This is a genomic window from Rhodococcus sp. ACPA1, from assembly GCF_002300195.1.
Taxonomy (GTDB): Bacteria; Actinomycetota; Actinomycetes; order Mycobacteriales; family Mycobacteriaceae; genus Rhodococcus_F; species Rhodococcus_F opacus.
Window position 1 is genome coordinate 690,376 of the sequence record NZ_NSDX01000003.1, and the last position, 227,304, is coordinate 917,679.

A 227,304-nucleotide genomic window follows, 5' to 3' on the forward strand; every position below is an offset into this window, starting at 1 on the left:
CCAGGTAGGCGGACGGGCCGGACCCGCGGAGCGCGACCGCTTCGGTTGCCGCGCGCACGTGGGGGCTGTCCGCGTCGTCCTCCGCGTAGACGGCGACGGTGTCGACCGACATCTCCTCGGCAGTGCGGATGACGCGGAGCGCGATCTCGCCACGATTGGCGACCAGCAGGGTCACTTGTACTCCTCGGCCAGAGCGAACAGGTCGGCCTTGCGGACCTTCCCGGTCGCCGTCATGGGTAGGGCGTCGAGCACCTCGACGGTAGGGACTTTGTAGGTGGCCATGTTCCGGGCGGCCCACTCCCGCAGTTCCTCACCCGAGACCTGACGGTCCGGCAGGAGCTGGACGAACGCGAACGGCACCTGGCCTTTGCCCGGATCGGGCTTCGGGACCACCGCGGCCGACTGGATGTCGGGGTGCAGCATGAGCAGTGCCTCCACCTCGGACGGGAACACGCTCATCCCGTTGGTCTTGATCATTTCCTTGTTGCGCGCCAGATAATGCAGTGCGCCTTTGCCGTTCAGCTTGCCCACATCGCCGGTCTGGAGCCATCCGCCGCGGAGCGCGGCAGCGGTGGCATCGGGTTTGCCGTAGTAACCGGTGAGCAGCGACGGACTGCGCACGATGATCTGTCCGGGTCGCCCCACCGGCACGGGCGCCCCGGCCTCGTCGACGATCAACACGTCGGTGCCCGGAACCGGAAGTCCGCAGAACACGGGTTCGCTGAGCAGGTCTTCGTCGTCGGTCTGGAAACCGAGCGTGACGGTGTCGGCCGTGTGCGTCTCCGTCATCCCGTAGCTGGCCTCCCGCAGCACGTGTCCGGTGGCGTCGCGCCAGCGGCCGCGAATCGCGGGGTCGAGCTTGAGCACGAACGACACGGCCATCGCGTTGTCCAGGGTGGAGAAGTCTCGGTCGGTGAAGTCGGGCAGATCCATCAGTTCGACATAGTTGTCGACCGTCCCGACCATCGATGTCACACCACGACTTTCGACGAGCGTCGCCGCGGCCTCCGGGTCCCAGCGGTTGAGGAGCACGACGGTGCCGCCGTTGATCAGCGGATACAGGATGCCGAAGTCCTCGCCGGCGATCCAGAAGATGGGCAGGAACCCGAGGACCACGGGGGGAGCCTCGCCCACCTGCCTGCCGCCGGCCAGTGTCGCGGTGGCTGCGGTGTAGACCATGTGCGCCTGCGTGTGTTTGCAGCCCTTCGGCATCCCGGTGGTCCCACCGGTGTAGTTCAGTGCCGCCAACGCGTCGGGGTCCATCGGAATAGGCTCGGCACGGGGGGACTCCATGATCTCCGCCCAGTCGGTGGTTACGGAGGCGGCGGGGAACGGCGGTGTGACGCCGGGTTCGGCCGGCAGCAGGTCCGACAGGGCGGTGATCGCGACGTGCCGCAGCGCCGTCTGGCTGCGCACGGATTCGACCATGGCCGCGAACGAATCCTGCGTCAGCAGGATCTCCACGCCGGCGTCGTCGAGTTCGTACGCGAGTTCGTGCTCCCGGAACAACGGGTTGATCGGGACGTGGACGGCGCCGATCTTCAGGATCCCGAGCATGGCGACATGGAACTGGGGACAGTTGGTGAGATGGACGCCGACGCGGTCGCCGGCGGACGCGCCCCGCTGCAGGAGCCAGCCGGCGAAGCGGTCGGACAGTTCGTCGAGTTCGGCGTAGGTGATCGCACGACCGTAGAAGTCGATCGCGACAGTCTGCGGGCGTTCCGTTGCCCAGTGCCGCAGGTAGTCGATCACGGTGCGGCCCTCGATCGGGTACTCGACTGTCCGCGGTACCTGCGGTGGCCACGCGGCGTCCTGGAGTTCGCGTATCTCGGCGAGCGCCGATTCCAGGGCCGTGGGGTCACTCGAAGGCGAAGTGGGCATACCGAACTCCCGATTCTGTGCGGATTGTCGTTGTCAGGCGAAGCCGATGAGTCTTTCGGAGATGGCGGTCAGGTCGGCGGTGTACCGGCGCTGTTCGCGGGCCGTCGCGTCGACCAGCCGGGCGGCGCCCGCGAGCTGGGCGTCGGCGAGGGTCTGCGCGATGCGGGCGGGCGGCGCGCACGGCGTGACGTCGCACGTGGCGATGATGCGCTCGATGAACCGGGTGTAGCGGCGGATGAGCCGGGTCTGCACGGTGGTCCAGCTTCGGCCGACCTCGGGGTCGAGCCGGGCGCGGTGCCTGATCAGTTCGAGGACGCGTCCGTTGGCGTACACGGCTTCCACGAACGCTTTCGTCGTGGTGCGCAGCACCTCTCGCAGGTCCTCGCTCGCCGGTCCTTCCACGTGCTGCGACTCGAGGAATTCCTCGCACACGTCGGCGGCGACGGCGTGGAACACCTCGTCCTTCGACGAGAAGTAGGCGTAGAACGTTGCCCGCGACACTTCGGCCCGGGTGGTGATCACCTCGACGGTCGTCCGGTCGTAGCCGAGTTCGGCGAAGCAGGCGCTCGCGGCGCGGAGGAGTTCGCGGCGGCGGGGACCGTCGTTGTCTTTCCGCGCCGACCGCGCCCGCTCCTGAGCCTCGCTTGTGGTCACGGTCACAGTATGTGTTGATGTTGACGTCAATGTCAATCAGCGCATGTCAGCTGTCCGATTCGGAGCGGGAGCGCGCTGTGGCGTCGCACGAACAGGCTGGAAACCCAACGCGGCTCGGCGTCGGCGGCGAGCGAGAAGCGGTCGGTCCGCTCGAGCAGTGCGGTGGTCGCGGCGAGCGCCTCCATGCGGGCGAGCGCCGATCCGACGCAGAAGTGGACGCCCTTGCCGAACGCGAGATGCGAACGGATGTGCGGCCGGTCGAGCACTATCTCGTCCGGACGCTCGAACATGGCCGGATCCCGGTTGGCCGCACCCCACAGCAGGAGCAGGTGGCTACCGGCGGGCAGATCGACGCCGCCGAGCGTGGTGTCGGCAACCACGTACCGGTGATGCCCCCGGAACGGGGACTCGAGACGGAGCGCCTCGTCGAGGAACGCGTCGACGAGGGCGGGTTGCTGCCGGAGCCGGGTCTGCAGTCCGGGGCGGGTGGCGAGGAGGCGTGCAGCGCCCCCGATCAGCCCCGCGGTCGATTCGCCGCCCGCGCCGACCAGCTGGACCAGGACGAGCGTCGCCACGTCCTCGGAGAGTTCGCCTGCATTGCACGCGTGGGCGAGAACGCCCAGAAGGTCGGCGCGTGGGTCCGGCCTCGCCCGCACGAGTTCGGCCCGCAGATAGCCGGCCAGTTCCGCCGCGGAGGTGACGAGGGGACCGAGGCGGTCCGCGGCGACGACCCCGCCGAGCATCTCCGTGCTGTCGTAGGCCCACGTCAGTAGCTGGGGTACGTCCGACTCGGGCAGGCCGATGAGATGCGCGACCATCGCGAGTGGCAGCCGGTCGGCCATCGCGGACGCCCAGTCGATCTGCCCGCCTCGCAGTCCCTCGTCCCACAGACTGTCGACGAGCGAGTGCACGGTCGGAGTGAGCGCGCGGATGCGGCGGCCGAGCGTCGTGAGCACGAGTGTGCGATGGTGCAGGTGCGCCGGGTCGTCGGCGGTGGCCAGCACGTGCAGGGCCTGACCGCCGTCATCCAAGTCGAACGTCGCGGGCGGTCCCGACGGTTGCTGCACCAGCACACCGGTGAGGTTCGACGAGAAGACGTCGGTGCGGTTCGCCGCCTCGGTCACGAGATCCCACGGGGACACCAGAAAGAAGTCGGTGCCGGCGACGCGGTGGACGGGGGAGTGCTCGCGGAGTGTTCGGTAGAGCTCGTTCGGTTCGTCGAGATGGACAGGATCGAAGATGTCGATTCCGCGGGTCGGCGAGTGGGTCATCGAGGACTCCTTGTTGGCGGGAACCTGTTATAGATCACCACAGTTCGCGTCGAAGGAGGGTGATGTCAAGAGTGTTCCGCGGACTGCGACACCGCGGGTCAACAGCAATTTTGCCGGTGTCTCAGCGCGAGTGGATCCGGAAACATCGTCGCTGATCACGAAGTCGAATTGGAGAACATGTTCTAGAATTGTGTGGAGATCCGTCTCATGGTGAGGCAAAGTGAGAATGACGTGTCGAACGGTGGAGCGGGTGGAACACGCGGATTGGTTGACCGGTGGCAGCCGGCGGGCGCTCGCCGTCGAGCGGATTCATGCCGCCGCGGCCGACCTGATCCGCGAGCGGGGCATCGACGGCGTTGGTGTGGACGAGGTCGCCGGACGGGCAGGGTGCTCGCGCGCGACGCTCTATCGCTACGTCGGGGGCAAGCGGGCACTCGTCGACGCCGTGATGTCCCGCGCCGCCGGAGCCGTGGCGGACCACGTCGAGCAGTCGCTGGAGACTTTCGAGAACTCGGAGCGGATCGTCGAGGCGATACTCGCATCGGTGACCGCGATTCGCGCGGAGCCGACACTGGCGCGGTGGTTCACCGGGTCAAGGTCGAGAAGCACGGACGAGTACCTGGCCCGCGCACCCGAACTCGGCCGGGTGGCGATCTCGCTCACCCGCATCGCGCCCGACGAGGAGGCGGCGGGGTGGATCGTGCGCGTCATCCTGTCGCTGTTGACCTGGCCGTTGGACGACACGGCCGCCGAGCGTCATGCCGTCGAACGCTTCGTGGAGCCGGTCTTCAGGATTCGCGAATCTCCGTAGACGGTTGCGCGGGCTCGAGCACGAACAGCCGGAACTCGCGTCCACCGGACCGTCGATGCTCCATGAGGTAGCCGGGCCAGTAGTCGATCACCAGCTTCCAGAGATTCTCGCGTTCGTCCCCGGTGACCATCCGGACGCTCATGCGGGATTCGTGCGATCCGGCCTTCACGCGGGCTTCGTTCGCGGCACGTAGGTTCACCGACCACGTCGGGTGCTCGGGACGCCCCCAGTTCGAGCCGGTGACGATATACCCGTCCCCATACGGAATGCACAGCAGCGCCGTCGTGCGCGGGGTGCCGCTCTTGCGACCCGGGACCGTGACCTGCAGGGACTGCAGTCCGGCGATGCCGACGAGGCTCACCCGGTTGCCGGTCCACGCGCGCAGGTGCGACTCCAGCCAGATGATGATCGGCGCCATCTGCATCACCCATTCGCGGGTGCCGAGCCAGCGCGCGAGTAGGCGGAGGGGGTTGCGGAGCCCCCGCGGTCGGGGAGGTGTCGTGGGGGCAGGGTTCATGGTGACCATCTTTCCCCAGATGGCCGGCCGGAGCCGACTGCGATGAGTTTTGCGTTCTCCCCGGGTCTACCCGTTCAGGTCTCACCGACAAGACCTCGATTTCAGGCCTTGACCCAAACAATGGTTGAGGTTGCAGGATCGGTCAGTAGCAACTCGAGCCACTCGACAGGGAGAAATGAACATGTCCAGCACTGGAACCACGATTTCTGCAACCTCGACCTCACGGATCAACCCGATGACGCTCGAACTGAGCCGCCCGTGGGCGATCGCCGCGACCGCAATCGGCGCGCTCGTCCCCAACCTGGTGATCTGGTTGCTGGGACTGGCTGCCGGCGGTTCGTTCGAGATGACGGATGCCGGCACGACCAGCAGCGTGGCGCCAGGCGGTGTCGTCATCCTGACGGTCGTTCCGATACTGATCGGAATGACACTGGCCGCGCTGATCTCGCTGAAATGGGTGGCCGTCATCCGTCCGGCCGAAGTGATCGGCGCCCTGCTGCCGCTCGCGACGATCGCCCTGACCATTCAGGCCGACTTCGACACCGCCAGCACCATCGCGCTCTCGGTCATGCACGTGGTGATCGCAGTGGCGGTCGTCGCGGGCCTGGAAGCGATGCGGCGACCGCTGGTTCGCGCCGCGCACGTCTAGGGGGTGCTGTTCACCGGCGCATGAGCCTCGATGGTGAGTGCGATGTGCTCGACGATCCGCTTCTGCGAGATCTTCGGGCTGCCGGTGAGCCAGCGCTGGTACAGAAAGGCGATCGCCCCGAACAGGGCAATCGCGTTCAGCTGGGTGTTGACGGCGTCGCGGGGTGCGCCGTCGACACCCAGCATTGTCAGTGCCGCCGTCATGGGAGTGGTGAACTCGGTGACGAGTTGTTCGCCGCGCTGGGCCAATTCCGGCACGGATTGCGACTCGACGAACATGACGCGTCCCCGCCGCCGGTCCTGGGCGATGTAGCCGGTGAACGCCTTCACGACGTGGCGGACGAGTTCGCCGGGATCGTCGGGGCCCGTCTCGAGAGCCCCGAGCAGGGTGTCCCTCGCCCCCAGGACGACGTGGTCGAGGAGTGCGACGAGCAGCGCCTCGCGATTGTCGAAACTCTCGTAGAAGTAGCGCTCGGTGAGGCCCGCCTGGCGGCAGGTCGCGCGCATCGTCGTCGCTGCCGTTCCCTCGGTTCCCATGATCTGCAGGCCGGCCTCGATCAGTGCCGCACGCCTCGCCGCGCGGCGGTCGGCCGGCTCCCGGCCACGCCATTTGCGTGGCGCTCCACGTGGGTTCTCGCTGTCGGTCATGCCGTCATCGTCTCATCGATCCCGGTAACGATCGGGGATCCCCTCTCGCCCCACTGTTGACACCAGATGGCAACAGTCGTCCCGAATGCACCACGTGCCGCATCGAGCGGCATCAGGAGATCGTCATGACCACCACAGCGCTTCCGTCCCAACGACGTTCGGCGCGGCGGTGCGGAGCGGATTCCGGTTCGTCCCCGAGCGATGGCGGCTGACGCCGGTCGCCACGGTGGTCACGTGCGGCGCAACCCGTCGAACGTCAGCTCGACGACGGCGTCCGCCAGGTCCGCGACCGTCCCGCCCGTGCGCGGGCGATACCACTCGATCAGCGAGTTGACCGTGCCGAACACGAGCCGGCTCGTGAGCGCGGGATCGATGCCGGGCCGCAGGTCTCCCTCTTCCGCCGCCGCGACGACGAGGTCGCTGACGAACGCGTCGAACTCGCGGCGGCGGGCGAGCGCGCGACGCTCCACCGCGGTGTTGCCGCGCACGCGCAGCAGGAGCGTCACGTAGGGAAGCTCGGCGGCGAGGACCTCGACGCTGCGGCGGACGAGGTACTCGAGACGGTCGATGTACCGGCCGCTCGTCGCCTTCTCCTCGGTGGTGACCGCGAAGAGGGCGTTGAGCGCGCGCGACAGTGCCAGCTCGAGCAGCTCCGACTTCCCGGACACGTGGTGATAGATCGACGACTTCGTGATTCCCAGGCGCTGGGCCAGCACCTCCATGCTGGTGCCGTCGTAACCCTTGTCGTTGAAGACCTTGACTGCGACAGCGAGCAGCGAGTCGAGGTCGTAGCCGGGACGTCCGGGCGATCCGGTCTTCCGTGCGGGGCGTGCCGTAGTCATGCGCGCAATCCTTCCAGGTGCAGAACTCCACCGCATCGGTGCGCCGTCATCCACGGGAGCCGACCGAAGGTTCGGTTGAGGTGAGAATACCGCGACGACCGCGTCGGCGGTGAACCACGTGCCGGGCCCTTGACCGGGTAGGGCGCGCACGCACGAGGGCAGGGATCCACCTTCCCCGGGCACGTCGACCCGGGCATCTCGAAACGGATGATGGGTCGTGTTCCGGTCGAGTTCGGCCGGCAAGAACGACTAGAATTGACCTCTCGGGTCAAAATATTTGACTGTTCGGGACAGGGTGACGATGCAGTATCTGGTGCGCAATGCCGTGCTCAACGGCTATGTCGATCTCATGCTGACGCTGGGGCGGGACCCTCTCCCAGTGATGCGCTCGGCCGGGGTCGATCCGGCCGCGCTCGGTTCCGGTGACGGGTGGCTGCCCGTCGACTCGGTGTCGCGGCTGTTCGAGTTGTCCGCCGCCGAAACCCGGTGCGAGGATTTCGGGCTTCGGCTCGCGGCGGCCCGAGGGATGTCCAACCTCGGTCCGGTGGGGTTGATCGCGCGGGAGGAACCGGACGTGCGCAGCGCCTTGGGCATGGTTCTGCGGCATGTCAATCTGCACAACGAGGCGCTGCGTGCCCGGCTGGTCGAAGCGCACGGGCTGGCCACCGTGCAGGTCGACACTGCCCCGGGGGTCACGTTCGGTCGGCAGGGCATCGAGATCGCCGTCGCCTCGGTCTGCCGGATCCTGCGCGAGTTGCTCCACGACGACTGGGAGCCGCTGACGGTGTGTTTCGTGCACGACGCTCCGGCGGTCCTCGGCACACACCACCGTATCCTCGGCTCCCGAATCCAGTTCGGGCACACCCTCAACGGGATCGTCGTCTACGCGCGCGACCTCGATGCCGACAACGCGATGTCGGACCCTTTGCTGCGGCCCTACACCCGGCAGTACCTGGAGGCGCTCGTCCCGCCCGAGGACACGACCACCGTTGATCGCGTCCGCACCCTGGTCGAGTCGCTCCTGGCGACCGAGCGGTGCTCGGCCGCATATGTCGCCCGCAGCCTCGGCATGGATCGGCGAACACTGCACCGCCACCTCGCCCGGTCGGACGCGACGTTCTCTTCGCTGGTGGATTCGGTGCGGATCGATCTGGCGCAACGCTACGTCGCCCGCCACGACCGATCCCTGACCGACATCGCCGGCGAACTCGGATTCTCCGCGCTCAGTTCGTTCTCGCGGTGGTTCAAAGACCGCTTCGGATGCAGCCCGAAAGCCTGGAAGGCGGCGCAGGATTCGACGTCTCCCGCGGTCGGCACCCCCACCCGCCGGCGTCCCGAGGGCTCGCTCCGACCAGTCGCCCCCTCTGCCCCGGAATAGATCCGGGCTTGCAGCACCGCACCGCAACGCTCACCTCTGTCACGACGATGCGAGCACCGTCATGAAGGTCCACGGTGCCCTGACCCGGCGCCGCCGACCCGTCGTCGGTGCCCCGTCACAGACGTAGACCAGGTAACCGAGTACGGCAATCAACCACCTCCATCGCCCGGTCTTCTTCTGCGCCTGCGGGATCAGGTGGACCGTCCGTCAGATGACTACGCCCCCGTTGGGGCTGATGACCTGGCCCACCAGGTAGTGAGAGTCCCCGGCGAGGTAGACGGCGAGAGAGGCGTACTCTTCCGGCCGCCCGAGACGGCCGAGCGGGATGATCTGGTACAAGCTATTTCGCTGCTGATCGGTCGCTCGGGCGAGATACTCCTCGAATGGTGGTGTCATCACTGCCCCGCAGGCAATCGAGTTGACACAGATGTTGGCGCCGGCGACATCCAGTGCCACGGCCTTGGTGAAGCCGGCGACCGCCGCCTTGCTTGCGGAGTATCCCGGACTGTGCGCGCTGGCCGCGGAGATGCCCGCGATCGACGCGATGTTGATGATCCGGCCGTACTGCTGGGCCTGCATGAACTTCAACGCTTCGCGCGTGCAGTAGAAGGTTCCGTGGACGTTGACATCCCACCACTTGAGCCAGTCCTCGTCGGTGAGGTCGCTGGTGATACCGAGGGACCGCCGCGGCGTCGGCGTGGTCAGGTGAGCGTATTGCCGGTTGCGCCGCTCCTCCTCGGCGGGGGAGTTCGGTACCCGAGCAGCGTTGTTGACCAGGATGTGCACGGTGCCGAACCGCGCTGCTGTTCGGGCGAACATCTCTCGAACCGCGGCGCTGTCCGAGACGTCGCAGCTCACAGGCAGGCACTGTCGGCCGCGTGCTTCGATTTCTCCCGCAACGTCCGCCAATTTGTCCGCCTGGATGTCGCAGGCGACGATGTCCGCACCTTCCTCGGCCATCGCCACCGCGATGGTTCTCCCCAGTCCTTGGGCCGCCCCCGTGACCACCCCCACCTTGCCCTGCAGCTTCATCTCGGTTTCCTCTCGTCTCCTGGTCGGCTCTCGTAAGTTCTCAACACCGGAAGACCTAGCCGCGCTGCGGTACTCGTTCGCTTCTCGACAGCCAACTCGGTCCGCTCCAGCTTCAGCTTGACGGCTGACCGCAGGGTCAGTTGGCCGCCTGACGGCGCTCGTGCGCGGCCATCTCCTCGACGAGTATCGGGACGCCGAGGTTGCAGGAGTGGATTCCCACGACGGTGGACAGTTTGAGCACCTCGAGGATCTCCTGGGGTGTCACCCCGATGTCCAGGGCGGCCTGGATGTGGCGTCTGGTCCCCGGCGCGTACATGTGGGTGGCGGCGGCGTCGACGGCGATGCACAGCAGCTGGATGACCTTCGGCGAGAGAACTCCACTTTGGTACGGCTGCATCGCCATCTTCATGTATAGCTCGGTCCAGTCCGGGTCCATCTCGTTGAGCCCATCCCAGAGTGGATTCCAGCTGCCGCCGGTCTTCATCGCCTCCACCACGGGATGGCTGTTTTCGTTCTGCGTCATCATTCCTCCGAAACGGTTGGGTGGTGCGGGATCAGTGGGCAGCCTCAAAGCGGACGAGTTCGCGCCTGAGGATCTTTCCGGTCACTGTCATCGGTAACGCCGCGACGCATTCGATTCGGCGCGGGTATTTATAGCTGGCCATCTGCGCCTTCGACCAGACACAAATTGAGCATCAGGCCCACTTTCAAGACTCGAATGGGGGTCACACGACAGCGGCGGCGGTGGCGGCACGGACGTGGGTCTCTGTCACGCCGGGAGCACATTCGCGCAGAACGAGGCCTTTGTCCGTGACGTCGACGACAGCGAGGTTGGTGATGATGCGGTGTACCACGCCTGCCCCGGTCAGCGGCAAAGTGCAGGCCGACAAGATCTTCGGCGCGCCGGATTTGTCGGTGTGCTCCATGAGTACGATCACTCTGGCGGCGCCGTGGACCAGGTCCATGGCACCGCCCATGCCCTTGACCATCTTTCCCGGGACCATCCAGTTCGCCAGGTCGCCGGTGGCGGAGACCTGCATGCCGCCGAGTACCGCGACGTCGATATGGCCGCCGCGGATCATCCCGAAGCTGGTCGCGGAATCGAAGAATGAGGCGCCGGAGTTGACGGTCACCGCCTCCTTGCCTGCGTTGATCAGGTCCGCGTCGACCTGGTCCTCCGTGGGATAGGCGCCGGTTCCGAGGATGCCGTTCTCGCTGTGCAGGGTGACCGTCACACCGGCCGGCAGGTAATTCGGGATCATCGTAGGCAACCCGATGCCCAGGTTCACGTACTGTCCCTCGGACAGTTCCAGGGCCGCCCGAGCGGCCATCTCATCGCGCGTCCAGCCGACGACCTCGGGGGTCGCCGGATCAACAATCGTGGTCATCTCAGGTGGTCCTCTTGCCGTTGGCGGTGGTCACGGTGCGTTTTTCTATGTGTTTTTCCTGCGGCCCGGTCTGCACAATCCGGTCGACGAATATCCCCGGCAGGTGCACGTGGTGCGGATCGAGCTGACCGGGCTCGACGAGTCTCTCGACCTGAGCAATGCACACCTCGCCCGCCATCGCCGCGATTGGATTGAAGTTCATCGCGGCCTTGCTGAAGATGAGGTTGCCCGCGGTGTCGCCGACGAGCGCGTGCACCAGCGCGTACTCCGCCTTGATGGACTCCTCGAGCAGATACCTCCTGCCCGCGAACTCGCGGACCTCTTTCGGCGGCGACGCGAGCGCAACGGATCCGTCTGCGCGATAGCGCCAGGGCAGCCCTCCGCCCGCAATCGGGGTGCCCACACCCGCGGGGGTGAAGAAGGCCGGGATCCCGGCGCCGCCGGCGCGCAGCTTCTCTGCGAGGGTGCCCTGTGGGGTCAGCTCCACCTCGAGCTCTCCGGAGAGATACTGCCGGGCGAACTCCTTGTTGTCCCCGACATAGGATGCCGTTACACGGCGGATCCTTCTTCCCTCCAGTAGGATTCCCAGCCCGACGCCTTCCACTCCGCAATTGTTGGTGAATACCTCGAGGTTCGTTGCTCCGGCCGCGTCGATGGCCTTGATCAGCGCGTCGGGAATGCCGCATGCGCCGAATCCGCCGACCGCCAGGGACATTCCGTCCTGGATGTCTGCCACCGCGGCGGATGCTGTGCCGAATACCTTGCTCATGAGGTGGCTACCGTCCGAACCCCGAGCAGCTCCTGGATGAGCTCCTCTGCATGTGGCCAATTTCCGAACCCGGAGGCCGGATTCAGGTGCCCCACGTCACCGAGGTCGACCAGCCGACCGCCCCACGACTCCGCCATGCCGGCCACTCTGCGGCGGCTGGCCAGCGGATCGTTCGTGCTGGCCGCGACGATGCTCGGGAAGGGCAGCTTACGGCGGGGGATGGGTAGCCAGCCGTTGCTGTCGAGGTCCTCCAGTGTCGGATACCCCTCGGGGGGCTGCTGTTCCAGGTCGGGGGGCGTCGCCAGCAGGGCGCCGAGAATCGGCCGGGTCGTCTGCTGAGCCCAGTGCACTGCAATCATGACGCCGGCGCTGTGGGCGACGAGCACGATCGGACCGTCGATGTCCTGGATGACGGCGTCGAGGGCCGCTGTGCGCGCGCTCACAATGAGCTTGTCGTTCTCGAGAGGAGGCACGATACGGACCCGGTCGAGTTTGTTCGCCAGCAAGGTCTGCCAGTGCTCGTCGACGTGGTCCCGGAGTCCGGGCACGATCACGACTGTGGGGGATGAAGGGTCGGTGGGGACAGGGTTGGCCATTGCGGTCTCCGGAGTTAGTTGGTGATGTTCGAGGCGCCGCCCGGCCGCAGCTGCTGGAGCTTGCGTAGGCCGGCGGGGAATAGCCGTCGTCCCAGCAGCAGTGCCAAGGCCGCGAGGATGTATGCCAGCGGCGAGAGCCTGAGTGCGTCGAGCAGGCCCAGGTGGTCCGCCAGGATCCCGATGACGAAGGGGCCCAGGGCCAGGCCGAGAAGACTGTTCGCGATAGTGGCCACACCCATCGCGGAGGCGCGGAGGGTGGTGTGCGTGAGGTTGGCGACCATCGCGGCGGCCGGGCCGGAGGAGCCGGCCGAGAAGAAGGCGCCGATGCCGATCAGGACCAGCTGGACGGGGCCGTTGCCCATGCTGAACCCAAGCCCCAGACAGCCCAGCGCGATGACGCAGTAGATGATCGCCGAGGTCCATTTGGTGGCCGGGGTCTCGCGGCTGACCCGGTCGGTGATGACACCGCAGACCACCATGCCGCTGCCGATGAGCAACACGAAGGCGGACGCGACCACTCCGGCCCTATCTGGGGCCAGGCCGTAGTACCGGTTGAAGAAACTTGGCATCCAGGCCAGCAGGACCGCTGACGTGAACATCTGCAGTCCGCTGCCCACATAGGTCCACACGACTGCGAGGTTGGTGAACAGGCTGGACAGGGGGGCGCGATAACCGTCCGGCGTGGTTGGGTCGCCGATCGCGGTAGGCGGGCCCTCGATGGCATATCTGGCCAGCTTGCCCTCCGACACCAGGGCGCGGAACAGCGCCACCAGGATCAGGCCGAAGATCGCCATGGCGGCGAAGGACCAGCGCCAGCTGAACTGGACCGCGATGAACCCGCCGAGCGCGACGCCGATCACCGAACCGAACGATCCGCCGGACATGAATGCTCCGGCGAGGGCCGCGTGGACGCGGGGGGCGAAGACGGTGAGCGCTACGGCGATACCGACACTGCCATAGGCCGCCTCGCCCACGCCGACGAGGAAGCGGGCGCCGAGCATCTGCTCGTAGCTGGTGGCGATCGCGCACAGCAGCGTCGCGATGCTCCACAGCACGGCCATCAGGACCAGACTCCGGACCCGGCCCCAGCGATCCGCCAAGATCGACAGAGGCAAGGTCAGCAAGCCCACCATCAGCGCAACGATGCTGTTCAGGGAGGCGAGGTGCGAGTCGGACAAGTCCCACTCGGCCTTCAGAATTGGGAAGACGGCGCTGAGCACCTGGCGAGACATGTAGTCCGACAGCAGTAGGCCGAAGGTCAATGCCAAGACCACCCAGGGGAAGAACCGTCGCTTCCGGCTGGGTGTGCGAGTTGGGGTGTCGACCTCGACAGGTTGATCTTGCAGCACCATGGCCTACTTCCTTGGGGTTGTTTCGAGAAGTTCGAGATTGTGTCGAAAGCGCGGGGCCGGTCGGCTGGTCCTTCGGACGGGGAGTGCGTTGGGAGCACGGGCAATGTCACCGCGCCCCCAACCACTCGTGGTCTCCTGCTACACGTTCTGGTGCTGGGCGTAGTGGGTGAATCCGACCTGCCCCGGCCGACGATTCGGCGCGTAACCGGCCTGCGCCAGCGTCTCGTCCGCATCCGCGTAGCTCTCACCGATCCGGTAGATCTCGCGGGCCTCCTTGGCGGTGGCCACTTCCCGGCCGAGCTCGCCGGCAACCCGCACCAACTGGCGCACCTGTTCCGCCGAAGTGATCTTGCCGCCCCGCGGCGCCCACAGATTGTCCTCGTTGCCGCACCGGGTGTGCAGGCCCATCGCGATCGCCATCGTGTTCACCGGCAGCACGCTGCGCATCAACGTCTCGAGCGTGAGCGAGGCGCCGTCCGGGACTCGGCGGATGAACTCCATCATGTTGTACGGATTCGGTCCGTCCAGCCCGCCGCCGATCGCCACCCACGTGATGTTGAGCGGGCCCGTGTAGAAGCCCCGCCGAATCACACGCTCCACGGTCTCGAGCTGCGGAATGCTCCCAAGCTGGAAGTGCGGCTGAATACCCGCGGCCTGCAGACGGCGCAGATGCTCCTCCACCCAGGTCGGGCCGGCAGGCACAGTCATCTCCCGGTAGGTCTCGACCAGTTCCGGACGCTCCAACGACGTTCCGCGCGTGTCGTTCTCGGTCATCAACTCCATGATGTTCATCTGTCCGGTATTGATCGCGATCGTTACCTGGTCCGGCGCCGGATCGAGCTCGGCCAGCATGTGCCGGGTGTCATCGCTGAGCCACTTCGCCTCCGCGCCCTCGCCCTCGGGGGCGAAGGAGATCGAGCCGCCGATCTGCAGGATCATCTCCGGCACGGCCTCGCGCAGCCGGCCCAGCAGCTCGTTGAACTTCGACAGCCGCTTGGAGCCCTTCCCGTCGAGCTCGCGGACGTGGATGTGCAGCACGGTCGCGCCGGCCTCGAAGCAGTCCACAGCCTGCTGGACATGCTCGTCCATCGACAACGGCAGGTCCTCGGGGAAGTCGTCGACCTCCCACTCCGGGCCGTACGGCGCGACAGTGATAACGAGCTTGTCCTGGTTCTCCGGGAACAGGGCATCATCGTGAAAATGCATGAAGAACTCCAATCAGAGGGATAAGGGTTGGCACGAGCCGGCCGGATGCCACCGGTGACGTCTTCCAGCGGAGATCGGAGCGGCCCACTCATGCTCGATCTCCGGCGACCTGCCCGGCCCACACCACTTGAGGTGATGGATGTCACGATAGCTGGCGCAGGACGGTGATTTTTGACTAAAGGGGACAGAAAACTTGACCATTTGGGGCGGCTGGTAGGCGTGTCAACCGATATCGCCGAGGTCGTGTCGTTCCTCGCACGCCCGGCGTGCTGGGGCAGCGGCCAGGTCGTCTACGCCAACGGCGGGATCTGAATCAGGCGCCCGTGGCCTGGGTCCGGCCCTCCTTGCGGGCCTTCGCCAGCCCACGCCGGGCCAGAAATCCGTTGGCCAGGAGCAGGAGGGTCTTGTTCGGCGGCGCCGCGAACCCGGCCTGGGTATGGGGTGCATACAGCGCCTCGGTGCCCGTGACCTCGATCCAGCCGGTGTTCTGACGCGACTCGAGGCCGACGAGCTCGGCGCGATAGGCGTGGGCGAGCAGCCCTGCGCGGCGGCCGCCCTGCGGCACGCCGGCGGGCACCGTCAGACGCACGCCCTCGCTGCTCGCAGAAACCACGTCGACCGGAACGACGGCCGGATAGCCGTCCGCCTGACGGTAGGCGAGCAACCGGTGTGACAGCTTCGCAGCGCGCCCACCGGTCTTGGCCGCATCCACCCGTGGGCCGGTGCCCCGCTTCGGCGGAGTCTGAGGTTCCGCGTCGACGGCGGGCAGCGGTGCGCCGAACACCTCGGGCCGACCGGTCAGGTGCAGGTCGGGCCAGGCGACGACCCGTGTCACCGTCACCGTCACCGGTACCCGGTCGGCGTAGTACGCGCTGAGCCACCGGTCCCAGAACACGCCGCGGCGTGGCTCGCCCGTGTAGGGGGTCGAGCGCCGGCCGATGTCTTCGAGCAGCTCCGGGTCGGGGGTGGGGTCGAACGTCGCGTCACCCTGCACGAGCACGTAGCGCTGATTGGTGGCGTCGCCGATCCCGTGCTCGCGGGCGTGGTAGGTGAGCGCCACCCGGGGCTCACCTTTGATGCGTTCGAGCTTGCGTCCGAACCCCAGCGAGGTGGTGAAGCCGACCGTTCCCCGCTCGCGGTCGCTCAGCCCGAGGGGTGCCACCGCCGTCACCACGGCCCCGCCTGCGGGCGTGATGTACGCGAACCCGCAGGTCAGATCGCCACGGATGACGTCATCGACCCCATCCGACCAGGTGACCGGCATGAGTCGAGCCTACTCAGCCGACGCGGCACCGGGCCAGCGCTCGAGGGTTGACGACGCCCCGGAGTGAATATAGCTTCACTTCAAGTGAGTAGTCACTCACAAAAATTGATCGTGTATTCAACACGGCATCGAGGAGCATTCATGGACCTGGCACTGACCGAGGAGCAGAAGGAGTTCCGGCAGCTGGCCCGCGACTTCTTGAACAAGGAGGTTGTGCCGCACCGCGCCGCGTGGGACCGCGCCGAATCGGTGGACACCGCGATCGTCGAGAAGCTCGCCGACATCGGCTTCTTCGGCATGACCATTCCGGAGGAGTACGGCGGGCTCGGCGGCGACTACATCACGTACTGCCTCGGCATGGAGGAACTCGGCCGGGCGGACTCCGCGGTCCGGGGCATCGTCTCGGTGTCGATGGGGCTCGTGGGCAAGGTGATCCTGTCGCACGGCACCGAGGATCAGAAGCACGAGTGGCTGCCCCGCATCGCGTCCGGTGAGGCGCTCGCCTGTTTCGGGCTCACCGAGCCGGACAACGGTTCCGACCCTGGCAATCTGAAGACCAAGGCGGTACGCAGCGGCGACGACTACGTCATCAACGGGTCCAAGATCTTCATCACCAACGGCACGTGGGCGAAACTGTGCCTGGTGTTCGCGCGCACCGGAGGCCCTGGGCCCAAAGGGGTTTCGGCCTTTCTGGTTCCGACGGATACCCCGGGATTCGAATCGCGCGAGATCCGCGGAAAGCTCGGACTGCGCGGGCAGGCGACTGCCGAGTTGTCCTTCAGGGACGTTCGCGTGCCGGCGAGCTGCCTGCTCGGATCCGAGGGGCAGGGCTTCTCCATCGCGATGCACTCCCTGGACAAGGGTCGCGTCTCGGTGGGCGCGGGTTGCGTCGGAATCATCCAGGGCTGTCTCGAGGCCGCCGTCGACTACTCCCGCGAGCGCACGCAGTTCGACCGTCCGCTCGCCTCGTTCCAACTCGTGCAGGATCTGATCGCCGACATGTCCGTCGACGCCGACGCGGGGCGGTTGCTCACCTGGCGGGCCGCCGACCTGATCGAGCGCGGTGAGCCGTTCGGGACAGCCGCGTCGAAGGCGAAGTACTTCTGCAGTGAAGCTGCGGTTCGCGCCGCCAACAACGCAATACAGATCTTCGGTGGGTACGGGTATGTCGACGAATATCCCGTCGCCAAATACATGCGCGACGCGCGGGTGATGACGCTCTACGAGGGCACCAGTCAGATTCAGAAGCTGCTGATCGGCCGGGCGGAGACCGGGGTCGGCGCCTTCCTCTAGTGCCACCGAGCGTCGAGTGACCCTTGACACATTCCCCGGTGTGAATATACGTTCATTCAAATCGAATACTGATTCATAAAACATGAACAACAACTCATTGCAGACTCCAGAGAGGAATCACCGTGACCGACTACGAAGACATCACCTACGAGGTCGACGGCCCGGCTGCGGTCGTGACGATCAACCGCCCCGCGCGCTACAACGCCTTCCGCGGCAAGACCGTCGAGGAGCTGATCAAGGCCTTCCGCTCGGCGTGGGCCGACGACGCGGTGCAGGCGATCATCCTCACCGGTGCGGGGGAGAAGGCATTCTGCACCGGCGGCGACGTCAAGCAGCGCGCGGAGACCGGCGACTACGGCCCGACCGAGAGCGGAATGTTCGAGATCGGCAACCTGCACAAGCTGATCCGCGACGTCCCCAAGCCCGTCATCGCCGCGGTGAACGGCATAGCGGTCGGCGGCGGCCACGTCCTCCACGTTCTCTGCGACCTCACCATCGCGTCCGAGACCGCGAAGTTCGGCCAGGCAGGTCCCCGCGTCGGCTCCTTCGACGCGGGCTTCGGGTCCGCCTTCCTGGCGCGAGTCGTCGGCGAGAAACGCGCCCGGGAAATCTGGTACCTCTGCCGCCAGTACGACGCGGTCACCGCCGAACGCTGGGGCCTGGTCAACTGGGTGGTCCCCGCCGACCGACTGCTCGACGAGGCCAAGGCCGTCGCCGCGGAGATCGCCGAGAAGAGCCCCACCACCCTGCGTTTCCTGAAGCAGTCGTTCAACGCCGACACCGATCACCAGGCCGGACTGAGCAATCTCGCGATGTCCGCGCTGGACCTGTTCACGCACTCACCCGAGGGCCTCGAGGGGGCGGCGGCGTTCGCGGAGAAGCGCAAGCCCGATTTCAACAAATTCGTGAACGCCTGAGTCCGACAGCACGGGAAGTGGGAAAAAGCATGAGCAACAACATCGCAGTGGTCACAGGCGCAGGATCCGGCATCGGCCGGGCCATCGCCCTCGCGCTCGCCGAGCAGGGCGACACGGTGGTCGTCGCCGACCTCGACCTGCAGGCCGCGGAGAAGACGGCAGCCGAACGGCCCGACCGGCTCTTTCCGATGACCGTCGACGTCGCCGACCGGGCGCAGGTCGACGCCCTGCGCGACCGGGTGACGGCCGAGGTCGGCGTCGCGAACGTCCTCGTCAACGCGGCGGGATGGGACCGCACCGATCAGTTCCTCAACGCCACTACCGAATTCGCCGAAAAGGTCGTCGCCATCAACTACCTCGGGCCCGTCCACATGTGTAGTGCGTTCCTTCCTGGCATGGTGGAGGCGGGTAACGGCGGGCGCGTCATCAATCTCGCGAGCGATGCAGGCCGTGTCGGCAGTGCGGGGGAGAGCATCTACGCCGGTGCGAAAGGCGGCGTGATCGCGCTGTCGAAGTCGCTCGCCCGTGAGATGGCCCGGTACGGGATCAACGTCAACTGCGTGTGCCCCGGCCCGACCGACACCCCGCTGTTCCAGGCGCAGGCGGAGAAGCTCAAAGAGGCTCTGGTGAAGGCCATTCCGTTCCGGCGGCTCGCCCGCCCGGAGGAAGTGGCGGCGCCGGTCCTGTTCTTCGCGTCCGAATCCGCGTCGTTCATCACGGGCCAGGTGATCAGCGTCAGCGGTGGCCTCACCATGGCCGGCTGAGCGGCACCGGGACGGAGGACTCATCATGACGTACACCTACGATGCCCACGCCTATCGTCAGTACTTCGAGCACGATTTCACCTATCTGAACGGCTTCCGGCGCAACACTCACCGGTACGCCGATCGACTCGCGATGCAGTCCCCGTCGACCGGCGAGAGCTGGACGTACGCAGAACTCGGCGATCGCGTCGACCGGCTCGCCACCGGGCTTGCCCGCGCCGGCGTCGCTCCGGGCGATGTCGTGGCCTACCAGTTGTTCAACGGTTCCGAATTCGCCCAGCTGTACCTGGCCGGGCAGGCCTGCGGCGCGGTCGGAGGGCCGATGAACTTCCGGCTCGCGTCCGGGGAGACGGCGGTCATCCTCGACGCGAACCGCCCCACGGTGTTCGTCTACGACACCGAGATCGGCGAGATGGTGCGGGATGCCTTGTCGCGCTCCACACACAAGCCCGCACTCGTCGTTGCCGTCGGACCCGGAGAACCACTGCCGGGAAACGGTTTCGAGGTGATTCGCTTCGACGAACTCGTGGCCGAGTCGGCCTCACCGCCGGACGTGAGTCGCACGGTGTGGGACGAAACCACACGGCTGTTCACGTCCGGAACCACCGGCATGCCCAAGGGGGTTCCGCTGAACAGCATGATCGAGATCTTCAGCGCCCACGACGTGATCATGCACTTCCCGCTGACAGCGGAAGACAAGACGCTGAACATGACTCCGTGGTTCCACCGCGGCGGATTGTACTGCGCCGGGCCGAATCCCACGTTCTATCTCGGTGCCTCGCTGGTGGCGCAGCGCAGCTTCGACGCCGAGGTCACCCTCGACTACGTCGAGGAATACGGGCTGACGTTCCTGATCGGTGCCCCGACCAACCTGGCGATGCTCGCTCGCGCACAGGAGGAGAAGCCCCGGGACCTGTCGACCCTCAACGGCATCGTGACGATGGGCGCGCCACTCGAACGGGAAGCGGCACTGCACTATCAGAAGGTGCTGAATCCCCGCATCTTCAACGGGTACGGCAGCACCGAAGGATTCTGGAATACTTTCCTCCGACCCACCGATCTGCCGGAGATGGCCGGGACCGCCGGGCGGGCCTGCATCGACGACGACGTCGCCGTGGTCAGGCTGTTCGACGACCGCCTCGCCGACGCTCACGAGACGGTCGCCAAGGACGGAACCGAGATCGGTGAGGTCATCGTCCGCTCACCGAAAGGCGCCAACGCCTACTTCGATGCCCCGGAGCAGGAGAAACGGAAGTTCCGGAACGGCTGGCTCCACATCGGTGATCTGGCCACCTGGGACGACGAAGAGTTCGTGACGATCGTCGGCCGCAAGGACGACATGCTCCTGTCCGGCGGCGAGAACGTGCACCCCGTGCAGATCGAGGAAGCACTCGGCGGGCACCCGTCGGTCACGGATTCGCTGGTGGTCGGGGTTCCCGACGACAAGTGGGGGCAGATCGTCGTCGCCTACGTCGTCACCACCGCACCGGTCCCGTCCGCGGACGATCTGGACGACTTCTGCCGCAGACACCCGATGCTCTCGCAGTTCAAGCGCCCCCGGGCCTACCGTTTCGTGGAGTCACTCCCCGTGTCGGCGACGGGAAAGAAGTTGCACTACAAGGCCACCGATACCGCGCGCCGGGAGTTCGAGAGCGGGGCGTTCGTCGTCCCGAGTGCCCGCGGATCCCACACCGTCAGCTCGTAAAGGACACCGTCATGACCATCGAATTCGAGTCCGAGCACCACCAGTTCCGGGACAGTGTCCGCAGCTTCGTGCGCGAGCGGATCGTCCCGAGGCACGAGCAGTGGGAGAGCGAAAGCTGCCTCGACCCGGCACTGTTCACCGACGCGGGTAAGCAGGGGCTGCTCGGCTTCCCGGTTCCCGAAGCCTACGGCGGCCCCGGCGTCGAGGACTTCCGCTACAACGCGATCGTCGTCGACGAGGTCAACCGGGCGGGTGCCGCCGCCGCGGGCATCGCATTCTCTCTGCAGAACGACGTCGTGCTGCCGTACCTGACGGACATGACGACCGAGGAGCAGAAGGCGCGCTGGCTTCCCGGAATCGTCACCGGTGAGACGATTCTCGGCATCGCGATGACGGAGCCGGGCACCGGCAGTGACCTCACCGGGATCCGCACCACGGCAGTGCTCGACGGCGACCACTACGTGGTGAACGGCAGCAAGACGTTCATCTCCAACGGCCAGAACGGCACGCTCTTCGTCGTCGCAGTGCGCACGTCGGCAGACAAGCACAAGGGGCTGTCGCTGCTCGTCGTCGAATCCACCACACCGGGATTCTCCCGGGGCCGCAACCTGGAGAAGATCGGGCTGCACGCTCAGGACACGAGCGAGCTGACGTTCACCGACATGCGCGTGCCGGTGGCCAACCTCCTCGGCGAGGAGGGGCAGGGTTTCTATCAACTCGTTCACAATCTGCCGCAGGAGCGCCTCTCGCTGTCCGTCGGCGCGGTCTCGGCCGCCGAGGGAGTGCTCGAGCAGACCCTGGAATACGTGAAGGAACGCAGCGCCTTCGGAAAGCCGATCGCCAGCTTCCAGAACACCCAGTTCGTTCTCGCGGAACTGGCCACGGAACTCGATCTGGCCCGGACCTATCTCGACGACTGCATCCGGCAGCACGTCCGCGGAGAACTGACCCCGGCCCGTGCGGCGCGGCTCAAGTGGTGGACCACCGAACTGCAGGTTCGTGTGGCCGACCGGTGCCTGCAACTGCACGGCGGGTACGGATACATGCGCGAGTACGCGGTGGCGCGTGCGTTCGTGGACGCCCGGATCCAGACGATCTACGGCGGTACCACCGAGATCATGAAGACGATCGTCGCGAAGGATCTCGGGATCTGACGCGGGCCGGACTGCGGTTCCGGCCCCGCGCGGGATACTGTGAATACTCGTTCACCGCAGGTTCTGCCAGCAAGGAGAGGTCATCTGTCATGGCGAAGGACACGTCCGCCGTTCCACTCGACGAAGCCGTCCGCGCCGTCCGCGTCAGCTCGCGGCGACGTCAGGTGCTCGACGCCGCCGTCACGGTGATGCAGCGGACCGGCTTCCACCAGATGTCCATGCAGGCGCTGGCCGACGAGGCACAGGTGAGCGTCGGGCTGATCTACAAGTACTTCGGCGGCAAGGAGGACATCCTCCTCGCCACGATCGTCGACATCCTCGACGCCTTCCGCGATCAGCTCGAGCCCGCGATGGACGCAGCGGGAACCGACCCCGTCGAGCGGCTGGTGGCCGGGTTCCGGCGCTATGTCGAGATCGTCGACGAGAATCTGGATGCCGTCGTGCTGACGTATCGGGAAAGTCGGACGCTCGACCAGGACGGGCGTGAGCGGATCAAGGAACTCGAGGTGGCGACGTCCAAGCCGCTCCACGACGCCCTCGACGCCGCGATCGCCGCGGGCATCGCGAGCGATCTCGACGTCGATCTGACGACGTTCGACATGATGATGCTCGCGCACGGGTGGGCGCTCAAGCACTGGCATTTCGCGTCCCGCTACACGGTGGACCAATACATCACGGCGCAAACACGATTCATTCTCCGCACCGTGCTGTCGGACCGGAGTGGCGCGAAGTACCGACACCTGACGGAGTGACCGCGCAAACGCTGACCGGATGACCAGATGGCGGTTCGACGGGGAGATCACGGGCCTGGGCACCGGCTCGGGTGTGCGCATCGTCGTCGGACACTGGTCGCGATCGCCGCTCGGTGAGTTCACGGATGTCATGGTCGAACTCGCGGACGGTCACCGCGTGCTGCTCGCCCCGTCGGAGGTGGTCCGCGACTTCGTCACCGCGACGTACGTCTTCGACGAGACCGTGATCGCGTCCGTCCGGTGCTCGCGGTCCGGCGGCAGCCGGACCGTCGAGGGCGGGGACCTGCGCGTGAGTTTCGAGCTCGGCGCCCGCACCACGCTCGGACGATTGCTGAACCTGATCCCGCGGGCGCTCGCGAGTGCACCGTGGTTCTGTGTGGTCAGCGACCCGATCGCCCGTGTCGTTCTCCGCGGTGTGCGTACCCGCGGCACCGCAGGCAACGGGCGCCGGGAGTACTACGGCGCCGTCGATCAGCGGCGGGTGGTGGGAATGTCCGCATCCTGGCGCGGCCGGGACCTCGGCGCGCTGCAGCCGGTGGAACCGCCCGTCCGATTCGGGTTCGGTTCGACCCCGCGGACCCCGGCTGCCACGTCGATCGTCACCACGATCGTCGACTAGTCGAAGAGGGTGGGGGCCTCTCCCGGCTGTTCGCGGTCGGCCGGTTCGACCTCGCCGGCCGGGCTCGTCGCCTTGTGCACCACGGACAGGGCCGTCGTCCGGACCGAGAGCCGATGGCCGTCGGGATGCTGCAGCGAGGCCATGCCCTTGCTGAGCTCGACCACCAGCCAGGGACCGGCGTGACCGGACGCCTGCACCAGATCACCCACCTGTATCTGTACGGCTACCACCGCTTCCTCCCAAGGTTTACTGCATCGGCCTGTGCCCAGCGTAGCGACATCGGCGGGTGTCAGCCGAGTGACGGGAACTCGGTCGGATGAGAGCGGACCGGCAGCTCGATATGATGCTCATCGAGGTCTGTCCGAGTACTCCACGACTGATCCGAGCATGCACGATGACGCGAAAGTGGTCACGGCGGTCACATGGAGCCCTGTCGCGGCGCGGCGCGGCGGCCCCCTGGGCGGCTTTCGACGCGGACGCGCACCAGATGCCTGCGCGTCTGATATCGCTGCTGGTGCGTCCGACGACCCCGCCGTTGTGGTTGGGGATCGTGGTCGCCGCCACCGTGATCACCGTGGAAACCGTTGTGGTGCATCAGCTGGACAAGGTAGCGCCGCAAAATGCATTCGGTGCGGTGTTCCTGCTCGGAGTTCTGGTGGTCTCGGCTCGGTGGGGATTCGCGCTGTCGGTAATGACGACTCTGGTGAGCGCGTTCGTCTACGTCTACTTTCACCTTCAGGTGGCGGGGACCCTGCTTCCGGCCAAAGCCGGCGACTGGGTGGCCATCGTGGTCTTCCTGCCGGTCGCTCTCGTGGCCAACCTCATGGCGGGCCAGGCCAGATTGCGTACCGCGGAAGCGGTTCTGCGCCGCCGGGAGGCGGAGGCGAGCCGGGACGAGCTCGCGATCCTCGCCGAACACCAAGCCGCACTACGTCGGGTGGCGACCTTGGCGGCGCGTGGGGTGAGCCCCTCGGAGGTGTTCACAGCGGTGGCCGAAGAACTCGCGCTCTGGCTGCATGTGGTCGACGCCGTGTTGCTTCGCTACGAGGGAGACGGCACAGGGACGTTGGTCGCCGTTCGATACGAGCCGGGGGAAACTCGGATGCCCGTCACCGGAGACAGGATCTCGACGGAGGGCGACGACGTCGGGGCGATCGTCTTGCGCACCGGCCACGGCGCCAGGATCGACAACCACGAACATGTCGGTGGGGCCGTTGCTACCCGCATTCGTGCCGAGGGCTTCGGATCGATCGTGGGAGTCCCGATCGTCGTGGACAAACGGGTGTGGGGCGCGGCGATCGTCGGATCGCGGCGCACCGAGCCGCTGCCCGCGGACACCGAGGTCCGACTCGGTGACTTCGCCGATCTCGTCGCGACCGCGATCGCCAATGCGGCGACCCGTGCCGAACTGATCGCCTCGCGGGCCAGGATCATCACGGCAACCGACGAGGCCCGGCGTCGCCTGGAACGTGACCTGCACGACGGGGCCCAGCAGCGGCTGGTGTCGCTGGGACTGGAGGTGCGGATGGCGGAGGCGTCGGTGCCGGCCGAGTGGGGGGACGTGCGGGAGCAGTTGTCGGCCGTCGCCTCGGGGCTCACGGGCGTGTCGGAGGATCTGCGGGAACTCTCGCACGGGATCCATCCGGCGATCCTGTCGAAGGGCGGGCTGGGATCGGCGGTGCGGACGCTGGCTCGTCGTTCCGCAGTCCCCGTTGCTCTCGACGTCGCGATCGAGGGCCGGTTCTCCGAATCGGTCGAGGTAGCCGCCTACTATGTGGTCGCCGAGGCGCTCACCAACGCCGCCAAACACGCCCACGCCTCCGAGGTGGATGTGTCCCTGCGGGCGGAGGACGGCACTCTGCACCTGGTGATCGGGGACGACGGCGTCGGCGGCGCCTCGTCCGGTGCGGGCTCCGGCCTCATCGGGCTACAGGACCGTGTGGAGGCCCTTGGCGGCCACATGCTGATCACGAGTCCCCCCGGTCACGGGACCACGCTGGACATCACCATCCCGGTCGCCGACGAGTGACCGAACGGGATTTACCTGCTAGCGGGAATGCGTACCCGGGAGTATCAGGTCAACCATGGAAGTCATGGTGTTGCAATTCGGTCGTCTACGGTGCCTGATCGTCGATGACAGCCCACGTTTTTCGGATACTGCTCGGCGACTGCTCGAGCGGCAGGGCATCACGGTGGTCGGCACGGCGTCGAACACCGCCGACGCGGTCCGGTCGGCCGCGGAGTTGCAGCCCGATGTCATCCTGGTCGACGTCGAACTCGGCGCGGAGAGTGGATTCGAACTCGCGGAGCGGCTCGACGAGGACGCGTTCCCGGCTGCGGTGATCTTGATTTCCACCCACGCCGAGCAGGACCTGGCGGACTTGATCGCCGGGAGCCCCGCGGTGGGTTTCGTGTCGAAGTCCGAGCTGTCGTCCGAGGCGATCCGGGATCTGCTCGGCGCCGGTGACGGAACCGAAGGGGAGCCGGTGGCTCCGGTCAGCGGGCCTCGAGGAAGGTGACGACCGCGAGAACTCGACGGTGATCGTCGCCGGTCTCGGGGAGGTTCAGTTTGGTGAGGATGCTGCGTACGTGTTTCTCGACGGTGCCCTCGGTGACCCAGAGTCGGCGGGCGATGCCGGCGTTGGAACGTCCCTCCGCCATGAGGGCCAGTACCTCCCGCTCCCGCGCGCTGAGTGCGGCGAGCGGGTCGTTGCGCCTGCGGGCGGAGACCAACTCCTGAACCAGCGCCGGGTCGACGACAGAGGCCCCCGCGGCGATGCGCTGGAGGGTGTCGATGAAATCGTCCACGTCGGTGATGCGGCTCTTGAGTAGGTAGCCGATTCCGCGGCCGCTGGCGAGTAGCTCCATCGCGTGTTCGACGTCGGCGTGCGCGGACAGGACCAGGATGCCGACTTCGGGGAATTCGTCGCGGATCGCCCGGGCCGCGTCGAGCCCTTCGGTGGTGTGGGTCGGGGGCATTCGGATATCGACCATCACCAGGTCGGGGGCTCGCTCACGGACCAGCTCGAGGAGTGTGGTTGCGTCGCCGGCCTGTTCCAGCACGTCGAAGCCGGAGCGCGTGAGCAGACTCGCCAACCCCTCGCGGAGCAGGACGTCGTCTTCGGCCAGGATTACCCGAAGACGTGTCGTCACCGGCCTGCTCTCCGAAGTTGCCCGTGCCCGAGCCGATTGCGGATGGTCGCGGTCGTGGGGGTCGCCGAGGTCGGTGGGCACCGCCATGTCGTCGACGGTCAGGCCGTGGCGGCGCTGAATCCGCCGCAATTCCTCCCCGAACTCGGCGGCGCTCGCAGGACGATCCTCGATGTTGCCCGCCATCACATGGTTGATGGCGGAGCGCACGTCGGCGGGAATGTCGGTCTGCGTCGCATCGGACATCGTTCCGTCGGGGGTCTGCGGCACCTGGGTGGCCGTCTGCTCGGTTCGGGGGCGTTCGATGCCCGCGTGACCGTTGAGCGCACACAGGAGCGTGGCGCCGAGGCTGTAGAGATCCGACGCCGGTGTGGGGGTCTGTCCCTGGAGTACCTCGGGGGCGGTGAACGCGGGGGAACCGGAGATGAGGCCGGTGGCGGTCTCGAAGCCACCCGCTATTCGTGCGATGCCGAAGTCGGTCAGTTGAGGCTCCCCGTACTCGGTGAGCAGGATGTTCGCGGGCTTGATGTCGCGGTGGAGGGTGCCTCGCCGGTGTGCCGTCTCGAGCGCCCCGGCGATTTTGACCCCGATATGCAGTGAATCCTGCCAGCTCACAGGGCCTGCCTCGCGGATCAGTGCGTCGAGGGAGTTGCGTGGGTGGTACTGCATCACGATGTAGGGCATGCCCGATTCCGTGGTGCCGCTCTGGAAGATACTGACGATATTGGGATGCCCGGACAGTTTGCCCATGGCGTGCTGCTCGCGGAGGAACCGGTCGAGATTGTCCGAGTCGAGCGCGGCAGCGGCAGTCAGCACCTTGATGGCAACAGTGCGTTCGAGAGAGCGCTGCCAGCAGCAGTAGACCGCTCCGAAACCGCCACGTCCGACTTCGTGGGCATCGTCGAAGCCGGCCGCGGCCAGCTCTACCGCAATCGCCCCGAGCGGATCGGACCGCGTCGCCGGAGGATGGAATTCGGCCATCGTCGACCCCGAGTTTCCCCGTCCATGAGAAAAGCGCCCGATCACCGTGAAAGTGACCGACTTCGAGAATACTTCATCGGCGCCCGGCCCGACACGCCATGACGCCGTCTCGCACACAACGAACAATCATGGCATTGCAGCTACCTGGAAAACCGAGATTGCGGCTGGTTGCATCCGCAAGCTCCTGCTGGCAGTGACGACGCGGGGTTCCGTTTCCGCGACGATTTATATCAATGGTCGTTCGATCATCAACCCATCGCAAGCACCGCACAAGTCGGCGCAGCACAGAAAGAAAATGAAGGTGAGGACAATGAACAAGTTCGCAATCCGCACGGCGGTCGCCGCGGCAGCAATCGCACCCCTGCTCGCTCTCGGTGCCGGAACTGCTTCCGCCGCAACAGTACCCGATGTGGGTACACCCGCTGCTCGTGTCGTGCCGGATGCGGGTCCCGTGACGGACCTCCCGGATTCCGGTTTCCCCTGGGGCTGGCCGGGAGCGACGGGGCCGTTCGGACCCGGACGACAGGATGTCGGGCCCTTCCACGGGGGGTTCGGTGGCTTCGGAGGTTTCGGGCACTTCGGCCACTTCGGTGGCTTCGGTGGACACGGTGGGTTCTAGCCGCGGACGTCGGTTTCGGGTGCGCCACCTCTGATCGGCTGTGCCCGAGAGCGGGCACAGCCGAAAGGGCAGTAGCGTCCCGCGATCAAGCGAATCACCCTTGCCCCGAGCGTAATCCGTGAACCCAGATGTATCACGTCGACCGCAAACGCTTCACTGCGATGAGCGATGCGGTGCTCGGCAATGTATTCGACTTGGCTGCATCGTCGTTCGATCGATGCGCACCTCCCGTCCGTGGCGCGGACCGGTCCGGTCGACGCCGCCGTCCGACCCGAATGCTTCGACCCATCACCGCACACCCACACGAGGTGCATCAGTCATGCCGTACGTCACCACCGCCGATGGCACCGAGATCTATTACACGGAGCAGAGAACCGACGTCATACCACTCACCAAGCGAAGGGGTCACGGTCCGCCCCGGGTACCCACGTATTGCCGGGGTCGGTCCACTGACGCCGTTTGATCATCTTGCGCGCGGCGCGGTGATTGCGTCCGACGAGCCGGTCGAGGTAGAGATGCCCGGCGAGATGATCGGTTTCGTGCTGCAGGCAGCGGGCCAGATAGCCGGTGCCCTCGACGGAGACCGGGTTGTTGTCGATGTCCACGCCGACCACTCTCGCCCAGTCGGCTCGGCCCGTAGGGTAGCGCTCGCCCGGAACGGAGAGGCATCCTTCGAGTTCGTCCGGGTCGGGCATGGTCTCGGGCAGCGGCGAAGTCTCGAGCATCGGATTGATGACGTGCCCTCGATGTCGCCGAGTGTCGTCGATCAGGTCGTACACGAAGATCGCCCTCGGGTCTCCGACTTGGTTGGCGGCCAGGCCGGCTCCGTGAGCTGCGGTGTTGGTCTCGTAGAGGTCATCGACGAAGGCGGCGAGTTCGCTGTCGAACGCGGTGACCGTCACCGCTGGTGTGGTCAGTCTGGTGTCTCCGGCAATGAGGATCGGTCGAATAGCCATACGACGGAGAGTACTCAAATATGAGTACTCCGGTAGAACTGATGGCATGAATCCCACGCGGCTGTTCGTCCTCGGCGCTCTCTCCAAGCGGGGACCCATGCACGGTCACCAACTGCGTCGCGACGCGCGTCTGGATCGAGCCGAATTGTGGTCACAGGTGAAACCCGGGTCGCTCTACGGTGCGTTGCATCGGCTCGAAGACGAGGGTCTGATCCGCCCGTTGCGGACAGAGCGGGACGGAGCATTGCCCGCCAGAACCGTGTACGAGATCACGGCCGAAGGAACCAGGGAACTCCGAGCGCTCCGCGACGAGGCGTTCACCGAGTTCGAACTCAAACCGGACCCCGTCGACCTCGCCCTGGCTGTGAGCGCAGATCTCGACCGGGAGGTGCTCCGCGGCTACGTCGAGGACCGCATCGCGGTCCTCGCGGCACGCGAGCTGCAGTTCGATCACCAGCTCGATCGCCGATGGCCCGACCAGAGTACGGCCGACGATCTCATCGTCGCCCACGCCAAGATGCGCATCCAGACGGAGATCGCCTGGCACAAGAAAGTCCTCGCCGACATCGACAAGCTGGAGGCACGGTGATCCGCGGGTAGGAGGAACCTGTCAACGGCGGCTGCCGGAACGGAGTCGGCGGGCGTGCCGTCGGCGGTCGGCTTCGGTCATCCCGCCCCAGATCCCGTACGGTTCGTCCTCGGCCAGGGCGTGGTCGCGGCAGTGGGCGAGCACGGGACAGTCCTGGCAGATCTGCTGGGCGTTCGCTTCGCGACGGGCTCGCGCATGACCGCGTTCGCCGTCGGGGGAGAAGAACACCGACGATGCGACTCCGCGGCATGAGGCCAGCTCGCGCCAGTCCTCGGGGTGGGGCGCGGCCGCGGGGGCCGGTGTTCGTGACGTTTCTGCCAACAGCACTGCGGTCCTTCCGTTCCCGGAACGTGGAACAGAACCACGTGTCGGGAAACAGATATCGATGTTCTTCGTGTGAGCGTCGGTATCGGTTACGAGCTATCCCGTTAACAAACCGGACGGCCTGTTTAAGGGTATACCGGACGACCACACGACTGCGCCACTGGGTCGGATGTCCAGTAGTGCGGCGGTGCATCGACGTGCTTGCGGACGGATTGACGAGTGTGTCGGGAGAAACTTCCGAGGTCCTTAACGTTGCACGGCGGAGTCGAGGAGCGGAACCACCTGGTCCAGGGCCCAATCGAGGCTGGGCGGTGAGGGGAAGGCGATGGACTGTGCCTGCGTCGGTGCCAGCGGCACGTATGCGCCGCGCTCGACAGCGCCGAGCGACTGGAATGCCGGCTGCTGTTCCACACTCTCCAACGCGCCGTTGGAACTCGTTGCCAGGATGAGATCGGCATCGGTGTCGGCGAGTAGTTCATTGCTGATCTGGGCACGCCCGGGGATATTGCTGGCAGGTTGTGCCGTGGCGAACGGGGTCAGCGTCAACCCCACTTGGTCGAGGAACTTCGCTCCGGCGTCGTCGGTCGAATTGACGACGTAGGTCGAGTCGGGCTGCGGTCCGACGAAGAAGGCGTAGGTCTTGCCGTCGAGGGCGGGATGGGCAGCGGCGGCATCATCGATCGCCGATTCGGTCTGCGCCACCACGTCGTCTCCCTGCGAGGAGATACCGAGCGCCGCGGCGATCGTCTGCGTCGCGTCCTGCCAGGTCTCGGCCGACGGGGTGTCGGCATAGTGCACGACGGGTGCCAGTTCCGAGAGTTGGCTGTACTGATTGTCGAGCCCGAAAGACTTGGTGGCGACGATCAGATCCGGAGCCTGCGCGGCGACTTCTTCTACCGAGACATTGGTATTGACGCCCTGGAGGATGGCGGGATGGGAGTCCCCGAGACTTTCCGCCGTCCACGGCTGCACGCCCGACTCGTTCGGCGCTTTCCCGATTGCGACCGGAGTCACGCCGAGCGACAGCAGAATGTCGGCGTCGGTCCAGCTCAAGGCAACGACGCGTTCCGGGCGCTCGTCGATCGTCGCCGACCCCAGCGCTCCCGTCGTGGTCACGGGGTGGGCATCACTGTTCGCGGACGCAGACGGTGAGTCCGTCTCCGGTGACGCGCACCCAGCGACCACCGTGCCGACCAAGAGAACCGCGGCCATGATCCCTGCGACCCGCATCCATCACTCCTCACCTCGACGCGACGTTGTAAGGGCAGGCTAACCGCTCTGGGGTGGGAATGGCACAACTCGGCACCGACGAAGCCGGTCATGGACGGGTCGCGACGACGAGCGACGCCATCGCCCTCAGCCCTTCGTGCGTGGGGTGCAGGGGCATCGTGAACGATTGGGGGACGAGGCCTTCGAACCACCGTAGATCGGATCCGGCGCACGCGTCGTGCCCTACCGCGGCGGCGGCCACGTCGACGAAGTACGCGTCGTTGCGCCGTGCCGCGTCGGCGAGAACGTTGTTCATTCTCACGAAGAACCGCACGACGAAGGCGGCGTCGGCATCGCTCGTGGGGATGTAGGGCCAGCAACCGCGGTCGCCGAAGATGCCGCCGTGCCCCACCAGGAGCACGGTTGCAGCGGGGGCCTTCTCGGTGATCGCAGCCATGGTGGCGGACACCTTCGGGCCGAGCACGGTGAGAGCGTCGTTCATGCGCCGGGCCGTGGTGGCGTCGGAGCGACAGTTCGCGTCGAGCCCCGGGGCGAGCGTGTAGCAGGGCTCCACCAACGACGACCACGCGATGTCGTTTCCCCCGATGCTGACGGTGACGAACGTCGTGTCCGGCTGGAGTGCCCCGATCTGCGGTGGTTGCGGTCCGGTGATGGTGAATTGTGGTTTTTCCGTGACGTTTTCGGTCTTCGCTCCCGCACACGCCCTGCTGACGTACGATTCCGCGCGCAGGGTGTCGGCGACGATCTGCGGGTACGCGTCGGCGGTGCGGAAGCACCCGTCTCGGATCGACAACGGATCGTGCAGAGACCCGGTGGCTCGCGAATCACCCAACGCGACGTAGCGGATGGCGGAGTCCGGCGCGGCGTCGGCCACGGCGAGATGCGCCCACGGGAGCGCGAGCGCCACCACGCACCCGGCGAGGATCGACGACAGAGTCGACTTCACGGGAGGGCTTCGAGGATGACCGGATGGTGTGGGGCCGGCGCGTTTTTCGTCATCACTCATCTTATTTCCGCGCACCGGATATCGCCTGGCTTCGACGGACTCGGCTCCATTCGAGTCTGCGACAGTCGCGGACTTCGCGTCACGCTGAGTCCAATCGGTGACATCCACTGCCGCGTTGTTGAAGGCTGAACTAAGACTTCTGACCGATCAAGGACTCACACCATGTCTCGTGAACTACACCTCGCCGGCTTCCTCATCGCCTCGCACGTCACGCACTCCCACGCCGCGTGGCGGCACCCGGCGTCGGAGACCGACTACCTCGGACCCGATTACTACCGGCGCGTGGCGCAGACCCTCGAACGCGGCAAGTTCGACTTCCTGTTCTTCGCCGATCTCCTCGCCACACCAGTTCGGTACGGCAACGACATCCGTGTCCCGCTGAGCAGTGGGACGCAGGCGTCGGCGACCATCGACCCCTCGCTGGTAGCGGCGGGCCTGGCCAACGTGACCGAGAAGATCGGTCTGGCGATCACCAAGTCCACCACCTACTTCCACCCGTACGAGGTGGCGCGGATCTTCGCCACGCTCGACCACTTGTCGCGGGGCCGGGCGGGCTGGAACGTCGTCACCTCGCTCAATCAGGCCGAGGCCCAGAATTTCGGCATCGAGAATCACCTCGGCCACGACGAGCGGTACGACCGCGCCCAGGAATTCCTCGAGGTCGCGTTCAAGCTCTGGGGGAGCTGGGACCGTGATGCTCTGGTGCAGGACAAGGCGTCGGGCGTGTTCGCTGATCCCGACAAGGTGCGCACCGTCGACCACGAGGGCGAGTGGTTCAAGACGCGCGGACCGTTGACGGTGCCGCACTCACCGCAGAGCCGTCCCGTGATCATCCAGGCCGGGTCCTCCTCGGTCGGTAAGGACTTCGCTGCCCGCTGGGCCGAGGCGATCTTCGAGATCGACCCGACCAGTGAGGGCCGTAAGGCCTACTACGACGACGTGAAGTCGCGTGCATCGAACTTCGGGCGCAACCCGGACGACATCAAGATCTTCCCGTCCTTCGTGCCGTTCGTCGGGGAGACCGAGTCGATCGCGCGGGAGAAGCAGGCGTTCCACAACGAACTCGCCGACCCCATCTCCGGCCTGATCACGCTGTCGGTGCACACCGATCACGACTTCTCGCAGTACGACCTCGACGCCCCGATCGAGGATGTCGTCGTGCCGGGTACGCAGGGGCTGTTCGACGTCGCGCGCCGGCTCAGCGTCGAGGACAACCTCACGTTGCGCGACATCGGCAAGCTCTACGCCCAGGGTGTGCTGCTGCCGCAGTTCGTCGGGACGGCGTCGCAGATCGCCGATCAGATCGAGGAAGGATTCCTCGGCGGGGAGGCGGACGGGTACATCCTGTCCGCAGCCCAGGCGCCGGGAACGTTCGACGACTTCGTCGACCTCGTCGTCCCCGAGTTGCAGCGGCGTGGACTCTTCCGCACCGACTACACCGGTAGCACCCTGCGCGACCACCTCGGTCTGGGCGGCGCCAGTCTCACTCCCACACCGCGCGGAGTGACCGTCGGCGCCTGACGTCGGCAGCTGCCTCGCCGGGTGGGATCTGAGCGCTAGGCCATCAGCGGGGCCAGCCGCTCCGCGTGCTCCCGCAGCGACGGGACGTGGCGCAGCATGAGGTGTTCGTGATCGACGTGTCCCGACAGTGCCAGACTGCCGACGAGGGCCCCCGTTCCGGCCCGGACGGGGACGGCCACGCAGGCCGACGCGTCCCGGAGCTCCGCGAGTTGGGTGGCGAAGCCCTGGCTCCGGATCAGGTCCAGATTCGCGAGCAACTCGCTCCTTACGACGATCGTGCGGGCCGTCAGCGCCCGCGGCTCCCAGCGGGGAATCACGGATTCGAGTTCCGACTTCTCCGCGAGAAGGAGCTTGCCGACCGCACACGCGTAGAGGTGCTGGTTGAGAAACGACTCGTCCTCCGGCGGCGGGTATTCGGGGTCCGCGTCGGCCGTGCGGACGGCGACGTTGGTGTAGAAGAACAGGTGGACCCCGAAGCGCACCGACAGTCGCAGTTCGCCGAGAACCTCACGCGCCGCCGCACACACGGTGGGCACGACGGCCGCGTCGACGAGGATCCCGATCTTCTGGCCCAGCGCGAACCCGGACAGGTCGGGGAGCCGCACCACATAGCCTTCGCCGACGAGGATGTTGAGCAGGCGGTACGTCGTCGCCGACGGCATCGACAGGCGGGCCGCGATGTCTTTCGCTGTGACACCCGAGCCGGCCCGGGCCACCTCCTCGAGCACCCGCAGGGCGCTGGTGACGGCCTTCGGCTGACGCCCCGACAGGGCTCTGTCGTCGGCGCTCACCGGCGGACCTCCCACGGTCGGTACCGGCCGAGCAGGTCTTCGGCCACGGCCTCGTCGTACACACCCATCCGTTCTCCGATTCCGGGGGATCGCCTCGCGCGGATCGCGAAGACCGCGGCGCCGACAAGCATCAGAAGAACGTAGACGGCGGTCGCCGCGCCCGCGACATATGCCCGCGAGAACGCCGCCCACCCGACCAGTGCGACCATCGCGGTCGCCGTCAGCACGCCGACGATCACGGGAAGTCGAGTCAGTTCGCCGATCCGCCGGAGGAACGCCGGCGTCGCGACGCACAGCAGGACATACGCCAGGACGTAGCCGTGGGCGGACACGGCGAGGAGTCCGATCAGGACGTCGCGGCTCGAACCGCTGACGAACAGATAGAGGACGGGCACCGCGACGACGACCGGCATCGCGGCCGTCAACGCCACGTGCGGAGTGTGGAACCGGTGGTGCGTCCGGCCGAACACGCTCGGAACCACCCCTTCGCGGCCCATCGCGAACAGGGTGCGCGACAGCGCCGTCGTCGAACCGAGGACGCACGCGAACCAGGAGGCGGTGATGCCGAGTTCCATGACGATCGAGAGCGCCGACGAACCTGCGCCGGACGTGTCGGGCAACGTGAGGACGATCGGCAGCGAGTCGACTCCCTGCCGCACCGGCTCCGGCAACTGCAGGGCGGCGGCGAACACGTACAGAACGCCCAGCGCGATGGGGGTCCACCGGATGGCGCGCGGGACGGCGACGAACGGGTTGCGGGCCTCCCGCGCCACCGTGCCCGCGCTCTCGAATCCGACGAACGACGTGATCGCGAGCAGTACGGCGAACCCGACCGCGGACCCTGACTTCGCGCCGCCCGCGGACGGGGTCGCGCCCTCGCGGATCGATTGCACGAACGCGACCACCAGCGCAGCGGAGGCGGCCACGATCGCGAAGACCTCGATGGCGAGCATGATCCGCGCCGACAATTGCACGCCCCGGACCATGAGGAGAAGGGCGAGCAGTCCGACGATCGCCGCGAGGACCGCGATGAGGGGCGACCCCGCCGGAAGTCCGACTCGGCCGAGCAGCGCGGCGAGGTAACTCGCGGCACCGAGTGTGCTCGCCATGGCGGCGGCCGCGTAGCCGACGAGCAGCGACCAGCCCCCGCCGAAGCCGGGCACCGCCCCGAGTCCCTTCACGATGTAGCTGTAGAGACCGCTGACGGCCACCATCCGGGTGGCGAACTGTCCGATGCAGTAGCCGACCGCCGTCATCAGAATCGCCGCCGCGACGAACACCGCGATGGTCGCCCGGCCCGCGTCGGGTATGACGAGAGCAGGCAGCGTGACCATCACGGCCGACGGTGCGACCGCGGAAACGGACTGCCCGAGCACCTGGACGAAACTCAGACGCGCCCGCTCGAGACCGGCGACCGGTGATCTACTTCTGATTCTCGGTGTACCGGACACCACGCACCTGCTCTCCACACTTTCCGGCCGGCCCCGAGCGAGTGATCAACCCGGGGCTGCATGAGTTGCACGCTAGCGCAGGAGACGAGCGCGATGCGCCGATCGGAATTAATTTTCGATCACCTCGAATGAGAATGGCCGGAGAATTCGTTCCCGATTCCGGAGCCGGCGCCGGCGCACACGGCGGATCAGCTGCACCGACCCGAAAAGCCGGAATGAGAATCGGCGCCGTCGTGGCCGGAAAAGTCGAATGAGAATGCCGCAGTCGCTGATTCCCATCCGGATTTAGTAGTGACCGGCGACACATTCGGGGTTTATCGTGGGTTCAGGCCGCAGCACGACGAGGCGAAAACCACCGCCAAAAGTGTTCTGCAGAAGCCGGATTCATTCACAGATTCATTCACTCCATCGAAGAGGACATGATGACTGCAGTCGTTCACACCCCCGCCGGACTCGACCCCCGGGTCGTCGACTTCGTTTCGTCGCCGAAGCGCATGTTCGTCGACGGCCGATGGGTGGACTCCGCGTCGGGCAGGACGTTCGAGACGGTCGATCCCGCCACCGGACAGGTGATCACGACAGTGCCGCACGCCGGAATCGAAGACGTGGACCGGGCGGTAGCGGCGGCCCGGCGGGCTTTCGAGTCCGGGCCGTGGCGCTCGCTCACCCCCGCGGCACGCCAGCGGATCCTCTGGAAGATCGGCGAGGGGATTCTGGCCCGGGCCGATCAGTTCGCGCAGCTCGAGTCGATCGACAACGGCAAGTCCGTGGCGGTGGCGAAGGCCGTCGACGTGACGTGGGCGGCGGAGATCTTCTTCTACTACGCCGGCTGGGCCACCAAGATCGAAGGCCGCACCATCCCTGTGTCGGTGCCGTGGGCGCCCGGAGCCCGATTCCACGCCTTCACCACCCGTGAGCCGGTCGGTGTGTGCGCACAGATCATCCCGTGGAACTTCCCGCTGGTGATGGCCGCGTTCAAGGTGGCACCCGCGCTGACCTGCTCGAACACCATGATCCTCAAGCCTGCCGAGCAGACACCGCTCACCGCGCTGCTCCTCGCCGAGGTGATCGCCGAGGCCGGCGTCCCCGACGGCGTGTTCAACGTGCTCACCGGTTTCGGCGACATCGGCGCGGCGCTGTCGAGTCACGACGACGTCGACAAGGTCGCGTTCACCGGTTCGACCGAGGTCGGAAAGAAGATCGTCAATGCCGCGTCGGGGAACCTGAAGAAGGTGTCCCTCGAACTCGGTGGCAAGAGCCCGCAGGTGATCTTCTCCGACGCCGACCTCGAGGCTGCGATCCCGGGCGTGGCCAGCGGGTTCCTGTTCAACCACGGCCAGGCCTGCACGGCCGGAACACGTCTTCTCGTCGAGGACCGGATCTTCGACGAATTCACTTCCGGTGTAGCCGATTTCGCGAAGTCCCAGAAGATCGGACCCGGACTCGACCCCACCAACGACATCGGCCCGCTGATCTCCGAGGAGCAGTTGGGCAAGGTCACCGGATACATCGACGCCGGACTCGCCGACGGTGCCCGCGCGCTCTCCGGCGGGCAGCGGCACGGCGACACCGGCTTCTACGTGGAGCCCACCCTGCTGGTCGATGTGAACCGTGACTTCAGCGTGTACCAGGAGGAGATCTTCGGCCCGGTCGCGGTGGCGGTGCCGTTCAACCGGGAAGACGGCGTCCGCGCGGCCGCCAACGACACCCCCTACGGCCTCGCCGCCAGCGTGTGGACCCGGGACGTGTCCCGCGCCCACGAGGTGGCCGCCGAGATCAAGGCGGGCACGGTGTGGGTGAACTGCCACAATGCCTTCGACACGGCGCTTCCGTTCGGCGGCTACAAGCAGTCCGGGTGGGGACGCGAACTCGGTGAAGGTGCCATCGCCGAATACACCCAGAGCAAGTCCGTCAACATCGCCCTCTAGATTCTCGACCGGACCCGAATGAGAATCGTCCTGCGTGCGTTCTCATTTGCTGTCGACGGACTGTGACGCTTCGGCAACTGCGCCGACAACCCGCAGTCGCATGCTCGTCCCAGAGCTCACCGCGGAGCATCCACGCAGACCCTCTCCTCGTGAAAGTCGAAGGAAACCATGACAACCAACGCCCCCACGCACTCGAGTGCGGTCAGCGACGGCACCCCTCGCAGACTGGCAGGCACCCTCGGTCCGGGTGCCATCGTGTTCATGGTCGTCGCAGCGGCGGCCCCGTTGACCGTGATCGCCGGAACCGTCCCTCTGGGCATCGCAGCGGGCAACGGCGCCGCCTATCCCGCGTCCTACATCGTCTGCACGGTGGTACTGCTGTTCTTCGCCGTCGGATTCACGGCGATGGCCAAGCACCTCCCCGGCGCCGGCGCGTTCTACACCTACATCACGCAGGGGCTGGGCCGGCATGCCGGTCTCGGCTCCGCATTCCTCGCGCTGCTGTCCTACACCGCCGTCCAGGGCGCGGTGTACGGATACATCGGAGCCGCCGTCAACGATTTCGTCACCGCTCACGGCGGCCCCGAACTTCCCTGGTACGTGTGGGCCCTGGCCGTGACGGCCGTGGTCGCGATCCTCGGATACCGGCACATCGACCTTTCCGGCAAGGTGCTCGGCGTACTGCTCGTCTGCGAGGTCGGGATCGTCCTCGTCATCGACGCCGCCGTCATCGTCCGGGGCGGCGGCGACGAGGGATTCTCGACGGCGGCGTTCCACCCCGCCGAGTTCTTCTCCGGAGCACCCGGCATCGCCCTGATCTTCGCCATCGCCGGGTACATCGGATTCGAGGCCACCGCCGTCTTCCGGGACGAGGCCCGCGACCCGGGCCGCACCATTCCCCGGGCCACCTACCTGGCGTTGCTGGTGATCGGCGGTTTCTACGCACTGTCGAGCTGGGCGATGGTCAGCGCGTGGGGCGACGAGGGTGCCGTGGCCATCGCGACCGAGAATCCGGAGGGGATGATCACCGAGACCGCCACCCGCTATGTGGGCGCGATCGCCGGCGACCTGGTCCAGATCTTCCTGATCACGAGCCTGTTCGCCGCCCTTCTGTCCTTCCACAACGTGCTCTCCCGGTACATCTTCTCCCTCGGGAACAGTGCGGCCCTACCGGCGGGATGCGGCCGCTCGCACGTCAAGCACGCGTCGCCGTACGTCGCGTCGGTCGTGCAGACGGCGTCCGCTCTCGTCCTGATCGTCGCGTCCGCCGTTGCCGGACTCGATCCGGTGACCGAGGTGTTCGCCTGGTTCGCCGGTGTGTCCTCCGTCGGCATCGTCGCACTGATGACCCTGACCTCCGTGGCCGTCCTCGTCTACTTCGGCCGGACCCGGGTGGACCGGCGGGTGTGGAACACCGTGATCGCACCACTGCTCGGCCTCGTCGGCCTGGCCGGGCTTCTGATCATGACCGTCGCGAACCTTCCCCTTCTCGTCGGCGGGTCCAGCACTCTCGCCGCCGTGATCGGGGTCCTGCTCACAGGAACCTTCGCCGGCGGAGCGGCCGTCGCAGTACTCCGACCCCACGCCGCACGCCACGACACCGCTCTACCGCAGCACGACACGAACGACACCATCATCGACAAGGAGATCGCACGATGAGTACCGCCACCACCGAGACCCCGGCCACCGTCGGTTCCGCCGCCCCGGACCATCCGCTCACTCCGTTGTCTGCGGACGAGATCCGGTCGGCGAAAGCACTCCTCACCGACGAGGGGCTGATCGGCGAGAACGTGCGCTTCGTCTTCGTCGCACTCGCCGAGCCGCACAAGTCCACGGTCCTCGCGTTCACACCGGGCGACCCGATCGAGCGACGCGCCCGGATCCTGCTGCTCGATCGATCCACCGGCATCGGCACCGACCTCGTCGTGTCGGTGACGGAGAACCGCGTGATCAGCAGGGCCACCGTCGATTCCGCCACCGACGGCCACGTGCCGATCCTCGACGAGGAGTTCGAGGACATCGAGGCGTTCCTGCTCGGCAGCTCCGACTGGCTCGCGGCGATGGCCAAGCGCGGCATCGAACCGTCGAAGGTCCGGGCGGTTCCCCTGTCGGCCGGCGTGTTCGGTCACGAGGACGAGGTCGGGCACCGCATCGTCCGCGTCCTCGCCTTCCACCAGGAGGACAAGGCGGACCTGCCGTGGGCGCACCCCATCGACGGGGTCGTGGCGTACGTCGACCTCACCGAGCGTCGCGTCGTGAAGGTTGTCGACGAGATCGAGCTTCCCGTCCCAGCCGAGCGCGGCGAATGGAACGCCGAACCGCACGCCACACCCACCCGCACCGACCTCAAACCCATCGAGATCACTCAACCCGAAGGTGCCAGCTTCTCCGTCGACGGCAACGAGATCACCTGGGCCGACTGGAAGTTCCGCTTCGGTTTCGATGTGCGCGAGGGCTTGACGCTGCACCAGCTCTCGTTCGACGACGGGGGAGTGGAACGTCCCGTGATCTATCGTGCCTCGATCGCCGAGATGGTGGTTCCCTACGCCGATCCGTCCCCGGTTCGATACTGGCAGAACTACTTCGACCAGGGTGAGTACCTGTTCGGCCGGTACACCAACTCGCTCGAACTCGGCTGCGACTGCCTCGGTGAGATCCAGTACTTCGACGTCACGATCGCCGACGAGTCCGGTGACCCGCGCGTCATGAAGAACGCGATCTGCCTCCACGAGGAGGATTACGGCGTCCTGTGGAAGCACACGGACATGTTCAACGGCATGACCGAGACCCGCCGCTCGCGCCGCCTCGTCATCTCGTTCTTCCTCACCATCGGTAACTACGACTACGGGTTCTACTGGTACCTCTACCTCGACGGCACCATCGAACTCGAGGCGAAGGCAACCGGAATCGTCTTCACCTCCGCCTACCGCGGTGCCGACGGATTCTCCACCCAGATGGCGCCCGGGCTCGGCGCCCCGTTCCACCAGCACCTCTTCTCCGCCCGGCTCGACATGGCCGTCGACGGCAATGTGAACACCGTCGAGGAAGTGGATGCCGTGCCCGTCCCGATGGGCCCGGAGAACCCGTGGGGTAACGCCTTCCGCTGCCAGAAGACAAAGCTGACCACCGAATCCGAGGGGCAACGCACCGCCGACAACCTCAAGGCCCGGGTCTGGCACATCACCAATCCCACCAAGCAGAACCGGCTCGGTCAGGACGTCGGGTACGCGCTGCACCCCGAAGGTCAGCCGGTGCTCCTGGCGGATCCGTCCAGTTCGATCGCCTCCCGTGCCGCGTTCGCGACCAAACACCTGTGGGTCACGCAATACGACGAGTCCGAGCGTTATCCCGCAGGCGACTTCGTCAACCAGCACCCGGGCCAGGCCGGTCTGCCGACGTTCGTGGCGGGCAACCGGGACATCGAGGGCGAAGACCTGGTGCTGTGGCACACGTTCGGGCTGACGCACTTCCCCCGGCCCGAGGACTGGCCGGTCATGCCGGTCGACTATGCCGGGTTCACGCTCAAGCCGGTCGGATTCTTCGACCGCAACCCCGCGCTCGACGTGCCGGCGAGCACCGCGAAGCACTGCTGCGAAGGCTAGAAGTCGTGGCCGCCGTCTTTTCTCCGATCGCCCGCCGCACCAGCCACTGGTTGCGGCGGGCGGCCGCGGCCCTCGCGGTCGCCGCGGCCGGGCTCCACGCCGCGTCGCTCGATGAGCATGCGACGTCGTCGCCGATGGTCGCACTGGTGACCGCCGCGATGATCTTCGGATGCCTGTACTGCGCACGGCACCTGTGGATGCGTGGTTCGCACCGGGATTGGGGTCTCGTCGCGCTGATGAACGTCGGCATGATCGCGTTGCACGTCACCGTGATGAGTCCCGGTTCCGGTGGCGGCGGCCACCACGGGCACGCGATGCATGCGGCGGCGTCGGCTCCGATGGGTCATTCGATGTCGACTCCGATGGTGGCGGCGCTCGCGACGGCCGCACTCGAAGCGGTCGTCGCCGTGACGGTGCTGTTCTACCGGACTCGGCTCGACGCCCGAGAAGTCCTGGCCTGACGAGGAGCGTCAGTGTTCCGCTGGCGCAAGATCGTTCGCTACCAGCGCGAGAATGTCATTCGCGTGACTGACCGCAATGAAATGACCACCACCGCTGATCGGGTGCCAGACGGCGCCCGGGGTCTTGTCCGCTACCGTCTTGTTGATGATCTCAGGCACCAGGGTGTCGGCGCTTCCCTGCCAGAAGTGCACGGGGCGCGTTACTTTCGTCATGTCGAACGGCCAGGCCTTGTACAGCATCGTGGCGTCGGCGACGAGTCCGTCCGCGCCATGTCGAAAGCATTCGCGCCCTGCCCTCAGAAACGCGTCGAGGACCTTCTCGTCAGCCAGCACCTCCCGATCCGCGGTGCACGCCGACTGTGTGATCGCCTTCGCGTAGCGATCCGCGAAGTGTGTGGCACTGATACCGAGCACGTCGTACATGAGTGTGAAACCAGGGTGGAAGTGAAGTGCCAGGCGGCCGCCCAGCGCGTCGACGCTACTGAGATACTTCGCGGCCCAGTTCGATCCGAACGTTCCGTAATTGCCACCGGCGATGCACACGACATCGACCAGGCGTGCGGGGTCCAGATACGCGGCGGCCGCGAGGGCCCACGGTCCACCCTCGGACCAGCCGGTCACCGCGAATCGCTGTGCGCCGAAGGAGTCGGCCAGCAGCAGGAGGTCATCGGTCCAGCCTTCGAAGGTGCGACCCGGCTGAAGATCGGACCCGCCCATGCCCGGCCGGTCCGCGCACACGAATCTCAGTCCATTGGCCTCCGCATACGAATCGAACAGTTCGGCCTCCAGTCGGCTCGAGGGTCCCCCGTGGTTGTGCAGCACGAGTGGCCCGCCCGGGTCACCGGCTTCGAGATACGTGATCGTCCGGTCGCCGACCCGGATACTTCCCTCTCGCGTCACGTGGACTCCTCACAGTGTTGGCCGGAACCCGAAACTGGATTGGCGGCGTCGAAACTGCAGGTACTCCGATCTCCCTCATATTAGGCGTCACCGGCGGGCAGGCGGTACACCCGCCGTGCGGTTTCGCCGAAGAAGAGCGCTCGTTCTGTCGACGACAAGTCGCCGAGGGCTGCCTGGACGGTGGACACCATGGTTTCGGTATCCCACAGCAGATGGTCGATCGGGTAATGAGAGGCGAACATGCATCGCCCGGCGCCGAAGATGCTGAGCGCCGTCCGGATCCACTTACCGATCGCTTCCCGGGATGTTCCGAAAATGAGGGCGATTCCCTGCAACTTGAGGACGACGTTCGGAAACCGACTCACCGCCGTGAGGCGTTCTTCCCAACGGGAGAAGCCCTCGGCAGTGAGATCGACTGGCCAACCGACCGCCTCCAGCACGAAGGTGGTCTCGGGAAACGCAGCGATGAGCTCGTGAGTGGCGGGTAGCTGCTCGTCGTACACGAGCAGATCCCACACCAGCCCCGCATCGGCGACCTGCTCGAATCCACGCAACCAGGCCGGGTCCGACAGGTAGTCGCCGCGCGCACCCAGGCGCTTGATCGGATCGGCCGCCCAGTACAGCGGCTGGCGAACCGCCCGGACCACCGGGAGATCCCGATATCGCGCGAGAACGCTTGCGAGATCGTCTGAATCGAGTTGCACGGCCGCGATGAAGGCGTTCGGAACACCGACGCGGTCGGCGCAGTGCTGAATCCAGACGGCCTCCGCGACACCGTCTGCTGCACCGAACTCGCACGCGACCGAGGCCGTGACGGGCATCCCCTCGACCTGTGCCCGATAGTCGTGCGGCAGGTACCGGTGCGCGGCGTCGTAGTAGTTCGGGAGCAAGGCGGTGAGCGCGGGTTGGCGACTGTCGATCCACGGGTACACGAGGTCGGGCAGGTTGATGAAATGATGATGAGCATCGACGATGTCCACCTCACACAGCATATTTCAGTTGTCGACGGGGGACCGGGCAATTGGTCGAGCGAAGCTCGTGTGGTCGGCGTGGATCGTTAAGGTGTCGACATGAAGCGCCGGATCGACGAAGTCCTGGTCCATTACGTCGAGCACGGCGGCGGCGCGCCGCTCGTGGCTCTGCACGGCGTCGGTGTGGATCATCGTGAGATCGAGGCGGCGATCGAGGCCATCGTTCCCGGCACGGGATACCGGCGGATCTATCCGGACCTGCCGGGGATGGGCCTGTCGACAACCGACGGCCTGACCAGCAACGACGATGTGGTGAGGCTGATCGGTGACTTCATCCACAGCCTGGGCGCGGGCCCGGTGATGCTGGTCGGACATTCCTACGGCGCCTACCTGGCACGCGGGGTGGCCGCACAGCGACCGGACACGGTGCTCGGCCTGACGTTGTTGTGCCCGGTCACCGAGCGGTCACGACACGTGCCCGACCACGCCGTGGTTCGCCAGGACGCCGATGCCTACGACGAACTCGAGCGTGCGCAGTGGGCGGGTTTCGACGAGTACTTCGTCGTGCGCACGGCGGCCACTGCTCGCCGCTACCGCGACCAGGTGGTGCCGGGTACGACGCTCGTCGACGAGGAGGCGCTCGGACGTATCTTCGCCGGGTGGACGATCGACGTCGGGTCGAGCGCGTTCTCGGGGCCGACGTTGATCGTGGCCGGCCGTCGCGATTCGGTCGTCGGTTACGCCGACGCGGCCGAATTGCTCGAGCGCTACCCGCACGCCACCCTGGCCGTCGTCGACGACGTCGGTCATGCGCTCATGCACGAGCGGCCCGAACTGCTCGCCGCCCTGTTCGGCGACTGGTTGGATCGGCTGACGCGCTCGGCCGACGGTTCTACCGGGACGTTTCCGTCCAGGTGACCGGCAGTTCGTGGACGCCGTAGATGTTCATGTCGGTCCGGAGTTTCACGTCGCCGGCGGGGATGGCGAGCTCCAGGGTCGGGAAGCGGCGCAGCAATCCCTCGAAACCGGCGCGCATCTCGACGCGGGCCAGCTGCTGACCCAGGCACAGATGGACGCCGTGGCCGAGGGACAGGTGACCGCGGGCCTTGCGGCGGATGTCGAGGGTGTCGGGGTTGTCGAAGCGCTGCGGGTCGCGGTTGGCGGCCAGCAACGAGACGACGACCGTCGATCCCTTCCGGATCGTTTCACCGCCGAGTTCGATGTCCTCGGTGGCGTAGCGATAGAAGATGTCGGCAACGGACAGGTAGCGCAGGAGTTCCTCCACGGCATCGGGGAGCAGGTCCGGGTCGGCGCGCAGTTCCGCCAGCTGCTCGGGGTTCTCCAGGAGCGCGAAGGCGCCCAGCGCCAGCATGTTGGCGGTGGTCTCGTGGCCGGCGAGCAGCAACAGGAAGGCGGCACCGGTCAGCTCCTCGATGGTGAGGTCGTCGTCGCGGGCCAGATCGGACAGGATGTCGTCGCCGGGGGCGGCGCGCTTGCGCGTGACCAGTTCGGAAAGGTACGTGGTCAGTGCGATGTACGCGGCCATCTTCTCGTCGAGCGGCTGCTCCTTGACCAGGAACTTGGCGGAGTTGACCTGGAACGTCTCCCGGTCCGCGTAGGGGACACCGAGCAGTTCGCAGATCACCAGCGAGGGCACCGGCAGCGCGAACTCCTCGACCAGGTCGACCGGCGGGGTCAGGCGCGCCATCTCGTCCAGCTGCCGCTCGGCGACGTCGATGATGTGGTCTTCGAGCTGCTTCATGCGTTTGACGGTGAAGGCGCCGGTGAGTGTGCGCCGCAGCCGGGTGTGGTCCGGCGGGTCCATGGCGATGAACAGGCCCGGCACCTGCGGCGACGGCTCGATGGCGACGGGCATGCCGGGAGTCTCGTACGGCACGTGGAGAATGCCGATGTCCTGGCGGGAGCTGAACCGGGTGTCGGCCATGAGCCGGCGGACCGCGTCGTAGCCGGTGACGAGCCAGCCCTCGTGACCGTCGGGGAAGATCATGGGACTGACCGGGCGAGACTCGCGCAGCCGGGTGATCTGCTGGGGCGGGTCGAAGGGGCCCGCATCGCGCTCCATCGGGAGGCCGTACGGGACGGCGACCGTTTTGCTCATCGGATTTCCTTTCGTGACGGTTGGTCGTGTCGACGGTGGGTGCTGCTGACCGGTTGGCCCGGGGCCGTGCGGCTAACGCGAGTACTCGCGGTTGAAGAGCTTTTTCGACCAGAGGTATCCGCCGAGGGTGATGAGGGCGCACCAGCCGAGCGCGATCCATGCGTTGTTCCCGATCGGGGTACCCATGAGCAGGCCGCGCAGGGTTTCGATGATCGGGGTGAACGGCTGGTACTCGGCGAACCAGCGCAGCCCGGCAGGCATGGAGTCGGTGGGGACGAATCCGCTGCCGAGGAAGGGCAGCAGGACCAGCGGCATACCCACATTGCTCGCGGCCTCGACGGTCTTGCTCACCTGGCCGAGCGCGACGGAGAGCCACACGAGCGCGAACGTCACCACCACCAGGAACCCGGCAGTGGCCAGCCACGCGCCCACGCCGGCGGTGGGCCGGAAGCCGACCAGCAGCGCCACGCCGATCACGATCGCGACGCTGAGCATCGCCTGGATCACGCTGCCCAGCACGTGTCCGGTCAGCACCGAGACGCGGGCGATGTGCATGGTGCGGAACCGGGCGATGATCCCCTCGGTCATGTCCATCGCGACCGAGATCGCTGTCCCTTGCACCGCGGCCGTCACGGTCATCAGGATGATCGCGGGCACGACGTAGTTGACGTACTCGGCGCGCCCACCGGACACCCCGCCGAGCCCTGCGCCCAACGTGCCGCCGAACACGTAGACGAACAGCAGCAGGAAGACGACCGGCATCCCGACGAGCGTCACGGTCATCGACGGGTACCGCAGCATGTGATCGAGGTTGCGGCGCAGCATCGTTACCGAGTCGCGCAGCGGGTGGAACCGGAGGTCCGCCGGGGACGGCCCGGCGAGGGTGTGGGCAGGGGTGCTGATCATGAGGTCACCTTCTCGTTGTGGGGGTTGCCGGTGAGGGCGAGGAAGACGTCGTCGAGATCGGGGGTGGGCACGGACAGCTCATCGACCTCGATGGCCTCGTCGTCGAGCCGGTCGATCAGGGTTTTCAGCGAGCGGAGGCTGCCGTCGCTGGGCACACGGAGGGCGAGCGCGTCGGGGTCGCGCGAGACCCGGTCGAGGACGCGCTCGGCTGCTTCGAGGCCGCGCGGGTCGGCGAACTGCAGGCGGACGTGGCTCCCGGGGATGCGGCGCTTGAGCTCGTCCGCGGTTCCCTCGGCGACCAGTCGGCCGTGGTCGAGGACCGCGATCCGGTCGGACAGTTCGTCGGCCTCCTCCAGGTACTGGGTGGTCAGGAAGATGGTGACGCCGGTGGCCACCAGGTCCCGGACGATCTGCCACATGGCCCGGCGGCTGCGTGGGTCCAGGCCGGTGGTCGGCTCGTCGAGGAAGATCACGCGCGGGCTGCCGACCAGGGTCATCGCGAGGTCGAGCCGCCGCCGCATGCCTCCGGAGTATGTCGAGACCGGCTTCGAGGCCGCATCGACCAGGTCGAACTGTTCGAGCAGCTGGGCGACGCGCCGCCGGCCGTCGCTGCGGGCGAGGTGGTGCAGATCCGCCATCAGCAGCAGGTTCTCCCTGCCGGTGAGCAGGTTGTCCACCGCCGAGAACTGGCCGGTGACACCGATTGCGGCGCGCACCGCGTCGGATTCGCGGGTGAGGTCGTGGCCGGCGACCCGGGCATCACCGGCGTCGGCGCTGATCAAGGTGGACAGGATGTTGACGGTGGTGGTCTTCCCGGCGCCGTTCGCGCCGAGCAGGGAGAAGACCGTTCCCTGCGGGACGGTCAGATCGATGCCGTCGAGCACGACGTGGTCGCCGAACGACTTGCGTAACCCGGTCACCGCAATGGCCGGCTGAGATTGCCTGGTGGTCATGGTTTCCCTTTCTCGAGGGCCAGAAGTGGATCAGGAACGGCGGATCGTGATGCCGCCGAACGAGGTGTGCGCGCGGACCTCGACGGTCTCGTCGGACGCCTCGGGCCGGGTGGTGTTGTCCAGCAGGTTGCGTACCTGGCCGAACTTGGTGTTCACCTCGAGCCAGGCGGCGGTGCCCTCGGCGATGCCGATCTCCAGGTCGCCCATCGCGGTCCCGAGCTCGACCGAACCGCGCGCCACCTCGCCGAGGCGAATGCTGCCGTTGGACGTCTTCGACTCGACACTCGCGCCGGCGCGGTCGACGGAGATGTCGCCGTTCGCCGAGCGCACGTGGACGTCGCCGGTGACCGCGGCGATCGTGGTGTCACCGTTGGAGTTCTTGACGATTGCGGAGCCTTCGATCTCGCCGATGCGGACCTTCCCGGAGCCGGTGCGAATTTCGGCGTTGCCCGCGACGCCGTCCGCGGTGACGTGACCGGCCGCGGTGTCCACACGCAACGGACCGGTCTGCTCGAGCCGGACGTTTCCGGCGGAGGTTTTGAACCTGCACTGCCCGAGCCGGCCCGTGCCGCTGACGTCTCCGACCTGCACCTCGCCGGAAACCTGCGAACCGCTGGGCAGGTCGATGGACAACTCCACCGACCTGGATTTGCGGGAGAAGTCGAGAGCGCGCGCTTTCGGCCCCACGACCTGGAGCACGCCGTTCGCGTAGTCGACGCGGACCCGCTGGGCGGCTTGCACATCCGACTCATCGGATGCGTCGCTCGGGAGTACGTCGACGGTGGTGTCGGTGCGGTCGCTCGCGGTGATCCGCACATTGCCGACACCGAGTTCGAGCGTGACGGAAATCGGTTCGGGTGTATCGAAATTGGGCACAGCTGTCCCCTCAGGTTGAGTAGGTGACACATCCCCGCAGGTCGGGGACGTGGTGTGGTGGAAGGCGGTGTGGCTAGCGCACCCAGCCGGTGAGGCTCTGCTTGGTCTGTTTGCCGCGCTGCTGGGCGTGCTGGACGCGGTCCGGTTGCTGCAGCGCGGACGAAGCCGCGCGGACCAGCCAGGCGTTGACCGAGCGCCCCTCCTTGGCTGCGGCCTCCTCGACCGCGGCCTTGAGCTGTTCGGGGAGGCGCACGTTGATCCGCGCGGTCGGGCCGTCCTCGGTGATCGGTGTGCCGCTGTCGGCCGGTGCCGCATCGTCCTCGGCCGCTTCCTCGATCGGCTCGGCGGGCCGTGCGGTCACGACGAAGTTCGGATCGCGTCCGCGCAGGCGCAACTCCACCGAGCCCGGGGCCAGATCTTGGGTGATCTCGTCTGTGGCGGCGGACAGCGCGTCCAGCAGCGTCATCCGGATCGCCGACTCGAGCGACCCGGTCAGGCGCTCGACCAACGCACGGGATTCGTCACCGCCGGCTTCGGCGAGGGTGGCGAATTCACGTCCGAGGTTGCTCACATACGGTGTCAAATCCATGGTGCCATCGTGGCACAGGTATGGCACCAACGCAAGGGTTTGATGGCTCAAAAGTGGTGCTATGTGGCACCATTTGGCGCCGCTCGGATGAAAGTGCTGGTTATTGCCCCTCGACCAGTCGATCAGATAATGGCCGGAACGTCCCTGGGCGGCGACAGTCTGCACTTAGGATCCAAGTGAGCAGCGACTCCCACTCGACCTCTGCGTACGAAGGGATCGACCCCATGAGCTTGTCGACTCGTAGCCGGCTGCGTCGAACGGCCGCCGCGCTCAGCATCGTTCTTGCCTTTGCCACCGTTTCTTGTGGATCGGACGATCGCAGCGGCGAACAGCAATCAGCGGAGCACGGTCCTGACGTCGTGCACACGGACGATCCCGAGGCCGACAAGGTCGTCGATATCGTTCGCGACAAGCTGACGGAGCTCGATCTCAGCGGCGCCGTATTCGGCGTATGGCGCGGCGACGAGGAGATCGCCGCCGGGGCGGTGGGGGAGTCTCCGCTCGGCGTTCCCGCGACGCGTGACATGCAATTGCGAGTCGGCCAGCCGATGGAACCGATGCTGTCGACAGTTCTGTTGCAGCTGGCCGAGGCCGGAACGCTGAGCCTGGACGAGCCGATCGCCAAGTGGGTGCCCGACTTTCCGCGCGCCGACAAGATCACTCCGCGGATGCTCGCCAACAGCACCACCGGCATTTCGGACTACGTGACGAACCCCGATTTCCTGAAGATCTTCTACGCCAATCCGATCAAAGGCTTCACGTCTCAGGAGATCTTCGATTTGGCCAACGCCCGCCCGCCGCTGTTCGAACCGGGAACCAGCTTTGCCTACGCGCACAGCGACCTGTGCCTGCTCGGTGTGGTACTCGAAAAGGCGGCGGGAAAGCCCTTGGGCGACCTCCTGAAGGAGCGGATCTTCACGCCGCTGGGGATGGACGCGAGCAGCGTGGTGCTGACACCCCAGATGAGTGAACCGATCCTCCACGGTTACACCAACGAACGGGGCGTCTTCGAGGACTCCACGTTCTGGAATCCCACCGCGTTCCTCAACAGCGGCAACATGAATTCGACAGTGGCCGATGTCGCTCGGTGGGTTCGTGCGCTCGGCACCGGCGAACTCCTGTCCGACACGGCGTTCACGGAGATGATGGCGGACAAGACCGCCGGGCTGGGCCCGCTGACTGCCGACAAGTACTTCGCCTTCGGAACCGTTCACCTGGGCAGTTGGCTGCTCATGAACCCGGCATTCGGGGGCTACAACGGCATCGCTCTCTACGAAACGGAGTCGAAGACCACGATCGTCGTATACGCCACGCTCGGACCGACGGCCAACGCAAACACCAATAACGCTGTGCCGATCGGCAAGGATATCGGTGCCCTCCTCTTCCCCGACAACCCGCCGAAGGTGCCCTGATCGAACCGGCACCGGCTTGGTCGCCGGACCGTCCGCGGTCTACTGCGACCTTCGCCAGAACAAATGGTGGGTCACACCACTGGGGCTTGGAATGACTTCGAGGTGGAACCGGTCACGCAGCTCGTCGGGCGATTCCCAGAGTCGCACCCCGGATCCGAGTTCGACCTGCGAGACCACCACATGCATGGTGTCGACGAGGTCGGCGTCCAGGAACTACCGGATCGTGGTGGCCCCGCCGCCGAGCCGGACGTCCTTGCCCTGGGCCGCATCCCGCGCCTGATCGAGGACCGTTGCGGGGTCGGCGTCGACGAAGTGGAACGTGGTGTCGCCGAGGGTGAACGACGGACGGGTGTGGTCGGTCAGCACGAGACGGTGAAGTTCTGGACTCTCAGCAGCTGATTCACTCGGTGTGTCCTCCCGCGCTCTCGATCATCGGTGAAATCCGTTGTCGCTTCCGCTAACCGGCATCCTGTTGAGCGGCGAGTTGAACCCTGATCCGCGACGTCGCGTTGATCAACGACTCATTGTTGACGGCGGCCGCGGCGTCGGCGTCGCCCTTGCGGGCGGCCTCGACGAGACGTTCCTGGTACCTCCACAACGAGTCGTCTCCCGCCGTGTCCAGGGTGCCCTGCGCGCCGACGATCTTGTAGGCGCGGCAGTGCTGCCACAGGGTACGGATGGAATCGACGAGCACGGGGTTTGCTGCCGCCTCGTAGAGAATGGTCAACAGTGCCTCGTCGTGATCGAGAAGCGCTACTACCCGCCGTTCGGTGATGGCGGCCCGCATGAGTTCGTACTCGGTCTGCATCCGGTCGACGTCGGCGGGGCTGATCTGCTGCGCGCCCAATCGTGCGGCCTCCACCTCGAGCAACCGGCGCACGTCGTAGACATGCACCAGTTCGGCCAGGGTCAGCCCTTTGACGACCGCGCCCTTGTGGGGGACGCGCTCGGCCAGACCGGCTTCTTCGAGCCGTCGGATCGCCTCGCGCACCGGCATCACGCTGGTGCCGACCTGCGCGGCAATGTCGCGAATGCGCAGGCGGGAGCCGGCAGGCAGATCACCGTTCATGATCGCCTCGTGCATCGTCTCGTAGACCTGGTCGGTCAACAGGGACGTTTCGGCTCGCTTCGTCATGACCACAGCTCAAATATAAACCGCACGAGGGGCGCAGCCGGGTGCCAGACGACCTGCGCGAGTCTGCGAGCCGCGGTCCAGACCGGTGCCGCGACACACCGGCAGCCTGAGTTGGTCGTGCGTCCAGAGCGCTTACGCTCGTCGGAGGTGCTCGGGGCGGAGTGACGGACGGCGGGTGGGCTGTGAAACACAGGGCGCGTAGATCAACTCTGGCGGTGGTGACGGCGGCGGCCGCGGTACTGACACCGATCGCGGCGTCGGCTCCGGCGACAGCCGATCCGCTCGGTTTCACGAAGACCACGCTCCATTTCCAGGTTCTCGTCGGACCGAACCGCGACGAGCCGTGCGACGTGATCGGCGACGTGTACAAGCCCGACTCGGCCTCGGCGTCGAATCGGGTGCCCGCCGTCCTCACCACCAACGGCTTCGGTGGCTCCAAGAACGATCAGGCCGGTATCGCCTCGTTCCTCGCGTCCCGCGGTTACGCGGTGCTCGCGTACTCCGGGCTGGGCTTCGGCGGTTCCGGCTGCAAGATCCACATGGACAATCCCGAGTACGACGGGCGGGCGGCGAGTGAACTGGTGAGCTTCCTCGGTGGACGCGACGGGACGGCGTTCGTCGATCCCGCGCACACCGTTCCCGTCCCCGGTCTCGACTACGTGGTGCAGGACGCGACCGCGCACCACGGCCTCGCCGAGGCCGACGACCCGCGGGTCGGGATGGTCGGCGGTTCCTACGGCGGCTCCGTGCAGTTCGCCGCGGCGTCGGTGGACCCCCGGATCGACACGATCATCCCGATGATCACGTGGAACGACCTCAGCTACTCGCTCGCACCCAATGGCACCGCGCAGACGACCGGGGTCAGTACGTCGGTTCCCGGTGCGTCGAAGGTGCTGTGGACACTCACGTTCGGTGCCGTCGGTGTCACCAACCCGCGGGCCGAAGGCTACGTCTCGGACCCGGCGCGGGCGCTGGGCTGCCCCAACTTCGCGAACACCGCGTGCCCCGCGCTGGCGCAGTCCGCGGTGCAGGGCTACCCGGACCCGGGGTCCGTCGACTTCCTGCGCCGCTCCTCCGTGGTGTCGTATGCGGACCGCGTGCGGATTCCGGTGTTGTTGATGCAGGGGCAGCAGGACACTCTGTTCGACCTCAACGAATCGAAGGCGACGTTCGAGACGCTGAAGGCGCAGGGCAACGACGTGAAGATGATCTGGCACAGCTGGGGGCATTCCGATCTCACTCCAGCCGAGGGCGAGATCAACATGAAGGATCCGAACCCCGACACCCAGTACGAGACGGGCCGGATGGTCGACTGGTTCGATCACTATCTGAAGGACAGCGGGGTCGACACCGGGCCGGTGTTCAGCTACTTCCGCAGCTGGGTCGACTACACCGGCAACGCCGCACCCGCGTACGCCGAGTCCTCGGATGTCACGGTGGGGCGGGACTATTCGCTCTACCTCTCCGGTGACGGCGCGCTCACCGACCGTCTCGACGGCATCGTTCCCGGCGTTCGGACATTGAACACCCTGCCGGGCGGGCTCCCCACCGACCGGGAAGCGCCGGACACCCGGCCGGACAACCCGGCCCCGCAGGGTGTCATCCCCGGAACCGTGGTCGAGTGGTCGTCCGGTTCCCTCGATGCGCCGTTGGACGTGGTGGGTGCGCCGACGCTCGACGTCCGCGTCACCGCCGCACCCGCGGTCGCCGGTGTCGAAGACGCGGTCGTGGTCTTCGCCAAGCTGTACGACGTGGCACCCGACGGCACCGACACACTGATCAACGGACAGGTCGCACCGGTGCGCATCGTGGCGCCCGGTGAGCCCGTGCAGGTCACGATGCCGGCCATCGTCCATCGCTTCGACGAGGGGCACCGCGTTCGTCTCGAGGTGTCCGGCGGTGATCCGAGCTTCCGGGGCGGGCTGGTGCCGCACCAGGTCACGATCGCCGCGGGCGACCCGGGTCAGGTGCTGGTGCTGCCGGTGACCGGCAGCTGAGACCCGGGTTCGCCGTGCGTGCAGCGCGTCGGAATCACTCGCGCATGAGCATCAGGGCGGCTTCCCGTTCGAGATCGAGATACGGTTCGCCGCTCACGTCGATCGCGACTCGGTCGATCGTGCCACCGGTGAAGCGGTGGGGTGATTCGCCGGGGTAGTCGTCGGTGATCGGCTCGCCCGGGTGGCGGCCGACATACGCCCCGGCACCGGCGATCGCGAACGCACCGAGCTGCGTCTTGATGCGACCCTCTCCGACCTTTCGGTCGGCGTGGAACAGCGACAGGATCCCGGTGGTGAACGTGGGCTCCTGCCCGTCCTTGTCGAAGGAGGCGGACAGGATCAGGTCCGTTCCGGTGGGAATGTCCTCGGAGCCGACGATCATCTGTTCGTCGCTGCCCACGAAGTTGTTGACGTAATGCAGCCGGTTGTTCTTCACATACAGTGCGTGGCCTCCGAAACGGGAACCGATCGCGAAGAGGACGCCCTCGGCTCCCGGCGCCGGGACGGCGACGAGCGCGCCGATCACGAACGATCGGCCGCGGGTGTTGACTGCCTGCCACTCGGACACGGCGGCGACGTCCGGGTAATAGACGTATCGGTTTCGGGCCGCTGTCAGTTGGGGCCGGGGCGTGCCCATGATCTCGACGGCTGATCGATCGTCCAGTGGGAACGCCCCGTTCGCACCGGCTTCTGCGAACCAGATGTTCACCATCTCCCGCAGCTTGTCGGGATGCTCCGCTGCCAGGTTGTGCACTTCGGCGCGGTCGACGTCGGTGTGGTAGAGCTCCCATTCGTCGTCGTTGAAGTGTCCCCATCCTGCGATGGTCGGGTGTGTCGTGACGGCCTTCCAGCCTTCGTGCCAGATCGACCGCGAGCCGAGCATCGAGTAGAACTGCGACTTCCGCTCCGACGGCGAGGACTTGTCGTCGATACTGTTCCGCATACTGACGCCGTCGAACGGGCTCTGGACGTGGCCCTTGATGGTTTCGGGGGCATCGACCCCGAGGAAGTCCAGGATCGTCGGCACCAGGTCGATCGCGTGATGGTACTGGTCCCGGACCTCGTCCCGAGCCTTGGTTCCGGCCGGCCACGAGATGATGCATGGGTCGGCGGTTCCGCCGTTGAACTCGTAGCGCTTCCACATCTTGAACGGGGTGTTGAACGCCATCGCCCAGCCGTTGGGGTAGTGGTTGTAGGTCTTGGGTCCGCCGAGATCGTCGAGTTTCGAGAGGTTCTCGGCGAGGTCGTCCGGGATGCCGTTGGCGAACTTCATCTCGTTGACGGAGCCGTTCGGGCCACCTTCCCCGCTCGCACCGTTGTCGGAGACCACCACGATCACGGTGTTGTCCAACTGATCGTTGTGCTCCAGATAGTCGAGGAGGCGTCCGATGTGATGGTCGGCGTGGGCCAGGAAGCCGGCGTACACCTCGGCCATCCGCGCAAAGAGGCGCTTCTCGTCGTCGTTCAGCGTGTTCCAGGGGCGGGTGTAGTCGAGTTCCGGGAACGGTTCGCCCGTCGGTCCCGACCGGGTCTCGGGAGTGCCGATCGGGTTGATCGGCGGAAGTTCGGTGTCGGCCGCGACGATGCCCATTTCCTTCTGACGGGCGAGGGTCTGTTCGCGGATCGCGTCGTAGCCCATGTCGAACTTGCCCGCGAACTTCTCGATCCATTCCTTCGGGGCGTGGTGCGGCGCGTGGCACGCGCCGGGCGCGTAGTAGAGGAAGAACGGCTTGTCCGGCGCGATCGCCTTGGCGTCCTTGATGAACTCGAGTGCCTTGTCGGTGACGTCCTCGGTGAGGTGGTAGCCCTCCTCCGGCGACCGGGGCTGGTCGACCGGATGGTTGTCGTAGACCAGATCCGGATACCACTGGTTGGTCTCCGCGCCGAGGAAGCCGTACCAGCGTTCGAAGCCGCGCCCGCTCGGCCAGTTCCTGCGGGTGGCGGCCAGGTTCATCTCGTCGGTCGGGCACAGGTGCCATTTGCCCACCATGTAGGTGTTCCAGCCGCGCTCGGCGAGTATCTCCGAGAGCATGCCGTTCTCCGGCGGGATCGTCCCGCTCGCGTTGGGGAATCCGATCGCGGCCTCGGTGATGCAGGCCATGCTGTTGCGCGTGTGGTTGCGTCCCGTCAGCAGGCACGAGCGCGTGGGCGAGCACAGCGCGGTGGTGTGCCACTGCGTGTAGCGAACACCCTTGGCGGCGATCCGGTCGATGTTCGGTGTCTCGATCGGCCCGCCGTAGCAGCGCATCGCGGAGAAACCGACGTCGTCGAGGACGACATAGACGACGTTGGGTGCGTCGGTGGGCGCCTGGGGTGGTTCGAACGGGGACCAATCCGGAACCGAGTCGCGGATATCGACGTTGACGATACCCCGAAATGGCTTGCCCATGGCAACGTCTCCTCACCTGTAGTCCTGGGTCTCAGCGTCGACCGCCGGACCGCCCGGAACCTCACCCGACACGGGTGAACCCGGTGAGCACCCGACCGGCGGGACCTCGCGAGGATGAACATCGAAGTGATTGACATCACATGTGGCCCTGGCCCACACTGGAACCCTCAATTGAACCCGATGTCAAGATCAATTTGCGTCGGCTGGTGGAGAGGAACCGCAGGTGACCAAGCTCGGAGGAGTGTGCGACAAGCGCTTCACGGCGTTGCAGGAGGCCCTGAAGGACAATCTCGACTCCGGTGAGGAACTCGGCGCGTCGATCGTCGTGACCCTCGACGGAGATCCGGTGGTCGACATGTGGGGCGGATGGTCCGACACCGATCACGCCACCGAATGGGAGCGCGACACCATCACCAACGTATGGTCGTGCACCAAGACGGTCACCGCGCTCGCCGCACTGATGCTCGTCGATCGCGGACTGCTGGACGTCTACGCGCCCGTCGCGAAGTACTGGCCGGAATTCGCCGCGGCAGGCAAGGAACACGTCGAGGTCCGCCATCTCCTCTCGCACACGTCGGGTGTCTCGGGATGGGATCAGCCGATCACGGTCGAGGACACGTTCGACCTCGCCGGGTCGACGAAGCGACTTGCCGCCCAGGCGCCGTGGTGGGAGCCGGGCACGGCGTCCGGATATCACGCGCTGAACTACGGCCATCTGATCGGCGAGGTCGTCCGCCGAATCGACGGGCGCACGCTCGGCCGTTTCGTCGCGGAGGAGATCGCCGGACCGCTGGGGGCCGACTTCCACATCGGACTGGACCCGTCGCAGTTCGGCCGGGTGTCGAACGTGGTCCCGCCGCCGCCGCTGCCGATCGACCTGGCCTCCCTCGACCCCGCCAGCGTCATCGTCAGGACGTTCACCGGCCCCGGACCGGACGCGTCCGCGTCCTGGTCCGACGAGTGGCGCAAGGCGGAGAACGGCGCGGCCGGTGGTCAGGGCAACGCCCGGTCGCTCGCCCGGATCCAGTCCGTCGTGGCCTGCGGGGGAGAACTCGACGGCGTCCGCCTGCTGTCGCCGGACACCATCTCCCTGATCTTCGAGGAGCAGTCGAACGGTGTGGATCTGGCTCTGGGGCAACCGATTCGATTCGGCATCGGTTACGGACTGCCGACGCCCGTGTCCGTGCCGTTCGTCCCCGAGGGACGCATCTGCTTCTGGGGTGGCTGGGGCGGCTCGCAGGTCGTCGTCGACACCGAACGCCGGATGACCATGACGTACGTGATGAACAAGATGGGCCCGGGACTTCTCGGCTCCGACCGGACCGCCCAATACGCGACGGCGACGTTCGATGCGCTGAGGTGACGCGCCCGCCCGGGGCGTGATCAGGACGCCAGCCCCTTGTCCTCCAGCCATTCCCGGGCGATGTCGCCCATGTCCTCGAGGTCGGCCACCCGCTGGTTCATCTCGATGAGATCCTCGGTCGTCAATGCGGCCGACACGTCGGCCAGGACGCCGCGGACGTCGTCGCCTGCCTTGTTCTCGTTGATGATCGGGGTGATGTTCTCCGCGAGGAACAGGTGCTTGGTGTCCTCGAGCGCCACGAGGTTCTCCGAACGCATCGCCGGGTCGGTGCTGAACACGTCCGCCACCTCGATCTGACCGCTCAGCAGGGCGTTGAGCGTCAGGGGACCGCCGGCGTCCAGTGCCAGGAACTCCTTGAACGTCAGGCCGTACTTGTCCTGCAGGCCTGCGACGCCGTTCTCCCGGGTCTTCCACTCGGGCGGGCCGCCGAGGGTCAGCTCGTCGGCGTGGGGCACGAGGTCCTCGATCGTCTCGAGCGAGTACTCGTCCGCGGTCTCCTGCCGGACCGCGAGAACGTCCTTGTCCTCGGCGGGGGACGGTTCCAGTGCGACGAGCCCGGCGGGCAGCTTGGCCTTGATCTCCGCGGTCACCTCGTCCGACGCGGTCGCGGTGGTGGCGCTGTCGAGGTATTGGAGCAACGCACCCGAGTATTCGGGCAGCAGGTCGATGGAGCCGTCCCGGATGGCCGGGACGTACACCTCCCGGCTCCCGATGTTGAGCTTCTCGGTGACGTCGATGCCGTTCGCGCGCAGCGCCTCCGCGTAGATCGTCGCGATCAGCTGGCTTTCGGGGAAGTCCGCGGAGCCGACGACGATGGCGCCGTCACTGCTTCCGCCGTCGTCGGACGCCAACGGGTCCTTGCCGATCCCGCATGCCGTCAACGACATCAGGGTGGCGCCGGTCAGCGCGACGATCAATGCCTTCTTCATGATGATGTCCTTCAGATCAGCGAGGGCTCGGGAGCGGATGTGGGTCGGGCCGCGACTGCGGTGTCGTCGGAACCGGATTGCTTCGTCGCGACGCTCCGGACGCGTCGCGTCAGACCGGGTGAGACGACCCGAACCGTGAGGAATCCGATCGCCAGGTCGAATGCGAGCGCGAGGAGGGACACGAGGACCGCTCCGGCGGCCATCTGCGCGTAGTCGCTCTGCGCCTTGCCGTCGATGAGGAGACGTCCCAGTCCGCCCAGCGAGATGTAGGCGGCGACGGTCGCCGTCGAGACGATCTGCAGCACGGCGCTACGCACACCCGACAGCATCAGCGGCAGCGCGCACGGCATCTCCACCTCGGTGAGGATGCGCATCGACCGAAACCCCATACCCCGCGCAGCGTCCACGGCGGCCGGGTCGACCGAGCGAATGCCCGCGTACGTGTTGGTGAGAATCGGTGGGATGGCCAACAAGACCAGCACGATCAGGCTCGGAATCAGATAGGCCAGCTTGGTCGAGAACGACGGCGCGATGACGAGCACCAGCAGGATCAGCAAGCCGATGGTGGGAAGGGCGCGCAGCGAGTTGGCCAGACCCGCGACGACGACCGCGCCGCGACCGGTGTGCCCGATGTACAGACCGAGCGGAACCGCGATCAGCGCCGCCGCGAACAGGGCGAGGAACGTGTACATCAGGTGCTGGAGGAGGAGGGCGGGAATACCTTCGGGCCCGGTCCAATGAGCACCGTCGAGTAGAAAGTCGATCATGATGCGACCACCTTCGGGGTCCACGGTGTGAGTAACCGATTGGCGAGCACGATGAGCAAGTCGAGAACCAGCGCCAGCAGCAGGCACAGCGCGATACCGGTGATGATGGGTGTGTAGAAACGCAACTGGAAGCCCTGGGTGAACAGTGACCCGATCTGCGGGATCCCGAGCAGCGCGGCGAGAGAAACGAGGCTGACGTTCGACACCACCGCGACGCGCAGTCCGGCGCAGATGACGGGAACGCCCACCGGCAGCTGGACTTTCAGCAGAGTCTGGTAGGGCCGGTAGCCCATCGCCGTGGCGGCGAGCACCGTCTCCTGCGGCACCGAATCCAGGGCGTCGGCGATGACGCGGACGAGCAGGGCGACGGTGTAGATCGTCAGCGCGACGACGATGTTCATCGGATCGAGGATCTTCGTTCCGAGGATCGGCGGGAGCAGGACGAACAGCGCCAGCGACGGGATCGTGTAGAGCAGGCCGGCCGTGCCCACCACGTAGGGGTTGATCCGGCGACTGCGATGCGCCAGCCAGCCGATCGGCAACGCGACGATCACGCCGACGACGAGCGGCACGAGCGAGAGCAGGATGTGCCAGCCGACCAGTTCGGCGATGCGATCGGACTGGCGGCCGAGCCATTCGATGTTCATCGGGCCATCGCCTCCGTGGCCACGAGATCCGCCGACTCGATCGCCGCCACCGCCGCGTGTGCCGTCACGGTTCCCACGAGCACACCGTCGCCGTCGACGACGACACCGCGTTTGCTGGGTGCGGACAGGGCGGCGTCGAGTAGGGCCCGCATCGTCCCGTGCGCATCGGCGACCGTGCCACTGAGATTCACGTCGTCCGGGCGAATGCGGTCGACGACCTTCGCCGGTTGCACCCAGCCGATCGGCTTGTTCGCCGGGTCGACGACGAGCAACCAGTCGTCCGTGGTCCGCGTGCGGGCGTCGGATGCCGAATCGCCTAGACGGGCAACGGGTTCGGTGACCGTCTCCACGCGGCCGTCGAGGTTCGAGAAACCCAGCGAACGGTAGCCGCGGTCGCGTCCGACGAAGTCGGCGACGAACTCGTCGGCGGGTTCGGTCAGCAACTCCAGCGGCGTCGCCGACTGCGCCAGGATCCCGCCGGTCCGCAACACGACGACCTGGTCGCCGAGCTTGAGGGCCTCGTCGATGTCGTGCGTGACGATGATGATCGTCTTGCCGATGTCCTTCTGCAGTCTCAGGAATTCGTCCTGGAGCTGGCTCCGGACCACCGGGTCGACAGCGCTGAACGGTTCGTCCATCAGCATGAAGGCGGGGTCCGCGGCGAGGGCGCGCGCGACCCCCACTCGCTGCTGCTGGCCACCCGAGAGCTGCCACGGATACCGGTCCGCGAAGTGCGCCGCGAGACCGACCGTCTCGAGCAGCTCCATCGCCCGGGTTCGGGCCTCCTTCTTCGTCTTTCCCAGCAATCTCGGCATCGTCGCGACGTTGTCCACGATAGTGCGGTGCGGGAACAGTCCGGCGTGCTGGATGACGTACCCGATCCGCCTGCGCAACAGCGCCGGATCCATGTCCGCCGTGGATTCGCCGTCGAGGGAGATGGTTCCGGAGGTCGGTTCGATCAGTCTGTTGATCATGCGAAGCGACGTGGTCTTGCCGCATCCCGACGGCCCGACGAGTGCTGTGATCTTCCCGCTCGGGCACTCGAGGTCCAGTTCGTTCACCGCTGTCGTGCCGTCCGGGTACGCCTTGGTGACTTTGTCGAATGTGATCATTCGCGTGCTACTTTCGTGTAATCCGAGTGGTGACACACTCGGAAGTTCGGTGTCGTGGGACTGCTTTACCGAGTTGCGTCTTTCTCCGGATTCGGCATCTGTTCCAGAAACTTCACCGCTGCTTTCAGGTCGTCGCTCAGAGGACGGTCGGTCGTCCGCGGGTCCAGGCACCTGCGCGCCCGGTCGAGGTACGCGCCGAGTTCGGTTGTGGTGTCGAGTTCGTGGTTCTGCTGGCCGAGGGCGCGTACCGCCGAGATCAATTCGCACGCGAGCACGATGCGGGACTGGGCGAGGATGTCGGTGAGCTGGGTGGCGGCCTGCGACGCGAAGCTCGCGTGGTCCTCGGTTCCGCGGGAGATCACGGTGTGTCCGAGAGACCCCGGCGCCGCGGCCATCCGGATCTCGGCGATGGCCGCGGACGTCGTGTACTCCAGCAGCATGGTGCCGCTGCTGCCGGCCGGACCGTCGGCCAGGAACGGCCGGAGTCCGGTGACCGCCGGATCCGAGAGATTGGCAAGCCTGCACTGCGACAACAGCGCTGCGCTCGACAGCGCGAGTTTGGCCTCGTCCACGGCGAGGGCGATCGGCATTCCGTGGAAGTTCCCGTTGTGGAACACGGCGTCGTCCTCGACGGAGATGAGGGGGTTCTCGGAGGACGAGTTCATCTCGATCGCGAGCGTGCCTCGCAACCGCTGCAGCGCCTGCCACGTCGCCCCGAGGATCTGCGGCAGGGCGCGGAACCCGTAGGAATCCTGCACGCGGGCAGCCTGTACGCGGTGGCCCGCGAGGAGTTCCCGGACCCGGCCGGCCACCTCCTCCTGGCCGAGGTGCCTGCGGGCAGCCTGCACTCGGGCCGCGAACGGCTCGACGGAACTGCGCGTCGCCAGCAGCGACAGCACGCCGACGATCAGCGAGTGCTCCAGCCAGTTCGCCACGCTGTCGGTGGCCGACGCCGCGAGCGCGACCGTCATCGCGTTGGTCGAGATCAGAGGGAGTGCGTCACCCTGGTGTGCGGTCCACCGGGTGACGAACCGACCGTCCCGCAGCGGTGCCTCGCCCATCAACCCGAGCGCGATCTCGGAGAACGCGCTGAGGTCGCCGGTGCCTATCGCCCCGCGAGCGTGCACGGTGGGCTGTTCGTCCGCCGCGACGGCAGCGATCAGCGCGGTCACGATGTCGGGGTGCAGACCGGATCCGCCGTTGAGAATCTGATTGACGCGAATGATCATGGCGGCTCGGACGACGTGATCCGGCAGCGAGGGGCCCGAGCCGGTGGCGTGGCTGCGGAGAAGTCGAAGGTCCTGGTCGACGCCGCCGGAGACGGAGGTGTCCCGGTTGCCCCCGACGCCCGTGGTGCGTCCGTAGATGGGCTGCCGTTCGGCGATGCGCACGGCTGTCTCCCACGAACGGCGTGTGTGGTCGAGTGCTGCGGGGTCGGGCTCGATCACGATCGGCTCCCGGGCGAGCGCCGTGAGTTGGTCGACGGTGAGCTGGGCGCCGTCGAGCACCACCGGAAGGGGCGGGTGCGGTTCCTCGGTCGAGCTGGAATCTCTCCGGGTCATCAGAACTCCGTGATCGATGTGGTGTGCCTCACTCTTCGAGATGTATAGTCCTGTATATACCGCGGCGTGTCAACCGTCAGTTTCTCGTCATGACCTCCATCGCAGTACCGCCGCGAGCGGCTGGTATTCCGGCTAGGTCAACCTCTCACTTCGATCAGTCCCTCCGTGATGTTCCGGAACGTAAGGTCTCGGGAGAGGTGCATATATGGCCATGCATCGATCCCGCTATGACTGATCGACCGAAGGAATGAGTCCAATGCCGCAGCAGGTACGAGGCGTCATCGCCCGCTCCAAGGGTGCCCCCGTCGAGATCGCGACCGTCAACATTCCGGACCCCGGTCCCGGAGAGGTGGTAGTCGACATCGCGGCATGCGGTGTGTGCCACACGGACCTCACCTACCGCGACGGCGGGATCAACGACGAGTTCCCGTTCCTGCTCGGCCACGAGGCTTCCGGCATCGTCGAGAGTGTCGGCGAAGGCGTCACCTCCGTGGCCGTCGGCGACTTCGTCGTCCTCAACTGGCGCGCCGTGTGCGGTCAGTGCCGCGCCTGTAAGCGCGGCCGCCCGCAGTACTGCTTCGACACACACAACGCTGCACAGAAGATGACGCTCGAGGACGGCACCGAACTCACGCCCGCCCTGGGGATCGGCGCGTTCGCCGACAAGACGCTCGTCCACGCCGGACAGTGCACCAAGGTGGATGCCTCCGCGGACCCGGCAGTCGTCGGGCTGCTCGGCTGCGGCGTGATGGCCGGCCTCGGTGCCGCCGTGAACACCGGCAACGTCTCCCGCGGAGACACCGTCGCCGTCATCGGCTGCGGTGGTGTCGGCGACGCCGCGATCATGGGCGCCCGCCTGGCAGGCGCCGTGAAGATCATCGCGATCGACCGTGACGACAAGAAGCTCGAGTGGGCGAAGGACCTGGGCGCGACGCACACGATCAACGGCGCCGACGTCGATGCGGTCGAGGCCGTGCAGGAACTCACCGGCGGTTTCGGTGCCGACGTCGTGATCGATGCGGTCGGCCGCCCGGAGACGTGGAAGCAGGCGTTCTACGCCCGCGACCTCGCCGGCACCGTCGTGCTGGTCGGTGTCCCGACCCCCGACATGACCCTCGAGATGCCGCTGATCGACTTCTTCTCCCGCGGCGGATCCCTGAAGTCGTCGTGGTACGGCGACTGCCTGCCCGAGCGTGACTTCCCGATGCTCGTCGACCTGTACCAGCAGGGCCGGCTGCCGCTGGAGAAGTTCGTCACCGAGCGCATCAAGATCGACGAGGTGGAAGCGGCATTCCACAGCATGCACGCCGGTGAGGTGCTGCGTTCGGTGGTCGTCCTGTGAGCGGCGCGCTCAGGATCGAGCGGGTCGTCACCGAGGGAACGTTCGCCCTCGACGGCGGAGAGTGGAACGTCGACAACAACATCTGGCTGATCGGTGACGACACCGACGTCGTGATCGTCGACGCCGCCCATGCCGCGCAGCCGATCATCGACGCGGTCGGCGACCGGCACGTGAACGCCGTGATCTGCACCCACGGTCACAACGACCACGTCACCGTCGCCCCCGAACTCGGCACGCGGCTCCACGCACCCGTTCTCCTGCACCCCGGCGACGACGTGCTGTGGAAGATGAGCCACCCCGAGGAGCTGTACTGGCACCTCGAGGACGAACAGCGGATCGCCATCGCGGGCACCGAGATCCAGGTGATCCACTCACCGGGTCACTCGCCCGGGTCGGTGTGTCTGTATCTGCCCGAGGCCGGGGCACTGTTCTCCGGTGACACCCTGTTCTCGGGTGGCCCCGGCGCCACGGGGCGGTCGTACTCGGATTTCCCGACCATCATCGGGTCGATCCGCGACCGGTTGTTCGCTCTTCCCGAAGAAACGCTCGTCCACACCGGTCACGGTGACGGAACCACGATCGGCACCGAGGCCCCGCACCTCGCCGAATGGATTGCACGAGGAAACTGACTCCATGACCGACACCACCGACAGGTACACCTTCGACGAAGACGATGTCATCGTCACGCACGAGAAATCCTATGCGGCAGGTGTTCCTGCGGTGTTGGTGTCGTTGCGTCGTGGGCTCGAGCAGATGGGTCCGGTGCGCACGGCCCGGACGTTGATGAAGTTGAACCAGCGGGAAGGGTTCGACTGTCCGGGGTGTGCGTGGCCGGAGACTCCGGGGCACCGCAAGCATGCGGAGTTCTGTGAGAACGGGGCGAAGGCGGTGGCGGAGGAGGCGACCACCCGAACGGTGACGCCGGAGTTCTTCGCCGAGCATTCGGTGTCGGATCTGCTGGGTCGGACCGAGTTCTGGTTGGGGCAGCAGGGCCGGTTGACGCATCCGATGGTGTTGCTGCCGGGGTCGTCGCATTACGAGCCGATCGGCTGGGATGCGGCGTTCGCGATGATCGCCGGCGAGTTGCGGGCGTTGGCATCACCACACGAGGCGGTGTTCTACACGTCCGGGCGCACCAGCAATGAAGCGGCGTTCGTGTACCAGTTGATGATCCGGGCGTTCGGGACGAACAACCTGCCGGACTGTTCGAACATGTGCCACGAATCGTCGGGTAGTGCGTTGGTGGAGACGATCGGGATCGGGAAGGGGTCGGTGTCGGTTCCCGACCTCGAGAACGCCGACCTGATCCTGATCGCCGGGCAGAACCCGGGCACCAACCACCCGCGGATGCTCTCGACCCTGGAGAAGGCGAAGGCCAACGGGGCGAAGGTGATCGCGATCAACCCGCTGCCGGAGGCCGGGTTGATGCGGTTCAAGGATCCGCAGAAGGTGCACGGGGTGGTCGGGGACGGTGTGCAGATCGCGGACGAGTTCCTGCAGATCCGGATCGGCGGCGACCAGGCCCTGTTCCAGGGTGTGGGCCGGTTGCTGCTCGAGGCGGAGGACCGCAATCCCGGGACCGTGCTGGACCGCGAGTTCATCGACCGGCACACCGCAGGCTTCGAGGAGTGCGCGTCGCATCTGCGGCAGGTCGATCTGGGCACGGTGGCGGCGGCGACCGGGCTGACCCTCGCGCAGATCCAGCAGACGGCGGACGCGTTGATCTCCTCGAAGAAGACCATCATCTGCTGGGCGATGGGGTTGACCCAGCAGACGCACGGGGTCGCGACCATCCAGGACGCGGTGAACCTGCTGCTGTTGCAGGGGATGATCGGCAAACCCGGGGCCGGGGTGTGCCCGGTCCGCGGGCATTCGAACGTGCAGGGCGACCGGACGATGGGCATCTGGGAGAAGATGCCCGAATCGTTCCTGGCCGCTCTCGACGCCGAATTCGGAATCCGGTCACCGCGGGAGCACGGCCTGGACGCGGTCGACTCGATTCGGGCGATGCGGGACGGGAAGGCGTCGGTGTTCCTCGGAATGGGCGGCAACTTCGTCTCGGCGACCCCGGACACCGAGACCACCGAGGCCGCGTTGCGGGGCTGTGCGCTGACGGTGCAGGTGTCGACGAAACTGAACCGCTCCCACCTGGTCACCGGGCGGACCGCGCTGATCCTGCCCTCGTTGGGCCGCACCGACAAGGACGTGCAGTCCGGTAAGAAACAGCAGGTCACGGTCGAGGACTCGATGTCGATGGTGCACCTGTCCCGCGGCAGCCTCACACCCGCCAGCGACCAGTTGCGCAGCGAGGTCGCCATCGTGTGCGGGATCGCGCAGGCCTTGTTCGGTCCCGGGCACTCAGTGCCCTGGACGGAATTCACCGCCGACTACGACCGCATCCGCGATTCCATCGCACGGGTCATTCCCGGGTTCGAGGACTTCAACCGTAAGGTCCGCCGGCCGGACGGGTTCGGGTTGCCGCACCCACCGAGGGACGAGCGCCGGTTCGTCACCGGCACGGGGAAGGCCAATTTCACGGTCAACGAGCTGTCCTGGCTGCCGGTGCCCGAGGACCGGTTGATGTTGCAGACGATGCGCTCGCACGATCAGTACAACACCACCATCTACGGTCTCGACGACCGCTACCGCGGTGTCAAAGGCGGACGCCGGGTGCTGTTCATCGCCCCCGAGGACATCGCCGCGTTCGGGTACGCCGACGGGGACCGGGTGGATCTGGTCTCCGAGTGGGAAGCCCCGGACGGGACGGTGCAGGAGCGCCGCGCCGACGATTTCCGGTTGGTGCCGTACCCGACGCCGCGGGGGAACGTCGCCGCCTACTACCCGGAGACGAATCCGCTGATCCCGCTCGATCACGTGGCCCGCAAGTCGAACACCCCGGTGTCGAAGGCGATCACGATCCGTCTCGAACGGCGTCTGTGATGGGGCGTGTGACCACCCGGACCCCGGTCACCCGGATCACCGACACCCGGCAGTCCACCCGCCCGGACACCGTGGTGGTGGAGGAGCCGCTCGAGATCCGGGTGAACGGGACACCGCTGGCGGTCACCATGCGCACCCCTGGATCGGATGTCGAACTGGCGCAGGGGTTTCTGCTGACCGAGGGCATCATCGCCGACCGCGCGGACATCGCGTCGATCCGCTACTGCAACAGCGTCGACGACAACGGTGTCAACACCTACAACGTCCTCGACGTCGATCTCGCGCCCGGGGTGTTCCTCCCCGACACCGGAATCGAACGCAACTTCTACACCACCTCCTCGTGCGGGGTGTGCGGGAAGGCGTCCCTGGACGCGATCCGGCAGCGGACGAAGCACTCACCGGCCACCGACACGGTGCGGGTGCCGGCCGCGACGATCTCGGAGCTGCCCGACCGGTTGCGGGCCGCGCAAAAGGTGTTCGAGACCACCGGGGGCTTGCACGCGGCCGGATTGTTCACCCGGACCGGGGAACTGCTCGCGATCAAAGAGGACGTGGGGCGGCACAATGCCGTCGACAAGCTGATCGGCTGGGCCACCGAACAGAACCGGGTCCCGCTGCGGGGGAGCATCCTGCTGGTGTCCGGCCGGGCGTCGTTCGAGCTGGCGCAGAAGGCGGTGATGGCCGGCATCCCGATCCTCGCCGCCGTGTCCGCGCCCTCCTCGCTGGCGATAGACCTCGCCCACGACACCGGCCTCACCCTCATCGGGTTCCTCCGCGGCACCACCATGAACATCTACACCCACCCCGACCGCATCACCTGACGTGAGTGGCAAAGCGTGCGCCCGCACACTTTGCCACTCACGTGCGGGGGTCGGTGCCGGATCGGGGGCGCCTCGACGCTCATGCGTGCCTGCTGGTGGTGTCGGCGCGGATGCCGGCCTCGAGGGCGATCGCGCCCGCCTCACCTCGGGACGCCACACCGAGCTTCTTCAGCACACCCGCGACATGGAATTTGACCGTGCTCTCGCTGATACCGAGGCTGTCGGCGATCGCCTTGTTCCGCTTGCCCGTCGCGAGGTGACCCAGGACCTCGAGTTCGCGGGGGTTGAGGTCGCCGAGTTGCTGTTCGTCCGGTCGCGCCATCGGTATGTCGAGTGGGATCGCGACGGCCACCCGGGAGCCCCACCCGTCGACCGACTCGACGTCGATCCGGCCACCGAGTGTGTGCACCCGGCCGGACAGTTGCCGCACCAGCGCGTCGGTGTCGAGACCACCGTCGCCGTCGTCGCGGACCTCGACGAGGAGGTTCGCGCCGTCGCAGTCCCAGGCGATGCGGATTCGCTCCAGGGCGGCCTGCGCCGCGAACGCCAGGATGGCGCTCCGCACGACGGCCCGCGCCGCGCTGGCGACCTCGCCGGGCAGCGCGCGACCGTCCACCGGCGGATCGACGTAGTCGACGCGCACGGGCCGGTGCTGGAGCAGCGGTCGCAGTTCGCCCTGCAGCCGGGCGAACGCGGTGGTGACGGCTTCCTCCGCGAGGTTGCGGTCGGACTCGCCTGCGGAGCGCAGAGTCACCAGCGCCGAGGACGCCGTCTCGCTCGCCGTGATCCGCGACCGGCGGTCGTCGAGGTCCTTGGACCGGAGCGTCGACAGGATCGATTCGAGCGTCGCCGCGTGCAGGTCCGTCAGCTCCACGATGGTCCTGGCCCGTTCGCTCGACGCTGCCCGTGACTCCGCCAGGTACGCGGGGCTCGCCTGCGCCACCTGATGCCGGATCGACACGGCGACGACGCCGAACGCCCCGGCCACCAGCGGGACCTCACGAATGCGCTGCCGCGGCTTGGGGAGAACGAGGAGAAGGGTGCCCGTCGCGTCCAGCAGCGCCCACACCTTCCGCTTCGCGCCGGCAATCACGGTCTGGTCGTCGAACGGGGTGCCTTCCGTCATGCGGGTGCGCAGCGCGTCCAGTTCGGCGATGGTGACGCGTTCGACCACCGACGGATCGCCGCTGACCTTGCGGGGACGTCCCGTGCATTCCCGGGTGAAGATCACCAGCGCGGTGTGCGGCCAGATGTCGGCGAGGAACTTGGAGAAGCGGACGGCGATGTCGGGCAGCGGACCGTCGATGACGTCCCGCATGGAACCGAGAACATCTGCAGGGGACACAGAAGTCGAGCTGGGAAGAACCACGTGTCGAGCCTATCCGCGCAGGCGGCGAACACCGGGCCTGGGCCGTCCGCTCACGATGCCGGCTCGGCCCGGGCGGCGTCGACGACGTCGGACCGGAGGAGCCCCAGTGATTCCAGTGCCCGCGCCGCGGTGCCGTGCGTGATGGTGGCGACGGCTGCGACGATGTCGGCTCCGACGATCGGTCTCCGTTCCGACTTCGCGAGAGCCACCGCAGTGCGGAACACGGCCTGGGCCGGTTCGGTCAGCCGCAGCGGCCCGGTGCGGGGGCGGCTCAGTGCGCTGGGGGCGACGCCCGCGTCCGTCATGCCTGCCGCCGCGAGGGCGTTCCCGTGCACACGAATGACCGCCTCGCGCAGTGCGTCCCGGTTCGATCCGAGACGCTCGAACACCCGGCGGGCCGTACCGTCCCGCAGCGCGAACGAGGCGAGCAGCAGATGCTCGAGACCCGGTTCCCGGTCGCCCAGCCGGTCGGCCTCGGCCTCCGTTTCGGAGAACAGCGTTTTCATCGTCCGCATGTCGCGCCATGCCCGGGTGAACTTCATCGTGTGCCCCTCGTCTTCGTGTCGGAGGATCGTCCGGGACCGAGGCGTTTGTGCGCCGCCTGACCCGAGACGCCGAGAGCCTGACCGATGTCCGCCCAGGTCCAGCCGGCGGACAGTGCGTGTGCGACGGCGTCACGCTCGAGCTGATCGGCCTGACGCCGCAGCGCGACGACGGCAGCGAAAGCGGTCGCCGGGTTCGGATCGTCACCCACGGGATCAACTTAAGTTGATGAGACGGATCCGTCAACCTTTGTTGATGGGTCGACCGGCTTCAGAGTGCGGCGTTCTTGTCGAACTCGGTGCCGAGTTCCTTCGCCACGCGCTTGAGCAGCGGCACGATGTGGTCTGCCGACTCGAGGGTGACCCGGGCCGCGGGCCCGGAGACGGAGATGGCTGTGGGGGTCGGAGCGTTCGGCACCGGCACCGAGAAGCAGCGGACGCCGATCTCCTGCTCGCCCTCGTCGATCGCGAACCCGCGGTTTCTGCTCAATTCGAGATCGGCGATCAGCATGTCGGGGTCGGTCAGGGAGTTCTCGGTGTACGTCGTCATGCCGGTCCGGCCGACCAGTGAGCGCACGGCGTCATTCGAGAGTTGCATGAGGATGGCCTTGCCGACGCCGGTGCAGTGCGGGTAGACGCGTCGGCCGACCTCGGTGAACATGCGCATCGCGTGCTCGGACGGCACCTGCGCGACGTAGACGGCCATGGTTCCGTCGAGGACGGCCATGTTTGCGGTCTCGCCGGTGCCTCGCACCAGTTCGGACAGGTGCGGCCGTGACCAGGCGCCGATCAGCTGGGTGGCGCTCTCGCCGAGGCGAATGAGCTTGGGCCCGAGCGCGTACCGCCGGGTCGGTAGTTGCCGCACGTATCCGCGGTTCATCAGTGTGCGGATGAGCCGGTGGATGGTCGGGAGGGGGAGTCCGGCCAGGTCGGCGAGTTCGCTGACCCCGATGGACCCGCCGGCGCTCGCCATGATCTCGAGTATGTCGAATGCGCGCTCGACCGACTGCACGCCGCCAGCCGGACTCTGACCGTTCGTCATGTCTGTCTCCATCCTCTGACTGCACGAGAGCCCCCACATTCTTTCCGTCAGACGGAAAGGGCGCTCCGTATGACGATAGCGCGGGAGTGGCGGATCGCGACGATTCCTTCGCTACATCGGTTGACAAACCCCGGTGTGACGGCGTTCACTATATCGAGATACGAAATACAACTTCCATAATATGGAAAACGCCAAGCCCCGAGGGAGGGCCCCGTGTCTGAAGTCGAAATCGCTGCGAAACCCACAAAGCAGCGTTGGTACAGATCACTTTTCGTCCAGGTCCTGATCGGAATTGCCCTGGGCATCGCCACCGGAATCCTGTTTCCGGAGTTCTCCCATCACCTGGCGCCGCTGGGTGAGGGCTTCATCAAGCTGATCAAAATGGTCGTGTCCCCGCTGATCTTCCTGGTGATCGTCACCGGCATCGCCAAGGTCGGCAGCATGAAAGCGCTCGGAAAGATCGGCGGCAAGGCGCTGCTCTGGTTCACGGCCGCGACGACCTTCGCGCTCGGGCTCGGCCTGCTCGTCGGAAACCTCGTCAAGCCGGGTAGCGGGCTCAACATCGACCCGGCCACGCTGGACACCAGCGCCCTGGACGAGAAGACGCAGGGCGGCCACCTGCCGGGTGGCGTCGAGTTCGTCATGCACATCATCCCGACCAGCGTGTTCGATGCGTTCGCACAGAACAACCTGCTGCAGGTGCTGCTGTTCGCGATCCTGTTCGGCGTCGCGCTGGCGTCCTTCAGTGAATCGGCTCCGCCGATCCTGATGGATGTGATCGACCAGACGCTGCACGTCATCTTCCGCATCGTCGGCTACATCATGTACTTGGCGCCTATCGGTGCGTTCGGTGCGATGGCATTCACCGTCGGCAATTACGGTGCCGGCTCCCTCAAATCCTTCGGAGTCCTCATCCTGGCGTGCTACGGCGCCGCACTGGTCTTCATCGCCGTCCTGTCGATCGTGGTCAAGCTGATCACCGGAGTGAACGCGTGGAAGTTCATCAAGTACTGCCGCGAAGAATTCATGCTCGCCCTGGGCACCGGATCGTCCGAGGCGGTCATGCCCCGCATCATCAAGAAGTTGGACAACGCGGGATGCGACCGCGCCGTCGTCGGTCTGGTGATCCCTACCGGCTACTCGTTCAACCTCGACGGAGCCGCGATCTACCTGTCGCTGGCGATGATGTTCCTGGCGCAGGCGGTCGGGGTGGACCTCGGCTTCGGCGAGCAGCTCGCGATCATGGGCATCCTCATTCTCAGCTCCAAGGGGATGGCGGGTGTGCCGGGGTCGGCCTTCGTCGCCCTGTCCGCGACCGCTGCCGCGATCGGCGCGTTCCCCGTGGCCGCCGTCGCGTTGCTGCTCGGCGCCGACCGGCTCATGGACTCCATGCGCGTATTCACGAACCTGCTCGGCAACTGCCTCGCCACGTTCGTGGTCGCGAACTGGGAGGGCATGCTCGACAAGGACAAGATGCGAGCGGTTCTCGACGGGAAGGTCACACCCGACGACCCGGACGACGTCACCATCCACCCGCACCCGGGGCACGAACACCTCCAGGACGCTCCGGCACGGCCGGCGATCGAGAGGCGCGAAGCGCTGACCACGAACGGGGCCTCGGAAGGAACGGTGAACCACCATGCCTGACACCCAGCCCACCGTCGCAGTGCTCGGCACCTGGGGTTACTACGGACTCCTCGACGACGCCGAGCAGGTTCAGGTCGACACCCCGTACGGGCCGACGTCGGACAGCATCGTCCTCGGGTCCTCAGGGGGCCGCCGGCTCGCCTACCTGACCCGCACCGGACGGCACCGCGACATCCCGCCCCACCGCATCAATGCCCGCGCGAACATCTGGGCCCTGCACAGCCTGGGCGTGCGCACGATCCTCGCGCCCACCCCGTCCGGCTCGCTGCGACCGGCGATCGGCGTCGGCTCGGTCGTCGTGCCCGACCAGCTCGTCGACCGCACCGGTCGCACCGACGACACCTTCCACGACGACGACGTCCACGTGTCCTTCGCGGATCCGTTCTGCGTCCGCGGACGCCAGGCGGTGGTCTCGACGCTCCGCAGGAGCGGATGGGTGGTCAACGACGGCGGCGTGATGGTGGCGATCCGCGGTCCCCGATTCTCGACCCGCGCCGAATCACGCTGGTACGCGGCCCAGGGATGGGACCTGATCAGCATGACCCCGTACCCGGAGGCGGCGCTGGCCCGTGAACTGGGCATGTCCTACACCTGCATCGCCCTGGTCACCGATCACGACGTCATCAGCGACACCCCGTGGCCGGTCACCCAGGACCTGGTGCGCGAAGGACTCGACGCCAACACCAAACGACTACGCGAAGCGCTGCTTCAGGTAGCGATCGAACTGGCAGGCAAGCCCGAACCGGCGACACCTGCCCACGGAAGAAGGAGCTGACAAGATGGCCGAATTGTTCTGCAACGGTGGAGCGATGCGTGGCGGAAACCTGCATCACAACGTGTCCGCGCACACGTTCCTCGGCACGGTCCGGACCGCACCGAAGTACCGATTCTTCTCCGTACGTGACGAATTCCCCGCACTGCTGCTGGCGGAGACCGGTGGAGCCGCGATCGAGGGCGAACTCTACGACGTCCCGATCGGCGACATTCGCACCGACTTCCTCCCCGAGGAGCCCGAGGAACTCGAGCTCACCGTGATCGAACTGTCCGACGGCCGTTCGGTTCTGGCGGTAGGTCTGCGACCGGGCCTCCTCGGGAGCAGAGCCGACGAGCTCAGCGAGATCACCGATCACGGCGGCTGGCGACGCTATCGCGGCCTGCCCGAGCCCGACAACACCACAGTCTCCTGAACACCCCGAAAGTGGAAGAACAACCGATGGATACCTTGGCCTACACCCTGAACTGCTCGATCCTGCTCACCGACGTGCCACTCCTGCAGCGCCCGCAGGCTGCCCGCGACGCCGGATTCGACGCCGTCGAATTCTGGTGGCCCTTCGACACCGCCGTACCGCGGGACAGCGACGTCGACGCGTTCGTGGCCGCGATCGAGAACGCCGGAGTGCAGCTCACCGGGTTGAACTTCGCGGCGGGCAACATGCCGGCGGGTGACCGCGGACTGCTGTCCGACCCGGCGCAGGTCTCGGCGTTCCGCGACAACATCGACATCACCGTCGGAATCGGAGAACGACTGGGCACCAAAGCTTTCAACGCCCTGTATGGTAATCGTATCGACGGCGCGGATCCGAAGATTCAGGACGACACGGCCGCCGAGAACCTCGCCCAGGCGGGCAAGGCGGCGGACCGCATCGGTGCGGTCGTGCTCGTCGAACCGGTCAGCGGCACGCCGGCGTACCCGCTGAAGAGCGCGGCCGAGGCGATCGCCGTGATCGACCGGGTGAAGGCCGAGCACGGTGTCGACTCGCTCCGGCTCCTCGCGGACCTCTACCACCTCGAGGTCAACGGCGACGACGTCGGCGCCGCGATCGACGCGTACGCCGATCGCATCGGGCACGTCCAGATCGCGGATGCTCCGGGTCGCGGAGAACCCGGCACCGGAACGCTCGACATCGACGGCTACCTGAAGAGGCTCGCCGGACACGGCTACCGCGGATATGTCGGGCTCGAATACAAGTCCACCCGGCCGGACACCTTCGACTGGTTGCCCCGCGAACAGCGCGCGTCCCGCGCCGCCCACTGACACACACCACTTTCGACGGAATCGAGGAGACTCGTGAGCACTATCGCATTCATCGGACTCGGAATCATGGGTAGCCCCATGGCCGTTCATCTCGCCAAGGCCGGCCACCAGGTAGTCGGATACAACCGCTCGCCCGAGCGCACCGCGGCACTCGTCGAAGCCGGCGGCACCGCAGCGGACTCGATCGCCAAGGCAGTCGGCGGCGCCGACGTCGTGGCCGTGATGGTCCCCGACTCGCCCGACGTGCAGGCCGTGCTCGCCGGCGAGGACGGAGTCTTCGAGCACGCGCCGGCAGGCGCTCTGATCATCGACTTCTCCAGCATCCGGCCCGACGTCACCACCGCACTCGCCGCGCAGGCGGCCGAGCGTGGATTCCGGCTGATCGACGCCCCGGTATCGGGTGGCGAGGCCGGTGCGGTCAACGCCGCACTGTCGATCATGGTCGGCGGCGCCCCGGAAGACTTCGAGTCGGCCAGGCCGATCCTCGACGTCGTCGGGAAGACGGTGGTCCATGTGGGCCCGAACGGATCCGGGCAGACGGTGAAGGCAGCGAACCAGCTGATCGTCGCCGGCAACATCCAGCTGCTCGCCGAGGCGATCATCTTCCTCGAGGCCTACGGTGTCGACACCGCGGCCGCGGTGGAGGTACTCGGCGGCGGGCTCGCCGGATCGGCCGTCCTGAACCAGAAGGCGCAGAAGATGCTGGACCGGTCGTTCGAACCCGGATTCCGTATCGACCTGCACCACAAGGACCTCGGCATCGTGACCAGCGCTGCCCGTGAGGCCGGCGTCGTGACACCCCTCGGCGCCGTCGTCGCCCAGCTGATGGCCTCCGCCCGTGCGAACGGTGATGGTGGCCTGGATCATTCGGGCCTGCTGCGCGGAGTGGAGCGGCTGTCCGGCCGCCCCTCCCAGTGACCCGCCTCAACTCGTAATCCTCGATGGAGAACTGATATGCCTCGTATGCGCGCCGCTGATGCAGCGGTCAAGATTCTGGAACTCGAAGGTGCCACCCAGGCCTTCGGCCTCCCCGGTGCGGCGATCAACCCGTTCTACGCGGCAATGCGTGACCACGGTGGGATCAAGCACGTCCTCGCCCGCCACGTCGAGGGCGCATCCCACATGGCCGAGGGATTCACCCGCGCCAAGGCCGGAAACATCGGTGTCTGCATCGGGACGTCCGGGCCGGCGGGGACCGACATGATCACCGGTCTGTACTCGGCCATGGCGGACTCGATTCCGATCCTCGCGATCACCGGGCAGGCCCCGGTCGCGCGCCTGCACAAGGAAGACTTCCAGGCCGTCGACATCGCCGCGATCGCGGGTCCGGTCACGAAGATGGCGATGACGGTGCTCGAGCCGGCCCAGGTTCCCGGTGCGTTCGCGCAGGCATTTCACCTGATGCGGTCCGGCAGGCCCGGACCGGTGCTCATCGACCTGCCGATCGACGTGCAACTGGCGGAGATCGAGTTCGACCCGGACACCTACCAGCCGCTGCCCGTGTACAAGCCGGCCGCGACCCGGGCGCAGGCGGAGAAGGCCCTCGACATGCTGGGGGCCGCCGACCGCCCGCTGATCGTCGCCGGCGGCGGCATCATCAACGCCGACGCCGCGGATCTGCTGGTGGAACTGGCGGAACTGCTGGACGTTCCGGTGGTGCCGACGCTGATGGGCTGGGGAACCATCCCGGACGACCACCGCCTCGCCGCGGGCATGGTCGGTCTGCAGACCGCCCACCGGTACGGCAACGCGACCATGCTGGCGTCGGACTTCGTCCTGGGCATCGGCAACCGCTGGGCCAACCGGCACACGGGCGGCCTCGACACCTACCGCAAGGGGCGCAAGTTCGTTCACGTCGACATCGAACCCACGCAGATCGGGCGCGTGTTCGCACCGGACTACGGGATCGTCTCCGACGCCAAGGCGGCGCTCGAGCTGTTCGTCGCCGTCGCGAAGGAGCGTAAGGCCGCCGGAACCCTCGCGGACCGCAGCACCTGGGTCGAGGACTGTGCCACCCGGAAGCGGACCATGCAGCGCAAGACCCACTTCGACGACGTCCCGGTCAAACCGCAGCGGGTGTACGAGGAGATGAACCGCGTTTTCGGGCGCAACACCCGGTACGTCAGCACGATCGGGCTCTCGCAGATCGCCGGCGGCCAGTTCCTGCACGTCTACAAGGCGCGCAACTGGATCAACTGCGGGCAGGCCGGGCCGCTGGGCTGGACCATCCCCGCCGCCCTCGGAGTGGTTGCCGCGGAGCCGGAGACGCCCGTCGTGGCGCTGTCCGGTGACTACGACTTCCAGTTCATGATCGAGGAACTGGCGGTGGGCGCCCAGTTCAACCTGCCGTACATCCACGTCGTGGTGAACAACTCCTACCTGGGACTGATCCGTCAGGCGCAGCGCGCGTTCGACATGGACTTCTGCGTGCAGCTGGGCTTCGACAACATCAACACCCAGGAGTCCACCGAGCACGAGACGATGCCTGCGGTCCCGAAGGGGTACGGCGTCGATCACGTCAAGGTCGCCGAGGGGCTGGGCTGCAAGGCGCTGCGGGTCACCGAGCCCGGCGAGATCGCCGGCGCACTGGAGAAGGCCCGTGAGCTCGCCGGTGAGCACAAGGTGCCGGTGGTGGTCGAGGTCTTCCTCGAGCGGGTCACCAACATCGCGATGGGCACCGAACTCGACAACGTCGCCGAGTTCGAGGATCTGGCGGAGAGCTGGGAGCACGCTCCCACAGCCCTCATGCTGCTGGACTAGGGGGCACCGTGACACGTGTACTGGTCGCACCCGACAAGTTCAAGGGATCCCTCACCGCGGCGGAAGTGGCGGACGCCCTCGCCGACGGACTCCTGGCCGGTGATCCGTCTTGGGTGATCGATCGTGTTCCGGTCGCGGACGGCGGCGACGGCACCGTCGCCGCGGCCGTCGCCGCAGGGTGGTCTCCGGTCGCGGTGACCACCACGGGGCCGACAGGTCGGCCCGTCACCTCGTCCTACGCGGTGCGCGGCTCGACCGCGGTGGTCGAACTGGCTTCGGCCGTGGGCTTGGTACTGCTCCCGGACGGTGCGTCGGATCCCTTGGGTGCCAGTACATTCGGACTCGGCACCGTCGTCAGGCACGCGCTGGAGGGGGGAGCTCGCGAGATCACCGTCGGTCTCGGGGGCAGCGCGTCAACCGACGGCGGTGCCGGCTTGTTACAGGCTCTCGGCGTGCGTGTCCTCGACGCCGGCGGCAACGAGGTCGCGCAAGGGGGAGCGGCGCTGCGCCGGGCCGCCCGGGTCGACCTGACCGGTCTCCACCCAGCGGGGCGTGCGGCGCACTTCCGGCTCGCCTGCGACGTCGACAATCCGCTCCTCGGCCCGACCGGGGCCACTGCCGTGTACGCAAGCCAGAAAGGCGCAGCCGCAGAAGAACTGGTCGTGCTCGAGGACGCCATGACCCGGTGGGCGCAGGTCGTGCGCGCCGCGACCGGCCGCGACGACAGCCGGGTCGCGGGGGCGGGCGCTGCGGGAGGCGCGGCGTTCGGCGCGATCTCGGTGCTGGGGGCCGACACCCGGCCCGGCATCGACACGGTCCTCGGGCTCGTCGATTTTCCCGGGAGGCTCGCGGGGGCGGACCTCGTCATCACCGGTGAGGGATCACTCGACGAGCAGAGCCTCCACGGCAAGGCGCCGATCGGCGTCGCGACCGAGGCGCGCAGGGCCGGCATCCCCGTCATCGCCGTATGTGGCCGAAACCTGCTCAGCGACATCCAATTACACAGCGCCGGCATCTCCGCGGCATACGCACTCGCGGACCTGGAACCGGACCTTCATCGATCGATCAGGGATGCGGCGGAACTACTGCGCCGGATCGGCTGCACGATCGCGGCATCGACTGCCGAACTCGCACCACTCAGCACACGAGGAGAATCATGACGTCATCCGACTTCACCGCACTACCCGACCTCGCCTCACGCGCCCTCGGCGGAAGCGTATCCGCGGCCAACGACGAACTGTTCGCCCAGCGGGAGAACCTCATCAAGGCGGAGGCCCCGTTCTTCGACCCGTCCGATTTCGGGCACAAGGGCAAGGTGTACGACGGGTGGGAGACCCGCCGCCGCCGCGACGACGGCCACGACTACGCGATCGTCCGGCTCGGGGCCGCGGGCATCATCCACGGGATCGTCGTGGACACCGCGCACTTCAAGGGCAACTACCCGCCCTTCATCTCCATCGAGGCGGCGTCGATCGAGGGCTACCCGTCCATCGAGGAGGTCATGAAGGCGGATTGGCAGACCATCGTCGAGAAGTCCCCGGCCGAGGGGCATGCCGCGAACGCCTACGCCGTCGCCGACCGGCACCGGTGGACACACGTGCGGCTGTCGATCTACCCCGACGGCGGCGTCGCGCGGTTGCGTGTGCACGGTGAGGTCGTGCCCGACCCGCGGTTCCTGGACGGGACGGTGGACCTGCTGGCCGCGGAGAACGGCGGACGCCTCGTCGGCTGTTCCGACGCGTTCTACGCGTCGCCCGCGAACATCATCCTTCCCGGGCGGGCCCGCAACATGGGGGAGGGCTGGGAGAACTCCCGGCGTCGTGGCGGCGGAAACGACTTCGCGGTGTTCTCGCTGGCGGCGGCCGGCCTTCCCCGGCACGTCGAGATCGACACCAGCTACTACGTGGGGAATGCCCCCGGCTGGGTGCGGCTGAGCACCGCCGACGCGCGCACCGCCGACATCGCAGACGAGGGCGCGTGGACCGAACTGCTGCCGCGCACGGCCGTACAACCCGACACGCGGCACCGCTTCGTTCTGGACGGCACCGCCGCGGCGACCCACCTGCGACTCGACGTCTACCCCGACGGCGGCCTGTCCCGGCTGCGGCTGTTCGGCGACCTCGACGCGACAGCGCTGTCGGAGACGCGACGCACCTGGTGGGAAGCCCTTCCCCAGAGCCATCAAGCGCTCGTCGCCGACCAGGCGCCGCGCTAGCCCCTACCTGACGATCCCGAGGAAACACGCATGCCCAATCCCAGTCCCGGTTACTCCATCACCGTTCGCGTCACGGCCCCGGTCGGCGCAGGCACCACCTCGACTCTCGCCGGGGCGGTGGCCTCCGTGAAGGGCGCCATGACCGCGTTGGACGTGGTGGAGAGCCACCCCGACCACATGGTCATCGACGTGACGTGCGACGCCTCCGACGTCGATCACGCCGAGCAGATCGCGTCCGCGATCGCCGACGTGCCCGGCGTCGTGGTCGGCAAGGTCAGTGACCGCACGTTCCTGCTCCATCTCGGCGGGAAACTCGAAGTGGTGCCGAAGGTTCCGCTCAAGCACCGCGACGACCTGTCCCGCGCGTACACACCCGGTGTCGCCCGGGTCTGCACCGCGATCGCGGAGAACCCCGAGGACGTGCGGCGGCTGACGATCAAGCGCAACACCGTCGCGGTCGTCACCGACGGCTCGGCCGTGCTGGGTTTGGGAAACATCGGCGCCGCCGCGTCGATTCCCGTGATGGAGGGCAAGGCGGCCCTGTTCAAGCAGTTCGCGGACGTCGACGCGTGGCCGGTCTGCCTGGACACCCAGGACACGGACGCGATCGTCGAGATCGTCCGGGCCCTCGCTCCGGTGTACGGCGGAATCAACCTCGAGGACATCTCCGCCCCGCGCTGCTTCGAGATCGAGGCACGGCTCCGCGAGATGCTGGACATCCCGGTGTTCCACGACGATCAGCACGGCACCGCCATCGTGGTTCTCGCCGCACTGACCAACGCACTGCGGGTGGTCGAGAAGAGCCTCGACACGGTGAAGATCGTGGTCTCGGGTGTCGGCGCCGCCGGACACGCGATCATCCGACTGCTGGTCGCGCAGGGTGCGACGAACATCGTGGCGTGCGGGCGGAACGGAATCCTCTCGCCGGACGACACGTCCGACTCGTTCCGGTCCTGGATCGCGGACAACACCAACCCGGAAGCGCGGTCCGGATCGCTGCGGGACGCAGTGGTCGGCGCGGACGTGTTCATCGGTGTCTCGGCACCGGACATTCTGACCGGCGACGACATCGCGACGATGGGTCCCGACTCGATCGTGTTCGCCCTCGCGAATCCGGTCCCCGAGGTCGATCCCGTCGCCGCCGGACAGCACGCTGCCGTCGTCGCGACCGGCCGGTCCGACTTCCCGAACCAGATCAACAACGTGCTCGCGTTCCCGGGCGTGTTCCGTGGTCTGCTCGACGCGCACGCCGTCGAGATCACCGACGACATGCTCATCGCCGCGGCCCGGGCGATCTCCGATTCGGTGTCCCCGTCGGAGCTCAATCCCACATACATCGTGCCGAGCGTGTTCGATGCAGCCGTGGCCCCGGCCGTGGCGGCAGCGGTGCGCGGCATCGCCGACGCAGGTCGTGAAGGCGATGTCTGACCCGCTCGACCTGCTGTTCCGTGCCCCGCGGGTGATCACCGCGGCGGGGGAGGTCGCCCGCTGCGTGGGCGTGCGGGACGGCCGGATCGTCGTCATCGAACCGTTCGGCGCCCAGCTCGACGCGGAGGTCGTCGTCGAACTGGGCGACGACGAGGTGCTGATCCCCGGTCTCGTCGACACTCACGTGCACGTCAACGAGCCGGGCCGCACCGAATGGGAGGGCTTCGCGAGCGCGACCCGCGCGGCTGCGGCCGGCGGCGTGACCACGATCGTCGACATGCCGCTCAACAGCATCCCGCCGACCGTCGACGCCCTGGCACTGGACGTGAAACGCCGGTCGCCGCCGATCAGGCATACGTCGACGTCGGATTCTGGGGCGGCGCCGTGCCCGGCAACGTCCCGGACCTGCGGGCCCTGCACGACGCGGGCGTGTTCGGATTCAAATGCTTCCTGCTGCACTCCGGCGTCGACGAGTTTCCGCCGCTGGATCCGGCCGAGCTCGAACTGGCGCTGAAGGACATCGCGGGCTTCGGCGCGATGATGATCGTGCACGCGGAAGACGCACACGCGATCGACCGCGCGACGTCGCCAGGTGGGGAGAACTACTCGGACTTCCTCGACTCGCGGCCGCGCGGTGCTGAGAATCTCGCCATCGCAGAGGTTATCGAGCTGGCCCGGTGGACCGGGTGCAGGGTGCACATCCTGCACCTGTCGAGCTCCGATGCGTTGCCGATGATCGCGTCGGCCCGCAAGGACGGCGTGAAGCTCACCGTGGAGACGTGCCCGCACTATCTGTCGTTCGTCTCGGAAGAGATACCCTCGGGGGCAACGCAATTCAAGTGCTGCCCGCCGATCCGTGAAGCCGGGAACCGTGAACTGCTGTGGCAGGGCCTGGCCGACGGCGTGATCGATTGCGTCGTCACCGATCACTCCCCGTGCACGGTCGACCTCAAGAGATTCGACATTGGCGACTTCGGTGTCGCGTGGGGCGGCATCGCCTCGCTGCAGGTGTCGCTGTCCGCGGTGTGGTCGGAGGCCAAACGTCGCGGGCACAGCCTGAACGACGTGGTCCGGTGGATGGCGGAGAACCCGGCCGAGCAGGTCGGGCTGAACACGAAAGGGCACATAGCGCTGGGGTACGCGGCGGATTTCGCCGTGTTCGCGCCCGAGGAGGCGTTCGTCGTCGACGTGGCCGCCCTGCAGCACAAGAATCCCGTCTCCGCCTACGATCGGCGTGCCCTCGCCGGCGTCGTGCGCAGTACCTGGCTGGCCGGCAAGCGGATCGACCTCGACGAGGCGCCCCGGGGGCGGCTGCTCAGCCGCGGACTGGCCTGACACCGCCGCGACCTCACCCGCTATCGCGCTGGATCCGAAAGATCCAGTGCTGCAGCGGGTTTGTCGTGTTCCGGGTGGTGCGGCACCAAGATATATCCTGCGGAAATCATTGACCGGTCACTGTTGCCTGGCTCACACTTGGAGGGACCAATGGAACAAGCTTTCCGTGATACGGAAGTTCGTTCGCCGCCACGCAAGGACAGGCACATGCTCATAGACGACACAGTCTCGCGGCACACCACTACCGTCGCGACGCCGACGCCGACGCCGACGCCGACAGCGACCGAGACGAGTACCGCACTCTACAACCTGGACCTGGCACCCACGAAGGCCTCGGGTCGCCGCTGGGGTAGCTACAGCATCTTCACGTTGTGGACCAACGACGTCCACAACATCGCGAACTACTCGTTCGCCATCGGCCTGTTCGCGCTCGGGCTGGGCGGCGGCCACATGATCCTGTCGCTCATGATCGGAGCGGTCATCGTGTGCGTCGCGATGACCTACGCCGGCTTCATGGGACAGAAGACGGGCGTGCCCTTCCCCGTGATGAGCCGGATCAGTTTCGGAATCCGTGGCGCCCAGATTCCCGCCATCGTCCGCGCGGTCATCGCGATCGTCTGGTTCGGAATCCAGACCTACCTCGCGTCGATCGTCTTCCGGATCTTCCTCGTCGCCGTGGCGCCGTCGCTCGACCGCTTCGACCAGAACTCGATCCTGGGACTCTCCAGCCTCGGGTGGATCTGCTTCATCGGGATCTGGGCGATCCAGATCGTCGTCCTCGTCTACGGGATGGAGGCCGTGCGCCGATTCGAGAGTCTGGCCGGTCCGCTGATCCTGGTCACGGTCGGCTCGCTCGCCCTGTGGATGCTGTTCCGCACCGACTTCTCCATCGCCTGGACGTCCGATCAGCCCGCTTCGGGCGGGGAGATGTGGCGGCAGGTCTTCGCAGGCGCAGCCCTGTGGATGTCGATCTACGGCACCCTGATCCTCAACTTCTGCGACTTCTCGCGGCGCTCCCCGTCGAAGACTGCCGTCGTGCGCGGCAACTTCTGGGGACTGTTCGTCAACGTCCTCGCGTTCGCCGTCATCGCGTTCATTCTGTGCGGCGCCCAGTTCCAGATCGACGGAACCATCATCGACAGCCCCACCGACATCGTCGCGGCGATCCCGAACACCCTGTTCCTGTCGCTGGCCTGCCTGGCCCTCGTGATCGTGACGATGGCCGTCAACGTCATGGCGAACTTCGTCGCACCGTCGTACGTGCTGTCGAACCTCGCCCCCGAGAAGATCAGCTTCCGCAAGGCCGGCATCATCAGCGCCTGCATCGGCGTGGTCCTGCTGCCCTGGAATCTCTACGACAGCCCCGTGGTGATCAACTACTTCCTCGGCGGCCTCGGCGCCGTCCTCGGCCCGCTGTTCGGCATCATCTTCGTCGACTACTGGTTCATCCGCCGCACGAAGGTCGACGTACCCGCCCTCTACTCCGACAGCCCGACCGGACCCTACTACTACCGCAAGGGATTCAACCTGCGGGCCATCTATGCCCTCGTTCCCGCCGCGCTCGTCAGTACCCTGTTCGCGATCGTCCCCGCCTTCCATCTCGTCGCCCCGTTCTCCTGGTTCATCGGAGCGGGCCTGGCGGCAGCAATCTACGCGGTCGTCGGCGACCGCACCCGGCAGTACGCGGACGTGTCCGGCGAGTCCATCGCCGTGGACAGCGGCCACGGCGACCACTGACAGGAGCTTTCGATGCGTATTCTCGTCGTCAACGTCAACACCACCACGTCCATCACGGACGCCATCGCCAAACAGGCCGAGGCCGCCGCGGCACCCGGTACCGAGATCGTCGGGCTCACACCGGAGATCGGTGCGGAATCCGTGGAAGGGAACTTCGAGAGCTACCTCGCCGCGATCGCCGTGATGGACCGGGTCCGGTCGTACGCGGAACCGTACGACGCGGTGATCCAGGCCGGATACGGCGAACACGGCAGGGAAGGCCTGCAGGAGTTGCTCGACGTACCCGTCGTAGACATCACCGAGGCGTCCGCAAGTATCGCAATGATGCTGGGACACAAGTACTCCGTGGTCACCACCCTCGACCGCACCGTACCGCTCATCGAAGACCGGCTCCGGCTCGCGGGCCTCGACACCAAGTGCGCGAGTGTACGCGCGAGCGGTCTGCCCGTGCTCGCGCTGGAATCCGACCCCGAGCGCACGATCGAGGCGATCGTCGACGAGGCCGAAGCTGCTGTGCGCGAAGACAAGGCCGAGGTGATCTGCCTCGGCTGCGGTGGAATGGCCGGCCTCGACGACCGGATCCGTGAGCGCGCCGGCGTTCCGGTGGTCGACGGCGTCAGTGCCGCTGTCAAATTAGCGGAATCTCTTGTAGGGTTGGGTCTCTCGACTTCGAAGGTGCGAACCTACGCGCCCCCGCGTCCCAAGCAGATCACAGGATGGCCGCTCGCGAAACCGCAGTAGTCCCCTGTGCAGTGAGTTGTACAGCTTCGTCCTCACCCCGGACGGCCACTACGGCGCCCTATCCCGCGCCCGCAACGATGGAGTATCCCTTTGCTCGAACAGACCACGACCTCCGTAGACCCCGGCCGCGCCGGCTCGGTTCGCGTCATCCGTGAGGGTGTTGCGTCTTATCTGCCGGATATCGACCCGGACGAGACCACGGAGTGGTTGGAATCGTTCGACGGACTGTTGGACCGGTCCGGACCGACCCGTGCCCGGTATCTGATGTTGCGGATGCTCGAGCGGGCCGGGGAGAAGCACGTCGCGTTGCCGGCGTTGACGTCGACCGATTATGTGAACACCATCCCGACGGAGAACGAGCCGTGGTTCCCCGGGGACGAGGAGACCGAGCGCCGGTACCGGGCGTTCATCCGGTGGAACGCGGCGGTGATGGTGACCCGCGCGCAGCGGCCGGGGGTCGGCGTCGGCGGCCACATTTCGACGTATGCGTCGTCGGCGGCCCTGTACGAGGTGGGGTTCAACCACTTCTTCCGCGGCAAGGACCACCCCGGGGGTGGGGATCAGATCTTCATCCAGGGCCACGCCTCGCCGGGCATCTACGCCCGCGCGTTCTTGGAGGGGCGGATCCCGGCGGAGCGGATGGACGGGTTCCGGCAGGAACACTCGCACGCCGACGAGGGCGGCGGGCTGCCGTCGTACCCGCACCCCCGCCTGCTGCCCGATTTCTGGGAGTTCCCGACCGTGTCGATGGGCCTGGGCCCGATGAACGCGATCTACCAGGCCCGGTTCAACCACTACCTGCACGACCGCGGCATCAAGGACACCTCCGATCAGCACGTGTGGGCGTTTTTGGGTGACGGCGAGATGGACGAACCCGAATCCCGGGGTCTGGCGCACGTGGCGGCCACCGAAGGTTTGGACAACCTGACGTTCGTGGTGAACTGCAACCTGCAGCGCCTCGACGGCCCGGTCCGCGGCAACGGCAAGATCATCCAGGAGTTGGAGTCGTTCTTCCGCGGCGCCGGCTGGAACGTGATCAAGGTGGTGTGGGGCCGCGAGTGGGACGCGTTGTTGCACGCGGACCGGGACGGCGCCCTGGTCAACCTGATGAACGTCACCCCGGACGGTGACTACCAGACGTACAAGGCCAACGACGGCGGATATGTGCGGGAGCACTTCTTCGGCCGGGACCCGCGGACGAAGGAACTGGTCGCGAACCTCTCGGATCGGGACATCTGGAACCTCAAGCGCGGCGGCCACGACTACCGCAAGATCTACGCCGCGTACGCGGCGGCGATGGCGCACAAGGGGCAGCCCACGGTGATCCTGGCGCACACCATCAAGGGCTACACCCTGGGCAAGCACTTCGAGGGCCGCAACGCCACCCACCAGATGAAGAAGCTGACCCTCGATGATCTGAAGAATTTCCGGGACCTGCAGCGGATCCCGATCTCCGACGCCGAGTTGGAGAAGGACCCGAAGATGCCGCCGTACTACCACCCCGGTAAGGACGCCCCGGAAATCCAGTACATGCTCGACCGGCGCCGGGCGTTGGGTGGGTTCCTGCCGCAGCGCCGCACCAGTGTGGCACCGTTGCCGATGCCGCCGGACTCGACCTACGACGTGGTCCGCAAGGGCTCCGGCAAGCAGCAGGTCGCGACCACGATGGCGTTGGTGCGGATCATGAAGGAATTGTTGCGGGACAAGGAGATCGGCAAGCGGATCGTGCCGATCATCCCGGACGAGGCCCGCACCTTCGGGATGGACTCCTGGTTCCCCTCGCTCAAGATCTACAACCGCAACGGCCAGCTCTACACCGCGGTGGATGCGGACCTGATGCTCGCCTACAAGGAATCGGAGATCGGGCAGATCCTGCACGAGGGCATCAACGAGGCCGGCTCGACCGCCTCGTTCACCGCGGTCGGCACCTCCTATGCCACCCACGGTGAGCCGATGATCCCGCTGTACATCTTCTACTCGATGTTCGGGTTCCAGCGCACCGGCGACGGCCTGTGGGCGGCGGCCGATCAGATGGCCCGCGGCTTCGTCCTCGGCGCCACCGCCGGCCGCACCACCCTCACCGGCGAAGGCCTGCAGCACGCCGACGGGCACTCGCTGCTGCTGGCCTCGACCAACCCGGCCGCCGTCGCCTACGACCCGGCGTTCTCCTACGAGATCGCGCACATCGTCAAGGACGGGCTGCGCCGCATGTACGGCGGCACCGACGGGGTGGACGGGTTCGGTGGGGAGGACATCTTCTACTACATCACCCTCTACAACGAGCCCTACTCCCAGCCCGCCGAACCCGCCGACCTCAACGTCGAGGGCCTGCTCAAGGGCATGTACCTGTTCAAAAAGTCCGAGGCATCCGGCGACTCCGCGCCACAGGATGGGCACTCCGCAGGCTCCGCGCCTCGAGCGCAGATTTTGGTCTCCGGTGTCACCATGCCCGAGGGGCTGCGGGCCCAGCAGCTGCTCGCCGACGAGTGGGGTGTGGCCGCCGACGTGTGGTCGGTCACCTCCTGGGGTGAACTGCGCCGCGACGGCATCGAATCGGAGCGCCAGGCCCTGCGCGACCCCGGCACCGACGCCCCGCTGCCGTACGTCACGCAGGCCCTGTCCGACGCCGCCGGCCCGTTCGTGGCGGCCTCGGACTGGATGCGCGCGGTCGCCGACCAGATCCGTCAGTGGGTCCCCGGCTCGTACACCACCCTCGGCACCGACGGGTTCGGCTTCTCCGACACCCGCCCCGCCGCCCGCCGGTACTTCAACGTCGACGCCGAATCCATCGTCGTCGCCGTGCTGTCCGCCCTCGCCGGCGAAGGCACCCTCGACCGCTCCAAGGCCGTCGAGGCCGCCAACCGGTACCGCATCGACGACGTCCGCGCCTCGGCCGTCTCCTACGCCGACACCGGCAGCGCCTAGAACGGAATCGAAAATCCTATGACAGCAACAGTGTCCGAATACCTCGTCACACCCGGCCGGGAGGCGCCCGCGTCGGCGAGGCGCGCGAAGATCGTGTGCACCCTCGGGCCCGCAACGGCAACCGGCGACCGCATACGCGAACTCGTCGACTGCGGAATGGATATCGCACGGCTCAACTTCAGCCATGGCGAACATTCCGATCACGAGGAGAACTACCTCCGGGTGCGGGATGCGTCCGAACGCACCGGCCGGGCGGTAGGTGTTCTCGCCGACCTCCAGGGCCCGAAGATCAGGTTGGGGCGCTTCGCCGAAGGCAGCACCGTCTGGTCGGACGGCGACGTCGTGCGGATCACCGTCGACGAGTGCGAGGGCACCCACGACAGGGTGTCCACAACCTACAAGCAGTTGGCGGAGGACGCCGAGCCCGGTGACCGGTTGCTCGTCGACGACGGCAAGATCGGACTGGTCGTCACGGACGTCGACGGCAACGACGTGGTGTGCTCGGTCACCGAGGGCGGTCCGGTCAGCAACAACAAGGGTGTGTCGTTGCCGGGGATGAACGTGTCGGTCCCGGCGCTGTCGGGCAAGGACATCGCCGATCTCGAGTTCGCACTGCGTCTCGGTGTCGACCTCATCGCCCTGTCGTTCGTGCGATCGGCGGAAGACATCGAACTCGTCCATGCCGTGATGGATCGGGTCGGCCGCAGGGTCCCGGTGATCGCGAAGCTCGAGAAACCGGAGGCGATCGACAACCTCGAGGCCATCGTGCTGGCGTTCGACGCGGTGATGGTCGCCCGCGGCGATCTGGGCGTCGAGCTTCCTCTCGAACAGGTGCCGCTCGCGCAGAAACGGGCCATCCAGATTGCCCGCGAGAATGCGAAGCCGGTCATCGTCGCGACGCAGATGCTCGAGTCGATGATCGAGAACTCACGGCCGACCCGGGCCGAGGCGTCGGACGTGGCGAATGCCGTCCTCGACGGCGCGGACGCCGTCATGCTGTCGGGCGAAACGTCCGTCGGGAAGCACGTGATGGAGACGGTCCGCACCATGGGTCGCATCATCAGTGCGGTGGAGGAGAAGTCCACGCACGTTCCGCCGCTGGCGCACGTACCCCGCACGAAGGGCGGAGTCCTGTCCTACGCGGCGCGCGACATCGGGGAACGATTGGGTGCGGCGGCGCTCGTCGCGTTCACCCAGTCCGGGGACACCGTGCGCCGGCTCGCGCGGCTGCACACTCCACTGCCGTTGCTGGCGTTCACCCCGCTCCCGGAAGTGCGCGCTCAACTCGCGCTGACCTGGGGGACCGAGACATTCCTCGTCGACCCCGTCGAGTCGACCGACCAGATGATCCATCAGGTCGACCACGCGCTCCTCGGCCTTGGCCGGTACCAGCGGGGCGACCTCGTCGTCATCGTCGCGGGATCACCCCCGGGCACCGTCGGCTCGACCAACCTGATCCACGTCCACAGGATCGGCGAGGAAGACCACTGATCGGATGTGACGCTGTAACCGTACGCCCGTCCGCTATTGACAGAACTCGATGGACACGGTTTTCTTAATGTCAAGATACGAAACTGTGTTTTCGCATCGTGGAAGTTTTGCCAAGTGCGGAAGGTGAGTCATTTCATGACTGAGCGTGTTGAGGTCGGCGGTCTGCAGGTCGCGAAGGTGCTCTACGACTTCGTGAACGAGGAGGCGCTGCCGGGGACCGGGGTGGACGTCGACGGGTTCTGGGCGGGTGCGGCGAAGGTGATCGACGATCTGGCGCCGAAGAACAAGGCGCTGCTGTCCACCCGCGACGACCTGCAGGCCCGGATCGACGGCTGGCACCAGGGCCGGGCCGGCACCGTGATCGACCCGGCCGAGTACAAGGCGTTCCTGACCGAGATCGGGTATCTGGTGCCCGAACCGGCCCCGTTCGAGGTGTCGACGGCGAACGTGGACACCGAGATCACCGCGACCGCCGGACCGCAGCTGGTGGTCCCGGTCCTCAACGCCCGCTTCGCGCTGAACGCCTCCAACGCGAGGTGGGGGTCGTTGTACGACGCCCTGTACGGCACCAACGCCATCCCCGACGACGGCGGCGCCGAGGCCGGTAGCTCCTACAACAAGGTCCGCGGCGACCGGGTCATCGCCTGGGCCCGCACCTTCCTCGACACCGCCGCCCCCCTCCAGTCCGGTTCGCACGCCGACGCCGCCCGCTACACCGTCGACGGCACCGCCCTGACCGTGCAGCTCGCCGACGGCACGATCACCGGCCTGGCCGAGCCGGGCAAGTTCGTCGGCTACCTCGGCGACCCGGGCGCCCCGACCAGTGTGCTGCTGCGCAATCACGGGTTGCACGCGGAAATCCAGATCGACCCCGCCTCCCCGATCGGCCGGACCGACGCGGCCGGCGTCAAGGATGTGGTGCTCGAGTCCGCGGTCACCACCATCATGGACTTCGAGGACTCCGTCGCCGCCGTCGACGCCGACGACAAGGTGATCGGCTACCGCAACTGGCTGGGCCTGAACCGCGGGGACCTGACCGAGGAGATGACCAAGGGCGGCACGGCGTTCACCCGCCGACTGAACCCGGACCGCACCTACACCGCCCCGGACGGGTCCGAGCTCACCCTGCACGGGCGGTCGCTGCTGTTCGTCCGCAACGTCGGCCATCTGATGACCACCCCGGCGATCCTGCACGGCGACGGCACCGAAATCCCCGAGGGCATCCTCGACGCCCTGATCACCTCCCTGTGCGCGGTCCACGGGCTGTCCCGGTCCGAGCAGACCGGGCCGTTGGACAACTCCCGCACCGGGTCGATCTACATCGTCAAACCCAAGCAGCACGGCCCCGACGAGGTCGCGTTCACCACCGAACTGTTCGGCCGCGTCGAGCAGGTCCTCGGGCTGCCCGCCAACACCCTCAAGGTCGGCATCATGGACGAGGAACGCCGCACCACCGTCAACCTCGCCGCCTGCATCAACGAAGCCAGCGAGCGGGTGGTGTTCATCAACACCGGGTTCCTCGACCGCACCGGCGACGAGATCCACACCTCGATGGAGGCCGGGCCGATGATCCGCAAGGCCGAGATGAAGAAGCAGACCTGGATCACCGCCTACGAGGACTGGAACGTCGATGTCGGACTCGCCGCCGGGTTGCAGGGGCGGGCGCAGATCGGCAAGGGCATGTGGGCGATGACCGAGCTGATGGCCGAGATGCTCGAGCAGAAGATCGGCCACCCCAAGGCCGGCGCGAACACCGCGTGGGTGCCGTCCCCGACCGGGGCCACCCTGCACGCCACCCACTACCACCAGGTCGACGTCGTCGCCGTCCAGAACCGGCTGAAGGGCACCCGGCGGGCCACCCTCGACGAGATCCTCACCATCCCCCTCGCCCCCGACACCGACTGGTCCGAGGCCGAGAAGCAGGAAGAACTCGACAACAACTGCCAGTCCATCCTCGGCTACGTGGTCCGGTGGATCGACGCCGGCGTCGGCTGCTCCAAGGTCCCCGACATCCACGACGTCGCCCTGATGGAGGACCGCGCCACCCTCCGCATCTCGTCGCAGCTGCTGGCGAACTGGATCCGGCACGGTGTGGTCACCGCCGACCAGGTGGTGCAGTCACTGCAGCGGATGGCCCCGGTGGTGGACCGGCAGAACCAGGGCGATCCCACCTACCGGCCGCTGGCCCCGGACTTCGACACCAACATCGCGTTCCAGGCCGCGAAGGAACTCATCCTCGACGGCACCCGCCAGCCGTCGGGCTACACCGAACCGATCCTGCACCGCCGCCGCCGCGAATACAAAGCAGCCAACGCCTGACCGGTAGTTCCATACGTGAGTGGCGAAGCGTGCCCCGGCACGCTTCGCCACTCACGTATCAGGTGAGGTTCACCGTCGCGAAGATGTCGCCGGTCGGCTGGGTGGAACCGCCGGGCGGCTCCACACTGAATCCGAGCGCCGTCGACTGGTCGATGTCGTTCACGACCGCGGTGGTCGACGGTGACACGTCATCGGCTTCCATGATTCCGGCAGACACCGGCTCGTGGGATGGTCCGAGCAGCCACATCTGATAGACGGAACCGGACTCGGGCGGTGGGACGTCGTTCATTACCAGCACTCCGGCGTCGACGTCCTTGGAGTACACGACGGTGGCCGAACCGCCACCGGCGATCGGTGCCACCGCAGTGCGGACGTCGTCGGCCGCGAGGATCTGCGCGGGCACGGGTTGGCCGTCCTCGCTCTGCAACTGCTGAGCGACGGTGATGCCACCCACGGCGAGGACGACGACCGCGGCCGCCGCACTCAACGCCGCCACGAGACGCCTGCGCTTGCGCGCACGAACCTCGTCCAGCGCTATCGGTGCGGGCGCAGCGGCAGTGCCGGGCAACGCATCGAGGATTCGCCCGAGCAGGTGAACGGGCGGCTCGACTGCGGTGGACGCCGACTGGGCGGCCATCGTCTCGTGCACACCGCGGACGGCGGTGTCGAATTCGAGACGAACGTGGGGCGGTGCGTTCTGGACGGCGGTGTCGATCTCGAGGCGCTGCTGATCGTCGACGGCGTCGAGGGCGTACACCTGAGCGAGGTCGAGGATTTCGTGCTGGGACTCATCCATCGAACTGCACCCCCAGACATTGCTTGAGCCTGATCAATCCGTCTCGAATTCGTGATTTCACCGTGGGAAGCGCGACGGACAGCCGTTCCGACACCTCTCGGTACGTCAGTCCCCCGTAATAGGCGAGGACCACCGTTCTCTGCTGGACTTCGGTGAGCGTGCCGAGGCAGTCGACGACGTCGCTGGTGTCGCCGCGTCGGGTGACTTCCTCCGACACCGCGTCGAAAGGTCCGTACCAACTCGAGGCGCCGTAGGCGGCTTCACGTTCGGTGCCGGACTGCTCCGACCGCACCCGGTCGACGGCACGGCGATGTGCGAGGGTGATCAGCCACGACAGCGGCGACCCCTGCTTCGGATCGAATTTGTCCGCGTTGTTCCAGACCTGCAGGTACACCTCTTGGGTGGTTTCCTCGCTGTATCCGGGATCGCGCAGGACCCGCAGCACCATGCCGTACACCCGCGCGCTGGTGCGTTCGTAGAAATCGCTGAAGGCATCCCGCTCGCCCTGCGCGATACGCGCCAGCAACGCCGTCAGCGTCACGTTCTCCGTGTCCCTGTCGACACCGGTCATCGGCCCATTCCGTTCATCGATCCACAGCCTAATAGCAGGTTGCGGCCGGTGTGACCACGATGGGATCCGAGGGGATGCGAGCGATGCCGGCATGGCACTCACCGCTTCGGCGGCAAGGGGAGGAAATAGCTGGTGCGCTGCTGGTATTCGGGGTAGCCGGGACGCTGCGACATCGACTTCTCGAGCAGCCTCGCCCCGGTTGCGAACACCAGGAAATACGTCATGACCACGGGAGACAGCACGGTGACGGGGCCGGGCCACACGCTCGCCGCGATGAGCCACAGCCCCCACCACACGCAGGAATCGCCGAAGTAGTTCGGGTGCCGCGTCCACGCCCACAGGCCGACGTCCATGATCGCGCCCTTGTGGGACGGGTCCGCCTTGAACGCCTTCAACTGGTGGTCTCCGACCGATTCGAACACGACACCGACCACCCACAGGAGGGCGCCGAGCACCCCGACGACCGCGCCGAGCCCGGATGCGGGACCGAGCACGGCCGACACCTGCAGCGGCAGCGACACGAACCACTGCGCGAGGCCCTGGGTGAGAAAGATCTTCCGGACGACGACACCGGGCGAGTCGCCGCCCGCCCGGTCGAGCATCTCCACGTAGCGCGGGTCCTCGCCCTTGCCCGCGGACTTGGCGTACATGTGCCAGGTCAGTCGCAGACCCCACACCGCGACGAGCACCACCACCAGCCAGCGGCGGAGTGTGTCGCCGTCGCCGATGACGGCGGCCACGAGCGCCACCAGGACGAAACCGAGGCCCCAGGACACGTCGACGACGTTGTAGCGTCCGATCCGCCGGCCGACGAGGAACGTCGCGGCCTGGAGGACGGCGAGCACGAGAACGCTCGCCGCGGTGACGGCGCCGAAGTTCGACCAGTCGAATCCGTTCATCGGAGCACGCCGGATCCCGCGGAGTCGACCCGCACGGCGGGCATCAGAGACCGACCCGCCACGGTCGGCTTCACGGCCAGAATCTGATCGACACCCATGCGGCCCTGCTCGAAGCTCATCCCGCCGCCGACGAGGTACAGCCGCCACACCCGGGCCATCTCGAGCCCGACCATCTCGACGACGTCGTCCCAGCGGGACTCGAACTTCTCCAGCCACGCGTCGACCGTCCAGACGTAATGCTCACGGAGACCAAGCACGTCGCGCACCTCGAGCCCGGCTCGTTCGAGGTACGCGACGCTCTCACCGACGGGACGCATGGTCATGTCGGGAGCTATGAACGACTCGATGAACGGGCCGCCTCCGGGATGGCGTCCGGTGCGCGACATCTGCTGGATCAGCACCCGGGCACCGGGCTTCGCGTTGTCGTGGAGGGCCTGCGCGTACCGGGTGTAGTTCTTCTCGCCCACGTGCTCACCCATCTCGAGGGAGGCGACGGCGTCGAACGGGCCGTCGGGGACCTCGCGGTAATCCTGCAGACGGATCTCGACGCGGTCCTGCAACCCGCGCTCGGCGATCCGCTTGTCGATGAATGATTTCTGCTCACGGGAGATGGTGACACCGACGACGTGTGCGCCGTATTCGGCTGCGGCGTGGAGGCTCAGCGATCCCCAGCCGCATCCGACGTCGAGTAGTCGCATGCCGGTTTCGAGTCCGATCTTGCGGCACACCAGGTCGAGCTTGTCCCGCTGGGCGTCCCCGAGTCCGTAGTCCGCATCCTGCGGCGTTCCCGGCGCATTCCGGGTGAAATAGGCGCACGAGTAGGCCATCTGCGGGTCCAGGATCAGGGCGTAGAAATCGTTGGAGAGATCGTAGTGGTGACTGATCGCGGCGCGGTCGCGCAGCAGACTGTGCAGCCGCCCGCGGATGTTCGCCTGTGTGGCGGGTGCGGGGAGCGGCCCGCCCACGACGCCCAGCTTCGCGGCGACGCGCAGCACCTTCGCGACCGTCGTCGGGCTCGGCCGGACTCCGCCGAGCCCCCGCTCGCGGGCCACCGCCCACACGTGTGCCAGGGCCTCGCCCAGGTCGCCCTCGACGTCGATCTCACCCGTCACGTAGGCCTGCGCGGCCCCGAGTTCGCCGGGGTTCCAGAGCAATCGGCGCAGCGCATCGGGACTGCGCAGCACCACCTTCGGCGCCGTGACCGGGCCTGCGGTGCTGCCGTCCCACGCGGTCAGATGCACGGGCAGTTCGCCGCGGACGAGCGGACGCAACGCCTTGTCGAGTTCGGCGGCAACGGTCACGGTCATGCTCCCGTCTTGTCGAGGACGAGCTGCTGGACGTCGATGTAGCCGGAGCGGAACCCGGCCTCCGAGTAGCAGAGGTAGAAATGCCACATGCGGCGGAACGTCTCGTCGAATCCGAGTTCCTCCGCCTGCGCGCTGTGCGCGGCGAACCGCTCCTTCCACAGCCGGAGCGTCTCCGCGTAGTGCTGTCCCATGCTCAGACGTTCCCGCACCCGTAGTGCGGTGTGTTCGGCGGTGACGGATTCGATCGCCTCGGTCGACGGGAGGAATCCGCCCGGGAAGATGTACTTGTGCACCCAGGTGTAGGTGTTGCGGGTCTGCAGCATCCGATCGTGCGGCATGGTGATCGCCTGCAGCGCAACCTTTCCGCCCGGAGCGAGAAGTTTGTCGAGCACCCGGAAGTAGGTGGCCCAATACTGATGTCCGACGGCCTCGATCATCTCGACCGACACGATGGCGTCGTACTCGCCGTCGACGTTGCGGTAGTCGAGCAGGTCGATCTGCACGGTGTCCGAGTGGCCGGCCTCGGCGACGCGCAGACGGGCCAGGCTCTGCTGTTCGCTGGACAGCGTCACCGAACGGACGACGGCGCCGCGTTCCGCCGCCCGGATGCACAGTTCTCCCCAGCCCGTCCCTACCTCGAGCAGCCTGGTGCCCGCACCGACGCCGGCCTCGTCGAGCAGCCGATCGATCTTGCGGCGCTGCGCGTCCGCGAAGTCCTCCCACTTCGGGGTGATCTGTGGGACGGGTGCCCGCAGGACCGTCACGTCCCGGACCTGCCCCACGCGGGTCGGGGTCGACGAGAACAGCGCGCTCGAGTACGTCAGCGTCTCGTCGAGGAATGTCTCGAACATCTCGTTGGACAGGTCGTAGTGGCGGGAGATGTTGGAGCGGGTGTTCTGCTCGGTGTTGCGTTCCTGGGCGGGGTGTTTGGCGACATACAGTGCGCGCAACCGTTGCAGCGGGCGGGGAATGAGGGTCGCCATCCGTGAGGCGAACACGCTCAGCACCGCGGCGAGATCCGGCGACGTCCAGTCGCCGGCCATGTACGACTCGCCGAAGCCGATGAGGCCGCTCGTCCCGACCCGCCGGGCGAATGCGTCCGGGTTGCGGATGATCATGCGAGGCAGTATTTCCTGCTCCCGGCGTGCCCCCACCAGGGTGCCGTCGGGGTACTCGATGCGGACGTCGAGGTCGGCGGCCGCGCGGCGGAACAGGCGGTCGGCAACCTTCGCCGACACCGAGGCACGCGGACCTGTTGGCACGTCGGCCAGGCCAGGCCAGATCCGGTTGTCGATCCGCGGATCCTCCCCGGTGAACGCGAGGTCGGCGGTACTCACGGCAGGCGATGCGTCCATGTCGGTGTCCTTGTTCCTTCTCACTGAACTGTCTCCTTCTGCCGGCCGTCGGGCCGAGCCGTGACGGGGAGTCCACGGGCCCACAAAGTGATTCCCTGGATACGAATGCGAGCCGACACCACGAGAGGTGCCAGGGGAGTGCGTAGTTGAGTCCTCAGGACCGTCCGGCGGGTGGCGGGCTGCCGCGTTCCCCGCACCGTCGCGGTGAACGGGGCGTGCCCGTCCCGGTGGAGCACCACGTTCAGCGAGAGCGTGTCGCCGGGCTCGGGGAACCGCATCTCGTAACGGCCGCTCACGTCGTTGAACGGGGAGACGTAGAACTGCTTGTCCACCTCGGCGCGGTCGCTGCCGTCGGGCCGGATCAGGTAGCTGTGCCGCTGACCGTAGGTGTTGTGCACCTCGGCGATCACGCAGCGGAGGGTGCCGTCGACGTCGTGGCACCAGTACACGCTGAGCGGGTTGAACACGTAGCCGAGCACCCGCGCGTTGAGGAGCGCCGTCACCGTCCCGCCGCGGAGGTCGACTCCGTGGGTGGCGAGGAACGCATCCACCCTCGCGCGCAGCGTGTCCGCGCCGGCACCGGAACCGGGTTCGAAGTGGTCCTCGGCACGGAAGCGGGCGAACGGACCGAGCCACCCGGGTAGGTGCGGAAGGTCGTCGACGTCGACGTACCAGCTGTAGCTCGAATACTCGAAACTGTTGCGGACAGGTTCGGTGCGTGCGTGCCGGATCGTCGTCGAGTAGATCGCCGGCGCGGTCACGACACCGTCTCCCGTTCGCGGTGTCGTCCGGCGTGCGTATCCCACGATCCGCCGATCCGTTCGGCGGCGCGCAGGCCCGAGAGCGCTCCGTCCTCGTGGAACCCCCAGCCGTGGTAGGCGCCCGCGAAAGCAAAGGTGCTGGAACCGAGTTCGCGTAACCGCGACTGCGCGGCCACGGAGTCGGGGGTGTAGACGGGGTGCTCGTACGTCATCTCGGCGACGACCTTCGACGGGTCGACGAGGTGCTTGCCACCGAGTGTGACGAGGAACCGCCGGTCGTGCACCGTGTCCAGGCGCATGAGCCGGGTCATGTCGTAGGTGACGATGACGCCCGTCGCGTCCGTGCTGTCGGCGGGAGTCAGGTAGTTCCAGGACGCCCGGGCGTTCTCCGCGCGGGGGAGCAGCGACTCGTCCGTGTGCAGCTGGGCGTGATTCACCGAGTACGGCATGTCGCCGAGGATCTCGGTCTCGCGGTCCGAGGCGTCGCCAAGCAGGGCGAGCGCCTGACGGGGGTGGACGGCCACCACCACGGCGTCGAAGTACCGGACGTCGCCGCTGCCGTCGACGACGCACGCGCCGCCGTCCAGGGTGCGTTCCACCTGCTGCACGGGGGTGTCGAGAAGTATCTCGTCGAGGTGTGCCGCCACCTTCTCGACGTAGCGGGCGGAGCCACCTGTCACGGTGCGCCACGTGGGTGACCCGAAGACGGTGAGCATTCCGTGGTGCTCGAGGAACGTGAACAGGTAGCGGGCCGGATAGCGCGCGGCTGTCGTGGGATCGCACGACCACACCGCCGCGACGAGCGGAGTCATGAAATTTTCGACGAAGTACAGACTGAAACCGTTGCGGCGCAGAAACTCGCCCAGCGGTTCCTGCGCGCCCGCCTCGTCGGCCGGGGTGTCGAGCACGGCGCGGGCGCAGCGGTGGAACCGGAGAACCTCGCCGAGCATCCGCCAGTAGCGCGGCCGGGCCAGGGTGCGCGCGGTGGGGAACAGTCCGCGGATCCCCTTCGCGCCAGCGTATTCGAGCCCGCTCGCATCGGATCGGATGGACATCGACATGTCCGAATCCTGGGTTGCCACGTCGAGTTCGGCGAACAGGCGCAGCAGGGTGGGGTACGTGCGGTCGTTGTGCACGATGAAGCCCGTGTCGACGTCCACTTCTGCGCCCGAGTCGAGTGTCAGGTGGTGCGTGTGGGCGTGACCGCCGAGACGGGCATCGGCCTCGTAGAGGGTGACGCGGTCGCGGCGGGACAGAACGTAGGCGGCGGTCAGCCCTGCGACGCCGCTACCGATCACTGCGACGTTCCTGCGTTCGAGCTTCTCCGAATCATGCATGGCGACCTGCTTTCCGGTCAGTCGGTGCGGCGACGACACCTTCCGCAGCGAAGGCGTCGAGAACGAAATCGGCGGTCATGCGATGCCACCAGCGAGGCCGGGTGAGCATGAAGTGTCCGGCTCCCGTCAGGGGAGTCCACGAGGCGTTCACCCCACGAGCCAGCGCCTGCTCGGTCTGGACTCGGGAAGAGGTGGGATCCGTCCAGCGGTCGGCGGTTCCGTGCGCGACCATCAGGCTGCGGTCGGCGGGCACCAGTTCGCCGTCGGACTCGGGCCACCAGGGTGCGAGCGCGGCGATCGCCCGGATGGTGTCGAGCGCAGCGAGGTGAGCGGCGACGCGGCCGCCCATCGAATGTCCGACGACGGCGACGGGGACGTCCCCGAACCGCAGCCGGGCCCGCTCGACGGCCACCCGGGCGTCCTGCACCGGGCTGGCCTCGGGGGCGTTCCATCCGCGGACCCGGTACTGCAGCCGCTCCACGACGATTCCGTGCCGCCCGAGCGTGGACCTCAGAGACCAGGTCATCCAGGTCATGCGCAGATTCGACAAGTGCCAGAACCGCGAGTGTGCCTGACTGCGTGGTTTGCCGCCGGGCAGCACGAGTACGTACGCCGGGGCGGTGGGTGAGCCTTTCTCCATATCAATTATTCGGAGCTGACTTTGCGTCGGATGGGCGGACCCGCACCCGCTCACGTGAGTGGCGAAGCGTGCTCGAGCACACCGTGGCACTCACGTGGGAGCACGCAAGAACCCGGCGGCATCGGTGTGGGACCGATGCCGCCGGGTGCGGAGAACTGTGAGACGAGCGTGCTTACTGGGGCATCAGGACGGTGTCGACCAGGTACACCGTGGCGTTGGCGGTCTGGACGCCACCGCAGATGACGCCGGCGTCGTTGACCTTCAGATCGTCGCCCGAACCGGTGACGGTGACGGTGCCACCCTCGACGGTCGTGTGCTGGCCGTCGATGTCACTCGGCGCGATCTGGCCGGGCACGACGTGGTAGGTCAGGACCTTGGTCAGCAGCGCCGGGTCGGTCTTCAGGGTCTCGATCGTGGCCGGGTCGACCTTCGCGAACGCGGCGTCCACCGGCGCGAACACCGTGAACTGTCCGCTGTTCAGCGTGTCCACCAGGTTGACCTGCGGGTTGAGCTGACCGGATATGGCGGCGGTGAGTGTGGTGAGCAGCGGGTTGTTGGACGCGGCCGTCGCGACGGGATCCTGCGCCATGCCGCTGACCGAACCGGCACCGTCCGGCACCGTCTTCGCGTACTCGGCGCAGCCCGGACCGACCAGGTTGGCGGCGGGATCGGCCATCGCGGACGAGGTCATCGAACCGGACGACATCGACTCGGACGTCACCGCCTCAGGGGCCGAGCCGCTGCTCGACGAGTCGCTGTCGTCCGACGAACACGCTGCGCCCAGCAGGACGAGGGACGTGCTCGCTGCGACTGCCAGAACTCGTGTGCTGATGTTCATGGGTTATTGCCTCTCTCCGGTGTGGGTGCGGATGAGCACCATCGACAGGCATTCGGAGCGGTCTCCGGAACGGATGGGTCGAAGGTTTTCGAGGATCGACCCATCCGATCCGGAAGAGGCGTCGAATGCCCCGAGAGAGGGTGCTGCGCAGGCCCTCTGCTCCGGCTGCCCGTTTATCGTGAAAGGATCCGAGATGACGCTCTCGAAGGCACGTGGATTCGCCGCAGGACTGCTGACCGCCGCTGCGGCCGTGGTGCTGGCGGCGAGCCCGGCACAGGCTCAGCCCGGTGCGCTCGCACCCGTCCCGTCCCTCGACGTCCAGAGGTACCTCGGTACGTGGTATCAGTTGGCCGCTGTGCCACAGCCGTTCAACCTGGACTGTGCGCGGGACACGAGGGCGACGTACGGGCTCGTCGACCCGTCGAACGTCAGCGTCGCCAACACGTGCACCACCTGGGCGGGAGGGACGAACGGAATCAACGGCAATGCGCGCGTCACCGACCCGGTCACCAATGCGCAACTCCACGTGAGCTTCCCGGACGTGCCATTCCAGAGTTCGCCGGACGGTCCCACCAACTATGTGGTCACCTACATCGCCGACGACTACTCGTGGGCGCTCGTCGGTGACCCGGCACGGGCTTCGGGTTTCGTCCTCTCCCGCAACCCCGCGGTCGACGACGCGGGATGGAAGCAGATCCGGCAGGTGGTGGAATCGCGCGGCTACAACTCGTGCCTGTTGCTGACGTCCCCGACCACCGGTGGCCGAGAGGGAATTCAGCCGCTCTGCACGGTGTGACGGGCAGCGGAGCCCGTGATGTTCTCCATCATGCCTTTGAAGATGATTCCGTGGAACGGCATGATCGAGTACCAGTACAGCCGTCCGGCGAGGCCTTTCGGGAAGAAGATGGCTCGTTGATCGAGTCGGGACCGGTCGGAATCGACACTGTGGACTCGCCATTCGAGCCACGCCCCGCCCGGTGCCCGCATCTCGGCGCGCAGCCGTAGCAGGGACCCCCGGTCGATGCGTTCGACCCGCCAGAAATCCAAGGGGTCACCGGTGTTGAGCTGCTTCGGGTTCCGGCGTCCGCGGGTGAGTCCGACACCGCCGACCACGCGGTCGAGCCAGCCGCGCACCGACCACGCGAGTGGGAACGAGTACCAGCCGTTCTCGCCGCCGATGCTCTCGACGACGCTCCACAGCGTTCCGGCGTCCGCGTCGCAGTCCCTGGTGCGTTCGTCGGTGTAGACGACCTCGCCGGCCCAATCGGGATCGGACGGCAACGGATCGGACGGGGCGCCGACCGGCGACGCACTGGCCCATGTCGTCTCCACCTCGCCGTTGTCGATGCGCCGCAACGCCAATCGCACGGCGTCCCGGTACGTGGTCAGGCCGGCCTTCGGCGGTGGGATGACGTCGTCGATGTCGTGTTCGGAGGCGACGGCGTCGTTCTGCAGCGATTCGATCAGGGCCCGCCCGAGCGAGCGGGGGATCGGGGTGACCAGACCGATCCACAGACCGGCGAGCTTCGGGGTCAGTACCGGAAGGACGAGGATGCGACGCTGACGCAGGCCCGCGACCTCGGCGTACGTCTGCATCATCTCGCCGTAGCGGATGACGTCGGGGCCACCGATATCGAAGGTGCGGCTGCGCGGCAACGGCGCCTCGGCCGCGGCGACGAGGTAGTGCAGTACGTCGCGGACCGCGATCGGCTGGATCCGGTTGTTCACCCACCGCGGGGTGGTCATCACGGGGAGCCGGTTGGTGAGGTGGCGGATCATCTCGAACGACGCCGAACCTGAGCCGATGACCACCCCTGCCTGCAGAACCATTGTGGGAACACCGGAGTCGACGAGGATCTGCCCCACCTGTGTGCGGGAGCGCAGGTGCGGAGAGAGGTCCACCGAGTCGGGATGCAGCCCGCCGAGATAGACGATCCGGCCGACACCGGACGTGCTGGCCGCCTCGGCCACGTTCTCCGCGCTGACGCGTTCGGCCTCCTCGAACTCCTCCGAACCACCCATCGAATGCACGAGGTAGTAGACGACATCCACGTCCGTGAAAGCGGCAGAAAGGGATTCGGGATCGCTCAGGTCGCCGCGGGCGATCTCGACGTCGGACGCCCACGGAACGTCGGTCAGTTTCTCGGGTGAACGCACCAGAACCCGCACCCGGTAGCCGGCTTGCGAAAGCCGGGGAGCGAGGCGTCCGCCGATGTATCCGGTGGCACCGGTGACCAGTACACGTAACTGCGTCATTCCCACACGCTACCCGTCGTTGTCACCGCCTCGCCCGCCATCGCGGCTAAGGTCGGGTCATGGGCATCGTGCATTCGAGTGTGGTCGAGGCCTCGCGGGACGAGTTGTTCGCCTGGCACACGAGGGCCGGGGCGTTCACCCGGCTCTCACCGCCCTGGCAGCCACTGAGCCTCACGAAGGAGTCCGAGTCTCTGGAATCGGGTCGTGCCGAACTGCGCATGCCCGGCGGCCTGACGTGGATCGCGCAGCACGACGCGAAGGCGTACGACCCTCCGCACCGGTTCGTCGACTATTCGGCCGCGCTGCCGCTGCGACTGCTGGTGCCGTGGCGGCACACGCACACGTTCGACGTCGTGTCCGAGGGCCGGACCCGGGTCACCGACCAGGTCGCCACCATCGTGCCCGGCCACTTCCTCCGATCGACGTTCGTCTACCGCCATCGCCAGCTCGCCGACGACATGGACCGGCACCACTGGGCGTCCACCCTCCTGCCCGGTCCCCTCACCGTCGCCGTGACGGGAAGCTCCGGTCTCGTCGGCTCCGCCCTCACCGCGTTCCTGAGCACCGGCGGGCACCGGGTAATCCGTCTCGTGCGCCGCGCTCCCAGCACACCCGACGAGCGGCGCTGGAACCCGGACGCCCCTGCCGCGGACCTGCTCGACGGAGTCGACGCGGTGATCCACCTCGCCGGCGCGTCCATCGCGGGACGGTTCACCGACGGTCATCGCCGGGCGATCAGGGACAGTCGTATCGAGCCCACCCGTCGGCTGGCGGAAGTGGCGGCCGCGTCCGGGCAGGGACCGAAGATCTTCGTGAGTGCGTCGGCGATCGGGTATTACGGCCCCGACCGGGGCGACGAGGTGCTGCACGAGCAGGACCCGCGGGGTCACGGCTTCCTCGCCGACGTCGTGGCGGACTGGGAGGACGCGGCGAAGCCGGCCGCCGACGCCGGATTGCGGGTGGTCCACGTCCGCACCGGGATCGTGCAGTCGCCGAGCGGCGGCGTGCTGCGCCTGCAACGGCCGCTGTTCGAGGTCGGACTCGGAGGTCGTCTCGGTGCCGGAACGCAGTGGCTGTCGTGGATCGACATCGACGATCTGATCGACGTCTATCACCGCGCCGTCGTCGACTCGGGGTTGAGCGGTCCGGTCAACGCGGTGGCGCCGAATCCGGTTCGCAACGAGGAGTACACCGCGGTCCTGGCGTCGGTGCTGCACCGCCCGGCCTTCCTCCCGGTCCCCGATTTCGGGCCGAAGCTCCTGCTCGGCGAGCAGGGCGCACGCGAGCTCGCCCTGGCCGATCAGCGCGTCACTCCGGGCAAGCTGCTCGACCGCGGCCACCGGTTCCGGCGCCCCGACCTCGACACGGCGCTGCGCCACCAGCTCGGTCGGTTCAAGACCGACGAGGGGTAGCGTGCCCCGCGTCGTACGCCGCCACGACCCGCTTCGGGGCGGTGAGACGCCACGCCTCCTCGACGAGTTCGGCCAGTTCTTCGGCGTCGACTCGGTCGAGGACGACGTCGATCCAGCCCCACCGCCCGAAGAACGGTGCGACCAGGAAGACGTCGGGATCCTCCTGCAGCAGGGCCGCCTGCGTTTCCTTCGTCGCTTTGAGGCAGACGGTGGGGGCGCCGTAACCGACCAGACCGAACAACTTCTTGCGCACGCGGAACGTCGGCTGGTCGCCCCAGTTGGCGATCACCACCTCGTGCGCCTCCGGCAACGCCAGCATCATCGCGCGCACGTCGTGTTCGGTGGGCATCACAGCTCCTGGGCAGCCGGTCGGTGGTCCAGGACCTTTATATCCCGGATCACCGACAGCCCGGATCGCGGCGGGTCAAACGAAGGCGAATTCGTCTCCGGCGTGGAACTTGGCGAGCGATTCGGAGACCGATCGCCGTGACGGCGGGTGGAAGGCAAATGCGTGGACGGCGGCGGTGAGGTAGCCGATGTCGGAGGATGTGATGAACGCGATCCCGCCGAGTGACTCGACGGCCGCCGCGGACGCGCGGACGAGCGCGTCGCGAATCGCTATGCGCGAGAACAGTAGTCGCACCGAAATATCCTGTCCGCGTTCACCTTCGTCGACGGCGCGGGCGATGTTCTCGATCGCGGCCATCGCGTTCTCCACGTCGGCGGCGGCGCGCACGTAACCCTCGTAGTCGTCCTTGCCTGCTGCCAGTAGCCGCTCGAGCAGTGCGCTCGCCGCACCCAGGTAGTTCGCGGTGACGAGCATGCCGAACCACAGGTACCCGGTCATCTCGTGTCGGCCGTCGGGGTCGTCGGCGCCGTTGAGGAGGACGAGGTCGGCGGGCACCTCCACGTCCTCGAGGTGCACCTCGTCGCTCTCGGCTCCCGCGAGGACCCAGCTCTCCCAGAACGGTCGCACCGAAATGCCGGGGGTGCCGGCGGGGATCAGCGCGATCGCCCGCTCACCGGTGTCGACCTCCACACTGGCGGTGAGCAGGTCCATCGAACTCGACAGGCTGCACGGCTTCTTGCTGCCGTTGACGATGTAGCTCGACCCGTTCCTGGTGGCGGTCATCGTGGGGACGAAGACGTTGCCACCGGTGACTCCCTCGGAGAAGCCGGAGGCGACGACGGCGCGTTGTTCCACCAGGCTCGTGATCAGCGCGCGGTCCTCGTCCGTCGCCTCCTGCGCGAACTCGTTGAGGGTGGCGAGCGACAGATGGTGCATGGTGGTGGCGGCGCCGAGAGAGGGCGACCTGCTCCCGATCGCCCGCTGGACCCGCACGGAGTCCAGCGCGGAGGCGCCCAGCCCGCCGGACTCCTTCGGGATGGTCAGTGCGGTACCGCCTGCGTCCCGGAAGCGGCCGATCGCCCCGCTGTCTCTGCCCTCCAGGGTGAGCAGTGGTGTCTCGTCCAGGTAGGTGGCGAGGTCGGGCAGATACGACTTCAGTGCTGCGTGTTCACGGGCCATCAATGCGGTCATGACACTCCTCGAATGTGTTCGCGGAAATTCCGGATCTCCAGGGAAATCCATAGGGACATTCGGAGTGGGGAGTAATCCGGTTTGGTCGGTGCCACCAAACCGCATCGGCGGCCGCTCCGAATCAACGGAGAAATTCCGATCATGCACACCGCGAGGAGATTGGTATCGATGGCTGTGAACAGATTGATCCAGAGGCTGGGTGGCGACGACCGGGTAGATCTACTCCGGGCAGTTCGTGAGTCCGACGTGAGTCCGTACTTCCGGGTGATGGAGTCCGCCACCGCACCCGTCGTCCAGGTGGAGGGCGCCGACCGGATCATGCTCGGTTCCAACAACTATCTCGGACTGGCCGATCACCCCGCCATCCGTCGGGGAGCGCAGGACGCCCTCGACACGTTCGGTGGCGCGATCACCGGAAGCCGGCTCCTGAACGGCACCATGGACCTGCACCTCGACCTCGAATCGGAAATCGCCGAATGGCACGGCACCGAGGACGCGATGGTCTTCACCACCGGCTATCAAACGAATCTCGGCACCATCAGTGCCGTCGTGGGCGCGGGCGACGTCGTCGTCGTCGACTCCGCCGCCCACGCGTCGATTCGAGACGGATGTGCTCTGTCCGGTGCCACGGTCCGCAAATTCCGTCACAACGATGTCGCCGACCTGGAGAGCATTCTCGGGGACACGGCAGACGGGGACGGCGCGGTGCTGGTGATCGTGGACGGATTGTATTCGATGGAGGGCGATCTCGCCCCACTCGGCGCGGTCTCCGAACTCTGTGGCCGCTACGATGCGGCCCTGATGGTGGACGAGGCGCACAGTCTCGGCATCTTCGGCGAGCAGAGGACCGGCGCCGCCGAACTGCTCGGCATCGACGGCGACACCGACATCCGGATGGCGTCGCTGTCCAAGAGTCCCAGTTCCACGGGCGGATTCATCGCGGGGTCGCGTGACCTCCTGGACTCGCTGCGAGTGAATGCCCGTGCCTTCCTGTTCACGACGTCCGGTGTTCCCGCCGCGGTGGGGGCGTCCCTCGCCGCGGTGCGGCTGATCCGCAGCGAGGAGGGGGAACAGCGCGCACGACGCGCGCTGGACAACGCCGCGGTCCTGCGGTCCGGACTGGCGGACAACGGACTCGACGTGGGTGCGCTGTCGCCGCTGCCCGGTGGTGGTGAGACGGTGACGCCCATCGTGTCCGTCCACGTCGGCGACGACCTCGAGGCGATGAACCTCTGGCGCACCCTGTTCGACAAGGGCGTGTTCACCAGCGCGGCACTCTATCCCGCCGTTCCCCGCTCGGGCGCGATGCTCCGGTTGTGCGTCATGGCCACCCACACGGACGCACAGTTGCGGCGGGCGGTGGAAGTGATCTCCGAGACCGTCACGGAGGCCGCCGCGTGATGAAGGTGGCCGTCACCGGGGCGACGAGCGACTTCGGCGCCGCGATCCTCCCTGTGCTGCTGGCGGATCCTGACATCGGCGCGGTGGTCGGGCTCGGCAGGCGGGAACTGCCGATCGAACATCCGAAACTCGAGTCCGTCCGGATGGACATTCGTGACCCGGGCATCGAGGAGGTGTTCCGTGGCTGCGAGGCCGTGGTCCACCTGGCGTTCGTGGTGGAGGAGATCCGGGACAAGACGGCGACCCACGACATCAACCTGAGGGGTTCCCGCAACGTCATCGACTCCGCGTACCGGGCAGGCGTGCTGCGCGTCGTGATCGCGTCGAGCATCAACGCGTACGGACCGGAGTTACGGCCGAAGCCGGTGAACGAAGACGTCTATCCCGCAGGTGATCCCGACCGATACTATTTCCACGACAAGGCCGAGGTCGAGCATTACGCGGAGTGGTGGCTGCGCCGCCACCCGGGGGAGATGGCGATCTCGATGCTTCGTCCCACCTACATCATCGGACCGGACTTCGCCAACGACGGCATCGACCAGCTCACCGGCCCGGTCGGGGCGTTTCCGCGGGCCGACGACGCCGCGTATCAATTCCTGCACCAGCGGGACATGGCGGACGCGTTCCATCGCGCCGTGAAGCAGGATCTGGTGGGCCCGTTCAACCTCGGACCGCGGGACTGGGTGGGTGTCCGCGAGCTCGCGGCAATGCAGGGGCAGCGGATGTTCGACGTGCCCGAACGACCGGCGGTCGTGGCGGCGAACGTCGCGTTCCGGCTCGGACTCACCGCGTTCTCCGGCCAGTGGGTGACCGCGGGCGAGACCGTCGTCGATTCGACGCGCCTGACCGAGGCAACCGGCTGGGCACCGACGCTGACAGCCCGGGAGTCGGCGGCCGTCATGATCCTGCTGCAGGGGAAACCCGTCTTGCGCAGGGAAGATGCCCTGGAACGCCGCATCGCCTGCGAGGCGGCGCTGGAGCCGGCGTCCGAATTCGTCGGCGTCGACGGCCGCGGACTCGAACACGTCCAGATTCCCGCGGCGACCGGGGCCGTGCACGCCGAGATTCACGCGGCGCGGTCGGGCAGCGCAGCCACCGTGAAGTCGGGCAGCGCAGCCACCGTGAAGTCGGGCGGCGCAGCCACCGTGGTCCTGCCCGCGCCACCCGGACTCCACGCACGGTATCTCACCCCGTTCGCCGCCGAGTTGGCGGAGAACGGTGTCGACGTCGTCGTCGTGGACCTCCCCGGGCACGGGTTGAGCACGGGGAAGCGTGGTCGTGCGACGGTGGCCGGGGTGAACGACGCCCTGGCGGTTGCTCTCGGCTACGCCCGGATCCGGTTCGGTGCCACTCCGCTCGTGGTGAGGGTCGGCGACGCGACCGAGCGCGCGTCGCGGCCGGGAAGATGGCGATCGAGGGTGGCCCGCTCGCGGACCCATGCGTCGGTCAACCCGGCCGACGGGTTGCTCCCGCGGAGGCTGCGGTACGAGGGTGGGCTCGGGCACATCCCGCACGCCCACTCCGTCCGCGACGTCGTCGCACTCACCCGCGCCGATCGCGTCGACTCGTAGAGTGACTCCCGAACACGTAGACGCTGTGAACAGGAGTGAACCCATGACCAGTGCAGAACCCGGGAAGCGGAGTCCGGCCGTCGAGGCGGGTCTGACGGTGCGGCGTGAGGTGATGGGCCCCGACTTCGTCGAGCGGGCACTCACCCGAACCGCAGGGACCGACAGCGAGCAGCTGCAGGAGTTCGTCACCGAGCACGTCTGGGACGCCGTGTGGAACCGGCCGGGGCTGGACCGGCGCAGCCGCAGCCTCCTCAACCTCGGCATGCTCATCGCGCTCCGTGCGCACGGTGAGCTGAAGGGTCACGTGCGGGGTGCACTGCGCAACGGTCTGACCCGCACCGAGATCGTCGAAGCGGTGATCCACGCGAGCGCCTACTGCGGCGCCCCCGCCGGGTTGTCGGCGATGACCGTGGTGCAGGAGGCGCTCGACGCGGAACTGGGACCGCTGGAAACCGACGGCTGACGCTGCGGTCAACGAATCAGCCCGTGACCCCGGTGATCTCGTTCGGGGTCTCCGGCAGTTCCGCCTGCCCGGATACGGTCCAGGTGTCGAGGTCTATCGTGTGGATCTTCTTGTTCGCGGGGTCGGTCACGTAGGCGGTGTGGTCCTGCACGTACAGCGCGGGCCGCGGCGACTGCCACTTGTCCGGCTCCGTCCACGGATCGAGGACGTCGACGGTGCGGCTGACCGCCTTGCTGTCCGGGTCGATCACGTGCACGGCGCCGTCGGTGCCGAGGACGAGGGCCTCACCGTGCGGGGCCCGCCCGAGCGAGCGGAACGTGTAGCTGGTGCCCAGGTCGACGAGGGTGAGTTGTCCGGTGGCGGTGTCGGTGAGCGAGACCCGTTCGGGGCGCTCGAGTTCGGCGTCGGGGTCGGTCTTGTAGTCGCCCAGCAGTATCGGTGAATCCTCGTCGCCGGCCTGGTTGCCGATGCGCCCGTAGGGATCGGGGCTGGTGACCTTGGTGATGACGCCGTCCCGGTAGATCAGCAGGCCGTTCTGGCATCCCACGACCACCGTCTCGTCGGCGGCGACGGCCTCGCCGTGCACACCGGGGCAGTCCTCGTTGCGTGCGATCTCCTTGCGGTCGCGGTCGAGTACGACGATGCCGGTGCGCTCGTCCTCGTTGCCGACGGTGGTGAGCAGGCTGCCGTCCGAGAGTTCCACGGCCACTCCGTGATGCGCCTCGGGCGTCGTGAACTCGGTGGTGTCGGGTGTGCCTTCGGAGAGTCCGGCCGGATCGAACACGCGCACCAGTCCGGTGCCGTCGTCGAACAGCACCGTCTTGCCGTCGTGCCGGACCACGTGTCCGGGCGTCTTCGCCTCGAACGCGACGTCGGTAAGGGCGGGTTCGGTGGTGTCGAGGGCGGTGAAGCTGTTTCCGGTGCTGACCAGCACGTGCCGGCCGTCGCCTGCGGGGTTGAGCCGGGTGAAGCCGTCCACCTCGGCCGAACCGACCACGTCGAGGCTCTGCGCGTCGAGAACCAGCACGCCGCCGTCGTAGCTCAGTGCCAGCCGCGGTGTGGCCGAGTCGGTGGTGGTCGCTTCGGCCGCGCCGGAGTCGGTGGAGCAGGACGTGAGAAGTGTCGCCGAGAGTGCCACGGCGGCAACGGCGGTGGGGAGAGGTCTACGGGTAAGGGTCACCCAGGAGAATTAACTCTTATTGCAAACGGTTGTCAAAGTTGGAAGTGTGCATGTGTGAATGCATCGCTACGTCAACCCCTCCGCGATCGCCAGGGAATTCGAATCCATCATCTCGATGTACGTGCCCGCGCCCGAGCCGTCCTCGCCCAGTGATTCCGTGAAAAGCGAGACGACGTCGACGGGAACACCGGCCTCCGAGGCCAATACCTGCGCGAGCCGATCGGGCTGGGAGGAGTCGACGAAGATCGCGGGAACCCGCGCCGCGGTGATCGTTGCGGCGAGGTCCGAGAGGTCGGACGCGCTGGGCGACGCCAGGGTGGTCCCGCTGGGAATCACCGCCCCCACGGTGTCGAAGCCGAAACGTTCGGCCAGATAACCGAAGACGTGATGATTGGTCACCAGCTTTCGCCGACCTGCGGGGACGGTCGCGAATCTGTCCGTCATCCGAGAGGTGAGTTCCTCGAGTTGCCGGGCGTAGCTGTCCGAGTTCGTGCGGACACCTCCCGCGTCGATCTCCGGCACGTGCTCGATCACCGCGTCGCGGATCAGTGCAACAGCCTCGCGTACCCGGTCCGGATCGGTCCAGATGTGCGGATCCAGGGTGCCCGTGGACTTTCCGGAACGGTACTCGATCGGCCGCACGGCCTCACCGACCTGCAGGATCGGGACACCCTCGGAGCGTGCGGTGTCGACGGTCTTGCCGATTCCCTCCTCGAGTCCGAGACCGTTCGACACGAGAAGGTCGGCGCGCTCCACCCGCGCGGCGTCCGATGCGGAGATCTCGAACGAATGGGGATCGGCGCCTCTCGGCATCAGCACCGTCACGTCGGCCCGGTCGCCGACCACGTTCTGCACCACGTCGCCCAGAATGTTCGTCGTCACGACCACCACCGGCCCGTCGGATGCGCCCGGCGAACACGCCGTCACGGACAGCGCCGCGAGTGCGGTCAGCAGGGTCAGCGGCAGCAAGCGGCGCATCCCGCTCACAGCCCGACCACGCCGAGGGTGGACGCGGCGACTCCGACGTCGAGAGTCCGCGCCACCCGCGCGTCGTCCCGGAAGTCGATCTCGGTCACCGTCTTCGACGCGGGATCCGAGACGTACGCGCGAGCGCCGCCGACGACGACGGCAGGCGGGGCCGCGGACTCGATGCTCCAGTCGTAGGGGGCGGCCAGTACGTGCGAGGAGGCGGTCTCCGCGCCGGTCGTGGTGTCGTACACGCGGAAGGTGCCGTCCGCGAGGACCGCGAACACGGAGCGACCGTCGCCCGCCGGTGCGACGCTCAGCGCGCGATCCGGGGTCCGGACGTGCGTCCACCCGCGGGTGCGCGCATCGAAGACCAGCACCCCGTCGTTGGTGGCGGCGGGTCCCGCGGGGGCGACGTGGATCGGCAGGCCGTCGTGTCCGCGGAACGACGTGGGTCGGGTGGCGGCGTGGATGCCCGCCGGGTACGGAACCTTCTCCGACGTCCAGGCGCCGGCGGCGGTGGTCGCGAGGAACAGTCCGTCGTCGCACGCGGCCAGCACGTCCGTGTCGGACACGGCCGTGCCTTGTATGTTCGGGCAGGCGGTGTCGAAGCTCTGCTCGACCTGCCCGTCCGCCGTGTGGACCTCGAACGTGCCGGGGCGGGAACCGGTTCCGTCCGCGGCCGAGCGCGACACCACGAAACCGTCGGCGATCGGCAGCGCGACGCCGTGGTGCGGTGCGTCGGCCTCCACGACAGTCCCCACGTCGATGCTGTCCTTGCGGAGCGCGGCGAAGTCGATCACGCGGGCGAGTCCGTCGCCGTCGAAGAACGTCGCCACCTTGTCGTCGCCTTCGGTCACGTGCGCCGGCTTGCCGCCCTCGAGCGCGCCGAGTTCGACCGGTGGCGTGGTGTACGAGTGGCTGTGGTCCCCGTGATCGATGGTCCAGGAACCGGCGTCCACGACATGCACCGCGCCGCCGGCGCCGTCCACGGCGAACGCGTAGCGGTCCTTCACCGTCGTCACCCGCGCCGGATTGTCGAACTCGAACGAATGGAGAGTCTCTGCCGTCGCGAGGTCGAGCACGTCCACGCGGCCGGAGTCGGCGTCCGACACGACGAGTCGGGGTTCGGGCCCCTCGACCTCGGTGGATCCCGCCTCGGCGGCAAGGTCGCTACCCGGTTGGCTCCGGCCGTCGGGGGATGCGGCCTCCTCCGGTGGGGATGCGCAGGCGCCGAGGGTCAGCGCGGCGACCGCGGCGAGTGCTGCGCGGGCGAGGGTCGTGTTCGGCATTCGTGGTCTCCATCTATCGAACGGGAATCGGAGTGGGCAAGAGGGCAGGCCGAAGTCGTCGCACCGCCGACCGGGCCAGGGCCGCGACGAAGAACTGGAGCACGGCGATTCCGGCGATCGTCGCGCCCGCGGCGGTGTCGGCATTCCACGACACGATCAGCCCGGCGAACGTGGCGGACCAGCCGAGGAGCACGGCAATCGCCATCGTCGCGCCGATCGACCTGCCGAACAGTGCTGCGGTGGCGGACGGGGCGACGAGGAGACCGAACACGAGGAGGGTGCCGACGATGCGGAACGACGCGACCACCGCGAGGACCACCAGAGCGAGCAGTGCGAGGTGCGCCCACCGTGGTTGCAGGCCCAGGGTGTGGGCCTTGCGTTCGTCGAAGACGAGGGCGACGAACGGGCGGTACGCGATCACCGAGACGATCCCGGCGACCGCGGCCGCCGCCGCGAGCCAGATCAGATCTCCCCGCGTCGCCGACAGGACGTCACCGAACAGGAAGGCAGTGAGATCGACCGCGAACGACCGTGCGCGCGAGACGATCACGACACCCAGCGCGAGCATGCCGACGAACAGCAGGCCGATCCCGGTGTCCTCGGACAGTCGCGAGTTCTTCGAGACCCAGGCGACTCCGAGGATCATGACGACCGCACTCGCGGCCGCGCCGACGAGGAGATTCGCGCCGGCGAGATAGGCGACGGCCACCCCGGGCAGCATGCCGTGTGAGATGGCCTCGCTCATGAAGGCCATGCCGCGCAACACGACCCACGTGCCCACCAGGCCGCAGAGGACGGACACCAGCATTCCCGCGAAGAGCGCGCGCCGGACGAAGGACACCATCAGGGGGTCGAGTAGCCACTGCACTCTGCTAATCTAACGATAATGATTGTCGTAAGCGAAATCGCGGTCCGGTATGGCCCGACCCCGGCCTTGAACGGTGTGAGCGTGCGGCTCGCACCGGGTACCGTCACCGCCGTCGTGGGGCACAACGGTTCGGGGAAGTCGACGCTCCTGCAGTGCCTCGCGGGCATCGCGCGACCGACGACGGGACGGATCGACGGCATGAAGGGGTTGGGAACGGCATATGTGCCGCAACGCAATGCGGTGAGCGATCAGCTACCGCTGACCGTGCGCGAGGTGGCGGCCATGGGGGCCTGGCACCGACGTGGATTGTGGCGGCGGCTCACTCCCGGCGACCGAGACGCCGTCGACAATGCGCTGAACAGGCTCGGTCTCGCGGATCTCGGCCGGCGGCGGATCGGCGCACTGTCGGGCGGCCAGCGTCAACGCGCCCTGCTTGCCCAGGCGCTCGTGCAACGCGGCGACCTGCTGCTCCTCGACGAGCCCACCACCGGTCTCGACGCGGAGGCCCGCGCGGTGATCGGCGACGTCGTCGGCGAAGAGGCAGCGCGGGGTGCGATCGTCGTCGTGGCCACGCACGAACCCCGCGACGCGGAACGCGCCGACCAGGTGCTGACCCTGTCGTCGGGAGTGCAGCTCACCCCACTTCGACGATGACGAGCTTGTTGCCGTCCGGATCTCGGAAGTAGAACATGGGCGGCACGTAGTCGCCCATCCGCATGACCTCCGCGTCCACGTCGACGCCGTTCGCCGACAGCGTCGCATGGTCGGCGTCGGCGTCCGAGGTGGTGAGGCGGATACCGGTCTCGACGCCCGCGGGGACGCCGTCGCGTGCAGGTACGAGCGCGATCGACGTCGCCGAGCCCGGTGGCGCCACCTCCACCCACCGCTGTCCGGGGCTGAACTCCGCATCCATGCGACGTTCGAAACCGAGTGTGCCCACATAGAATTCGAGCGCCCGATCCTGATCGGTGACGGGGACCGCCACCGTGTGCACTCCGTTGATGTGCGTCTTGCCGTCCTCGGTCATGCCGTCCACCTCCTCGTCGGCAGGCGTCACGCCTGCTCGAACGCCTTCTCGAGTTCGGCGACGTCGAGTTTGCGCATCTTCAGCATGGCCTGCATGGCGCGCTGCGCCTTCTCGGTGTCCGGGTCGCGCATGAGTTCGTACAGCCGCTCGGGGACCACCTGCCAGGAGACGCCGAAACGATCCTTGACCCAACCGCATTGGCTTTCCTCGCCGCCGTCGCCGGTGAGGGCGTCCCAGTACCGGTCCACTTCCGCCTGATCCTTACAGAGGATCTCGAAAGAGATGGCCTCGTCGAACGTGAACTGCGGGCCGCCGTTGAGCGCGATGAACGGCTGCCCGTTGATCTCGAAGGACACCGTCAACACCGCCCCCTCCGGCCCGGGAGTGTTCGGACCGTAGTGGGTGACCTCCGTGATCCGCGAATTCGGAAACAGGGACGTGTAGAACTTCGCGGCCTCTTCACCTTCGGTGTCGAACCAGAGGCAGGGGGTGATCGGTTTCATGGCGCAGTTCCTCTCGCAGGTCCTCGTCGATTCATCCTCGCCGATATAGACCGCGCCCACGCCCGAAACTCATCGAACGGCTGTCAGGAGTTCAGCGCACCGTCCGGGTGGAGGAGATGGCGATCGCTCCGAACAGCCCTACCAGGGCGAATGCGTAGAAGCCCCACGGGACGGCGTAGCCGGCGCCCAGCAGGACGCCGCCGAGGATCGGTCCGCAGATCGCGCCGACCCGGCCCACACCGGCCGACCAGCCGAGCGCGGTCGCGCGGATCTGCGGCGGGTGGTTGGCGCTCGTGAACGCGTAGACGAGGACCTGTGCGCTGAACACGAAGCAGCCGGCGAGGAACACCAGGGCGTAGATGCCGAACGACACCTTGACGCTGAGCAGGGCGAGGAACACCGCGGCGCCCGCGAACCAGATGATGGCCGCCGTGCGCGGGCCGATCTTGTTGGCGACGCCGCCCGCGATCAGCAGGCCGACCACCGCGCCCGCGTTGAGGATCAGCAGGAACGTCAGCGACGCGCCGAGGTTGTAGCCCGCCTCACGCATGATCGTCGGCAGCCACGTGTTGAGGCCGTAGACGAGTAGCAGTCCCATGAACGAGGTGACCCAGATGGCGATGCTGTTGCGCAGGAACGGACGCGAGAACAGGGCGCGCACCGGGTTCGCCGAGGCCGCGACGGGAGCGTCGTCGGCGGGTGCCGCTTCCAGTTCCAGGCCGTACTGCTTCGCGACGGCCTCGGCCTCGGCGCGCTTGCCGTGCGCCAGCAGGTACGAGGGGGACTCGGGGAGGTACCGCAGCATCAGCGGAATCAGGACCACGGCGGGCAGGGCGCCGACGACGAACATCGAACGCCAGCCGAACGGTTCGATCAGCACGATCGCCAGGGCAGCGGTCGCGACCGCACCCACGTGATAACCGGTCATCAGCAGCGTCGACGCGGAGCCGCCGCCCTGCCGCTTCGAGAACTCGTTGACCAGGGCCAGTGCTGTCGGCAGTGCGCCGCCGAGTCCGACCCCCGCGAGGAAGCGGAACAGTCCGAAGAAGAACGGGTTGGGTGCCACCGCGCAGAGCAGCGTGAGAATGGAGAACGCCGCGACGGCGAACAGGAGGGCTCGCCGGCGTCCGATGACGTCGGTGAGCGTGCCGATGACGAGCGCGCCGATGGTCATGCCGATCAGGCCGAATGTCGAGATGAACGTGATCGTTCCCGTGGTCAGACCCCAGTCCTCGTAGTCGAGGAGTGAAGGGATGACGGCGCCGAGGACTACCAGGTCGAAACCGTCGAGCAGCACGGCAACCCAGCACAGGGGCGCGACCCAGAGGGCGGTGGAGGCGCGGGCGGCGCTTCGTTGGGAAGTGGTCATGAGGTCCTCGACATTCGGGGGTGATGTGCGCGGGCGTTCGCGATGCGAACCCTGGTTCTATACGCGGACTTATTGTGTGGCGCGCCATAGTTGCCTGTCAAACATCGGCTACTCCACACCCCGGCAGGTCAAGAACTGGTAAACCCGGTGTGGATAATCGATCGGGTACCGAATCGATGAGCCAGGACGGATTGTGAGACCCAACCCCCAGGTGGCTGCGAGCCGTCCGAGCCACGCCGCGGCGCCACCGTCGGCTGCGGGCGGTTACCGGTACGACCTCGACGGACTGCGCGGAATCGCGATCGCGCTGGTCGTGGTCTATCACGTGTGGTTCGGGCGGGTGTCCGGCGGCGTCGACATCTTCCTGGTCCTCTCCGGGTTCTTCTTCACGGGCATGCTCGTGCGACGCGCCGGGGCGGACTCGGGTCCGTCGATACCCGCCGTCCTGCGGCGCACCGCCCGCCGGCTGCTGCCCGCGCTCGTGGTGGTGTCGGCCGCGACCGCGGTCGTGACCGTGATCCAGCGGCCGTTCACGCAGTGGTCGGGGATCGCGGACCAACTCCTCGCGTCACTGCTGTACGTGCAGAACTGGCAGCTGGCCCGGACGGCATCCGACTACGCCGCCGCCGACGCGTCGGTCAGTCCGCTGCAGCATCTGTGGTCGATGTCCGTGCAGGGTCAGTTCTATCTGCTCGCCCTCGCGGTGGTGGCCGGGATCGCGTGGACGTGCCGTCGTCGCGGTCGACCGGGCCTCCTCCGGCCCGTGCTCGGCGGTGTCCTCGTTCTCGGGTTGGTGGCGTCGTTCGCCTACGCGGCCGTGCTGTCGCAGGACCGGCAGTCGTGGGCGTACTTCGACACGTTCGCGCGACTGTGGGAGCTGCTCGCGGGGGCGTTGCTCGCGCTCGTCGTGCACCGGGTCGCGCTACCCGGGTGGTCGCGGACCGTCCTCGCGGTGTCGGGGTTCGCCGTGGTCCTCGGGTGCGGGTTCCTCGTCGACGGCGCCGCCCTGTTTCCCGGTCCGGTGGCCCTGATCCCGGTCGGTGCGGCGGTGGCGCTGATTCTCGCGGGCGCAGGCCCGTCCGAGCAGCCGGGGATCGTGACGATGATGGCGTCCCGGCCGTTCGTCGAACTCGGGGGACTGGCGTATTCGCTGTACCTGTGGCACTGGCCGATCCTCATCTTCTACCTCACGTGGCGGGAGCGGCCCGCGGTCGGAGCGCTCGTCGGACTCGCGGTGATCGTCGTGTCGCTGGTGCTGGCGTGGCTCACCCGGCGGCTGGTCGAAGCGCGGTTCCAGACCGGGTCGGCCCGGCCGAGGCGAGCGCTGACCGCGCTGGTCGCGATCCTCGGCGTCGCCGTGGTGGGGACCGCGTCCGGCTGGCACGTGTATCTGGTCCGCAACCCCGAGACGACCGCCCGGGTCGGTGAGCTGGACCCGTGGCTGTACCCGGGCGCGGCGTCGTTGACCGACGGCGCGTTCGCGCCGCGCACGGACATGCGACCCACCCTGCTCGAGGCGTCGGGAGATCTTCCGCAGCCGACCCTCGACGGCTGCATCTCCGATCTGAGCACCCGCGACGTCGTCACCTGCGTGTACGGCGACCTCACCGCGGACCGGACGATCGCCGTGGTGGGCAGTTCGCACGCCGAGCACTGGGTGCCCGCGCTCGATCGCATCGGGCAACAGCGCGGCATCCGCGTCGAGACGTACCTCAAGATGGGGTGCCCGTTGACCGTCGCGGACGTTCCGCTGCTCGCCGGTGAGCCGTATCCCGACTGCGGCGACTGGTCCCGCGACGTCCTCGACCGGCTCCGTGATCACCGACCGGACTGGGTGTTCTCGACGTCCTCGCGTCCCAACGAGGAGGGCGCCGGCGACGTCACCCCCGACGACTACGTGGGCCTGTGGGCGCGGCTGGCGGACTTCGGGCTCCCGTTCCTCGGCATCCGCGACACGCCGTGGCTGCACAACGACGGCGTCCCGTATTCGGTCGTCGACTGCCTCGCCGACGGCGGCGACGCCGAAAGTTGCGGGATGCCCCGGGACGACGTGCTGGCCCCGGACAACCCGACGCTCGAGGCGGCCCGCGACCTGCCGTCGGTACATCCGCTCGACCTCACGGACGCCGTGTGTGACGTGGCGATCTGCCGTGCGGTGCAGGGAAACATCCTCGTGTACCACGATTCGCATCACCTCTCGGCGACATACGTCCGGAGCCTCGTCCCCGAACTCGACCGGCAGATCGGCATGGCCACCCGCTGGTGGTGACCGGGATACTGGCGGCATGTCCGAAGACGACCGCAGCATGCTGGGACGCGCCTTCCTGGTGCTGGGTTCGTTCACCTCGGAGCGCCCTCGCCTGTCGCAGTCGGAGCTGAGCCGGCGCACCGGACTGCCGCTGCCGACGGTGCACCGGCTCTGCCGTCAACTGGTCGACAACGGCGCCCTCGAACGCGTCGACGACGGGCACTACGAGATCGGGGTGCGGCTGTGGGAGTTGGGTGCGCTCGCTCCCCGCGCGCACGGACTCCGGCAGGTGGCGCTGCCGTACCTCGAGGATCTGTACGAGGCGACGCGCGAGAACGTGCAACTCGTGGTCCGGGAGGATCTCGAGGCGCTCTACATCGAACGGTTGTCGGCGCGCGGTGCCGTGACCGTCGTCGGGAGGGCGGGGGGCCGGCTGCCGCTGCACGCGTCGAGCGGCGGCCTGGTGCTGCTGGCGTTCGGCGGCAAGAACCTCCTCGACGAGGTTCTCGCGGCGGGCCTCGAACGCTTCACGCCGTCGACCATCACCACCGAACATCGCCTGCGCAGCACCCTCGACGACATCCGCCGGACCGGCTGGGTCACGTGCCGCGAACACCTCAACGTCGGGACGCTGGCCGTGGCCGCGCCGGTGTCGCGGTCGACGGGTGAGGTGGTGGCTGCGGTGTCCGTCGTGGTTCCGGCGGAGAAGGATCCCGCGCCCCTGATCCCGGCGGTGCGGGCGGCCGCGCGCGGCATTTCCCGCGGCGTCGCGTAGCTCGTCTTTCACTCAGTGAAAGAGGGGGTGTTGCGATCACACGTCGGGCAGCACAGTGACTGGTGTCACGAACTACGCGAGGAGTCTGCTCATGAACACACAGGTCGGGATCGTCGGCGGGGGTCCCGCAGGACTGATGCTGTCCCATCTCCTGCACCTGAAGGGCATCGATTCCGTCGTGCTCGAAAGCCGCACCCGCGAGGAGGTGGAGGGCACGATCCGGGCCGGTGTGCTCGAACAGAACACCGTCGACCTGATGGTCGACACCGGACTCGGCGACCGCGTCAAGCGTGAAGGACTCACCCACCACGGCATCGAATTGCGGTTCGGCGGCCGCGGCCACCGCATCGACTTCGACGAACTGACGAACGGCCGCGCCGTCACCGTCTACCCGCAGCACGAGGTCCTGAAGGACCTCATCGCCCGGCGTCTCGAAGACGACGGCGACATCCGCTTCGGCGTCTCCGACGTGCAGGTTCATGACCACACGTCCGACAACCCGAAGATCACCTACCTCGACGCCGACGGCAACGAGCAGACGCTCACCTGCGCGCTCGTCGCCGGCTGTGACGGCTCGCGGACCTCGACTCGCGGTCTCATCCCCGAGACCACCGTGCGCACCGACCACTTCCGCCAATACCCGTTCGCCTGGTTCGGCATCCTCGCCGAGGCCCCGCCGTCGTCCGAGGAACTGATCTACGCCAACCACCCGCGCGGCTTCGCGCTCATCAGCACCCGCACACCGGAGGTCCAGCGGCACTATCTGCAGGTCGACCCGGACGACTCCGTCGACAACTGGTCCGACGACCGCATCTGGTCGGAACTGCACGCCCGCGTCGACGGCGAAGGCGCGGAGATCAAGGACGGCAAGATCTTCCAGAAGTCGATCCTCCAGTTCCGCAGCTTCGTGTGCGAACCCATGCAGCACGGCAACCTCTTCCTCGCCGGCGACGCCGCCCATACCGTGCCCCCCACCGGCGCCAAGGGCATGAACCTGGCGATCGCCGACGTCTACTTCCTGTCCAAGGCGATGGCCGAATACTTCGCCACCCGCAGTCGGGCCGGGCTCGAGGGCTACACCGACAGTGTCCTCCCGCGCGTGTGGCGGACCCAGCACTTCTCCTGGTGGATGTCCTCGATGCTGCACCGACTCCCCGACGACACCGGATTCGGTCACAAGCGGCAGGTCGCCGAACTCGACATGGTCACCCGCTCCGTCGCCGGCCGCACCCTCATCGCCGAGAACTATGTCGGCACCCCGTTGGGCTGACACCCCTGTGAGTACTTATCAACGTCGGGCGGTTAATAAGTACTCACGGGTGGCGGAGCCGCAACGAACGGGGCGAAGAGCCGGGCGGTGTCCGCCGACGCCGCCGCGGTGTCCTCGGGTGGGTTGGCGATGAAACTCAAGGCGAGCCGGACGATGGCGTGCGCGATGATGTCCGCGTCGTCCGGGGACGAGTTCACCCACGACCGTTGCAGCGTCTGTGCGAGCCGATCGGCCGCGGGGCGGATGATGATGTTGCTGTCCGTCGTGATCAGGCGCAGCAGATCTTCGGGTGCCTTCCCCTGGTGCAGAGACATCACCAGGGGATCGGCTCCGCTGAGTTCGAAGAACGTCGCATAACCTTCCCGCAGAGCAGTTGTCGCGTCGCCGGGGTTCTCGTACAGAGCGGATTCGATGACGGTGACGAGGCTGTCGGTCAGCCGAAGTGCGTACCCCTCCGCCAACCCGCGCCGCGATCGGAACTCTTTGTAGATCGTCTGCCTGCTCAGCCCCGCGGCGACCGCGACGTCGGTCATGGTGATTGTCGGCCACGGACGTTCGAGCAGCAGTTCCCGAAGCGCATCGAGGGTTGTCTCCCGCATCAGCGACGTTGCGGCCAGCCGGTATCGACTCTGTCGCTCGGTGCGGTCGTCTGCGGACATGACCTCGATGCTAGCGGGCGGCCGCGACCCGGCCTTCCCGCTCGTCGGCGAGCACGTCGGTCAGAGCAACCGACTCGTCCGCCAATGCGGCACGGTCGACGGTGCCGCCCCGGGCGATCATCGTGCGCACGGTACGGAGGTCTTTCGGGCGGCCCACGGCGATGACCCCGACCGGCGTGTCCTCACGCACTGCGACCGCTGTGAAATCGCGATCGTCGATCGAACCGCGGGTCACGAAGTCGTCGTCGAACCGGGTCGCGCCGGCGAACTGCACGGTGTGGCCGTACTGCGTGGACCACCCCCAGGGAACGTCGGTGAACGGCGTGGGCTTTCCGAGGATGGAATGCGCGGCGGCAATCCCCTGGGCCTGAGCGCCGTTCCAATGTTCGGAGCGGTAGCGCTCGGAGTCACGCGCACCGGGGATATTGGCCGCGTCTCCGGCCGCGTAGACGCCGTCGGCCGAGGTGCGAAACTGCCCATCGACGGTGATGCCGTTGTGGACGCGCAGTCCCGCCGCGACCGCGAGCGTCACCTCGGGGACGGTGCCGACCGACACGAGGACGGTGCCGGCACTCCAGCTGCGACCGTCGTCCGCGGTGGCGCGGGCGGAGCCGTCGTCGCTCACGTCGAGCGACGACAGTGCGACATCCGTGCAGACGTCGACGTCGTTCTCGGAGTGCAGCGAAGCGATCATCGTCGAGATGTCCGGGGGCACAATTCGACTGAGGAGCGACGGGTCGCGTTCGAGGACGGTGACCTCCGCGCCGAGCGACCGCGCCGTGGCCGCGACCTCGCATCCGATGAGACCCCCGCCGATCACGAGCAGGGAACCGGTGCGTCGAATCGACTCGCGAAGGGAATCGGCGTCGGCCATCGACCGCAGAGTGAAGACGTGCGCACCGGAGAGACCGTCGAGTCTTCGGGCCCGGCCGCCGGTCGCGAGCAGCAGAGCACTGTACGACAGGGTCTCTCCGGAGGAGAGCGTCAGCAACTTCCGCCTGGTGTCGAGTTCGACTGCCGTTGCACCGGTGATCAATTCGATATCTCTCTCGTTCCAGAAAGAGTCCGGCTTCAGTGCGGTCTTCTCCGCCGCCGTTGCACCCGACAGGAAGTCTTTCGACACCGTCGGACGCCGATAGGGCGGTGCGGGTTCGTCTCCGATTACGACGACGCGCCCGGTGAAGCCTTCCGACCGGAGCGTCAGCGCGGCGCTCGCCCCTGCGATACCGGACCCGACGATGACCACCGTCGACAGCTCCGTGGAGTGAATCGGCATTGCGCTCACGCCCGGCTGACCTCGACCATGTCGAAGTCCGCCTTGGCGGCCCCGCAGTCGGGGCACGACCAGTCCTCGGGAATGTCGTCCCACCTGGTGCCGGGCTCGATGCCGTCCTCCGGCCAGCCCTGGGCCTCGTCGTACTCGAATCCGCATTGGACGCAGCGGTAAAGCTTGAAATCGGTACTCATGTCACGCCACCTTCGGGTCGAAATCGATCTTTTCGCGGACCCCGCAGTCGGGGCAGCACCAGTCGTCGGGCACATCGGCCCATGCGGTGCCGGCGGGGAATCCCTCACGCGGTGCGCCGGACGCCTCGTCGTAGACGTAGTCGCAGACCGGGCACTGGTAGGCGGCCATCACCGAACTCCGCCGCTGTACTTGGCCAGCACCTTCTCGCGCTTGCCGGGTTGGATGTTCACCCGGGTGATGTCGCCGTCGTAGTGGTCGAGCACGCGGTGATCCATCACCTTGCGCCAGAGCGGCGGGAAGTACGCGAGCGTAATCATGCTGGCGTAGCCACTGGGCAGGTTGGGGGCGCCGTCCATGCTCCGGAGCGTCTGGTAGCGCCTGGTCGGGTTCGCGTGATGGTCGCTGTGGCGCTGCAGGTGGTACAGGAAGATGTTGGTGACGATGTGGTCGGAGTTCCAGCTGTGTGCGGGAGCGCAGCGCTCGTAGCGGCCGCTGGCGGTCTTCTGACGCATCAAGCCGTAGTGCTCGAGGTAGTTGACCGTCTCGAGGAGTGAGAATCCGTAGACGGCCTGAATGATCAGGAACGGGATGACGACCGGACCGAATATGGCGATGAGCGCACCGAACAGCACCACCGACATGTCCCAGGCATTGAGCACGTCGTTGTGAATGCTCCAGGTGCTCTTGCCGAGTCGCTGCATCCGCGTCTTCTCGAGCTCCCAGGACGACGTCAGGCTTCCCCAGACGCTGCGGGGCAGGAAGGTCCAGAAGCTTTCTCCGAATCGTGAACTCGCCGGGTCCTCCGGTGTGGCGACTCGGACGTGGTGGCCCCGGTTGTGCTCGATGTAGAAGTGGCCGTAGAAGGTCTGCGCGAGAGTGATCTTGGCCAGCCACCGTTCGAGTTCGGTCTTCTTGTGACCCATCTCGTGTGCGGTGTTGATGCCGATGCCGCCCATGACGGCGACGCTGAACGCGACGCCGATCTTCGACGCCAGTCCGAGGCCGCCGTCGATGCCGAGCCAGGAGAGATTGTCCGCCGACCAGAGGTAGCACGCGAAGACGAGGCTCGCCAGCTGGAACGGGATGAACACGTACGTGCAGTACCGGTAGTACCTGTCGTTCTCGAGCTGTTCCATCACTTCCTCGGGAGGGTTCTGGCCGTCGGGCCCGAAGAACCTGTCGAGGAGGGGGAGCAGTCCGAACAGCAGTAGGGCGCCGATCCACCACCACACCGGTGCTGCCGCCGACCATCCCAGTTGGTTGAAGGCCCACACGAGACCCGCAGCAAGGAACAGTGCGGTCGGGGGAATCAGTCCCATCAACCACAGGTAGCGCTTGCGGTCACGCCACGCTTCCGGTGGCGCCTCTCCCGTCATCCTGCCGATATTCGACGTCGTCACGATCCGAACCTCCTCGTCCAGTAGCCGTGCCGGTATGAACCAGCTCACTCTCATTTGGACAGTACACGGACTTAGATCCAGCGTCTAGACAAAAATAGAGATTTGTAAATCTGACAGGATGCCGTGCATTAACGCCGGGGTCTTCGCTGCCGATAGACAGGTCGACACCGTTACACCGTGCTGAGGAGGCCGTCGATGTTCCGAGACCCCGGACTTCCCGACTGGCTCGAATTCGTCCTGGGCCTGCTCGGGTACCGCTGGTAAGTCGTCTACTCCGGCGTCCGCGAGCGCGCCGCGAACGTCCCTGTCGCAACGACGGCGAAGACCAGCCCCCACCACGGGTGACCGGCGAGTGCGACGAGGACGCCGGTCGCCGCGAACAGTGCGGTCTGGGCCAACAGTCGTGCGGGGTTGTGTAGTCGCCGATGCGATTTCGGGGCCATGGCGACGCCCCAGATCACGGCCGCGGTCGCCGGAAGGAGTGTCGCGAGTACCACCTGAACGACCGTCGAGTTCACGAGCGACCAGCCCGCGACGGCGAGCAGGACCAGCATTGCGATCTCACAGGCGAAGGCCACGACGTCCAGAACACCCACTCGTGGCGCGCCGGCTTCGCTCATCGACCCACCTTAGATGCGTACGTTGGAAGGGAGGCCGAACACGGGACGACGGAAGAGAGACTGGTGCAGATCGGGCGCAGACGGTGGATGGTGGTTGTGGCGGCAGGGGCGACTCTGACGATGGGCATCGCGAGTTGTTCGTCGCCCGACACCACGGACGTCGCGTTCGATACCGCCGAACTGGACTCCGCGATCAACCCCTGTGACGACCTGTACGGGTTCGTCAACGGCAAGTGGCTCGCGGAGACCTCGATTCCGGACGATGAATCCTCGTACGGCGTCTTCAACCAACTGCGCGACAAGAGTCTGGACACGCAGCGTGACATCGCCCGGAGTGCCGCCGAGAATTTCGGGAGTGAGGACTCGAACTCGGACCGGTCCAAGATCGGCGCGCTCTACGAGTCGGCCATGGACGAGAAGTCGATCGACGCTGCCGGATTCGCGCCGCTGGAACCGGAGTTGGCTCGGGTCGACGCGATCGGATCCCCTGCAGACGTCGCGAAGTTCCTCACCGAGGACGCCGCCGACGGTGGTTCGATCGTGTTCAGCCTCACCGCGGGCGCCGACTACCAGGATGCGACGAAGCAGATCGGATTCGTCACTCCGACCGGAATCTCGTTGCCGTCCAAGGACTACTACACTGACCCGCAGTACGCGCCGATCCTCGACGCCTACCGGAGTTACCTCGGTACGTCACTCGACCTGATCGGGGCCGGCGAGGCGCAGGCGGATCAGGCCGTCGAGCTCGAGAAGGCGCTGGCGGACGCGTCCCTGTCGCCCGAAGAAGCACGCGATCCCGCGACGCAGTACCACCTCGTCACGGTCGACGAGGCGAACGCGACGGCACCGGCCTTCGACTGGCGGCAGTACTTCGCGGCGCAGGGCGTCTCGCCCGAACCGGGCTTCTCCCTCGCCGCTACCCCCTACTTCGCTCGGGTGAACGAACTCCTGCAGCGGGCTCCCCTCGACCAGTGGAAGTCCTACCTGCGCGCCCAGGTGGTGTCCCGCTCGGCCGACCGACTGTCGAAGCCGTTTCGGGACAACCAGTTCGAATTCGACAAGCAGATCTCGGGCAGTACCGCGCAGAAGCCCCGCTGGAAGACCGCCGTCGCGGACGTGAACTCCGCGATGGGGGAGGCGATGGGCGAACTGTACGTGCGGGAGGCGTTCGACCCGGCGGCGAAGGAACGTGCGCAGCAACTCGTCCACGATGTCCTCGACGCGTTGAAGGCGCGCATCGAGAAACTGGACTGGATGAGCCCGGAAACCAAGCAGAAGGCTTTCGACAAGTGGTCCAAGCTGGTACCCAAGATCGGGTACCCCGACAGGTGGCGCGACTGGTCCGGGTTGCAGATCACCCGGGGCGACTATTTCGGCAATCTCGCCGCGGCTGACAAGTTCAATCACGCCTACGATCTGGCGAAGATCGGGAAGCCGTCGGATCGGACTGAGTGGGCGATGACTCCGCAGACCGTCAACGCGTATTACAACCCGAGCGACAACACGATCAACTTTCCCGCAGCGATCCTGCAGGCCCCGTTCTTCGACCCGAACGCCGACGACGCCCTCAACTTCGGCGGCATCGGCTCCGTGATCGGGCACGAGGCGACGCACGGGTTCGACGACCAGGGCAGCCAATTCGACGGCAACGGCAACAACGTGAACTGGTGGACACCCGCGGACCGGGAACAGTTCGCGGCCAGGACGGAGAATCTCGTCGACCAGTTCGACGCCTACGCCCCGATCCCCGGCCGACCCGAAATCCACGTCAACGGCAACCTGACCCTCGGCGAGAACATCGCCGATCTGGGTGGCGTCAACGCGTCGTACGACGCGTTGACGGCCGTACTCGACTCGGACCCCGGGACGGCGGAGGAGAAGATCGACGGCTACACGCCGAGTCAGCGGTTCTTTCTCAACTACGCCCGGGTGTGGCGGGAGAAGACCCGCGACGAGTCCATGATCACGCAACTCGACAGCGACCCGCATGCGCCGTCGGATCTTCGTGTCGACGGTGTCGTCCCGAACGTGCCGGGGTTCGGGCAGTCGTTCGGCTGCATGCTGCGCCCGTGAGTACTTATCAACCACGGGCGGTTAAGAAGTACTCACGGGCGAAGCATGGCGGCGATGTGCCCGAGCCGGGGCTGGTCGATCGACCCCTCCACGCAGCGTGCGAACAGCCACAGGTGTAGCCGCTCGCGGTCGAGTCCGAGCAGGCCGGCCATCCGGTTCGAGAATCCGACGGGGTCGGCGGCGAGGCGGTCGACGTGGTCGAGCATGTGCTGCAGCACGTCGTACGTCGGATCGCCGACATACGGTTTGGGATCGATCACCAGCCACGGCTCGCGCGCGGCGGACAGCACGTTGTCGGGGTGAAGGTCCGTGCACAGCAACCGCGACTGCGTTGCCGTCCTGGGTAGTTCGCGGAACAGTTCCATGCCGGTCCGCGCCAGGCCCGGATCCAGGCGCGGAGCGCGTGCGAGTTTCTCCTCGAACTCGTCGGCCCACACGTCGCACATGCTGGTGAGGGGGCGGAACGGGTAATCGGCGGGTGGTTCGATCCACAGCCTGCGCAGCAACCCGGCGATCACGACGTCCTGTTCCTCGGGCGGCCGGACGTCGGACAGCGGGGTGCCGGGCTCGCAGGCTTCGAGGAGCAGCGCCGTGGTGTGGTTGAGCACGCGGTGGTCGAGCAGTCGGACGGCGCCGTCACCGTTCCAAGCTGCGAGTCCGTCCGCCTCGTGCAGGGCCTCGTCGTGTCGCCAGCCGATCTTCAGCACCACGCGTTCGCCGGCGGCGGTGCGTGCGGGCGCCGTCCAGGACGTCACGCCGCCCGGCTGGAACGCGCGACCGATGTCCAGCGACCACTGCCGACTCAGCGTTTCGACGACGGTGGGGAGGTCGGACAGCCACGTTCGGCGCGGCGCGTCGGGTGCGTCGTACGCGGCCATCTCTCGCACGAGGTTCGTCGGCAGTTCCAGATCCGGCACACCCGCATTGTGCCTCGCGGATCGGTCACCGCCTTCCGCGGTCCCACACGCGCCGCGTCTGCTCGGCGATGTCAGGGTGGTGGGTCCGCTGGAAGTTGCGGCCACCGCGGGCGAAGGCTTGCACGGTCGCGGGCGGTACGTCGAGCTCGGCGACGGGTACGTCGAGCCACTCGCAGTCTCGGAGGTGCACCAGATCCACAGCCGCGGCCTCCGGACTCGAGTCGTAGCGCCACGGACCGTCGATCCGGCCGAGGAGGTAGAGCCCGTCGGCGTCACGCGACCAGACGAACGATCCGTCCAGCACCTGCGTGAAGCGTTCGAGCCGGCGTGCGGCCGGATCACCGTAGGTGCGCTCGGTCGCGTCGAGCGCCTCACTCAGATCGACGGGAGGTGGGGCCAGCAACCCGCCGATTCCACACACGTCCATCGCGAGCGCGCGCTGCACCGCGAGCCCTGGGTCCACGTCGTCGCGACGGGAACGCATCGGTGCGCGGTAGACGTCGGTGGGTGTCATACGTATGGATTCTCCCTGACGCCGAACCGCGATAGCACTCTTCGGCAATCGTCCACCCGGCAAACTAGAACCTGTTACATTCTCGGGAGGGGTACTACTGCTGGAACTCGGAGAGAACTCATGAGACACCGCGTCGTCGAATGGTCCACCGGTACGGTCGGACGTCACGCCATCGCAGGCATCGATGCCCGCGACGACCTCGAACTGGTCGGCGTGTGGGTGTCCAACCCCGAGAAGGTCGGGAAAGACGCCGGGGAGCTGGCGGGCCTCGGCCGAGAACTCGGCGTGGCGGCGACCGACGACAAGGAGGCGCTTCTCGCTCTGAAGCCGGACTGCATCGTGCACACCGCGATGACGGACGACCGTATCTTCGACGCCATCGAGGACCTGATCTCGTTCCTCGAGGCCGGCATCAACGTCGTGTCCTCGGGACCCGTTCTGTTGCAGTACCCGATCGGTGTGGTCCCGGACGAACTCGTCGACCGCATCCGCCGCGCCGGCGAACAGGGAGGCGCAAGCCTCCACGTGAACGGCATCGACCCCGGGTTCGCGAACGACGTTCTCCCGCTGGCCATGACGAGCCTGTCGCAGCGGATCGACGAGGTGCGCTGCGCCGAGATCGCCGACTACTCCACCTACTACCAGCCGGTGGTGATGAGTGAGATCTTCGGTTTCGGCAAACCCGTCGAGGAGGTGCCGATGCTGTTCCAGCCGGGCGTGCTGTCGCTGGCGTGGGGGAGCGTTGTCCGCCAGATCGCCGCGGGACTGGACCTCACGCTCGACGAACCGCTGGTGGAGAAGTTCGAACGCATCCCCGCCGAGGAGGATCTAGACATTCTGTCGTGCCACATCGCGAAGGGAACGGTGGCGGCGGTGCGGTTCGAAGTCGTCGGCACGGTCGACGGGGTGCCGCGTGTGGTCCTCGAGCACGTCACCCGCACCCACCCCGAACAGAAACCGGACTGGCCGAAACCGACCCGCGGCGACGGGTGCTACCGCATCGACATCTCGGGCGAGCCGATGATGACCGTCGAGTTCAACCACCACGGCGAAAACGGCGACCACAACGTGTCGGGGATGATCGTCACCGCGATGCGGCTGGTGAATTCGGTGCACGCGGTGGTCGGGGCGAAGCCCGGATTGGTGACCGCACTCGATCTGCCTCTCGTCACCGGCCGCGGATTATGCGCTTCGCACCCGTGAGTACTTATTAACCGCCCGTGGTTAATAAGTACTCACAGGCCGAAGGCACTGAGCGCATTTCGGAGACCGTTGGGGCGCTCTGCGAGGGGAACGGGTTCGACGAGTGCGAACGCGCAGCCCACCTTTCGTGCCGCACCGTCGGCTTCCTCGCTGTCGCCGATCATCAGAGTACGTTCGGGCTCGGAACCGAGTGCGGCGAGAGCGTGCTCGAAGATCTTCGGGTCCGGTTTGATCGCACCCACCTCGAACGACAGCACGAACGCATCGACGAGATGCTCGACTCCCAGATCCGCGAACGCGGGCCGGATGTCGAACGCGATGTTGCTCAGCACCGCGACCTTGATTCCACGGTCCTTCAGTGACGCAAGCACTTCCGCGGTGTCGGGGTATGCGCTCCAGCATCCCGGGTCGATGACCCGCTCGTACAGCCCGACCGCCTGGTCCTCGTGTGCGACCCCGGACTTGCGCAGAACGTCGAGGTACGCCTGCCGGTGGAACCGAGGGTCGAGGTCGCGGTTGGTCCACGCGTGGTGCTCGGCGGCATCCATCTCGACGGTCTGGCCGACCGGCGCCGTCATGCGCCGCATCAACTCGGCCTGCTGGTGGAGGTCGAACGGTTCACCGTCGTGATCGGTGAGGTCGGCCATCCAGCTGTCGTCCTCCTCCAGCCGGAACAGCGTGCCGGAGAAGTCGAAGATCACTGCGTCGAATTCGGTGAGATCGGAAGCCACGTTTCCAGGCTAACGCGCGGTGCACGCGACTTCAGCGTGAAGCCGGACGGGGTCAGTCGACTTCGAGTTCGCCCATCAGCGACCACTCGGTGCCGTCGATCTTGGTGTTGATGATCCGAGGTGTCTGCGCGAGGGCGGGTTTCAACTCGCGCAAGGCGTTCTGGAAGTGCTCGCTCTGCACGTGGGCGACGGCGGAGTCGTCGTCACGGAACGCTTCGACGAGGACGTACAGGTTCGGATCCTCCACCGCACGCGACCAGTAGAACCACAGGTTGCCCGGTTCGTTTCGGGTCGCGTCGGTGAACGGCTGCACCAGGTCGAGCCAGCCGTCCGTGTGGTCCGGTTTCACGGTGAAGTTGACGACGATGAAGATCACGGCTGCCTCACTTCTCGAGTTCCCGCATTCCGTGACGAATCCTACGCGCGCGGCTGCGCGGGATCCTCGACCGAGCGGCGGAGCCGGGTGAGGATGCGCGTGAAGCTGCCGGGGTCGTCCAGGGCACGCGCGAGGACCAGCGCGCCCTGGATTCCCGCGACGACCTCCTCGGCGAGTGGACGTGACTGCGTGCCGTGGCCGGCGTCGGCGAGAGCGCCGGCGAGCGAATCGACCCAGTCGGTGAAGTAGGCGCGGACCCGGTGGGCGAAGCGATCACGTTCGAGGCCGAGCGCGAACGCGCCGAACAGGCAGATTCGGCGGCCCGACCGGAAGTACGTCTCGACCTCGTCGAACATCCGCTCGAGACGGATAGCGGCGGGCTCGGGCTCACGCAGCCGCCGGTACACGGCGGTCTGGAACCAGGCGTCGACCTCGTCGAGGACTGCCTCGGCCATCTCGTCCTTGCCGCGGGGGAAGAAGTTGTACAGGCTTCCTTTCCCGAGCCCGGTGTGCTCGGTGATGACGGCCAGGCTCGCGCCGTCGAACCCGTGGGATCGGAACACCTCGGCCAGCACGGGGACGACGTCGCCGCGCTCGGCTACTGCTCGGGGCATGACTACTCCTCGTGTGCCGGTCAGAGGCCGAGATCGCTCAGCCCGGGATGATCGGACGGCCGCACGCCGGACATGTCCCAGAAGAATGTGCGGTCGGATTCGTCGATCGGCACGTCGTTGATGCTGGCGTGACGCCACCGCATCAGACCGTTGTCGTCGAACTGCCAGTTCTCGTTGCCGTACGCGCGGAACCACTGCCCGTCGGTGTCGTGGAACTCGTACGCGAACCGGACCGCGATCCGATTCCCGTCGTGCGCCCACAGCTCCTTGATCAGACGGTATTCCAGCTCGCGGTCCCACTTCCCGGCGAGGAAGTCGACGATCTCGCGGCGCCCCTGCAGAAAGGTGGACCTATTGCGCCACCAACTGTCCTCGGTGTAAGCCTGCGCGACCTTCTCGGGATTGCGGGAATTCCAGCCGTCCTCGGCGGCGCGAACCTTCGAGATCGCGGTGTCGCGCGTGAACGGTGGGACGGGTGGTCGAACGGACATGGTGAGCGCTCCTCCGGGAGGGTCTTGTACCTTTCAGTACAGACTGTACCGATAGGTACAAGCGCTGTCCAGGGTCGCGCCGCACACGCCTCACGGCCGATGCCCCCGCCGTGACGGAGAGGGCATCGGCCGAGTGCGAAACCTAGTGCGCTTCGGCGAGTTCCGCGCCGATGCCGGTTTCGGCGCGCACCAGCATCTCGGCGAACTTCTCGTCCCGATCGGCCGAACCTCCGTGACGGCGTTCGGCGGCGAGCGAGCCGATCACGGCAGCGGCCAAACCGAGCGGCATCGTGATGATCACCGGCAACTGAATGGTCAGCGGCGCCGGGCCACTTCCCAGCCAGAGCGCCTCCGTGAACATGAGGCTGACCACGGTGGATGCCAGTCCGACCGAGATGCCCCACACCGCGCCTGTGCTGTTGAACCGCCGCCAGTTGAGACTGAGCAGCAGGCTGGGCAGGTGCGCACTGCCGGCGACCATGAAGGCCATACCCATGAAGTAGGTGATATTTGTAGTGTCGCCGATCGCCATCGTCAGTCCGATCGCGGCGACGCTGAACGCGACCGCCGTGTACCGGGCGACCTTCGCCTCGCGGGCATCCGCCGTCTCCGTGCCGGCGTCGGCGGACTTCGGGCGGATGAGGGTGGGCCACACGTCGTGGGCGAACGTTCCCGCAGCCGAGATCACGACGCCCGCGACGACGGCGACGATGCTCGCGAACGCGACGGCAGCCACCATGGCCAGCGCGATCGAACCACCGATGGTGCCGACGCCTCCGCCGAGTTCCGTGACCAGCGTGGGTGCCGCGAGATTGCCGCCGGCGCCGACACGATCCGCCCCGTCGGGACCGAGAAGCGCGGCGGTGCCGAAGCCCATCACGATGACGATCAGATAGAAGATGCTGCACAGTGCGACGGTCCAGCCCAGCGACTTCCGGGCCGTCGCGGCCTCGGGGACGGTGAAGAAGCGAATCAGGATGTGGGCCATGCCGGCCGTGCCGAGCGCGAACGCCAGGGAGTACGAGATCAGGTTGATCGCACCGGTCTGCCCGAAGATCAGGCCCGGCGAGAGGATCGCATCTCCGGCCGCGGCGTTCGAGGTTGCCGCCCCGAGCATGCCGGGGATGCTGAAGCCGAACTTCGCGAGGATCCCGAGGCACACCACGATCGCCAAGATCGACAGGACGGACGACTTGATGACCTGAACCCACGTGGTCGCCAGCATTCCGCCGACGAAGACGTAGATGCCCATGAGTGATCCGGCCACCACGACGGACAGGCCGAACGGGATCCCCGAGACGGACTCGAGCAGGACACCCGCCGCCACGAGCTGCGCGAGCAACACGAACGTGCCGGTGACGATGGTGCTGAGCGCAACCACCACCCGGACGCGACGTGCACCGGTCCGGAACACCAGAACATCGGCGAGCGTGAACTTTCCGACGTTCCGCATCTTCTCGGCGAGAAGGAAGAGGACGGGGAGGAAGGAGACCACCGACGTGCACAGAATGACGGCGCCGTCGACGCCCTTGTAGAAGATCAAGCCCGTGGTGCCCAGAAAGCTACCGGCGGAAATGAATTCGCCGGCGATCGCGAAACCGTTCTGCCAGCCGGTGATCGAGCGTCCCGCAGCGAAGAATCCGGTGGCGCTACGGCTTCGGCGCGATGCGGCGAACGTCACCCACAGGGTGAGCGAGATGACGGCGGCACAGATGCCGATGGCGAGGAAATCGGCGTCGCCGGTCACGAGGCACGCTCCTGATCACGTTGCGCGATGGCCCGGACGGCGGCATCGGCGGCGGGTTGGATGAAGGTGCGGGAGAGTCGGAAGTACGCGTACACGAGCACCCAGGTGCCGGCGAACTGGGAGAACACCACCCACAGCGACAGTGGAATGCCGAATGCCGTGTTGTTGCCGAGGGGTTCGGGGAAGAAGGCGAATCCGACGAGAAACCCGGAGAACAGCACGATCGCGATCAGGCCGAGTCCGGTGGTGACGGCCCGCCGTCGTCGCCGCAGTTCGACGAACTCCGGCAACGCGAGAATCGGTGACCAGACGGCTGCGCTCGCCGCGGTGGTGGGGGACTCGGTTGTCACGCGTTCACCGCCGCACGTCGCGCCGAGTCGAGGGCGAACTGGTTCTCGTCCCAGCCCTCCGTGAGCGGACCGAAGTAGTGGAAGCGCACCTGCTTGACGCGGTACAGCCAGCGGCCGTCGACTTTGACGGCCTCGTCCGTGTAGCGGCCGGCGGCGATCGAGGCGTTGCCGTCGGATACGCAGGGCTGCCAGAGGAACGAGCGGACGGTGGCGCGATCGCCGTCGAGGTCGATCTCCAGGTTGGTGATGAAGTGCCAGAACGCGGTGAGCCCGGCGGGTGCGAGGCCGGCGAAGAACGCCCGCATCTCGCTCTTGCCCTTCGGGTGGGACAGCCCGTCGAATTCGCCGTCGTCGGTGAACAGATCCATCAGGGCGTCCCAGTTGCCGTCGTCGAGATGGCGGCAGTACTGCGCGTCGAGGTACCGGATGGCCTCCAGGTCTTCGAGGTGGCGGATTCGTTCTTCGAGGGTGCTCAAGGTGGCATACCTCCACGGTGTGAGGAGCGGAATGCGCGAATCGGCAATTAACAACCGTTCACGTGATCTGGACCATAACGGACCCGCTATCGTCGGTCAACACCGTGCGCCGTTCACCCCCTTCGACGTGCGTGAAGGCTGGTGAGCTGCACTTTCTGCAGGGTGTATTGCCCGCGCCTCGCACGGCACCTACCCTCCGAGGGATGAACACTCGGTCAAACGGTGCAGTGATTCCCTCCGTCCGGCAGCGGATCCTGGACGCGGCGCTGGAGGAGTTCTATACCGCCGGCTTTCACGCGGCGACCATGCGCACCATCGCCAAACGTGCTGGCTGCAGCGCCGCCAACGTGTACAACCATTTCGAGAACAAGGACGAGCTCCTGGTCGAGATTCTGCGGTCGGCCAGTGACGAGCAGTTCACCGCCACCCGGACCGCCCTGCGGAGGGCAGGGTCCGCACCGGCGGAGCAGTGGACGGCCGCGGTGGTCGCGCATTCGCTGTACACCGCCCGCAACCAGCAAGCCTGCCTGGTGGCGAACACCGAACTGCGGTACCTCGACGAGGTGGACCGCAAGCGGGTCGTGGGCTCGCGCGACGCGCAGGAGCACCTGTTCGTCACCATAGCGGAGGCGGGTGTGGCCGGCGGCGACTTCGACGTCCCCCATGTTCACCAGGCGGTGACTGCCGTGCTCACCATGTGCGCGGGAATCGCGCTCTGGTACCGCCCGGACGGACCGTTGTCCGCGCAGGCGGTCGCGGACTCGTACGGCGTCTATGCGCTCAACCTGGTCGGATACCGTCCCGCCTGAATCAGGGAGATTCGGCATTGACGGTGCGTTCCCGTCCGTGCTCTACTGGGTGAACAAGCGTTAATGTGATCCGGGTGTGGAACCGCGAGTTCCCCCGAGTCACGCGCCCCGTAGTTCGAGTGGATGAGGAGTGTCCATGACTCACCGGCCGTCACAGCCGCGTACCGACTCGCCGCGGTATCTGACCGAGGATCGGGTGGCGATCCGCGACCTGGCTCGCGAGTTCGCGATGAAGCAGGTGCTCCCGGTCGCCAACGAACTCGACCCGGTGCAGGGCGCCATCCCGGACACGGTGAAGAAGGCGATGGCCGAGGTCGGGTTCTTCGGGATCATGATCCCCGAGGAGCACGGCGGTCTCGGTCTCGGCGTGTTCGAGTACTGCCTGGTCGCCGAGGAGCTGTCGCGGGCGTGGATGAGCGTGTCCGGGCTGCTGGCCCGCGGCAACGGGATGGGCGGCGGGTTCACCCCGGAGCAGGAGGCGGCGTTGCTGCCGAAGGTCGCCCGCGGTGAGTACCTCGGCGCGTATGCCCTGTCGGAGGCCGAGGCCGGCTCCGATGTGGCGAACATTTCCTGCCGTGCGACCCGCGACGGTGACGAGTGGGTGATCAGCGGCACCAAGATGTGGTGTACGTACGCCGACGAGGCCGACTACCTGGTGTTGTTCGCGCGCACCGACCCGAACAAGGATCCGGCGAAGCCGCACCGGGGGATCAGCGCGTTCCTGATCGACAAGCAGCGCGGCGGGTTCCCCGAGGGGATCAGTGGGACGAAGATCCGCAAGATCGGGTATTTCGGGTGGAGCACGTGGGAGCTGTCGTTCGACAATTTCCGGGTGCCGGCCACGGCCATGCTCGGTGCGGAGGGCAAGGGTTTCTACCTGGCGGTGTCCGGTCTGGAGGTGGGGCGGGCGCATACCGCGGCCCGGGCGATCGGTCTGGCGCGGGGGGCGTTGGAGGATTCGATCGCGTATCTGCACACCCGCCGGCAGTTCGGGCACGAGTTGGCCGATTTTCAGCATCTGCGGTTCAAGGTCGCGGCGATGGCCGCCGACATCGAGGCGGCCCGGCAGTTGATGTATTCGGTGGCCACCGATATCGACACCGGCCGGCGGTGTTCGCTGGAGGCGTCGATGTGCAAGCTGGTGGCGACGGAGATGGCCGAGCGGGTGACCAGTGAGGCGGTGCAGATTCACGGCGGCGCCGGGTACACCACCGACTTCCAGGTGGAGCGGCATTGGCGTGATGCGCGGTTGACGAAGATCTTCGAGGGCACCAGCGAGATCCAGATGCGGATCATCTCCGACGAACTCCTGGGAAGGGCGGGCGAATGAGCACACTCACGAAGCACCGGTGCTTTGCGGTCGGCGATCGCAGCGTGAGCGACGCCCGGCGCGTCTCCGAACTCGGACTGTCACTGCCGGAGGCGTCGTTGACGGGAATCGCCGTGGCGGGAGTGCTCGCTCCGGCCACGTCCGGTGCCACCCGGACGGGGCTGCAATGGAATTCGCAGTCCGCGGTGGCGGACGACGTCGTCGTCCACGCCGAGTCCGTCGTCACGCGCATCGAACAGTCCGAGACCGGAGCCGTGTTCGATCGCCACGTGCGGCTCGTCGACGAGGCCGGGTCGATTCGCGAGGAGGGAATCGAGACGTGGCGTTCGCCCGAACCGTCCGACGTTCGATTCGATCCCGCTGTCGACTTCTGCACACCGGCCTGGGGAGAGCGTCTCCGCGAATCCCTCTCCACCGATACAGCCTTCGCGTCCTCACTGTCGACGTGGGACGGCACCGTGGGCCTGCGTTGCACCGACTCCTCGGGCCGGGCCCGCGAACTGCAGCTGCGGATCTACCGCGGAACGATCATCGACGTCGCCCGCCGCGTCCCGGGTGGGGCCACGTTCACGCTCATCGCTCCGGCCGTCACCTGGGTCGACCTGGTGTTCGCCGAACGGAACGAGTTCATGCGCCGCGCCATCAGTGGTGAATTCTCCTCCAGCGGTGACGGGTACGAGTACCTGCGCCTCACAAAACCACTCGACATCATCATCGCCCACGCCCGCAGCGCCGCACGTGAGTGGCAAAGCGTGTCGGGGCACACTTTGCCACTCACGTGCGGAAGGGAGGCCCGGCCATGATCGAGGCCCGATACCTGGAGATCGACGGAGCGCTCGGCTTCGTCGAGATCATCACCCCCGACAATCACCCGGACACCGACGTGCCCACCGTTCTGTGCCTGCACACCGCAGGCCAGAGCGGAGTCCAGTGGCGGCAGGTCGCGTCCGAACTGGCAGGCCGGGGCTACCGGGTGATCGTCCCCGACCTTCCGGGGCACGGACGTTCCGAGCCCGCGGTCGACGGTCCCGTCACCAGCATCGTCGCCTTCGGAGACTGGCTCGGGAAGGTCCTCGATGCGCTCGCCGTCGAACGCCCCTTCGTCGTCGGGTGTTCCATCGGAGGCAAACTGACACTCGAACTCGCCACACGGTCGTCGAGGCCGCTGGCCGGAGCGATTGCGATGGCAGCGGAGGCCGGTCCCGGCCGCGTCAACGTGGGAGGGCTGCGCCGCGAACTCGAGGACGTCGCCGGGCCCAGCCGTGCCGACCGCACCTACCTGGGCACGCTCGCCTCCGTCGGACATGCCGTGCCCGAGGCGAAGGCGCACCTGATCGCCACGATGCACAAGCGTGAGGACCCGGAGATTTCGTCGTCCGACCTGATCGGCTGGGGGACGCACGACGTGCGCGACCGGATCGCCGAGATCACCTGTCCTCTCAGGCTCGTCGCCGGCGCGCAGGACCCGTGGATCGACGCCGGACGTGTCGAGCAGACCGTGTCGGCGCTCGACGCCGCCCGTCCCGGACTTGCGTCGTTCACCCTGCTCGAGGGCATCGGCCACTACCCCATGGAGGAGATCGACGACTTCGCCTCGGTGGCGGACGAGTGGTTAACCGAACTGCGTGCGGCGGTGGTGCTCTCGTGACGGCGCACGATACGGCGACACGTCGTGACACACTCGCCTCGCTGCTCGACGAACTCGTGACCGCCGACCCGGGTGCCGCCGCAACCCTCGACGTCGTCGACGGCGAGCCGATCGTCACCAGCCGCACCGAACTGCAAGCCCGCGTCGACGCCCTGAAGTCGGAACTCATGCGCGTCGGCGTCCGGCGCGGCCAGTGTGTGGCCGTCCTGCTGCCGAACTGGTCGGACGCGATCGTGTGGCAACTCGCCGCGTCCGCTGTGGGTGCACACGTCATCGGCGTCAACACCCGCTACAACACGCACGAGATCGCACACATCCTCACCTCGGCGCGACCTGCGGTGGTGGCCGTGGCCGACCACTTCCACGGTCTCGACCTGTTCGGCCGACTCGAAGAGGCACAGCACTCCCTCGACCTCCCGGCACCGGCAGTCGCCGTCGTGTGCGGACCTCGAACGGCGAGCGCCGCTCCCGATCCGGCGCGATTCGACCTCGGCGGCGGTGCCTGGACAGCGGGCAGCGCGGACACCGGCACCGTCCAGGTGCCGGATACACCCGACACGGCGACCATCACCGCGGCGGGCGAGCGGGCTGCCCCGGACGACGTGCTCGCAGTCGCGTTCACGACGTCCGGATCCACCGGTGTTCCCAAACTCGCAGCCCATCGCGAATCGGCGGTGGTCCGGCACGCGCGAGCCGACGCCGTCGTCCTCGCCGTCGAACCGGGAGACGTCACCCTGTGCGTGCTGCCGGTGTCTGGGGTGTTCGGATACTCCACTGCTCTGGCCACTCTCGCGGGCGGTGGAACGCTGCTGATGGAACCCGTCTTCGACGCCGCGGTCACGCTGGCCCGGATGGAGTCGCTGAAGGTCACGCACGTGGTCGGCGGCGACGATCTCTTCACCCGGCTCCACGACACGTGGCAGGGGGGTGACCGTGTCGACCTGTCGTCGTTGAAGCGCCTCGGGATCGCCGACTTCCTCGGCCGGTCGCACGAGGTGGCGGCGTGGGTGCGTGACGAATTCGGCGCCGTCACCACGGGCGTCTTCGGGTCGTCCGAGGTATTCGCCCTGATGCTGCTGTGGAATGCCGCGGACCCGGAATCCCTGCGCTGGAACGGCGGTGGGCGTCCGGTCGAACCCGGCATCGAGGTTCGCATCGTCGACCCGCTCGACGACTCCGTCCTTCCGGAGGGTGAGCAGGGTGAGCTCCAGGTGCGCGGACCGAACGTCGTCGACGCCTATCTCGGCAATCCGGATGCGGCCGCACGGGCGTTCACGAGGGACGGGTGGTTCCGCAGCGGCGACCTGGCCGTCGCGACCGGCGACGGAGGCTATACGTATGTATGCCGAATGGGGGACGTGCTTCGGCTACGCGGGTTCCTGGTGGACCCCGCGGAGATCGAGCACCGGTTGGCCGATCACGACGCCGTCCACCTGACGAAGGTCGTGGGCGTCACCGGCACCGGCGGATACACGGAGGCCGTGGCGTTCGTCGTCCCTACCGACGGTGCGTCGGCCGGCGCCGCCGAGCTCAAGGCCTGGTGCGCAGAGTCTCTGGCGGCGTTCAAGGTTCCGGCCGCGGTGCACGTGATCGAGGAAATGCCGACCACCGTGGGCGGCAACGGAGCCAAGATCCGAGCGGTCGAACTGCGTGAATGGGCGCAGCGCTGGACCGATCACGAAAGGGATTTCCGCAGTGCCTGAAAATACGAATGCCCAGGCGGACGACGTCGTCGTCTGCGAGCCCCTGCGCACCCCCGTCGGCCGATACGGCGGTCAGTTCAAGGACGTACCCGCCGCAGACCTCGGCGCTCGGGTGGTGTCCGAACTGCTCGCGCGGACGACGGTGGATCCGGGCCGCGTCGACGACGTGATCTTCGGTCAGTGCTACCCGAACGGTGAGGCGCCTGCCATCGGCCGCGTCGTGGCCCTGGACGCGGGAATGCCGGTGACGGTTCCCGGTCAGCAACTCGACCGTCGTTGCGGATCCGGTCTGCAGGCCGTGCTCGACGCGGCGATGCGGGTGCAGACGGGGATCGCCGAACTGGTGATCGCCGGCGGCGTGGAATCGATGAGCCGCGCCGAGTACTACACCGAATCGATGCGCTGGGGAGCCAACGGTGCACCGGCAGCACTCCACGACAGGCTCGCCCGCGGTCGTGTCACCGCAGGCGGACGCAATTATCCGGTGCCGGGCGGCATGCTCGAGACGGCGGAGAACCTGCGCCGCACGTACGGCATCAGCCGCCTCGAGCAGGACGAGCTCGCGGTGAGTTCCCACCAGCGGGCGGTCGCCGCGATCGACTCGGGCAAGTTCGCCGAGGAGATCGTGCCGGTGGAAGTTCCTGTTCGGAAGGGTGATCCGCAGGTCGTCGATCGGGACGAGCACCCCCGTGCCGACACGACGATCGAGTCGCTCGCTCGGTTGCGGCCCATCATGGGCGGCACCGACCCCGACGCGACCGTCACCGCCGGCAACGCCAGCGGACAGAACGACGGTGCGGCAGCATGCCTCGTCACCACCCGGGCGCAGGCGGAGCGTCTGGGGCTCCGGCCCCTCGCACGCCTGGTCACCTGGGCGGTCGCGGGGGTGGAGCCGTCCGAGATGGGTATCGGACCGGTGCCGTCCACCGAACGGGCCCTGAAACGCGCCGGGCTGACGCTCGCCGATATCGACCTCATCGAACTGAACGAGGCCTTTGCGGCACAGGCGCTGGCTGTCACGCGCGAATGGAACTTCGGTGCACAGGATTTCGACCGCACCAATGTCAACGGCTCGGGAATCTCGCTCGGGCACCCCGTCGGCGCCACGGGAGTCCGGATCCTCACCACACTGCTGCGCGAGATGGACCGTCGCGGAGTCCGTTACGGCCTCGAGACGATGTGCATCGGCGGTGGCCAGGGACTGACCGCGATCTTCGAAAGGGCCTGACAGCTCAGCTGTCGAGAGCCCGAATCCAGTCGGTGAGCGCCCGCACAACCTGTGCGGGCGCTTCCGGCATGAGCGCATGGCTCGCATTCGGGACGACGGTCACGGTGACCAACTCGCCGAACCGATCCCGCAATTCGTTCTCCGTCTCACGCGGACGGAACGGGTCGAGAGCGGACTGCAGGTCCAGGATCGGCTGGTGCGCGACATCCCACCACTCCTCCTTGGGTGTGGCGGACGAGGCGGCGAGCTGCCGCTTCGACACCTCCGGATACCAACCGGTGAGCCACTCCCTCGGATCGTTGCCGGGGGCGAAGAATCCGATCTGCAGGTAGCCGATCCGCTCTTCCTCGGGCAGTGACGAATCGGAGCATTTGACTGCCAGCGCCGTCAGTGCGGCCGGGTAGTTGCGGGCACCCGCCGCAGCAACGACGACGCCGCGCACCAGGCCGGGCCGCTCGGCGGCGAGCATTCGTGCCACGTAGTGCCCGAAGGCATGACCGACCACGACGGCCGCACCGTTGTCCTGCGCCTCGATCACCGCTCCGATATCTGCGGCCAGGTCGTGCAACGTGATGTTCTCCAGTGGTCCCGTGCTCCGGCCGATGCCGCGCGGCTGTGGTCGGGAGACCCGGAACCCGTTCTGCGCGAGTCCACTCGCGACGTCGTCGTAGTCGTACGACTCGCGTCCGAGCGAAGGGAGCAGGATGACCGACGGACCGCTGCCCTCGACGACGACCTCGATCACGGCCGTCGCGGTGTGCACGAATTCCGTTGTCCGCGCCGGTGATGTGCTCGGCATGATGATTCCTCCACAAACGTCGATCCCCCGGGCGACACGATCTTTCGCGTCGCCCGGGGGATGGTGGGTGTCTCAGTCCGCGGCGGGATCGAGCGCGAAGTCGTAGCTGACAACCTTACGCCCGGCGTCGTCGAGTTGCGGATCGAGGAGGAGTTCGGGTTTCGTTGCGGTGGCGACGTCGTCGTCGATCCAGTCTCCGCCGGCGAAGTACAGTTGGGTGATGATCGGCTGCTTGCCCGGGGACGTCACCCGCAGGTGCAGGTGCGCCGGCCGCCACGGGTGCCAGCCGGCCCCCTCGATGAACTGACCGGTCGGGCCGTCGGTCGGGATCTGGTACGGGGCAGGCTCGATGGTGGTGATCTCGTACCGCCCCTCCGGGTCGGTGACGATGGTGCCGCGCAGGTTCCATTCCGGTAGGTGCGGCGCGAACTGCGAGTAGTAGCCCGCGTCGTCGGCGTGCCACAACTCGATGGTGGCGCCGCCGAGGCCGGCCCCGTCGAGGTCGGTCACCCGGCCGCGGAGGACAAGCGCGGGGTGGGCCCGGTCCTCGTCGCGCATCGGCAGGGTGCACCGCGCGGGCAGTTCCGGTGCCCCAGGCACGTAGTACGGTCCCTCGATGCTGCCCTTGGTGCCCCGGAACCTGGTGGAGTTCACCTCCTCGATGTCGTGCTCGACGAACACGTCGAGCAGCAGCGGCCACTCGCCGCCCTCCCCGACATCGATGAGCCACTGCTTGAGGACCCGGTACTCCGGGTAGGTGACTGCGTGCTTGTGGATCAGGGCGCTCAGCCCGGCGAGCGCCTCGGTGGCGATCGCGGACAGGCGTTCGGGGGAGGTGTCGGCGGTGAATCGGGCGCCCTTGAACTTGTCGGTGGCGGCGTTGCCGGAGCCGACCGCGGTGGGGCTGTCGATGGTGGTCATGGTTTCTCCTGGTCTGCGGGGCTAGCTGCGGCCGAAGTAGGACACGTCGTCGTTGCCGATCAGGTCCGGCACCGTCCACCCGTCGAGGTCGTACTCGGCCAGGCACTGCTCGGCCAGACCCTTCATGGAGCTGACCGTTCCCCGGTTCTCGGCGAACATCAGCAGTTCCGCCTTCACGCCCTCGTGGTTGCCGGCGTAGTTCCGCTCGTACAACTCGTGGCGGCCACCGAATTCGCTGCCGATCGAATCCCACAGCGCCTTCATGATCTTGACGCGTTCGACCGCGGTCATGCCCTCCGAGCCGCGGACGTACTTGTCCAGGTACGGGCGGACGTCGGGGCTCTTGAAGTCGGCGGCCGAGGACGGCAGGTAGATCAGCCCGGACGCGACGTCCTGTTCGATGATCTCCTTGATCCGCGGGTAGCCCTGCTGCATGAACATCCGGTACGTCAGCCCGTACTCGAGCTTCGGGATGACGGTGTCGCCCACCCACGGTTCCGGGTCGCGGACCATCGATTCGGTCAACGACCAGAACAGGTTCCGCCAGCCGATGACCTCACCGACGCGGGTCTGCACCCCACGGAACCCGCCCGCCCCGGTGGCGTCGAGGGCCTTCATCAGCAGCCCGGCGATGAAGTCCAGTTTCACCGCCAGGCGGGTGCAACCCTGCAGGGTGAAGCGGGGCAGGAACCCGGACTGCGGGAAGAACGCGTTGATCTTGTCCACGTCGCCGTACATGAACACGTTCTCCCACGGCACCAGCACCTTGTCGAAGACGAAGATGGTGTCGTTCTCGTCCATCCGCGACGAGAGCGGGTAGTCGAACGGGGAGCCCATCACCGCGGCCTGCTGGGTGTAGGAGGTGCGGCAGATCAGCTTCACCCCCGGCGCGTCCATCGGGACGGTGCAGATCAGGGCGAATTGCTTCTTCTTGATCGGCAGACCGTAGTGGGCGATGAAGTTGTAGTTGGTGATCGCCGAGCCGGTGGCCACCACCTTGGCGCCGGAGACGATCAGGCCGGCGTCGGTCTCCTTCTCCACCTTCATGAACACGTCGCCGACCTCGTCGGGCGGGAGCTGCCGGTCCACCGGCGGGTTGATGATCGCGTGGTTCCAGTACAGGACCTTCTCCTGCGATTCCTTGTACCAGCGTTCGGCGTTGTCCTGGAACGGCGAATACAGTTCCTTGTTCGCGTGCAGGGTGCCGAGGAACGACGCCTTGTAGTCGGGGCTGCGGCCCATCCAGCCGTACGTCATCCGCGCCCAGGTGGCGATCGCGTCACGATCCTTCAGCAGGTCGTCGGAGTTCTTGGGCGCCCGGAAGAACGGCATCGTCACACCCCCGCTGCCGGTGTCCGTCGGTGTGGTCAGGGTGTCGACGTGCTCACCGGTGTGCATCGCGTCGTAGAGGCGGGCGGTCATCCGGATCGGGTTACGGAACGCCGGATGCGTGGTGACATCCTTGACACGCTCGCCGTGCAGGTAGATCTCGCGGTCGTCGCGCAGCGACTCGATGTACTCGTCACCGGTCATCGGACGGGTGGCGAAGTTCGCGGTCCGGTTCGCTTCACAGTCGGCGGCGACATTGACCTTCGTGCGGTCGACGGCGCTCTCGGGGGCAGCTTCGGTGGTGGTCATGGTGTTCCTTTCGGTCAGGATTACGAGGCAGCCTGGGCGAGCTGCAGGTGGAGCGGAGTGAACGACGCGGCGGCGTCGAACCATCCGCTGTGGGGGTCGTCGAGGCAGCCGTTCCACGCCGTGGTGCCCGAGGTGGCACCGAGATCGTGGAAGGTGCTGCGGTAGAACAGCAGTGGGTCCTTTGTCGCGTCGACGGAGGCGTCGACGATCTCGCCGATGAAGATGATGTGGTCGCCGCCGTCGTAGGACGCCCAGGGTGAGCACGTGAGCGTGGCCGCGTTGCCGGACAGTGCGGGAGCGATGCCCGCGGAGTCCCACGCCGGTTCCGTCCGTTGCGGTTTGCCGGCAAAGTGCATGGCCGTGTCGAGCTGATCGGCGGCCAGAATGTTCACCGCGAACGGCGCATCGCCGAGGTAGCTGCATGCCTTCGACTTCCGGGTCAACGTCACCTGGCACAGCCGCGGCTCGATCGAGACGGCGGTGAAGGCGGTGACGGTCGCGCCGTGCGGCTCGCCGGCGGCATTGGCGCACGTGATCACGGTGACGCCACTGGCGAACTGGCCGAAAATGTTACGCAGAGTGCGCTGGTCCATTTCTCCTGACCGCCTTTCTGCACGATTCGTGCGGTAACCCCCGCGAATGGGGACCAGCACAACGTATGACGGGCATCACAGTCCGTCGATCCGCATTGCGAAGGCGCGATCCGGAACGCGAAACGGGTTCGCCGGACGGGGGTCGCCGGCACTTGCAGTGACGTGAGTCACAGGCGATGCTAAGGTCGGGAGTTGCCCATGCGCGGTCGTGGCGCGAGGTGAGAGGTCGGACGTACGCATGCGAGGACAGCTGGAAGGTCCCGGTTTCACCGACTGGGACGAGGTTCACGAGGTGGTCGCGGACGCGTACTTCCCTCACGAGCTGCGTCCGCTGTCGCGGGACACCGCGGCGCGGTCTTCGCTGGAGTCCTCGCAGATGGGCGCGTCCAGGCTCGCCCGGATCGGTTTCGGGGCTCCCGTGTCGATCGAGTCCGACCATCCCGGTGCGTACGGCATCAACATCCCCCTGGCCGGCCGCATCGTCTCCGTTACCGGCGGCACGGAAGTGACCTCGACGCCGGGTCTGGCCACCATCTGCCCGCCCGACACCCGCACCGTCATCACCAACTGGAGCAGTTCCTGCGAGATCATCGGATTCAAGGTGGACCGGGATTACCTGCAGCGCGAAATGGACCGCGTGCTCGCACGGCCCGGGCAGGAGTTGCCGCGGCAACTCGACCTGCGCACCGGAGCCGGCGCCGAGTGGCTGAGGTTCGTCCGTTCCGTCGCCGACCAGGCGTTGCGCGAGAGCGTTCTCCTGCACAGCGATCAGGTGTCGCAACAACTGTGCGGAGCACTGACCACCGCGCTCGTGCTCACCGCGATGCCGGACGACGACGCAGGTGCGGCGGGAATCCGGCCGCGCATCGTCAAGCGAGTCATCGACGCGATCCAGCAGGACCCGGCCCGCCCATGGAGCGCGGGGGAGATGGCCGAACTCGTCGGCGTGAGCGTCCGGCGCATGCAACAGGGGTTCCGCGAATACGTGGGCATGACGCCGATGGAGTACCTCGTCGACGTGCGCCTCGAGCGTGTTCACGCCGACCTCACCGGAATCGGCTCCTGCGCAACCGTTTCCGAAGTCGCGACACGCTGGGGAATCATGCACACCGGCAGATTCGCCGCCGCCTACCGTCGCAAGTACGGCGTGACGCCGTCCGAGTCACTCCGCGATCGCGGGCTCTGATCGGTCCGGTGGGGAGGCGAGTTTCGCGTCCGAAACTTGTCGGACCCCCGCGGTAGTATTCGCACATGAGTTCGACTGGGGGGTCGGTGGGTAGCCGGGTGGCGGAGCATCTGTCGATGCTCGCTGCCGCGGTGGACGGGTTGCTCGATGCGGGGCTGGCCGAGTTGTCGGACTCTGATCTCGTCGAGGTGATGCGTGGGGTGGAGCAGTGCCTTCGACGCGCGGAGGCGGTCTCACACCGATTGGTCGTGGAGAGCGTGGAACGTTCGGTCCCGGCGAGTCTGGGATGTTCGTCGCCGAAGAAGCTCCTGATCGACGTGCTCCGGATCTCGGGCGCGGACGCGTCCGCCCGCGTCACCGCCGCCCGCGAGCTGGGGGTGTGGCACACTCTCGCTGGCGTTCCGATGCCACCGGTGTTGCCGGAAACCGCTGCGGCACAGAGCGACGGTGACATCGGCACGGATCATGTGCGGGCGATTGCGAAGGTGATGCGCAAGATTCCCCACGCCGTCGACAACGACGCGGTCGCCGACGCCGAGACCGTGCTCGCGAACTTGGCGAGAAGCGGAACCCCGGAGGATGTGGAGCAGGCCGGGCACCGGTTGCTGGCATACCTGAATCCGGACGGGAACCTCGGCGACGACCGCGACCGGAAACGCCGACGGGGCATCTCGATCGGTCGGCAGGACACCGAGCTGATGTCGAGAATCTCCGGTGAACTCGATCCCGTAGCGCGGGCGATGCTCGATCCGATCCTCGCCAAATGGGCGCGGCCCGGAATGAACAATCCGGACGATCCCGACTCGCCGGCCGGCGACGGCGAAGACCCCTCGATCGATCGTGACCTGTTGGCGGCGGCGGCCGCCCGCGATACCCGCACCGCAGCGCAGCGCAATCACGATGCGTTCAGCGCAGTGTTCCGGGCGCTGCTCGAGTCGGGGGTGCTCGGCCGGCACCGGGGTCTACCTGCCACGGTGATCGTCACGATGACGCTCGAGCAGTTGGAGCAGGCAGTCGGGGGCTTGGCCACGACCGCCACCGGTGGGTTGCTCCCGATCGCGGACGCATTAGCACTGGCCGAGGAGGCGCATCCGGTGCTCGCGCTATTCGACCATGCGGGTCGTCCACTGCACCTTGGTCGGCGGCGTCGTCTGGCCAATGCCGACCAACGGCTCGCGCTGATCGCCGCGGATGGGGGTTGCACCCGCCCGGGTTGCTCGGCACCGGCGAGTCTGTGTGCGGTGCACCATGTCACGGACTGGCACAAGGGTGGTCACACCGACATCGAGGGTCTCGCCCTGGTCTGCGACGCCTGCCACGCTCAGGTCAACGACGGTCCGGCCGGATGGGCGACGAGGTCCACGCCCCACCATTCCGCATACGCGGGCCGGACCGAATGGATCCCGCCACCACACATCGACCCCACCCGAAGACCGCGAATCAATCACCGACATCACCCCGGTGAGTTGATCGACCATGCGCGGCGGTAACTCACCCACAGTCCACCAGCAGGTGCCGCGGACCTCGCAGCACCGGGTTGGGCCGGTAGGGCGGCGGGTCCTCGACGAGGCGCGGATTGGGGAGGCGGCGGATGAGCTCGGCAAGAGCCATCTGCCCCTCGAGGCGGGCGAGGGGAGCGCCGAAGCAACTGTGGATGCCGCTGCCCAGACCCACGTGCTGGTTGTCCGTGCGGTCGGGGACGAACTTGTCGGCGTCGACGAAGCGTTCGGGATCACGATTGGCCGATGCCAATGCCAGTACGAGCGGCGAACCCTTCGGGACGGTGACACCGTCGATTTCGATGTCCACGATCGGCGTCCGCTGGCCCAGGAGATGCACGGGCGGTTCGAAGCGGAGCAGTTCCTCCACAGCCTGCGGCATCAACTCCGGTTCGGCGCGAAGACGTTCGAGAACATCGGGATTGCGCAGGAAGGTCAGCATGCCGTTGGTGATGAGGTTGACGGTGGTCTCGTGTCCGGCGATGAACAGCAGGATGGAATTGGTGACCAACTCGACGGTGTTCAGCTGACCGTCGGGGCCCGAATCGTTGGCCAGCCCCGACAACATGTCGTCGCCGGGATCGCGGCGACGGTCCTCGATGAGACCTGCCATGAACATGGCCATCTCCATCTGGGCCTTCTGCGCCACTTTCGCCTGCTCGTTGTCGGCGCTGGTGCGCCGCGGGTCGATGGCTGCCACCAACGCGTCGGCCCAGGCGTGGAACCTGGGTTCCTCCTCGTGGGGTACCCCGAGCAGTCGGCAGATCACGGTGACGGGGAAGGGGTAGGCGAAGTCGTCGACGATGTCGATGCGCTCCTTACCGTCCAGACCGTCGACCAGTTTCGTGACGAGTGTGGCGAGTTCGCCACGCATGGAGTCGATTCGGTCGGGGCTGTGCGGCGGACCGAACTGTCGCGTCGTCAGTCTGCGCAACCGATCGTGCTCGGGCGGATCGAGTTTGAGGAACGACTCCGGCCCGTCGCCGGCACGATCCGCGCCGGGAAGTCCCGGACCACGGTTGTGCAGATCGGAGCTGATCCTCGGGTCGTGCAGGAGCGCCATGACGTCGTAGTATCGTCCGACGAGGTAGGAGCCGTTGTCCTGCGGCGCCACCCGGGTCTCACGAAGTTCCTCGTACAGCGGATACGGATTCGGCCGGCTCGCCTGGTCGGTGATCCGCTGGAACAGCTGCGCACGCGACATGGACACTCTCCCTGTTACTTCGGTAGCGAGACGAACTCGACGCGACGTTCGGTGGGCAGATGGCCGGTCACCGCGACGGTGGGTCCGTGGCTGAGAACGGCCGGGTCCGGCAACTCCGACGCACGCACCTCGAACGGCTCCGCCCGGTCCATGACGTCGAAGTCCGGGGGGAACGCGGCCGCCGACTCGATCAATCCCCGGTAGAAGTCGAGCCACTTACCCTGATTGAACGCCACAGCGGCCGTGACGCGTCCGCGGAAGCCGTACGCCGCCACGAATCGCCTGTCGGCGACGGAACCCTGCGTGATCACCACCTGATCGGAGTAGGTGGGGATACCCACGGACTTGATGTTGACGCCGAACTGGCTGGACCAGAACGCCGGAATCTCCAGGTGCGGCCGCCGGCGGAGACCGTCGTGGATCATGTTGTGCGCTGCCACCTCGGCCTGACCGATCGCGTTACCCCAGTGCTCCAGCGCCAGCAGCTGGTAGTCGTAGAGCGGATGCGGTTGCCGCGCAACGTCACCGGCGACGAACACGTTGTCGGTGACGATGCCGTTGATGTCGAACGCCCGGCAACCGGCGTCGCACGTGACTCCCCGGGGCCCGGCGGCGAGACCGGAGCCGAACAGCCAGTCGGTGTTGCGGATGCTGCCCTGCGCGACGATCGCCACGTCGACGTCGAGTGTGGTCCCGTCCGACAGATGCGCACGGCGCAGTTGCCCGTTGCCGTCCCCGTCGAGCCCGGTCACCGTGACGCCGGTGCGCAGGTCGACGCCGTGGTCGCGTTGCATGTCGGCCGCGACCGCCGCCACCACTCCGCCGAGCGCGCCGACCAGCGGTGCCGGGCCGCGTTCGGTGACCGTCACGGACAACCCGCGCTCCCGGCACACCGACGCGATCTCCGAGCCGGTGAATCCGGCCCCGATCACCAGGACATGACGTGGTCCGGCGGACAGTCGCTCGTTCAGCCGGCGTGAATCGTCGCAGGTTCGGATGGTGAAGACGCCGTCGAGTGCGGCCTCGGACGAGTTCGACCACGGCCTGGCGCGGACGCCGGTCGCGATCAGCACCTTGTCGAACTCGACGGTGTCGCCGTCGCTGAGAACCACCCGGTTGTGCTCCAGATCGAGACTGGTGGCCCGCACGCCGAGCCGCCACTGCGCGTCGAGGTCCGGGCGGAAGGGCAGCGCCGCGTGGTCGGGCGGCATGATTCCGAGGAGCACGGCCTTCGACAGCGGGGGCCTGTCGTACGGCTCGTAGGGTTCGTCGCCGATCAGGGTGAGGGAACCGTCGAAGCCCTGCCCCCGCAGTGCCTCCGCGGCGCGCAGGCCCGCGAGCGACGCTCCGACGATGACGATCCGCACGTCACTGCCCATCGTGTCGGTCGGGGATGTCCGTGGTGATGGCGTGCACCGGGCACGCGGCGGCGGCTTGCGCCACGTGGTCGCGTTCGTCGTCGGTGGGGCCCGCGTCGTAGAGAAGAGCCTCTTCTCCGTGCAGGGTGAAGACGCCGGGTGCGAGGAATACGCACTGCGCGTAACCCTGGCACCGATTGAGGTCGACGACGAGTTTCACGTCAATCATCCCGATTCTGAACAGTTCTGGTCACACGGGTCCACAGGGACTGCGCGGCGCACGGCCGTCCGATCGCGTCGGGCGGAGACCTCCACCCGGAAACCAGTATTCCGGAATGGCCGAACTGTTCGGTTTCGATCCGCTGTTCTGGAGCCATTCAGAAATGTGGCGCCGCCCGGACCTACCGACGGGTAGTACCCTGAAGTAGTAACGAGAGTTACAAGTATCTTGCCCGGAGTTCGTATCCTGCTGGCGAGAAACAACTTTCGGACACGGTCTCGATTCGGCAACGCGGACGCCCGGATCGTGATGTGATGTGGTCACAAGAGACCGGCAACGCCCAGTGGCGACACCTCAGAGGCGGAAGATTGACGATCGAAGCTCACCGCGACACCCGCGCGACACGGCACCTGTCCGCTTTGGACGCTGCAGTACAGATCCTGACCACCGCGCGCGGAAGCTCGTACAGCGCGGACCAGGCCTTCGACGAACTACTCGATTCCTCCATGCGGCATCAGGTCGATGTCGGGGATCTGGCGGAAGCCCTCGCCGACCTCGCCGACGGCGTGCACCCCGCCGCAGACGACCATCGACGGGCACGGGACGTGGCCACCCGGGAATGGGGAGCCCTCCTGGCCGGCGACACGGGCTAGCCGGCGCAGTCGATACAGGTTTGCGCGGCAGGTAGCGCGTCGAGTCGCACATCGGCGATCGGCAGGCCGCACCGAACGCAGAGACCGTACGTCCCATTGTCGAGTCGCTGCTGCGCCGCCGCCAGATCCTCGACCTCACGCCGCGCGTCGGCCAGCAGCGCCGACACCTGGGCTCGTTCGAACGCGATGGTCGAGCCCTCGGGGTCGTGTTCGTCGTCGTCCGTGGTGAATTCCGAACCCTCCACGATCGCGGTGAAACGGCCGGTCAGCGATGCGATGCGGCGCTCGGCGTCGGCGCGCTCCTCGGCGATTCGGGCGCGGTGTTCCGGGACGGTCATGTCTGAGTCAACGTCGGTGACGGGCCGGTGCTTCCCCCGGTAATCCGCTCGATCGATCCGGGACTTTCTGTCAGGCTTCCCGGCATGGCACGCACATTCGAGGAGTTGGTGGCCGAGGCGGAATCCGTGTCGGTGGACGGCTGGGATTTCTCCTGGCTGGACGGCCGGGCCACCGAACAGCGGCCGTCGTGGGGTTATCAGCGCCTGATGGGTGAACGGCTCGCGCGCGCGAATGCCGCTCTGGACATCCAGACCGGGGGCGGGGAGGTCCTCGCCGGTGCGGCGAAGATGCCTCCTGTGATGGTGGCGACGGAATCGTGGCCGCCCAACGTCGCGAAGGCCACGGCGCTGCTGCACCCGCTCGGTGCGGTGGTGGTGGCGGACCCGGACGAGCCGCCGCTGCCCTTCGCCGACGGCGCCTTCGACCTGGTGACGAGCAGGCACCCCGCCACGGTGTGGTGGGACGAGATCGCCCGCGTCCTGGAACCCGGAGGCACGTACTTCTCGCAGCACGTCGGGCATGCGAGTGTTTTCGAACTCGTCGAGTACTTCCTGGGGCCGCAACCCGAGAAGGTGCGGCGTGGCCGCCACTACGAGGACGAGAGTGCGGACGCTCAGGCCGCCGGTCTCGACGTCGTCGATCTCCGCTTCGAATCCCTGCGGATCGAGTTCTTCGACATCGGTGCCGTCATCTACTTCCTGCGCAAAGTGATCTGGATGGTGCCCGGCTTCACCGTCCAGCAGTACCTCGAGCGGCTGCGGGAGCTCCATGAGCTGATCGAGGCGGAGGGCCCGTTCGTGGCGCACTCGACCCGCTTCCTCATCGAGGCTCGCACACGCGGCTGACTCAGCCCATCGACTTCGACCCGTCGAGAGCTTCCCTGATGATGTCGGCGTGCCCGGCGTGCTGCGCAGTCTCGCCGATGATGTGGAGGAGGACACGGCGGGCGGACCAGCGTGATCCCGGTTCGAACCACGGCGCTCTCGGCAGCGGATGCGAGATGTCGAGGTCGGGCAGCGAGGCCACGATTTCGTCGGTCCGGTGCGCCACCTTCGCGTACCGGTCGAGGACGTCGGCCAGCGTCTCGTCCTCGCGGAGTGTGAACTCCTTCTCGCGATTGTCGGTGTCGGTGCCGTCCGCGGGACCGCCGCGCACGGCATCGGTGCCGCGCACAATGAAGTCGGCCCACACCCGTTCGACGTCCGACACGTGTTTGACGAGTCCGCCCAGACACAGATCGCTCGCCGTCGTGCGTTGGGCCGCCTGCTCGTCGGTGAGGTCCCGGACGGAGTAGCGGAGGAAGTAGCGGTGTTTCGCCAGCGACTCCAGCAAGTCGGCACGCTCGCCGGTAGTCGACGTTTTCGCGGTAGAGGTCACGGTGATCACCTGCTCCAGCCGGTCCGATGGTGGCGCATTCGACCGTAGTGGTCAGCCGCCGTGCGCGGTGACATAACCGGTCGCGCGGCCGTGGGTGTCGAGTTCCCACCCCATCCGCTTCCGCGACCGGAGCGTTACCGACGAGTCGATGATCTCGAGGCTGGGGGCTCGGCTTTCCAGCCACTCCTGAACCCGCAACAGGTCGGGCAGCGAAGGCACCCACATGCTGACGAGGAAGTTCGCGGGTCCGGTGAGCGACATGCACAACCTCAGTTCGGGCCGGGTGTTGACGATCTCCACGACTTCCCGGTGTGCGCGCACGGGCAGGCGGCACCACCAGGTGACGGTGATGGGCCACCGCGTCGCGTCCTGGGCCACGTCGCAGCGCAGCACCACCGCACGGGAGCGCAGCAAGCCCGCGAGCTGCCTGCGAACCGACGATGCCGGCCGGTCGATGACCGAGGCGATCTCGCGCGCGGACGCCCGGCCGTTCCGGGTGAGTTCGCGGACGAGAGCGCGGGCGACCTCGTCCGTCAGGCTTTCCGGCCGAGCCGATCCGGACTGCGGAGAGGTGTTCTCCAGTGCGGCGATCGCGGCGGACTGTGCCGTATCCAGGGAATCGAGGCGCCAGCGACTGCCCTCGGCGTGGAGTGCGGTGCACGTGTGGGTCCGGGTCGAATTGACGCTCGGGTGGCCGGGCAGTTCCTCGAGCACCAGGTCCGACAACTCGTGCAGGGATCCCGTCTGCACGGTCAGGATGAGGTCCCGCCCGCGCGCGGCATGCTCGATCGACGCCACCCGCGGGTCGCGGGTGAGGGCCTCCACCAGCGCCTTCGTGCCGCTGAGATCGCACGTCACCTCGATCATGGCGGTGAATGCACCGGCGCCCGTCATCGGCGCGGGGTACGCGGTGATCCAGGCCAGTCCCCGCTCGGTGATCGACTCCCACCGCCTCGCCAGCGTCGCGGACGTCGTCCGCAGGATCGGGGCGAGCTCGGCCCACGTCGCCCGCGGACGGATCTGCAACGCGTGAATGAGCGAAAGCTCGGATTCTGTCAGCATTTCACGCATAGAACACTTTCTGAGTCAGTACAGATGATCGTTTTCGACGTTCTCGGCGGTCCGTCGTTCCGCGGATCACAGCATATGACCACCGACGCATTCGGTCGAGAAAGTGACCACCGACATAAGGGAGAGCAATGAATCTCGTGGACGACGCCCGCGCCCTCCAGGGCGACCTCGTGCAGTTGCGTCGCGTACTGCACCGCGAACCGGAGGTCGGACTGGACCTGCCGCGCACGCAGGAACGTGTCCTCGAGGCGTTGGACGGCCTGCCGCTCGAGATCTCGACGGGAACGAACACGACATCGGTGACCGCGGTGCTCCGCGGCGGCAGGCGCCCGATCGACGCCGCGCAGACGGTGCTGCTGCGCGCCGACATGGACGGACTCCCGGTCACCGAACAGACCGGACTCGACTTCGCGGCGCAGAACGGAGCCATGCACGGATGCGGGCACGATCTGCACACCGCTGCGCTGGTCGGCGCAGCGCAACTGCTCAGCCGTCATCGCGACCAGTTGGCGGGTGACGTCGTCCTGATGTTCCAGCCCGGCGAGGAGGGGTGGGACGGCGCCAAGGTGATGGTGGACGAGGGTGTGCTCGACGCCGCCGGGCGCCGCGCCGACACCGCCTACGGCATGCACGTCTTCTCCTGCCAGAAGCCACAGGGGCGGTTCTTCTCCAAGGCGGGCACGCTGCTCGCGGCGTCGTACAAGCTGACCGTCACGGTGCGCGGGGCGGGCGGACACGGATCGTCCCCGTCGACTGCCCGGGATCCGATCACCGCGATGGCCGAGATGATCACGTCGCTGCAGACGATGGTCACCCGGACGTTCGACGTGTTCGACCCCGTCGTGGTGACGGTCGCGAACGTGCAGGCAGGGTCGCGGCACAACATCATTCCCGACGATGCGCGGTTCGAGGCGACGGTCCGGTGCTATTCGCCCGCCACGTACGAGAAGGTGCCGACGGCGCTGCGCCGAGTGCTGGAGGGGGTGGCGTCCGCGCAACGGGTCGAGGTCGACGTCACCGTGGCCCCCGAGTTCCCGATGACGATCAACGACGTGGACGAGGTCGCGTTCGGTGCCGAAGTGGTCAGCGACCTCATGGGCGAGGACCGATACGAGACGGTCACGCACCCGATGGCAGGGTCCGAGGACTTCTCCTACGTCCTGCGGGAAGTGCCCGGTGCGTTCATCGGACTGGGCGCGTGCATGCCCGGCGCCGATCCCGCTGCCGCTCCCATGAACCATTCGCCCCGAGCGCAATTCGACGACGCGGTGCTCGCCGACGCCGCCGCCATCTACGCCGGACTGGCCGTTCGACGGCTGGACAAGGCCCGGTCCGACAATGCTGCTGTGGCGGCGGGGAGCGACGCACGATGACCGAGATCGCAACCGAGAGCGGGACCGTGAACACCGTCCAGCAGAGATCCGAGCGCTGGGAGAAGGCGCGCGCGATCGTCGGTGTGGGCACAGGAAACGGGATCGAGTACTTCGACTGGACCGTTTACGCGACGTTCGCCGCGTTCTTCGCCCCGCAGTTCTTCCACACCGGCTCCGCGGTCTCCGACCTGCTCGCGTCGTTCGGTGTCTTCGCCGTCGGATTCGTCGCCAGGCCGTTCGGCGGTCTGTTGTTCGGCTGGCTGTCGGATCGGCGGGGACGCAAGCTGTCGATGACGCTCGCCGTCGGACTGGCGGCGGTCGGCAGTCTGGTCATCGGTCTGACCCCGACCCACCAGACGATCGGCGTCGCGGCGGCGGTGGTCCTGGTCGTGGCGCGCCTCGCGCAGGGTGTCGCGCACGGCGGCGAATTACCGTCCGCGCAGACCTACATCGTCGAATTCGCGCCGACGGCCCGGCGTGGACTCTGGTCCAGTCTCATCTACATCTCCAACACCACCGGGGTCGTCGTCGGCACGCTTCTCGGCGCACTGCTCACGACGACGCTGAGTTCGGAGCAGATGGCCGACTGGGGTTGGCGGGTGCCGTTCCTGCTGGGCGGCGTGCTCGGACTGTTCGTGTTGTGGATGCGGTCCCGGATGAAGGAGACCGAAGTCTACGAGGAGTCGGGTGACGAGACCGCGAAGCAGTCGATGTGGCAGCTGTTCCTGGCGCACCGGCGGCAGGTGTTCCAGATCCTGTTCTTCACGGTCGGCGGCACCGTCGTCTACTACGTGTGGGCCGTGTCGGCGCCGGCGTACGCGATCGCCGTCCGGGGCATCGATCCGTCCGGCGCACTGTGGGCGGGGGTCGGCGCGAATCTCGTACTGATTGCGTCGCTGCCGTTGTGGGGTGCGTTGTCGGACCGGATCGGACGCAAGCCGGTGCTGTACATCGGCAACATCGGTATCGCTGCCCTGCTGTTTCCGCTCAACGCCATGATCGGGCACAGCGCGGTCACGCTGTTCTTCGCGATGGCGATCGCCCTGTTCGTGATGGGCGCGATCCTGTCGGTCATGCCGGCAATGATGGCCGAACTGTTCCCGACCGGGTTGCGTGCCGCCGGTGTCGGAGTGCCGTACTCGATCGGTGTGGCCGCGTTCGGCGGGACGGCCGCGTACGTCCAGACGTTCTTCGCCGACCGCGGTACGCCTGAACTCTTCGAGTGGTACGCGCTCGCGCTGGTCGCGGTCTCGATCGCCGCACTGGTCACGATCCCCGAGACCCGGGGACGGGATCTCGCGTCCCAGACGTAGCGCACGTGAGTGGCAAAGCGTGCTCCTGCACGCTTTGCCACTCACGTGCGGGGACGCTCTATCTTGAAGCGGTGAAGACACACTCGGTACGGATGGCGCGAGCCGCGACATTCGTCGCGATCGCATCGCTGACAGTGGGCGGCACCTGCCTCGCCTCCCCGGCCGCGTTCGCGAACGAGGCCGAACGCGCGCCGGGGAGCGTCGTGGAGGTCGAGCCTCTGCCCGTCGACCTCTGGATCCCCGGTGCCGCCGACGCGCAGCGAATCACCTACTGGTCGATCGGGTCCGACGGGAGCCCCGCGCTCAGCAGCGGCGCCGTGTACGTGCCGCCGGGGGAGGCGCCCGACGGAGGATGGCCGGTGGTCGCGTGGGCGCACGGCACGTCCGGTCTCGCGGACGACTGTGCGCCCTCGCTCGTCGGGCCCGCGCTCCCCGAGCGGGACTACCCGTACCTCGGACACTGGCTCGAGCAGGGATATGCCGTCGTCTCCACCGACTACGTCGGCCTCGGCACACCAGGTGTGATGCCGTACCTCGACGGAAAGGTCGAGGCGCACAGCATCGTCGACTCGGTGAAGGCCGCCCGCGCCGTCGACGAGTCCCTGTCGAACAAGTGGGTCGTGGTCGGCCAGTCGCAGGGCGGCGGCGCCGCGATCACCACCGCCCGCTACGCCACCGAGTACGGCGGCGAGACGCTCGACTACCGCGGGGCCGTGGGAACGGGTGTGCCCGCGAACATCGAGCTGACACTGCTGCCACTCGGCCCGGGGGTGCCGCCCACGGCGATCCCCGCCGGCATCACGTCGTACCTGTTCTACATCCTCGCGGGACTGCGGTCGGCGCACCCCGACATCGACCTCGACTCGTATCTCACCCCGCTCGGCGCCCACTACGTGAACGCCGCGGAGCAGCTGTGCGTCAACGACCTTCACGACGCCGCGGACGGTGTAGTGGTCGGCGACCTGTTCAGCAAGCCGCTGAACCAGATCCCGAACTTCCACGGACTGCTCGTGGACTACATGGGCGTCCCGACGAGCGGGTACGACCGTCCCCTGTTCATCGGGCAAGGGCTCACCGACATCGACGTGCCCGCCCCCTCGGCGTTCTCGCTGGTCGCGGCACTGACCGCGAACGGGGAGCCGGCCACGTTCAAGACCTATCCCACCGACCACAGCGGCACACTCGTCGATTCGCAGGCCGACACCATCCCGTTCGTGCGGGGGCTGTTCGACTGAGTGAACACGGCACTGTCCAGATTCCGGACAGTTGCTCGCCGCCCCCGCAGGCACTATGGCGTGGGTCACATCGGGTGGGTACGTTCGGGTATGAGTCGTGCACCGTGCACGACCGGATCCGCGCGCGGCAAGGAGTCGAGGTTGGAGTTTGGCGGCATGACCGGGCACGCGGCGATGCGGCCGGAGATCGCGTTGTCCTGGAAGCGTTCGGCGCTCAGCGGCCTGGAACCGAGTTCGACGCCGACCGGTGACCCCTGCTCCGACCTGGACAAGTCCAGCCGGCTGCTGCAGGCGGCCCGGCCCGTCCTCGACGAAATGGAACAACAGATCCAGGGCACCGGATTCTGTGTCCTGCTCGCCGACCGTGACTGCCGCATCGTCGCCCGGCTCTTCGACGGCCCCGGACTCGAGCGCCTGATCGACGGTGCCGGGGCGGTGCTGGGCTCGAGGTTCGGCGAGGACTGCGTCGGGACCACCGCGCTGGGGACTCCGATGGAGGTCCGGCGCGGTGTCGTGATCCACGGCGAGGAGCACTACCTCGAGCGGTTCAAGGATCTCAGCTGCTACGGACACCCGATCGTGCATCCGGTGACGCGCCGCGTCGAGGGCATCCTCGACATGACAGGCGTCGCGTCGCGTGCCAACCCGCTGTTCGCCCCGTTCCTGGCCCGCGCGGCCGGGGACATCGAACGACGGCTGCTCGAAGGGTCCCGGGTGTCTCAGCAGCGGCTCGTGGACGCGTTTCAGCGGGTCTCGCCGCAGAATCAGATGGCGGTCACCGCGATCGGCGAGGACATTCTGCTCAGCAACCGGGTGGCGCTCGACCTGCTCCAGGTGTCCGATCATGCGACGCTGCGGGGGCTTGCCGCGGACCTGCGTCCGGAGCAGTCGAAGACGGTGCGCATCCAACTGTCCTCGGGCGAACCGGCGTTGGTCCGCGCCGACCGCGTGGCAGGCACGGACGGCGGGGCCGTGTTCGTCGTCCGACCGGACCGCCGGACCAGCACCCCCATCCGACGCGGAAAGTCCCCGTCGAGTTCCGTCGTCGAACGCAGCAGGTCGGAGTTGTCGCGGCTGCGCGAGACCCGGGATCCGGTGGTGATCAGCGGCGAACCGGGAACCGGCAGGACGACGGCGGTCCGCGACCTTGCCGGCGACCGGTCGCTCGTGTGTATGGACGCCGCCGCCATCGCTCTCGACGGCGCCGAGGCCTGGGTCGACCGACTTCTCACGCTGGCAGCGGGACCCTCCGCGGTCCTGGCGATCGAGGAAGTGCAACTGCTGCCCGAGTCGATGCTGCCGCTGGTCGTGAAGATGCTGGCGGCCGACGCGGGGCCACGAATCGTGATGACGAGTTCTCCTCTGGGTGACCTGCCGCCGGGCGTGGCGGGTCTGGTGGGCCGCTGCCCCGGACAAGTGGTGCTTCCGCCGCTGCGGCAACGCAGCCGCGAATTCGCTGACATCGCGCAGGGGATCCTCGATTCTGTCGATCCCGGTCTTCGCCTCACCGCGAGCGCGCTCGACGCTCTGATCGCCCGCGACTGGCCGGGCAACATCGCGGAACTGTCCGTGGTGCTGCAGGCTGCCGCGGGCAGGCGCACCAGCGCGAACATCGCCGTCGCGGATCTACCCGACCAGTATCGGACGCCGACGCGGGTGTCCCGGCTGGCCGGCCGCGAACGCGCCGAACGCCAGGCCATCGTCGACGCACTGCAGGAATGCGGCGGCAACAAGGTGCACGCCGCGGCCGCGCTCGGCATCAGCCGCAGCACGCTCTACGTCCGGATCCGAGCCCTCGATATCACCGTCTAGCTGCAGTTTCATCCACCGATCCGCGACCGTCCGGAGGTGTCCGAAGTCAGGACAGTTAGTGATATGGCAACCAGTGCACTATGAGCCACGTCACATTCACAACTTCGGAGGTTTTGATGACAGCGACGATCGAACCCAGCCAAGCGGAACTCCTGCCGTCGGTACGGAACTTTCTGTCCGGCACCAAGCGATTCCTCGTCGGAGGGCAGTGGGTGGAATCGGCGAGCGGCGAGACGTTCGAGACGATCGACCCGGCCACCGGGCAGGTGCTGACCACCGTCGCGCGCGGTGGCGCCGAAGACGTCGACCGCGCGGTCCGGGCCGCACGCACGGCATTCGACGAGGGCCCGTGGGCCACCATGAAGCCCAACGAGCGCGAACGGCTGATCTGGCGGGTCGGCGACATCCTCTCCGAGCGCGCTGAGGAATTCGGCCAGCTCGAGGCGCTGGACAACGGCAAGTCGGCGGGCATCGCCGCGGCTGTCGACGTCGCCTGGTCAGCCGACATCTTCCGCTACTTCGCGGGCTGGGCCACCAAGATCGAGGGCAGCACGGTCAACGTGAGCATGCCGTTCGTCCCCGGTGGCCAGTTCCATGCGTACACGCTGCGTGAACCCGTCGGCGTCTGCGGTCTGATCGTTCCCTGGAACTTCCCGCTGCTCATGGCCGCGTTCAAGCTGGCGCCCGCGCTCGCCGCAGGCAACACGGTGATCCTCAAGCCCGCGGAGCAGACCCCGCTCACCGCGATCCTGCTCGGCGAGGTGTTCGAGGAGGCCGGGTTCCCGCCCGGCGTCGTCAACATCGTCACCGGCTACGGAGACGCGGGCGCGGCACTGTCTGCCCACGACGACGTCGACAAGATCGCGTTCACCGGCTCCACCGAGGTCGGGAAGAAGATCGTCGACGCCGCCAGGGGCAACCTGAAGAAGGTGTCGCTCGAACTCGGCGGCAAGAGCGCCAACGTCGTGTTCGCGGATGCGGACTTCGACGCCGCCGTCACCGGATCGCTCAACGCCTGGCTGTTCAACCACGGCCAGTGCTGCGTCGCCGGCACCCGGATGTTCGTCGAGGACAGCATCTTCGACGACTTCACCGCAGCGGTCGCCGAGGCCGCCGGCCAGGTCAAGATCGGCCCCGGACTCGACCCCACCACCCAACTCGGACCGCTGGTGTCGCAGGAACAGTTCGACAAGGTCACCGGCTACCTGGCCGCCGGACTCGCCGACGGCGCCCGCGCCCTCACCGGCGGAAAGCGCTGGGGCGACACCGGCTTCTACGTCGAGCCGACAGTGTTCGTGGACGTGAAGCCCGAGTTCAGCATCGTGGAGGAGGAGATCTTCGGCCCCGTCGTCGCAGCGCTCCCGTTCAACGCAGAGGAGGGAGTCGCGAAGGCGGCGAACAGCAGCATCTACGGCCTCGCCGCCGGAATCTGGACAAAGGACCTGTCCAAGGCGCACCTCACGGCCCGTCAGCTCAAGGCCGGTTCGGTGTGGATCAACCAGTACAACGGGTTCGACACCGCCATGCCGTTCGGCGGATACAAGCAGTCCGGTTGGGGACGTGAGCTCGGGGCGACCGCCATCGATCTCTACACCCAGACCAAAGCCGTCAACATCGCACTCTGACCGTCACTCAACGAGGAGAAGACATGAAGACCAAAGCAGCGGTTCTGTTCGAAACGCACAAGCCGTTCGAAATCGTGGAACTCGAGCTCGACGGTCCGGGTCCCGGAGAAGTGCTCATCAAGTATGTGGCGGCAGGCCTGTGCCACTCGGACCTGCACCTCACCGACGGCGATCTGCCGCCGCGTTTCCCCATCGTCGGCGGGCACGAGGGTTCCGGCATCATCGAGGAAGTCGGCCCCGGTGTCACCAAGGTGAAGCCCGGCGACCACGTGGTCTGCAGTTTCATCCCGAACTGCGGCACGTGTCGGTACTGCGCCACCGGCCGCCAGAACCTGTGTGACATGGGCGCCACGATCCTCGAAGGCTCGATGCCCGACGGCTCGTTCCGGTTCCACTCCGGCAAGCAGGATTTCGGTGCCATGTGCATGCTCGGCACGTTCGCGGAGCGCGCCACCATCTCGCAGCACTCGGTGGTGAAGGTGGACGACTGGCTCCCGCTCGAGACCGCCGTCCTCGTCGGCTGCGGTGTGCCGTCCGGTTGGGGCACCGCGGTGTACGCCGGCGGAGTTCGCGCCGGTGACACCGTCGTCATCTACGGCATCGGCGGACTCGGCATCAACGCCGTGCAGGGCGCGGTCAGCGCCGGCGCCAAGTACGTCGTGGTGGTGGATCCGGTGGCCATGAAGCGGGAGGCCGCGCTGAAGTTCGGCGCCACCCACGCGTTCGCGGACGCCGCGACCGCGGCGGAGAAGGTCAACGAACTGACCTGGGGACAGGGCGCCGATCAGGCCCTCATCCTGGTGGGCACCGTCGACGAAGAGGTGGTGCAGAACGCGACCGCCGTCATCGGCAAGGGCGGCACCGTCGTCATCACCGGCCTCGCCGACCCTGCCAAGCTCACCGTGCACATCTCGGGAACCGACCTGACCCTGAACCAGAAGACGATCAAGGGTTCGCTGTTCGGCTCGGCCAACCCGCAGTACGACATCGTCCGCCTGCTACGCCTGTACGACGCGGGTCAGCTCAAGCTCGACGAGCTGATCACCACCAAGTACACGCTCGAGCAGGTGAACGAGGGCTACCAGGATCTGCGGGACGGAAAGAACCTGCGTGGCGTGATCGTCCACGAGCAGTAGGCGGCTTCGCCGCCCGTGCGCGGTCGACGAGTCCAGAGACTCGCTAACCGCGCACGGGCGCGGAGCGCCACACGTCGGCGAGCAGGTCGTACGTCTTCAGCCAGGACTCGGTGTTCTCGGCGTGGGAGGCGACGATCAGCTCGTCGGCCTGCGCGTGCTCGGCGAATTCGTCGAGGTACGTCTTGACCTCGGTGGGGGTGCCGACGGCCGAGTAGCGCACCATCTGCGCGACCTGCTGACCCGCCGGGGACGTCATGATGAGGTCGACCTCCTCGGGGGTGAACTTCTGCCCGCGGCCGACCATCTGCACCACCCGCCGCCGCAGGGACGCTTCGAACTGCCGGTGCGCGTCCTCGGTGGTGTCCGCGGCGATGGCATTGACGCCGGCGATCACGTACGGCTCGGACAGATCCTCGGACGGCTCGAACCGCTCCCGGTACAGCGTGACGGCATCGACGAGCGAGTCGGGGGAGAAGTGCGACGCGTTGGCGTAGGGGAGTCCGAGCTTCGCGGCGAGCTGCGCGCCGAACAGCGAGGACCCGAGGATGTAGAGGGGAACGTTCGTGCCCTTGCCGGGGATGGCGTCGACGCCGGGTACCCGTGACACACCTCTGAGGTATGCCTGGAGTTCCAGCACGTCCTGCGGGAAGCGGTCCGCGGACGCCGGGTCGCGGCGCAGCGCGTACATCGTCTTCTGGTCGCTGCCCGGGGCGCGTCCGAGACCGAGGTCGATGCGACCGGGGTGCAGTGTGGCGAGGGTGCCGAACTGCTCGGCGATCGTCAGCGGCGCGTGGTTGGGCAGCATGATGCCGCCTGCGCCGAGCCGGATGCTCTCGGTGTGTGCGGCGACGTGCGCGATCAGGACGCTCGTCGCGGACGAGCCGATCGACGGCATGTTGTGGTGCTCCGCATACCAGATCCGGCGGTACCCGCGGGTCTCCGCGAGTTGTGCGAGCTTCACGCTCGCATCGAAACTGTCCCGCGCCGTGTCGCCCTCGCGGATGTAGGCCAGATCCAGAATCGACAGAACAGCGCTCACGGGATTCGTCACCTTTCGTCACCAAGAACAGGCGCGAGAGGTTAGCCTCGCGCACTACCTCTGGGTGCAACCGCAGAGGTAGTGCGCGTATTCCGGGCGGCTGGAACGGTCAGGCGTCGACCAGGGGACGCAACGTGCGCCCGGTGAGTTCGACGATGCCGGGTTCGTGCCCGTTGGCGACGAGATTGAGGACGATGCCGTCGATTCCCGTGTCGAGGACACGGGTCTTCAGCTGCTCGGCCACCTCGTCGGGGGCGCCGCAGAACTGCCGGTCGGTGGCGGCGGCGCGTTCCTCGTCCGACGCCTTCGACAGGTCGACACCCTGTGTGAGCAGGAAGTCGTGCTGGAGCTGCCGGGCGCGGTCGCCGTCCTCGTCGATGATGACGAAGGCCAGGTAGCTGGTCTCCAGCGTGGACCGGTCGCGACCGATCTCCGAGCACCGGGCATCGAGAGCCTCGAGCTTGCGCGGCAGTTCACCGGCATTGCAGATGATGTTCAGGTGGTCGGCGAACCGGGCGGCGAGACCGAACGTCTTCTTCTCACCGCCACCTCCGAGCATGATCGGCAGGTTGTCGCGGATCCGCGGCTCGTTGATCGCGTTCTCGACGTGATACCACTTGCCGTCGAACGTCGGACGTTCGCCGTGCAGCATCGGCGCGATGATCTGCAGCGCCTCGTCGAGTCGTTCGAATCGGTCGGTGAACGTGCCGAACTCGTAGCCGTACTGCTTGTGCTCGAGTTCGAACCAGCCGGCGCCGATTCCGAGGACGGCCCGTCCGCCGCTGGCGACGTCCAGGGTGGTCACCGCCTTGGCGAGCATGGGCGGGTTGCGGTAGGTGTTGCCGGTGACCAGCGCGGACAGCTGGATGTTGTCGGTGGCCGTGGCGAGGGCGCCGAGGGCGGTGTACGCCTCGAGCATCGGTTCGTCGGGCGCACCGATACCCGGCAGCTGATAGAAGTGGTCCATCACGAATGCGGTGTCGAAGCCCGCGGATTCGGCCTCACGGGCCTGCGCGACGACAGTCGGGAACAGGTCCGCGACGGGGGTGGAGTAACTGAAATTCGGCATCTGATATCCAAGGCGAATAGTCACCCGTTCGACGCTACTCGGATGGCGGCCGCGGCACCTCCCCGAATTCGAGGGTAGGCAGGTGTGCACCCTGGGGTGCCTGGTGGAGGCGGTGCGCGTCGAGCAGGCTGATGGTTGGTGCCATAGCAGTCGCCGATCCGACATCCGCGACGACTCTGCGCAGTGGGGTGATGGAGTGCAGAGCGCAGCCCGAGGGGGAAAGATGAACATCGATTTCGATTCGCAGCAATCCGGCGGCACGGCGTGCGCCTGCCCGGAAAGGCCCACGCTTGTCCGGCCCGACGTCGCCATCGTGGAACGCCCGCTCGGGCACCCGACGCGACCGACTGTGGGCGCCTTCCCGCTGACCGCGGCGCAGCGGTCCATCTGGTTCGCGCAACAGCTCACGCCGGAGATCCCGTACGTCATCGCCCACTACGTCGATCTGCGCGGTCCGGTCGAACTTGCCGCTCTCTGTGACGCCACCCGTCGCGCGAATCGCGAATTCGGCTGGGGATCGGTGCGCCTGGTGGACATCGACGGGCAGCCGCATCAGGTCGTGGACCCGACCGTCGACGACCGGGTACCGACCACCGACCTTCGCGGCGAGGACGATCCCGTCGACGCTGCCCACCGCTGGATGCGGAACGACCGGAGCGCTCGCACCGACATGTACGACGGACCGCTCCTCGTCTCGCACATTCTGCAGCTGGGCGACGATCACTACTACTGGTACTCCCGCGCTCACCACATCGTGTCGGACGGGTACGCCGCCATGATGCTGATGAGCCGCACGGCCGAACTGTATGTCGCTGCCATCGAGGGCAGGGAACCGCCGTACAGCCGAATCGTGGGACCGGAACCTCTCGTGCGGGAAGACGCGACCTACCGTGCCTCCACCCGGTTCGCCCGGGACCGCGACTACTGGCGCGACACCGGCGGCGACCCGGCTTCGGTCCTCAGCCTCAGCGGCCGCACGGCGCGACCGGACACCGACGCCCGGACGGCGACCGGGCACACGAGCCCGAGCGGGATCTCACGGAATTCGACGGCCGTGACGGTCGCCGCCTTCGCCTCCTACCTCGCCAGGATGACCGGCGTCGACGACGTCGTCCTCTCGCTGCCGGTGTCGGCGAGAACGACGGCCCGCCTCAGGTATTCGGGCGGTTCGGTGTCCAATGTGATCCCGTTGCGGTTGAAGGGAATCGGCTCTGCCTCCATCCGTGAGGCGGTCGGATCCGCCGAGACAGCGTTGACGGCGGCACTGCGCCATCAACGCTACCGCCGCGAGGACATCGGCCGGGACCTCGCCACGGGCGGTGTCGAACTCATGCATTTCGGTCCGGTGGTCAACGTCATGATGTTCACGAAGGAGATCACGCTCGGCGCCGTGAACGGGACGGTCCGGGTGCTCACCACCGGTCCCGTCGCCGACATCGCCGTCAACATCTATCCCGGGGCCGAGGGCAGTGCCGCCCGGATCGACTTCGAGGGAAATCCGGCACTGTACGACCACGCCGAACTGACCGGACATCACGCGCGTTTCCTCGCCTACCTCGACAGGTTCACCGCATCGATCGAGTCGGAACGACCGGTCGCCGACCTCGACATCTTCCTCGCCGGCGAGCGCGGAGATTTCGCTCCCGCGCAGGGACTTCCGGATGCGGACCCGATCACACTCGACCGCCTCCTCGCGGGGACCGTCGCGAACGCCCCGGAGGCGACCGCGATCCGCGACCGCGGGCGGGAACTGTCCTACGGCGACCTGGACCGGCTCGCCGGCAGGCTCGCCCGCGTCCTGACCGGCCGGGGCATCGGGCCCGAGAGCATCGTCGCGGTCTCCATCCCGCGGTCGCTCGAGTCGGTGCTGGCGTTGTGGGCCGTCGCGAAGGCCGGCGCGGCCTACGTTCCGATCGATCCCTCGCACCCGAGCGCTCGCATCGCGTACACCCTGGACGATTGCGGCGCGACGGTCGGGCTGACCGTCCACTCGGAGCGTTCCCGACTGCCGGGCACCGTCGCATGGCTGACCATCGATATCGACGACCTCGAAAACCTCTGTGAAGAAACCCTCCCCGGTGCGGAACGGACCCGTCCGCTGCTCGTGGACCATCCCGCGTATCTGATCTATACGTCCGGGTCGACGGGAGCGCCGAAGGGCGTCGTCGTCACCCATCGCGGCCTCGCCAACCTCGCGCAGGAGATTCGGGACAAGTACGCGGTGTCCGCGCGTTCTCGTGTCCTGCATTTCGCCTCACCGAGCTTCGACACCGCGCTCGTCGAAGTGCTCGCGGCCTGTGTCGGCGGCGCGACCCTCGTCGTGACCCCGCCCGGGGTGTTCGGCGGCGAGGAACTGTCACGACTGTTGCGCGACGAACACGTCACTCACCTCCTGATGACGCCGTCCGCCCTGGCCGCCATCGACTCCTGCGCGATGGACGAACTGGAGTTGGTGCTGGTCGGAGGGGAGGTGTGTCCGCAGGAGCTGGCGCGGCGGTGGGCCGGTGGCCGAACCATGCGGAACGCGTACGGTCCGACGGAGACGACGTGCAGCGTCACTCTCACGGATCCGGTGTCACCGGACGAGCGGATGACGATCGGCTCTCTCATGCGCGGTGTGGACGCCGTGGTTCTGGATCACCGTCTACGTCCGCTTCCGCCGGGCGCTGTCGGTGAGCTGTACCTCGCCACCCCGGCACTCGCCCGGGGCTACCATCGGCGCCACGGGCCGACCGCTGCCCGGTTCGTCGCCGACCCGTTCGGCCGCAGCGGATCCCGGATGTTCCGCACCGGGGACGTGGTGCGGTGGACGGCGGCAGGAACGCTCGAGTTCCTGGACCGGGCGGACGACCAGATCAAGATCCGGGGATTCCGTGTCGAGCTGGGCGAGATCAACGCCACGCTGAACACGCATCCGGGCGTCGCCTTCGCCGCGACGGTGGTGCAACGGAATTCGGCCGGCGACCCGAACCTGGTGTCCTACATCATGGCCGACGGGGACGCGTCGATCGATCGTGAAACGTTGAAGGCGCACCTGGCACGGTTCCTGCCGGACTACATGGTTCCGAAATCGATCATGCTCGTGAACTCGATCCCGTTGACTCCGACCGGGAAGCTCGACCGGGCGGCGCTCCCGCTGCCGGAGTTCGGCTCGGATTCGGTGCCTCATCGTGCCCCCGAGACCCCGGCCGAGCGCCGCGTCGCGCGGGTGTTCGCCCAGGTACTCGGCGTGGCTTCGATCGGTGCCGATGATTCCTTCTTCGATCTCAGCGGCGATTCGCTGTCGGCCATCCGGGTGGTCGCGACGATCAACGCCGAGCTGGGCACCACTCTGGGCGTGCGTGAACTCTTCGACGCACCGACGGTCGCGGCACTCGCACGGACGATCGCGGAGACCGGCGCACACCCGCAGAACGCGGGGCGCCCCCGCGGGCCGAAGTTGGGCGCCGCACCACTGCCGGACCTGGTGCCGCTGTCCCCGTCGCAGTACTTCATCGACCGCACCGTCGTGCAACCCGCTCTCCACAACATCCCCTTCACGGTACGAGTGCGCGGCGGATTCGACGTCGACGCCCTGCGCTCGGCGATGGCGGATGTGCTGGGCCGGCACCGCTCACTGCGGACGGTGTTTCCCGACTCGCCGTCGGGGCCGTACCAGCGTGTGCTCGACGTGGCCGATGCGTTGCCCGACCTGACTCCGGTGGAGACCGGCGCCGCGGACGTGGAAGCGCAGACGTCGGAGCTGCTGTCCGCGGGATTCGACGTGCGGCGCGAGCCTCCTCTGCGTGCCCGGCTGTTCCGGCTCGGCGACGGCGACCACCTTCTGGCCTGCGTCGTCCACCACATCGCCGCCGACGGCTGGTCGCTCGCACCCTTGGCACGAGATCTCGCCGACTCCTACCGTGCCCGGTCGACCGGCAGTGAGCCCGCGTGGGAGCCCCGGGTCGTGCACTACGCCGACTACACGGTGTGGCGTCGGGCATTGCTCGGCGACGAGAACGACCCGGACAGCATCGCGTCCCAGCAGATCGCCCACTGGACGAAGGAACTGTCGGGACTTCGGGGGGAGCTCGCGCTGCCCACCGATCGCCCCAGGCCGCACCGGTGGACCTATCGAGCGGGACGACTTCCGTTCTCGCTCGACGAGCATGCGCACCGAGGCCTGCTGGCCACCGCGCACGAGCACCACGCCAGCCTGTTCACGGCGCTCAGGTCGGCCGTGGCGGTTCTGCTCGCCCGCGTCAGCGGCGACCCCGACATCGCGATCGGAACTCCGATCGCGGGCCGGGGAGACCCGGCGCTCGACGACGTGGTGGGGATGTTCGTCAACACGCTGGTTCTGCGCACGCGGGTGGACCCGACGATGACGCTGTGCGACATCGTCGATCGGTCACGCGGCGTGGAGCTTCGCGCTCTGGCGAATGCCGACGTGCAGTTCGAGCGACTCGTCCAGGTGCTCGACCCGCCGAGGTCACCGTCCCTGCACCCACTGTTCCAGGTTGCGCTGTCGCTGAACAACTTCGCTCCCGCAGCCCTGAACGTGTCCGGGCTCGACTTCGAGGTCACACCCCGTCCACTCGACATCGCCAAGTGCGATCTGCACTTCCACTTCACCGAACGTCACGACGTCGACGGCCGGCCCGACGGTATCGACGCCGAACTGGTGTATTCCGCCGACCTCTACGACGTGTCCACCGCACAGGGTTTCGTCGACACGCTGCACACCATCGTCGACCCGATCGGTAGGTGACCCCGCGGAATCGACGTGGTACAGATAGCTCATGAGCGGCATCCGGAGATCTGGTCGGGCAGCGGCGCTCGTCGCGGGCGTCCTCGCACTGGCCGCCTGCTCCGACCAAGCAGGCACCGCAGTGAGCGAGCCGTCGACAACGACGACCGTGTCCGCCGCGGACACGTCCAGTGCCGAGGCGACCACGCCCGCGAGCCTGCCGTACACGGAGACGGAGCTGCAGGTCACGGGTTCCACCGGCCGTGTCGGCTACGACGTCCTCATCCCGCAGATCGAGGGTGGAAATCCGGCGGTCACCGCCGAGTTCAACGAATCGATGCGGGCCGCACTCCAGGACCAGATCGACGGCTCGGGCACCGACGCCTTCACGCTGAGCAGCCAGGAGCACAGCGTCGCGCACATCGGCGAGCACGTGATCAGCGGTCTGCTGGTGACGTCGTGGAACGCCGATCCGCCCGGTGCGCATCCCACCCCGATCGTCGCGACGGTGGTGGTGAATGCCGATACGGCCGCGCCGATCACGCTTGCCGATCTCTTCCCCGACCTGCCTGCGGGACTGCAGGCGCTGTCGGACGAATCCGCGCGTCTGCTCCCCGCGACGGTCGCGGGACCGGATTTCGAGCGCAGCGGCATCGAACCGACCGAGGCGAACTTCGCCAACTGGCTGGCCACCCCGGCAGGCATGGAGATCCATTTCAACGATTACCAGGTGGGACCGCACGCCATCGGACTCGTCACCGTCACCGTGCCGTGGGACGCCCTGACCGACGTGATCGACCCCGCTCTCGCTCCCGTCGTGTCGAGTTAGGCGCTGCCCGACCGCTCACCGGGAACGAACCTGTGGCTGCCCCGGTGCCGCGACCTACCGTCCCAGACAGGCCTTTGCTGCCGAATGTGTCTGTCGAATGGGAGAGGAGCGCGCCCGTGAGTGCACGCACCGAAGTTGATGCTCGTGCGAATCGGATCGGCGACGTGGACGCGGTTGTCGTCGGCGCGGGATTCGCGGGTCTGTACGCCGTCCACAAGCTGCGGAGCCTGGGGCTGACCGTCCAGGGTGTGGAGGCGGCGGGAGGCGTCGGCGGGACGTGGTTCTGGAACCGCTATCCCGGCGCCCGGTGCGACGTGGAAAGCGTCGACTATTCGTACTCGTTCTCGCGGGAACTCGAGCAGGAGTGGGACTGGAGCGAGAAGTACGCCACCCAGCCCGAGATCCTGGCATACATCAATCACGTGGCGGACCGGTTCGACCTGCGTGACCGTTTCCTGTTCGGTACCCGGGTGACCTCCGCGGAACTGGACGAGGAGACGCTCCGGTGGGAGGTGCGCACCGACCGCGGCGACGTCCTGTCCGCCCGGTACTGCGTCTTCGCGACCGGTGCGCTGTCCACCGCGAACACGCCGAACATTCCGGGCCGCGAATCGTTCACCGGCGACACGCATCACACCGGCCGGTGGCCGCACGAGGGTGTCGACTTCACCGGCAGGCGGGTCGGGATCATCGGCACCGGTTCCTCGGGGATTCAGTCGATTCCCCTCATCGCCGAGCAGGCCGAGCACCTGTACGTGTTCCAGCGCAGCGCCAACTACAGCGTCCCGGCGGGCAACCAGACGTGGGACGACGAGATCCGGCGCGCGATCAAGGCGGGATACGACGAGCGCCGACGGCTGTCCCGGGAGAGCGGTGGCGGCTCGCCGTACAACGCGCACCCGAAGTCCGCGCTGGAGGTCTCCGACGAGGAACGTCGCGACGCCTACGAGACGCGATGGAAGCTCGGCGGGGTGCTGTTCGCGAAAACCTTTCCGGACCAGACGAAGACCGAGGCCGCGAACGCGACGGCACGCGACTTCGCCGAGGAGAAGATCCGCCTGCTCGTCGACGACCCCGCCGTCGCGGACAAGCTGATCCCGAACGATCACCCCATCGGGACCAAGCGGATCGTCACCGACACCCACTACTTCGAAACGTACAACCGGCCGAACGTCACCCTGGTGGATCTGAAGGCGGCGCCGATCGAATCGATCACCCCGTCGGGTATCACCACCGCCGACGCCGACTACGCCCTGGACACGCTGGTGTTCGCCACCGGATTCGACGCCATGACCGGCGCCCTCGACCGCATGCGGATCGTCGGGCGCGACGGTGTGTCGCTGTCCGAGTACTGGAGTGAGGGACCGAAAACCTATCTCGGTCTGGGTGTTCCGGGGTTCCCGAACCTGTTCGTCGTGACAGGCCCGGGGAGCCCGTCGGTGCTGGCGAACATGGTGCTCGGCGCCGAACAGCACGTCGACTGGATCGCGGACTGCATCGAGCACCTGTGGGAGAAGGACCACGACGCGATCGAGGCGTCCGTCCCCGCCACCGAGCAGTGGGTGGAGCACTGCCGTGAGCTCGCCGCGCAGACCCTGTTCCCGTTGGCGAACTCCTGGTACATGGGCGCCAACATTCCGGGCAAGCCCCGCGTGTTCATGCCGTACCTGGGAGGCTTCGGCGCGTACGGGCGGATCTGCGCGGACGTCGCGGAGGAGGGGTTCCGCGGTTTCGAGTTCAGCCGGTCCCGGACGAGGCTGGCCGACCCGGTGGGATAGTTTCCCAGACATTGGTCAGCCGCGCAGGCAATTGCCTGCGCGGCTGACCAATTCGTGGGAGAACGGGACGCGCTCAGCCAGGGAGTGCGTACGTGGCCCACGCCTGCGCGAGCACGTCACCACCCTGCGTGCACGTGACGGTGACGTCCGCCATGCGTGTGCCGTCCTGGACGTACGTCTGCTGAAGCGACGACGTGAAGTCCGCACCGGACGGCACGGCCCGCCGGATGCGGGTCCGGAACCTGCGGAGGGCACCGGGGAACTGCTCGGCGCAGTAGCGCTCCAGCAGGTCCACCGATTGGTCGTCGGGCGTGACGGTCCCGGTGAAGCTGTTCGTCCAGAACTCGAAGACCAGCTGCTCGTCGCGGTTGCGGAAGCGGACGAGCAGGTCGTGGTCGCCCACCTTCCGGACCTGCGCGGACAGGGCGTCGTCCGACGTCCGGTGCGGTCGCAGCAGGAGGAAGTCCTGTTCGACGGCCGCCCCCGGCTCGGGTGCGACGACCACCCCGCTCGGGACGGCGTCGGCGCAGAGCCGGCGAACCTCCGCTGTGCACGGCTGCGAAGAGATGAGTGCGGCCATCGTTCCTCCCAATTCACGGGTATGTGATCCGCACGGTAGTCGCCGCGAGCGGTGCACGGGGGGTGTGGTCCCTGTGATCGGGACGCCGACGTTCCGCCGAAGTGGGTGGATGCGAAAGCCTCTCGCTGAGTGGGAGAGTCGGGTACCGCTGCGGACCCGTCGCGCCGACTATGAGCTACACCACACCCCGAGGGTGTTCTTGACGTACAGCGAGGCGGAGGTAGACATGGCGCGCAACAGTGCCGTTGACGGCGACGAAGTCCGGATGATCGAAGTAGGATCGGCACCAACGCGTTTCGCGCGTGGGTGGCATTGCCTGGGGCTGGCGAATACCTTCAGGGACGGTGCCCCGCATCAGGTCGATGCGTTCGGAACGTCGCTGGTGGTGTTCGAAACCTCCGACGGCACCCTCAGTGTGCTCGACGCCTATTGCCGTCACATGGGTGGCAACCTGGCGCACGGCACCGTGAAGGGCGATTCCATCGCGTGCCCGTTCCACGACTGGCGCTGGGGCGGCAACGGCAAGTGCACGGGAATCCCGTACGCGCGACGTGTCCCGCCGCTGGCGCGGACTCGGGCCTGGACGACCATCGAGCGCAACGGGCAGCTCTACGTCTGGAACGACCCGCAGGGCAACCCGCCGCCCGCCGACGTGACGATTCCCGAGATCGAGGGATTCGGCTCCCCGGAATGGACCGACTGGACCTGGAATTCGCTGCTCGTCGAGGGCTCGCACTGCCGCGAGATCGTCGACAACGTGGTCGACATGGCGCACTTCTACTACGTCCACTTCTCGTTCCCGCGCTACTTCAAGAACGTCTTCGAAGGGCACGTGGCCACCCAGTACATGCAGTCGACACCCCGCCACGACATCTCGGTGGGCACCAGCTACGACGACCCCAATTCGACGCTGCGCTCGGACGCGTCGTACTTCGGCCCGTCCTACATGATCGACAAGCTGTGGAGCGAAGCGAACGGCATGATGATCGAGACGGTGCTGATCAACTGTCACTACCCGGTCACCGCGAATTCGTTCGTCCTGCAGTGGGGCGCCATGGTGAAGAAGCCCGAGGGGCTGTCGGACGAGGTGGCGAACGGAATGGCGGCGCAGTTCGCCGAGGGCGTGGAACTCGGGTTCAAGCAGGACGTCGACATCTGGCTGAACAAGTCGCGCATCGACAACCCGCTGCTGTCGGAGGAGGACGGGCCGGTGTACCAGCTGCGTCGCTGGTACCAGCAGTTCTACGTGGACGTCGAGGACATCACCGACGACATGACCAAGCGCTTCGAATTCGAGATCGACACCACCAGGGCGGTGCAGAGCTGGGAGGCGGAGGTTGCCGACAACCTCGCCAACGGCGTCGTGCCGCTCGACACCAACGCCTGAGCCCGGCTCCGAAAAGAAGGACACGACAGATGACCCACGAGGTTCTCGACAACATCATGGCGATCGCGGATCAGCTCCGCGATCAGGCGCCCGAGGCCGAGCGGATCGGCCGGCTGCCCGACGACACGGCGAAGAAGCTCCGTGAGGCCGGACCGATCAAGCTCCTTCAGCCCGGCAAGTACGGCGGCTACGAGGCTCATCCGCGCGAGTTCGCGGAGACGGTGATGGCCGCGGCGTCCCTCGACCCGGCCACGGGCTGGGTGTGCGGCATCGTCGGCGTGCACCCCTGGCAGCTGGCGTTCGCCGACCCGAAGGTGCAGGACGAGGTGTGGGCGGCCGACTCCGACACCTGGATGGCCTCGCCGTACGCGCCGACCGGGATCGCGACCCCGGTCGACGGCGGCTACCTCTTCAGCGGTCGGTGGCAGTTCTCGTCGGGAACCGATCACTGCGACTGGATCTTCCTCGGTGCGATGCTCGGCGACGAGGACGGCGCGATGGCCCTGCCGCCGAAGATGCTGCACATGATCCTGCCGCGCAGCGACTACGAGATCGTCGAGGACTCGTGGAACGTCGTCGGGCTCAAGGGCACCGGTTCCAAGGACATCGTCGTCCGCAACGCCTTCGTCCCCGACTACCGGGTGATGGACGCCGACGAGGTCATGAACGGCACCGCGGTGCAGAAGTTCGGGCGCACCGAGACGCTGTACAACATGCCGTGGTCGACGATGTTCCCGCTCGGAATCTCCTCCGCCGTGGTGGGAATCGCCGAGGGCGCTCTGGCCGCTCACCTCGACTACCAGCGTGACCGCGTCGGCGCGCAGGGCACTGCGATCAAGGACGACCCCTACGTGCTGTTCGCGGTCGGCGAGGCCGCGGCCGACATCAATGCCGCACGACAGGAACTCCTCGCCAACGTCGACAGGATCTGGGACCTCGTCGAGTCGGGCCGGGAGGTCACGTTCGAGGACCGCGCGGCCGGGCGCCGGACGCAGGTGCGTGCCGCGTGGCGTGCGGTCACCGCCGTCGACCAGATCTTCGCCCGCTCCGGCGGCAACGCGCTGCGCATGGACAAGCCGCTGCAGCGGTACTGGCGGGACGCGCACGCAGGCCTGGCGCACGCCATCCACGTGCCGAGCACCGTCTACCACGCCTCCGCGCTCAGCTCGCTCGGCCTCGACCCGGCCGACAACCTCAAGTCGATGATCTGACCGCCGTCGGACCTCGAAAACAGCAGAAGGACAACACATGACAGACATCAAGGGGCTTGGCTACGTCAAGATCCAGACCAACGACCTGGAGCGCTGGCGCACGTTCGCATTCGACGTGCTCGGATTCGCCCAGGGCACGGGCCCGGACGAGGACGCCCTGTACCTCCGCATGGACGAGCGCGCGGCCCGCATCGTGATCGTGCCGGGCGAGACGGACGAGGTCGTCACCATCGGGTGGGAGGTCCGCGATCACGCGGGCCTGGTCCGCGTCCAGGAAGCGGTCGAGGGCGCCGGGATCGCCGTCAAACCGCTGTCGGTGGAAGAAGCCGACGCACGGCGCGTCGAAGAGGTCGTCACGTTCCAGGATCCGACCGGTGCGACGATCGAGATCTTCCACGGCGCCGTCCTCGACCACAGCCCGGTGGTCACCCCGTTCGGCGCGAAGTTCGTCACGGGGGCGCAGGGCCTCGGCCACGTGGTGCTGCCGGTGATGGACTTCAGCGGGGCATTCGACTTCTACACCGAGGTGCTCGGCTTCCTGCCCCGCGGCGCCTTCCGCATCCCGGCACCGCCGGAGTTCGGTCCGATGCGGGTGCGCTTCATGGGCGTCAACGAGCGGCACCACAGCCTGGCGCTGTGCCCGGCACCGCACGGCGGCGCGCCCGGTCTGGTGCACATCATGGTGGAGGTCGACACGCTCGACGCCGTCGGGCAGGCTCTCGACCGCGTCGTCAAGGACGGGTTCTCCGTCTCGTCGACCCTCGGCCGCCACACCAACGACAAGATGGTGTCGTTCTACGTGCGTGCCCCCGGCGGCTGGGACATCGAGTTCGGCACCGAGGGCACGAAGGTGGACGAGAAGTACTACTCCGCGGAGGAGATCACCGCCGACAGCTACTGGGGCCACGACTGGTCCGGAAGCGAACCGCTGGCCGCGATGTAAACGGGTGTCCGGGCCCGGTGTGTGTATCCACTCGATGCGTGCACCGGGCCTTTGGGCTGTTCGGGGCCGTTTGCCCAGCACTATTGCAAATAGGTATATGCCTATTTATAGTAAGTGTCGCCAGTCACACACCGCGTCGCCGCACCGAGCAGCGCCGCTACGGAGGTCCCCATGACGACGACACTCAGCCCCACCCCCACCGCCGGCCTCGATCGCGCCGCCCTTCTCCTCGACGCGTTCGACGGCCCGGGCAGACTCACGCTCGCGCAGATCGTGCGCCGCACGGGGCTTCCGCGCTCCTCCGCGCACCGGATGCTCGAACGTCTCGTCCAGCTGCGGTGGCTCCGCCGGGAAGGCCGGGATTACGAACTCGGGATGCGCCTGTTCGAACTCGGGTCGCTGGCCGTGCACCAGGACCGTCTGCACCGGGCCGCCCTGCCCTTCCTGCACGAACTCCACCGGCTCACCGGGCACGCCGTGCACCTCGCGGTACTCGAGGGAATCGACGTCGTCTATCTGGAGAAGATCGCCGGACGGTTCGGCGTCGGGTTGCCGTCCCGCGTCGGCGGCCGCCAGCCCGCACACTGTACGAGTGTCGGCAAGGTGCTGCTGGCCCATTCGCCGGAGTCTGTGGTCGACCGCGTCGTCGAAGCGGGTCTGCCCCGCAGCACACGTTTCAGCATCGACTCACCCGCGGCGTTCCGCGCCGAGTTGCAGAAGACCCGCGAACGCGGAGCGGCCTACGACCGGGAAGAGGATCTCGTCGGCGTCAGCTGCGTCGCCGTGCCGGTGGGCACCGAGGACAACGTGGTCGCGGCCATCTCCGTGTGCGGCCCGAGCAGCCAGATCAAGCTCGATCACCGTCTGACCGCGCCGATTCGCATGTCCGCCAAGGGAACCTGGCGTAACTACATGTCGACCGCGACGCCGGCCGCCGGACGCGCCGACCGATACTCCGCCTGAGGCGGGCGAAGGAGCACGAATGCCGTTCGATGAGCAGGCCGAGACCATCCTCCGGGGACTGAACGAGAACTTTCCCCGGGTGGAGACCATGACGGGTGCCCAGGCGCGGGCGGCGACGAAGGCGGGACGCAAGGCCGTCGCCGACCCCGAGCCGGTCGGTAGTGTGCGCGACCGGGAGATCCCCGGCGGGGCCGGACCGATTGCGGCACGCATCTATTCGTCCGCGGGGGACCCCGCGGAGTCCCTGCCCATCGTCGTCTTCTTCCACGGCGGCGGGTTCGTGATCTGCGACCTCGACAGCCACGACGGCTTCTGTCGCGCGTTGTGCAACGGGATCGGAGCCGTCGTCGTCTCCGTCGACTACCGACTCGCCCCGGAATCGCAGTGGCCCGCCGCAGCGGACGACGCCTACGCCGCGACGTGCTGGGTCGCGCAGCACGCCCGCGCGTTGGGCGGAGATCCGGACCGGCTCCTCGTCGCCGGCGACAGCAGCGGGGGCAACCTTGCGGCCGTCGCGGCGCTGATGGCCCGGGACCGGGAGGCCCCCGCTGTCGCCGGACAGCTACTGATCTACCCCGTCATCGAACCGGTCTTCGACACCGAGTCCTACGAGGAATTCGCGGAGGATCACTTCCTCACCCGCTCTGCGATGCAATGGTATTGGGATCAGTACCTGCCGACCCACCGCGAGAACGTTCCCGCCTACGCCGCCCCGGTCCGGGCGGAGGACCTCGGCGGGCTTCCACCCGCGATCGTGCTCACCGCCGAACGCGATCCCCTCCGGTACGAGGGGGAGAAGTACGCCGCGGCGCTCGCCGACGCCGGTGTTCCCGTGCAGTGCCGACGGGTCGAAGGAATGTTCCACGGATTCTTGACGATCGACCCGCTGGCCGCGGCGCAGACCGCGCGGCGGGAGCTGTGGCCTGAGCTCCGGAATCTGGTGGCAGAACCGGTGCGGACTCCGTCCGACTAGTCTTAGCGCTCCGCCTCGTCGTCCGCGTCCCGTGCCGCCTTCATCGCGGCCTGGTACTCCTGCTGCGCCGCGCGGGAGCGCCGGATCGAATGTGATTCGGTCGGTTTCGGCACACCGGGATGTTCCGGCGTCCCTTCACCGTGCATCCGCTCGACGGCCTCGTCGATGTCGGCGAGCATCTGCTTCGCGAGCTCGCTCTCGGCCGCGTAGTAGCGCTCGGACCATTTGTTGACCATGTGCGCGAACGCCCACGTGGGTTCGACGTCGGAATCGCGGGCGTCGAGCGCGGCCTGCCTGCTCATCCCCTCCACGTACGAGATGTGCTCCTTCAGGGCATCTTTGAGCTGTTCCGGCTCGGTGAGGTGACCGAGCCACATGCGCAGCATCACACCGTGCTTGAGAACGGGCGGATCGATCGGCGCCTCCCGCGCCCAACTGCGTATGACGGCCATGCCCGCGTCCGTGATCTTGTACAGGCGCTTGGGTTTCACCCGTGCCTCGTCGTCCACGACGGTCCGTGACGTCACATATCCCAGGTCCTCGAGCTTCTTCAGCTCCGAGTACACCTGGCTGAAGGACGGGCTCCAGTAGAAGAACCGCACACTGTACGACGCCCACTTCTTCAGGTCGTAGCCGGACAGCTCCTCGCCGAACGACAGGATGCCGAGTACCGGCCAGCTCGTGGAGCGGAGGCCGGCGAACCCGGAACTCTGTGTGGGGTCGGACGATGGCATTTCCCGAGCCTATCAACCGTGCGCCGCCGACCGGACAGCGCGAAACCCTGCCGCTGGGCGGGACGAGGCATTCCCCGCCGGAAGGCACCGCGGCCAGGCTGAACGCAACCCGTCGATCCGAGGAGACACGATGACCCGAACCGAAGAACCCGTGCCGCCGGTGGCACGACGCATCGACCCCGCCGAGCTCAAGTCGGTGCTCGGGCACTTCTGCACCGGAGTCACGGTGATCACCGCGCACGACGGCGAGAGCCCCCACGGCTTCACATGCCAGTCCTTCGTGTCGCTGTCGCTGGACCCGCCGTACGTGTCGTTCAGCCCCGCACGGACGTCGACCAGCTGGCCGCGGCTGCGGGCGAGTGAACACGTCTGCGTCAACGTTCTCGCTCACGACCAGCGCGACGTGTGCGGGACGTTCGCGACCAGCGGCGCCGACAAGTTCGCCGACGTCGGGTGGTCGCACGCCCGCAACGGTGCCCCGGCGCTGGACGGCGTGCTGGCCCAGGTGCAGGCCACCGTCGAATTCGAGCACGACGCCGGCGACCACACCATCGTCGTCGCGCGCGTCACCGGCCTGGACGTGCTCAGGGATGCGCCGCCGCTCCTGGTGTACCGCGGCGGGCTCGGCATCTTCACCGCGGCCACCTAGCCGCGCTTTCTCCCGCGCGGCGGCGGTGCCGCTGTCTCCCGCTCCGCGGGAAGGGCTGTGGGAAAAAGCAATTGACACCGGCAGGGTGTGATCGAGACCACTTCGGAAGGTGTGCACGATGAGCGTAGACGAGCAGAACTGGGACCGGGAGGTAGATCTCCTGGTGGTCGGCAGCGGTGCCGGTGGAATGACTGCCGCCCTGGCCGGGGCCGAGCGAGGACTCGACACCCTCGTCGTCGAAAAGTCCGGGGTGTACGGCGGTTCGACGGCCCTGTCGGGTGGCGCCCTGTGGATTCCCAACTCGCCGATCCTCGTCCGTGAAGGCCGCGCCGACGACCCCGGCGACGTCCGGAAGTACCTGGAGTCGATCGTCGGCGACAGCGTGCCGGCCGAGCGCCTCGACGCGTACATCGAGCAGGGGCCGGCCATGATGCGGTTCTTCGAACAGAACTGCCCGCACCTCCGGTTCTCCTGGTGCGAGGACTATTCCGACTACCACCCCGAGAACGTGGGCGGACGGCCGAAGGGGCGGACGGTCGAACCGCTGCCGTTCGACATGAACCAACTCGGCGCCGACGGTGACCTGCAGCGACCGAACTCCCTCGCGATGCCGGGTGGGCTGTACATGACGTCCACCGAGTTCCGCCACCTCAACATGTTCTTCCGCACCTGGGCCGGACGCAGGACCGCGCTGGGCGTCGGCTGGCGGTCGGTCGTGGCGATGTTGCGGCGCAGGCGGATGGAGACTCTGGGGCAGGCACTCGTCGGCCGGCTGCGGCTCACGCTCCAGGAGGCAGGGGTTCCGCTGTGGCTGAACTCCCCACTGAAGGGGCTGGTCACGGACGAATCGGGAGCTGTCACGGGCGCGGTCGTCGAGTCCGGAGGGCAGGAACTGCGCATCCGCGCCCGCCGCGGCGTCATGATGGCCACCGGCGGATTCGAGCAGAGCGAGGAGATGCGGAAGCGGTACCTCCGGGAGGGCGGCAAGGACAACTACAGCGCCGGCTCACCCGACAACACCGGAGACGGAATCGTCGCGGGGGAGCAGGTCGGCGCCGCCGTCGATCTGATGGACGACGCCTGGTGGATGCCGTCGTTCCGGCGGCCGGACGGCATCATGCACGTCCTGGTGTCGGAGCGGTCGATCCCGCCGTCGCTGATCGTCGACCAGAACGGGAGGAGGTTCACCAACGAGGCGTCCCCGTACGTGTCGTTCGTCCACGACCAGATCGCCGGTGGTCACGACCCGGTGTGGTTCGTGTTCGACTCGAAGGCCAAGAGCCGCTATCAGTTCGGTGGGGTGATGCCCGGGCAGAAGTTCCCCGGCGAGTGGTTCGAGACGGGGCTGATGCAACGCGCGGCATCCCTCGGCGAGCTCGCGCAGACGATGGGCGTTCCCGCGGAGTCGCTGTCCGCGGAGATCGCCCGGTTCAACGGTTTCGCCCGTGCGGGGGTCGACGCCGACTTCGGCCGCGGCGACAGCGCCTACGACCGGTACTACGGCGACCCGCGACTGCCCAACCCGACCATGGACGAGGTCGACCGGGCCCCGTACTACGCGGTGCGGATGGAAGCCGGTGACCTCGGCACCAAGGGCGGGCTCGTGTGCAACGAGCACAGCCAGGTGTGCCGCGGCAGCGGCGAACCGATCCCCGGGCTCTACGCCACCGGCAACACGTCGGCGTCCGTAATGGGCAACGACTATGCCGGTGCGGGCGCGACGATCGGTCCCGCGATGGTGTTCGGCTGGGTGGGCGCTCGGCATGCAGCCGGGGCGGGGCCCCGCAATGTCACCGGGGCGGGGCCCCGCAATGTCACCGGGGCGGTGAGCTGAGTGCTTCCGGTCGAATGCCGGCGCTGCGGTAACGCGGTGCTCGTGGAGAAATACAGCGAGGCGCACACGAGCGTGCAGTGGCTGGGCGACGCCGAGCAGACCTGCCCGGAGTTCGCACTGCGTGCGCAGGAGGGGGAGCACTCGATGTTCGTCCCCACCTGCGGCGCGCTGCGTGGATCGATCGACGATGCGGTGGAGGACGGGCGGGTGGGGCTCTCCCTGCGCAGTTACCCGACTCCCGGCCGCCTGGACTAGAGGGGACAACCGATGTCACGGATGGCAGGCAAGGTCGCCTTCATCACCGGTGCCGGGAACGGCATGGGACGCAGTCACGCGGTCCGGCTCGCGGAGGAGGGCGCCGACGTCGTCGTCGTCGATCTGCCGTCGGCCGAGGCGGATCTCGCCGAAACCGGAAGGCTGGTCGGCGAACTCGGCCGGCGCGCGGTCGTCGCCCACGCCGATGTGCGTGACCCGTCCGCGTTGCGGGCGGCCGTCGATGCCGGAGTCGCGGAACTGGGGCCCCTCGACGTCGTCGTCGCGAATGCGGGTGTTTGCGACAACCCCGGCCCGGCGTGGTCGATCGACGACGCGGTCTGGCACCGATCGCTCGACGTCAACCTCACCGGCGTCTGGAACACGGCGAAGGCCGCGGTCCCGGCGATGCGGGACGGCGGCGGTTCCGTCGTGATCGTCAGTTCGACCGCAGGCATCAAGTCGGTGGCCGGGGCCGCCCACTATTCGGCGTCCAAGACCGCCGTGGTCGGGTTGGCCCGGACCCTCGCCAACGAACTCGGACCGCAGTTCATCCGGGTGAACGTGCTGCACCCCGGTGCCGTCGGCACCCGTATGACCCTCAACCCGGAGACGATGGCGCGGCTGCGGCCGGACCTCGAAAATCCGACCCGGGACGACGTCGTCCCCGTCCTCGCAGCGAACCACATGCTGCCCGTTCCGTGGCTGGACTCGCGGGACGTCAGCAATGCGCTGCTGTTCCTGGCCTCGGACGAATCGCGATACATCACCGGCACACAACTCGTGGTCGACGCCGGACTGACCCAGAAGGTGTAGAGATGACAGGTCGAGTGAACGGAAGAGTCGTCCTGGTCACCGGTGCCGCACGCGGGATCGGCCGGGCGCAGGCGTTGCGGTTCGCACAGGAGGGCGCGGACGTCGTCGCCGTCGACCTGTGTGGCCCGGTCGGCACGGTGGTGACGCCACCGGCGAGTCCGGAGGACCTCGAGGAGACCGCGAAACTGGTCCGGGACACCGGCCGCCGGATCGTGACCGCGCAGGTGGACGTGCGTGACGGAACGGCGCTCGCCGAGGCGGTCACCGCGGCGGCCGGCGAACTGGGCGGGCTGGACTTCGTGTGCGCCACGGCAGGCATCACGTCCTCGGGTGCCGCGCTGGAGCTCGACTCCGAGACGTGGCAGACGATGCTCGACGTCAATCTGACGGGGGTGTGGCAGACGTGCAAGGCTGCGGCGCCGCACCTGATCGAGCGGGGCGGCGGGGCGATGATCCTGACGAGTTCCATCGCCGGGCTGCGCGGGCTCGTCGGCGTCGCCCACTACACCGCGGCCAAGCACGGGGTGGTGGGCCTGATGCGGTCGCTGGCCAAGGAGCTCGCGCCGCACCGGGTGCGGGTCAACAGCGTGCATCCCACGAACGTGGACACGGACATGATCCAGAACGACATGGTGCGGCGGGCGTTCCGGCCCGACCTCGAGCACCCCACCCGCGAAGAGTTCGCGGCTGCGGCCGTGACGATGAACATGCTGTCGATTCCGTGGATCGAGCCGGTCGACGTGGCCAACGCCGCGCTGTTCCTGGCTTCGGACGAGGCGCGGTACATCACGTCCGTCGCCCTGCCGGTCGACGCGGGCAGCGTCAGTCGATGACCGACGCGGGCAGCACCGGCCGGTAATCCCGAGTCCGCCCCCACACCTGGCGATCCGTGGTAGAACAGGTGTCAGTTTTGGGGGCGGACGAAGGGTGAATTACGTGGATCTCGAGGCCGTCGCCGCGATCAGCAGGCTCAAGTACGCGTATCTGCGGGCCCTGGACACGAAATGCTGGGACGAGTTCGCCGACACGCTCCTCCCCGACGCAACGGCGAACTACGGTGAGCATCTCGCGTTCGAGTCGCGGGACGCGCTCGTCGAGTTCATGAAGTCGAATCTGGGGCCGCAGACCATTACCGAACACCACTGCGGTCACCCGGAGATCGACGTCGACGGCGACACGGCGACCGGACGCTGGTACCTCTCCGACATCGTGCTGATCCCGGAGCACGACACGGTGCTGCGCGGGGCGGCGTTCTACTCCGACCGCTACGTCCGCGGACCGGACGGCCGATGGCGGATCGCCCACACCGGATACGAGCGCACATACGAGGCGGTGATGTCGCTGGCCGACATTCCCAGCTTCCGGCTGACGTCCAACCGGTGGGCAGCCGACACCGAACCCGGCAAAGGAGACTCGTGATGGGGACACTGGACGGCAAGGTCGCACTGATCACCGGCGCCGGTCAGGGCGTGGGCGCCGGCATGGCGTTCGCGCTGGCCAAGGAAGGCGCCCGGATCGCGGTGGTCGGGCGAACGGAGGCGAAACTCGTCGACACGTGCGCCGCCATCGCCGACTTCGGCGGCATCGCCGAGCCGATCGTCTGCGACGTCAGCAAACGCGATCAACTGGGCCCGATGGTCGACCGAGTCGTGGACGAATTCGGTGGCATCGACATCCTCGTCAACAACGCCAACGCGAGCGCGCTCGGACCGCTCCTCGACATCACTCCGAAACTATTGGACCGTGCCATGGCCGTCGGTCCGGTGGCCACCCTGTTCCTCATGCAGCTGTGCTACCCGCACCTGAAGGCGCGCGGCGGCGGCTCGATCATCAACCTCGTCAGCTCCTCGGCGGTGCGGTGGGACACCAGCGGTTACGGCCTCTACGCGGCCACCAAGGAGGCGATGCGCTCGCTCACCCGAACCGCGGCCAGCGAATGGGGACCCGACGGAATCCGCGTCAACGCGATTGCGCCGCATGCACTGTCCCCGGGGCTGAAATGGTGGACGGAGAACAACCCCGAGGAGGCCGCCGAGTTCGTGAAGTCGATCCCGCTCGGCCGGATCGGTGACTGCGAGCAGGACATCGGACGTGCCGTCGTCTTCCTCGTCGGCCCCGACGCCGGTTACCTGTCCGGTGCCACCATCCCGCTCGACGGTGGTCAGGCGCGCTGGAGCTGATCGCCGCCGATTGCCCCGAGCTTGCTCATTTCCCTCCCATCCGGTAGGAATTGCTTCGTGCATACGACTCACCTGGTGCGACGCCTCACCGTCGACCTGTGCCGTACGTGCGCCAACATCTGTTGTTGCTGATGGTCCGGCGCGCGTACCGCGTGCTGTCCACTCCTCGGTAGCCTCCGGCATCCGGTCATTCCTCACGCATTCTCCGCGTTCGCAGGTCCGGGCCGGTGCGCCCGTACCCAGGCACCATCACCTTCGCGGAAAGACACCATGAGTACTGCATTCGAAACCAGAACAGCGTCGCTGACGCTCGACAAGTTCGGCCCCCACTTCGGGGCCGAGATCATCGGCCTGGACGTCGCGTCCGCCACCGACGACGAGGTCGCCGCGATCCGTTCGGCGTTGACCGCGCACAAGGTGCTGGTCCTGCGCGGTCAGTCAGTCGACGACACGAGTCATATCGAGTTCGGTCGCCGGCTCGGCCGGCTGACGGCGGGGCACCCCGTCCACGACAGCGGCGACGTCGCGCAGGAGGTGTACGCGCTCGACAGCCAGGACAACGGTTTCGCCGACGTGTGGCACACCGACGTGACGTTCATGAAGCGACCGCCGCTGGGGTCGATCCTCCGTCCCGTCGTCCTCCCGCCGCACGGCGGCGACACCAACTGGGCCGACAGTCAACTCGCGTACGAGTCGCTGTCGCTGCCGGTCCGGCAGCTGATCGATCAGCTGACTGCGGTGCACGACGGCAACCGCGAGTTCGGGTATTACCTCGCGCAGAAGCGGGGCGGCAAGGGAAACGTCTGGGACGGTGAGGAAGTCACCGCGCTCGTGCCCGTCGAGCATCCCGTCGTGCGGGTGCACCCGGAGACGGGACGCAAGGGCATCTTCGTGAACCCGGGCTTCACGTCCCACATCGCCGGAGTGTCCGAGGCGGAGAGCCGGGGAATCCTCGACTTCCTCTACGCACACCTGACCAAACCCGAGCACATCGTGCGGCACCGCTGGCGCCTCGGCGACCTCGTGCTGTGGGACAACCGCAGCACCGCGCACTACGCCAACCGCGACTACGGAACCCAGCACCGCGTCATGCACCGCATCACGCTGGAAGGTGACGTGCCTTTCGGCCCGCAGTAGAGGAACCTGCGCATTCGCCGGGCGGGTGGCGTCCGCAGCGACTACCGTCACGATCCGTGACCCCGGCATCGGACATCTCACGACGCAAGTTCCTCGCCTCCGCCGCGGCGGCCGGTGGTGCCGCCTTCCTCAGCTCGTGGGCGGGCCCGGTCATCGACCGCGCCTACGCGCAGGACCCGGGCGGCAGTGGGTCGCTGAACGACATCGAGCACTTCGTCTACCTCATGCAGGAGAACCGCTCGTTCGACCACTATTACGGCACCCTGTCGGGGGTGCGCGGGTTCGACGACCCGTCACCTGCGTGGCAGCAGTACGGCTGGACGCCGGGTGCCGGGCCCACCCCGACCGGGTTTCTCAACCCGTTCCGGCTCGACACCACGCAGGGCACACATCTCGACGGCGAATGCATCAACGACCCCACCCATTCGTGGGGTCCGCAGCACGACGCGTGGAACGGCGGCGCGATGGACCGGTGGATGCCGGTGCACATCGCGCACGAGGGGCCGCTCAACGGTCCCGCGACGATGGGCTACTACACGCGAGCCGACATCCCGGTGCACTACGACCTCGCCGACGCCTTCACCATCTGCGATCACTACTTCTGCTCGGTACTCGGACCGACGGACCCGAACCGGCTGTACTGGATGACGGGAACGATCGATCCGGACGGGCTGGCCGGTGGGCCGCTGGTCGAGACGCCGACGGTGATCCCCAGGTTCGTCTACTCCTGGCGCACCTATCCGGAGAACCTGCAGGAGGCCGGCGTCAGCTGGAAGGTGTACGCCAACAAGGACCTCGGCCCCGTGTCGAGTGTCGCGCTCGACGGGATGCTCGGCTGCTTCACGCAGTACAGCGACCCGAATTCGGAACTCGCTCGCCGCGGTCTCGATCCGACGTACCCGAACGACTTCCGGGCCGACGTCGCGAACGGCACCCTGCCCGCGGTGTCCTGGATCGTGCCCAACATCTTCACGTGCGAGCATCCGGCGCTGCCCCCGGCCGCGGGCGCGGTCGGGATCGTCGAGGTACTCGACATCCTCACGTCGAACCCGGCGATCTGGGAGAAGACCGCGCTGATCATCAGTTACGACGAGAACGGCGGCTTCTTCGACCACGTCACCCCGCCCACACCGCCGCCGGGCACCCCGGGTGAATATCTGACGGTTTCGCTGAACACGGTGTCGGAGAGCGAGAACAATCCGGGTCCGATCGGTCTCGGTTTCCGGGTGCCGTCGCTGATCGTCTCGCCGTACAGTCGCGGCGGCCTCGTCGCGTCCGACACGTTCGATCACACGTCGCAGCTCCGGTTGCTGGAGAAGCGGTTCGGTGTGCCCGTCCCCAATCTCACCGAGTGGCGCCGCGGCGCCGTCGGCGACATGACGTCCGCGTTCGACTTCTCGTCGGCACCGAACGCCGGCGTTCCCGTGATGACCGACCCCGGGCCACGCCTGCAGGCGGCGATCGCGCAGTGCGGGCCGAACGTGGCCGCGGGGACGCTCAACGCCGGTGCACCCTACCCCGTGCCGCCGAATTCGATGCCCGTGCAGGAACAGTCGCCGCTGCGGCGTCGCCCAAGCGGGCTGATCATGTAGCGGCCTCTCCTCAGAGGCGCACCGTCCGGCCCTCGTCGATCGACTGCAGGACGGCCAGTGCGGCGGTCACCGAACGCAGTCCGTCGTGTCCGGTCGCCACCGGTTCACCGTTCCCGCGGACGGCGTCGACGAACGCCCGGATCCCTGGTGCGTACAGGTTGTCGACGGTCTCGAGTGGGACGTTCGTGTCCTGCCCGTCCGCGACGATCCGCAGCGTCCCGGTGGGATCGGGGCGCATGCAGTCGCCTGCGACGAGAGTGCCGGACGTTCCGTGGATCTCGAATCCCGTCACGGCGCCCGGGACCGTATATGCGTCGTGGAGCGAGAACAGGGTGGAAGTGCCGAGTACACCACTCGTCATCACGGCGTCCGCCGGACCCGCACTGAGTCCCTGGCACACGCCCACCGCCGTCACGATGGCCGGTTCCATCCCGGTGACGAAGCGGAGCGTATCGATGTCGTGCACCGCGAGGTCGAGCACGACTCCGCCGCCGACGCCGTCGAGACGCCACCCACGCAGGGCCTGGCGCAGCAGAATGGCGTTGCTGACGCGCGCCGACAGGATGTCGCCGATCACACCCTCCGCCAGCAACTTTCGTGCCGCACGGTGAACGGGATGGGTGCGGAGATGATGGTTCGTCGCGAAGACCACCCCCGCGGCCGCGGCCGCGTCGACCATCTTCTGCGCCTGCGTGACGTCGAAGGAGAGCGGCTTCTCGCACAGCACGTGCAGACCCGCGTCGATCGCGGCCATGGCGTGGTCGAAGTGCTTGTCGTTGGTCGAGGAGATGTAGGCGGCCTGGACGTCCCCGCCCACCGCTTCGCGCAGGTCGCCGGTGGCGGACTCGATGTCATTGGCCTGCCGGTAGTCCTCCGCGCGCGCCGCGTCGCCGCTGAGCACGACTGCCGCGGTCTGCCCGCACTCCCGCAACGCGGGGAGTACGCGTGTGGCGGCGACGTTGCTCGCACCCAGAATCGCCCACTTCATGAGCTTCGGTCCTTCCTCGGGCCGGTGGGTCCGGCCTTTCCTCGGCGGGACTGTACGCCGAGTTCCGAGAGCGCACTACTGTTCGATATGCGAACATCCCGGCCGATCCGAGCTCAGGGGCGGAGTGCGTCGACCTCTTCGCCGGAGGTCGAGGGATCCGGCGTCTCGTCGATGGTCCCGCGCGTGCGCTGACGGTAGATCCCGATTCCGACCACGACCACGGCGAGACCCATCGAGACGTACATCTGGCTCCTGGTCTCCGGCAGCACGAGCATGCCGACGCAGAGCGCGATGATGGCGGCGATGGTGCACCACGTCAGGTACGGGAACAGCCACATCTTCAGCGACAGGTCCTTGCCCTCCGCCTCGAGGCTGCGCCGCATGCGCAGCTGCGACACCGAGATCGCCAGCCACACGAACAGTGCGATCGCGCCCGAGGAGTTGACGAGGAACAGGAACACGGTGTCCGGGTACAGGTAGTTGAGGCCCACAGTCAGGAATCCCACGACCGTCGAGACGAGCACGGCCTGGCGCGGAACACCCGACGAGCCGATCTTCGACAACGAGGCCGGGGCGTCGCCGCGGCGGGAGAGCGAGAAGATCATGCGGCTCGCCGTGTACAGGCCGGAGTTCAGGCAGGACAGCACCGACGTGAGCACGACGACGTCCATGATGTTGCCGGCCGCCGGAATGCCGAACGAGTCCATGACGGCGACGTACGGGCTCAACGCGACGGAGGCGTCGTCCCAGGGGAGCAGCGTCACGACGACGGCGATGGAGCCGATGTAGAAGATGAGGATGCGCCACACGACGGAACGCACCGCGTTGCGCACTGCTGCCACGGGGTTGGCGGATTCGCCGGCGGCGATGGTGGCGATCTCGGCGCCGAAGAAGGAGAACACGACGACGAGGACCGCCGCGAACACGGCACCTGCCCCGTTGGGGAAGAACCCGCCGTGACCGGTGAGGTTGGTGAGTCCGGGGGCCTCGACTCCGGGCAGGGCTCCGCAGATCGCGAGGACACCGAGCATCAGGAAGATCACGATGGCCGCGACCTTGATCGACGCGAACCAGAACTCGAACTCGCCGAACGACTTCACGGACGCGATGTTCGTCAGCGTGAGCAACACCATCAGGATCAGTGCCCAACTCCACTGCGGGACGTCGGGGATCCAGCGGTTCATGATGACGGCGCCTGCCGTCGCCTCGATGCCGAGGACGATGATCCAGAACCACGCGTAGAGCCAGCCGATGCTGAAGCCGGCCCATCGGCCGATCGCGCGGTCGGCGTACGCCGAGAACGATCCCGTCTCGGGGTTGGCGGTCGACATTTCGCCGAGCATGCGCATCACCAGGATGACGACGATGCCCGCGAGTGCGTAGGCCACGAGTACGCCGGGGCCCGTCTCGCGGATCGCGACCCCGGAGCCCACGAAGAGGCCTGCGCCGATCACCCCCGCGATAGCGATCATCGAGAGGTGCCGCTTCTTCAGTGTGTGCTGAAGCTGCGGATCGGTGGTTCCTGACATGGAGAAATCCCTTCGGCGCTACTCCGGGTGTGATGTGCGTCGCTGATTCGGAAAAGTGTGTACGAGTCGTGGGGGCTCCGGAACCGCCGATTCGGTGAAATTCGCGCGGTCGAGATAGACGAAACGGCAGTACCACGCATCTGCGCCTTCTTGACAACGCGGAAACGCTATGGCTACCGTCACATTATTCAACCAGCGGACATGCGTTCGGTATTCGAACAGGATCTGTCCGGTACCAACCTAGACGGGACATCGGAATGAGCGATCACGCCTTCACCCCGGCAGCCGAGAAGCAGGCGCGAAGAGCAGCGCTGAGCAGTTTCGTCGGCGCGGTCATCGACTGGTACGACTTCCTGCTCTACGGGTTGGTCGCGGCACTGGTCTTCAACTCGGAGTTCTTCCCGAACGTCAGCCCGGCGATCGGAACGCTCGCCGCGTTCGCGACGTTCGGCGTCGGATTCCTGTTCCGGCCGCTCGGCGGTGTGGTGTTCGGCCATTACGGCGACCGCATCGGGCGCAAACGGATGCTGATCCTCACCGTCCTGATCATGGGAACGAGCACGGCCCTGATCGGACTGCTGCCGTCGTTCGGGTCGATCGGCTGGTGGGCTCCGGTCCTGCTCGTCACGCTGCGCGCCATCCAGGGCTTCGCCGTCGGCGGCGAGTGGGGTGGGGCGGCGTTGATGGCCGTCGAGAGCGCCCCGCCGAAGAAGAAGGCGTTCTACAGCAGCGGAGTGCAGGTCGGCTACTCGGTCGGGCTCATCCTCGCGACCGGATTCGTCATGCTCATGAGCAACCTGACCACCGAGGACGCGTTCAGTCAGTGGGGATGGCGTGTTCCGTTCGTCGCCAGCGTCGTCCTGGTCGGTATCGGCCTGTGGATCCGCGCCGGAGTGCAGGAGAGCCCCGAGTTCGTCGAGAAGGTCGAGAAGGTCGAGAAGGTCGAGGAGGAGCAGACCGCGCAGGACAAGAAGCGGATTCCCCTCGTCGAGGCACTGCGCAACCACCCGAAGGCATTCCTCCAGATCATCGGCCTGCGTTTCGCCGAACTGTTCTCCATGTACATCGTGACCACGTTCGCGTTGAGCTACTCCACCCAGGAACTGGGGATGGAGCGCAACTTCATGCTCAACGTCGGTCTGCTCGTCGGTGCCGTGGGTATCGGCACCATCCCGCTGTTCGCGTGGCTGTCCGACAAGCACGGCCGGCGACGCGTCTACATCCTCGGCGCACTGATCGGCGCGGTGTGCGCGTTCCCGTTCTTCATCTTCCTCGAGAACGGGTCGATGATCGGCACCGTCATCCTCGCCGTGCTCCTCGTCAACATCTCGCACGACATGGTCGTCAGCGTGCAGCAGCCGCTGTTCACCGAGATGTTCGGGGCCGAGTACCGGTACAGCGGCGCGGGCGTCGGATACCAGGTGGCCAGCGCGATCGGCGGCGGCTTCACCCCGTTCATCGCGGCAGCGCTGGTCACCGCCAGCGGCGGGTCCTGGCACCTCGTGGCCGTGTACCTGGCCGGCGGCTGCATCGTCAGCGCCCTGATCGCGTGGCGACTGCAGCCCGATTCGGGTGCAGCGGTGTCGGACTCCGCAACGTCCGCAACGTCCGCAACGCTCGCGAACGCGCGCTGAGCCAGGGTCGATCGAGACGTAGCTGATCCCTCGGCGTCTAGCCGAGGGACAGGTCGGAGCCGATCCGCTCCGCGGTCGCGACGAGTTTCGGCACCACCGACGCCGCGACGTCGTCCCGCGTGTACTGCGTGCCCTGCAGCGAGGAGTTGAGGGCGGCGACCACGGCGCCCGTCCGATCCCGGATGGGAACGGCGGCGCCGCGGATGCCGATCTCGAGCTCGTTCTCCGACATCGACCAGCCGTCGGCGGCGACCTTCCGGACGTCGGCGCGCAGGTGTTCGACGTCGGAGATCGTGTGCGGTGTGAAGGCCTGGAATTCGGTGGTCTTCAGGTAGTCGTCGAGCGCGTCGGCCGAAAGTCCGGCCAGCAGAACCCGTCCCGTGGACGTCGCATACGCGGGGAACCGCATGCCCACGGTGATGGAGATGCGGATGATCCGGGGCGAGCGGACCCGCGCCACGTACACCACGTCGGGACCGTCGAGGATGGTGACGGAGATGGTCTCGCCCAGTTCCTTCGCGAGAGCCTCGATGTGCGGGTCGGCGACCTGCGGCAGTCGCAGCGCGGCGAGGTACGAGAAGCCGAACCGCAGCACCCGGGGTGTGAGCGAGAAGTTGCGTCCTTCGAGACGCAGGAAACCCTTGTCCACCAGGGTGAGCAGAATACGGCGCGCCGTGGACCGGGTGATCCCGACAGCCTGCGCCACCTCACTCAGTGTGCGTTCCCGGTGCTGTTCGTCGAAGCATTCGAGAACGGTCAGGCCACGGTCCAGGGACTCGAGGAAATACCGTTCCCCCGACGCCGGCTGCTCGGCCACCTCAGCAGCCACCTGTTTCGCACACGCCGTCATGTTACCGGCCGACTAGGTGTGCCGGACCCGGCTGAACGCCGCGTCCAGTGTAGCCATTCCGCTCGTGTCGATGAGGAAATCGGTTTCGAGACTGTCCCGCAGTTCATCGACGGACGCCAGTTCGCGCCGCTCGGACGTCCCACCGAGGTGGTGCACCGTCAGTCGCGTACCGGCCAGGGCGTAGCGGCGGTCTTCCGTGGCCCGCGCCGCCATGAGTCCGGTCACGAAATGCGATCCGGGCCAGGTCGACAGGTACCAGTTGGGGGCCTCGTAGTCGACGGGGAACTGCCTGGTGAGGTCGAACCGGTAGAGGGTCCGCCACTCGTCACCGACGAGTGCTTGCATCGCGTAATCGCCCGCGACGTCGACCAGCCGGAACGGTTCCAGCGGCGTGTCCTGCACGGTGTCCAGTTCGAGGCGCAACGTGGTGTTGAGGGTCATCCCGCCGAACCCGACGTCGATGAGCCTTCGCTCCCCGGCCACGTCGACGAGCAACAGCATGTGCGAGCGCGGAGTGACCGCTTCGATCGGAGATCCCCACAGGACCCGGGCGGCGAGCGGAGTCACGTCGAATCCGAGCTCGACCAGGACGGCCCGCAGAAGGAGATTCTGCTCGAAGCAGTAACCGCCCCTTCGGGATTCGACCAATTTCTGTTGCAGCGATGGCAGGTCGAGCCGGTTCGGTGTGCCGAGGAACGGGTCGAGGTTCTCGAACGGGATCGACCGGGCATGATGTGCGGCAAGCTGGTTCAGCGTCACCGTCGTCGCGGATCGGTCGCCGTCGTACCCGATCCGTTCGAAGTACCGCTCGAGGTTCAGATCGCCCGCAGTGGCCATGGAGCACAGTGTAAGCGCGGCGAATGACCGGTCAGGCGTCGTCGGGTGCGGTTGCCGCGAGGTAGGCGGCGCCGCGCGGCGAGATCCGGTACCCGACGTCGAGACTGTGCGTCAGCCCCAGATTCTTCAGCTTCCGGACGTCCCGCTTGAACGGTTGTGTCTCGCGGCCGAGGCTCGCGGCGAGATCGGGTGCGCGGCGGCCGGGGTTGTCGGCGACGAGCTGCAGGATCGTGCGTGTCCACGGGCCGTGACTGCTCCGCCCATCCAGCCGCTCCAGATGCTGAGCGATCTCCGAAATCGTGTCGTCCGTGAGGTCGTCGTCACTGCTCAGCGCGATGCGGGGATCCTCACCGACCCACTCGAGGCCGATGCGGTACACCGGCTGTCCGGGGGTGCCGCGCAGCGCGGCCAGGGCCTCGTCGACGGAGGCGGCCCCGGCGCGGCTGGCGTCGTCCTCGGTGATTCCGTCCGGGTCGACGGTCGTGATCGAGCTGATCCGGATCATCCCCGAGACGGTGTGGAACTCCGAGCCCTCGAGCACCCGTGGTGCTGCCCAGCGGCGGAAGGCGACCGTGACGGTGCCGTCCGCCACCCCCTGCGCGATCTTCTGCGGAAGGATCACCGGCCGTCACCTCCTCACGTGAGTGGCGATGCGTGGTCGAGGATACTTTGCCACTCACCTAAGGGAGGATGGACAGGGTGCGGTCGCGCGACGGGAGGACACCCATGGGACGGCGACTTTTCTCGGCTGCGGCGTTGCTGGCGGTCGTCACGTGCGCGGCGGCCTGCCAGTCCGAGGGGAGTTCCGCGCAGCCGTCGACGACCACCGCGGTCGTCGCGCCGGCAGGCACCGAGCCCACGGCGATCGCCGCCGACCTCGACGTGCCGTGGGGGATCGCGCTCCTGCCGGACGGGACGGCACTGATCGCGGAACGGGACAGCGGCGCGATCCGGCACCTGCAGGCGAACGGCGACACGACCATGATCGGCGAGGTGCCCGGCGTGGCGGCGCGGGGCGAATCGGGACTGCTGGGCCTCGCCGTCTCACCGGCCTACGCGACGGACCAGACGATTTACGCGTACCTGACCACCGACGACGACAACCGGGTGGTCGCCCTGCGATTCGACGGTCGCAGCCTCGGCGAGCCGGCCCCGATCCTGACGGGAATCCCCGCCGGATCGATCCACGACGGCGGCCGGATCGCGTTCGGCCCCGACGGCAAGCTGTACGTCGCGACCGGTGAAGCCGGCGACCGGCCACGCGCCCAGGACCCGTCCTCGCTCGGCGGCAAGATCCTGCGGATCGACCCCGACGGGTCGATCCCGGCCGACAACCCCACCCCAGGTTCACCCGTGTGGTCGCTCGGGCACCGCAACGTGCAGGGCCTCGCGTGGGACGACGCCGGCCGGCTGTGGGCCACCGAATTCGGGGCGAACACCTGGGACGAGGTGAACCTGATCGAACCCGGCGGCAACTACGGATGGCCGGAGGTCGAGGGGCGGTCGGGCGAGGCGGGCTTCGTCGATCCGGTGGTCCAATGGTCCACCGGTGAGGCGTCCCCGTCCGGGCTCGCGTTCCAGGACGGCGCGCTGTGGGTCGCAGCCCTGCGCGGCGAACGACTGTGGCGGATCCCCGTGGGCGGTGACGGCTCGCTCGGCGAACCGCAGTCGCTGTTCGAAGGCGAGTACGGCCGACTGCGTACCGTCGTCGCGGCGCCGGACGGTGCCGTCTGGTTCAGCACCAGCAACCGCGACGGGCGCGGCGACCCGGGGGACGGCGACGACCGCATCCTCGTGCTGCGCCCGTGAGTACTTGTCAACCGCGGGCGGTTGACAAGTACTCACGGGTCAGTCGGTCCAGGGGACGATCGGCGGCTTCACCCACATGATCTTCTCGTCGCGGTGCGCCGGGGTGGCGGCGGGATGGTCGGGGTGGCGTTCTGCCCACGCCGACTTCTGGTCGAGCAACTCGACCACGGTCAGCCACGTCTCCATGGTGCTCGGCGGGTTCGACCCGGCCGCCCGAGCGAGTTTCCGCAGCGTGCCGTCGGTGAGGTCCAGGAGTTCCTGACCGCTGATTCCGCGATCCCACACATACCGCGCGAGTCCCATCGCCTTCTCGCGACGTCGCTTCGCAGCGCCTTCGGTGTGCGCGAAGTCGACTTCCTGAGGTTCCATCGTCTTCCCTTCTCGTGCGCGTCACCACGGTAGGTCACCCGTGTCTCGTCCCGGTATCGTGGGAGGACGATTCTCGCAGCAGACGCGAGCGGACGGCGCGAGCAGTAGGGAAGACGGACGATGGGCAGGCAGCGCGGCGGTCGGGCTGCCCGGACAACCGACGGGGGCCCCGTCGCCGGCGTGTACCCGATCGACACGGGCACGTGCGAACTCGCGGAAGACCACCTCAATCCGCACGGCTGGGTGCTCAAGGTGAACGGGGTCGAAAGTTCCCACATCGACCTGTCGGATCCCACGCACCTCGATTTCGAGTACATGCGGTGGATCGCCGAACTGGTCGCCTCGCACTGGGGGACGGACCAGCGGGTGCGAGCCCTGCACCTCGGTGGCGGCGCCTGCTCACTCGCCCGGCATCTCGCCGCCCGGTATCCGGACGCCCGGCAGGTGGTGGTCGAACTCGACGGCAAGCTCGCCGAGTTGGTGCGCGAATGGTTCGACCTGCCGCGGGCCCCACTGCTGCGGCTGCGGGTGGGTGAGGCGCGGGCGGTCACGGAGACGCTGACGGAGTCCAGCCGCGACCTGATCGTGCGCGACGTGTTCGCCGGGAACACGACTCCGGCGCCGCTGACGACGACGGAGTTCACCGGACACGTGCGACGGGTGCTGGCGCCCGGCGGGATCTATGCGGTCAATTGCGGTGACACCCGCGACCTCGTCCTGGCGCGCCGGGAGGCGGCGACCCTCGGCAGCGTGTTTCCGCACACCACGGTCATCGCCGATCCGGCCATGCTCAAGGGCCGCCGCTACGGCAACATCGTGATCGCGGGCAGCGACGTGCCGATCGGCGACGACCCCGCACTCGTCCGCACACTGCTGGGTGGTGGTGTGCCTGCCCATGTCTGGGACGACCGGCAGGTGCGGACGTTCGCCGGTGCGGCGCGGGTGCTGCGCGACGCGGACTCCGGGAGCTAGACCAGCACCCAGATCAGCGAGGCCATCGCGAAGCCCACCACGGACAGGATGGTTTCGAGCACCGTCCACGTCTTCAGGGTGTCTTTGACCGACATGTTGAAATACCGTGACACGATCCAGAATCCGCCGTCGTTGACGTGGCTGGCGATGATGGATCCGGCCGACACGGCGATCACGATCAGGGCGATCTGCGGGGACGAATAATTCCCGGCTGCGATCGACGGCTCGATGACGCCTGCGGTGGTGACGATGGCGACGGTCGCCGAACCCTGGGCGATGCGGAGGGCGCAGCTGATCAGGTACGCGGACAGGATGACCGGGAGACCGAGTGCGTCCATCGAGTCGGCCAGGGCCTGCCCGACTCCGGTGGCCCGCAGCACCGCGCCGAAGAACGCACCGGCACCGACGACCAGCAGGATCATGCCGACCGGTTTCAACGCCGCCGCGGACATCGCACCGATCTCCTGCGCCGTGATTCCGCGCCGGGTCCCGAGCAGGTACAACGCCAGCAGGACGGCGATGGTCAACGCGATCGTGGGTGTGCCGAGGAAGATGAGGACCGACAGTAGGGTCGAGCCTTCCTCGAGGACCACGTTGCCGACCGTCGCACCGAGGATCAGCACCATCGGCACGAGGATGATGAACGAGATCAGCCAGAGTGGCGGCGGGTTCTTGTCGGCTTCCTTCTCCTCCGGGATGAACTCGTCCGGGACCTCGATGATCACACGCTTGCCGATCCAGGTGCCCCAGACGACGCCACTGACGAACCAGGCGGGGATACCGCAGGCGAGGCCCATGATGATGATCCAGCCCATGTCGACGTGCAGCAGACCGGCCGCGGCGACGGGTCCCGGGTGCGGGGGCAGGAACGCGTGGGTCATGGACAGGCCGGCGAGCATCGGCATCGCGTACATCACCAGCGACTTGCCGCCGCGCTTGGCCGCCACGTACACGAGCGGGGCGAGGATGAAGATGCCGATGTCGAAGAAGACCGGGATACCGAGGACGAGGCCGGTGACACCCATGGCCAGTGGAGCGCCCTTGGGCCCGAACAACTTCAGAAGCCGTTCGGTCAGGACGTCGGCACCGCCGGAGCGTTCCATCATCGCGCCGAGGACGGTGCCCAGGCCGATGATCGGGGTGATGTGCCCCAGGATGCCGCCGAACCCCTTCTCCAGAATCGAGTCGGCCGCCGACGTCGGTGTGCCGACCAGTTCGACCACCGACACTCCCGCGATGAGCGCGACGCCGACGCCGACGACGATCAGCGCGATGAACGGCTCGAGCTTCAGCTTGATGATGAGGATCAACAGCACGGCGATGGATATCGCTGCGAGAGTGAGTAGTCCGGCTGTGTCGTGCTGCAGCCAGTCGACGAACGACGTCATTGCGTCTCCAGGGGAGGTGGTGGGGTCGGGCGAGAGTGGACTAGTTCGAGAGCGCGGCGACGAACGATCGTGCGCGGTCGGTGATGTCGGTCCAGTTGCCTGACGCGACGCTGGACGGTGGGACGACGCTGGTGCCCGCGCACACGGCCAGCGCGCCGGCGTCGAGGAACTGGCGGGCGTTGGAATCGTTGATTCCACCCGACGGCAGGAGTTCCACGCCGGGATACGGGCCGTGCAGGTCCGACAGGTAGTCGGGGCCGAGCCGCTTGGCGGGGAAGATCTTGACCGCGGCCGAGCCGAGGTCGACGGCCATGGCCACCTCGGTGGGGGTGAACGCGCCGAGGAAGACCGGAACCGACTGTCCTGTGGCGACTTTCGCGACGTCCGGACGGATGCCGGGGGTCACGAGGAACCGCGCGCCGGCGTCGATCGCAGCGGCGGCCTGATCGCCGGTCATCACGGTTCCGACGCCGAGGATGCTGCCTGCCGCGGCTGCGGCGTCGGCGGCGCGGCCGAGATGATGGAGCACGTCGGGCGTGGTGAACGTCAGCTCGACCGTCCGGATTCCGCCCTCGGCGAGTGCGTGGCACAGGTCTGCGGCGTCGGGGATGGTTTCCGCTCGCACCACCGTCAGTACCCGGTCGGCACGCAAAATGTCGATCTCGGTCATCGAACTGCTCCTCCTTCTTCGCGGCGCAACGATCTTCCGGCGGTCGCGCCGGTGAGGCGGCCGTCCTCGAGGGCGAGGCGGCCGCGGACGAATACGTGGGAAATACCGGCCGCCGCCTGGCGCGGCTGTGCGTAGGTCGCGGTGTCGCTCACCGTGTCCGGATCGAAGAGCACGAGGTCAGCGGCGTATCCGCGGCGGACGAATCCGCGATCCACCAGCCGCAACCGCGTCGCGGCTCGGCCGCTGAGGTGACCGACGCACTCCTCGAGGGACATCAGGCCGAGATCGCGGCTGTAGTGCCCGAGGTAGCGTGCGAACGTTCCCCACCCGCGCGGGTGCGGTTTCGCGCCGACCAGCAGTCCGTCGCTGCCACCTGTGTGCCGGGGGTGCTGCATGATTGCGCGCACGTTCTCCTCGTGGCCGACGTGTTGCAGGATGCCGCTGCCGAGTTGGTCGCGGATCAGGATGTCGATGCAGACGTCGAAGGGGTCGCGGTTCTCGGCGACGGCGATGTCCGCGACGGTTTTCCCGACGTAGTCGTCGAGTTCCGCGTTCTGCACGCCGCTGATCTCGAGCGTGTGCCACTCGGCGATCACCCCGTGGCAACCGTCGGAGCCGGTGACCTCCAGATGCTCGCGGATGCGTTCGAGGGCAACCGGATCCCGGAGTCGATCGAGGGTTTGTTCCATGCTGCCCGCCGACGCCCAGCTGGGCAGGATCGCCGACAGCGTGGTGGCGCCGGGAAGGTAGGGGTAGGTGTCGAGGCTGATGTCCGCGCCGGCGGATTCGGCCGTGTCGAGCAGGGCCAGCAGTTCCGGGGCGCGGCCCTTGTTGGGTCCGAAGTTCAGCGTGGCGTGGGCGAGATGCAGTGCGCACCCGGCCCGCGACGTCAGGTCGACCATCTCGGCGTAGGCCTCCATGGCGCCGGCGCCGTAGGACCGGTGGTGCGGGGAGAAGTAGCCGCCGTACTCGGCGACGGTCCGGCACAGTGCCAGCAGTTCCTCGTTGTCCGCGTACATTCCCGGCGTGTAGGTCAGCCCGGCGGACAACCCGACGGCACCCTCCGCCATGGACTGCGCCACGATCCGCTGCATCTCCTCGATCTGCGACGGTGTCGCCGGCCGGTCGTCCCAGCCGACCACCAGCGCCCGGACCACCCCGTGCGGGACGAGATACGCGACGTTGGTGGCGATACCGCAGTCGAGGCGGTCGAGGTATTCGCCGACGCTCCGCCAGGAGAAGTCGAAATCCTCGGGATCGGTGTTCCACCCCGCGATCTTGCGCCGGACCACCGCGAGCACGTCGTCGGTGACGGGTGCGTAGGACAGCCCGTCCTGCCCGAGTACCTCGGTGGTGACGCCCTGGGTGATCCGCGACGGGTGCTCGGGGTTCAGCAGGATCTGCAGATCCGAGTGGGCGTGCATGTCGATGAAACCGGGCGCGAGCACCAGGCCGTCGGCGTCGATCACCCGATCCGCGCGAGGGCGCCCGGTCTCGGAGTGATCTGCCTCGGGCCAGATTTCGGCGATCCGGTCTCCGTCGACGAGCACGTCGGCGCGGTACCTCGGCGCCTCCGAACCGTCGACGACGGTGGCGGAACGGATCAGAGTGGTCATGATGTGAGTCCTCGGCCGGGGATCAGAAGAAGGTGCGGATCAGGTCGACGACGACCGGATCGTCGGAGTCGTCGCCGACGACGGGAATCCAGCGCCATTTGTCGAACGCGGTGCACGGGTGGGAGAGACCGAGCCTGACGACGTCCCCGACACGCAGATCGTGTTCGGGCCGTGCGGGATCGAGCCGGAGGAACGCGTGCTGGTCGTTGACGGCGGTCACTTCGGTGCCGACGAGGGGCCGCGGCGTCGCCCCGAGTTGGCCGGCGACGGCCTGCGCGGTGGGGAGTCCTTCGTCGAACGGGACGTCGCGCTTGCCGGCGTCGAGCAGGGCGAGGCCCGGCTCGGGGCGGGACACCACCCGGGCCCACGTGTGCATCGCCGACGTGAGACGACGCGCCTGCCTGTCTTCGCTGCGGCCGAACGGTGAGATCCCGGTGTAGAAGCCGTCGTCGTGGATGATGTATGCGCCGGCGCGGACCACCACTTTGGTTCTGTCGCCGGCAAGTTCGGCGAGCACCTCGGCGACCACGTCGAAGTAGGCGCTGCCGCCCGCGGTCACGTACACGTCCTGACCCTCGGGGTAGCGTCCCTCGGCCTCGAGCCGGCGATGCAGTTCGGCCATCGACCGGAGATACGTGCGGACCCGGGTGAGGGATTCCTCGGAGGCGTCGTGTGCGAGGGCGCCCTCGTAACCGGAGACGCCGGCCAACCGCAGTGCGGGGCTTTCACCGATGCGTGCGGCCACCTCCACTGCCTCGGCCACGGATCGTGCGCCGGTGCGTCCTCCCTCTCCGCCGAGTTCGACGAGCACGGGCAGCGGACGGACCACCGTGACGTCCGCGAGCGCCGCGGTCATCGCGTCGACCGTCTGCGGGGAGTCGGCCCACATCAGGACCTCGAGTTCCGGGTTCGCGTCCATCTGCTCGGCCAGCCACCGCAGCGCGGTCGGGTCGACGAGCGAGTTCGCGATCTGCACCCGGCGCACGCCGAATCGCACCGCCACCCGGAGTTGGCCGAAGTTCGCGAGCGTGATGCCCCACGCGCCGCTGCGGATCTGCCGGTCCCACAGCACCGGAGACATCGTCGTCTTCCCGTGCGGAGCGAGGTCGACCCCGTGCGCCTCGCACCAGGCCGCCATCGTGTCGAGATTGCCGGCGATGGCCGTCTCGTCGAGGACCATGACGGGCGTGCTGAAGGCGGACAGCCTCGGCTGCGTTCCGAGGAACTCGGTCTTGGTGAGGCCGTTCGCCGCGGAGGGGAGGGCTTTGTCCACGTCGGACAAGCGCAGCTCGTCGAGCTCCGCCAAGGCGCCGGAATCGAGTGTGTCCGGTCCGCTGATCGTCATCGTCGATCCTGTCGTTCGGGTTCTGTGGGGCAGGCCTTCATCGGGGGAAGGGCCGTGAAGTGCTACGTTGCGCTATATGCAACGTTGATTGCGTTTTTGAGTCACCTATGTCTAGCATTGGCCTGGGTCATCGTCAACGGTCCGGTGTGGCATGCATCGCCGGGGCGAGGGCTCTCGAAACGCAACTCCAGTGCCGGTCCGAGCAGTCGTAGAGGTAACAAGTGCAGGAATCGATCCCCACCCCCGAGTCCGGTGTCGCGTGCCTCGGTGAGGCGATGGTCCTGGTGGCCCCGGACTCGACACTCCACCTGGCCGGCGCCGAGGCGAACGTCGCCGCCGGACTCGCCGCGCTGGACGTTCCCGCCGCCTGGGTCGGACGGCTCGGCGACGACGAGTTCGGCACCCTCATCCGCACCGAACTGCAGGCGCGGGGTGTCGACGTCCGCGCGATCGAGGTCGATCCCGACAGGCCCACCGGGCACTACTCGAAATCCACCGCCCTCGACGAGCACGGCGAGCCGCGAACCGACAGCCTGTATTCCCGGGCCGGTTCGGCGGCGTCGGCCATGGATCCCGGATTCCTCGACACGCCGGCGGTCGCGGACCTGTTCGGCCGCGCCGCCGTGGTCCACTGCAGCGGAATCACACCGGCCCTGTCCGATTCGTGCCTCGCGCTGATGCGGAGACTGCTCCGCGACCGGCCGGGAATCTCCGGTGTGGTCAGCTTCGACGTCAACTGGCGTGAGCAACTGTGGCCGGACGGCGACCCGCGGATGGTCGTGGAACTGGCGAATCTCGCCGATCTGGTTCTCGTCGGCGCCGACGAGGCCCTGCGCGTCCTCGGCACCGCGGATCCGCACGAGTTGCGGCTCATCCTGCCCGCCCCGGCCACCGTCGTCGTCAAGGACGGAGCGCACCGGGCGCTGGCCGTCGACCGGAGCGGCCGCAGTGTGGCGGTTCCCGCGCTCCGCGTCGACGTCGTCGAACCCGTCGGCGCGGGCGATGCCTTCGCCGCCGGATATCTCAGCGGTGTGGTGCGCGGCGAGGATCAGACGCGGTGCCTGCGCCGCGGGCACATCGGCGCCGCCGCCACCCTGACGGTGGCAGCGGACTCGGCGCCCCCGCCGCCCGCCGAACTGCTGGACGAGCTGCTCGAGTGCTCCGAATCAGACTGGGCGGCAACGAGCGTCACCGCCGACGGCTTCTCCCCCGAGAAAGTGGAGTGAACGGATGAGTCAGAGTGTCTCCCGCGCCCTGCACCTGCTGGTGCAACTCGGCAACGGTCCCGCCAATCTCGACCAGCTGGCCGAATCCACCGGGGTCCACAAGACCACCGTGCTCCGCTTACTGCGAACCCTGTCCGACGAGCGGTTCACGTTCCGCGACAACAGCAACCAGTACCACCTCGGTTCCCGCATCTTCGAGCTCGCCGCGCAGGCCACCGACCAGCGGGAAGTGCGGCGCATCGCGTCACCGCACCTCGTCGCGTTCAACCGCGAATACGGGCGTACCACGCACCTCGCGGCGATGGAAGGAGGTGACGTGGTGTACATCGACAAACTCGAATCGCACGATCAGATCAGGATGTACTCGCGAATCGGACTGCGTGCCAACCTCAATTCCACCGCGGTCGCCAAGGTGATTCTCGCCGACCTGCCGGATTCGGAACTGCGGCCGATCGTCGACTCGATGGACTTCTCCGCCCGCACCGCCAACACGATCACGACGCCCGAACGCTACCTCGACGAGATCCGCATGGTCCGGGAGCAGGGCTGGGCGCACGATCAGGAGGAGAACGAGCCGTCCGTCAACTGCATCGGGGTGCCCATCCGCGGCGCGTCCGGCCGCGTCGTCGCCGCCGTCTCCGTCTCGGTGCCCGACGTCGTGCTCAGCTACGAACGCGTCCTCGACCTGCTCGAACCCCTTCAGGCCGTGGGGGCGCGGATCTCCCGCGACTGCGGATACCGCGCCCAGCCCTGACCCGTCCCCCGTCCACCCGAAAAGTAACGACACACAGGAGTAGCGATATGTCCGACACCACCGTCATCCGCACCGAAGGCGCCCCCGCCCCCGCACACACGTTCAGCCAGGGCATCAAGAAGGGCAACATGCTCCAGGTGTCGGGGCAGGGGCCGATGGATCCCGTCACCAATAAGTACATCGCGGAAGGCGACGTGCGCGAGCAGACCCGGCGCACCCTCGAGAACGTCAAGGCGATCCTCGAAGCCGGCGGCGCGAGCGTGGAGGACGTGCTGATGTTCCGCGTCTACCTCACCACCCGGGACGACTTCGCCGCGATGAACGACGTGTACGGAGAGTTCATCGCCGAGAACGTGCCGAGCGGGCAGCTGCCGTGCCGGACCACGGTTTTCGTCGACCTCCCGCACGAGGTCATGCTCGTCGAGATCGACGCGCTGGCAGTGACCGGCTAGGTCGCTACGCGGTGACGAGGTGCCGGCAGCTCATCCGCGGCGACATGGGCAGCTCGGTGAAGTCGGGCTCGGACGTGTCCGCGGTCGGCACCTCCAGGTAGAGGTGGCTGCCGTCCGCCACGACCCCCTGCGGTTGCAGGCCGATCAACTTGGCCACCACGTACGTGGCGCTCAGGCTGGTGACGTCGCGGATGATTCCGAGCCGCAGCAACGACCGCGTCTCGGCGATCGCCTCCTGCTCACCGGCCCGCAGGACCAGTCGCAGTCCGGGGGACACGGCCTGCGCCGCCACGGACACCGCGATGTTGTCCAGGTCGTCGGAGCCGACGGCGGCCAGCGCAAGGGCTCGGCTCACACCCAGTCGCTCGAGGAGTTCACGGTCACCGCCGTGCCCCACGACGGTCGGGATGTTCATCGACCGCACGAGCCGCAGGTTCTTGGCGTGGGGGTCGCGTTCGACGCCCACCACCGCGACACCGAGAGCCTGTAGCTCCCGGCAGAGCCGGAGCCCCACCTGGCCGAGGCCGACGACGATGACGTGGCCGGACCGGGGCAGGACGCGGCTGCCCACCAGGCCGACCAGCCGGGGGCCGAGCAGCCGCTCGATGATTCCGGCGGTGAACATGGCCGTGAAGACGACGGTGAAGAGCATCGCCACCGAGGCGAACACCGCGTAGGCGGGGCTGCCGTGGGTGTCGGTTCCCGGGCCCACGGTGGTCACCACGCGCACCGCCTCGTTGAACGCGTCGAGCGGTGCCACGTGCTGGCCGAGCATCAACCACAGCCAGTCGGCGAACAGCACGGCGAGGAGCCCGGCGAGCCCACCGAGCAGGATGCGGGTGCCGATGTCGTGCGAGCGCAGCAGTCCGGTCGCGCCGGTCGCCGCGGTGCGCCACCAGTTCCGCCGGGGCAGATCGACGTGCGCGCCCTCGGGGTGGCCGTCGATCATGCGGACCGTCAGCATGTGCTCGCCCGCGTGCCGGGCCGCGACGAGTTCGGGTTCCAGGCACGGACCGGCGAGCGTCGGTGCGGCGAGGTCTGCCGGTGACGTCACCTCGCACTGCGGGAGCAGCTGCGACAGCTGGTCCGCCACCGTGCGGTCGAAGATCGTCACCACCAACGGGATCGACGCGGAGATGTGCGCCGCGGCCAGCGCGTAACGCAGCGCGACGACGTCGTCGCGCACCAGTACGGCCATCCCGCAAGGTTCGTCCGCCATCGCCAGGCGGAGCTCGTCGTCGTCGGGAGCGACGAGATGGCGTACGTGAAAGTCCCTTTCTCGGAGGGATGCACAGACCCGTCGGGCCACGGTGGTTTCGCCGATGACGAGATATGAGTCGTTCACGTGTGGTCCTTCCGGCTCGGGATCACGAGAGCGTACCCGAGAAAAACCGCAGATCCCACACGAGAATGTGTACCGGTCAGTATCCTGAGATTTCCTGGAACACGTTACCGGCCAATGTTTTTCCGATCCCCGTGCCCTACTCGTCGGTAGGGGAGCCCTGGACCGCGACCAGGGGCAGCCGCGACTCCGCGCGGGAACACCGCTTCGGCGTCCGTGGTTGGGTGAGTCATGAGCCTCGATGCGAATGACGACCGGCGCCCCCTTCTCGACCTCGTCGCCGCACACAACCGTGCGGTCCTCGCGACGATCAAACGCGACGGGCGCCCGCAATTGTCCAACGTGATCTATGCCTGGGACCCCGGCACGCAGACCGCGAGGGTGTCGGTGACGGCGGATCGGGCCAAGACCCGGAACGCCGCCCGCGACCCGCGGGTATCGCTGCACGTCAGCGCGACCGACTTCTGGAGCTACGCGGTCGTGGAGGGAGACGCGGAACTGAGCGCGGTCGCGGCGGATCCGCACGACGCGGCGGCGGACGAGCTCGTCGACGTGTTCCGGCTCGCGTCCGGAAAAGAGCACGAGGACTGGGAAGAGTTCCGCCGCGCGATGGTGTCCGAGCACCGGCAGGTACTCCGGGTCCGCGCGACGAAGGTGTACGGCATGGCCCAGTTGCCCTGAGTGTGCACAAACGTAACTGTGGCAGCCGGTCGGAGCCGGTGGGACGATTGAGTCATGCGCAGGAGACGGTGGCCGGCGGCACCACCGCCTGCCACGGAGGGAATCGTGGTGCACGGGCCGGTGGAGCTCGTGACGAGCCGTGACCTGAGCCTGCGCCTGGCGGAGGTCGTCGCGCACCCGACGGGCATGCTGCTGCGCATCGAGCTGACAGCGAGAGGCAGATCCGCTGATCTGGCGCGCCACGAGACGCGTCCACTGGACGATCCCGACGACCCGTCGGCTCGGTGGTCGTATCTCGCGGTGAACGTGCAGGTCGACGATATGGAGGGTGTCGCCGATCCACGCCACCCGCATTCGACGTCGAAGTCCGATGCCGCGGACGCGTCCGAGTATCACTCCGCGCCGCATTACTGGATCAGCGACTACCCGGAGTCGGGAACGATCACGCTGACCGCGGGGTGGAAGGAAATTGGACTTCTGCCGAGAACGCGGACGATCACTCTCGGCCCGAACCCGAGTATGCGACCCACGCGGTAGACATACGAAGGTGCCCTTCGGCGCCGTGGGAGCGTCGAAGGGCACCTTCGTCCTGCGAGGGGAACGCAGATCAGGGCAGCGGAACCCAGGTGCCGAAGAACCAGAATCCGTGCGGGCTCGGCGCGGGTGCCTGCTGCTGCGGAGCGTGCTGCTGCTGCTGCTGCTGCTGGGGCTGCGGTGCCTGCTGCTGCTGGGCGGGGGCGGGGTTGTGGCCCACCGGGTCGGCGCTGGCGACGCCGGCTCCGATGCCGAGGGCTGCGAGGGCGATACCACCGGTTGCGACGGCCTTGGTCACGACGGACTTCATGCGGTTCCTCCTGGAACGAATCGGATGCGGTGTCAGAACTTCCTGACACAGACCAGATTGCTGCCCGTCCCTGCCACAACTCTTCGCTCAGCCTGTCAATCTCCTGGGTGTCAGCGCGGCTGCTCCGCCAGCTTGGCGGCGATCACGCCGTTGAGCCGTTGCAGACCGCTCGGGGTGAGGCCGTGGATCTGGCCCTCGATGCTGCGCACGACATGCGTGTCGCTGAGGACCTTCTCGCTCGACTGGATCAGAACCGTTCCGGCGCCGGTGAAGTCGAACTGCCGTTCCTCCCCGGAGTTGATTCCCATCATGTGAGCGCCCGCCGCGAGGAAGTTGCTGATCCACCCCTGGTCGTAATGGTGGCTCGGGGACGGGCAGTCGGCCCACCCGACGAGCGCCTCGGGGTCGATCCGCAGCGGCGGCTCGGCGAACATCACCGGGCCGTTGGACGACGCCAGGAACTTGCCGGTCCCGATGAGCGTCAGGAAGCCCGGCACGATGGACTGGTTCAGGGCCAGACCCGGCTCGAACGCAAGGAGATTCGACGCCCGGATGGTGAGGTTGCCGTCGTCGAGGTCGTACGAGTTGATGTCGTAACCGCGGTCGCCGATGATCAGCTTCCCGAACCCTTCGGCCACCGCGTAGTCGCCCATGTACAGCGGCGCGGAGAACTGATTGGCGACCATGTGCAGTGCGGCGCCGTGCAATCCGTGGGTCAACGCCTGGAACTGCATCTGCCCGTAGTATGCGATCATCGCACCCTTGCGGATGAACCAGGGCGCGGTGAGGTCGATGCAGAACGCGTAACTGTTGTCGGGAATGTTGTCGCTGGCGCCGAGAGTCGACGGATTGTGGATGGCGGTCACAGTTTCTCCTCCGAAGCCTGAACGTAGACGATGCCCTGACCCGTGCACTGCAATTGCATCGCTTCCCCGACGCCGCGGCCCATCGCCTCACGCCAGCCGACGGCGGATTTCAGTTCCACCTGGACGCTCCCGTACGTGCCGACGAATGCGTCGGGGTCGACGAACACCGGATTCGGTCCACCCACAGGGAGTTCGATGAAGCCGCCGTGCGCGAGGAGGACCGCAGACCCGTACCCGGACAGCTGCGTCGTGAACATTCCGGTACCGGAGAGGGCGCCTGCCGCAGCGCCGCGCAGGGCGCCGAGCATGCCGCGTCCGCCGCCGCCACCGCCCTGACTCGTCACGGAGATCACCGAACTCTGCAGTCCCGCATTGTGAGCGAGCAGCCGGGACGCCTCGACACACAGCGCACCGCCCTGCGACATGTCGACGACGTGCACCTCGAGCCCGGCGTGGCCGTAGTGCACCTCGCCCTGCCCCTGCGCGAGCATCGTGCGTTCGTGCTCGCCCTGCATCATGCGTCCGGCCATCCGGGTGAACCCACCCATGCCCGCCATCGCCTGGGAACCAGGCACCTGATGCGGCGAGAACTGGACCTGACCTGTGTAGAACAGCATCGCGCCCGTGCGGGCCACCACCCCGCTTGCGGCGCCGACGTCGACCTTGACGACCTTCGAGTTCACTTTCGAGAAGACCATGGGGATCACCGCTCTGCCGGTTGAATGGAGACGACGCCGTGACCGTCCCACCTGAGGGAGAAGGCCTCACCGTTGCCCTGGCCGACGGCGTTGCGCCACGACACGTCGGTCACGAACGACTGCGTCACCTGTCCGCGCGCCGAGACGAACGCGTCGGGATCGACCACCAGCGGGTACTGCGGCGATACCTCGAGGTGGATGAGCGGCCCGCCGGCCGACAGCAGCGCCACCTGTCCCTGGCCGGAGACGGTCGTGGTGAACAGGCCCTGACCGCCGACCCCGCCGCGCAGTCCGGTGAACGTGACGTTGGTGTTCAGGTTGCCGCTCGAGGCGAGAAGCTGCTGCGACTCCACCTGCAGGGTCTCGTTGGCGAGGTCGACGACGGAGACGTACTGACCGCCCACCGCGAGGTACACGACACCGTGGCCGGAGCATTCCATCAGAGACAGCGCCTCGCCCGTGGCACGCCTCTTCATCCCGGCGAGCACCCCGTCACCGCCACCGAAGCCTGCCGACTTGAAACTGACATTGCCCTCGTAGGCGATCATCGAACCCTGTATCGCCCGGATGGTGGTTCCGGCGAGCTGCGCCTCCACCACCTTCTTCGACTTGTCGAGCAGCCGCCCCATGGGTGCCCTTTCCAGTGTCGAGCGGCAGTGCCCGTGACCACCGAGTCACGAGCACTGCCGCTGGATGTGAGTACAGGCAGAACCTAGCCGACGGGCACCGGGTTCTGCTCGTCCACGTCGTCTTCCGCCGCGCCGGCCGCTGCAACGGCCTTGCGGTTGCGGACGATGCTGGAGATGAAGGCGGCACCGATGAGGGCGACGCCCACGAGTCCGGTGACGTTCTCGTTGACGTGGTAGCCGATCGACACCAGCAGGATCACGGCCAGTGCGCCGATGGCCCAGTGGGCGCCGTGCTCGAGGTACACGTAGTCCGACAGGGTGCCCTTGCGGACCAGGAACACCGTGATGGAACGGACGAACATCGCGCCGACGAAACCGAGGCCGAGGGCGATGATGATCGGGTCGGACGTGATCGCGAACGCGCCGATCACACCGTCGAAGGAGAACGACGCGTCGAGGACCTCGAGGTAGAGGAACAGGAAGAACCCGGCCTTACCGGTGGCCTTGGCCAGCTCGGTCGGTCCGCCCTTGGACCCTTCGACCAGTTCGCCGTCTTCGTCTTCCTCGGGCGTGTTGAACAGCTCACCGAGACCGTTGACGGCGATGTAGGTGACCATGCCGAGGACGCCGGCGATCATCACCGTGGAGACCGTGTCCGCGGGGGCGATGTACGCGGCGGTGATCAGCAGCAGGGCGCCGGCGATGATGACGGCCAGCTGGTCGAGCTTGCCCGCGCGGGCGAGGGGCTTCTCCAGCCAGGACAGCCAGGTGATCTCACGCTCTTCCAGGATGAAGCCGAGGAACAGCATCAGCAGGAACATGCCGCCGAACGCCGCGATCTGCGGGTGCGCGTCGGTGAGCAGGGTTTCGTAGCTGGCGCTGCCGTCGGGGAAGTACGCGGCGCCGTCGGCAGGCGGGTTGAGGGCCAGGTCGAGGGCGGCGACGGGGCCGAGACCGGACGCGAGCCACACGATCACGAGGGGGAAGACCAGGCGCATGCCGAACACCGCGATGACGATGCCGACGGTGAGGAAGATCTTCTGCCAGAACTCGCTCATCCGGCGCAGCACGGTGGCGTTGATGACGGCGTTGTCGAACGACAGCGAGATCTCGAGGATCGACAGGATCACCACGAGGAGGACGGCCTGGGGGCCTCCGTAGATCGCCGCGATGATGAGGGAGATCACCGTCACGGCGAAGGAGAGACCGAATATGCGCAGAACCACGAAGCGTGGCCTTTCTCTAGTGGGCATGCAGGGTGGCTACTGCAGGTGGACGAACACCGGGGGAGGGTTTCACGTCAGTGCCGTGAAACCCTCCCCCGGCTGGAGAACGAAACGACTGTCAGACGTTGACGCCGTAGTCGCGGGCGATACCGGCCAGGCCGGACGCGTAGCCCTGGCCGATGGCGCGGAACTTCCACTCCGCACCGTTGCGGTACAGCTCGCCGAAGACCATAGCGGTCTCGGTCGACGCGTCCTCGGACAGGTCGTAGCGGGCGAGCTCGGTGCCGTTGGCCTGGTCGACGACGCGAATGTAGGCGTTGCGCACCTGCCCGAACGACTGCGAACGTGTCTCCGCATCGTAGATCGAGACGGGGAACAGGATGCTCTCGATGTTCGCGGGGACCGCCGCCAGGTTGACGTTGATCACCTCGTCGTCGCCCTCGCCCGCACCGGTGGTGTTGTCACCGATGTGCTCGATCGAGCCGTCGGGGGAACGCAGGTTGTTGAAGAACACGAAGTGCTGGTCCGACACGACCTTCTTGTCGGCACCCGCACCGATGGCGCTGGCGTCGAGGTCGAAGTCGGTGCCGGTGGTCGAGCGGGCATCCCATCCGAGTCCGACAGCCACCGCGGTCAGGTTCGGCGCCTCCTTCGTGAGAGAAACATTGCCGCCCTTGGTCAAGCTGACGCCCATTCAGGGGTCCTTTCGAGAGGAGGTGGGTGGACCCTCGACAACTGTCGAAGTTCCGGGTTCGTCGTGCAACACCACGATAATGAATTTGTCCGACTTGTCCCATCCCGCGAACTGTCCACAGGTTTGTGCACAGGCAATTCCGGACCACTCGGGGTTGTCGGCCCGACCAGTACGATTCAGGACGTGACGAGCGGATGGGCGGGACGCTTCCGAGGAAGAGCCCGGGGCGACGACTCGGCTCGTCGCGCCCACGACACGATGGTCGCAGCGTTTCTCGATATGGACAACCGGCAGAGCATCGCCGCCGCGGCCGTGGACGCCTCGGAACAGCTGACTCCGGAACGCGGAATCCGGCGGGTCTGGGAACCGGTTCGCGACGGGTGCTACCAGGCCGCGACGGCGTACCTGGCGGCCGAAGACCAGTTCGAGAACGTGCAGTCACCTGCGGCCACCGCCGCGTACGAGCAGGTGACGCGGCAGTTGGTCGCGGCAACCCAGACCCTCGACGAGTTCTATCGCACACATCGCGGCCATCTCGAGGAGTCGACCGCAATGCTGGCGGCCGTGCCCCAGGTTGCCCAGCAGGCGCTTCAGGTCGCCTCCGCGGCGCAGCAGCGGGTGCAGACCGAGGGCGCCGCGTACGCCGGCTACCCGTCGGTGCGCGATCGGGGAGCGGCACTCGACGCCGCGGTCGTGGCGCTGCAGGGCGCCCGTGGCGCCAACCTGATCCGCGAAGCGGCGGCGCGCGTGCGGGAGGAGTCGGCGGCGCTGGAGAAGGCACTGGCCGCGGCCCCGTCCAAGGAGCGGGACGCCGCTCACGCCGTGTCGTCGGTGACGACGAGGATCGCCGCCGTGCAGACTCGGGCGGAACGCCTCGCGCCCGCCTACTCCGCGCTGCTGCGCGAATTCAATGCGGCCAGTTCGTCGGATCTAGTCCACAACGACCGCGAGAGCCGCAGGCACATCGAGCAGGCGCAGACCGATCTGCAGCAGGCGCAGAAGGCTCTGACCGCGGGTAATCCCGAGGGGGCGCTCGAACTGACCGCCGCAGCGCGGACCCATCTGGTCGACGCCGAGGCGAACGTCGACGGCGTCACCGATCGTCTGCGGTTGCTGCGGGAGGTCCGCGAAAACCCGCGGGCCAAGGAAAACGAGATCAGATTTCGTCTCCGCGACGCCCAGATGTTGGCTGTCAATCGTGGGCTCGTGCGGGAATGGGGGTCGGTCCTCGACGCTCAGCTCGAGCGGATAGACCGAATAGCAGGGACACTGACCGGGAGGCATCCCGACTACTGGGCGTACGTCGCCCAGCTCGATGCCGTGTCGGCGTTCATTGCCGAGGTGGTTCAGAAGATGAGAGGACACACAGGACAGCGATGACACGGGGGGACGATGAGCATTAGCGAAGAGATGATGCCGGCTGCGGTAAAGCATGTTCGGCACTTCCACCACCTCGATCCCGAGACGCACGGCCGGCTGTTCCTGCACGCTCCGCAGGCGCTCGGGCCGGACGAGGATCGGACGGTGCTGGCCGTCGCGCTGGGCGCGACGCTGTACGTGCCTGCGACGAGGTCCGACCTCGCGGACACCGTCTTTCGCCGGTCCGGTGACGGTGTCTGCTCGATGGTCCTGGACCTCGAGGACGCGGTGGCCGACGACCAGGTGGAGGCGGCGCTGCTCAACGCCGTCGACGCGCTCGATCGGCTCGCGGTCCACGGTGGTGCGCGGATGCAGTTGTTCGTCCGGGTGCGGGCCGCCGAGGACCTTCGGCGGATCGCCGATCTGCTGACCACGGGCGTCGAGGTGTTGTCCGGATTCGTGATTCCGAAGTTCGGCAGTGCGACGGGGCGTGCGTTCCTCGACGAGCTGGCCGCGGCATCGGAGCGGCTCGGCAAGCACCTGTATGCGATGCCGGTGCTCGAATCGCCCGCACTGGTGCACCGCGAGACTCGCGACGACGAACTCGCGAAGATCGGCGCACTGCTCGTCGAACACCGCGAGCGGATCCTCGCGGTCCGCATCGGCGCTACCGACATGTGTGCCACGTTCGGCATCCGCCGCGACCGCGACCTGACGATCTACGACGTGCGGGTGGTCGCGGACGCGATTGCCGGCATCGTCAACTTCCTGGGCCGCGCCGACGACACCGGACACGTCATCACCGGTCCCGTGTGGGAGTACTTCGCCGACCACGAGCGAATGTTCCGGCCGACCCTGCGCGCCACGCCGTTCGAGGAGCACAACGAGGTGCGGTTCCGTCAGCAGCTGGTCAGCCGGGATCTGGACGGCCTGCTGCGGGAGATCGCCCTCGACCGCGCCAACGGCATCCAGGGCAAGACCGTCATCCACCCGACGCACGTCGCGGCCGTGCACGCCCTGTCCGCGGTCACGCATGAGGAGTACCACGATGCGCTCGACATTCTCGGCGCCGAGAGCGTCGGCGGCGTCCAGGCGTCGGGGTATCGCAACAAGATGAACGAAATGCGCCCGCACCGCAGCTGGGCCGAGAAGACACTCGTCCGGGCGAAGGTGTTCGGCGTGACAAACGAGGGAATCACGTTCGTGGATCTACTGACCGCACTGGCCGTCCGATGAGCTCACCCACCGCCGTGCGCGCGGTGCCCTGGGCCACGGAACATCTGGGGCTGACGCTCGCCCACGTGGGTTCGGACACGGGGCTGACCATCCCCGAACTCGTCGAGCCCGGCCTGCGGCGCAACCCGCGACGTGCCCACCTGCTCGTCTCGACGGTCCTCGGCAAGCACGTGCCCACCGACCCGGCTGCCGTGATCGGCGCAGGCGACCGCCTCGGCGATCTGGTCGCCGACGTCCTCGGCCCCGATGCAGATCCCGACGTGCTCGGATTCGCCGAAACCGCAACAGGTCTGGGGCATTGCGTCGCGGCCCGGCTGCGCGCCCGGTGTTACCTGCACTCCACGCGCCGGGACGTCCCCGAGATCGGGACGTCCGCCGGGTTCGAGGAGGGGCACTCGCACGCGACCAGTCACCAGCTACAGCCGACGTCCGTCGAGTTGTTCACGGGCGATCGCCCTCTCGTCCTCGTGGACGACGAGATCTCCACCGGCGCCACCGCGGTCGACGCGATCCGCGCGTTGCACCGGCAGAACCCCCGCAGCCGTTACGTCGTGGCGTCGCTCGTCGACATGCGCGAGCAGGGCCACCGGGACGCTGTCGACGCCGCCGCCGCCGAACTGGGGGTGCGGATCGACAGCGTGAGTCTGGCGGTGGGACGCACCGAGCTTCCCGACGGACTGATCGACTCGGTCGGTGCCCTCCCTGATCCCGTGCTCAACCCCGTCGGTGAGCGAACCGGGACCGTCGAGCGCGCCGACATATCGTGGCCCGCAACAGTTCCGGAGGGCGGGCGTCACGGGTTCCTGCAGGAAGACGCCGAGGAGTTCGATGCGGCCGTCGCGTCGGCGGCCGCGGTGCTCCGTGACCGGCTCGACCCGCAGGGCCCGGTGATCGTCGTCGGACACGAGGAGCTGATGTACCTCCCTCTGCGAATCGCGGACGCGCTCGCCACGTCCGGTGTCCGGGTTCGTTTCCAGACGACCACGCGGTCGCCCGCCTACGTGCTCGACCAGCCGGGATACCCGCTGCGCCGCGGATTCCGCTTCACGGCGCCCGAGATCGGGGAAGAACAGCCGCGTTTCGTCTACAACGCGCAATGGCCGGACGAGGACGCCGTCGTGGTCGCGGTGATCGACGCCGCGGCCGACACCGACCGGCTCACGGAAGCCGGCGGACTCCTCGACGTCCTCACCGCGTCGGGGACGGATGTGCTGCTGGCCGTCGTGTCCGGCGCCGACCCGCGGTCGCTGCGCGCCGCCCGTGCGGGAGCGTCGACGTGACGGCGCCGCTGACCGGCCCGGGGTTCGGTTCGTACGCCGCCGACGAGGTGGGCTGGCTGCTCAAAGACCTGTCGCACGTCGACCTCGAAGCCGATGTCGCCGAGCGGGAGCGCCGCATCCAGTCGGGTGAAGCCCACTACGCGGAGACGCTGCCCATCGAATACCAGCCCGACGCGGAGTACCGCGAGCTGTTCGAGAAGGTGCTGCAGGACAGCTCCATCCGGCTGGCGCGTGCCGTGGGGACGGTCACCGACCTCGTGCTGGCCGAGCGCGGCCGCGACGTCACCCTCGTGTCCCTGGCGCGGGCGGGAACCCCGGTGGGTGTGCTCATGCGCCGCTGGGCGCGCGACGTGCACGGGTTGACGCTGCCGCACTACGCCGTCTCCATCGTCCGGGACCGGGGGATCGACGCCGTCGCGCTCGACTACCTTGCGCAGCATCACGACCCGGCGAAGGTGGTGTTCGTCGACGGCTGGACGGGCAAGGGTGCCATCGCCCGCGAGTTGTCGCAGGCACTGGTCGAGTACCGCGAAGCCGGGGGCGCCGAGTTCGACGACGACCTCGCCGTCCTCGCCGATCCCGGGCATTGCGTTCGCACGTTCGGCACCCGCGACGACTTCCTGATCGCCTCGGCGTGCCTGAACTCGACCGTGTCGGGCCTGGTGTCGCGGACCGTCCTCAACGACACGCTGATCGGCCCCGGCGACTTCCACGGCGCCAAGTTCTACGCGCATCTGGCGGGCGAGGACGTGTCCAATCACCTCCTGGATTCCGTCAGCGCGTCCTTCGGGGATGTGCGTGAGCACGTTCCCGGCGACGTCGAGGACTTGCTGCGGTCGGACCGCACCCCGACCTGGGACGGCTGGAAGTCCGTCGAGGCGGTTCGGGAGCAGTACGGAATCTCGAGTGTGAACTTCGTGAAGCCCGGCGTCGGCGAAACCACCCGGGTGCTGCTGCGCCGGGTGCCGTGGCGGGTGCTCGTCCGCGACCTCGACGCCCCGGAGCACGCGCACATCCGGTTGCTCGCCGCCGCGCGTTCGGTCCCTGTCGAAGAGGTTCCCGGCCTGGCCTATTCGTGCATGGGTCTGATCAAGGATGTGACATGACCGCGCTGATCGCGACCGACCTCGACCGGACCATGATCTACTCGCGCGGGGCCATGGAACTCGCCGTCACCGAGAGCGACGTTGCCGAGCGGCCCGGCGACGAGGACCTGCTGTGCGTCGAGGTGTACGACGGCAAGCCGCTGTCCTACGTCACGTCGGCCGCCGAGGCCATGCTGCGGCGGCTCACCGCGTCTGCCGTGGTCGTGCCCACCACCACGCGCACCGTCGCCCAGTTCCAGCGCATCGACCTGCCGGGGGCGCCGTGGCGGTACGCGATCACGACCAACGGCGGCAACATCCTCGTCGACGGGGTGCCCGATGCGGGCTGGCGGTCGGGTGTCGACATCGCGATGGCCGGCCGTGGAGCCTCGCTGGTGGAGGTCGGCGCCGAGCTGAGCCGCCGCATCGACGACGGCTGGGTGCGTTCGTCCCGGGTGGCCGACGAGTTGTTCTCGTACCTGGTCGTGGACCTCGATGCGATGCCGGCGGGCTTCGTCGAGGAGTGGAACGACTGGTGCGTGGATCGGGGATGGGGTGTGTCCCGGCAGGGCCGCAAGATCTACACGATGCCCGACGCGGTGTGCAAGAGCCGTGCGGTCGCGGAGGTCCGTTCGAGGCTCGTCGACGACGGAGTGCTCGCGCCGGAAGCGCCCGTGCTGGCGGCCGGGGACGGGGCCCTCGACGCGAACATGCTCAGTGCGGCCGACGCCGCCATCCGCCCCCGGCACGGCGAACTCGAAACCATCGACTGGCAGCATCCGACCCTGTCGGTCACCGGAAGCAGCGGTATCGCCGCTGGTGAGGAGATCCTGCGCTGGTTCGCGGACCGTGTCGCGCGGGGTGCGGGGACGACGGCCGTCGGCTCTCTTTTGTAGGTTGTAGGCAAACAGACCAAACGGGACAAACCCGACGCTCCCACAGTGAAGGAATCACCGCAGTGTCCACTCCGCTAGCCAAGGGTCAGAACGGCCCGCTGAGCGTCGACGACGTCATCGTCTCCCTCGAACTGACGGCCGCCGCCGACCTGTCCGCGCTGCTCGTCACGGACTCGGGGAAGGTCCGCTCGGACGCCGACTTCGTCTTCTTCAACCAGCCGGCCGGTCCCGGCGTGCAACTCGTCCCCGGAGCCACCGGACAGGCAGCCTCGTTGAAGGTGTCTCTCGGCGCGGTGCCTGCCGACATCGCCCAGGTGCGCGCGGTCATCACCCTCGACGACGCCACCAGTAACTTCGGCCGCTCCGCGCCGCCGACCGCCCGGGTGTCCGACGGTGCCGGAAACTCGCTGTACGAGTACAAGATCGAGGGACTGAACTCCGAGTCGATCGTCATCGCGCTCGAGCTGTACCGACGCCAGGGTGTCTGGAAGGTGCGGGCCGTCGGGCAGGGCTACGCCGGCGGGTTCGCCGCACTCGTCACCGATCACGGCGTGTCCGTCGACGACGCTCCCGCACCCGCCGCCGCTCCCGTCCAGCAGCCGCCCGCTCCCGCACCGGCACCGGCACCGCAAGCCGCCTACCCGCCGCCGGCCGCACCGGTTGCGCCCCCGGCTCCCGCTGCACCCCCCGCGCCCGCTGCTCCGGCCGAGGTCAGTCTCACCAAGTCGCGACCGGTCAGCCTCTCCAAGGGCCAGAAGGTCACGCTCCGCAAGGACGGTGGCGTCGCACTGACGTACATCCAGATGGGACTCGGCTGGGACCCGATCGAGAAGCGCGGCATGTTCGGGAACCGTTCCGCCAACGTCGACCTCGACGCGTCGGCGGTCCTGTTCGCGGACGACAACATGGTCGACGTCGCCTACTACGGGCAGCTGACGTCGAAGGACGGGTCGATCCGGCATCAGGGCGACAACCTCACCGGTGAGGGCGCCGGCGACGACGAGGTGATCCTCGTGGATCTCACCCGCATTCCGCCGCACGTCTCGACCATCGTGTTCATCGTGACGTCGTACCGCGGGCACACGTTCGAGCAGGTGAAGAACGCCTTCTGCCGCCTGGTGGACACCACGTCGTCGGCCGAACTCGCCCGGTTCACGCTGCAGGGCGGGATGCCGTTCACGGGAATGGTGATGGCCAAGGTGTACCGGGTGGGCGGCGAGTGGAAGCTGCAGGCCATCGGTGAGGGCATTCAGGCCAAGCACGCCGGGGAGGCCGCGCCTCAACTGGCCCGCTTCCTCGGCGTCTAGGGGCGGCGATGACGGTCCACCTCGTTCCGGGGCAGAACGCCCCGCTGCCGTCGCGCGAACTGCGTTTCCGTGCGGTCGATGCGACGCCGATCGACGTCTCCGCGTTGATCGTCGACGGTGATCTGCGCACGCTGTCCGCGGACCATTTCGTGTTCTACAACCAGCGCCGCGCCGCCGGTGTGGAACTCGACGCGGACGGAACGGTCCGGCTGCAGCTGGACGAGGTGGACGCCGCTGCGGCGGCCGTGCTGTGCGTGGTCAGTGTCGATCCGGCATCCCCGAACGGTCCGGCGACGCTGGCCCGCGAGGGGCTGACGGCCACGCTCGCCGACGAAAATGGTGTTCCCCTGGTCGTTTTCGACATCCCGCTGGTCGGTTCCGAGGCGGCCGCGATCTGCCTCGAGATCTACCGCCGCGGCACCGGGTGGAAGGTGCGGGCCGTCGGGCAGGGATACGACGGCGGCCTCGCCGAACTCGTCACCCGGCACGGCGTCGAGGTGGACGAACCCGCGCACCCTGTCGCCGAGGAGGTTCCGGCGACACCCGGTCCTGCGGGCATCCCGCTCGACCCGGCGCACTCGTTCGAGAGGGCGTGGATGATCTTCGAGGACGCGGCCCGGTCCGCGGCCTCCTTCCGATCCTCCCGCGACTACGCGCAGGCGCGGCTGGACGACGAACTGTCCGAGTCGGTGGCCGACCCGTCCACACGCAACAGTCCGGCGGTCGTGCAATCGCAGGCCAGGGCGCAGGAGCGGTGCGACGCCCTCGTCGCCGAGGCGCAGCGCAAATTCGACGGCGAGACTGCGCAATTGGCCGACGAACTCCGCGCCATCGACCCGCTGCTGCCGCGGTCGCTGGCCACCTTCGAGTCCGCCGCGTGGACGAGCCCGGTCACCGGCAGCGCCGTGACGGACGGGCTGAGGCTCGGCGAGTTGTCCGCACCCGACCTCGGTGAGTTGCGGGTCCCGTTCTGCGTTCATTACCCGTTGGGGCGTCCGCTCTGGATCGTCGGCGATCCGGCCGAGGCCGCACCGGTGGTCGCGGCGCTGGCGGCGCGCATGCTGGTGGCGTCACCTGCGGCGGCACAGCGGTTGGAGGTCGTCGACCTCAGCGGCTCGCTGCGCACGTTCACCGAACCCCTCGGTGCACTGCTGGCTTCGCCCGTCGTGACCTCGGCCTCCGACGTCACCGCCCGGCTCACCACGCTGTCCGAGAGCGTCGACCTCGCAGAAATGGCGGCCCGCAGCGGAATCCGAGACGCCGTACCGGAGCCGCGACTGGTGATCCTGGGCGATTTCCCGCACGGATACGGCACCGAGGACGCCGCCCGCATCGTGCACCTCGCCGATCACGGCCCCGCGGTCGGGACGTCGCTGATCATCGTCGGCGACAGCGCCTCCGCCGATTCGGATCCAGGCGTCGCGGTGCTCGAACGCATCGCGCAGCAGGTTCCCACATCGGGGGTCCTCACCGTCTCCGACCCGTGGACCGGCAACGACTGGATCCTGACACCCGACCGGCTCCCGGACCACCCCCTCCACCGAGCCTCGGTGCTGGATTCACTGACCGGGCAATAATTCCCTCGCCGCGAGCTCGCGTCACTCGTCGGGCAGTTCGACCCCGAGTTCGAGGGCCTTCGCGGCGACGGCGTCCGGGAAGACGTTGCGGAACAGGAACAGGTCTTGCCCGATCACCCAGCCGGGTGCGAGTTCCGTGGCGTAGCGCTCGAAGTAGCCGAGTTGCTTCCCGAACAGGACGAGCTCCTCGGGGCTGGCGACGCCCCATTTCTTGCCGATGCCGATGAGCGCCATGATGAGTTCGCTGAGCCGCAGTTCGCCGAGGTCCCGGCCCAGCAGGGGTGCGAGCGCGGCGGCCACCTGGAGTCCGATCTCGTCGTCGGTGGCGTCGTTGTCCGTGGCATATCCGAGGCTCCGGATTCCGCGGGCCATGCGGGAGAAGTCGCCGTCGATCAGCGTCGCGTAGAACATGTCGCGCAGGATCTGCCGCCACGACTCGGGGAGCTCACCGACGATGCCGAAGTCGAGCATCGCGATGCGTCCGTCGTCGAGGACCCACAGGTTGCCCGCGTGCACGTCGCCGTGGAACGGGCCGTGGAGGATGACGGACTCGATCCACACCTTGACGCCCCGGCGGATCAGCATGCGGGTGTCCATGTGGACGAGGTCGGGGAACCGGTCGAGCGGCAGCCCGTACATGCGTTCCATGCAGATGACGTGCGGACCGCAGTAGTCCCAGTACACCTCGGGGGTGGTGACGCCCTTGTTGTCGCCGAACGCCCCGATGTTCGTCCTGAACCGCGCCTGGCGGTCGGCCTCCACAGCACTGTTGAGTTCGGTCATCGTGGCCGCGTGGAGGTCACGGATGATGGCGGTGGCGTTGGCGATGCGAAAGAACTCGAACAGTTTCTCGAGGATCCGCGCACCCCAGTATGCGGTGCGCAGGTCCACCACCATGCGGCGGAAGATGTCGGGGCGTTGGACCTTGATGACGGCTTCCCTGCCGTCGGGGAGAACGCAGCCGTGCACCTGCGCGACGGATGCGGCGGCGAGGGGGACGTCGTCGAACGAGGCGAACAGTGCGTCGACGGGATGCCCCAGGTCGGCTTCGATCACCCGGCGGGCGTCCTCGGCGGGCACCGGCGGCACGTCGTCGAGACATCGCAGACAGGCGTTGGCCAACGGTGCGGGAAACACACCGGAGGACGACGCCATCAGCTGCCCGACCTTGACGAACGTCGGACCCAGCACCTCGAATCCGTTGACCAGGCCTTCCGACGCCGCGTCCGCAAGGGTGCGGCCACGACGTCGGACAGGCCAGGTGACCAGCGCCGACAAGGTGTACGCGACGACGACCAGGCCGATGACCAGCGCCCGCCACAACTCCGCGGCGCGGAAATGATCGAGGCTCGCGGAGTGCACGGTCAGGGCTGCAGGTGGCGGCCCCGAAGCGTACGGGCCGACCGGACGTGCCGTTGGCTCTTGCACAGTTCCTACCTTGCGTTCAGTGCTGCCTGCCGTTCAGAAGGGGACCATACCCCGACCGTTTCGGCGAACCCCTTTCAGTATGCGGTACCCGCCATCACACCATTTCGTTAGCGGAACTCAGAGTCCCAGCGCGCCTGCGAGCTCCCGCAGGGCAGGCACCGGATCGTCGCCCGCGGGGAGTACCTGGATGGCCACGTGATCGGCGCCCGCGTCCAGATGTTCCCGGAGGCGGCCGGCGACGTACTGGGTGTCGCCGTGGGCGGCGAGCGCGTCGATCAGGTCGTCGCTGCCGCCGTTCTCGATCTGCTCGTCGGTGTACCCGAGCCGTTTCAGGTTGTTGACATAATTGCGCAGGTGCAGGTACGGATTCTCGACGGCCGAACGTCCGATGGGGCGGGCGCGCTCCGGATCGGTGTCCAGCACGACCTTCTGCTCCGGCGCGATCACCGGACCCGGGCCCAGCAGCTCACGCGCTTCACGGGTGTGCTGCGGAGTGGTCAGGTACGGATGGGCGCCGGCGGCGCGGGCTGCGGACAATTCCAGAACCTTCGGACCGAGTGCGGCGAGGACGCGTCGTCCGGCCGGGACACCGGCAGCATCGAGGGCGTCGAGATACTCCACGAGCGCGGCGTACGGCTTGCTGTAGTTCAGTCCGGGCTGTTCGGGATGGCCGACACCGATGCCGAGGAGGAAGCGCCCCGGATGACGGGCTTCGAGCCGGTGGAACGAGGTCGCGATCTCGTCGGCGGGGGCGGTCCAGATGTTCACGATTCCGGTCGCGACCGTGATGGTGGATGTCGCGTCGAGCAGGCGTTCGGCGACGTCGAGGTCGGCAGGCGGGGAGCCGCCGATCCAGATCGCGCCGTAGCCTGCCGATTCGATCGCCGCACCCACCTCGGGGGCCAATCCGCCGGCGTGACGCCAGACGCCGAACTGTCCGAGCTGCGGGGTTTCTGCTGTGGTCTCCGTCATGTGGGGTGAAACCTTCTCTCATGGTCATTCATTCCGGTGTTCTCGCGTACGTGGTCTCAGGCCTGATGCAGCCAGGAGCGGAACAGGAGCGCGCCCGCGGCGGCGACCACGAGCGCGACGGGAACGGCCCACACCGGACCACCGTCGCCGAGTAGACGCCGAGTGAGTCCGGCCAGCAGAGAGGCGATGGCCTTCAGGATCCACACGGCGACCGGCACGAGCAGGAGTCCGAGGACGAGATGCACCAGCCAGGCGCCGGCGAGCGTCGGACCACCCCAGCTGTACTCGTAGGAACCGTCGGTGATCAGCCCGTAGAACAGGCCCCGGAACGCGGCGATCACGCTGAGGAACGCGAAAAACCAGGCCACCATCCCGACCAGCAGCGACAGCACCGAGTGCGCGAGAACTCTCGGCCACGACGGCGAACGCACGTCGATCCGCTCCGACGCGCTCGAGTCGGCGGCAGCGAGTTGCCACCGCCCGGCCCAGCGGTGCCGTCCGGTCACCGCGGCGCCGAGCGAGACGAGGCCTGCGGGAAACGCCCTCAGCGCGAACAGGGAACGGCGAGCGGACTCGGTGGTGAACGGGTTCACCGATGTGGAGTTGGCCTGGTCAGTTGGCATGGCTCGACGCTATCGACCGACTCCGCCGCCGCACATCATCCTGCAGAACGATATTCGCTACCGCAGGGGGAGTCGATCAGCTGCCGGGCGCCCGGTACTCGGCGTCCCGGCGCACCGCGTCGTCCACCTGCTCCGGCGTCAGCAGCGCCACCGATTCGGACCGCGCCGCACCGGAGGCGGTGGTGCGGATGCCGAGCGCGGCGGCCGCGACGTCGTCCGGCACGTCACCGATCACGAACAGATCCCGGCCACCCAGTGCGAAGTAGCAGGATTCGACTGTGCCCCCGACGCTTTCGACCATCTGTGTGATCGCGTCGCGTCGTGCGGTGCCGCCTTCGGCGAGTAATCCCTTCGCGCCTTCGGGTGAGTACGTGACCTGCCAGAGATATCTCGGCATCAGTGCCTCCTCGATTGTGGGGTCCTCTCATGGTTCTCCCGGGACGGGCCACATGCAATAGGTTCCGGCGCTAGGGTCGTGAGATGGCTGAGGCCCGCGTAGGTATCTCCGGCTGGACGTATCCCGGTTGGCGCGGCGACTTCTACCCGGAAGGCCTGGCGCATCGCAAGGAGTTGACCTATGCCGCGGGGCGATTGACGTCCATCGAGATCAACGGGTCCTTCTATTCGTTGCAGCGGCCGACGAGCTATGCCAAGTGGCGTGAGGAAACACCGGGGAGTTTCGTGTTCGCCGTCAAGGGCGGGCGCTACATCACGCACATGAAGAGGCTGGTCGGCGCGGAGACGGCACTGGCGAACTTCTTCGCATCCGGGGTGCTCGCGTTGGGCCCCAAGCTCGGACCGCTGCTGTGGCAACTGCCCCCGACACTCGCGTTCGATTCGACGAGTCTCGCAGCGTTCTTCGACCAGCTGCCGCGCACGACCACCGACGCCGCGGCGCTCGCGTCACGTCACGACGCCAAGCTCACCGACGACAGGGCCTGGACCGAAACGGATGCCGATCGCCCGGTCCGCCACGCGCTCGAGGTCCGGCATCCCAGTTTCGACACGGAGGAGGCGAGGAAGTTGCTCCGCGCGCACGACGTAGCGTTCGTTGTCGCCGACACGGCAGGCCGGTACCCGTACGTGGAGGCAGTGACGAGCGAATTCGTCTACGTCCGGTTGCACGGGGACAAGGAGTTGTATGCCAGCGGCTACACGGACGAGGCGCTGGACGAGTGGGCCCGCAAGCTCGAGCGGTGGATCGGGGAGGGGCTCGACTGTTTCGCCTACTTCGACAACGACATGAAGGGGCACGCGCCGTTCGACGCGCTGCGGCTGATCGAGCGGCTGCGTTGACTGTCGGAGCCTCGTGGCACAGTGAGCTTCGGTTCGACGAAGACGAGAAGAGGATCTACCGGATGTGGCCCACTCATTGGCCTGCTGTCGCGCGTGACATCGCCGAAGCACTGGATGCCGCCATCGTCGCGGCGCGTGCGTCGGACGCGGCGGCGCTGGCCGAGGCGACGGAGGAACTGGCGGCCCTGCCCGCGGAACAGGTCGGTGCGGTGCTGGCGGGGGTGGTCCGGGAACTGCTCGAGACGCTGCACCCGGACGGGCTGACGGGTGAGGATGTGCAGGACGTTCTCACCCGCTGCGCGCGGGCGGCGGCACTCTGGTTTCCGGTAGTCGACGTCGATTCGCTGGTCACCGTGCTGACCGGTGCACTCGGCGTGGCCGACGTCGAGGAGAACCCGCGCAGACCGGAGCGTGCCGTGGAGGCCGCGATCCTGGTGATCGCCGATCTGCTGAGTGCGGCGGAGGTTCCCGCCGACGGTTACGTCCGCCGGGCGCTCGACGAGATCGCGCGCGCCGAAACCGTCGAGATGCCCTGATTCGTTCAGAGTTCGGTGCGGATGTGATCGGCCAGCCGGGCGATCCGGTCCTCGTTGCGGCGGTAGTGAGTCCACTGGCCGATCCGATGGCTGGTGACCAGTCCGGCGCTCTGTAGCGCGGCCATGTACTGCGAGGCCGTCGACTGGGAGACCTCGGCCCTCGCCTGAATGTGCTTCAGGCACACGCCCACCTCGTCGGCGGGTTCGAGCTGCGGGGGAAAGCTGTCGGGGTCCTTCAGCCACTGCAGGATGCGCACGCGGGTCGGGTTCGACAGCGCCTTGAAGACGAGGGCCAGGTCGGTCGCGTCCGGAAGTTCACTCACAGATCCATCGTACCGCCATATCGCGATTTTCCGATATGTGTGCTTCACTCGTCATATCGCAATTTCGCGATATGACGATAGGGGTGAGTGATGGCGAAGCGCAGAGTGGCAGTGGTCGTCGGTGCGCGCGGGGTGATCGGAGGCAATCTGATCGACCACCTCGAGGCGACCGGGGAATGGGAGATCATCGGACTGTCGCGCCGAGGCGGACCCGACACCGACCGGGTGCGGCACATCGCGGTCGATCTGCTCGACGAGCGCGACGCCGCCGACAAGCTGGGTGAACTGCGCGACGTGACCCACATCTTCTACGCCGCCTACCAGGACCGTCCGTCGTGGGCGGAGCTCGTCGCACCCAACGTCGCGATGCTCGTCAACACGGTGAACGCGCTCGAACCCGTGGCTGCCGCGCTCGAGCACGTCAGCCTGATGCAGGGCTACAAGGTCTATGGCGCCCATCTCGGACCGTTCAAGACGCCGGCGCGCGAGAGCGACCCGCCGCACATGCCGCCCGAGTTCAATGTGGATCAGCAACAGTTCCTGGAAGACCGTCAGCGCGGCAAGCGCTGGACGTGGTCTGCGATCCGCCCCTCGGTCGTGTGCGGATTCGCCCTCGGCAACCCGATGAATCTCGCACTGGTGATTGCCGTCTACGCCACGATGTCGAAGGAACTCGGAGTGCCGCTGCGGTTTCCGGGTAAGCCCGGCGCGTACACGAGTCTGATCGAGATGACCGACGCCGGACTGCTGGCGGAGGCGACCGTCTGGGCCGCGACCACGCCCGAGTGTGCCAACCAGGCGTTGAACATCAACAACGGGGATCTGTTCCGCTGGGACGAGATGCTGCCGAAGATCGCGGATTTCTTCGACCTGGACGTAGCACCGCCGCTGCCGATGTCGATGGACGTCGTCATGGCCGACAAGGAGTCGGTGTGGGACCGCCTCGTCGCGAAGCACGGGCTGGAGCCCACGCCGTACTCGGACGTCTCGTCGTGGGCGTTCGGCGACTTCGTCTTCGGCTGGGACTACGACGTCATCGCCGACGGTTCCAAGGCGCGCCGGCTGGGTTTCCACCGGCACGTCGAGACCGAGCAGATGTTCCTCGACATCTTCCGCGACCTTCGAGCCCGGAAGATCATTCCCTGAGGGAGGGAACTACCGGCGAATCCCGGATTCGACGTTGGCGGCGATCCGCCGGAGCAGCCCGGCCAGGACGGCGCATTCGTCCTCGTCGAGTCCGGCGAGGAATTGCCGGTCCCGTTCGACACGCTGCGGGAACTCGGTGTCGACGAGTTTCCGCCCGGACTCGGTCAGATGAAGCAATACGACGCGCCCGTCGCGTTCGAACGGTAACCGTTCCACGAGTCCCAGCCGGGCCAGGCGGTCGACGTGTTTGGTGGTGGATGCGCCGCTGAGCATCGTCACGGCGGTGACCTCGCTGGCTCGCAGTGGCCGATCGCTGCGGGCGAGTACGCACAGGACGTCGAACTCGGCGCGCGAGACCCCGCTCGCGTCCAGGGCGCGGTCGAGTTGCTGCAGGGCCTGGGATCCGATCCGGGTGATGCGACCCATCACTTCGATCGGTGACGTGTCCACTTCGGGATGGGTCTCGGCCCATTCGCGTCGAACGCGATCGGTGAAATCCTCATCCGGACGTGGGGCAGTGCTCATGAAAACCATCGTAGCGACCAACTTCACATTAATTCAGAACTATTTTACTAGTGAAGTATACGGTACGCTGAGGTCATGCAGGCTTCCCCTCGATACGCACCTGACCTCAGCCGGCTCCATCGCTCCCGTGGGGCGCTCGCCCACTCGGTGGCCCCGTCGACATGGCGTCGTGCGTTCGAGGTCCGGAACGCCGACGCCACCATCGCCCCTGCGCTACGGGTAGGTGCGGCGACCGCCCTGGTACTGGTCATCGGTGGCGTGCTCGGGCACGGCAATCTCTCGGGCTTCGCGGCGCTCGGTGCGCTGACCGCCGCGTTCGGCCGATACGAGCCGTACCCGCGGCTCGCCCGCAAGACGGGTCTCGTCGGTGTCGCGCTCATCGCCTTCGTCGCCGGGGGAGCGCTCCTCGGTGCGGCGGGACTGTCGCTCTGGCTGCAGATCGCGGTCATGTCCGTGGCGTCGGGGGTCGCCGCGTGGCTGCTGGCGACGTTCCGCATCGCCGGTCCCGGACCGGTCATCCTGATCTTCGCGGCGACCGCCGCGGTCGGGTATGCGACCCAGCTCTCCGATCTCGGACCGGCCGTCGTGGCCGTGGCGATCGGTGTCGTCGTGGGCTGGCTCGCGGCCATGATGCCCTGTCTGTTCGTTCCCCTCGGTCCCGCCCGGCTGGCGGTGGCGCGGGCACTCGCCGCGGCCGCGGAACTGGAGCATGCACACGACGCCTCCGCGATCGCGTCCGCGCGCAAGGCGATCGACAACGCGCGAGATGTGATCGCGCACAGCGGTCGCGGCCGGGACGGGCACTCCCACCAATTGTTCGCGCTTCTCGCCGAAGCGGACACGGTGGTCGACCGGTGGGCGCACGAGCGTGACCACGACACCCTGCGCGCGCTCGTCGATCACGAGTCCGAACTTCGTAAAGTGAAGCGCCGCAGCGACCTTTCGGCGTTCGGATCCGAGATCGCGGTACTCCCGAAGCCGGGCGGCTTCTTCGCGGACGGTGTCCAGGCACTGCAGTCGCGAGAGGGGATCGTCAACGCGGCCCGTATCGCCGCTGCGGCCGCGCTGGCCGGATGGATTTGTGTGGCAATGGGATTGGAGCACCCGCTGTGGGCGTCGATGGGTGCGATGGCCGCGATGCAGGGTTTCAACTTCAGTCAGACCGTGCAGCGCGGAATTCAACGCCTCGTCGGAAACGTGGCAGGTGCCGTCCTCGCCGCCGGGCTGATCGCCGCAGCGATGGGGTACTGGCAGACCGTCGTGGTCATCGTGGTGCTGCAGACCGTGACCGAACTGGTGGTCATCAAGAACTACGCGTTCGCGTCCGTCGCCATCACGCCCATGGCTCTGCTGCTCACGGGCCTCGGCTCGGCGGTCGCCCCGGACATCGCGGTGAGCCGCGTCGTCGACACGCTCATCGGTGTGGTGGTCGGGGTGATCGTCTCGGCTGTCGCGATCAGCCGGACCGACCACCATCACGTGGGCTGAGGCGGCTCAGATCCCCGTCGCGGAGACGTAACCGGCGAATCCGATCGCGCACGCGCCCGCGCAGAGGATCAGGGTTCCGCACGCCACCGGCCACGCGATCGTGCGCCGGGCGATGCGTGCGATCGTGACCGCGCCGCCGATCACGGTCACGAGTGCGGCGACCGCGAGCGCCACGCACACCGCGATCCACGCGTTCTCGGCGCTGCACGTCTCGGGCGGGCAGTAGTCCAGGAACAGCAGCCAGAACAGCCCCGCGACCGCGGAGATGCTGGCGACGGCGACCGCGACGACGAGCGCGGCCGCCGACACCGCCACGTCCCAGCCGTTCAGCGGCGGCTGATCGTCACCCGCACGCGGGTGATTCCATGGCTGT

217 protein-coding genes and 3 pseudogenes (1 of these 220 only partly in view) are annotated in these 227,304 nt (G+C 67.4%); 105 read left to right on the plus strand and 115 right to left on the minus strand.

Translation table 11 applies throughout. From position 1 onward, the window contains the following. The 4 genes in view from CJ177_RS13700 to CJ177_RS13715 are tightly spaced (at most 33 nt apart) and all read right to left on the minus strand, a layout consistent with a single transcriptional unit that may run on beyond the window. Window positions 1-175 carry the beginning of a carboxyl transferase domain-containing protein gene (locus tag CJ177_RS13700; protein ID WP_095867923.1) on the minus strand. The gene continues 3,047 nt to the left of window position 1, outside the view, so the window shows 175 of its 3,222 coding nt (coding positions 1-175); the start codon lies at window positions 173-175; its stop codon lies beyond the left edge, outside the window. Next, window positions 172-1,881: an AMP-binding protein gene (locus CJ177_RS13705; protein ID WP_061046155.1), complete on the minus strand. Its 1,710-nt coding sequence runs from the start codon at window positions 1,879-1,881 to the stop codon at window positions 172-174. Before CJ177_RS13705 ends, CJ177_RS13700 begins: the two co-directional genes overlap by 4 nt. 33 nt (window positions 1,882-1,914) lie before the next feature. Then, window positions 1,915-2,541 carry a TetR/AcrR family transcriptional regulator gene (locus CJ177_RS13710; protein ID WP_025433299.1) on the minus strand — a complete coding sequence of 209 codons (627 nt, stop codon included), beginning with the start codon at window positions 2,539-2,541 and terminating at the stop codon, window positions 1,915-1,917. A gap of 26 nt (window positions 2,542-2,567) precedes the next feature. Further along, window positions 2,568-3,806 (minus strand): cytochrome P450, encoded by a 1,239-nt coding sequence (locus CJ177_RS13715; RefSeq protein WP_095867924.1) that lies wholly within the window; start codon window positions 3,804-3,806, stop codon window positions 2,568-2,570. 250 nt (window positions 3,807-4,056) lie between these two features. Here CJ177_RS13715 and CJ177_RS13720 point away from each other — a divergent pair, with 250 nt between their 5' ends. Next, window positions 4,057-4,617 carry a TetR/AcrR family transcriptional regulator gene (locus CJ177_RS13720; protein ID WP_095867925.1) on the plus strand — a complete coding sequence of 187 codons (561 nt, stop codon included), beginning with the start codon at window positions 4,057-4,059 and terminating at the stop codon, window positions 4,615-4,617. Here CJ177_RS13720 and CJ177_RS13725 read toward each other — a convergent pair. Beyond that, window positions 4,595-5,134, minus strand: a complete 540-nt coding sequence (locus CJ177_RS13725) for a nitroreductase family deazaflavin-dependent oxidoreductase (RefSeq protein ID WP_082833247.1) — start codon at window positions 5,132-5,134, stop codon at window positions 4,595-4,597. The genes CJ177_RS13720 and CJ177_RS13725 overlap by 23 nt on opposite strands. A 181-nt stretch (window positions 5,135-5,315) precedes the next feature. On the opposite strand from CJ177_RS13725, the gene CJ177_RS13730 reads away from it, so the two are divergent. Further along, window positions 5,316-5,783 carry a DUF6069 family protein gene (locus CJ177_RS13730; RefSeq protein ID WP_005250936.1) on the plus strand — a complete coding sequence of 156 codons (468 nt, stop codon included), beginning with the start codon at window positions 5,316-5,318 and terminating at the stop codon, window positions 5,781-5,783. On the opposite strand, the gene CJ177_RS13735 is transcribed toward CJ177_RS13730, so the two are convergent. Next, entirely contained in the window at window positions 5,780-6,430 is a 651-nt protein-coding gene (locus CJ177_RS13735) for a TetR/AcrR family transcriptional regulator (RefSeq protein WP_005250937.1), read from the minus strand. The two genes, CJ177_RS13730 and CJ177_RS13735, sit on opposite strands and share 4 nt — an antisense overlap. 230 nt (window positions 6,431-6,660) lie before the next feature. Next, entirely contained in the window at window positions 6,661-7,272 is a 612-nt protein-coding gene (locus CJ177_RS13740; protein ID WP_005250938.1) for a TetR/AcrR family transcriptional regulator, read from the minus strand. A 301-nt stretch (window positions 7,273-7,573) separates the two neighbouring features. On the opposite strand from CJ177_RS13740, the gene CJ177_RS13745 reads away from it, so the two are divergent. Continuing rightward, window positions 7,574-8,650, plus strand: coding sequence for an AraC family transcriptional regulator (locus CJ177_RS13745; protein WP_061697278.1), 1,077 nt, complete (start codon window positions 7,574-7,576; stop codon window positions 8,648-8,650). Window positions 8,651-8,857: 207 nt separating this feature from the next. On the opposite strand, the gene CJ177_RS13750 is transcribed toward CJ177_RS13745, so the two are convergent. The 8 genes from CJ177_RS13750 to CJ177_RS13785 all read right to left on the minus strand — a co-directional run bounded on the left by CJ177_RS13750 (window position 8,858) and on the right by CJ177_RS13785 (window position 16,257). Next, a complete protein-coding gene (locus CJ177_RS13750; RefSeq protein WP_005250940.1) occupies window positions 8,858-9,682 on the minus strand; it encodes an SDR family NAD(P)-dependent oxidoreductase in 825 nt (274 codons plus the stop codon). A 136-nt stretch (window positions 9,683-9,818) separates the two neighbouring features. After that, window positions 9,819-10,205, minus strand: coding sequence for a carboxymuconolactone decarboxylase family protein (locus tag CJ177_RS13755; protein ID WP_095867926.1), 387 nt, complete (start codon window positions 10,203-10,205; stop codon window positions 9,819-9,821). 202 nt (window positions 10,206-10,407) lie between these two features. Beyond that, entirely contained in the window at window positions 10,408-11,070 is a 663-nt protein-coding gene (locus CJ177_RS13760) for a 3-oxoacid CoA-transferase subunit B (protein ID WP_095867927.1), read from the minus strand. 1 nt (window position 11,071) lies between these two features. Next, window positions 11,072-11,839: a CoA transferase subunit A gene (locus CJ177_RS13765; RefSeq protein WP_005250942.1), complete on the minus strand. Its 768-nt coding sequence runs from the start codon at window positions 11,837-11,839 to the stop codon at window positions 11,072-11,074. Beyond that, the gene (locus tag CJ177_RS13770; RefSeq protein ID WP_095867928.1) at window positions 11,836-12,435 is read right to left on the minus strand and encodes an alpha/beta hydrolase; all 600 of its coding nucleotides are present in this window, start codon (window positions 12,433-12,435) and stop codon (window positions 11,836-11,838) included. The genes CJ177_RS13765 and CJ177_RS13770 overlap by 4 nt, the downstream gene beginning before the upstream one ends. A gap of 14 nt (window positions 12,436-12,449) precedes the next feature. Then, window positions 12,450-13,787 (minus strand): MFS transporter, encoded by a 1,338-nt coding sequence (locus CJ177_RS13775; protein ID WP_095867929.1) that lies wholly within the window; start codon window positions 13,785-13,787, stop codon window positions 12,450-12,452. Between the two features lie 138 nt (window positions 13,788-13,925). Beyond that, the gene (locus CJ177_RS13780) at window positions 13,926-14,993 is read right to left on the minus strand and encodes a 3-keto-5-aminohexanoate cleavage protein (protein WP_095867930.1); all 1,068 of its coding nucleotides are present in this window, start codon (window positions 14,991-14,993) and stop codon (window positions 13,926-13,928) included. Between the two features lie 313 nt (window positions 14,994-15,306). Then, window positions 15,307-16,257 (minus strand): hypothetical protein, encoded by a 951-nt coding sequence (locus CJ177_RS13785; protein WP_061046163.1) that lies wholly within the window; start codon window positions 16,255-16,257, stop codon window positions 15,307-15,309. Between the two features lie 141 nt (window positions 16,258-16,398). On the opposite strand from CJ177_RS13785, the gene CJ177_RS13790 reads away from it, so the two are divergent. From CJ177_RS13790 to CJ177_RS13820, 7 genes are all read left to right on the plus strand, one after another. Continuing rightward, on the plus strand, window positions 16,399-17,550 hold the full coding sequence (locus CJ177_RS13790) for an acyl-CoA dehydrogenase family protein (protein WP_061046164.1): 1,152 nt from the start codon (window positions 16,399-16,401) through the stop codon (window positions 17,548-17,550). Window positions 17,551-17,672: 122 nt separating this feature from the next. Next, window positions 17,673-18,467 (plus strand): enoyl-CoA hydratase-related protein, encoded by a 795-nt coding sequence (locus tag CJ177_RS13795; RefSeq protein ID WP_005250948.1) that lies wholly within the window; start codon window positions 17,673-17,675, stop codon window positions 18,465-18,467. Between the two features lie 29 nt (window positions 18,468-18,496). Next, on the plus strand, window positions 18,497-19,231 hold the full coding sequence (locus CJ177_RS13800) for an SDR family NAD(P)-dependent oxidoreductase (RefSeq protein WP_061046166.1): 735 nt from the start codon (window positions 18,497-18,499) through the stop codon (window positions 19,229-19,231). Window positions 19,232-19,256: 25 nt separating this feature from the next. After that, the gene (locus tag CJ177_RS13805) at window positions 19,257-20,936 is read left to right on the plus strand and encodes a class I adenylate-forming enzyme family protein (RefSeq protein WP_095867931.1); all 1,680 of its coding nucleotides are present in this window, start codon (window positions 19,257-19,259) and stop codon (window positions 20,934-20,936) included. 11 nt (window positions 20,937-20,947) lie between these two features. After that, window positions 20,948-22,090, plus strand: coding sequence for an acyl-CoA dehydrogenase family protein (locus CJ177_RS13810; protein WP_095867932.1), 1,143 nt, complete (start codon window positions 20,948-20,950; stop codon window positions 22,088-22,090). Between the two features lie 89 nt (window positions 22,091-22,179). Continuing rightward, window positions 22,180-22,842 (plus strand): TetR/AcrR family transcriptional regulator, encoded by a 663-nt coding sequence (locus tag CJ177_RS13815; protein WP_095867933.1) that lies wholly within the window; start codon window positions 22,180-22,182, stop codon window positions 22,840-22,842. 19 nt (window positions 22,843-22,861) lie between these two features. Further along, a complete protein-coding gene (locus CJ177_RS13820) occupies window positions 22,862-23,461 on the plus strand; it encodes a hypothetical protein (RefSeq protein ID WP_095867934.1) in 600 nt (199 codons plus the stop codon). On the opposite strand, the gene CJ177_RS13825 is transcribed toward CJ177_RS13820, so the two are convergent. Further along, window positions 23,458-23,691 carry a hypothetical protein gene (locus tag CJ177_RS13825; protein WP_005250954.1) on the minus strand — a complete coding sequence of 78 codons (234 nt, stop codon included), beginning with the start codon at window positions 23,689-23,691 and terminating at the stop codon, window positions 23,458-23,460. The two genes, CJ177_RS13820 and CJ177_RS13825, sit on opposite strands and share 4 nt — an antisense overlap. Before the next feature lie 257 nt (window positions 23,692-23,948). Between CJ177_RS13825 and CJ177_RS13830 the strand changes: the two genes are divergently transcribed. Further along, the gene (locus tag CJ177_RS13830; protein WP_095867935.1) at window positions 23,949-25,490 is read left to right on the plus strand and encodes an ATP-binding protein; all 1,542 of its coding nucleotides are present in this window, start codon (window positions 23,949-23,951) and stop codon (window positions 25,488-25,490) included. 55 nt (window positions 25,491-25,545) lie between these two features. Continuing rightward, window positions 25,546-25,980, plus strand: coding sequence for a LytTR family DNA-binding domain-containing protein (locus tag CJ177_RS13835; protein ID WP_095867936.1), 435 nt, complete (start codon window positions 25,546-25,548; stop codon window positions 25,978-25,980). On the opposite strand, the gene CJ177_RS49385 is transcribed toward CJ177_RS13835, so the two are convergent. Both CJ177_RS49385 and CJ177_RS49390 read right to left on the minus strand, forming a co-directional pair. Further along, entirely contained in the window at window positions 25,958-26,614 is a 657-nt protein-coding gene (locus CJ177_RS49385; protein ID WP_025433290.1) for a response regulator transcription factor, read from the minus strand. The genes CJ177_RS13835 and CJ177_RS49385 overlap by 23 nt on opposite strands. Before the next feature lie 213 nt (window positions 26,615-26,827). Beyond that, window positions 26,828-27,592: pseudogene (locus tag CJ177_RS49390) on the minus strand (serine/threonine-protein kinase); the annotation flags it as partial. Window positions 27,593-27,902: 310 nt separating this feature from the next. Here CJ177_RS49390 and CJ177_RS13845 point away from each other — a divergent pair. Beyond that, window positions 27,903-28,211: a hypothetical protein gene (locus tag CJ177_RS13845; RefSeq protein ID WP_095867938.1), complete on the plus strand. Its 309-nt coding sequence runs from the start codon at window positions 27,903-27,905 to the stop codon at window positions 28,209-28,211. Window positions 28,212-28,600: 389 nt separating this feature from the next. On the opposite strand, the gene CJ177_RS13850 is transcribed toward CJ177_RS13845, so the two are convergent. Next, window positions 28,601-29,167 (minus strand): peptide deformylase, encoded by a 567-nt coding sequence (locus CJ177_RS13850; protein ID WP_095867939.1) that lies wholly within the window; start codon window positions 29,165-29,167, stop codon window positions 28,601-28,603. Between the two features lie 46 nt (window positions 29,168-29,213). Here CJ177_RS13850 and CJ177_RS13855 point away from each other — a divergent pair, with 46 nt between their 5' ends. After that, on the plus strand, window positions 29,214-29,756 hold the full coding sequence (locus CJ177_RS13855; RefSeq protein WP_025433288.1) for a PadR family transcriptional regulator: 543 nt from the start codon (window positions 29,214-29,216) through the stop codon (window positions 29,754-29,756). Window positions 29,757-29,777: 21 nt separating this feature from the next. Here the strand turns inward: CJ177_RS13855 and CJ177_RS13860 are convergent, their stop codons facing one another. The 3 genes from CJ177_RS13860 to CJ177_RS13870 form a co-directional block, all read right to left on the minus strand. Then, window positions 29,778-30,083: a WhiB family transcriptional regulator gene (locus tag CJ177_RS13860; protein ID WP_005250961.1), complete on the minus strand. Its 306-nt coding sequence runs from the start codon at window positions 30,081-30,083 to the stop codon at window positions 29,778-29,780. Between the two features lie 243 nt (window positions 30,084-30,326). Further along, the gene (locus tag CJ177_RS13865; RefSeq protein WP_095867940.1) at window positions 30,327-31,310 is read right to left on the minus strand and encodes an iron-siderophore ABC transporter substrate-binding protein; all 984 of its coding nucleotides are present in this window, start codon (window positions 31,308-31,310) and stop codon (window positions 30,327-30,329) included. An 88-nt stretch (window positions 31,311-31,398) separates the two neighbouring features. After that, complete coding sequence (locus tag CJ177_RS13870) at window positions 31,399-32,256, minus strand: SGNH/GDSL hydrolase family protein (protein ID WP_095867941.1); 858 nt, start codon at window positions 32,254-32,256, stop codon at window positions 31,399-31,401. A 222-nt stretch (window positions 32,257-32,478) separates the two neighbouring features. On the opposite strand from CJ177_RS13870, the gene CJ177_RS13875 reads away from it, so the two are divergent. Continuing rightward, on the plus strand, window positions 32,479-33,837 hold the full coding sequence (locus CJ177_RS13875; RefSeq protein ID WP_095867942.1) for an LLM class flavin-dependent oxidoreductase: 1,359 nt from the start codon (window positions 32,479-32,481) through the stop codon (window positions 33,835-33,837). 35 nt (window positions 33,838-33,872) lie between these two features. Here CJ177_RS13875 and CJ177_RS13880 read toward each other — a convergent pair whose 3' ends face one another. Together CJ177_RS13880 and CJ177_RS13885 are read right to left on the minus strand one after the other, a co-directional pair. Further along, a complete protein-coding gene (locus CJ177_RS13880; RefSeq protein WP_095868225.1) occupies window positions 33,873-34,628 on the minus strand; it encodes an IclR family transcriptional regulator in 756 nt (251 codons plus the stop codon). Beyond that, a complete protein-coding gene (locus CJ177_RS13885; RefSeq protein WP_179443222.1) occupies window positions 34,625-36,079 on the minus strand; it encodes an APC family permease in 1,455 nt (484 codons plus the stop codon). Before CJ177_RS13885 ends, CJ177_RS13880 begins: the two co-directional genes overlap by 4 nt. Before the next feature lie 422 nt (window positions 36,080-36,501). Here CJ177_RS13885 and CJ177_RS13890 point away from each other — a divergent pair, with 422 nt between their 5' ends. The 4 genes from CJ177_RS13890 to CJ177_RS13905 all read left to right on the plus strand — a co-directional run bounded on the left by CJ177_RS13890 (window position 36,502) and on the right by CJ177_RS13905 (window position 42,070). Next, the gene (locus tag CJ177_RS13890) at window positions 36,502-38,007 is read left to right on the plus strand and encodes an aldehyde dehydrogenase family protein (RefSeq protein WP_061697276.1); all 1,506 of its coding nucleotides are present in this window, start codon (window positions 36,502-36,504) and stop codon (window positions 38,005-38,007) included. A gap of 168 nt (window positions 38,008-38,175) precedes the next feature. Next, entirely contained in the window at window positions 38,176-39,666 is a 1,491-nt protein-coding gene (locus tag CJ177_RS13895; protein WP_095867943.1) for an APC family permease, read from the plus strand. Continuing rightward, complete coding sequence (locus tag CJ177_RS13900) at window positions 39,663-41,609, plus strand: primary-amine oxidase (RefSeq protein ID WP_005250970.1); 1,947 nt, start codon at window positions 39,663-39,665, stop codon at window positions 41,607-41,609. The genes CJ177_RS13895 and CJ177_RS13900 overlap by 4 nt, the downstream gene beginning before the upstream one ends. Before the next feature lie 5 nt (window positions 41,610-41,614). Continuing rightward, entirely contained in the window at window positions 41,615-42,070 is a 456-nt protein-coding gene (locus tag CJ177_RS13905) for a hypothetical protein (RefSeq protein ID WP_005250971.1), read from the plus strand. 9 nt (window positions 42,071-42,079) lie between these two features. Here the strand turns inward: CJ177_RS13905 and CJ177_RS13910 are convergent, their stop codons facing one another. Both CJ177_RS13910 and CJ177_RS13915 read right to left on the minus strand, forming a co-directional pair. Continuing rightward, window positions 42,080-42,970, minus strand: coding sequence for an alpha/beta fold hydrolase (locus CJ177_RS13910; RefSeq protein WP_005250972.1), 891 nt, complete (start codon window positions 42,968-42,970; stop codon window positions 42,080-42,082). A gap of 80 nt (window positions 42,971-43,050) precedes the next feature. Continuing rightward, window positions 43,051-43,962: an amidohydrolase gene (locus tag CJ177_RS13915; protein WP_025433282.1), complete on the minus strand. Its 912-nt coding sequence runs from the start codon at window positions 43,960-43,962 to the stop codon at window positions 43,051-43,053. A gap of 78 nt (window positions 43,963-44,040) precedes the next feature. Here CJ177_RS13915 and CJ177_RS13920 point away from each other — a divergent pair, with 78 nt between their 5' ends. Beyond that, window positions 44,041-44,859: an alpha/beta fold hydrolase gene (locus CJ177_RS13920; protein ID WP_095867944.1), complete on the plus strand. Its 819-nt coding sequence runs from the start codon at window positions 44,041-44,043 to the stop codon at window positions 44,857-44,859. Here CJ177_RS13920 and CJ177_RS13925 read toward each other — a convergent pair. From CJ177_RS13925 to CJ177_RS13945, 5 genes are all read right to left on the minus strand, one after another. Further along, a complete protein-coding gene (locus CJ177_RS13925; protein WP_095867945.1) occupies window positions 44,834-46,060 on the minus strand; it encodes a cytochrome P450 in 1,227 nt (408 codons plus the stop codon). The two genes, CJ177_RS13920 and CJ177_RS13925, sit on opposite strands and share 26 nt — an antisense overlap. A gap of 72 nt (window positions 46,061-46,132) precedes the next feature. Further along, window positions 46,133-46,966: an ABC transporter permease gene (locus CJ177_RS13930; protein WP_095867946.1), complete on the minus strand. Its 834-nt coding sequence runs from the start codon at window positions 46,964-46,966 to the stop codon at window positions 46,133-46,135. Next, complete coding sequence (locus tag CJ177_RS13935; protein WP_095867947.1) at window positions 46,963-47,919, minus strand: ATP-binding cassette domain-containing protein; 957 nt, start codon at window positions 47,917-47,919, stop codon at window positions 46,963-46,965. The genes CJ177_RS13930 and CJ177_RS13935 overlap by 4 nt, the downstream gene beginning before the upstream one ends. A 30-nt stretch (window positions 47,920-47,949) precedes the next feature. Further along, complete coding sequence (locus tag CJ177_RS13940) at window positions 47,950-48,795, minus strand: DUF4097 family beta strand repeat-containing protein (RefSeq protein ID WP_005250978.1); 846 nt, start codon at window positions 48,793-48,795, stop codon at window positions 47,950-47,952. A gap of 73 nt (window positions 48,796-48,868) precedes the next feature. Further along, window positions 48,869-49,384 (minus strand): YlcI/YnfO family protein, encoded by a 516-nt coding sequence (locus CJ177_RS13945; protein WP_095867948.1) that lies wholly within the window; start codon window positions 49,382-49,384, stop codon window positions 48,869-48,871. 224 nt (window positions 49,385-49,608) lie between these two features. Here CJ177_RS13945 and CJ177_RS13950 point away from each other — a divergent pair, with 224 nt between their 5' ends. Further along, entirely contained in the window at window positions 49,609-50,796 is a 1,188-nt protein-coding gene (locus CJ177_RS13950) for a serine hydrolase (RefSeq protein ID WP_095867949.1), read from the plus strand. A gap of 39 nt (window positions 50,797-50,835) precedes the next feature. Here CJ177_RS13950 and CJ177_RS48325 read toward each other — a convergent pair. Both CJ177_RS48325 and CJ177_RS13960 read right to left on the minus strand, forming a co-directional pair. After that, window positions 50,836-51,162, minus strand: a pseudogene (locus CJ177_RS48325) (dihydrofolate reductase family protein); the annotation flags it as partial. A 91-nt stretch (window positions 51,163-51,253) separates the two neighbouring features. Next, the gene (locus tag CJ177_RS13960) at window positions 51,254-51,931 is read right to left on the minus strand and encodes a GntR family transcriptional regulator (RefSeq protein ID WP_005250982.1); all 678 of its coding nucleotides are present in this window, start codon (window positions 51,929-51,931) and stop codon (window positions 51,254-51,256) included. A 161-nt stretch (window positions 51,932-52,092) separates the two neighbouring features. Between CJ177_RS13960 and CJ177_RS13965 the strand changes: the two genes are divergently transcribed. Then, entirely contained in the window at window positions 52,093-53,928 is a 1,836-nt protein-coding gene (locus CJ177_RS13965) for a CocE/NonD family hydrolase (protein WP_095867950.1), read from the plus strand. Between the two features lie 34 nt (window positions 53,929-53,962). Here the strand turns inward: CJ177_RS13965 and CJ177_RS13970 are convergent, their stop codons facing one another. Next, window positions 53,963-56,317, minus strand: coding sequence for an arylsulfatase (locus CJ177_RS13970; RefSeq protein WP_095867951.1), 2,355 nt, complete (start codon window positions 56,315-56,317; stop codon window positions 53,963-53,965). 223 nt (window positions 56,318-56,540) lie between these two features. Here CJ177_RS13970 and CJ177_RS13975 point away from each other — a divergent pair, with 223 nt between their 5' ends. Beyond that, window positions 56,541-57,680, plus strand: coding sequence for a serine hydrolase domain-containing protein (locus CJ177_RS13975; RefSeq protein WP_095867952.1), 1,140 nt, complete (start codon window positions 56,541-56,543; stop codon window positions 57,678-57,680). Window positions 57,681-57,700: 20 nt separating this feature from the next. Here the strand turns inward: CJ177_RS13975 and CJ177_RS13980 are convergent, their stop codons facing one another. From CJ177_RS13980 to CJ177_RS14000, 5 genes are all read right to left on the minus strand, one after another. Beyond that, entirely contained in the window at window positions 57,701-58,609 is a 909-nt protein-coding gene (locus CJ177_RS13980; protein ID WP_025433278.1) for an ABC transporter substrate-binding protein, read from the minus strand. Window positions 58,610-58,620: 11 nt separating this feature from the next. After that, complete coding sequence (locus tag CJ177_RS13985) at window positions 58,621-59,376, minus strand: ABC transporter permease (RefSeq protein ID WP_061697250.1); 756 nt, start codon at window positions 59,374-59,376, stop codon at window positions 58,621-58,623. After that, window positions 59,373-60,023 (minus strand): ABC transporter permease, encoded by a 651-nt coding sequence (locus tag CJ177_RS13990; RefSeq protein WP_005250988.1) that lies wholly within the window; start codon window positions 60,021-60,023, stop codon window positions 59,373-59,375. Before CJ177_RS13990 ends, CJ177_RS13985 begins: the two co-directional genes overlap by 4 nt. Further along, window positions 60,020-61,135, minus strand: a complete 1,116-nt coding sequence (locus CJ177_RS13995) for an ABC transporter ATP-binding protein (RefSeq protein WP_005250989.1) — start codon at window positions 61,133-61,135, stop codon at window positions 60,020-60,022. The genes CJ177_RS13990 and CJ177_RS13995 overlap by 4 nt, the downstream gene beginning before the upstream one ends. 65 nt (window positions 61,136-61,200) lie before the next feature. After that, window positions 61,201-62,697: an aromatic amino acid ammonia-lyase gene (locus CJ177_RS14000; protein WP_061697247.1), complete on the minus strand. Its 1,497-nt coding sequence runs from the start codon at window positions 62,695-62,697 to the stop codon at window positions 61,201-61,203. A 256-nt stretch (window positions 62,698-62,953) separates the two neighbouring features. Here CJ177_RS14000 and CJ177_RS14005 point away from each other — a divergent pair, with 256 nt between their 5' ends. Genes CJ177_RS14005 through fdhD form a run of 4 tightly spaced genes read left to right on the plus strand, consistent with a single transcriptional unit; the run spans window position 62,954 to window position 67,800 of the window. Beyond that, window positions 62,954-64,039, plus strand: a complete 1,086-nt coding sequence (locus CJ177_RS14005; protein WP_061046188.1) for an S-(hydroxymethyl)mycothiol dehydrogenase — start codon at window positions 62,954-62,956, stop codon at window positions 64,037-64,039. Further along, window positions 64,036-64,668: an MBL fold metallo-hydrolase gene (locus tag CJ177_RS14010; protein ID WP_005250992.1), complete on the plus strand. Its 633-nt coding sequence runs from the start codon at window positions 64,036-64,038 to the stop codon at window positions 64,666-64,668. The genes CJ177_RS14005 and CJ177_RS14010 overlap by 4 nt, the downstream gene beginning before the upstream one ends. 4 nt (window positions 64,669-64,672) lie before the next feature. After that, the gene (locus CJ177_RS14015) at window positions 64,673-66,979 is read left to right on the plus strand and encodes an FdhF/YdeP family oxidoreductase (protein WP_095867953.1); all 2,307 of its coding nucleotides are present in this window, start codon (window positions 64,673-64,675) and stop codon (window positions 66,977-66,979) included. Next, window positions 66,979-67,800 (plus strand): formate dehydrogenase accessory sulfurtransferase FdhD, encoded by an 822-nt coding sequence (fdhD, locus tag CJ177_RS14020; protein ID WP_025433275.1) that lies wholly within the window; start codon window positions 66,979-66,981, stop codon window positions 67,798-67,800. Before CJ177_RS14015 ends, fdhD begins: the two co-directional genes overlap by 1 nt. 79 nt (window positions 67,801-67,879) lie before the next feature. Here the strand turns inward: fdhD and CJ177_RS14025 are convergent, their stop codons facing one another. The 4 genes from CJ177_RS14025 to CJ177_RS14040 all read right to left on the minus strand — a co-directional run bounded on the left by CJ177_RS14025 (window position 67,880) and on the right by CJ177_RS14040 (window position 70,753). Further along, a complete protein-coding gene (locus CJ177_RS14025) occupies window positions 67,880-69,118 on the minus strand; it encodes a LuxR C-terminal-related transcriptional regulator (protein WP_095867954.1) in 1,239 nt (412 codons plus the stop codon). Between the two features lie 101 nt (window positions 69,119-69,219). Beyond that, complete coding sequence (locus tag CJ177_RS14030) at window positions 69,220-69,711, minus strand: Clp protease N-terminal domain-containing protein (protein ID WP_095867955.1); 492 nt, start codon at window positions 69,709-69,711, stop codon at window positions 69,220-69,222. After that, the gene (locus tag CJ177_RS14035) at window positions 69,708-69,923 is read right to left on the minus strand and encodes a hypothetical protein (protein ID WP_005251006.1); all 216 of its coding nucleotides are present in this window, start codon (window positions 69,921-69,923) and stop codon (window positions 69,708-69,710) included. The genes CJ177_RS14030 and CJ177_RS14035 overlap by 4 nt, the downstream gene beginning before the upstream one ends. A gap of 59 nt (window positions 69,924-69,982) precedes the next feature. Beyond that, window positions 69,983-70,753: an IclR family transcriptional regulator gene (locus CJ177_RS14040; RefSeq protein ID WP_005260937.1), complete on the minus strand. Its 771-nt coding sequence runs from the start codon at window positions 70,751-70,753 to the stop codon at window positions 69,983-69,985. Between the two features lie 213 nt (window positions 70,754-70,966). Between CJ177_RS14040 and dctA the strand changes: the two genes are divergently transcribed. The 15 genes and pseudogenes from dctA to CJ177_RS14115 all read left to right on the plus strand — a co-directional run bounded on the left by dctA (window position 70,967) and on the right by CJ177_RS14115 (window position 91,386). After that, window positions 70,967-72,400 (plus strand): C4-dicarboxylate transporter DctA, encoded by a 1,434-nt coding sequence (gene dctA, locus CJ177_RS14045; protein WP_061046193.1) that lies wholly within the window; start codon window positions 70,967-70,969, stop codon window positions 72,398-72,400. Further along, complete coding sequence (locus CJ177_RS14050) at window positions 72,393-73,175, plus strand: MTAP family purine nucleoside phosphorylase (RefSeq protein WP_005251009.1); 783 nt, start codon at window positions 72,393-72,395, stop codon at window positions 73,173-73,175. The genes dctA and CJ177_RS14050 overlap by 8 nt, the downstream gene beginning before the upstream one ends. 4 nt (window positions 73,176-73,179) lie before the next feature. Continuing rightward, complete coding sequence (locus CJ177_RS14055) at window positions 73,180-73,587, plus strand: gamma-glutamylcyclotransferase (RefSeq protein ID WP_005251010.1); 408 nt, start codon at window positions 73,180-73,182, stop codon at window positions 73,585-73,587. Window positions 73,588-73,613: 26 nt separating this feature from the next. Beyond that, complete coding sequence (locus CJ177_RS14060; RefSeq protein WP_061046194.1) at window positions 73,614-74,435, plus strand: hydroxypyruvate isomerase family protein; 822 nt, start codon at window positions 73,614-73,616, stop codon at window positions 74,433-74,435. Window positions 74,436-74,468: 33 nt separating this feature from the next. Further along, window positions 74,469-75,353 carry a 2-hydroxy-3-oxopropionate reductase gene (locus CJ177_RS14065; RefSeq protein WP_005251013.1) on the plus strand — a complete coding sequence of 295 codons (885 nt, stop codon included), beginning with the start codon at window positions 74,469-74,471 and terminating at the stop codon, window positions 75,351-75,353. Between the two features lie 36 nt (window positions 75,354-75,389). Further along, a complete protein-coding gene (gene gcl / locus CJ177_RS14070) occupies window positions 75,390-77,195 on the plus strand; it encodes a glyoxylate carboligase (protein ID WP_061046196.1) in 1,806 nt (601 codons plus the stop codon). Between the two features lie 8 nt (window positions 77,196-77,203). Then, window positions 77,204-78,355, plus strand: a complete 1,152-nt coding sequence (locus tag CJ177_RS14075; protein ID WP_095867956.1) for a glycerate kinase — start codon at window positions 77,204-77,206, stop codon at window positions 78,353-78,355. Beyond that, window positions 78,352-79,410: an allantoicase gene (gene alc, locus CJ177_RS14080; RefSeq protein ID WP_095867957.1), complete on the plus strand. Its 1,059-nt coding sequence runs from the start codon at window positions 78,352-78,354 to the stop codon at window positions 79,408-79,410. Before CJ177_RS14075 ends, alc begins: the two co-directional genes overlap by 4 nt. 30 nt (window positions 79,411-79,440) lie before the next feature. Beyond that, on the plus strand, window positions 79,441-80,838 hold the full coding sequence (locus tag CJ177_RS14085) for an NAD-dependent malic enzyme (RefSeq protein ID WP_061698099.1): 1,398 nt from the start codon (window positions 79,441-79,443) through the stop codon (window positions 80,836-80,838). After that, window positions 80,831-82,173 (plus strand): annotated as a pseudogene (gene allB / locus CJ177_RS14090) (allantoinase AllB). Before CJ177_RS14085 ends, allB begins: the two are co-directional and overlap by 8 nt. Before the next feature lie 207 nt (window positions 82,174-82,380). Beyond that, entirely contained in the window at window positions 82,381-83,910 is a 1,530-nt protein-coding gene (locus CJ177_RS14095) for an NCS1 family nucleobase:cation symporter-1 (protein WP_095867958.1), read from the plus strand. 12 nt (window positions 83,911-83,922) lie between these two features. Then, window positions 83,923-84,651, plus strand: a complete 729-nt coding sequence (locus tag CJ177_RS14100; protein ID WP_061046201.1) for an aspartate/glutamate racemase family protein — start codon at window positions 83,923-83,925, stop codon at window positions 84,649-84,651. Between the two features lie 84 nt (window positions 84,652-84,735). Further along, complete coding sequence (gene aceE, locus CJ177_RS14105; protein ID WP_095867959.1) at window positions 84,736-87,576, plus strand: pyruvate dehydrogenase (acetyl-transferring), homodimeric type; 2,841 nt, start codon at window positions 84,736-84,738, stop codon at window positions 87,574-87,576. Window positions 87,577-87,594: 18 nt separating this feature from the next. Next, window positions 87,595-89,067, plus strand: coding sequence for a pyruvate kinase (pyk, locus tag CJ177_RS14110; RefSeq protein WP_095867960.1), 1,473 nt, complete (start codon window positions 87,595-87,597; stop codon window positions 89,065-89,067). Window positions 89,068-89,202: 135 nt separating this feature from the next. After that, window positions 89,203-91,386, plus strand: coding sequence for a malate synthase G (locus tag CJ177_RS14115; protein WP_095868226.1), 2,184 nt, complete (start codon window positions 89,203-89,205; stop codon window positions 91,384-91,386). Between the two features lie 58 nt (window positions 91,387-91,444). On the opposite strand, the gene CJ177_RS14120 is transcribed toward CJ177_RS14115, so the two are convergent. The 9 genes from CJ177_RS14120 to CJ177_RS14160 all read right to left on the minus strand — a co-directional run bounded on the left by CJ177_RS14120 (window position 91,445) and on the right by CJ177_RS14160 (window position 99,890). Further along, a complete protein-coding gene (locus CJ177_RS14120) occupies window positions 91,445-92,182 on the minus strand; it encodes an anti-sigma factor domain-containing protein (RefSeq protein WP_005251028.1) in 738 nt (245 codons plus the stop codon). Further along, the gene (locus tag CJ177_RS14125) at window positions 92,175-92,753 is read right to left on the minus strand and encodes a sigma-70 family RNA polymerase sigma factor (protein WP_011595276.1); all 579 of its coding nucleotides are present in this window, start codon (window positions 92,751-92,753) and stop codon (window positions 92,175-92,177) included. Before CJ177_RS14125 ends, CJ177_RS14120 begins: the two co-directional genes overlap by 8 nt. A 98-nt stretch (window positions 92,754-92,851) precedes the next feature. Further along, window positions 92,852-93,652, minus strand: a complete 801-nt coding sequence (locus CJ177_RS14130) for a DUF1295 domain-containing protein (RefSeq protein WP_095867961.1) — start codon at window positions 93,650-93,652, stop codon at window positions 92,852-92,854. Continuing rightward, the gene (locus CJ177_RS14135) at window positions 93,649-94,959 is read right to left on the minus strand and encodes a cyclopropane-fatty-acyl-phospholipid synthase family protein (RefSeq protein ID WP_095867962.1); all 1,311 of its coding nucleotides are present in this window, start codon (window positions 94,957-94,959) and stop codon (window positions 93,649-93,651) included. Before CJ177_RS14135 ends, CJ177_RS14130 begins: the two co-directional genes overlap by 4 nt. After that, window positions 94,956-96,338 (minus strand): class I SAM-dependent methyltransferase, encoded by a 1,383-nt coding sequence (locus CJ177_RS14140; RefSeq protein WP_005251046.1) that lies wholly within the window; start codon window positions 96,336-96,338, stop codon window positions 94,956-94,958. The genes CJ177_RS14135 and CJ177_RS14140 overlap by 4 nt, the downstream gene beginning before the upstream one ends. Next, on the minus strand, window positions 96,335-97,075 hold the full coding sequence (locus CJ177_RS14145) for a DUF1365 domain-containing protein (RefSeq protein ID WP_061697421.1): 741 nt from the start codon (window positions 97,073-97,075) through the stop codon (window positions 96,335-96,337). Before CJ177_RS14145 ends, CJ177_RS14140 begins: the two co-directional genes overlap by 4 nt. Continuing rightward, window positions 97,072-98,412 (minus strand): NAD(P)/FAD-dependent oxidoreductase, encoded by a 1,341-nt coding sequence (locus CJ177_RS14150; protein WP_061697420.1) that lies wholly within the window; start codon window positions 98,410-98,412, stop codon window positions 97,072-97,074. Before CJ177_RS14150 ends, CJ177_RS14145 begins: the two co-directional genes overlap by 4 nt. Next, complete coding sequence (locus tag CJ177_RS14155) at window positions 98,405-99,052, minus strand: alpha/beta fold hydrolase (RefSeq protein WP_061697392.1); 648 nt, start codon at window positions 99,050-99,052, stop codon at window positions 98,405-98,407. The genes CJ177_RS14150 and CJ177_RS14155 overlap by 8 nt, the downstream gene beginning before the upstream one ends. Window positions 99,053-99,224: 172 nt before the next feature. Then, on the minus strand, window positions 99,225-99,890 hold the full coding sequence (locus CJ177_RS14160; protein WP_061697393.1) for a fasciclin domain-containing protein: 666 nt from the start codon (window positions 99,888-99,890) through the stop codon (window positions 99,225-99,227). A gap of 193 nt (window positions 99,891-100,083) precedes the next feature. Between CJ177_RS14160 and CJ177_RS14165 the strand changes: the two genes are divergently transcribed. Next, window positions 100,084-100,686, plus strand: coding sequence for a lipocalin family protein (locus CJ177_RS14165; protein ID WP_061697394.1), 603 nt, complete (start codon window positions 100,084-100,086; stop codon window positions 100,684-100,686). On the opposite strand, the gene CJ177_RS14170 is transcribed toward CJ177_RS14165, so the two are convergent. Further along, window positions 100,665-102,146: an SDR family oxidoreductase gene (locus CJ177_RS14170; protein ID WP_061697395.1), complete on the minus strand. Its 1,482-nt coding sequence runs from the start codon at window positions 102,144-102,146 to the stop codon at window positions 100,665-100,667. The two genes, CJ177_RS14165 and CJ177_RS14170, sit on opposite strands and share 22 nt — an antisense overlap. A 59-nt stretch (window positions 102,147-102,205) precedes the next feature. Here CJ177_RS14170 and CJ177_RS14175 point away from each other — a divergent pair, with 59 nt between their 5' ends. After that, on the plus strand, window positions 102,206-103,558 hold the full coding sequence (locus CJ177_RS14175) for a TIGR01777 family oxidoreductase (protein ID WP_061041266.1): 1,353 nt from the start codon (window positions 102,206-102,208) through the stop codon (window positions 103,556-103,558). Here CJ177_RS14175 and CJ177_RS14180 read toward each other — a convergent pair. Together CJ177_RS14180 and CJ177_RS14185 are read right to left on the minus strand one after the other, a co-directional pair. Next, window positions 103,539-103,907, minus strand: a complete 369-nt coding sequence (locus tag CJ177_RS14180; protein WP_061697396.1) for an MmcQ/YjbR family DNA-binding protein — start codon at window positions 103,905-103,907, stop codon at window positions 103,539-103,541. The two genes, CJ177_RS14175 and CJ177_RS14180, sit on opposite strands and share 20 nt — an antisense overlap. Window positions 103,908-103,982: 75 nt before the next feature. Beyond that, entirely contained in the window at window positions 103,983-105,098 is a 1,116-nt protein-coding gene (locus CJ177_RS14185) for an acyl-CoA dehydrogenase family protein (protein WP_061697397.1), read from the minus strand. Window positions 105,099-105,266: 168 nt separating this feature from the next. Here CJ177_RS14185 and CJ177_RS14190 point away from each other — a divergent pair, with 168 nt between their 5' ends. Genes CJ177_RS14190 through CJ177_RS14200 form a run of 3 tightly spaced genes read left to right on the plus strand, consistent with a single transcriptional unit; the run spans window position 105,267 to window position 108,533 of the window. Continuing rightward, window positions 105,267-106,499 carry an aminotransferase class I/II-fold pyridoxal phosphate-dependent enzyme gene (locus CJ177_RS14190; RefSeq protein ID WP_095867963.1) on the plus strand — a complete coding sequence of 411 codons (1,233 nt, stop codon included), beginning with the start codon at window positions 105,267-105,269 and terminating at the stop codon, window positions 106,497-106,499. Beyond that, window positions 106,499-108,070, plus strand: coding sequence for an NAD-dependent epimerase/dehydratase family protein (locus tag CJ177_RS14195; RefSeq protein WP_095867964.1), 1,572 nt, complete (start codon window positions 106,499-106,501; stop codon window positions 108,068-108,070). The genes CJ177_RS14190 and CJ177_RS14195 overlap by 1 nt, the downstream gene beginning before the upstream one ends. A 43-nt stretch (window positions 108,071-108,113) precedes the next feature. After that, window positions 108,114-108,533: a carboxymuconolactone decarboxylase family protein gene (locus CJ177_RS14200; RefSeq protein WP_025433264.1), complete on the plus strand. Its 420-nt coding sequence runs from the start codon at window positions 108,114-108,116 to the stop codon at window positions 108,531-108,533. A 16-nt stretch (window positions 108,534-108,549) separates the two neighbouring features. On the opposite strand, the gene aztD is transcribed toward CJ177_RS14200, so the two are convergent. From aztD to aztB, 4 genes are all read right to left on the minus strand, one after another. Continuing rightward, a complete protein-coding gene (gene aztD / locus CJ177_RS14205; protein ID WP_257014520.1) occupies window positions 108,550-109,713 on the minus strand; it encodes a zinc metallochaperone AztD in 1,164 nt (387 codons plus the stop codon). A gap of 66 nt (window positions 109,714-109,779) precedes the next feature. After that, entirely contained in the window at window positions 109,780-110,691 is a 912-nt protein-coding gene (gene aztC, locus CJ177_RS14210; RefSeq protein ID WP_095868227.1) for a zinc ABC transporter substrate-binding protein AztC, read from the minus strand. Between the two features lie 5 nt (window positions 110,692-110,696). Beyond that, window positions 110,697-111,971, minus strand: a complete 1,275-nt coding sequence (locus CJ177_RS14215) for an ABC transporter (RefSeq protein ID WP_095867966.1) — start codon at window positions 111,969-111,971, stop codon at window positions 110,697-110,699. A 13-nt stretch (window positions 111,972-111,984) separates the two neighbouring features. Beyond that, window positions 111,985-112,839: a zinc ABC transporter permease AztB gene (gene aztB / locus CJ177_RS14220; protein ID WP_061041261.1), complete on the minus strand. Its 855-nt coding sequence runs from the start codon at window positions 112,837-112,839 to the stop codon at window positions 111,985-111,987. 18 nt (window positions 112,840-112,857) lie between these two features. On the opposite strand from aztB, the gene aztA reads away from it, so the two are divergent. Continuing rightward, on the plus strand, window positions 112,858-113,493 hold the full coding sequence (gene aztA / locus CJ177_RS14225; protein WP_061697402.1) for a zinc ABC transporter ATP-binding protein AztA: 636 nt from the start codon (window positions 112,858-112,860) through the stop codon (window positions 113,491-113,493). Here the strand turns inward: aztA and CJ177_RS14230 are convergent. The 3 genes from CJ177_RS14230 to CJ177_RS14240 form a co-directional block, all read right to left on the minus strand. Then, window positions 113,474-113,866 carry a VOC family protein gene (locus CJ177_RS14230; RefSeq protein ID WP_061041277.1) on the minus strand — a complete coding sequence of 131 codons (393 nt, stop codon included), beginning with the start codon at window positions 113,864-113,866 and terminating at the stop codon, window positions 113,474-113,476. The genes aztA and CJ177_RS14230 overlap by 20 nt on opposite strands. A 26-nt stretch (window positions 113,867-113,892) precedes the next feature. Then, window positions 113,893-114,369, minus strand: coding sequence for a VOC family protein (locus CJ177_RS14235; RefSeq protein ID WP_061697403.1), 477 nt, complete (start codon window positions 114,367-114,369; stop codon window positions 113,893-113,895). A gap of 91 nt (window positions 114,370-114,460) precedes the next feature. Then, the gene (locus CJ177_RS14240) at window positions 114,461-115,738 is read right to left on the minus strand and encodes an aromatic acid/H+ symport family MFS transporter (protein ID WP_095867967.1); all 1,278 of its coding nucleotides are present in this window, start codon (window positions 115,736-115,738) and stop codon (window positions 114,461-114,463) included. 193 nt (window positions 115,739-115,931) lie between these two features. On the opposite strand from CJ177_RS14240, the gene CJ177_RS14245 reads away from it, so the two are divergent. The 3 genes from CJ177_RS14245 (at window position 115,932) to CJ177_RS14255 (ending at window position 120,031) form a co-directional block, all read left to right on the plus strand. Further along, window positions 115,932-118,007: an acyltransferase family protein gene (locus tag CJ177_RS14245; protein WP_095867968.1), complete on the plus strand. Its 2,076-nt coding sequence runs from the start codon at window positions 115,932-115,934 to the stop codon at window positions 118,005-118,007. A 16-nt stretch (window positions 118,008-118,023) separates the two neighbouring features. Continuing rightward, the gene (locus CJ177_RS14250; RefSeq protein WP_095867969.1) at window positions 118,024-118,761 is read left to right on the plus strand and encodes an IclR family transcriptional regulator; all 738 of its coding nucleotides are present in this window, start codon (window positions 118,024-118,026) and stop codon (window positions 118,759-118,761) included. A gap of 91 nt (window positions 118,762-118,852) precedes the next feature. Continuing rightward, complete coding sequence (locus tag CJ177_RS14255; RefSeq protein WP_095867970.1) at window positions 118,853-120,031, plus strand: 4-hydroxybenzoate 3-monooxygenase; 1,179 nt, start codon at window positions 118,853-118,855, stop codon at window positions 120,029-120,031. 32 nt (window positions 120,032-120,063) lie between these two features. Here the strand turns inward: CJ177_RS14255 and CJ177_RS14260 are convergent, their stop codons facing one another. The 6 genes from CJ177_RS14260 to CJ177_RS14285 all read right to left on the minus strand — a co-directional run bounded on the left by CJ177_RS14260 (window position 120,064) and on the right by CJ177_RS14285 (window position 124,178). Continuing rightward, window positions 120,064-120,690, minus strand: coding sequence for a TetR family transcriptional regulator (locus CJ177_RS14260; protein ID WP_095867971.1), 627 nt, complete (start codon window positions 120,688-120,690; stop codon window positions 120,064-120,066). 10 nt (window positions 120,691-120,700) lie between these two features. Then, a complete protein-coding gene (locus CJ177_RS14265; RefSeq protein ID WP_061041257.1) occupies window positions 120,701-121,966 on the minus strand; it encodes an NAD(P)/FAD-dependent oxidoreductase in 1,266 nt (421 codons plus the stop codon). A gap of 5 nt (window positions 121,967-121,971) precedes the next feature. Beyond that, window positions 121,972-122,157 (minus strand): rubredoxin, encoded by a 186-nt coding sequence (locus tag CJ177_RS14270; RefSeq protein WP_061697406.1) that lies wholly within the window; start codon window positions 122,155-122,157, stop codon window positions 121,972-121,974. Between the two features lies 1 nt (window position 122,158). Beyond that, on the minus strand, window positions 122,159-122,326 hold the full coding sequence (locus CJ177_RS14275) for a rubredoxin (RefSeq protein WP_005251085.1): 168 nt from the start codon (window positions 122,324-122,326) through the stop codon (window positions 122,159-122,161). Beyond that, on the minus strand, window positions 122,326-123,558 hold the full coding sequence (locus CJ177_RS14280; protein WP_095868228.1) for an alkane 1-monooxygenase: 1,233 nt from the start codon (window positions 123,556-123,558) through the stop codon (window positions 122,326-122,328). The genes CJ177_RS14275 and CJ177_RS14280 overlap by 1 nt, the downstream gene beginning before the upstream one ends. Before the next feature lie 269 nt (window positions 123,559-123,827). Next, complete coding sequence (locus CJ177_RS14285) at window positions 123,828-124,178, minus strand: YrdB family protein (RefSeq protein WP_095867972.1); 351 nt, start codon at window positions 124,176-124,178, stop codon at window positions 123,828-123,830. A gap of 87 nt (window positions 124,179-124,265) precedes the next feature. Here CJ177_RS14285 and CJ177_RS14290 point away from each other — a divergent pair, with 87 nt between their 5' ends. Next, a complete protein-coding gene (locus CJ177_RS14290) occupies window positions 124,266-126,251 on the plus strand; it encodes a M13 family metallopeptidase (protein WP_373560051.1) in 1,986 nt (661 codons plus the stop codon). Window positions 126,252-126,283: 32 nt separating this feature from the next. On the opposite strand, the gene CJ177_RS14295 is transcribed toward CJ177_RS14290, so the two are convergent. Both CJ177_RS14295 and CJ177_RS14300 read right to left on the minus strand, forming a co-directional pair. Beyond that, window positions 126,284-127,168, minus strand: coding sequence for an aminoglycoside phosphotransferase family protein (locus CJ177_RS14295; protein WP_179443224.1), 885 nt, complete (start codon window positions 127,166-127,168; stop codon window positions 126,284-126,286). 25 nt (window positions 127,169-127,193) lie between these two features. Continuing rightward, entirely contained in the window at window positions 127,194-127,682 is a 489-nt protein-coding gene (locus CJ177_RS14300) for a GAF domain-containing protein (RefSeq protein ID WP_095867974.1), read from the minus strand. 120 nt (window positions 127,683-127,802) lie between these two features. Between CJ177_RS14300 and CJ177_RS14305 the strand changes: the two genes are divergently transcribed. Beyond that, on the plus strand, window positions 127,803-128,885 hold the full coding sequence (locus tag CJ177_RS14305; RefSeq protein WP_095867975.1) for a diacylglycerol kinase: 1,083 nt from the start codon (window positions 127,803-127,805) through the stop codon (window positions 128,883-128,885). A 32-nt stretch (window positions 128,886-128,917) separates the two neighbouring features. On the opposite strand, the gene CJ177_RS14310 is transcribed toward CJ177_RS14305, so the two are convergent. From CJ177_RS14310 to CJ177_RS14340, 7 genes are all read right to left on the minus strand, one after another. Next, window positions 128,918-129,616 (minus strand): HAD family hydrolase, encoded by a 699-nt coding sequence (locus tag CJ177_RS14310; RefSeq protein WP_061697410.1) that lies wholly within the window; start codon window positions 129,614-129,616, stop codon window positions 128,918-128,920. Window positions 129,617-129,668: 52 nt separating this feature from the next. Beyond that, window positions 129,669-129,992 carry a putative quinol monooxygenase gene (locus CJ177_RS14315; protein WP_095867976.1) on the minus strand — a complete coding sequence of 108 codons (324 nt, stop codon included), beginning with the start codon at window positions 129,990-129,992 and terminating at the stop codon, window positions 129,669-129,671. A 41-nt stretch (window positions 129,993-130,033) separates the two neighbouring features. Then, window positions 130,034-130,606, minus strand: coding sequence for a TetR/AcrR family transcriptional regulator (locus CJ177_RS14320; RefSeq protein ID WP_095867977.1), 573 nt, complete (start codon window positions 130,604-130,606; stop codon window positions 130,034-130,036). A gap of 20 nt (window positions 130,607-130,626) precedes the next feature. Continuing rightward, the gene (locus CJ177_RS14325) at window positions 130,627-131,097 is read right to left on the minus strand and encodes a nuclear transport factor 2 family protein (protein WP_005251099.1); all 471 of its coding nucleotides are present in this window, start codon (window positions 131,095-131,097) and stop codon (window positions 130,627-130,629) included. Between the two features lie 142 nt (window positions 131,098-131,239). Further along, complete coding sequence (locus tag CJ177_RS14330; protein ID WP_095867978.1) at window positions 131,240-132,844, minus strand: cation acetate symporter; 1,605 nt, start codon at window positions 132,842-132,844, stop codon at window positions 131,240-131,242. After that, window positions 132,841-133,194 carry a DUF485 domain-containing protein gene (locus CJ177_RS14335; protein ID WP_061697412.1) on the minus strand — a complete coding sequence of 118 codons (354 nt, stop codon included), beginning with the start codon at window positions 133,192-133,194 and terminating at the stop codon, window positions 132,841-132,843. The genes CJ177_RS14330 and CJ177_RS14335 overlap by 4 nt, the downstream gene beginning before the upstream one ends. After that, window positions 133,191-133,670 carry a nuclear transport factor 2 family protein gene (locus CJ177_RS14340; RefSeq protein WP_061697413.1) on the minus strand — a complete coding sequence of 160 codons (480 nt, stop codon included), beginning with the start codon at window positions 133,668-133,670 and terminating at the stop codon, window positions 133,191-133,193. The genes CJ177_RS14335 and CJ177_RS14340 overlap by 4 nt, the downstream gene beginning before the upstream one ends. Window positions 133,671-133,873: 203 nt before the next feature. On the opposite strand from CJ177_RS14340, the gene CJ177_RS14345 reads away from it, so the two are divergent. The 6 genes from CJ177_RS14345 (at window position 133,874) to CJ177_RS14370 (ending at window position 140,388) form a co-directional block, all read left to right on the plus strand. Continuing rightward, window positions 133,874-134,479: a TetR/AcrR family transcriptional regulator gene (locus CJ177_RS14345; RefSeq protein WP_095867979.1), complete on the plus strand. Its 606-nt coding sequence runs from the start codon at window positions 133,874-133,876 to the stop codon at window positions 134,477-134,479. A 136-nt stretch (window positions 134,480-134,615) separates the two neighbouring features. Next, window positions 134,616-135,809, plus strand: coding sequence for an acyl-CoA dehydrogenase family protein (locus CJ177_RS14350; RefSeq protein WP_061697415.1), 1,194 nt, complete (start codon window positions 134,616-134,618; stop codon window positions 135,807-135,809). Next, window positions 135,806-136,612, plus strand: a complete 807-nt coding sequence (locus tag CJ177_RS14355) for a hypothetical protein (protein WP_061697416.1) — start codon at window positions 135,806-135,808, stop codon at window positions 136,610-136,612. The genes CJ177_RS14350 and CJ177_RS14355 overlap by 4 nt, the downstream gene beginning before the upstream one ends. Beyond that, window positions 136,609-137,457, plus strand: coding sequence for an alpha/beta fold hydrolase (locus CJ177_RS14360; protein WP_095867980.1), 849 nt, complete (start codon window positions 136,609-136,611; stop codon window positions 137,455-137,457). Before CJ177_RS14355 ends, CJ177_RS14360 begins: the two co-directional genes overlap by 4 nt. Continuing rightward, window positions 137,454-139,160 (plus strand): AMP-binding protein, encoded by a 1,707-nt coding sequence (locus CJ177_RS14365; RefSeq protein WP_095867981.1) that lies wholly within the window; start codon window positions 137,454-137,456, stop codon window positions 139,158-139,160. The genes CJ177_RS14360 and CJ177_RS14365 overlap by 4 nt, the downstream gene beginning before the upstream one ends. Next, window positions 139,153-140,388, plus strand: a complete 1,236-nt coding sequence (locus tag CJ177_RS14370; protein WP_095867982.1) for an acetyl-CoA C-acetyltransferase — start codon at window positions 139,153-139,155, stop codon at window positions 140,386-140,388. Before CJ177_RS14365 ends, CJ177_RS14370 begins: the two co-directional genes overlap by 8 nt. Window positions 140,389-140,392: 4 nt before the next feature. Here the strand turns inward: CJ177_RS14370 and CJ177_RS14375 are convergent, their stop codons facing one another. The 4 genes from CJ177_RS14375 to CJ177_RS14390 form a co-directional block, all read right to left on the minus strand. Beyond that, a complete protein-coding gene (locus tag CJ177_RS14375) occupies window positions 140,393-141,187 on the minus strand; it encodes an alpha/beta fold hydrolase (protein WP_061041248.1) in 795 nt (264 codons plus the stop codon). 72 nt (window positions 141,188-141,259) lie between these two features. Continuing rightward, complete coding sequence (catA, locus tag CJ177_RS14380; RefSeq protein ID WP_095867983.1) at window positions 141,260-142,108, minus strand: catechol 1,2-dioxygenase; 849 nt, start codon at window positions 142,106-142,108, stop codon at window positions 141,260-141,262. A 21-nt stretch (window positions 142,109-142,129) separates the two neighbouring features. Then, window positions 142,130-143,746 carry a 4-hydroxyphenylacetate 3-hydroxylase family protein gene (locus tag CJ177_RS14385; RefSeq protein ID WP_005251125.1) on the minus strand — a complete coding sequence of 539 codons (1,617 nt, stop codon included), beginning with the start codon at window positions 143,744-143,746 and terminating at the stop codon, window positions 142,130-142,132. A 20-nt stretch (window positions 143,747-143,766) separates the two neighbouring features. After that, complete coding sequence (locus CJ177_RS14390) at window positions 143,767-144,339, minus strand: flavin reductase family protein (protein WP_005251128.1); 573 nt, start codon at window positions 144,337-144,339, stop codon at window positions 143,767-143,769. A gap of 238 nt (window positions 144,340-144,577) precedes the next feature. On the opposite strand from CJ177_RS14390, the gene CJ177_RS14395 reads away from it, so the two are divergent. Beyond that, window positions 144,578-145,525 carry an AraC family transcriptional regulator gene (locus CJ177_RS14395; protein WP_005251135.1) on the plus strand — a complete coding sequence of 316 codons (948 nt, stop codon included), beginning with the start codon at window positions 144,578-144,580 and terminating at the stop codon, window positions 145,523-145,525. A 65-nt stretch (window positions 145,526-145,590) separates the two neighbouring features. Continuing rightward, entirely contained in the window at window positions 145,591-147,015 is a 1,425-nt protein-coding gene (locus tag CJ177_RS14400; protein ID WP_257014525.1) for an HNH endonuclease signature motif containing protein, read from the plus strand. 1 nt (window position 147,016) lies between these two features. On the opposite strand, the gene CJ177_RS14405 is transcribed toward CJ177_RS14400, so the two are convergent. The 3 genes from CJ177_RS14405 to CJ177_RS14415 are packed head-to-tail and all read right to left on the minus strand — an operon-like array spanning window position 147,017 to window position 149,815. Next, entirely contained in the window at window positions 147,017-148,228 is a 1,212-nt protein-coding gene (locus tag CJ177_RS14405) for a cytochrome P450 (protein WP_095867985.1), read from the minus strand. 14 nt (window positions 148,229-148,242) lie between these two features. Further along, window positions 148,243-149,607 carry an NAD(P)/FAD-dependent oxidoreductase gene (locus CJ177_RS14410; protein ID WP_025433256.1) on the minus strand — a complete coding sequence of 455 codons (1,365 nt, stop codon included), beginning with the start codon at window positions 149,605-149,607 and terminating at the stop codon, window positions 148,243-148,245. After that, complete coding sequence (locus tag CJ177_RS14415; RefSeq protein WP_005251142.1) at window positions 149,597-149,815, minus strand: ferredoxin; 219 nt, start codon at window positions 149,813-149,815, stop codon at window positions 149,597-149,599. Before CJ177_RS14415 ends, CJ177_RS14410 begins: the two co-directional genes overlap by 11 nt. Window positions 149,816-150,174: 359 nt before the next feature. On the opposite strand from CJ177_RS14415, the gene CJ177_RS14420 reads away from it, so the two are divergent. After that, a complete protein-coding gene (locus CJ177_RS14420) occupies window positions 150,175-150,459 on the plus strand; it encodes an ANTAR domain-containing protein (protein ID WP_061697948.1) in 285 nt (94 codons plus the stop codon). Here CJ177_RS14420 and CJ177_RS14425 read toward each other — a convergent pair. Continuing rightward, a complete protein-coding gene (locus CJ177_RS14425; protein WP_005251144.1) occupies window positions 150,456-150,797 on the minus strand; it encodes a TraR/DksA C4-type zinc finger protein in 342 nt (113 codons plus the stop codon). The genes CJ177_RS14420 and CJ177_RS14425 overlap by 4 nt on opposite strands. A gap of 84 nt (window positions 150,798-150,881) precedes the next feature. Between CJ177_RS14425 and CJ177_RS14430 the strand changes: the two genes are divergently transcribed. Continuing rightward, window positions 150,882-151,643: a class I SAM-dependent methyltransferase gene (locus tag CJ177_RS14430; protein ID WP_061041245.1), complete on the plus strand. Its 762-nt coding sequence runs from the start codon at window positions 150,882-150,884 to the stop codon at window positions 151,641-151,643. A gap of 1 nt (window position 151,644) precedes the next feature. On the opposite strand, the gene CJ177_RS14435 is transcribed toward CJ177_RS14430, so the two are convergent. Beyond that, window positions 151,645-152,184, minus strand: coding sequence for a DinB family protein (locus CJ177_RS14435; RefSeq protein ID WP_095867986.1), 540 nt, complete (start codon window positions 152,182-152,184; stop codon window positions 151,645-151,647). A gap of 42 nt (window positions 152,185-152,226) precedes the next feature. After that, a complete protein-coding gene (locus CJ177_RS14440) occupies window positions 152,227-153,246 on the minus strand; it encodes an Lrp/AsnC family transcriptional regulator (protein WP_095867987.1) in 1,020 nt (339 codons plus the stop codon). Window positions 153,247-153,374: 128 nt separating this feature from the next. Between CJ177_RS14440 and CJ177_RS14445 the strand changes: the two genes are divergently transcribed. The 6 genes from CJ177_RS14445 (at window position 153,375) to CJ177_RS14470 (ending at window position 161,740) form a co-directional block, all read left to right on the plus strand. Then, a complete protein-coding gene (locus tag CJ177_RS14445) occupies window positions 153,375-154,619 on the plus strand; it encodes a M20 family metallopeptidase (protein WP_095867988.1) in 1,245 nt (414 codons plus the stop codon). Continuing rightward, window positions 154,616-155,932 carry an MFS transporter gene (locus CJ177_RS14450; protein ID WP_025433252.1) on the plus strand — a complete coding sequence of 439 codons (1,317 nt, stop codon included), beginning with the start codon at window positions 154,616-154,618 and terminating at the stop codon, window positions 155,930-155,932. The genes CJ177_RS14445 and CJ177_RS14450 overlap by 4 nt, the downstream gene beginning before the upstream one ends. 92 nt (window positions 155,933-156,024) lie before the next feature. Continuing rightward, window positions 156,025-157,167 (plus strand): lipase family protein, encoded by a 1,143-nt coding sequence (locus tag CJ177_RS14455; RefSeq protein WP_095867989.1) that lies wholly within the window; start codon window positions 156,025-156,027, stop codon window positions 157,165-157,167. Window positions 157,168-157,323: 156 nt separating this feature from the next. Beyond that, window positions 157,324-158,979, plus strand: a complete 1,656-nt coding sequence (locus tag CJ177_RS14460) for a sigma-54-dependent Fis family transcriptional regulator (protein WP_025433251.1) — start codon at window positions 157,324-157,326, stop codon at window positions 158,977-158,979. Between the two features lie 116 nt (window positions 158,980-159,095). Then, window positions 159,096-160,604: an aldehyde dehydrogenase family protein gene (locus tag CJ177_RS14465; protein ID WP_005251153.1), complete on the plus strand. Its 1,509-nt coding sequence runs from the start codon at window positions 159,096-159,098 to the stop codon at window positions 160,602-160,604. Between the two features lie 23 nt (window positions 160,605-160,627). After that, window positions 160,628-161,740: an NDMA-dependent alcohol dehydrogenase gene (locus tag CJ177_RS14470; protein WP_061041241.1), complete on the plus strand. Its 1,113-nt coding sequence runs from the start codon at window positions 160,628-160,630 to the stop codon at window positions 161,738-161,740. Window positions 161,741-161,783: 43 nt separating this feature from the next. Here CJ177_RS14470 and CJ177_RS14475 read toward each other — a convergent pair whose 3' ends face one another. Both CJ177_RS14475 and CJ177_RS14480 read right to left on the minus strand, forming a co-directional pair. Next, window positions 161,784-162,779, minus strand: coding sequence for an LLM class flavin-dependent oxidoreductase (locus CJ177_RS14475; RefSeq protein ID WP_061041274.1), 996 nt, complete (start codon window positions 162,777-162,779; stop codon window positions 161,784-161,786). 109 nt (window positions 162,780-162,888) lie between these two features. After that, on the minus strand, window positions 162,889-163,872 hold the full coding sequence (locus CJ177_RS14480) for an LLM class F420-dependent oxidoreductase (protein WP_025433250.1): 984 nt from the start codon (window positions 163,870-163,872) through the stop codon (window positions 162,889-162,891). Between the two features lie 199 nt (window positions 163,873-164,071). On the opposite strand from CJ177_RS14480, the gene CJ177_RS14485 reads away from it, so the two are divergent. From CJ177_RS14485 to CJ177_RS14495, 3 genes are all read left to right on the plus strand, one after another. Next, window positions 164,072-168,598, plus strand: a complete 4,527-nt coding sequence (locus tag CJ177_RS14485) for a non-ribosomal peptide synthetase (RefSeq protein ID WP_095867990.1) — start codon at window positions 164,072-164,074, stop codon at window positions 168,596-168,598. A 31-nt stretch (window positions 168,599-168,629) separates the two neighbouring features. Then, window positions 168,630-169,406 carry an RsiV family protein gene (locus CJ177_RS14490; protein WP_095867991.1) on the plus strand — a complete coding sequence of 259 codons (777 nt, stop codon included), beginning with the start codon at window positions 168,630-168,632 and terminating at the stop codon, window positions 169,404-169,406. Window positions 169,407-169,561: 155 nt separating this feature from the next. Beyond that, window positions 169,562-171,184, plus strand: a complete 1,623-nt coding sequence (locus tag CJ177_RS14495) for an NAD(P)/FAD-dependent oxidoreductase (RefSeq protein ID WP_179443243.1) — start codon at window positions 169,562-169,564, stop codon at window positions 171,182-171,184. 73 nt (window positions 171,185-171,257) lie between these two features. Here the strand turns inward: CJ177_RS14495 and CJ177_RS14500 are convergent, their stop codons facing one another. Continuing rightward, the gene (locus tag CJ177_RS14500; RefSeq protein WP_061041239.1) at window positions 171,258-171,764 is read right to left on the minus strand and encodes a hypothetical protein; all 507 of its coding nucleotides are present in this window, start codon (window positions 171,762-171,764) and stop codon (window positions 171,258-171,260) included. A gap of 226 nt (window positions 171,765-171,990) precedes the next feature. On the opposite strand from CJ177_RS14500, the gene CJ177_RS14505 reads away from it, so the two are divergent. From CJ177_RS14505 to CJ177_RS14525, 5 genes are all read left to right on the plus strand, one after another. Next, the gene (locus tag CJ177_RS14505; protein WP_037182512.1) at window positions 171,991-173,151 is read left to right on the plus strand and encodes a Rieske 2Fe-2S domain-containing protein; all 1,161 of its coding nucleotides are present in this window, start codon (window positions 171,991-171,993) and stop codon (window positions 173,149-173,151) included. A gap of 29 nt (window positions 173,152-173,180) precedes the next feature. After that, a complete protein-coding gene (locus CJ177_RS14510) occupies window positions 173,181-174,362 on the plus strand; it encodes an acyl-CoA dehydrogenase family protein (protein WP_095867993.1) in 1,182 nt (393 codons plus the stop codon). 37 nt (window positions 174,363-174,399) lie between these two features. After that, on the plus strand, window positions 174,400-175,305 hold the full coding sequence (gene bphC / locus CJ177_RS14515; protein WP_061697372.1) for a biphenyl-2,3-diol 1,2-dioxygenase: 906 nt from the start codon (window positions 174,400-174,402) through the stop codon (window positions 175,303-175,305). Between the two features lie 171 nt (window positions 175,306-175,476). Next, entirely contained in the window at window positions 175,477-176,268 is a 792-nt protein-coding gene (locus CJ177_RS14520) for an IclR family transcriptional regulator (protein ID WP_007297613.1), read from the plus strand. Between the two features lie 19 nt (window positions 176,269-176,287). Beyond that, on the plus strand, window positions 176,288-177,241 hold the full coding sequence (locus tag CJ177_RS14525) for an alpha/beta hydrolase (RefSeq protein WP_095867994.1): 954 nt from the start codon (window positions 176,288-176,290) through the stop codon (window positions 177,239-177,241). A 2-nt stretch (window positions 177,242-177,243) separates the two neighbouring features. On the opposite strand, the gene CJ177_RS14530 is transcribed toward CJ177_RS14525, so the two are convergent. Continuing rightward, window positions 177,244-177,975 carry a PadR family transcriptional regulator gene (locus CJ177_RS14530; protein WP_061697374.1) on the minus strand — a complete coding sequence of 244 codons (732 nt, stop codon included), beginning with the start codon at window positions 177,973-177,975 and terminating at the stop codon, window positions 177,244-177,246. A gap of 130 nt (window positions 177,976-178,105) precedes the next feature. Between CJ177_RS14530 and CJ177_RS14535 the strand changes: the two genes are divergently transcribed. From CJ177_RS14535 to CJ177_RS14575, 9 genes are all read left to right on the plus strand, one after another. Further along, on the plus strand, window positions 178,106-178,624 hold the full coding sequence (locus tag CJ177_RS14535) for a flavin reductase family protein (protein WP_025433248.1): 519 nt from the start codon (window positions 178,106-178,108) through the stop codon (window positions 178,622-178,624). 118 nt (window positions 178,625-178,742) lie between these two features. Then, window positions 178,743-180,458 (plus strand): FAD-binding protein, encoded by a 1,716-nt coding sequence (locus CJ177_RS14540; protein ID WP_095867995.1) that lies wholly within the window; start codon window positions 178,743-178,745, stop codon window positions 180,456-180,458. Next, window positions 180,459-180,713 carry a hypothetical protein gene (locus CJ177_RS14545; protein ID WP_005251194.1) on the plus strand — a complete coding sequence of 85 codons (255 nt, stop codon included), beginning with the start codon at window positions 180,459-180,461 and terminating at the stop codon, window positions 180,711-180,713. Between the two features lie 12 nt (window positions 180,714-180,725). Continuing rightward, a complete protein-coding gene (locus tag CJ177_RS14550; protein ID WP_061041234.1) occupies window positions 180,726-181,526 on the plus strand; it encodes a mycofactocin-coupled SDR family oxidoreductase in 801 nt (266 codons plus the stop codon). 2 nt (window positions 181,527-181,528) lie between these two features. Further along, the gene (locus CJ177_RS14555) at window positions 181,529-182,359 is read left to right on the plus strand and encodes a mycofactocin-coupled SDR family oxidoreductase (RefSeq protein WP_005251199.1); all 831 of its coding nucleotides are present in this window, start codon (window positions 181,529-181,531) and stop codon (window positions 182,357-182,359) included. A 103-nt stretch (window positions 182,360-182,462) separates the two neighbouring features. Next, window positions 182,463-182,945: a nuclear transport factor 2 family protein gene (locus CJ177_RS14560; RefSeq protein WP_095867996.1), complete on the plus strand. Its 483-nt coding sequence runs from the start codon at window positions 182,463-182,465 to the stop codon at window positions 182,943-182,945. Further along, window positions 182,945-183,706, plus strand: a complete 762-nt coding sequence (locus tag CJ177_RS14565; protein WP_005251203.1) for an SDR family NAD(P)-dependent oxidoreductase — start codon at window positions 182,945-182,947, stop codon at window positions 183,704-183,706. The genes CJ177_RS14560 and CJ177_RS14565 overlap by 1 nt, the downstream gene beginning before the upstream one ends. 270 nt (window positions 183,707-183,976) lie before the next feature. Beyond that, window positions 183,977-184,843 carry a TauD/TfdA family dioxygenase gene (locus CJ177_RS14570; RefSeq protein ID WP_095867997.1) on the plus strand — a complete coding sequence of 289 codons (867 nt, stop codon included), beginning with the start codon at window positions 183,977-183,979 and terminating at the stop codon, window positions 184,841-184,843. A 56-nt stretch (window positions 184,844-184,899) separates the two neighbouring features. After that, the gene (locus CJ177_RS14575) at window positions 184,900-186,435 is read left to right on the plus strand and encodes a phospholipase C (RefSeq protein WP_005251207.1); all 1,536 of its coding nucleotides are present in this window, start codon (window positions 184,900-184,902) and stop codon (window positions 186,433-186,435) included. Window positions 186,436-186,445: 10 nt separating this feature from the next. On the opposite strand, the gene CJ177_RS14580 is transcribed toward CJ177_RS14575, so the two are convergent. Continuing rightward, window positions 186,446-187,423: a Gfo/Idh/MocA family protein gene (locus tag CJ177_RS14580; RefSeq protein WP_061698554.1), complete on the minus strand. Its 978-nt coding sequence runs from the start codon at window positions 187,421-187,423 to the stop codon at window positions 186,446-186,448. Between the two features lie 113 nt (window positions 187,424-187,536). Then, window positions 187,537-188,952 carry an amino acid permease gene (locus tag CJ177_RS14585; RefSeq protein ID WP_095867998.1) on the minus strand — a complete coding sequence of 472 codons (1,416 nt, stop codon included), beginning with the start codon at window positions 188,950-188,952 and terminating at the stop codon, window positions 187,537-187,539. 257 nt (window positions 188,953-189,209) lie between these two features. Between CJ177_RS14585 and shiA the strand changes: the two genes are divergently transcribed. Next, window positions 189,210-190,586, plus strand: coding sequence for a shikimate transporter (gene shiA, locus CJ177_RS14590; protein ID WP_095867999.1), 1,377 nt, complete (start codon window positions 189,210-189,212; stop codon window positions 190,584-190,586). Between the two features lie 37 nt (window positions 190,587-190,623). Here shiA and CJ177_RS14595 read toward each other — a convergent pair whose 3' ends face one another. From CJ177_RS14595 to CJ177_RS14605, 3 genes are read right to left on the minus strand one after another with little or no spacing between them, the layout of a single operon-like run. Further along, the gene (locus tag CJ177_RS14595; protein ID WP_095868000.1) at window positions 190,624-191,403 is read right to left on the minus strand and encodes an IclR family transcriptional regulator C-terminal domain-containing protein; all 780 of its coding nucleotides are present in this window, start codon (window positions 191,401-191,403) and stop codon (window positions 190,624-190,626) included. A gap of 45 nt (window positions 191,404-191,448) precedes the next feature. Beyond that, a complete protein-coding gene (locus CJ177_RS14600; protein WP_061698551.1) occupies window positions 191,449-192,273 on the minus strand; it encodes an arylamine N-acetyltransferase in 825 nt (274 codons plus the stop codon). A 31-nt stretch (window positions 192,274-192,304) separates the two neighbouring features. After that, on the minus strand, window positions 192,305-192,895 hold the full coding sequence (locus CJ177_RS14605) for a hypothetical protein (protein ID WP_005251218.1): 591 nt from the start codon (window positions 192,893-192,895) through the stop codon (window positions 192,305-192,307). A 104-nt stretch (window positions 192,896-192,999) separates the two neighbouring features. Here CJ177_RS14605 and CJ177_RS14610 point away from each other — a divergent pair, with 104 nt between their 5' ends. Then, a complete protein-coding gene (locus CJ177_RS14610; protein ID WP_061698549.1) occupies window positions 193,000-194,082 on the plus strand; it encodes a sorbosone dehydrogenase family protein in 1,083 nt (360 codons plus the stop codon). Between the two features lie 39 nt (window positions 194,083-194,121). Here the strand turns inward: CJ177_RS14610 and CJ177_RS14615 are convergent, their stop codons facing one another. Then, a complete protein-coding gene (locus CJ177_RS14615; protein WP_005251221.1) occupies window positions 194,122-194,451 on the minus strand; it encodes a hypothetical protein in 330 nt (109 codons plus the stop codon). 120 nt (window positions 194,452-194,571) lie between these two features. On the opposite strand from CJ177_RS14615, the gene CJ177_RS14620 reads away from it, so the two are divergent. Beyond that, window positions 194,572-195,423: a spermidine synthase gene (locus tag CJ177_RS14620; protein ID WP_061698548.1), complete on the plus strand. Its 852-nt coding sequence runs from the start codon at window positions 194,572-194,574 to the stop codon at window positions 195,421-195,423. Here the strand turns inward: CJ177_RS14620 and CJ177_RS14625 are convergent. The 4 genes from CJ177_RS14625 to CJ177_RS14640 are packed head-to-tail and all read right to left on the minus strand — an operon-like array spanning window position 195,420 to window position 200,442. Then, entirely contained in the window at window positions 195,420-196,811 is a 1,392-nt protein-coding gene (locus tag CJ177_RS14625) for a GntP family permease (RefSeq protein WP_005251223.1), read from the minus strand. The genes CJ177_RS14620 and CJ177_RS14625 overlap by 4 nt on opposite strands. A gap of 40 nt (window positions 196,812-196,851) precedes the next feature. After that, window positions 196,852-197,481 (minus strand): bifunctional 4-hydroxy-2-oxoglutarate aldolase/2-dehydro-3-deoxy-phosphogluconate aldolase, encoded by a 630-nt coding sequence (locus CJ177_RS14630; protein WP_095868001.1) that lies wholly within the window; start codon window positions 197,479-197,481, stop codon window positions 196,852-196,854. After that, window positions 197,478-199,097: an amidohydrolase family protein gene (locus tag CJ177_RS14635; RefSeq protein ID WP_025433243.1), complete on the minus strand. Its 1,620-nt coding sequence runs from the start codon at window positions 199,095-199,097 to the stop codon at window positions 197,478-197,480. The genes CJ177_RS14630 and CJ177_RS14635 overlap by 4 nt, the downstream gene beginning before the upstream one ends. 22 nt (window positions 199,098-199,119) lie before the next feature. Then, the gene (locus CJ177_RS14640; RefSeq protein WP_095868002.1) at window positions 199,120-200,442 is read right to left on the minus strand and encodes an amino acid deaminase; all 1,323 of its coding nucleotides are present in this window, start codon (window positions 200,440-200,442) and stop codon (window positions 199,120-199,122) included. 221 nt (window positions 200,443-200,663) lie between these two features. Between CJ177_RS14640 and CJ177_RS14645 the strand changes: the two genes are divergently transcribed. Genes CJ177_RS14645 through CJ177_RS14655 form a run of 3 tightly spaced genes read left to right on the plus strand, consistent with a single transcriptional unit; the run spans window position 200,664 to window position 202,874 of the window. Further along, window positions 200,664-201,668 (plus strand): sugar kinase, encoded by a 1,005-nt coding sequence (locus CJ177_RS14645; protein ID WP_061698545.1) that lies wholly within the window; start codon window positions 200,664-200,666, stop codon window positions 201,666-201,668. A 4-nt stretch (window positions 201,669-201,672) separates the two neighbouring features. Beyond that, the gene (locus tag CJ177_RS14650; RefSeq protein ID WP_005251230.1) at window positions 201,673-202,422 is read left to right on the plus strand and encodes an IclR family transcriptional regulator; all 750 of its coding nucleotides are present in this window, start codon (window positions 201,673-201,675) and stop codon (window positions 202,420-202,422) included. Window positions 202,423-202,469: 47 nt separating this feature from the next. Beyond that, the gene (locus tag CJ177_RS14655; protein WP_005251231.1) at window positions 202,470-202,874 is read left to right on the plus strand and encodes a RidA family protein; all 405 of its coding nucleotides are present in this window, start codon (window positions 202,470-202,472) and stop codon (window positions 202,872-202,874) included. 4 nt (window positions 202,875-202,878) lie between these two features. Here the strand turns inward: CJ177_RS14655 and CJ177_RS14660 are convergent, their stop codons facing one another. Continuing rightward, the gene (locus CJ177_RS14660; protein ID WP_005251232.1) at window positions 202,879-204,219 is read right to left on the minus strand and encodes a TrkA family potassium uptake protein; all 1,341 of its coding nucleotides are present in this window, start codon (window positions 204,217-204,219) and stop codon (window positions 202,879-202,881) included. Window positions 204,220-204,447: 228 nt separating this feature from the next. Between CJ177_RS14660 and CJ177_RS14665 the strand changes: the two genes are divergently transcribed. Both CJ177_RS14665 and CJ177_RS14670 read left to right on the plus strand, forming a co-directional pair. Beyond that, window positions 204,448-204,897, plus strand: coding sequence for a PPOX class F420-dependent oxidoreductase (locus tag CJ177_RS14665; RefSeq protein ID WP_005251233.1), 450 nt, complete (start codon window positions 204,448-204,450; stop codon window positions 204,895-204,897). Window positions 204,898-204,951: 54 nt separating this feature from the next. Beyond that, a complete protein-coding gene (locus CJ177_RS14670) occupies window positions 204,952-205,434 on the plus strand; it encodes a hypothetical protein (protein ID WP_061698544.1) in 483 nt (160 codons plus the stop codon). Window positions 205,435-205,504: 70 nt separating this feature from the next. Here CJ177_RS14670 and CJ177_RS14675 read toward each other — a convergent pair whose 3' ends face one another. From CJ177_RS14675 to CJ177_RS14700, 6 genes are all read right to left on the minus strand, one after another. Then, window positions 205,505-205,741, minus strand: coding sequence for a hypothetical protein (locus CJ177_RS14675; RefSeq protein WP_095868003.1), 237 nt, complete (start codon window positions 205,739-205,741; stop codon window positions 205,505-205,507). Window positions 205,742-205,851: 110 nt separating this feature from the next. Then, window positions 205,852-206,607 carry an AIM24 family protein gene (locus CJ177_RS14680; RefSeq protein ID WP_005251237.1) on the minus strand — a complete coding sequence of 252 codons (756 nt, stop codon included), beginning with the start codon at window positions 206,605-206,607 and terminating at the stop codon, window positions 205,852-205,854. After that, window positions 206,604-207,305: an AIM24 family protein gene (locus tag CJ177_RS14685; RefSeq protein WP_061698542.1), complete on the minus strand. Its 702-nt coding sequence runs from the start codon at window positions 207,303-207,305 to the stop codon at window positions 206,604-206,606. Before CJ177_RS14685 ends, CJ177_RS14680 begins: the two co-directional genes overlap by 4 nt. A 5-nt stretch (window positions 207,306-207,310) precedes the next feature. Further along, window positions 207,311-207,934 carry an AIM24 family protein gene (locus tag CJ177_RS14690; RefSeq protein ID WP_025433242.1) on the minus strand — a complete coding sequence of 208 codons (624 nt, stop codon included), beginning with the start codon at window positions 207,932-207,934 and terminating at the stop codon, window positions 207,311-207,313. A gap of 83 nt (window positions 207,935-208,017) precedes the next feature. Then, window positions 208,018-209,160 carry a DUF475 domain-containing protein gene (locus CJ177_RS14695; protein ID WP_095868004.1) on the minus strand — a complete coding sequence of 381 codons (1,143 nt, stop codon included), beginning with the start codon at window positions 209,158-209,160 and terminating at the stop codon, window positions 208,018-208,020. Window positions 209,161-209,278: 118 nt separating this feature from the next. Then, window positions 209,279-209,854 carry a TerD family protein gene (locus CJ177_RS14700; RefSeq protein WP_005251244.1) on the minus strand — a complete coding sequence of 192 codons (576 nt, stop codon included), beginning with the start codon at window positions 209,852-209,854 and terminating at the stop codon, window positions 209,279-209,281. A gap of 258 nt (window positions 209,855-210,112) precedes the next feature. Here CJ177_RS14700 and CJ177_RS14705 point away from each other — a divergent pair, with 258 nt between their 5' ends. From CJ177_RS14705 to CJ177_RS14735, 7 genes are all read left to right on the plus strand, one after another. Next, the gene (locus CJ177_RS14705) at window positions 210,113-211,234 is read left to right on the plus strand and encodes a hypothetical protein (protein ID WP_061698541.1); all 1,122 of its coding nucleotides are present in this window, start codon (window positions 210,113-210,115) and stop codon (window positions 211,232-211,234) included. A 12-nt stretch (window positions 211,235-211,246) separates the two neighbouring features. Next, complete coding sequence (locus CJ177_RS14710) at window positions 211,247-212,449, plus strand: HpcH/HpaI aldolase/citrate lyase family protein (RefSeq protein ID WP_095868005.1); 1,203 nt, start codon at window positions 211,247-211,249, stop codon at window positions 212,447-212,449. Further along, complete coding sequence (locus CJ177_RS14715) at window positions 212,446-213,729, plus strand: phosphoribosyltransferase family protein (RefSeq protein ID WP_005251247.1); 1,284 nt, start codon at window positions 212,446-212,448, stop codon at window positions 213,727-213,729. The genes CJ177_RS14710 and CJ177_RS14715 overlap by 4 nt, the downstream gene beginning before the upstream one ends. After that, a complete protein-coding gene (locus CJ177_RS14720; RefSeq protein ID WP_095868006.1) occupies window positions 213,726-214,835 on the plus strand; it encodes a cysteine protease StiP family protein in 1,110 nt (369 codons plus the stop codon). Before CJ177_RS14715 ends, CJ177_RS14720 begins: the two co-directional genes overlap by 4 nt. Next, window positions 214,832-215,710: an HAD family hydrolase gene (locus CJ177_RS14725; protein WP_095868007.1), complete on the plus strand. Its 879-nt coding sequence runs from the start codon at window positions 214,832-214,834 to the stop codon at window positions 215,708-215,710. Before CJ177_RS14720 ends, CJ177_RS14725 begins: the two co-directional genes overlap by 4 nt. A gap of 62 nt (window positions 215,711-215,772) precedes the next feature. Beyond that, complete coding sequence (locus tag CJ177_RS14730; protein ID WP_061698539.1) at window positions 215,773-217,017, plus strand: TerD family protein; 1,245 nt, start codon at window positions 215,773-215,775, stop codon at window positions 217,015-217,017. An 8-nt stretch (window positions 217,018-217,025) separates the two neighbouring features. Then, the gene (locus CJ177_RS14735) at window positions 217,026-218,594 is read left to right on the plus strand and encodes a TerD family protein (protein ID WP_005251252.1); all 1,569 of its coding nucleotides are present in this window, start codon (window positions 217,026-217,028) and stop codon (window positions 218,592-218,594) included. A 21-nt stretch (window positions 218,595-218,615) separates the two neighbouring features. Here CJ177_RS14735 and CJ177_RS14740 read toward each other — a convergent pair whose 3' ends face one another. From CJ177_RS14740 to CJ177_RS14755, 4 genes are all read right to left on the minus strand, one after another. Further along, complete coding sequence (locus CJ177_RS14740) at window positions 218,616-220,022, minus strand: AarF/ABC1/UbiB kinase family protein (protein WP_061698537.1); 1,407 nt, start codon at window positions 220,020-220,022, stop codon at window positions 218,616-218,618. A 117-nt stretch (window positions 220,023-220,139) separates the two neighbouring features. Next, a complete protein-coding gene (locus CJ177_RS14745; protein WP_005251255.1) occupies window positions 220,140-220,994 on the minus strand; it encodes an LLM class F420-dependent oxidoreductase in 855 nt (284 codons plus the stop codon). Between the two features lie 56 nt (window positions 220,995-221,050). Continuing rightward, window positions 221,051-221,617, minus strand: a complete 567-nt coding sequence (locus CJ177_RS14750; protein ID WP_005251256.1) for a hypothetical protein — start codon at window positions 221,615-221,617, stop codon at window positions 221,051-221,053. A 76-nt stretch (window positions 221,618-221,693) separates the two neighbouring features. Next, a complete protein-coding gene (locus CJ177_RS14755; protein ID WP_005251258.1) occupies window positions 221,694-222,014 on the minus strand; it encodes a GYD domain-containing protein in 321 nt (106 codons plus the stop codon). Window positions 222,015-222,097: 83 nt separating this feature from the next. Here CJ177_RS14755 and CJ177_RS14760 point away from each other — a divergent pair, with 83 nt between their 5' ends. Both CJ177_RS14760 and CJ177_RS14765 read left to right on the plus strand, forming a co-directional pair. Beyond that, the gene (locus CJ177_RS14760; RefSeq protein WP_095868008.1) at window positions 222,098-222,913 is read left to right on the plus strand and encodes a DUF72 domain-containing protein; all 816 of its coding nucleotides are present in this window, start codon (window positions 222,098-222,100) and stop codon (window positions 222,911-222,913) included. 62 nt (window positions 222,914-222,975) lie between these two features. Further along, window positions 222,976-223,449: a hypothetical protein gene (locus tag CJ177_RS14765; RefSeq protein WP_095868230.1), complete on the plus strand. Its 474-nt coding sequence runs from the start codon at window positions 222,976-222,978 to the stop codon at window positions 223,447-223,449. A 5-nt stretch (window positions 223,450-223,454) separates the two neighbouring features. Here CJ177_RS14765 and CJ177_RS14770 read toward each other — a convergent pair whose 3' ends face one another. Continuing rightward, a complete protein-coding gene (locus tag CJ177_RS14770) occupies window positions 223,455-223,772 on the minus strand; it encodes a helix-turn-helix transcriptional regulator (RefSeq protein WP_005251263.1) in 318 nt (105 codons plus the stop codon). Window positions 223,773-223,862: 90 nt separating this feature from the next. On the opposite strand from CJ177_RS14770, the gene CJ177_RS14775 reads away from it, so the two are divergent. Beyond that, window positions 223,863-224,918, plus strand: a complete 1,056-nt coding sequence (locus tag CJ177_RS14775) for an SDR family oxidoreductase (protein ID WP_373560048.1) — start codon at window positions 223,863-223,865, stop codon at window positions 224,916-224,918. A gap of 9 nt (window positions 224,919-224,927) precedes the next feature. Here the strand turns inward: CJ177_RS14775 and CJ177_RS14780 are convergent, their stop codons facing one another. Next, window positions 224,928-225,452 carry a MarR family winged helix-turn-helix transcriptional regulator gene (locus tag CJ177_RS14780; RefSeq protein WP_037182531.1) on the minus strand — a complete coding sequence of 175 codons (525 nt, stop codon included), beginning with the start codon at window positions 225,450-225,452 and terminating at the stop codon, window positions 224,928-224,930. Between the two features lie 66 nt (window positions 225,453-225,518). Between CJ177_RS14780 and CJ177_RS14785 the strand changes: the two genes are divergently transcribed. Then, entirely contained in the window at window positions 225,519-226,931 is a 1,413-nt protein-coding gene (locus CJ177_RS14785; RefSeq protein WP_095868010.1) for an FUSC family protein, read from the plus strand. Between the two features lie 6 nt (window positions 226,932-226,937). Here CJ177_RS14785 and CJ177_RS14790 read toward each other — a convergent pair whose 3' ends face one another. Further along, window positions 226,938-227,246, minus strand: a complete 309-nt coding sequence (locus tag CJ177_RS14790; RefSeq protein WP_061698532.1) for a hypothetical protein — start codon at window positions 227,244-227,246, stop codon at window positions 226,938-226,940. Between the last annotated feature and the right edge of the window lie 58 nt (window positions 227,247-227,304).

Excerpts from the sequence above, each read along its gene's own strand:
- CJ177_RS13705 (WP_061046155.1), bottom strand. The coding sequence starts at position 1,881 with ATGCCCACTTCGCCTTCGAGTGACCCCACGGCCCTGGAATCGGCGCTC.
- CJ177_RS13715 (WP_095867924.1), bottom strand. The coding sequence starts at position 3,806 with ATGACCCACTCGCCGACCCGCGGAATCGACATCTTCGATCCTGTCCAT.
- CJ177_RS13725 (WP_082833247.1), bottom strand. The coding sequence starts at position 5,134 with ATGAACCCTGCCCCCACGACACCTCCCCGACCGCGGGGGCTCCGCAAC.
- CJ177_RS13730 (WP_005250936.1), top strand. The coding sequence starts at position 5,316 with ATGTCCAGCACTGGAACCACGATTTCTGCAACCTCGACCTCACGGATC.
- CJ177_RS13735 (WP_005250937.1), bottom strand. The coding sequence starts at position 6,430 with ATGACCGACAGCGAGAACCCACGTGGAGCGCCACGCAAATGGCGTGGC.
- CJ177_RS13740 (WP_005250938.1), bottom strand. The coding sequence starts at position 7,272 with ATGACTACGGCACGCCCCGCACGGAAGACCGGATCGCCCGGACGTCCC.
- CJ177_RS13745 (WP_061697278.1), top strand. The coding sequence starts at position 7,574 with ATGCAGTATCTGGTGCGCAATGCCGTGCTCAACGGCTATGTCGATCTC.
- CJ177_RS13750 (WP_005250940.1), bottom strand. The coding sequence starts at position 9,682 with ATGAAGCTGCAGGGCAAGGTGGGGGTGGTCACGGGGGCGGCCCAAGGA.
- CJ177_RS13755 (WP_095867926.1), bottom strand. The coding sequence starts at position 10,205 with ATGACGCAGAACGAAAACAGCCATCCCGTGGTGGAGGCGATGAAGACC.
- CJ177_RS13760 (WP_095867927.1), bottom strand. The coding sequence starts at position 11,070 with ATGACCACGATTGTTGATCCGGCGACCCCCGAGGTCGTCGGCTGGACG.
- CJ177_RS13765 (WP_005250942.1), bottom strand. The coding sequence starts at position 11,839 with ATGAGCAAGGTATTCGGCACAGCATCCGCCGCGGTGGCAGACATCCAG.
- CJ177_RS13770 (WP_095867928.1), bottom strand. The coding sequence starts at position 12,435 with ATGGCCAACCCTGTCCCCACCGACCCTTCATCCCCCACAGTCGTGATC.
- CJ177_RS13775 (WP_095867929.1), bottom strand. The coding sequence starts at position 13,787 with ATGGTGCTGCAAGATCAACCTGTCGAGGTCGACACCCCAACTCGCACA.
- CJ177_RS13780 (WP_095867930.1), bottom strand. The coding sequence starts at position 14,993 with ATGCATTTTCACGATGATGCCCTGTTCCCGGAGAACCAGGACAAGCTC.
- CJ177_RS13785 (WP_061046163.1), bottom strand. The coding sequence starts at position 16,257 with ATGCCGGTCACCTGGTCGGATGGGGTCGATGACGTCATCCGTGGCGAT.
- CJ177_RS13790 (WP_061046164.1), top strand. The coding sequence starts at position 16,399 with ATGGACCTGGCACTGACCGAGGAGCAGAAGGAGTTCCGGCAGCTGGCC.
- CJ177_RS13800 (WP_061046166.1), top strand. The coding sequence starts at position 18,497 with ATGAGCAACAACATCGCAGTGGTCACAGGCGCAGGATCCGGCATCGGC.
- CJ177_RS13805 (WP_095867931.1), top strand. The coding sequence starts at position 19,257 with ATGACGTACACCTACGATGCCCACGCCTATCGTCAGTACTTCGAGCAC.
- CJ177_RS13810 (WP_095867932.1), top strand. The coding sequence starts at position 20,948 with ATGACCATCGAATTCGAGTCCGAGCACCACCAGTTCCGGGACAGTGTC.
- CJ177_RS13815 (WP_095867933.1), top strand. The coding sequence starts at position 22,180 with ATGGCGAAGGACACGTCCGCCGTTCCACTCGACGAAGCCGTCCGCGCC.
- CJ177_RS13820 (WP_095867934.1), top strand. The coding sequence starts at position 22,862 with ATGACCAGATGGCGGTTCGACGGGGAGATCACGGGCCTGGGCACCGGC.
- CJ177_RS13830 (WP_095867935.1), top strand. The coding sequence starts at position 23,949 with ATGCCTGCGCGTCTGATATCGCTGCTGGTGCGTCCGACGACCCCGCCG.
- CJ177_RS13835 (WP_095867936.1), top strand. The coding sequence starts at position 25,546 with ATGGAAGTCATGGTGTTGCAATTCGGTCGTCTACGGTGCCTGATCGTC.
- CJ177_RS13845 (WP_095867938.1), top strand. The coding sequence starts at position 27,903 with ATGAACAAGTTCGCAATCCGCACGGCGGTCGCCGCGGCAGCAATCGCA.
- CJ177_RS13850 (WP_095867939.1), bottom strand. The coding sequence starts at position 29,167 with ATGGCTATTCGACCGATCCTCATTGCCGGAGACACCAGACTGACCACA.
- CJ177_RS13855 (WP_025433288.1), top strand. The coding sequence starts at position 29,214 with ATGAATCCCACGCGGCTGTTCGTCCTCGGCGCTCTCTCCAAGCGGGGA.
- CJ177_RS13865 (WP_095867940.1), bottom strand. The coding sequence starts at position 31,310 with ATGCGGGTCGCAGGGATCATGGCCGCGGTTCTCTTGGTCGGCACGGTG.
- CJ177_RS13875 (WP_095867942.1), top strand. The coding sequence starts at position 32,479 with ATGTCTCGTGAACTACACCTCGCCGGCTTCCTCATCGCCTCGCACGTC.
- CJ177_RS13890 (WP_061697276.1), top strand. The coding sequence starts at position 36,502 with ATGACTGCAGTCGTTCACACCCCCGCCGGACTCGACCCCCGGGTCGTC.
- CJ177_RS13895 (WP_095867943.1), top strand. The coding sequence starts at position 38,176 with ATGACAACCAACGCCCCCACGCACTCGAGTGCGGTCAGCGACGGCACC.
- CJ177_RS13900 (WP_005250970.1), top strand. The coding sequence starts at position 39,663 with ATGAGTACCGCCACCACCGAGACCCCGGCCACCGTCGGTTCCGCCGCC.
- CJ177_RS13915 (WP_025433282.1), bottom strand. The coding sequence starts at position 43,962 with ATGCTGTGTGAGGTGGACATCGTCGATGCTCATCATCATTTCATCAAC.
- CJ177_RS13920 (WP_095867944.1), top strand. The coding sequence starts at position 44,041 with ATGAAGCGCCGGATCGACGAAGTCCTGGTCCATTACGTCGAGCACGGC.
- CJ177_RS13925 (WP_095867945.1), bottom strand. The coding sequence starts at position 46,060 with ATGAGCAAAACGGTCGCCGTCCCGTACGGCCTCCCGATGGAGCGCGAT.
- CJ177_RS13930 (WP_095867946.1), bottom strand. The coding sequence starts at position 46,966 with ATGATCAGCACCCCTGCCCACACCCTCGCCGGGCCGTCCCCGGCGGAC.
- CJ177_RS13935 (WP_095867947.1), bottom strand. The coding sequence starts at position 47,919 with ATGACCACCAGGCAATCTCAGCCGGCCATTGCGGTGACCGGGTTACGC.
- CJ177_RS13945 (WP_095867948.1), bottom strand. The coding sequence starts at position 49,384 with ATGGATTTGACACCGTATGTGAGCAACCTCGGACGTGAATTCGCCACC.
- CJ177_RS13950 (WP_095867949.1), top strand. The coding sequence starts at position 49,609 with ATGAGCTTGTCGACTCGTAGCCGGCTGCGTCGAACGGCCGCCGCGCTC.
- CJ177_RS13960 (WP_005250982.1), bottom strand. The coding sequence starts at position 51,931 with ATGACGAAGCGAGCCGAAACGTCCCTGTTGACCGACCAGGTCTACGAG.
- CJ177_RS13970 (WP_095867951.1), bottom strand. The coding sequence starts at position 56,317 with ATGGGCAAGCCATTTCGGGGTATCGTCAACGTCGATATCCGCGACTCG.
- CJ177_RS13980 (WP_025433278.1), bottom strand. The coding sequence starts at position 58,609 with ATGAAGAAGGCATTGATCGTCGCGCTGACCGGCGCCACCCTGATGTCG.
- CJ177_RS13985 (WP_061697250.1), bottom strand. The coding sequence starts at position 59,376 with ATGATCGACTTTCTACTCGACGGTGCTCATTGGACCGGGCCCGAAGGT.
- CJ177_RS13990 (WP_005250988.1), bottom strand. The coding sequence starts at position 60,023 with ATGAACATCGAATGGCTCGGCCGCCAGTCCGATCGCATCGCCGAACTG.
- CJ177_RS13995 (WP_005250989.1), bottom strand. The coding sequence starts at position 61,135 with ATGATCACATTCGACAAAGTCACCAAGGCGTACCCGGACGGCACGACA.
- CJ177_RS14000 (WP_061697247.1), bottom strand. The coding sequence starts at position 62,697 with ATGACCCGGAGAGATTCCAGCTCGACCGAGGAACCGCACCCGCCCCTT.
- CJ177_RS14005 (WP_061046188.1), top strand. The coding sequence starts at position 62,954 with ATGCCGCAGCAGGTACGAGGCGTCATCGCCCGCTCCAAGGGTGCCCCC.
- CJ177_RS14015 (WP_095867953.1), top strand. The coding sequence starts at position 64,673 with ATGACCGACACCACCGACAGGTACACCTTCGACGAAGACGATGTCATC.
- fdhD (WP_025433275.1), top strand. The coding sequence starts at position 66,979 with ATGGGGCGTGTGACCACCCGGACCCCGGTCACCCGGATCACCGACACC.
- CJ177_RS14025 (WP_095867954.1), bottom strand. The coding sequence starts at position 69,118 with ATGCGGGACGTCATCGACGGTCCGCTGCCCGACATCGCCGTCCGCTTC.
- CJ177_RS14030 (WP_095867955.1), bottom strand. The coding sequence starts at position 69,711 with ATGAAGTTCACCCGGGCATGGCGCGACATGCGGACGATGAAAACGCTG.
- CJ177_RS14040 (WP_005260937.1), bottom strand. The coding sequence starts at position 70,753 with ATGACGAACGGTCAGAGTCCGGCTGGCGGCGTGCAGTCGGTCGAGCGC.
- CJ177_RS14050 (WP_005251009.1), top strand. The coding sequence starts at position 72,393 with ATGCCTGACACCCAGCCCACCGTCGCAGTGCTCGGCACCTGGGGTTAC.
- CJ177_RS14055 (WP_005251010.1), top strand. The coding sequence starts at position 73,180 with ATGGCCGAATTGTTCTGCAACGGTGGAGCGATGCGTGGCGGAAACCTG.
- CJ177_RS14060 (WP_061046194.1), top strand. The coding sequence starts at position 73,614 with ATGGATACCTTGGCCTACACCCTGAACTGCTCGATCCTGCTCACCGAC.
- gcl (WP_061046196.1), top strand. The coding sequence starts at position 75,390 with ATGCCTCGTATGCGCGCCGCTGATGCAGCGGTCAAGATTCTGGAACTC.
- alc (WP_095867957.1), top strand. The coding sequence starts at position 78,352 with ATGACGTCATCCGACTTCACCGCACTACCCGACCTCGCCTCACGCGCC.
- CJ177_RS14085 (WP_061698099.1), top strand. The coding sequence starts at position 79,441 with ATGCCCAATCCCAGTCCCGGTTACTCCATCACCGTTCGCGTCACGGCC.
- CJ177_RS14095 (WP_095867958.1), top strand. The coding sequence starts at position 82,381 with ATGCTCATAGACGACACAGTCTCGCGGCACACCACTACCGTCGCGACG.
- CJ177_RS14100 (WP_061046201.1), top strand. The coding sequence starts at position 83,923 with ATGCGTATTCTCGTCGTCAACGTCAACACCACCACGTCCATCACGGAC.
- pyk (WP_095867960.1), top strand. The coding sequence starts at position 87,595 with ATGACAGCAACAGTGTCCGAATACCTCGTCACACCCGGCCGGGAGGCG.
- CJ177_RS14115 (WP_095868226.1), top strand. The coding sequence starts at position 89,203 with ATGACTGAGCGTGTTGAGGTCGGCGGTCTGCAGGTCGCGAAGGTGCTC.
- CJ177_RS14120 (WP_005251028.1), bottom strand. The coding sequence starts at position 92,182 with ATGGATGAGTCCCAGCACGAAATCCTCGACCTCGCTCAGGTGTACGCC.
- CJ177_RS14125 (WP_011595276.1), bottom strand. The coding sequence starts at position 92,753 with ATGACCGGTGTCGACAGGGACACGGAGAACGTGACGCTGACGGCGTTG.
- CJ177_RS14130 (WP_095867961.1), bottom strand. The coding sequence starts at position 93,652 with ATGAACGGATTCGACTGGTCGAACTTCGGCGCCGTCACCGCGGCGAGC.
- CJ177_RS14135 (WP_095867962.1), bottom strand. The coding sequence starts at position 94,959 with ATGACCGTGACCGTTGCCGCCGAACTCGACAAGGCGTTGCGTCCGCTC.
- CJ177_RS14150 (WP_061697420.1), bottom strand. The coding sequence starts at position 98,412 with ATGCATGATTCGGAGAAGCTCGAACGCAGGAACGTCGCAGTGATCGGT.
- CJ177_RS14155 (WP_061697392.1), bottom strand. The coding sequence starts at position 99,052 with ATGGAGAAAGGCTCACCCACCGCCCCGGCGTACGTACTCGTGCTGCCC.
- CJ177_RS14160 (WP_061697393.1), bottom strand. The coding sequence starts at position 99,890 with ATGAACATCAGCACACGAGTTCTGGCAGTCGCAGCGAGCACGTCCCTC.
- CJ177_RS14165 (WP_061697394.1), top strand. The coding sequence starts at position 100,084 with ATGACGCTCTCGAAGGCACGTGGATTCGCCGCAGGACTGCTGACCGCC.
- CJ177_RS14170 (WP_061697395.1), bottom strand. The coding sequence starts at position 102,146 with ATGACGCAGTTACGTGTACTGGTCACCGGTGCCACCGGATACATCGGC.
- CJ177_RS14175 (WP_061041266.1), top strand. The coding sequence starts at position 102,206 with ATGGGCATCGTGCATTCGAGTGTGGTCGAGGCCTCGCGGGACGAGTTG.
- CJ177_RS14180 (WP_061697396.1), bottom strand. The coding sequence starts at position 103,907 with ATGCCCACCGAACACGACGTGCGCGCGATGATGCTGGCGTTGCCGGAG.
- CJ177_RS14185 (WP_061697397.1), bottom strand. The coding sequence starts at position 105,098 with ATGACCGCATTGATGGCCCGTGAACACGCAGCACTGAAGTCGTATCTG.
- CJ177_RS14190 (WP_095867963.1), top strand. The coding sequence starts at position 105,267 with ATGGCTGTGAACAGATTGATCCAGAGGCTGGGTGGCGACGACCGGGTA.
- CJ177_RS14195 (WP_095867964.1), top strand. The coding sequence starts at position 106,499 with ATGAAGGTGGCCGTCACCGGGGCGACGAGCGACTTCGGCGCCGCGATC.
- CJ177_RS14200 (WP_025433264.1), top strand. The coding sequence starts at position 108,114 with ATGACCAGTGCAGAACCCGGGAAGCGGAGTCCGGCCGTCGAGGCGGGT.
- aztC (WP_095868227.1), bottom strand. The coding sequence starts at position 110,691 with ATGCGCCGCTTGCTGCCGCTGACCCTGCTGACCGCACTCGCGGCGCTG.
- CJ177_RS14215 (WP_095867966.1), bottom strand. The coding sequence starts at position 111,971 with ATGCCGAACACGACCCTCGCCCGCGCAGCACTCGCCGCGGTCGCCGCG.
- aztA (WP_061697402.1), top strand. The coding sequence starts at position 112,858 with ATGATTGTCGTAAGCGAAATCGCGGTCCGGTATGGCCCGACCCCGGCC.
- CJ177_RS14230 (WP_061041277.1), bottom strand. The coding sequence starts at position 113,866 with ATGACCGAGGACGGCAAGACGCACATCAACGGAGTGCACACGGTGGCG.
- CJ177_RS14235 (WP_061697403.1), bottom strand. The coding sequence starts at position 114,369 with ATGAAACCGATCACCCCCTGCCTCTGGTTCGACACCGAAGGTGAAGAG.
- CJ177_RS14240 (WP_095867967.1), bottom strand. The coding sequence starts at position 115,738 with ATGACCACTTCCCAACGAAGCGCCGCCCGCGCCTCCACCGCCCTCTGG.
- CJ177_RS14250 (WP_095867969.1), top strand. The coding sequence starts at position 118,024 with ATGTCCGAAGACGACCGCAGCATGCTGGGACGCGCCTTCCTGGTGCTG.
- CJ177_RS14255 (WP_095867970.1), top strand. The coding sequence starts at position 118,853 with ATGAACACACAGGTCGGGATCGTCGGCGGGGGTCCCGCAGGACTGATG.
- CJ177_RS14260 (WP_095867971.1), bottom strand. The coding sequence starts at position 120,690 with ATGTCCGCAGACGACCGCACCGAGCGACAGAGTCGATACCGGCTGGCC.
- CJ177_RS14265 (WP_061041257.1), bottom strand. The coding sequence starts at position 121,966 with ATGCCGATTCACTCCACGGAGCTGTCGACGGTGGTCATCGTCGGGTCC.
- CJ177_RS14270 (WP_061697406.1), bottom strand. The coding sequence starts at position 122,157 with ATGAGTACCGATTTCAAGCTTTACCGCTGCGTCCAATGCGGATTCGAG.
- CJ177_RS14275 (WP_005251085.1), bottom strand. The coding sequence starts at position 122,326 with ATGGCCGCCTACCAGTGCCCGGTCTGCGACTACGTCTACGACGAGGCG.
- CJ177_RS14285 (WP_095867972.1), bottom strand. The coding sequence starts at position 124,178 with ATGAGCGAAGCCGGCGCGCCACGAGTGGGTGTTCTGGACGTCGTGGCC.
- CJ177_RS14290 (WP_373560051.1), top strand. The coding sequence starts at position 124,266 with ATGGTGGTTGTGGCGGCAGGGGCGACTCTGACGATGGGCATCGCGAGT.
- CJ177_RS14300 (WP_095867974.1), bottom strand. The coding sequence starts at position 127,682 with ATGACACCCACCGACGTCTACCGCGCACCGATGCGTTCCCGTCGCGAC.
- CJ177_RS14305 (WP_095867975.1), top strand. The coding sequence starts at position 127,803 with ATGAGACACCGCGTCGTCGAATGGTCCACCGGTACGGTCGGACGTCAC.
- CJ177_RS14320 (WP_095867977.1), bottom strand. The coding sequence starts at position 130,606 with ATGCCCCGAGCAGTAGCCGAGCGCGGCGACGTCGTCCCCGTGCTGGCC.
- CJ177_RS14325 (WP_005251099.1), bottom strand. The coding sequence starts at position 131,097 with ATGTCCGTTCGACCACCCGTCCCACCGTTCACGCGCGACACCGCGATC.
- CJ177_RS14345 (WP_095867979.1), top strand. The coding sequence starts at position 133,874 with ATGAACACTCGGTCAAACGGTGCAGTGATTCCCTCCGTCCGGCAGCGG.
- CJ177_RS14350 (WP_061697415.1), top strand. The coding sequence starts at position 134,616 with ATGACTCACCGGCCGTCACAGCCGCGTACCGACTCGCCGCGGTATCTG.
- CJ177_RS14355 (WP_061697416.1), top strand. The coding sequence starts at position 135,806 with ATGAGCACACTCACGAAGCACCGGTGCTTTGCGGTCGGCGATCGCAGC.
- CJ177_RS14360 (WP_095867980.1), top strand. The coding sequence starts at position 136,609 with ATGATCGAGGCCCGATACCTGGAGATCGACGGAGCGCTCGGCTTCGTC.
- CJ177_RS14375 (WP_061041248.1), bottom strand. The coding sequence starts at position 141,187 with ATGCCGAGCACATCACCGGCGCGGACAACGGAATTCGTGCACACCGCG.
- catA (WP_095867983.1), bottom strand. The coding sequence starts at position 142,108 with ATGACCACCATCGACAGCCCCACCGCGGTCGGCTCCGGCAACGCCGCC.
- CJ177_RS14385 (WP_005251125.1), bottom strand. The coding sequence starts at position 143,746 with ATGACCACCACCGAAGCTGCCCCCGAGAGCGCCGTCGACCGCACGAAG.
- CJ177_RS14390 (WP_005251128.1), bottom strand. The coding sequence starts at position 144,339 with ATGGACCAGCGCACTCTGCGTAACATTTTCGGCCAGTTCGCCAGTGGC.
- CJ177_RS14395 (WP_005251135.1), top strand. The coding sequence starts at position 144,578 with ATGCGAGGACAGCTGGAAGGTCCCGGTTTCACCGACTGGGACGAGGTT.
- CJ177_RS14400 (WP_257014525.1), top strand. The coding sequence starts at position 145,591 with ATGAGTTCGACTGGGGGGTCGGTGGGTAGCCGGGTGGCGGAGCATCTG.
- CJ177_RS14405 (WP_095867985.1), bottom strand. The coding sequence starts at position 148,228 with ATGTCGCGTGCGCAGCTGTTCCAGCGGATCACCGACCAGGCGAGCCGG.
- CJ177_RS14410 (WP_025433256.1), bottom strand. The coding sequence starts at position 149,607 with ATGGGCAGTGACGTGCGGATCGTCATCGTCGGAGCGTCGCTCGCGGGC.
- CJ177_RS14415 (WP_005251142.1), bottom strand. The coding sequence starts at position 149,815 with ATGATTGACGTGAAACTCGTCGTCGACCTCAATCGGTGCCAGGGTTAC.
- CJ177_RS14425 (WP_005251144.1), bottom strand. The coding sequence starts at position 150,797 with ATGACCGTCCCGGAACACCGCGCCCGAATCGCCGAGGAGCGCGCCGAC.
- CJ177_RS14430 (WP_061041245.1), top strand. The coding sequence starts at position 150,882 with ATGGCACGCACATTCGAGGAGTTGGTGGCCGAGGCGGAATCCGTGTCG.
- CJ177_RS14440 (WP_095867987.1), bottom strand. The coding sequence starts at position 153,246 with ATGCGTGAAATGCTGACAGAATCCGAGCTTTCGCTCATTCACGCGTTG.
- CJ177_RS14445 (WP_095867988.1), top strand. The coding sequence starts at position 153,375 with ATGAATCTCGTGGACGACGCCCGCGCCCTCCAGGGCGACCTCGTGCAG.
- CJ177_RS14450 (WP_025433252.1), top strand. The coding sequence starts at position 154,616 with ATGACCGAGATCGCAACCGAGAGCGGGACCGTGAACACCGTCCAGCAG.
- CJ177_RS14455 (WP_095867989.1), top strand. The coding sequence starts at position 156,025 with ATGGCGCGAGCCGCGACATTCGTCGCGATCGCATCGCTGACAGTGGGC.
- CJ177_RS14460 (WP_025433251.1), top strand. The coding sequence starts at position 157,324 with ATGACCGGGCACGCGGCGATGCGGCCGGAGATCGCGTTGTCCTGGAAG.
- CJ177_RS14465 (WP_005251153.1), top strand. The coding sequence starts at position 159,096 with ATGACAGCGACGATCGAACCCAGCCAAGCGGAACTCCTGCCGTCGGTA.
- CJ177_RS14470 (WP_061041241.1), top strand. The coding sequence starts at position 160,628 with ATGAAGACCAAAGCAGCGGTTCTGTTCGAAACGCACAAGCCGTTCGAA.
- CJ177_RS14485 (WP_095867990.1), top strand. The coding sequence starts at position 164,072 with ATGAACATCGATTTCGATTCGCAGCAATCCGGCGGCACGGCGTGCGCC.
- CJ177_RS14490 (WP_095867991.1), top strand. The coding sequence starts at position 168,630 with ATGAGCGGCATCCGGAGATCTGGTCGGGCAGCGGCGCTCGTCGCGGGC.
- CJ177_RS14500 (WP_061041239.1), bottom strand. The coding sequence starts at position 171,764 with ATGGCCGCACTCATCTCTTCGCAGCCGTGCACAGCGGAGGTTCGCCGG.
- CJ177_RS14505 (WP_037182512.1), top strand. The coding sequence starts at position 171,991 with ATGGCGCGCAACAGTGCCGTTGACGGCGACGAAGTCCGGATGATCGAA.
- CJ177_RS14510 (WP_095867993.1), top strand. The coding sequence starts at position 173,181 with ATGACCCACGAGGTTCTCGACAACATCATGGCGATCGCGGATCAGCTC.
- bphC (WP_061697372.1), top strand. The coding sequence starts at position 174,400 with ATGACAGACATCAAGGGGCTTGGCTACGTCAAGATCCAGACCAACGAC.
- CJ177_RS14520 (WP_007297613.1), top strand. The coding sequence starts at position 175,477 with ATGACGACGACACTCAGCCCCACCCCCACCGCCGGCCTCGATCGCGCC.
- CJ177_RS14525 (WP_095867994.1), top strand. The coding sequence starts at position 176,288 with ATGCCGTTCGATGAGCAGGCCGAGACCATCCTCCGGGGACTGAACGAG.
- CJ177_RS14530 (WP_061697374.1), bottom strand. The coding sequence starts at position 177,975 with ATGCCATCGTCCGACCCCACACAGAGTTCCGGGTTCGCCGGCCTCCGC.
- CJ177_RS14535 (WP_025433248.1), top strand. The coding sequence starts at position 178,106 with ATGACCCGAACCGAAGAACCCGTGCCGCCGGTGGCACGACGCATCGAC.
- CJ177_RS14540 (WP_095867995.1), top strand. The coding sequence starts at position 178,743 with ATGAGCGTAGACGAGCAGAACTGGGACCGGGAGGTAGATCTCCTGGTG.
- CJ177_RS14550 (WP_061041234.1), top strand. The coding sequence starts at position 180,726 with ATGTCACGGATGGCAGGCAAGGTCGCCTTCATCACCGGTGCCGGGAAC.
- CJ177_RS14555 (WP_005251199.1), top strand. The coding sequence starts at position 181,529 with ATGACAGGTCGAGTGAACGGAAGAGTCGTCCTGGTCACCGGTGCCGCA.
- CJ177_RS14565 (WP_005251203.1), top strand. The coding sequence starts at position 182,945 with ATGGGGACACTGGACGGCAAGGTCGCACTGATCACCGGCGCCGGTCAG.
- CJ177_RS14570 (WP_095867997.1), top strand. The coding sequence starts at position 183,977 with ATGAGTACTGCATTCGAAACCAGAACAGCGTCGCTGACGCTCGACAAG.
- CJ177_RS14580 (WP_061698554.1), bottom strand. The coding sequence starts at position 187,423 with ATGAAGTGGGCGATTCTGGGTGCGAGCAACGTCGCCGCCACACGCGTA.
- CJ177_RS14585 (WP_095867998.1), bottom strand. The coding sequence starts at position 188,952 with ATGTCAGGAACCACCGATCCGCAGCTTCAGCACACACTGAAGAAGCGG.
- shiA (WP_095867999.1), top strand. The coding sequence starts at position 189,210 with ATGAGCGATCACGCCTTCACCCCGGCAGCCGAGAAGCAGGCGCGAAGA.
- CJ177_RS14600 (WP_061698551.1), bottom strand. The coding sequence starts at position 192,273 with ATGGCCACTGCGGGCGATCTGAACCTCGAGCGGTACTTCGAACGGATC.
- CJ177_RS14610 (WP_061698549.1), top strand. The coding sequence starts at position 193,000 with ATGGGACGGCGACTTTTCTCGGCTGCGGCGTTGCTGGCGGTCGTCACG.
- CJ177_RS14615 (WP_005251221.1), bottom strand. The coding sequence starts at position 194,451 with ATGGAACCTCAGGAAGTCGACTTCGCGCACACCGAAGGCGCTGCGAAG.
- CJ177_RS14620 (WP_061698548.1), top strand. The coding sequence starts at position 194,572 with ATGGGCAGGCAGCGCGGCGGTCGGGCTGCCCGGACAACCGACGGGGGC.
- CJ177_RS14625 (WP_005251223.1), bottom strand. The coding sequence starts at position 196,811 with ATGACGTCGTTCGTCGACTGGCTGCAGCACGACACAGCCGGACTACTC.
- CJ177_RS14630 (WP_095868001.1), bottom strand. The coding sequence starts at position 197,481 with ATGACCGAGATCGACATTTTGCGTGCCGACCGGGTACTGACGGTGGTG.
- CJ177_RS14635 (WP_025433243.1), bottom strand. The coding sequence starts at position 199,097 with ATGACCACTCTGATCCGTTCCGCCACCGTCGTCGACGGTTCGGAGGCG.
- CJ177_RS14640 (WP_095868002.1), bottom strand. The coding sequence starts at position 200,442 with ATGACGATCAGCGGACCGGACACACTCGATTCCGGCGCCTTGGCGGAG.
- CJ177_RS14650 (WP_005251230.1), top strand. The coding sequence starts at position 201,673 with ATGAGTCAGAGTGTCTCCCGCGCCCTGCACCTGCTGGTGCAACTCGGC.
- CJ177_RS14655 (WP_005251231.1), top strand. The coding sequence starts at position 202,470 with ATGTCCGACACCACCGTCATCCGCACCGAAGGCGCCCCCGCCCCCGCA.
- CJ177_RS14665 (WP_005251233.1), top strand. The coding sequence starts at position 204,448 with ATGAGCCTCGATGCGAATGACGACCGGCGCCCCCTTCTCGACCTCGTC.
- CJ177_RS14670 (WP_061698544.1), top strand. The coding sequence starts at position 204,952 with ATGCGCAGGAGACGGTGGCCGGCGGCACCACCGCCTGCCACGGAGGGA.
- CJ177_RS14675 (WP_095868003.1), bottom strand. The coding sequence starts at position 205,741 with ATGAAGTCCGTCGTGACCAAGGCCGTCGCAACCGGTGGTATCGCCCTC.
- CJ177_RS14685 (WP_061698542.1), bottom strand. The coding sequence starts at position 207,305 with ATGGTCTTCTCGAAAGTGAACTCGAAGGTCGTCAAGGTCGACGTCGGC.
- CJ177_RS14690 (WP_025433242.1), bottom strand. The coding sequence starts at position 207,934 with ATGGGGCGGCTGCTCGACAAGTCGAAGAAGGTGGTGGAGGCGCAGCTC.
- CJ177_RS14700 (WP_005251244.1), bottom strand. The coding sequence starts at position 209,854 with ATGGGCGTCAGCTTGACCAAGGGCGGCAATGTTTCTCTCACGAAGGAG.
- CJ177_RS14705 (WP_061698541.1), top strand. The coding sequence starts at position 210,113 with ATGGTCGCAGCGTTTCTCGATATGGACAACCGGCAGAGCATCGCCGCC.
- CJ177_RS14710 (WP_095868005.1), top strand. The coding sequence starts at position 211,247 with ATGAGCATTAGCGAAGAGATGATGCCGGCTGCGGTAAAGCATGTTCGG.
- CJ177_RS14715 (WP_005251247.1), top strand. The coding sequence starts at position 212,446 with ATGAGCTCACCCACCGCCGTGCGCGCGGTGCCCTGGGCCACGGAACAT.
- CJ177_RS14725 (WP_095868007.1), top strand. The coding sequence starts at position 214,832 with ATGACCGCGCTGATCGCGACCGACCTCGACCGGACCATGATCTACTCG.
- CJ177_RS14735 (WP_005251252.1), top strand. The coding sequence starts at position 217,026 with ATGACGGTCCACCTCGTTCCGGGGCAGAACGCCCCGCTGCCGTCGCGC.
- CJ177_RS14745 (WP_005251255.1), bottom strand. The coding sequence starts at position 220,994 with ATGACGGAGACCACAGCAGAAACCCCGCAGCTCGGACAGTTCGGCGTC.
- CJ177_RS14750 (WP_005251256.1), bottom strand. The coding sequence starts at position 221,617 with ATGCCAACTGACCAGGCCAACTCCACATCGGTGAACCCGTTCACCACC.
- CJ177_RS14755 (WP_005251258.1), bottom strand. The coding sequence starts at position 222,014 with ATGCCGAGATATCTCTGGCAGGTCACGTACTCACCCGAAGGCGCGAAG.
- CJ177_RS14760 (WP_095868008.1), top strand. The coding sequence starts at position 222,098 with ATGGCTGAGGCCCGCGTAGGTATCTCCGGCTGGACGTATCCCGGTTGG.
- CJ177_RS14765 (WP_095868230.1), top strand. The coding sequence starts at position 222,976 with ATGTGGCCCACTCATTGGCCTGCTGTCGCGCGTGACATCGCCGAAGCA.
- CJ177_RS14775 (WP_373560048.1), top strand. The coding sequence starts at position 223,863 with ATGGCGAAGCGCAGAGTGGCAGTGGTCGTCGGTGCGCGCGGGGTGATC.
- CJ177_RS14780 (WP_037182531.1), bottom strand. The coding sequence starts at position 225,452 with ATGGTTTTCATGAGCACTGCCCCACGTCCGGATGAGGATTTCACCGAT.
- CJ177_RS14785 (WP_095868010.1), top strand. The coding sequence starts at position 225,519 with ATGCAGGCTTCCCCTCGATACGCACCTGACCTCAGCCGGCTCCATCGC.